Origin of the sequence: Chitinophaga agrisoli (assembly GCF_008386695.1) — a bacterium.
GTDB classification, from domain to species: Bacteria; Bacteroidota; Bacteroidia; order Chitinophagales; family Chitinophagaceae; genus Chitinophaga; species Chitinophaga agrisoli.
Window position 1 is genome coordinate 2,462,358 of sequence record NZ_VUOC01000004.1, and the last position, 230,686, is coordinate 2,693,043.

Here is a 230,686-nt window from a genome sequence, read left to right on the forward strand (position 1 = left end):
TACACTTTTTATTAAGATACTGCAATCAAGATGAAATAAAGTTCCCACTTTTCTCTTAGTCAATAATCCTCCTCCAAAACACCTTATTCAATCTGAGGTACATAGCTCTACACATTCTTCCAGATCTTTCCCAACTTTACAAACCTTTTCACCTTTTATCTCATCTCGAACTGCTTTTGGAAAAAGATACAAACATCTTTCCCAAAAAGCAGTTCGCCCAAATGCCATTATTATAATACATCATAGCAAGAAAATATCCATAGATAACTGCTTGCACATTCCACATAGGTCAATTTACAAAGAAGCGTCTCAAATCATCATGTATTGTAATCGGTACGGTCTTCACCTTTACATACACTCTTTTGTTGAAGCTATAGTAAAATGTTGGATGAAGAAAAACAAGGTCATTCAGATACGCTTTGTTTTCGAAATCTACGAATACCTGACCATCCTTAACTGGCATATTTCTTTTATCACCAGAAAAATAAGCTTTAATCGCTTTCATCCCATTGCCAGTGATAATAGCAAAATGATGATTGTTCATTTCGTCCAATGCAGTATTCAAACTATCAACAGATTTATCACGGCAATAATTACATGATGCATCTATTGGTATTATCATAAATGACAATGAATCGGACAGTCGGTTCTCAGGTATAGAATGTCCAGTCAAGTCAACAAGTTTATTAAACAAATTAGTTTGCAATGTATCTCCCTGAATAATTGAAGTCTGTAAGTTCTCTCTATGCCCGGAAATACATCCCATTCCTGCAAAAAAGAAAAATATGAGGTACTTTGATATTTTGAACATCATATTACAAGATCTTTAAAAATTAATTATTATTTTTTGGTAAGCACTTTATCAGCCAGATCTTCATAATCAAGCTTCACCAGATAAATGGTATCCTCGCTTCTTGTACTATCAGCCCTGGCATACATCCCATTAGGAGTAAATATTAAGCTATATAGATTAATATTCTTATCCACAATAGATTCTCCAATAACCCTAAAACTGCTATCCATAATAAGAATGCTATGCTCTTTTATCAATTGTTTATCCGAATACTCAAGTCCGTTAATTTTCTTCTCCGCAACCCTTAAATAACGTTTCATGTAAGGATCGAAATAAACCGGCCCATATGAATCCCTCTTCAAAAAGGCTTTATAACTACTTTCGCCATCTTTAATGTCTTCTAGAGTAAAAGATGGCATATTCTTAGAGACGCCTTGACTTCTACATGAATAAGAATAATGTGTCTTTACAAGATCGGTTACATAAATATTACTATCCGGGGCAAAACTAAAAACGAACTGCTTACTCAGCGGATTATAGCAGTATGAGGGCGCCAAAAACTGCTTATCATACATACTATCCAAAGACCACTCTGGCAATTTGTATAACAGGGACGCTTTGGAAATATTCCATTCAATCCTGTATACGAGCCGCCACTTTTGCAAATCCCCTTTATTGGTACAATCTAGCGTAGGTGATGCAGGCAAAACCAATTGATTGTCCACAAATACAGGCGGACTCGTATTTTGGAAAGAAGAGGATGCCCGATAGGGATCAAACAATAACCCAATACTATCCTTTACTGTTCCATTTGTATCAATTCGGTAAAGATTCATATTACTATAAACATAAATACTGTCATAGCTTTTGAAATATACTTTGGTTCTCAACAATGGCCTATAATCCTTAGCAATCTCTTTTATATTCAATCGCTTTATACATTCTTTTCGATGGAGATCATATATATTGAGTAAGAATGTATTTTTATCAAAAAAAGCGAAAACCGATTGAGTACCCAGCTGTTTAAAATTAAAACATGAAAATTTGCTTTCTGTCAATGAATCAATAGGCAATTTTATTGTGTCTGTGGTTACTGCCACACCTGCAAGTTGATACCTGGCACTAAGGGGGATGTGGCTGGGTGGCGGCAACTGCGCTTCATTTCCGCTATAGCATCCCATAAGGGTCACCCAAATAAATAGTCCTATTTTATAGGAATGCTGACAAACAAATTTTAACAAACAGGATTTCATACACTATCAAAGATTTATACATAGAAATACAAATAAAGCAGCTTTCCACCTTCTCAGTGGAAAGCTGCCAAAATTCTAGTTATACTATCTATTAATGTATGGCATCACAAGCAGCTTTACTTACGTGGCCTGCCTGGAAGTGAGCATTAGTAGTTCCTCCGTGAGTCAGATCAGTTTTACATGTCGGGTTGGTTGCAGTAACACAGCTCCAAACAGCTCCGCTCTGAATACAACGGCCATCTAATGCTTGAATGGGGGCTTTGGGTGCTTTCATGGAGGGAATAGCGAAAGCAGTAACGCTAGACATTGCTAAAATCAGCATGCCCCAAAAAGTTCTTTTTTGCATAGTAATTACAGTTTTTATTAGTTAACAAATGATTGATCCGAGCGCTCAGGATACAACACTAAATTACTAACATCGGCTGTAAAGGAATTTCAGTTCATAAATTCGCTGGTAGGTCTGAAAATAAAAATTTGTCCAAGCATAATTTAACTCAACTTTATTATCGCATATACCACTCTGTTAGATTTCCATTGCTGTCTGTCATGTAAGGCTTTCCGTTTTCAATTAATAATGCCTGGTGAACACCTTTATGATGGTTAACATCCACCGCAAATACCTTACCGCCATATAGTGGCTTGATCTCATCAACAATTGTGTGTCCAATCACAATATACTTGCAATTGTATAAAGACAATGTCCTTTCAATTTCTGAGAGAGATGTTGGAGCACTTTCTTCGAAATACCCCCTATACCAAAACGGAGAGGTCTCACCATCAAACAATACTCTTAAAGAATCGGGTATATTAGCGCTATTTATGCCATAATAGGGCCTGGCGATACTATTAATCTCTGAAATCCGCCAATTCTTCTTAAGGAGCTCCGGGGAGATGCCTCCGTGTAAAAAAAGATAATCACCGACTTTTTCAATAATGTTCTTCGAACGTAGCCATTTTCCCAATTCAGTACGGTCCGCGTACAACTCACTATAATCTTTTCCCATTATTGCGGCTTGTTCAAAATACTTAGGTTCCACATATCTCCAATCACCAGATAAGTTCATGATATCATGATTGCCTAATAATACGTGAACATATCCTCCGTGCACTTTTGCAGCCCCCTCGAGTTCGTAAAGTAACCACAGATAAGCTGCCACATCCTGCCCTCTATCAAACAAATCTCCACAGATAATTAAATGTCCACTGCCAAAAGTCCAATTGTACAAGCTATCCATTACTTTATTTGAAATCATAAGCTGCCTGAACCCCTCAAACTCTCCTTCAATGTCAGATACAATCAGCATCTTACCGATGTTTGGAAATACTGACGGCTCCTCACCCACTATATCCTTTAGGGAAACAGCAAAACCATGCTTTGGGTTTCCAACTACCGGTACATTTAGCTTAATCCGCGGCTTTTCACTATTAAAATATAAACTCTTTACAGGAACCAGCCGGCCATTACTGTCAACGATCTCCCTGACCTCAATGGAATCTTTCAAATAAAAAACATACGGTCCGTCAGTAGTAACAATATTTGGCCTCTCTGCCAATCCTTTACCTAGCAAAACCACAATAAGTAAACAGAATATTAAGAACCTCTTCATAGAAACGGCTATTATAGTTTAAAGAAAGATATGGCGGGCTAGTGATGATGCTCAGCTGGCTTCAATAGCTTATTTATCTGTTCAATCATCTCCTCTCCATTATTTGATGGCCTGGCGTCGGGCGGAGATATACTTACAATATATCCGCCTTTATCGATTAAAAATACACTAGGAAAACTGTGTACATTGTAGTCATTAACGGTTGAAGTCTTACCTATGTTCAGGCAAATACCAGATCCTGTTGTATACTTCCTTTCTATCAAACTTTTCTTCCATTTACCCAAGTCTTCATCCACCGACACATTCACCAATTTCACATCAGGGTTATTGTTAAAAGCATTTTCAATCTTTGACATTACAGGTACTAATCCCGCACAAGGGCCACACCCTGTAAACCAAAAATCAAGTAATATCACTTTACCCTTTAGATCTTCCAATGATACTAACTCCCCATTATGATCATACAGAGAAAAACCCGGTGCTCTATTTCCCTTCGCTACTTTCACAGCCTTTTCATATATACCATTTATCCAGGATTTATATTCAGGATAATCGCTTTTGGATAGATAATCCTTTACACAATTCTGAAGATCAACAAATCTGTCTCCTATTGCTCTATTACCTAGCCAAAACTTTAATCTCAATGATATTATTTTCTCTCGAAGAAGCCCATTAAATAACATTCCCGCCTCTTTGTATTCATCTCCTATTGCCTCAAAGCTAGTTTCTGAAAAATTGTTATCCCTCCAATTCTTAGTCGGCAAATACATTAATGCGAGTTCGGTTGCATACCAGCCAGCTGAAATATCGTCGTGCCGCGCAATAATATTTCTAAACGCCGATCGCTCTACTGTACTATCATACAAATCTCCCAGTTCCTCTTTAGACACTTTTATTGTTTTAAAAAAGTGTACTGCAGCCATTAGCGACTGCATTTTCCTCAGTCGATAAGATTCAGCCTGAGTAATAAGAGCCGCCTGCATTAACAAAAAAGCATTAGAAGAAATGCTGTCTTTATAAGTTTCCAGGAATGCAAGACGCTTTATCTGTACTGTATCTACCCAATGGCACATTGCCAGGTAATCTCCTATTGAGTCACAACTCGTGAAGTAAGGGTTCGGTGGTAGCCTAACACTGTCATTTATGATCTTAGCATCTTCAATTATCCTGAATTTTAAACTCCCCCTTCCAGAAAAAGCGAGGCTGTTATTTTCGTCAATAAAAATGTTGATGCTATCCCCCGGCTCCATGATATAGCTATACCCTCCACTATTAAACGGAGTTACGACCATTGCTGGATGAGTAAGCGTTTTTTTAAAGAAAAAACGTCCATCCGTTAGTGGCACTTTGATTCTATCCTTATGATAGTCCGCATTCCCTCCATCATCCAGAGTAATAGTAATTGAATCCGTATTTTTTAACTTTTCTGCATAGCCAGTCAACACCGTCAATTTCTGACCATAAATATTCTGACAACAAATAAGGAGTACACATATGAAAAGTAAGAAGTAACTTCTCTTTTTACACACGATCATAGTTATTCTTTTAAGGTGTATTATAATTTCAATCTATTATATTAGTAGCCAACGTTCTGTTCCAGCCCGTTCAATTGAGTTTCGGTTAATGGAAGAGGCGCAATTGCCTTATTACTTGGATATGGCAAAGTCACTGCCAGTGGATTCGTTGCATCCTTTCTATAAATGCTCTTCCCGGCTCTAAGAAGATCATACATTCGGATCCCTTCAAAACACAGCTCTTTCCTTCGTTCCTTCGCAATGCTATCAGTCAGAGCCACTCCAGTTGCATTTACTATAGGGACACCAACCCGTTCTCTAATAAGGTTAAGATAGTATCTGGCGCTGTCTTCTTTATTAAGAGAGCAATAGCACTCCGCAGCCGTCAAACACATTTCAGACGAGCGAAGTAACGTTTGATAATGTGATTTTGAAGGATCAGAAAAGCCAGCGACCACCCCTTTGGGAAACTTAGTTATAATCCAATTGTCGCCCGATTTTTTAACCCATTCGTTTCTCAAATCCTGGGCATACTCTGCCAATAAATCTGCTACATCAGCGGTTGCATAGAATATAGGATTGGTTGAATTAAAATAATATCCCGCATAAGACGTACTCACGCTTGCATTAATTCCAATAGCTAATGGAGTTAACTGAAACAACGCCTCCGATTCATTATCCGTAAATAAATTATGCGGATAATTAGTGGGAAGAGAAGTCGTATTCATCATAAGAGGAACCTCTGCTAGCACCTGCAAAGACAATCCAACAGCGTCTACATAGTCCCTCTTAAACAAGTACAATCTGGACAACAATGCCCTTGCCGCATTTTTATTCATTACCACTTTCTTGTTCTCTCCTGCAAATAATGGAATCGCATCATTTAAATCAGCAATCATATTTTTGTACACGTCTGCTACCGAGCTTCTCTTTATTGCTAAAGAGTAATCAGACGCTATTACATAAGGAATTCCGGGATGAGATGCATCTGGCGTAAAGAAATATGGCTGAGCAAAAACATTAACCAGTTGATAATGTACTAACGCTCTTATTGCAAGTGCCTGAGCTTTTATATTATCCGCCTTCTTTGTATCCTCGCTTCGGTACTTGTCTACATTCTCGAGCACATATGCCAACTGACGTAGTACAGCATATCCTGAAGCCCATGTAGAATTCATTTCCAATCCGGAATTGGATGTACTTACTGACATACTCGTGGTCATAGACCACAGGTAAGGAGCATTCAATTGAGAGGCGCCTGTTTTAGGCTTAGCATTATCAGATATCACCTCTGCATAAACGATATTATTTAAACCGGTATAAAACGGATTACTTAGTTTAAGATAAACCCCATTTAATAATTCATCGCATGCAGCCAGACTGTTTATATATTCTGTTGTAACCGCCTTGTCTCCGGGCGGAGTATTCATAAAGTCCTTTTTACAGGATACCAAAATTATTAGAAGGGGCAATATAAGGCGGTGAGCATACTGTTTCATATCGGTCATTTTTACGTCTTCAATGAGCTATCAAATAGCATGTTTATTAGAAATTAATATCCAGTCCTAAAGAATAAGACCTTGCTTGTGGATATGCGAATCCTTGAGCGCCAGCTATCCCTATATTCTCCGGATCGATTCCCTTAAATTTTGTCAATAACGCCAGATTATATGCCTGTCCATACAACCTTGCTTTACTAATACCTATTCTCCTGATCCAACTGGTTGGAAATGTATAACCAAGCAACACGTTTTTCAACCTGACAAAATCTCCGTCAAATAAAAACCGTGTACTTGTATAATAATTAGCATCAACCGTTGCAGTATTATTTAACACCCTTTTAGGGTTAGCAGCATGATCTCCAGGCTTCTGCCACCTGTCCAATGCCTGCTTTGATTGATTCATGTATGGAAAATTAGCGCCATCATTAATCATACTCGCAGACGTCTCATCATATATCTTATATCCATATTGATAATATAGGAGAAATGACAAATCCCAATTACCATAGCGGAAATTATTGGTGATCCCCCCATAACCGTCCGGCTGTGGTTTTCCTACAATCACCCTATCGTCATATGAGTAAGTACTAGTTACTTTTCCATCTTTGTCAAGCCATTGAGGAGCCCCATTGTCAGGATTCACACCTCCCCACCGAACTAAATAGAAGGAATTAAAATTTTCCCCTTCTTTATTTATGAAATTCCCATCGGTTGTTAATGGTACATCTGCCTTGATTAATTTGTTTTTATTTGTACTCCAATTAAAACTTATGTTCCAACTAAAATTATCTTTGATGATGGCATCCGCCGATATTGTCACCTCCACACCTTTATTCTGCATTTTCCCAATATTTCCGTTTACACCTACAGTTCCGGAGTTCGGAGGGAGAGTAATGAAGTACAGCAAATTTGAAATATCTCGTTTGTATACATCAATTGTACCTGACAACCGTTCGTTGAATACTTTAAAATCAACTCCCATATCCTTATTCAACGCTTTCTCCCAGCCTATATTTGGATTACCTGGGGTTACAATACCAGCAGGCAAATTATTATAATTACCTGCTGCAACCAGATTATAACGATCCACCACATTAATTGTCGCCGAGTTGCCAGACGATCCAATACTAGCTCTGATTTTCAGATAATTTAACAGTTTGCTCTGCTTTAAAAAAGCTTCATTTGTTAGTTCCCATCCGCCGCCTACCGACCAATAGTTCCCAAACCTGTTACGTTCTCCGAATTTGGAGGAGCCATCTCTACGAGCGCTCAATGAAAGGTGATACGTACCATTATAACTATAATTCATTTGTGAAAAAAATGAAAGCAACGTAGTTTTGGAGCTAGTTCCTCTTGTGTCAACTACCGTTGTAGCGGCTGATAAATCGTTCAAATAGGGGATTGACAACCCTTGTTTAATTCCTATAAAGTAATTTCTTCTCTCGATTTGTGCTTCCTGTCCCAGCAAAAAATTAATAGCGTGCTTGCCATTTAACAATCGGCTATATCGCAGAACATTCGTATTAATTATTCTGTTATAAAAATCATTAAAATCTTGTATCTCTCCGACACCTGGTGGTGAATATATATTCGTAGATAGCCGGGGGTCTGTTTTTTGCTTAATTTGAGCAATTAACACATCGGTTCCTACATCAGTTCTAAAAGTAAAATCCTTCAGGAATTTCAATTCTCCATATAAACTGGTTATTACTCGATATGATTGTGTTTTGTTTATATCGTACTCCAAATCTGCGAGTGGATTATTAAAATAACTTCCCGGAGTAACAAATGGTTGCAAATAATAAGTCCCGTCTTTCAAATGAATGGGATCCAATACAGGTATGGTATACGGAAATCCAGATGCGCCGGCAAAATAACCATTGCTGTTACTATTTAAATAACTCTGATTGGTATAGGACAGGCTCGAATTCAAGCCAATTTTAATCCATGGATTTATTTGATTTGAAAAATTATACCGCAAAGACAGTCGATCGAATCCGGTATGCTTTATTGTTCCTTTTTGCGAGGTATACCCCGTATTGAAATAGTACAGCGTTTTATCATTTCCCCCCGAAATTGAAAGCTCATCTGTATTTGTAATCGCGGTATTATTATAAATTGCCTTGAACCAATCCTCCTGATCATAAAAGACCGGCGTACCCTGGGCATTTGAGTACGTTGGGAACAATGAACCTAAATCACTATTGATACGGTCATCTGTCCAATAAGACGAATCCGAATTTTTATACGATTCCTTTAATAACTCAAGGTATTCATGCTGGTTAAGGGACTTATTTCTTTTATAAATGGGACTTGACACATCACTTAAATGATGAAAGCTAAACGATGTTTTGCCGGCCTTGCCCTTTTTTGTAGTAACCAGGATAACGCCATTACTTGCTTTTGATCCATATAAAGCTATAGCAGAAGCGTCCTTCAACACAGAAATTGTCTCAATATCATCCGTATTCAATTGTGCCAGGGCATTGGTGGAAGGCGGAGCATTTGAAGGTCCTAGTGCCTCAATAAAATCCACCGATACTGTCGGAACGCCATCAATAACAATAAGTGGTTGTCTAAATGACAGCTGAGTTTTTTCCCCTCCGGTTCCAATTCCCCTTAATACAAAATTGCTTAGTCCTCCCCCAGGGGCTCCGCTACCTGTCGTAACCAATAACCCTGGCACCTGACCTTGCAGACTTTTATCGAAGGATCTATTTGGCAGATTGGCGATTGTTTCCCCTTTTACAACCATTAACGCTCCTACATTAGAACGCATTGTGCTGGTGCCATAGGCTACTACGACAGTTTCATCCAAAGCATTTACAGCAATTTCCAGCTGAACCAGTAATGTCTTACCCTTAATGGAAATCTCCCTTGACTTAAAACCAACAGACCTTATTGCAATTACATCATTAGCTTTTGTATTTGATAGACTAAACTTTCCTTCAGCATCGCTGGTGGCGCCGTCTTTTGTTCGTTCAATGATTATAGTCGCCCCCGGTATCGGTGTCCCATCCGCCGCTACTACCTTCCCACTAATCGCCTGCGCCGTCACCGCCGTATCACCTACAACCTCATCTCCCACGCTACTCTTCCTCTCCTCCTCCCTCCCTATCCTCACAATATTATCCATATACACCCATGTCAACCCCTTCCCCTGCAACAACCTCCCCAACACAGCATCCAACGTCTTATCCACCATATTCACCGTCACCTTCTCCTCCTGATTCAACACCGCCGTACTATAAAAAAACTCCAACCCCGTCTGCTTTTTGATACTCCGGAATACATCCCTTAACGTATTATTATTTGCAATCACTGTCACTTTTTTGCTGCCCTGGTCGCTTTGACCGCGTGGCATCCCTTTCAGGCATAAGGATGTGTGGATAAGGATGCTCAATGCCAGTATTCTGAACATCCATTGACCCCAAGTTTGTACCATAGATTAGTAGCGTTTAATCGTTAGTTTTAGTTAAGAGCTTGTGAAAATTGTTAATAGTTGGTTAACGTTCTAAGAACGCAAACTTGACATCATATGTATTACCGATTGAAAAGACCTGCGTTCACTGTTGAAGCTGATTTTACCTTGCATACTGAACATAACAATCTATAGTTTCTGAACATTCTCTTCTAAATACAAGAACCTATAAAAAACATACTAAGGCACATTGAAAAAAATTTTACTAATAACAATTAAGTAACATGGGGTTTACATTGAATTAACCGTATAATTGAATTTTTTTCATTAAATCTACATGAGATTTAGAGGTATTGTAATTGTCATTCTTAAACTATATTTTTACGATCCCAACGAATGTTGTAAATTCTCTCTGGATAACTGCTATCGTGCACCGGTCCTTCGTCCGTTGTCTTCTTTAACTTACGCCTCCCGAATCGTAGTCATGCTGAAATAAATGCAAAACACGCATAGCACAGACATATCAATTGTAGCAGCTTTTAAAAAGGGCAGTGAGCAGGCATTCACAGAACTATTCCATAACTATAGTTCCTGGCTGTATGGCGAAGCGCTTTTCTATTGCCAGGATAAGGACGATGCCAAAGACCTGGTACAGGAAGTATTTGCCAATCTCTGGGAAAAGCGGGCCAGTATCGACGCCAGCAAAGACATCCGTAAGTTTCTCTTTATTTCCTTACGGAATGCCTATATCAATAGAGTACATAAGGATAAAGCCGCGCAGAATTACGTTAATTATCAGCTTCGCCAAACGAATGAGCACATCTCCCCTCCTGAGCTTCCCGGTGACAAAAACAATGAGGAACTGGCGAACAAAGTGAGGAAAGCCGTGGAAGCTATCAAAGGCAATGCAGCCCGGAGTGCTATTGAGATGTATTATCTGGATGGCGAAAGTTACGAGAACATCGCGCTAAAAACGGGTCAGCCGGTACAATCACTCAGAAATGCCGTAGCCAGGGGACTATCCATTCTCCGGAAAAAGTCAAAATTCCGGTGATCAACTTAGTATGTTTTAATGCCAATGCTGTATTTAGATAGAATATGAACTTCTTAGATCAAATTGAGAATCTTACGGGACAGGAGATCGCCAATATCATTAGCGATGAGGATCGGAAGTTCCTGCAACAAAGTGTTGCTAACGATCCTGCGGCCTATGCAGTATGGAAAGAACGGCATGATTTCCATGCCAGGGAAGACATACAGGAATGGAAGGCGGCATATAACCCGGAGGAAGTATTGAACCGGATCTTACCGGATGTCCAGAAAAGCCGCAAAAAGGTGTTTAATATACGATTGGCTACCAGCGTGGCCGCTACTATTCTGGCGGTCATTGGCGGCATCTATCTTTCAAAATTCTTCATAAAACAAAAACCGTCCATTGTTTATTCCTCCAGGCATAACATTGAGCTGCAAATGCCCGGCGGCGAAAAAATTGATCTCAGCACCTCCCAGGGGCAGGTACCGGTAGGCGCCATGACATTACATAATTTAAATAAGACCTTGCGCTATTCTACGACCAATACCAATGATGAGCATCTTAACCTGGCTACTTTAACAGTACCTGCCGGCAAAGATTATAAGATAGAGCTTTCTGATGGATCTGAGGTGTGGCTGAATTCTGCGACTACCTTAAAGTTCCCTTTTACCTTTGCCGGCGCCTCCAGGGAAATATCCATCTCGGGAGAAGCTTATATTAAGGTATCCCACAATGAGTCAAAACCATTTCTGGTGCATTTGCCTAACAGCACCATCCAGGTGCTGGGCACAGAGTTTAATATTAACACCTATACCGACGGCGTAGAAAGGGTGGCGCTGGTAAAAGGCGCAGTAAAGGTGCAGGGCAATGGTAAACATAGCGCGTTGAAACCTGGGTTCGAATCAGTTATTGCGGCGGGCGATATCCAGGTACGGCCTTTTTATGCGGATGAAGTATTATCCTGGCGGCAGGGGATCTATTATTTTGATAATACAACCCTGGGGGAAGTATGCAAGGTGATCCCGCGGTGGTTTGGCGTAGAAGTAGTCATAGACGACCCGAAGATCAGCCAGAAACGATTCACCGGACTGATAGACCGCAACAAACCCATGGAAAAATCGCTGGAACTGCTGAAAGCGTTTAATGATATCCAATACTCTTTCGACAAGCAGGGCGTTTTACATATCCGGTAACGGCCGGAACCATTTCGATTCATTACCCCTAAGAAGCATATATAAAGAAGTCCTGCCTGGTGGCGGGACTTTGGGTTTATATTGGCCGGGCAGCGTTATCCTCCAGAACCTCATACAAACAAAAAAGTCCCGCCATCTGGCAGGACTCTCTTCTGTGGGAGTTGACGGGGTCGAACCGCCGACCCTCTGCTTGTAAGGCAGATGCTCTGAACCAACTGAGCTAAACTCCCTTCCTTTCTACCATCATCCTTTCGTTTGATGGGATTGCAAAGGTAAAAACTATTTTCAATTCGCCAAATTTTTTTTCACTCAATTTCACAACAACAACATCTCACTCCACTTCAACTCCTTCCTCGATATAAACGACAACAACGTCAACCCCACTCCCGCCAATCCCTCCAGCAAATCAGACTCCTTCCCCCTGTAATAATCCGTCCGCAACTCATGCTCCAGCATCAGCACCGTCTGCTCTATCCAATACTCATACCCCTTCTCATAAGCCACCAGCCCGCTCTCCTGGTAGATCCTCCGGTAAACCTGCGCCACGCCGGCAGAGCCATGGCAAAAATGCGTATCATCTATCAACGTAGATGGACGGTCCTTGCGCATCAACGTCTGCAGCCCCACCAGGTCGGCCAGCCTTTTAAGCTCATCCCATTTAAGAAAACTGGCAGCCTTATAAAACAGCAGCACTTCGTTCAGGTCGCTATAACACCAGGCCAGCCGGTTCGGGGTAGCGGCTTCCGGCTCCTCCCGGTTAATATGAAAGGGAAAGATATTATAACGGCCTTCTTCCGGGTCAATATCCCGCTTCTGTAACATAATGTACTCCACTCCCTGACGGATCACTTTTTTTACTTCCTCCTGGTTATCCAATACATCAAAAACATTCATCAGGATCATCAGCATGCTGCACTGCCCATGGGCCAGGCCCAGGTTGGCCCCCTGTTCTGCGGCTTTTTTTAAGACCAGGTTCCGGAACCATACCCCGTTCTCTTCCCGTATGATCCTGGACAGCAGCTTGTCCACCAGTTCATTGATATAACGCCGGGGTGTCTCCGCATGTTTACGGGTGGCAAAATAGTGGATGCACCCAAATGCGCCGTGCAGGTAATCTACACAGTCCACTTCAATTTCCTGGAGGGCGCTTTTAAAAAGGTATTCCTCCAGCACTTCAAACTCCGACTCAATATCAATATTCAGCCAGCCTTTACCAGCCACCAGGTTGGTGAGATAGGCCAGGCCGGCTACGCCGTTAGCCAGGGAAGCGCCTAACAGGCAAGGCTCTCCGTTGTTCAGCTTATTAAAAACATCCTCGATGATGCGGATGCATCTATCCAGGTATGCTTCCTCTTCATAATGTTCATACAACTGGGAGTAATAAAGACCTAGTCCCAGGGAGCCCGCCAGCATATAGTCCCTTTTGGGCGGATGTTGCTCAATCAGCTGGTCAGTTTGTTTTAATATTCTTTCTACGATCTGATGCATACGATAATTTACTTTGTACCCAAAGTCAAAATTACCATACACCTATATGCCTGTAAAATAAGATACACCAACTGGGCCTTACCTGTGACCAACCCGCGCTTGCATGCTATCAAATCATTCCATGATCTTTTTCTTCATCAGCTCAAAGAAAACGGGCTTATAGGTGTCTCCAATGGGGATCTCCGTTTTCAGCGCGCCCAGTTTGATGGTGTTACCTTCTATCATGCTGATCTGTTTCACCGCTACTATAAAAGATTTATGCACCCGTATAAAATGTTTCCTGGGCAGGCGTTCCTCAATATCTTTCATACTTAGCAGGGCCATGGTTTTAATGCCGTTGTGATGGATGGCAATATAATTTTTCATCCCTTCTACATAATCAATATCCGTAAGGTTGATCTTCAGCATTTTTCCCTTCACTTCCACTTTCACAAAAATGTAATCGCCTTGCATATTATCCTCTTCCTGCACATGTGTGTACGCCTCCCGGGAAGAGAAGTTATTAAAAGCACGGTGGGCAGCCTTTAGAAAGCGGGGAAAAGGCACCGGTTTAAGCAGGTAATCTAACACATCCAGGTCAAAACCGGCGGTGGCAAATTCTGAGTAGGCAGTAACAAGCACAAACTGCACGGGGCGCTGTATAGCAGTGATCAGCTCTAATCCGGACAGTTTGGGCATCTGTACATCCAGGAACACCAGGTCTATCTTCCCTTCGTTGATCCGCTGTATGGCTTCTATTGGGTTAGTAGTAGCGCCGGCCAGTTGCAGGAACTGGACCTCCTTTATATGATTGGCTATAACGTCTATGGCATGCTGTTCATCATCCACAATAAAACATTGTATCATGCTATTCGTATTTTAGTTCAAGATAGGTATTGTAAAATTCCGGTTCGTCCTGTACCAGGAAAGTGAATTTGTCGCCGTACATCCATTCTAGCCGTTTACGGATGTTCACCAGCCCAATGCCGCTGGAAAGCTCCCTGGGACCGGTATGTTTTTTATTGCTGGTCTCAAAATAAAGCGTCTCACGGTCCGTATCCACTTTGAGGGATATAAGCACGGGATGCATCTCTTCACGCAGCTCTCCATGTTTCAGGGCGTTCTCTGCAAGACTGATCAACACAAAGGGAATAACGCGGATGCTGGTGATATCCCCTGTTATTGCTAGTTGAATATACAGGCTGCTGCTAAAGCGCATCTGGCTGATCTTAATGATATTCTTCAGATGCTCCACCTCTTTTGTCAGCAGCACTTTGCCATCTGAGCTATCGTCTGTTACCTGCGCATACCGCATGATCTCTGCCAGCAACAGGATGCCGTCCGATAGCTGTTTGGATACGCTCATCGACTTGGAATAGAAAAAGTTCAGCGTATTCTGCAGAAAATGCGGGTTGATCTGGCTTCTCAAGAAAGCATATTCGCTTTGCAGGTTCAGTTTCTCCAAGCGCATCCGCTCTTCTTCCGCTAATCGCAATTGCCGTTCTTTCAGGACAGCTTTACGTGCATAATAAAATCCAACGGAATAAAGCAGGAACCGCATATATAAAAAGATAGAGTCCCGGATGATCACCTTTCCTTTATCGGTTGTATAAGGCTTAATATCCAGTAGCGCCAATAGATGAAAAGCATACATATAGCGGAGCAGGAACAGGAACAAGAGCCCCGTCAGCCAGCAGCAGATACCTGACAAAGGCCGCTTCTTAACAAAAACCATTTTCAAACTGAAATAACCCGCATAAAACGACCAGATGGAAAGCAGGTTGGCAAAGACCACATCCAGGAAATTTTCATGCAAATTCACCAGCAGATTGGTCAGATAGGTATATAAGATAAAGATACACCAGGCAAGAATGTGCTGCAACATAACAGACTTTACCTTCATAGGAGTGATACGCATACCGTTTTAATATAGCACATTATTCTAATTAAATACACACCAACCCGCTGCTTACAAGATAGCAGCCGGTTGATGTGTTTGTTACAGGCCTGTAATGAATACTTAAGCCGAGATCGCACCGCCGCCGGTAGTGGTCCCCGAATTGCAGGTCATTTCCGCAGCAGACCAACGGACAATAGTAGGAACGCCTTCATCCATTCCGCCAAAGAGCCTGGCGGCGGTAGCTGCATTCAAGCGGACAATGGTTTGTTTGTTAAGGGCCAACTTTACGGGTTTTTGCTGTTTCTTTTTCATATTATAGGGTTTAAATTCTTAGCAATTTTTTGAACACTCTTTCCTTTGACACTACGATACTACAGGCGCCGGTAGCCCATTCATCCGGACCCACGGTCTGCCCGCGGGTACTTTGCAGCCCGGTGCTGAGTCTCAGCTTTACAGTAACCATCCCGGTAGTATCCTGTACCGGTTTATCCGTTACGGTAGCCAGCAGCTCTCCAAATTCGGCCGCCGGATATTTATCCAGGATAATATATACCCGCTGGCCAGGCACGATCTTACCGGCGCCGTACACCGGCAGGCGGGCTGTTACTGTATAGGCATTGGCCGCATGCCGGATCTCTACCCTGCCCTGCATTACGTCCGGGTAATGGATGATGGCGGTAAAAGACAGGCAGCCCAGCACCATGATCAGTAATATAAGGTTGCCATACCGGATAAACCAAACGGGTTTTTCGCCCAGCACCTCATCGTGCCCTGTGTCTATAGTATTATTTACTGGCATGATCAAACGGTTTGTTGTTATGCATCCAGCTCCAGCTGGTTGCGGACCAGGTTAAAATAAAATCCTCTTTCCTCTACCAGCTGCTGATGCGTGCCCACTTCTGTAATAGCGCCTTTTTCCAGCACTACGATCTTATCTGCGTTCCTTACGGTGCTTAGCCGGTGGGCAATCACTATAACGGTACGTCCTTCAAATACAGTATGCAGGTTATTAACGATCACCCTTTCATTCCGTGCATCCAGGGCGCTGGTGGCTTCATCAAAAAGGATCACCTCCGGGTTTTTATACACCACCCGGGCAATAAGGATGCGTTGTTTCTGGCCGGTACTGAGCGACATACCATTGCCGCCTATAGGCGTACGATATTTCATAGGCAGTTCTTCCACCAGCTCGTGTATATTCGCGATCTGTGCCGCATGTATAATACGCTGCATATCCGGCGCTTCCTCTCCTACGGCTATATTGTTCATCACCGTATCGTTAAAGATGAAACCTTCCTGCATCACCACCCCGCATTGATCCCGCCATACGCTGTTACGTACATGTTCCAGCCGGGTATTACCCACCGTGATCCCGCCGCTGGTGGGCTCATAGAATTTAAGCAATAATTTAAGCAGGGTGGTTTTACCGCTACCGCTGGCGCCTACAATGGCAGTAACTTTCTTCTCCGGTATCACCAGGTTGATGTTTTGCAGTATGTAAGGGGCCCGTGGATCCTGATTATACCGGAAAGAAAGGTTGTTAAGGCGGATATCTCCGCCCGGCGCTTCCTGCAGCTTCTGTTCCACTTGCTCCTCCTCATCAGCTTTAGCATGGATCTCATTAATACGCTCCAGGCTAAGCCGCGCATCCTGGAAGGCCTGTATGAACTCCACCAGCTGCATAATAGGCGCATTCAGCTGCCCGGTAATATAAGATACAGATAACATTACGCCCAGGGTAATATCCCCCTGCAATACCAGCTTAGCGGCAAGAAACGCGATTATAATATTCTTACCCTCATTAATGATCCCCGCACCGCCGGTTTGCCATTGTTTCAGCGTAAGGCTCTTTACATTCACACGGAACAGCTTTACCTGCAGCTGTTGCCACTGCCAGCGTTTCAACCGCTCCGCATTATGCAGTTTTATTTCCTGCATACCGGTAATAAGCTCCAGGTTCTTTTCCTGGTTGGCAGATAGTTGCGTAAAGCGTTTATAATCCAGCGCGGCGCGTTTTCCCATAAACTGCTTCACCCATCCAAAATAGAGCAGGCTGCCCGCCGCAAACACGGTAAAGATCTGCATATTGTACACCGCCAGGATAATACTGAACACTAACAGGTTGATGAGTGAGAAAACGGTGTTCAGTACGCCAGATGTCATAAAGCTTTCTATACGCTGATGATCCCCGATACGTTGCAGGATATCGCCTATCTTCTTTGAATCAAAAAACCCCAGAGGCAGGCGCATTAGCTTGGCAAAGAAGTCCGACAGCAGGTTAATATTAAGCCGCGCCCCCAGGTGCAGGATAATATACCCCCTCAATATTTCTACCGTAGTACGCCCCATAAATACCATCAGCTGTGCAAACAGCACCAGGTAAATAAAATTAAGATCATGATAACGGATCCCTATATCCACAATACTTTGCGTAAGGAAAGGGAATACCAGCTGCATAGCGCTACCCGCCAGTAATCCCAGCAACAGCTGCCATAACTGACCCTTAAACCGGCTAAGATAGGAGAACACCACGCTGATGTTCCTGGTACCGCTTACCGGCCCTTCTGTTTCATGGAACCCGGCAGATGGCTCCAGGGATAATATAATACCGGTATTATCGGTCATTGCCCAGCCCTGCAGAAAATCGCGCCGGCTATACTCCAGCAGGCCATGCGCAGGGTCAGCTACATATATGGTATCTCTCTTTATCTTATACACCACGATAAAATGCCGTTGCTGCCAGAAGGCAACACAGGGAAAAGGGGCCGCTTCTGCCAGATCATCCAGCGAAAGCTTCACGCCGGCCGTTTGAAAACCCAGGGTCTCTGCGGCCTCGCTCAGGGCCAGCAAACTGGCGCCATCCCGGCTCGTGTGGGTAAGTTTGCGCAGATGGTCCAGCGAAACATCCTTCCCGTAATGCCGGGCTATCATCCGCAGGCAGGTAGCCCCGCAGTCCATCTCATCATATTGTTTATAGAAAGGGAATTTCCTTAACATAAGATACCTTTTCTAAGCGGCCTGAATAATTGTTTTCTTCCCGTTATTATTTTGCTGTCTGGCGTTCAAACCCCGGTAATACTGGTGCAGCAGATCATAGATCACCATTTCGTGTACCCGCTGGCGCGATGGGATCACCCGGTTTACCAGCATATGTACATAGCTGGACATAAGATCATCCAATGGTCGCTCCAGCAAAGAAGCAGCTTGCAGTTCCAGCAGCTGGGCCGCAACAGGCCGCATAGCCTCATTCTTACGCTGCAGCAGTTCCAGTATTGGGTACAAAACGCTATCTGCATCGTTGCGGCGGTCCATGATCTCCTCTATCTCTTTGCGGTAATCACGGTACTTGTTATTAAGCTGGGTCTTTAACAGCTTATCCGCATGAAATTCCGCTGCAAAAGCATTCTTCAGCGCTTCTGTGAATTTCAGCTTCTGCGTAAGCGTATACCCAAACACATCCAGCAGCTCATCTATCACCCGCAATATCCATATCCAGCGGATCTGGTCCCGCTCATCGCCCCAGGTATTATCCAGCATTTCAAGCGTGGCCATGCTGTCATGAAAGAACAGGGTTTCCGCTAAACTGATGCTGTTGTGGCCATACCGTTCCAGCTCCCGGTTATAGGTATCTGCCTGCGTTTTCCAGATATAACCCTGCTGCTCAAAAGGCCGTAACCAGCCATGCAGCAGCGCGCTTACCTCGCCCAGGCGTTGCGTATCCGGCAGGTGAAACCGCAGGCGGATATGGAATTCCGGGTCATTATACCGGATAAAAAAGAATTGATCGATATGCTGCGCCGCCAGCAATTCCTTCACCGCCGGGTATACCGCGTCTGACAATATCCTATCTGCTGTTCTGGCCCCGCAGTAACATTTATAGTACAGCCATTCAGATCCCAGGGTGAAGGAGCGCTGGGGCTGCGCTTGCTTCATAACCCGGGGAATAGCTGGATGACCATTATACGAAGGCGTTTGTTTTATTAATACCGCTACCAGCTGGTTGGCATAACTATGGCCATGCTGGTCCTTTACGGCGCCAGACTGTGGCTGCAGGTATTCCTTCAACTCCAGCCCGCTCCGGTTGCGGATGGTCTCTATCCAGAGTTTTACGAGCGTATCATTTTCCAGGTCTACCAGCATTTCGTTATCTCCATCTGCCAGTAATATAAAACGGGGCACACGCCACTGTTTGCGGAACGCCGCCAGCATGTCTTTCCACTGCGGATGCTGCACATCCAGCAACGGCTCAAAATCCGATCTCAGGAACCGCCAGCTGGCGGGAGACAAGATCAGCTGTTTACTGGTAACCCGGGGCAGAAATTTATATTGAGACCTAAGGCTGCCCCAGTGGAAAAACAGCCCCACCCGATGCTGCGCTGCCTGCAGATCACACAGGAAATGATACACCGGCAGGGAATTATTGCTGTAATTATGCGCGGTGCTTAAACGGGGTACCACTTGTTTGTTAAGACGTTTAGAGCGCAATATGATCCGGTTATTTTTTACAGATACCATCAGGTCCCCTGCATCCAGCTGATGTGCTGCATCCAGCGAAGACTTAGCCAGATAAGGGATCTCATAGTCACGGAATACAGGATGCAGTAATATATTACCCACCCGGCTCTCCGGCAAATGAATGATCTCTGCATAAACAACCTCCGGATCATTCTCCTGCTCTCTCCGGGTAATATCGCACACCAGTTGCCGGATCCCTTCATCCGCATGCGCAAAACGCCCCAGCAGATTGGCGGCGCTGGCGCCCCCTGCCTGTTCCAGCACAATAGCTGGCTGCCCGGTATCTACCAAACGGAACATTACAGATAGCGAAGGGCACAGGTCCTGCCAGACGGTGTTGTTCAGGTGTTTCATTTCCTCTTCCGCTATCTCCGTGCTGTAAGCGCCGGTTTCATACGCATCGTTCACTTTATTCACCAGGTATTTTTCAATAAGGCCCCAGCGTACATTTCCTTCACTGTTCACGGTGGATGGCATGCCGATGGCCTCCAGCAACGGCGCATTATCCTCTCCCCCTTTAGCCAGGTAACCAATACCGGTTTCCGTATCCATTACCTCCAGCAATGGCATCTCTTTATCTTCATATCGCTCATAATACCGGCGGATAAAGGATTGCAGGTTCTCCTGCTCCCGGGGCACGGCCATCCGGTTCAGTAGGGCCAGCCCTGCCAGCAGCTGCTGTTGTATGGCAGCATCAAAACCAGCCTCCGTGGTCACGCGGATAATATCTGTCTGGAAAAGCTTATTCTCTTCATAGGGTACTTCCAGCTGATCCAGCAACGCGCTTACCTGGCGGTACTGTGCGGCGCTGTTATGAGGGGCATTATCAATCTCATGCAACAAACGGTTCACTTCCTGCAACACCTGTATCACCGTTGCTACGCCATCATGAGGCGCTGCAGACTGTATACGCTCCAGTACGCGTTGTACCTGGTAAATAAATTCATCGCCGGTAATGGCCGGCTCCAGCTCATTCACCAGCAATTGGGCGCTGATCATTTCGTGTACAAAAGTGGAAGCTTCTTCTCCACTTATATCTCCATCCTGCAACTGCGCGGCCAGCATGGAAATAGTAGCGCCTTCCTTCGCTTCCTGCAAAACCCTGTCCAGGTAAGGCGATGCCAGCACAGAAGTGATCTGGTGACTGCGCCTGCCATTCACATACCGGTACTCCACATAACGGCGCTCATCCCCCATGGCATAATTGCTGTTATTAGGATAATACAGCAAATGCTCCCGGATGCCGGCAAAACCGGCCAGCTGCTGCGCCAGTGCGCAGAGATAATGCATATCCAGCCGGGTATGCCGGCGGGTAGCACTGGCGTCCAGCGTAATATTGGAAACGCCCTCCTGCCACTGTAATACATTACAACCGGAAAACAATCCAAAAGGCGTGCACCGGCTGCTCATGCGGGTAAAATATTTAGTAAGGGAGCGTAACAGTTTCTGACGTTCCTTATCGCCGCCACCCTGGCCGCTCTTCCATTTCATACATTCGTCGTATAGTACCGGAGAAGCCAGGTAGATAGCTTCCAGGAAAATAGGATCATCCAGCCGGGAGATAATGGTCTCTTCATCCAGATGACCGAACAATGGCAGGCGCGGAGTGCGCAACAGCAGCTGGGGATGGAATGAATATGGGATATTCATATGATAGCTTTTTTGGTACTGCGCACAGGAATCGAACCTGTATCTTCTCCGTGAAAGGGAGACGTCTTAAACCCTTTGACCAGCGCAGCGGATGGTTTATTTTATTATCTTTATCGCGGTTTCATGATTGTACATGCCGTACAATTGTGGGGTCCTCCTCTGGGGGACCTTTTTTGTTTTAAGAGGGCGGCTCCCTTTACAGAGCCGCCCGTGCAGATGATAGGTTAAGCGGCCTGGCTATCGCAAAGGCCCACCATTGTGACTAGCGTCAGGCACATTACGGAGGTGACCGTGATAGATGATTCATTTACGCCACCACGTAATTGTTTCATGCGCTGAATATCCAGCTTAGCAACGGTCTGCTTATTCAAAGACAGCCGGCTTTTATGATCGTTCTGTTGTTTCATGTGATTGGATGTTTATAAGATTAAACTGGCTGCTGACAATCCCTGGTGGCAGTAGCAGTGTATTCGCTACCGGTACCGCACATCAAAAGGATCGAAAGGATGATCTTGCTGTCATTCCCACCACGTAATTGCGCCAGCCTTGCTTCGTCCAGCTTAGCGATGGTTTGTTTGCTTAAAGACAAACGGGGCGCGTTATTCTTTCTAGGTTTCATGTGACTGGATTTTAGGGATTAAACTTGCTGCGCCTGACATGCGCCATTCAGCGTGTCGCATAGATAAAAGATCGTGAGGATGGTCTTGCTGTCATTTCCACCAAGGAATAACTCCATCTTTGCTTTATCCAGCTTGGCTATGGTTTGTTTGCTTAAAGACAAACGGATCTCATGATTATTTTTAGGTTTCATGTGTTTGTGTTTTTAATGGATTAATTAACCTGCTCGCAATTGTTCGTATTATAAGTATTGAAGCAGCACTCCGCAGTAAAACAGAAGCTAAGGCTCGCAAAGGACGTAATGGATTGCTCCACTTGTTTACCGCCGTTTACATGGCCCTGTACGTCTGCTTCCAGCTTCATGATAGTCCTTTTGTTAAGGCTGAGTTGATGGCGCTGTTTGTTGGGTTTCATGATCGTACATTTGAAAGTGATACAATTGAGGGCATCTGCTGAAAAAGGGCCGTCTTACGGGACCGCCGCCTTTTATTTAGATAGCTTCTTCTCCACAGTTAGAACAAGAAACGCCAATTGACAGTATGATGATGGTGCAGGGTAAAGAAGTAACTTGATTAGCCTGGCCGCCACGCACCAGGTTCATGTTAGCTTCGTCCAGCTTAGCGATGGTTTGTCTGTTCAGCGACAGTTTGCTTTTCAGATTTTGATCTTTGTTTGGTTTCATGATTGTAGATTTTAAATCTTAGATTAAATGATTGCCTACTCTTTTCTACAGCTTTTCGGCTACCGCTGTTTTTGTATATATTGAGGCCTTATACAACATGTTAGTTACCTCCCATACGGGCCTTTACATCGTCAATGCCTGTTTTCCTGTTCTTACCCGGTTTCACATATTGGTTGCCAAACTTGTAGATAAATACCAGGTTCACAAAACGCGTTTCTGTTTTATTATAGTAATCTGCATTTACCTGCTGATAATTCTCCACCCTGTATTTCATCCGCTGTGTATTAAACAGATCCGTTACGCTTAACTTAAGGCTGCCCCGCTGCTGCAGGATACTTTTACTAACACCCGCATCCAGTTTGAACATGGCAGACATCTTAAAGATGCCGGAGGCCAGCGGCGACACATAAAACCCGGTAAGCTCTGCCACCGCCCAGGGCAGCCGGATAGTGGCATTGGAAGATACATAGGCCGCAAAGGCCTGGTTATCCAGCGCGCTGGCGCCGCTCCCGCCATTATAACTTACATACATAGCGCCCAGCGTATTCATCGCAGTGAACGTTTTACCAATACTTGCACTATGCGTAACAGTGAGGTGCATGATGTCCGCTTTGGACAGGTTATCATAAGAGCTGATGATCAGCTTAGCGGCGGTATCCTGCCGGTACACCGGCGCCAGGGCATTGCGGGATGCAGTACCAGTGAGGGTGATGAACAGCTTACTGTTATAAGCATAAGACCCTTCAATACTATTATCGATCTGCGGCCGCAGGTAAGAATTGCCCTGGCTATAGGTGTATCGGCTCTGGTATATAATAAAGGGGTTCACATAGTCAAAGCCATACCGTACAATGTTTTTCTTGTATCCCAAACCAAATACATGTTTCATGGAAGGCATGTACTGTAAGGCCAGGTTAGGGAAAAGATAAAAATAGTTGTTAGGATGTCTTTCGTTAAGGGTCAGGGAACGGCCCGTTGTATTGGTTTGCTCCGCCCGCAAGCCTGCCTGCAGGCTATACTTACCAATGCCTTTGCTAAGGCTCACATAAGCAGCGCCAATATTTTCCTGGAAAATGAAATGGTTGGTCTTGCCTTCATCTGTGCGCCACTGGCCGGCATCAGCATACTCCCACCGTACATTGTTATCTGTGCTGGTACGGGTGTATTTAAGACCCGTTTCTATCTTCGCCCATTTGGCAGGATGGGTATAATCTACCGAGATGGCATATACATTATTATCAGCCGGCGAGTTATCGCGTAGCGAGTCCGCCTGGCGATAAGGCTTCTCCGCACGATCATAAAAATTTGTGATAAGATCATCCTTCCAGGATTTGCCGTAGTGGAAATAATCCAGGTTCAAACTAAGCTCCCGGCCGGGGCTGAATGTCTTTTTCATCCAGGCGTTGGCAGTGGGGCTAAAATAACTGGCCTTGCCTTTGGTCTGCACGATCGACAAGGAGTCTGTATCCAGCTGCGAGCGGTTATTCACATCCCTGTTCCGGTAATTAAAAGCGCCACGTACCAATACACCCGCCGATAATGTCTTATTAAAATCATGATCCAACCCCAGCTTAAAGCTATTGTTATACCGCAGCCGCTTATCATACTCATGCTCTTCAATAGCAGACCATGCAGACAGATACCTGGTGGATAGATTATCATAATACTGCTGGTTACTATTAAGATCATAACTCCCGTATACATTGGTCTTCGCACTCCGGTAGTTCATACTGATCCCCGTGCTGGACCGTGCAAAGCGGCCGGCGCCCAGACCTGCTGTTACAATACCATTGGCGCCCAGGCTCCTCCCTTTCATCGTTTTAATGTTGACGATCACGCCGCCCTGGGCATCGTAACGGGCAGATGGATGGGTAATGACCTCTATTTTGTCAATACCGGCACTGTTCATACTTTGCAGCATGGTTTTAAGATCGTCGCCGGAGAGGTTGGAGGGGCGGCCATCTATCCATACCGTCACAGACTGGCCGCGTACAGTGATATTGCCATTAGCATCTGCCAGTGCGCCTGGTGTACGCTGCATAATATCATAAGCATTGCTGCCGGCTGCTGAAGGGCTTTCTGCTACGTTTAATATGATACGGTCTGCCGACTGGATGATGAAAGGCCGCACACCATTTACCTCCACTGTTTTAAGGGTTACCCTGTCTTTTGGCAGTACCGTATCCTTTGGGGTTATCTGGGCTTTTACCGGTCCGGCCGCCGTTACTACGGCAACCAGTACACTAAGTGCGAAGCGGGAATATTTTTCGGCGGGTGGCATAGGTGTCAATTTTCATAACAAACTTATCCCATGATAGGCTTGTTATAAAAAACGATACACCAACACCGTTGATCGGTGATACCAACCGCCGCATTGTAATGTTGAAACTAAACGGGAGGGATTATTGCTTACCCTTAAAGATGCGTTTCACCGCCTTACCCAGCTTGTTAAGATTAGCCAGCTGCTCCTGTATAGGCGCCAGCGTAAGGTCTTCCGGCTGCACGCCGGGTTCCATAAAGTCCATTTCTATCTGTTCCGGGTATACGAGAATGAGGTTATTATCCTTAAAATGTCGGCTCAGTTTAGCCGGAATATGCTCCAGGTAGGCGTTGTAAGATAACGTGCCTTTACGCGCAGAAACAACCACCAGCAGATCATCGCGGGTCACCTCACGGGAGAGGATCAGGAAATCCTCCATCTCGCCAAGTGGCTTAAAACTGATCTCCGCGCTTATTTTTATGTATTGTATAAAAGCTTCCACCGCTGCCCGGGTTTTATCCTGACAGTAGATGGTCAGCCGTGCCCCTATCTGCTTCGCCAATATCATCATCTTTTGAAGATAATGCAGGAAGCCTTTTTCATATTCCGTATTACGGGGCAGCACCAGCACCATCTTCTTAGCCGTGTTCATAGGGTGACTAAAATCGCATACATACACGGTCTCCCATACGCTCTGCAGCACGTTATCCAGCGTGGTGCCAAAGATGGAGCCAAATAGGCGGTCTGTCGTACTGGTCTTATCTGTCCAGCCCAGGATCACATCCGTGATCAGCAGCTCGCGGGCCGCACGGGCAATGCCATCTGCCACGTTCAGGTCTATACGGGTAATGGCCTGTACCTGGCTTTCCGTGGCCGCGGCGTGGATAACCGCCGTTTCCATCATTTTATTGGTGATATGGATCTTTTCCTTGGCCTCTTCATCATCCTGCACCACCGCCAGGGGATATACAGGCGTATCCGCATCCGGGTCTTTGATCATCACAGCCAGGTCCAGCAGGGCCTCCATACGGATGGGGTTAGATACCGGCACCAGTATACGCTCCGGGGTATCGTCCTTTTCCGGCTTACGCTCCGCCTCTATGATAGCCAACCGGCGGCCGGCGTTCTCCGTTACAAAGGAGCTCACCAGGCAGGTTACCAGGATAAGCAGCACCGTGCCATTCAACACATTCTCGTTAATAATGCCCATGTTATAGCCTATCAGTATCACGGCAATAGTGGCGGCTGCATGGGAGCCGCTCAGGCCAAAGATCACATTCCGTTGCGTAGGGCTGTATTTAAAGGAAAGCTGTGTAAAAAAAGCTGCCAGCCATTTGCTGAACAGGGCCATAATGGTAAGCGAGCCTGCTATCAGCAGGGCTTCCGGTCCTTTTAGCAGCACCCGCAGGTCCACGATCATCCCCACCCCTATCAGGAAAAACGGGATGAACAGCGCATTGCCCACAAAAGCGATACGGTTCATAAGCGTAGAAGTATGCGGAATAAGCTGGTTAAGGGCCAGCCCGGCCAGGAAAGCGCCAATAATGGCCTCTACGCCTGCCAGCTCCGCCAGGAAACCGGCCAGGAACACCAGCGCCAGCACAAATATGAAATGGGAGGTCTTATCGTCCTTGATCTTCTTAAAAAACCAGCGGCCTACCATCGGGAAGATCCACAGGATAATGGTGGCAAACACCGCCAGGGATACGCCCAGCCTCACCCAGAAATAAGTATTCAGGTTACCGGCCGCCGCCCCGGTGATGATCGCCAGGATCAGCAGCACGGCCGTATCCGTGATAATGGTGCCGCCCACGGCTACCGTTACCGCCTCATTTTTGGTAATGCCCAGGCGGCTGGCCAGCGGATACGCCACCAGCGTATGGGTGGCAAACATGCTGGAGACCAGCAGGGTGGCCATAAAATTGAAATGCAGCCAGTAATGACATACCACAAACCCCAGCAATAGCGGTATAAAAAAGGTAAAAGCACCAAATACCAGGCTTCGGTGGCGGTTCTTGCGGAACTCTGCCATATCCAGCTCCAGGCCGGCCAGGAACATGATGTAGAGCAGCCCGGCATTACTCAGCAGGCTGAGACTGCCCTTTTCAATGATCTTAAAGCCGTGGTCGCCAATGGCCATACCCGCTATGATCAGACCTATTATACTGGGAATCCGGAACTTACGTAGGATAATGGGGGCTAACAGGATGATGAATAAAACAAGGGAAAATATAGGAACAGGGTCCTTCAGCGGCAAACTGACATCCAACAATAATACCGTGCCATTCAATACTTGCATCATAAAACTTTATTTACGCTCCTCACTAATGCTTACATCACTGCAACTTACAAATTAATTATTAACCGTTAAGGGTTAATAGTTAATCTATAACACAATTTAACAGGCGGCCAGCTCATACCTCTTCCATTTTATGAGAATAACTGTAATTTTGCGGAAAGTCATGAAATCAAATTATGAGCCAGCGTACTGAAACAGGCACATTGCATAAAGAATGGGAAGAGGTGCTTATTGCCGAGGATGAGCAATTCCCGTTCAGCCTTATTGTGTGGAATGATGAAGTAAATACCTTCGACTGGGTGATCCAATCACTCATCGAGGTATGCGACCACTCTGCAGAACAGGCGGAACAATGTGCGCTTTTCATCCACTACAACGGCAAGTACGCGGTAAAACATGGCGAATTCACCAAACTGCGCCCTATGTGCGAAGCACTCCTGGACAGGGGCATCAGCGCGACCATCGAAGAGGCGGTAGCCAGCTAAGAGCGCGTTATCACTGCAATGGTATTTTCACTCACACGAGACCTGGTATTTCCCCCAGTGGACCTGGCGGAGCCCGACGGGCTGCTGGCCGTTGGCGGCGACCTTTCCACACAAAGGCTGCTGCTGGCCTACCGTTCCGGCATTTTTCCCTGGTTCAGCGAGCCCCCCATCCTTTGGTGGAGCCCGGACCCGCGTTTTGTACTGCTCCCGGAAGAGCTGAAAGTATCTGCCAGCATGCGCCAGCTGCTGCGCAAACAGGTGTTCCGCATCACCTTTAACCAGGACTTTCCAGGCGTGATCCGTAACTGCCGGATAACCCCGCGCCCCGGGCAGGATGGCACCTGGATCACCAACGCCATGCAAAAAGCGTATATCAAACTGCATGAAGAAGGGTATGCCCACTCCGTGGAATGTTGGCTGGATAATAAGCTGGTAGGCGGATTGTATGGGATAAAAATGGGCCGCTGCTTTTTTGGAGAGTCTATGTTCTCACTGGTAAGCAATGCGTCCAAAGCGGCATTCATCACCTTCGTGCAGGCGGCCGCCCAGGAAGGGCTGGCCCTGGTAGACTGTCAGGTACATACCGAGCACCTTGCGTCATTAGGCGCCCGGTTCATAAAACGTACGGAATTTATCGGACTGCTGGAAGAATACGAGGTATGATCCCCTATTCCTCCTTCTTCTTTTTAGCAAAACCACCCTCGAAGAAACACTTAATACCCCGGTAAGCCCCACAACCGCCTACTTCACGTATGCTCACACGCCCGGAAGAGAACTGGAACGCAATACCGCACGAAGTTTCCTTATCCTTATACTCCCCCTTATTGCTCCCGGTATAATGACCAATACCATTGATCTCTCCTTTACAACCTCCATTGTCCTTGGAAAAAGTGATAAAGAACTGGAAGGATTTGGGATCCTGTCCATCGCGGATGGAGACAATATTCATCTCCCCGGACGTATAATCCCCGGAGTATTTATGCTTACGTGGTAAAGTATCTATAGGGTTGAAGATCTGGCCGGCGCTGGTAGGACCATTAGAATTGGTCATAACCAGGGTAACGCCGCCATCCTCTCCTACGGAGTAGAAATCTTCCCGCAAGGCAGTGGCGGTAGCGCTAAGCTCCTTCTCCGTGCTTACCTTGATGGTATACCGGCTATCCAGGGTAAAGCTCATATCCTCAGGACTGCCGGGTACCTTTTTGGCGGCCGTCATACGGCCCAGGTATCTGCCTTTTTTATCAGTAAAGCAGATATAGGCAGTAGCAGCGCCCTTATCTACAGCTTTTATTACAAAATATTGCAGGTTGGAACCGGCTATATAAGCCAGCGGAAAGTATTTAAGACGGTTATTCTTCAGCGTATCAGGGCCGGCAATGGTATCTGACAGGAACTGTTTCAGCACATCTGGCTTCACAGACACGGAGTCCGGCTGTTTAAGCAACAAAGAGTCCGCATAAAGCCGGTAAGGCGTTTGACTGGCCGGGAATATGGCCTTGAAATCTTCAAAAGTAACCGGGCGGTCACCGGGGGAACGTTTCTTCCCGGACCCACAGCCGGAAAGGATACCAAAAACCAGTAAGAGCGCCAACAACCTGTTCATGCAGCATATATAATTGTTACGGGCGAAAAGTTAAAGATTATTTTGATATATACGGCATAGCTAATCAAAAAAGTCACGATTAAAGGGATAAACGGAGGGCCTGGGCGGGTAAATGGCTATGAAAATCTCGTAGAAATTATTTAGATTTGTCTAACTTTTATTTTAGAGCTTATGAATTTATCAGTTGCAGAGGAGAACTATATCAAGTCCATTTACAAGCTGGAAGAAGGACAGGAATCCGTTACCACCACAGGCCTTGCCTATGAGCTGGACACCAAGCCCGCTTCCGTTACGGATATGGCCAAGAAGCTGCGGGATAAGAAACTGATAGATTACGAGAAATACCAGGGCATCAGCCTCACGGCAGATGGCAAAAAAGCCGCATTGCACATTATCCGCCGGCACCGCTTATGGGAATGTTTTTTGGTGGATAAGCTGTCCTTTAGCTGGGAAGAGGTGCACGAAATAGCAGAGGAGCTGGAGCATATACGGAGCGAGAAACTTATCAACCGCCTAAGCGATTTCCTGGGCAACCCTACCATAGATCCCCACGGGGATCCTATACCGGATGCACAGGGCCGCCTGGGCAAACAGCGTACACAGATCTCGCTGGACCAGGCCCGCACCAAACGGCTGGAAGTAACGGCCGTATCAGACAAATCCAACGCGCTGCTGGAATTCCTCACTGCCAAGGGCATACGCCTGGGCACTCACCTGGAGGTGATAGAACGTTACGAATTCGATAACTCAATAGAAATAAAGATCAGGAACCAGCCGGCTTTTACCATTAGTGAGCAGGTGAGCAAGAACATCATGGTAAGGCCGGTATAGACAATTTGACAACTTATTATGGACCATACCGCAACCACATCGCTGAGTGAAGTACATCAGAGCATAGACACAACAGGCCGTTCACGCTGGAAAAAGATCCTTTCCTTTTTTGGCCCCGCCTACCTCGTTAGCGTAGGCTATATGGACCCGGGCAACTGGGCTACCGACCTCGCAGGCGGCAGCCAGTACGGCTACCAACTATTATGGGTATTGCTGATGAGCAACCTCATGGCCCTGTTACTCCAAAGCCTCAGCGCCCGCCTGGGCATCGTACGCGGCCGCGACCTGGCACAGGCCAACCGCGAAACCTATCCCCCCACCATCAACTTCATATTATACATACTGGCAGAGATAGCCATAGCCGCCTGTGACCTGGCAGAAGTGCTGGGCATGGCCATTGGTATCCAACTGCTCACCGGGCTGCCGCTGGCCTGGGGCGTAAGCATTACCGTGCTGGATACCTTCCTGCTGCTGATCTTACAACGCTACGGCATCCGTAAGATGGAAGCCTTTATCATCAGCCTCGTAGCGATCGTAGGCGTCTCCTTCCTCGCGGAGCTGGTCATGGCAAGACCGCATCTGCCGGAAGTAGTAACGGGATTTGTACCCATCATCCCGGACAATACCGCCCTGTACATCGCCATCGGTATCATAGGCGCCACCGTTATGCCACATAACCTGTACCTCCATTCCGCCCTGGTACAAACACGCAAGATCCAGCGGGATGATACAGGCATCAAGCAGGCGCTTAAGATGAACCTGATAGATAGCACCGTAGCCCTGAACCTGGCCTTTTTTGTAAACGCGGCCATACTCATACTGGCTGCCACCGTGTTCTTCAAAACAGGGCGTACACATATTGCGGAGATCCAGGATGCGCATCAACTGCTGGAACAGCTGCTGGGTAACAAGTTTGCCCCTATCCTGTTTGCGGTAGCCCTGATAGCCGCCGGGCAAAGCTCCACGGTAACGGGCACCCTGGCCGGACAGATCGTAATGGAAGGTTACCTGCGCCTGCGCATCAACCCCTGGCTGCGCCGCCTCATCACCCGCCTGCTGGCCATTGTGCCCGCACTGCTCACCATCCTCATCGCAGGGGATGATAAAGTAGGCGAGCTGCTGGTCTTCAGCCAGGTATTATTGAGCCTCCAGCTGGGTTTTGCCATCATCCCCCTCATTCACTTCGTGAGTGATAAACGCACCATGGGCGACTATGCCGTAAAACCGCTCACCAAGATCGCCGGCTGGCTCATAACCGGTATACTGGTCTACCTGAACCTGCGTATGGTGTTTAGCGGCGCTATAGACTACATTACACAGGATGGCAATGGCTGGGTAGATGCGCTGATCATTATTGGCAGCATCGGCTTCGTGGCCCTGCTGGTGATCACCACGGTGTACCCGCTCATTAACCGGTACCGGCAAACGGTCTCTGTACGTATACATCCTTCTCAGATGGTATCCCTGGGCAATATGGCTAAACCGCAATACCGGCGTATTGCCATGGCGCTGGACTTCAGTAAACAGGATGAAAAGGTGATCACCAACGCCGTTGCCAATGGCAATGAGCATACGGAATATATACTGATACATGTAGTGGAAAGCGCCTCCGCCAAATACCTGGGCATCATGTCTGACGACTTCGAAACCCGCAAGGACCAGGAGCAGCTGGATAGTTATATTGCGCTGCTAAAACAACGGAACCTCAACGCAAGAGGCGTGCTGGGATACCGCCATCCCGCCAAGGAGATAGTTCGGATCATAAAAGAGGAGCATGCAGATTTTGTGGTAATGGGTGGCCACGGGCATACCGGCATTAAAGACTGGATCTATGGAGAAACTGCCCACCAGGTAAGGCACCAGGTAAAGATCCCCGTGTTATTGGTGCAGTAGAGGGGTTAATATTCCAGGAGCGTAACAATTATGCTCCAAATGCGCTGCCGTCAGAAGTATCCATGCAATTTTCAACAAAGCATAGATAACACCGTTCATACTTCAAACAGCCGTTTCAATTTATCCTTTTTCAGGATTTTTTGACCCTGTTCACCCGTAGCTATTACAGTATCGCCTACCTTTGCTTCATATTCGCAAATGATCTCATGCCCTTGCAAACGTATGATCGTTGCGGTAAACTGGACCATCGTCCCTACCTTTGCAGGCGCTACATGCCGTACGGTGATCATGGTGCCAATACCTTCTTCATCGGTATCTTTCATATCCAGCACAAACAGGCGGCAGCACCACTCCGCATCCCTCGCTAACGCAAAAGTGCTGTATACAGGATGTAGCGCCCCGGTGTCAAAAATGGCACAATCCTCCTCCCGCACCACGCGGGTAAAATATTGCCGGTCGCCGGTGGTATAATAATGTTGCAAAACAGGATGGATTTAGTGATAGTTAAATGTAAGGATTAATTCCGTTCCCGGAGTTCTGATGCTCAAATGCTTATCGATATTTAACAATCCCTACACACCCTCACATGAACCCCGGATCAAGTCCACATCATCCCCACATTACCCCTACTAAGTATTTATCTTTCACTTATTTACAACCCGTATGAACTTTATCATTACTCCGGGTGTTATAAAGCAAAACTTGTTATTCGATGGCTATTCTATCAGGCCCTTTACAATTAGAAGGTAAAGTAGGAGGAATGATCTTCTACAAAAGAGGCAATAAAACCTGCTGCCGCGCCATGCCGCAGTATACACCGGAAAGCATGACCGCCGCCAGTAAACAAAGCGCCCGCGAATTCGGGCGCGCCAGCAAAGCAGGCAAACTGCTCCGCGATGCCCTCAACGGCATCTGGCGCCTCCAGCATGACAACACCATGGTAAACCGGCTCAATAAAGCGCTCTATACCGCTTTACGCAAAGACCCCGCCCACAAGCGCGGTGCGCGTATCATCACGCCTGTTGCCCTGCAGGAAACCCTCAAAAACTTCCGCTTTAATAATAAAGCTAATCTGCCCTTCCAGGCGCAAACGATACGCAAGCCCGGTGGCCATATACAAGTAGTATTACCGCCCGATTGGCTCACCGTGTTAAAGAAACCCCGCTATGCCTCGCATGTGCAGCTGCAGGCCGCCGCAATCGCCATTGATCTTGAAACAGGCGCCTGTCGTAAGGTCTCCGCCGCTACAGAATGTATCTCTATAGATCTGCCAGGCGATACGCTTACACTCAATATGCAGCTGCAGGCGCCAAAAGCAATGCCGGTAATAGTAATGATCCAGGCGCGTTTTGTAATGGAAGAAACAGATGGAAGATTGTACCCTTCTGCACAGAAATCCTGCCTGCAATCATGCGTGGTAGCCGTGCTCCTGCCAGAGAAAGTGCAACAACCTGAAAACAAAGGCATGAAAAGCATAAGATCCACCGGCAGCGCCAAATTCCACCCTAAACAGAACAATACACTGCAAAAGAAAAAGGAGGAGAAAACATCTTTGCTCCATAAAACAGAGCACGTAGCTATAGCCCATAGTAACGCGCCCGCAAGAAAAACCGTATCAACCAGAGACGATGAAAAACGACGGCAACACAGTCGTAAAAACACCTGACTTTTAAACGGAAATAATAACCTCCGGTCCCTTTCTGTATGTATAAGCAACGTGTTTTAGCATCTACAAGCACCTGCAATAGGAAACTATTAAAACCTATATAGTTCCTCATGTTGGCTATACATTAAAATTGATGACAACATCCACAAATTAACCTATAACGCTGTTGCAAAACCGAAGACAAACAGTCTATAAATATCCAGTTTCCACAACGCTGATAATGCATCTTTTTGCATAAAATATCCTTCTCTGGCACACATCTACCGCTGTCGTATACCGCTGTGCCTTCTATCCAAAAATCCTCTGCAATAACCTATCCATCAACCATAAACAAATAACATTTATCAATAATTTCAAATAGAGTTTAAACTCATTCACCCGCTCTTTAACAAAATTTTAGTACCGCTCATCTGCAATCCATGGCATTCCGGAACAGTGTTTGAACTATACTCATCGAACCAAAAGTTTTATACCATGTCTAAGAATAGCAAAGAAACAGTTAAACAGAACATTCAGGAATTAGCGATTGGTAACTACACCAGCTATCCTAAAGACTACAGCCCTGCTAAACCGGAAACCAATAATAATATCCAATCATTAGCGAAAGGATATTGGGACTCCCGCGAGATCAAAGAGATCACCCGGGACGAAAAATTAGGTATCCAATATGATGATTATATAACCTGGACACAGGAAGCATATAAAGATTATGTAGCGCATGAAGACAATGCTTATAACTAGCATGTTTGGGTTTTAAAGAGACAAAGGGCTCCATTGAAAGGAGCCCTTTGTCATTTAATGAAGTCATGTATATGCTACAGTTCGTGTAGATAAAACACACTGATCGCCGCTCAATAAAAGCAGCTATCTTTGTCAGGACACCTACTGTAACCTCAATGCAAAAAACGCCAGAATATACCGGTATAGAACAGGTAGCTAAGCTGGCAGCGCTTGTATGTAAAAAAACAGCCGCTGTTGTCTTTGTCCCCGGGCCGCATAACCGCTGGTTCCACGCCGATGGCCGCGAAGCCAACGATTGGGAGCAGCTGCTTTGCAGCCAGGTAGCACAGCACCGCCCGCTACTGGAAATAGTGGATGTGCTCCACGATAACCGCTTCACCGGCCACCCTGAGGATAGACCACCCTACCGCTTTTTCGCCGGTGTGTTACTGGAAGCCGCCAATCCGGAACCGGAACATGTCATTACCCTGACCAACGCGCTGTTAAAAAAGCTGTCAGATCCACAACGGAATGATGCTTTCCCGGAATTACCCGGTACGGCGGCAGATCCAACAACAGACGCACAGCAGCCACCAACGCCCGCAACCGGTCTTCCCGTAGGCATACTGGCAGTAATGGACCCGCATCCCGGCGCACTAAAAAAATCACAACGGGAGGCCCTGCTGGCAGTGGCAAATACCGCACTGGTATTACTCCGGCGGCTCCGCACGCACAATATGCCAGAGATCTACGAACAATTCTTCAGCAATGCAGATGCCCTGATGTGCCTCCATGACCTGGATGGCGCACTGCTGGCCGTAAACCCCGCCAGCGCCGCTGCATTGGGATATACCATAGACGAACTGGAAAATAAGACCCTCTACGATGCCGTTCTTCCACACCTGCAACATGAGGTAGATGGATACCTGGCCCTTATCAAACAGCACAAAAGGGTAAAAGGCCTCATGCATACCATGCACAAAGACGGCAGCCCCCGCATCTGGCTGTTCAACAACGTCCTGGAGAAGAATGCCGCGGGTGAGGAATACGTGCTGGGCAATGCCCTCGACATCACAGACCGCCATGCACTGGAAACCACCCTCAAACGCACCAGGGAAATGCTGGAGGAGATCAACTCCGTAGCCCGTATTGGTTTCTGGGAACTGGATGTACCGGCAAAAAACATGTTCTGGTCGCGGGTAACCCGTGAGATCCATGAAGTGCCAGACGATTTTGTCCCGGACCTGGCTACCGGCCTGTCTTTTTACCCGGAGGGCGAAAACCGCGTAATAATGGAAGCAACGGTAGCCGCCGCCCTGCAACAAGGCACCGCCTTTGACATAGAAATACAGCTCTTAACCGCCAAAGGGCGCGAGATATGGGTAAGGGCTATTGGCACTGCAGAATTTGTAAATGGCGTATGTACCCGCCTGTATGGCACCGTGCAGGATATTGACGAACGTATGAAGACCAGCATCGAAATGCTGCGCTCCCGTACCTTCCTGGCAGCGTTTGTGGAACATGCCCCTGCAGCCGTGGCTATGCTTGATAAAGACCTTAAATACATCGCTTACAGCAACCGCTGGCTGGAGGATTATGGCCTTAACGGACAAAACCTCAAAGGCCGGTCCCACTACGAAGTATTCCCCGGCATCGCCCAGGAATGGCGGGCTATTTATCGCCGCTGCCTCAAAGGTGTAGTGGAAAAGAAAGATGAGGATATCTGGCGCCTCCGCGGCTCACAACGGGAGGTCTACCTGAAATGGGAGGTCCGCCCCTGGTACCTTTTTGAAGATGAAATAGGCGGCATCATCCTCTTCACCCAGGATATCACAGAAGCACGCCGCCACCGCGAAGAGCTCAAAGAAGCCCGCAAACAGGCAGAACAGGCCAGCAAAGCCAAATCAGAGTTCCTGGCAAACATGAGCCACGAGATCCGCACGCCTTTGAACGGCATTATCGGTTTCACAGATCTGCTGATGAAAACCAGCCTCAGTGATAACCAATACCAATACCTGGGCATCGTAAACGAATCCGCCAATGTATTGCTGAACATCATCAACGATATCCTCGATTTTTCCAAGATAGAAGCCAATAAGCTGGAGCTGGACATTGGCCGGTACAACCTCCCGGAGTTAAGTAGCCAGGTAAGCGATATTATCAAATACCAGCTGCAGCAAAAGGATATAGAAATGCTGCTGAACCTCTCCCCGCAGCTGCCTTCTTTTATATGGACAGATTCCATCCGCCTCAAACAGGTGCTTATGAACCTGCTCGTGAACGCCGTCAAGTTCACAGAAAAAGGCGAGATAGAACTAAAGATAACACCCGTTGCCCCCCTGCCAAATGGCCATGCCATCCTGCGTTTCGAGGTACGGGATACTGGCATCGGTATAGCCCCGGCGCATCAGCGTACGATCTTTGAAGCATTCTCACAGGCAGATCTTTCCATCACCAAAAAATACGGCGGCACGGGCCTGGGCCTTAACATATCCAACCGCCTGCTGGCGTTAATGGGCAGCCGCCTGCAGCTGGAAAGCGCGCCTGGTAAAGGCAGCATCTTTAGCTTTGAGCTGCCCGTTAAAATAGAGTATGACGAGCGCCAGCCCTGGCCAAAACCAGAGCAGCTGCATCGCGCGCTGGTCGTAGATGATAATGAGCATAACCGTATCATCATTCATCAAATGCTGTTACTACAGGATATCAGCTCTGACCAGGCAGGCAGCGGCGCCGCTGCCTTGCAATTGCTGGAAGCCGGCAACCGCTACGATGTGATGATCATCGACTACCACATGCCGGAAATGGACGGCCTGGAAACCATCCGCAGGTTACGGGAAGGCGCAGACGCAGCAGCCACCGCCATGCCCGTAATACTGCTGCACAGCTCTGCCGATGATGAAAAAGTGATACGTGCCTGTGAACGCTATCATGTAGCCCAACGCCTCATAAAGCCTATTAAACTACAGGACCTGCGTAATGCCCTGGCCGGCGTGCATCAGCAGCAGGAGTGCACCCGCCCCGTGATAACAGCCAACGAGCGTCTGCAGCATAAACACCTGAAAATATTACTGGCGGAAGATAGCGCCATCAATATGCTCCTGGCCCATACCATCATCAAAAGGGCCATGCCCGCGGCCGTGGTCCTGGAAGCGCAAACAGGCGCCGCCGCCGTGGAGATGGCCGTTGCAGACCGCCCGGACCTGATCTTTATGGATATGCAGATGCCCGGCATTAACGGCTACGAGGCCACTAAACAGATCCGGAAAGCATATGGCCGCGCCCTGCCCATCATCGCCCTTACCGCCGCCAACCTGAAAGGAGAAAAAGAAAAATGCCTGGCCGCCGGCATGGACGATTTCCTGTCCAAACCTTTTGTAGAAGAAGACATGCTGGTCATGTTGGAGAAATGGACCGGTAATGGCCATGCACCCGCGGAAACGCCCCCGGTACAAGCACCGGCAAACGATCATTTTAACATAGATAAAGTGCTCTACTACCTTGGCGAAACCAGCCCGGACGCGCCGGCTGTTAAGGAAGTAGTACGTATGATAACAGCAGAGCTGCAACAGCTGGAAGACGGCTTCCGCAATACAGACCTGGCAGACAGACAAGCCTGGTACCGCCTGGGCCATAAGCTATATGGCTTATCCGCCACCACAGGCCTGTCCGTGCTCACAGAATTGGGACGGCAGCTGGAAATCACAGCTACCACCATGGAGCCGGCAGCCCTGCAAACCCTGGCAGATGAGCTGCTACAGGAATTGTCCCTTTGTCAACAATTATTACAGGATTATCAATAAGCTTTTTTCCACGTATGAAGATAGCCCCCCTGCATCAATGGATCCCGGCCTTTAACCGGTTCCTCCTCTGCTCCTGCCTCTGGCTGGGATTGATCGTATTACTCCGGGCGGCAGACCTGCTGGGCCTGTGGCTGGGCGGTAAACTGCCCTCGCTGCCCATAGCAGTAGCAGGCCATGCACTGGCTACAGACGTGCTTACACTCTTCTGCATCCTCCGCTGGATAGTGATCCCCTATCTCTTACTCTACATGTTCATCAGCCGCAAAATAGCAGACACTATATTCTTCCTGCTGATGGGACTCTACGCCATCACCAGCCTGCTCCTGATCATGTACTTCCGGCAAACAGCCATCCCGCTGGGCGCTGACGTCTTTGGCTATACTTGGGATGATATCCGCCTTACCGTAGGCGCCGCCGCAGGCACCGTGCAGCCAGCACTGGTGATCACCATTGTACTGATATTTGCGCTCATAACAGGATTACTCATCCTGATGGCCAGGCGGCGCATCCGCGGCAATAGAAAAGGCTTCTGGTTTGTGCTGGTATGCCTGTTGTTCCTGATCATACCCATTTCAGAAAGCCTTACAGCTAATCATTTCCGCTCTGAGTTCAGCGGCAACGTAGCGCTCAATAAAACCGGCTATTTCCTGGTAAAGGCAGAGGAACATTTTTTCCCCGGTAAACGACAGCAGGATCTCGCCGCGCTGGACGATGCCAAAGACAATGAAAGTGGTAAATACCATTACATAGGTGGCGAACAATACCCCTTTCTGCGCCAGGCCAATACAGACAATGTGCTGGGCCCATTCCTGCGCACGGATACCCTGCAACGGCCTAATATCGTGATCATCCTCATAGAAGGGCTGGGCCGGGCCTTCTCCGGTCCGGATGCCTACCTGGGCAGCTTTACGCCGTTTATAGATTCCCTGGCTACGCATAGCCTGTACTGGCAAAACCTGCTCAGCGGCGGCGGCCGCACATTTGCTGTGCTACCTACCATCCTGGGCTCCCTCCCTTTTGCCCGTAACGGTTTCTGTGAGCTGGGCGATAAGATGCCGCCTGCCCTTACCCTGCCCGTTATCGCCCAAAGCAATGGCTACCACACCCGCTTCTTATACGCCGGAAATGCCGGCTTTGACAACATGTCCCTGTTCATAAAAAAACAAGGCGCAGATACCGTTATTGATCAAGGCAGCTTTGGCGAAGGCTATGAAATGCTGCCGGCCAGTGGCGGTTTTAGCTGGGGCCATTCAGATAAAGCCCTGTTCCAAAAATACCTGGATGCCACGCCCGCGAACAACTCCCAACCAAGATTGGATGTGCTGCTCACCATATCCACCCACTCCCCCTTCCGCGTGCCGGACCAAGCCTGCTATGATGCCCAGGCCACCGCACGCATCCAATCCCTGGGCTTAAAAGAAACAGAACTACAGGCCCATTTACAATACAAAGACGTCTACGCTTCTATCCTGTACATGGATAACGCCTTACGTTACTTCTTCAACGAATACGCCAAACGGCCGGATTATGCGCATACTATCTTCCTCATCACAGGCGATCACCGCCTGCCGGAAATACCTATGCGCTCCCGTATAGACCGTTACCATACCCTCCTGTTGCTACATTCGCCATTACTGCAACGTAATGCCAGCTTTAATGCCATCAGTTCCCATTTCGACATTACGCCTTCCCTGTTGGCCTACCTGCAGGGCTACCCGCAATTTACCGCGCCGCAACAGGTAACCTGGATAGGCAACGGCCTGGATACGGCCCGGGCTTTCCGGAACATCCATCATTATCCATTAATGCAAACAAAAACTGATCTGGCAGATTATGTAGCCGGCGGCTGGATGCTCAACCATGGCAGCCTGTTTAAGATACTGCCTAATATGGACCTGGAACCGGCCACGGACGAGGAGACAAACAAAACCCTTACCGCCGGTTTTAACCGCTTCCAGCAACGTAATGACCGTTTACTGCAAACCAACCGGCTTATACCGGACTCGTTATATAAAGCATGGAAACGATAAACTTATATAGGGATCGTTATCAAGCATGGAGGCGCCAGCCTAAAACCTCCGCTGCAACATAATACCGATATTCACCTGGTTACCATACGTACCCTTGCGGTACTCCTCATAATACCACGTAACGCCCGCGCCAATGATATTTTGCCGCCATATGGTACGCTGATACCCCAGGAGCCACTTATACGTGATCAGGTTAGTATTAATAGCATAGTTGATATTATTCCGCTGGTCGTCCGGTGACACGCCGGTACCCAGGCCAATAGAAAAATAATCATCCGCTCCGGCAGTGTAATACCGCGCGGTCACCGCAAAAGACCGGGACAGCTCCCCTTCGCCAGGCGTAAGGAAAGTCCGCAGATTAAACCACCAGTTCTTATAATACTTACCTATAGAAGCCGTGTAGATCCAAACAGCATCATCAAAATACAGGTAACGGAATCCAACTTCCCCCTCAAAACTGGCCGGCAGGTTAGCATACAGGGACAAACCGCTGCGGTACTTGGAAAAGATATCGCTGCCGGAATAACCGGCGCTTACATATGCGTAAAACGTCTTTGAAATGCGCGGATAAGCCTCTATTTCCCCCTGCACGCCATCCTCCCCAAACTTATTAGCGTAGTTCATACGCCCTAGTATAGTCCCCATCTTTGTCTGGCGGGCATAGCTTACGCTAAGCAGATGCCAGGCCTGGTCAAAGCGCTTATCAAAATAAGTATAATCATAACTGATATCGATCTTATTCTTCCGCACCTGGTCCCGGATACTACTAAGCAGCGCGCGCCCCGCAGCATCGGAGGGATACAGGACCAGCAAAGCATTAGCAGTTTTGGCGGCTTCCGGCAGCTGTTTAAGCGCCGCCTGCACACGGGCCTTACGTAATAGCAAAGGCGCAGATTGAGGGTGCTGCTGCAGGCCCTGCGTAACATACACCAGCGCCGTATCCGGCCGGTCATTCCAATACTCCAGGTCCGTAATGGCCACATAAGCATCCTCATAGTCCGGATGCGCCTGTATCACATAATGGAACTCCGTACGCGCGCTATCAGGATGATCACCCCAGGTATATACCCTGCCCACGAACACACGGATCTCGCTGTAATCCGGGCTCTGCGCCAGCGCCAGCCGGCTCAGGCGGATGGCCTGCGGATAATCTTTCTCTTCAAATGCGGCATGGCGGGCATCCTGGAACAATTCATCAGAACTGCGGCGTTCCTGCGCATATGCCTGCCAGTAAGCGGTCAGCGCCAGCAGGGATAATAAGATACAGTGCCTGGTAATATTGGGGATACAGGTCATATCAAGTAGGCTACGGTCAATAATAGGGGCCATCTACACCAGCGTGTAAGGGCTTCAGTATTAAAGGTATTGATAATTTTTCAAGCACATTCAAACCTGTGTCCATATACGCACTTTTTAATTTATATTTACTTTCAGTAACCATAATGCTATTTACCCCATTACCATAACCAAATTGTATGAAGATCCTGATTGCCGAAGATGACAACCTGATCCGAAAGACCATAGAGATAAAACTGGAAAGGGAAGGCCACGAGATCATATCCTGCTCCGAAGGCGTAGCCGCACTGGAGAACATCAGGACCAGACTGCCAGATATAGTGATCACCGATATTATGCTGCCTTCCGCCTCCGGGCTCGAGATCGTAAGCGCCGTAAAAGATATGACGGAGAAAGATATCCGCGTAATGGTACTCTCCGCCATGGGCCAGGAGAACATTGTAGAAGAGGCCTTCCGCCTGGGCGCGGATGATTACATGACCAAACCCTTCAGCCTTACCGAACTATCCATACGGGTAAAAAAACTGATGGGCATAAAATAAACTGGCACTTTGATACTCCCCTACTCCATACCAGCTACAACATTGTACGCTGCCACCTTTTTTATCGTAGCCATGTTGCTGCTGATCTTACTGCGCACCCGGCTCCGCTTACGCCAGCGCAGGCAAAAACACGCCTTGCAGGAGCAGGTACAGCAGTTCTTTGATGAATGGCTAAGCCAGGCCCTCATGGGCGATGTATCCGCCAACACAGCATTCACCATACCAGATCTGTTACAACCGGGCCGCCGCAACAGCTTCGCCCGGCAATATGCCATCGGTCAGCTCATCAACACCAAAAAAAACCTCATCGGCCTGGCCGCGCGCAATATCATCTGGCTCTATGAACAAATGGGATTGCAAACAGATTCTATCGCCCAATTCCGCCACCGCAAATGGCATAAAAAAGCCCGCGGCATCTATGAGCTGTACATGATGGAGCAGGCCGGTATGCAGCAAAAGATAAACCGCTATACCAACAGCCGTAATGAACATGTGCGTATGGAAGCGCAGATAGCCGTACTGGCCTTTGCCGGCTTTAACGGCCTCCATTTTCTAGACACGCTTACCCGCCCCATGAGCCACTGGCAGCAGCTCAGGCTCATAGACCAGCTAACCCCGCTGGACCCGGGTAATTTTGATCATCTGGCTAACTGGCTAAAAAGCCCTAACCCGGATGTAGTGGTATTTACCCTGAAACTAACTGATCTCTACCAGCAGCTACAGGTAAGGGAAGAAGTGATCGCCTGCCTCCAATCCCCCAATGCCGGTATCCGTGCACACGCCATCCGCGCACTGATAAGGGTAGGCAACGAAGACACCCCTGCCGTGCTGGTAAAACAATACCGGGCAGAAACAACGGCCAATAAACCTATCGTCCTCCAAAGCCTGGAAAATATGGCCACAGACCGGGAGCTCCCGTTCCTCCTGCAGCTGCTGGATAATCCAGACCCGGCGGTGAAGCTGCAAGGCAGCCGGATCATCCTGAAATGTTGCAGCAACGGCGCCCTCCTCCTGGAGCAAAGGGCACACCACGGCGCCCCCGTACATAAACAGATCTTCCTTCACATCAAAAACGGCGTCACCGTATGAGCATAACAGCAGACATTGTATTGTTCTTTGCAGCGGGCCTCTTCCTGTATGCCGTAGTGCTGATCTCGTTTTATATCATCATCGCCATTAGTTCCATAGGCGCTACCCGGCGTTACCTCCACAAAAACGAGTATACGGATTACCGGCTGCTGGCCTCATCGCCCTACGCGCCCTCCGTAAGTATACTGGCGCCGGCCTATAATGAAGGGCCCAATATCGTAGAGAACGTGCGCTCCCTCCTCTCATTATACTATAACCACCTGGAGCTCGTAGTGATCAACGATGGCAGTAAGGACGACAGCCTGCAGCGCCTCATAGACGCCTACGGCCTGGAGAAAGTAGACTTTTTTGTCAACAGCCGCATCCCCACCAAAGAGGTACGCGGCGTATACAAAACACGGCATCCCGCCTACCGCAAACTGGTAGTGGTGGATAAGGTGAACGGCGGTAAAGCAGACGCGCTGAATGTAGGCATTAACATCGCCAGCCACGATTATATCGTTTGCATAGATGCAGACTGCATACTCGAACAGGATGCGATCCTGAAAATGATGAAACCATTCCTGGAAGAGGATAAAGGCCGAAAAGTGATCGCCTCCGGCGGTGTAATACGTATCGCCAATTCCTGCCTGGTAAAGGATGGGCGCATTACCCGCGTATCCTTACCGGATAACTACTGGGCGCGCATGCAGGCGCTGGAGTATATACGCGCTTTTTTATTGGGGCGGATGGCCTGGGCGCATTTAAATGGCTTGCTGCTGATCTCCGGCGCATTTGGCGCATTTGATAAAGAGATCGCCATCCGTTGCGGCGGGTACAAACACAATACCGTAGGGGAAGATATGGAGCTGGTAGTACGTATGCGGGGGTTTATGCACGAGATGGGTTTACCGTATAAAGTAACATACATTCCTGATCCGCTTTGCTGGACAGAAGCCCCGGAAAACACCCGCGTACTGGGGCGGCAAAGGAACCGGTGGACAAGAGGCACCATTGAGACCATGCAGTTCCACCGTATCCTGTTCCTGAACCCACGGTATGATACACTGGGCGTGCTAAGTTATCCTTATTGGCTGTTCTTTGAAATGCTGGCGCCCGCCATAGAGTTTGCCGGGCTGATTTTCTTTTGTATACTGGCTTCCCTTGGGTTGATCAATTGGCAGATGTTTATCGCATTCCTGCTCTTCATCATTTGCTTTGGCTATCTCAATTCTATCTTTGCCATCTATATAGAAGTAGCTACGTATAACCAGTACCGCCGGCGCAAAGAGGTCACAAAACTGGTGCTGGCCGCCCTTTCAGAGCCCTTCATCTTCCACCCTTTTGTAGTATGGTCCGCCATTCGCGGTTATGTGGACTATTTCCGGAAAAGCCGCTCCTGGGGCGAAATGACCCGCAAAGGCTTCCAAACCGCCAACACTCCCACCGCTACCGGCAACCAGGGCCTATAACCCCAGCGCTGTCTTCAGCTTTGGATACCCGGTCTTACTCACCGGCACCTTAGCCCCGTTACGCAATATCGCCAAATGATTCTCCTTCTCATATGGCTCTATCCGGGTCACCTGGTTCACATTCAGTATATACGACCGGTGTACCCTCGCAAACTGCTGCGGGTCCAGTGATTGCTCAAAGAACGACATCGTCTTGTTCTTAAGGAAAGGCCCTTCCTGCGTAACGATCTTCACATAATCATCCGCCGCCTCCAGGTAATGCACATCCTGTACCGGGATGATCTTGATCTTACCATTGATCTTTACCACAATACGGTTACTCTGCAACGGCGATGCCGCAGCTGTTTCCAGCAGTTGCGTGGTGTCCGGCGTTGTCGTCGTCGTATTTGTTGATGACTGCCGGTCCAGCCATTTCTGCAACGCCTTTTCAAACCGGTCCTTTGAAAAAGGTTTCAGCAGATAATCCACCGCATTTACTTCAAATGCACGGATGGCATGTTCCTCAAAAGCAGTGGTAAAGATCACGGCAGGCATCTCCTCTACCAGCTCCAGCATTTCAAAGCCATTGATCTTAGGCATCTGCACATCCAGGAAAAGGATATCCGGCTGGTGCTGCTGAATAGCTTTCAGCCCCTCAAAACCGTCATTACATTCCTGCAGTACGGTCACCTGCGGAAAGCCCTGCAGGTATTCCCTTACAACTAAACGGGCCAGCGGCTCATCATCAATTATTATTGCTTTTATCATGTGGTTGCGGTACTTTAATAAGTGTGGTAAAGATCAGATCATCGCAGCTGGTCTCCAGCAGGTCCTGGCGGGCAAACAGCAGGTATAGCCTGCGCCTGATGGAGCTAAGGCCAAAACCGGTGCCGCGATGCGGCTGTTGCAGCGCGCTGTCGTACGGGTTCTGCACCTGTACATACAGCATATTATCCTGCACCCAGGCCTTTATAGTGATGGTAATAGCGTCTGTAGTATCGTATAAACCGTATTTGATGGCATTCTCCACCACGGGTTGCAGCAGCATGGGCGGCATTAGCAGGGTATCTGTCCCCGCCTGCGCCACTACTTCTGTAGATAACCGGTGACCAAACCGCACTTTTTCAATATCCAGGTACCATTGCAGGTACTGCAATTCCTCCGGCAGTAATATCCATTGCTGGTCTTCCCGGCGCAACGTGCCACGCAGGAAGTCTGACAACCGCAACACCATTTCCCTGGCCTCCTGCGGCCGGATGGCGATCAGCGCATTAATAGAGTTAAGGCTGTTGAACAGGAAATGCGGTTGCAGCTGCTGGCGCAGCTTATACAGTTCCGCTTCGCGGGATAACCTTTCGGAGGTCTCCTTACGCGCCAGATCTTCGCGCTGCTCTACCATATCGTAGAATGCCAGGCTGCGCAGACCCATACCGGTGATCACCAGCCAGCCTATAATAAAATGCACCGGCAGCGACTGGTTAAGCCATTGTGCATAGACGGTATCCAGGTGAAAGAAATACTTAAGCTGACAGGTAGCTGCCGCCAGCCAGAGCCCCGTTAGCACCGTGCTGTAACTGATCACAAACACGTACCTGCCTTTACCGGGACGGTAATACGAAAGATTATGATGGATAAGCAGCACCGCAAAGGCCAGCAGCAGCAGATGCACCGCGCTGTCTGCCCAGGCAATGGCCGGGCTAAGGCGGTACCACTGTATAAGTACCACCCCGTATATCAAAAGAAATACGTAGGTGGTTACTATAAGTGTCCAGCGGAAGGAGCGGTCTGATAAAGGTCTTTTGATCACAGTGCTTTGTAATTGATGTTTAGTGGCGGAGCGGTTATTGAATGTAAGCCGCCGCACGCCTGGGCGGATAGCAGATCAGGAATGCTTAACTGAGCTCGATCAGCCGCTGTTCCTGCAGCTGGGCAGATTTAGTCTGCAGCCAGGCTACATAAGCGGTAGCGTCTGTGGGCTCTTCGATACGGGAGTACAGCTCCATACCGTCAGACAGCTGATCCAGCGTGTACAGCTCCGGTACATTGATGAACTTCCATTCTACCAGCTCCTGTTTCTGGTTCCTGAAGGCATATTGTTCCTGCAGGCCTATCTCGCGGGCTTTCTGTGTGGCTTCCTGTTTGGTGCCGGCACTGATCAGCCGTAATTGCTCGTCAAACTGGGGCATATGGTTACCACTGCCGCAAATGATCTGGTAAACTATTTTCGCTACAAACCAACGCATACAAATCAAATTTTAAAAAGGGTTAAAAGTTGGCATAAAGCCTATCAGCTAAAGAATACAGGTTAAATGGCTTAATAACTTTTGATATCCAGGCCGCCAAACACGCAGGTACCTCTGATGATCAGCACCTTATTAGGATCGGGTTTGATCAGCTCCACCGCACGTTTGTCCTCTACCCCACCCAGGATGGTGTTGATCTCCATCTTCACATCCCAGTTGGAAGGCACTATCAGCTCTACCCCGCCAAAGATGGTGGTGGTATCCAGTATCACCGTACCTTCAAAATCTGCCTGGGTAAGGTTGATCTCTGACCCGCCAAACACGGAGGTAACATCGCCGCCCCGGAAGTTCTTGGAGAGTACGATCCTGTCTACCCCGCCAAAGATGGCCGTAGCGCTGAGATAATCCTCTGAGAGATAATCCGCCACTTTTTCATGGCGCTTGACGGCTTGATCCTTATAAGCCTCGTCATCCCAGCGGCGCTTCCGGTATTCCCGGTTCCGGTGATAAGAAGGACGTTTGGTTAACATAAACACCCCTATGATCACCAATATTAAAGGCCAGCCATACCGGGCAAAGTCGAAAGTAAGGATCCCCATATCCTTCAGCAGGAAGATCGTACCCACCAGGATCATCACAAACCAGGGCCCGCCCCGGAAATTATGTTTAAGGCCTACCAGTAAACCGATGACGATCACCAGCGTCTGCCAGGAAAATACCCAATGCGGTACGCCCAGGTCCATATTCTGAAGGAACAGGAAGGTGCCCACAGTAATGAGGATAATACCTCCCCATATGCTTTTGCCTCTTCTCGGGTCCACTATATTTTGCTTCTCGTTTTGAATTTCCATTTTTGTAAGATTGTGATACAAAACTAGGACGGGGAGGCGGGTACTTCAAGCCCATTTAGGCTAAAAATACCTGAGTTCCGGTAAACGGGGGTAAAAGACCGGCGAAATTGCATTTCCTTTGCCCGTACTTCCATTTTGGCCGTCCAAACGGCGTAAACCAGGGGGGTGAAACCCACAAATCGTACCGGTGAATAGTAAATCGTATTACCTTTGCGCTCGATTATATCACATAAAGAAACTGTTTTATGCCGGCAGAAAAGATTGTAATGACCAATGGGCAGTTGAAGGTTCCTGAGCATCCCATTATCCCTTTTATAGAGGGCGACGGAATAGGCCCCGATATCTGGGCCGCCAGTGTGCGCGTATTTGACGCCGCCGTGGCCAAAGCCTATGATAACAAGCGCAAGATTGAGTGGAAAGAAGTGCTGGCGGGCGAAAAAGCCTTCCAGGCAACCGGAGAATGGCTGCCAAAGGCCACCCTGGACGCGTTTAAGGAGTACCTGATCTCCATCAAAGGCCCCCTGACCACCCCGGTGGGCGGCGGTATCCGCTCCCTGAACGTGGCTATGCGCCAGGAACTGGACCTGTACGCCTGCGTTAGGCCCGTACGTTGGTTCAACAAAGTGCCTTCCCCCCTGCGTCATCCGGAAAACGTGAACATGGTGATCTTCCGTGAGAACACAGAAGATATATATGCCGGTATTGAATATATGTACGGTACCCCGGAAGCGCAGAAACTGCTCAACTTCCTCCAGAACGACCTGGGCGTAAAGAAGATCCGTTTCCCGGAAACCTCCTCCCTGGGCATCAAACCCGTTTCCAAAGACGGCACAGAAAGGCTGGTACGCTCTGCCATCCTCTACGCTATCGAACATAAACTGCCCTCTGTGACCCTGGTGCACAAAGGCAACATCATGAAATTTACCGAAGGCGGCTTCAAGAACTGGGGCTACGAGCTGGCTAAACGCGAGTTTGGCGAGCAGGTATACACCTGGGAAGACTGGGAAGCCACCAAAAAGGCAGCAGGCGAAGACGCTGCCAACAAAGAGCTGAACATTGCCCTGGCCCACAAAAAGATCCTGATCAAGGACGTGATTGCAGACAACTTCCTGCAACAGATCCTGCTGGCCCCCCAGGACTACTCCGTAGTAGCCACCCTGAACCTGAACGGCGACTATATCTCAGACGCCTCTGCAGCTGCAGTAGGCGGTATAGGCATCGCGCCCGGTGGTAACATCAACTACATTACCGGCCACGCCGTATTTGAAGCTACCCACGGTACAGCGCCCCGCTTTGCCAACACCAATACCATGAACCCCAGCTCCGTGATCCTGAGCGGCGTAATGATGCTGGAATATATGGGCTGGAAAGAAGCGGCGGATATTATCGTACACGGTCTGAGCACCGCCATCATGCGCAAACGTGTGACCATCGATTTCTATAAACTGATGGATGATGCCACCCTGGTATCTACAAGCGAGTTTGCAGACGAGATCATTAAACAGATGTAATTGGCGAAAGCCCTTTGGAATTTGTACCACGTTATAGTATATTTCGGGTTTATCTTATGTGAAAAACAGTTGTAGATAACCTTATTAATTTAAAAACCACCTGAAATGGCAGAAAAGATCAAAGTCGCAAATCCAGTTGTGGAACTGGATGGAGATGAGATGACACGGATCATCTGGAAGTTCATTAAAGACAAACTGATACTCCCTTACCTGGACGTGGATATTAAATACTTTGACCTCGGTGTGGAATACCGCGATCAAACGGACGACCAGGTAACAGTAGATGCGGCTAACGCCATCAGGCAGTACGGCGTAGGTATCAAATGTGCTACCATCACCCCGGATGAAGCCCGTGTAAAGGAATTTAACCTGAAACAGATGTGGAAATCGCCCAACGGCACCATCCGTAATATCCTGGATGGCACCGTATTCCGCGAGCCCATCGTTATGAAGAACGTACCCCGCCTGGTACCCAACTGGACAGCCCCTATCTGCATTGGCCGTCACGCATTTGGCGACCAGTACCGCGCTACCGACTTCGTGACCAAAGGCAAGGGTAAGCTCACCATCACCTTCGAAGGCGAAAATGGCGAGAAGATCCAGCACGAGGTGTACAACTTTAAAGGCGACGGCGTAGCCCTGGCTATGTACAACACAGACGAGTCCATTAAAGGTTTTGCACGCGCCTGCTTTAACCAGGCCCTGCTCAAAAAATGGCCCCTGTACCTGAGCACCAAGAACACCATCCTCAAAAAATACGATGGCCGCTTCAAAGACATCTTTGAAGATATCTATGAGAACGAGTTCAAAGCCGAGTTCGAAAAGAACAACCTGGTATATGAGCACCGTTTGATCGATGACATGGTGGCCAGCGCCCTGAAATGGAACGGTAACTTTGTATGGGCCTGTAAGAACTACGATGGCGACGTACAATCCGATACCGTAGCGCAAGGTTTTGGCTCCCTGGGCTTAATGACCTCTACACTGGTTACGCCAGACGGTAAGACCATGGAAGCAGAAGCTGCCCACGGTACCGTAACCCGTCACTACCGCGACCACCAGGCCGGCAAACCTACTTCCACTAACCCCATCGCTTCCATCTTCGCATGGACCCGTGGTCTGGAATTCCGTGGCCGCCTGGATAACAACCAGGAGCTGATCAACTTCTGTCACGCACTGGAGCAGGTTTGTATCGAAGTCGTTGAAAGCGGCAAGATGACCAAAGACCTGGCCGTATGTATCCATGGCAACAAAGTGGAGCATGGCAAACACTTCCTGTATACGGAAGAGTTCCTGCAGGAGCTGGATAACGCTCTGAAAGTGAAACTGGCTAAGTAAAAAATACAACGCATAAAAAAGGGTCTGACCATCACTTATTGGTCAGACCCTTTTTGTATCTGAATATTTTCCTATAATCCGATCTGTTTCCGCAGGCTCCGGTCCTCCCCATAGATATCCTCGTGGAATACCAGCCGCTGCCCCTCTCCTGTGGCGGAGAAATAACGTATGTAGATGGGTATCCGGCGGGTAAAGTTCACCTGCTTCTTCTCCTGGCTCGCCAGCCAGTACCGCACGCTATCCCGCAGGTTACGCTGGGGATCCCCTTTTATAAGATACATGGCCAGGCTATCCCATTGCTGCACCCTTACGCACCCATGGCTCAGCGCCCGGTAAGCATTGCCAAACAGCCCGCGGGCATTGGTATCATGCAGGTACACGCTGTATTTGTTCATAAAATTGAACTTGATAATACCCAGGGAATTATCCTCCCCATCCATCTGCCGCAGCACGTATGGGAAATGGCCGCGGTGCAGTTTGGTCCAGTCAATGGAGTCAGGATCCACCGCGTTACCGTACCGGTCTATCACTTCCAGGTTCTTTTCCGCCAGGTAATTGACATTCCTGCGGATGGCAGGCAGCATTTCCTTGAACACAATGCTATACGGCACGCTCCAGTAAGGGAACATCACAAAATTGGTCATCCTGGAATTGAGTAACGGCGTGCGGGTATTAGGTTTGCCCACGATCACCCGGGATGCCACGGCTACCTTCCCGCTGTCTATCACCTGCATTTCAAATGCCGGCAAATTCACCATAAGATAACGTACCGGCAAGGTATCCGGCAGCTTGCGCCAGCGGTCCAGGTTAACTGCCACCTGTACTTCCCAGTCATAAAGGGAGCGGTTCAGCATCTGGCGGGTCTTTTTGCCCGCTACCCCGTCCGGGTACAGGTTAAACTCCCGCTGGAACGCCTTGATCCCCGTTTTAAGCAGGGAGGTATCCCCCGCATGCCCGGTAGTATCCAGGAACGCGCCCTGCACTAACCTGTTCAGTAACAACTGTTTAAAGGCCGCGGTATCCGTATAGTTCTCCGGTATCGTATCCCAGTGGAGGCCGGCATATTTCTCCCGGAAACTGCGGAGGCTCTGCTTAAGCGCCTGGTAACCGGCATGGGCCGGCTCCAGCCGTTGCAGCGCGGCGGTAATATTCTTTTGCGCCAGCGCCTGTTGTAACAGGGCGTTCAGCGCGGTATCTGTAAAAGCGGAATCCGGGCGCAGGGTAACGCTATCCCGGGGGGCTACGCCATAATGCAGATGGGTAGCCATTTTCATAAATGCGTCTGTGAGCATCACATCCACCTTGGCCCAGAGCGCGGCGTCCTTACGGGCGGTATCATTTGTTTTTACCTGCTGCAGGGCGGCCGTAAGCTGGCCGGAGTGGTACTGGGCCGGGGAAAGACCGGCGTCCAGGGCATGCTGTACCATGTACAGCATGGAGTCCGCGCCGGCATTGGCGGTACCGTTTTCAGACCATTGGGGCGCATTGTTATGCTGCGCATAGAAATATTGTACGGCGGTGGTCATGGAATGTACGCTGTCCTCCATAACACCGTTATTATCCGCCATATAACCAACGCGGTCTGCAATATTCTCCGGAATGGCCTCCTGCAATTCTTTAATGTCCTGTACAATGGCTTTTTGGGGCGCCTTTTTATGACCGCAGGCTGCCAATATACTGGTTACCGTTAGGGCGCATAAAAAGCGGCCGATATTTGTCCCTTTCATTAGTTGTGTTGACTGTCCTGGGTTTTAAAGTTAAAGATTTGCAAATACTGTGCTGGGATTTTTGGGGGAACGATGGAAAATGCTTGGTGAACGACCGGATTAATGTGTTGATGTACTGCCCTTAGGCGGGGTTGGAATGGGTACATGGATGTAAATGGGTTTTGATTTACGTGCCCCCCTGACACCTTTATTTACAACAATTCTTCTTTACAAAAAGGAATTGGATAAAACGTAATATACTGGTAACTGCCTGTTTCATGATATTTATGTTAAATCGCATCCAACGGACGCCTTTTATGCTCCTTTAACTGCTTAAACCTGCTCGGCGTAAACCCGGTCACCTTCTTAAACTGCCCGGACAAATGCGCCACACTGCTATACCCCATCTGGTATGCAATCTCGCTCAGGGTCTGCTCGTCATAAACCAGCAGCTCCTTCACCCGTTCTATCTTTTGCTGGATAATATACTGCTCGATGGTGGTCTGCTCCATTTCGGAGAACAGGTTGCTAAGATAATGATAATCTTTATGCAGGCGGGCCGCCAGCAGGGCAGAGAAGTTTTCCTTTAGTTCACTCATGGGGGAATGATGGATAGTAGTGACGATAATGTTCTTTATCGCCTCTACCAGCTGGCGTTTGCGGTCATCCACAAGGGGCAATCCCTCTTTTTCCAGGGCGGCGGCCACTGCCTGCAGCTGCTCATTGTCCGGCTGTATAGTTAACACGGCTTTCCCCAGTTGCACATCGTGTACGGGCAATCCCTCGTTTTCAAGGATACCGCGTACCGCTTTTATGCAGCGGGGGCAAACCATATTCTTTATGTGCAGGTCAAATGTTTGCATAAGCAGCAACAAAGGTAGCACATATCCGTGTTACTCCAATGTTGTCTCGTGCATGGTAGTCTCCTGTATGCGGTCTGCTAGATCGAGCAAGAGTGACATATTGGCGCCAAAGCCGCCTTGCACCTCCGGACGCAGATAACCGTCCAGATCAGGCTCATAATATACGTCAAAGCCATTTACGTTCACTTTGAAGCGTTGGGGATGGCCATTCAGGGGGAGTACGTCGTACCGGTTTGAGTTCAGTTTGATGGTAAATGCCTTCATGTGATAAAATTTTGTTTTAACCACTTCAACAAAATCTTAACAAAAGTTAAGCCAGCCGGCTCAATTTGCTGATGTGCCTATCTGCTGCTGTGCTATCGCACATTAACATATTAGAAAATCAGCACATTATTCTGGGGCCGTTTGCCAGTTTTGGGAAGTCAACTGGTTCAATATACGAAGAAAACACCACACTCAGTTCACAAACCACCATCTTAAACCCACCCTAAGCCCAAAATTGTTGAGTGGGTAGAGGGGAGCCACATAATTATTATGTCCCAGGAAAGTATTCAGGTTCTCCCCACGTATATAAGCAGAAAGGGATTTGATGCGAAAATGTATAAAAGCGGTCAGATCAGGTAATTCATACCGCACCCTTTGTGTATGTTGATACACAAACTGACCGGACACCGGCGAATAATCATCCGCATAATACTCCGTATTATAACGGGCCTCTATACCCGCCATCAGGTTCAGGTTATTGAACAGTTTGTTTTCATAGGCCAGCCGGTGACGGGTCCAGATAGATGGCACGTTCAGCGGCCCGTTACCATGCACCTGCTGGAACGCCAGGTCTATATACCAGTTCCAGTGTTTTACCCGGAAATGTTTCGATAGCACCACCTGCAGCAGGTTAAACAGGCCCGTGGCCTGTGTGCTGTGCACATAGTCATCAAAATAGGTATAATTGCTATAGATAAAATAGTTAACGGCCAGGTTATACTTCCACTTCTTATTATCCGCAATAAAACCCAGCTGGGTAATGTTTTCCTTACCCAGGTTGCCATTATACCAGCTATCATGGTTATAGCTGAAGAACTTGTACACATAGGAAGGCTCCCGGTTCACGTTACGGAACAGCAGGCTCACATTACCCAACGTTTCATTAAGGTAACGGTTCAGCATACCGCTTATATTATAATCGCCCAGGTTGCGGCCCAGTGCATAGAACTCGCCTTTGGCAGAGAAATCCCACAGTTCGTTTTTGGTCTTATTACGGTACTCCCCATGCAGGGCCAGGTTATTAAAACCCTGTTTCACATCATCCAGGAAAGTACCGCTGGTATGTTCAAAACGGGCGCCCAGGTTAATAAAATGCGCCAGGTTGCCCCTTACCGGGAACTGGATCAGGGATATATCATTAGAAAGCGTGCTCCATTTCTGACGGGCATGGATAGAATCCCCTTGCTCAAACCCGATATCATAATGCTGGGAATAGAACGCCAATGCAGGATTATTATCAATGTACTCATAGCTGTTACCCTGTATCTTAAGGCTATACTGCACGCGGAACACGGGGTCAAATTTATAATACTGCGTCGTATCATTCACATGCACCGTATCCCCTTTGCCCCAGTCATACTGCTGCTGCATAAGGAAACTCGTCTGCCGGTAAGAAGATTTTACCGCGATGGTGGTACCAAAAAAAGAGTACCCCGGAACATCGTCGTTGCCCAGGTTTACATCGATGGTTTTCCTTTGTTTAAAATTAGGGTCCAGCAGTTGCTCAGGGTTCACTACGCCGCCGTTCTCGCCCCCATTGAGCTTGTTATAAAAAAAGCTTACATAGTTATGGTAGCGTTTATTCTTGCTCTGGTAGTTGGATGTTACCCGGTAGGTATCATGGTTGGTATTCTGCGTACGGAAATATCCCGGGGAGTTCACCTTCCGGTAATCAAACCCAAAATTAAAGTTCTCATTCCGGTTCTGTGTGTGCGTAATCCCTATTACCTGCTCCTGTTGAGGGCCGATGAGGTACTGCAGTTCCGAATATGGGCGGGTGGTATTATAGAAGCGGGCATTTTCATGCGTGTAGGCATAGATATCATACGCATGAAAACCCTCATCAAAACCGGCCTGCATACGGGGGGTAAAGATAATATTGCGGGCTGCGCTGCCGGAGTTGCCAAGATTAACATAATTATAAGGCACCTGCATGAAATTGGCGTTAAAATCGATCACGGACGAATCCAGGCGGCGTTCCACCGGATCGCCCAGCAGGTGATATTTTATGGTGATGGTATCCGGCCCCAGGTTACGCTGGGAGGTATCGCGCTGCATGGGCGTATTGCCGCCAGCGCCATAATTACCAAAATTACCGGTATTAAATTGCGCCGCCACCCGGCTCCCGCCTATCAGTAATAAAGCCAGTATAATAAAAAGATGCCTCATTGTATGGAAAAATAAGCTTTTAGCCGTTAGTAGTTAGCTATTAGCAGCAGCCCATAGCTAAAAGTTAACCGCTAACAGCTAATAGCTAATTGTCTTTACCAGTTCCCTGAAAATACGCGTTAATTTGGGTTCTGCCGCGGCGGCGGCTTCCAGCACTTCCTCGTGGGTGATCACATTCTCCTCTTCCCGTATGCCAATATCGGTTATTACGCTCATCGCAAATACCTTTAAACCGGCATGTGCCGCCACAATTACCTCCGGCACAGTGCTCATGCCCACAGCGTCTCCTCCAATAATATGCATGAACTTATATTCTGACCTCGTCTCGAATGTAGGACCCTGCACGCCAACATATACGCCGGTATGCACCGGGATATTGCTGTCAGCAGCAATTTTCTTAGCGGTATCGATCAGCGTGCGGGCATACGGCTCGCTCATATCCGGGAAACGGGGCCCCAGGGCATCCTCATTACGCCCGCGCAGCGGATGTTCCGGCTGCAGGTTGATATGATCACGGATGATCATCAGGTCCCCTACCTTAAAAGCCGCATTCATCCCCCCGGCCGCATTGGAAATAAGCAGGGTATGGATCCCCAGCGCCTTCATTACACGTACCGGAAAAGTGACCCGCTGCATGGAAAAACCCTCATAATAATGGAACCTGCCGGCCATAGCCACCACAGGTACGCCCTGCATCCGGCCCAGGATAAGCCGGCCATGGTGCCCCTCTACGGTAGATACAGGGAAATCCGGGATGTCAGCATAGGGTATCTCTACGCGGTCGTCAATATCTGCCACTAACCCTCCCAGGCCGCTGCCCAGGATGATCCCGATGGCTGGCGTAATGAGGGCCTTACTGTTGATGTAATCCCTGGCGGCGTTAATGCGCTGTATTAGTTCACTCATTATTGATCGGTATTCTTAATTCGCTGTTAGCATGTCCTTAGCGGTCAGCCATTACCTTCTTACATCACTTCCGCCTTAAAGCGCAGTTAATTATTTGTTTAGGTCTTTAGCGGCCAACTATTGACTTTCTGACGCCTGAAAACGCAGCTAACTGTCAGCTTTAGGCAGTTAGCACTTAGCTGCTGGTGCTTAACCGTTTAGCGCCCGGTTATCTGCCTTCAGCCCGTACTTTGGGCTAAAAGCTAAACGCTGATAGCTAAAAGCTGCTTTATGCCCGTTTTACCGGCCCGCGCAAAGTTATTTTTAAATTCACAAACCCCATGGTTTTATATTTAAATCATAAAGAACTAAATTAGCGGCAAATTTTTTGACTGATGAATTTACATGAATACCAGGCTAAAGAACTGTTGAAAAAATACAATGTACCGGTACAGGAAGGTATTCCGGTAGATACACCAGAAGCAGCCGCCGAGGCTTATAAGCAGCTGAAGGTGCAATTCGGGAACGAATTTGCAGTGGTAAAGGCGCAGATACACGCCGGTGGCCGCGGTAAAGGCAAGATCCGTGGTACAGAGCAGACAGGGGTAAAAGTGGGTAAAAATTCAGAAGATGTAAAGACCATCGCGGGCAACATATTGGGCGGCGTGCTGGTAACTATACAAACAGGACCTGCCGGCAAACTCGTAAACAAGGTGCTGGTAGCGCAGGATGTATACTATCCCGGCCCCAACCCTATCAAGGAATTCTACCTCTCCATCCTGCTGGACCGCGCCAAAGGACAGAATGTGATCATCTACTCCACTGAAGGAGGTATGGATATTGAAGAAGTGGCCCACAATACACCTGATAAGATCTATAAAGAGTGGGTATTCCCCGGCGGACCGCTGCAGCCGTTCCAGGCGCGCAAGATCGCTTTCAACTTCGGTCTGAGCGGCGAAGCCTTCAAGAACATGGTGAGATTTGTGACCAACCTGTATAACGCTTACGTAGGACTGGACGCAGCGCAGCTGGAGATCAACCCGCTGTTCAAGACCAGCGACGAAAAGATCGTGGCAGTGGATTGTAAAATGATCCTGGACGATAACTCACTCATGCGCCACCCCGATCTGGAAGCGCTGCGCGATATCACAGAAGAAGATCCTACAGAAGTAGAAGCAGGCAAATACAACCTGAACTTCGTAAAACTGGACGGTAACGTAGGTTGTATGGTAAACGGCGCCGGCCTGGCCATGGCTACCATGGATATGATCAAATTAAGCGGCGGCGAGCCTGCTAACTTCCTGGACGTAGGCGGTACCGCCAATGCCCAGACCGTAGAAGCTGGTTTCCGTATCATCTTAAAAGATCCTAAGGTAAAAGCCATCCTGATCAACATCTTTGGCGGTATCGTTCGTTGCGACCGTGTAGCCCAGGGTGTTATCGATGCTTACCAATCTATTGGCAACATCACCGTACCTATCATCGTACGTTTACAAGGCACCAATGCCGAAGAAGCCAAAAAGCTCATCGAGCAAAGCGGCCTCAAAGTGCAGTCTGCCATCCTGCTCAGCGAAGCTGCAGCCCTGGTAGGTAAAGCCGTTGGCAACTAAGCAGAAAGAAAATCTAAAAATAAAAAAGGGTGTATCATAAACATGGTACACCCTTTTTCTATGTGATCCCCTCACATCTGCATATCCGCACATCCACACATTTCCTTACCTTTGTCTTCCATCCTTCTATATACCCTGCTTTCCGCAGGGAAGCAGACTTTTATTCAACATCAAAGTCTAGCAATGCAACGTTTACGCGCTTTTTTCCTTTTTTGCTCCGGCGCCCATGTGCCAATGTTACAACGGGCCCCGGTAGAGACCAACAAATACGCCGGTATTGGTGGCACTATCTTTTTCACCGGCCTGCTGGCCGCCATCTCCGGCGGGTACGCCCTCTGGACCGTCTTCAACGAACTATGGGCCGCACTGCTGTTTGGCCTCGTCTGGGGGTTGATGATCTTCAACCTGGACCGCTACATCGTTTCCAGTATGAAAAAACGGGATCAATTCTGGCCGGAGTTCCGTATGGCCCTGCCCCGGCTGGTATTGGCTGTCCTTATCGCCGTAGTCATCTCCAAACCGCTGGAGCTCCAGGTATTTGACAAAGAAATACAGGCAGAGCTGGTCACCATGGAGCAACAGGTCTACAAAACCCAGGAAGATAAGGTAAAAGACCGCTTCCAGCTGCGCATCAACGCCCTCCAGGCAGAGATCAGCCAGCTGCATACCGCCATCCGGCTACAGGCCGCTAAACGTGATACCCTGGCGCTTATAGCCCAACAGGAGGCCGATGGCACAGGCGGTTCGCGCATCCGCAACCTGGGCCCTATCTACAAAGCCAAGAAGGCAGATGCGGACCGTGCAGAAGCAGAGCTACAGGCGCTCACCACCCGCAATCTCCAGCTGATCAGCGAGCGCCAACAACAGCTGCAGGCCGTAGATTCCGCCATGAAGGCAAGTATCCCCACCCGCAGCCGGCTGGACGGGTTGGCTTCACGGCTGGACGCACTGGGCCGCCTCACGGACCGCAGCATCCCCATCCGCTGGGCCAACTGGTTCATCATCCTTTTATTTATTGCGATAGAATGCGCGCCGGTATTTGTAAAGCTCATCTCCCCCCGCGGGCCGTACGATGACCTGCTCCAACAGCATGAGCATGCATTTGAGATCCACCGCAAACAGCAGATGGCTGTACGGGAAGCCGCATTCCGCGAACGTATGGATCAATTGGCGGTCAGAAGCTAAACCCGCCCTTCAACTTCACATATGCCTTAATAAACGCCGGCGGTATAAAATCCCGGAGTATCCTTTTCATATCCGCCTTCGTATCCTCCATCCGGTCTTTCCGTACCCGGAAGATCGTGCTATGAGCGCCCAGCTTAGGATCTATCTCCTCCGCAGGCCGGCCATTGGTATAATAATACAATGCAATAGACTTCCGGGAGCGGCCCTCCGGGCAGGTAAGCGGGTCCGGATGACCATGATAAGAATTAGAAGTAGTAGAGAAAACCGCCATCCGGTTAAAAACAGGCAATATCCTTACCCGTGCTTTTTCCATTTCCTTATCCCAAAGCTCAAAATGGCCGCCATAAGCCTCTTCCCAATCTTTATTAAGATAGATAAGCACATTCAGCCGCCGGTCCAGCTGTGTAACAGGATGTTTATTAAAATCCGCATGGATCTTCAGCAAACCACCGGGCATTATCTGGTGCAGGCCGCCGCCCTCCAGGGAGGGGTCTGGTATAAGCCCCCGGATACCCGTAAGGTTTTCGAGGAAATGGAGGAAAGGCCGGGAATTAAGCGTATGGATAAAATGCCGGGTAGCCCCGCCAAACTCCAGCTCATTGCGGGAAGCCAGCTTCAGCTCTTGTTTATTCTGGTAACGCTGCCACTTGATCTGACTGGCGTCGGGGAATTCATCCAGTACCGTATTCAGTACGGCTTCAGGAAAAATATTATCAATATAGATATGCGGGAAGGGGTCTCCGGTTACATATCTGTCGCGGTGGCGTTTGGCTAGCTGTTCCAGCTCGGCCGTTTCCGGTTTATACAGGTGCATAGCTTATTAATTTAACGGTGAAGACAACTGCAAACATTCATGCAGCCGCGTAGCTTATTCATTTATATGTGAAGGCAACTGCGAACATTCATACAGCAGCATAGCTTATTAACTGATCAGTATAGGCAACCGTAAATAAAGACAGGGGAGATAAGAGGAAAGGTTGGGTAAACTGTTACAGTTATTTTTCAGGCCACCAGCTCCACCTCATATACGGGGCTAAACAGGTAGATCTTACGGGTGCTCACCTCCTCGCAGCGGTAGCGTTTACGGATCTTTTCGCCTTTACGGAAAATACGGCCGTCCTTTGTTTTGAAAAGCTGGTCCAACGGCAGCTGCTCTACAAAATAATGGTTCTCCTTACGCAGATCATATTTTTTGAGCACGCGCATCAGGTTATCATCCGCGCAGGAGCTGGCGCCGGGGTTATGCATGCTCTGGCGCACGGCCTGTTCCACATCTTCCGGCAAAAAGCCTTTGCCAACAAACTGTTTAAGGATCAGGGAAAATTCATGCTTCCATTCTTTGCCGTGGGAGGCCACATTATTGGCAAAATGCATATAGGTGACCAGGTGGGCTATCTCGTGAAGAAGGGTAATGAGGAAAGCGTATTTATTGAGGTTCCCATTTACGCTGATGCGGTGGCCACCCCTGCTATCAGGGTGGCGGTAATCGCCCAGGAGGCTTTTGCGCTCCCGGGTGACGGTAAGATGTACTTTGTACCGGGTAATAAAATCCATTACCTGCTCAAAGGTGCCTTCGGGCAGATAGGCCGCTAATGCATGTAAAGGCGCTTCCTGTTTCACACCGGTTCACGTTTTCTTTTTAAGCAATCGATACAGGCTCAATGTTTCAAACACGGTATAAACCAGGTATAAGAACATTAAAGTGAAAATAGTGGCCCGGCTCACATTAGGCCTGTTTATGAGTACATAAACAAGTATGCCCACCATGCAGCACATTAGTTTGCTGAACGTGGAGCCATATACACTACGTACGAATACATGATTATTAGCGGCCGCTAGTCCCTTACGGCTCATAAAGTAAGACAGCCCCGTTATGCCTGCCAGCAGCAGGTTGCCGATCAGCAGCACATTAAAATGCATACCGGCATCCAGTAAACGGGGCTTTAATAATACAAAGGTTCCATTCAGGATGGAAAAAACTAAAAATAGCTTGAAAAAGAAACGGTCATTCATTCCGCCGGGTGTCTTTGATAATTTGCCACAAAAGTAGGGTTAAAGCCAGTAAAGAAAAAATGATCATTAATACAGGAAATGACCATCCTATCCATCGGTCAAGTTTATAACCAACGAACACTGCCAAACCCAATGTGGCCATCATCTGAAAAGCCAGCCCCGCGTAACGTAACAGAACGTTACTAGATTTCTTCTTCGGTGGTAGCTTCTTCTTTGTGGAAGGTTCTTTCATGCGTTTCTTTAGCGCTGCTTGTATTTGTGCTCACGCTGTTGCTCGCGCCCTCTTCCGGCTCCATATAGCAGCGGCCGTTAAATTTGGCCGTAGGCTCCATTTCAAAATGTGCGGTGTATACATCGCCTTTTACGAAAGCGTTGCCTTTCAGGAACAAAAGCTCTTCTACTTTAATAATACCGGTTACTTTACCCAGTATATCCGCGCTTTCACATACCAGGTCACCGGTGATCTCACCTTCTGGTCCTACCACGATCTTAGCTTTGGTAGATACCAGCCCGTGTACCTGGCCATCAATACGGATATCCCCTTCACAGACAATATCTCCCTGGATAGAGGTGCCACTGCCTATAATGTTCACATTGGAAGACGGCATAATGGTCTTGCTTTCACCTTTTGAATTACGGTTGTTGTTAAACATAGGTTTTCAGAGTTTACGGTTTTTCAATTCAGGACTTGAAGATAATAAAAATATTAATATTTAACTTAATAAGTACTATTGTCTACCTTTGGTACTTTGATAGTTGTGGTGTCCAACTTACCGGTAAATTCCCCATTTATTACCTGTTTGATATTTTTCAGGTATTGATCACGCGCAATGACTGCATTCTCCAAAGAGTCAGTACGCATTTTTAGCTTGATGAATTCCCTGCGTTGCTTAAGATCGCCATAACCTGGAATATAATAACGTAGTGGTGTAAATACGACGGTGGCTACCGTGATGGTAACGAGTAATACGAAAAGCGTGCTCAAAGCTACATACACACTCATTCTCGACAATTTAAACGAGGTAACTTCTTCATAGGTATCATCATTCATTATCACCAGACGGTATTTATGATGGATGCGTCCCAGGTCCCTCCCTTTTTTATTACGCTGTTTAGCCATAATGTTGTTAATCCGGCTAAAATTAAACAATTAAATCATAAGAAGTAAAAGGTTATGTGTTAAAAAGTGAAAGAATGGTCCAATAAAAAATTATCCTATCTTTAAAATAATTTTTCACATAAACAGTTATATAGTAGCCTATACACCCGGCATCCATGAATCGCTATCGACCATTATTATTGCATATCTTTCCCCGCGCTGTAAGTTTTTTGTTACTGACTACGATCTCTATAGCGGTTTCTGCCCAGAACAGACGGCCTGCCGGCAACGCCCAGCGGGATTCTACCAGCAATAACATACGCAGTAATGACCGGCGGGGCCAGAGCGCCCAGCGGGATACTATTATACGTAACGACCGGCGGTCTGCCGCCGCCATGCGCAGGCCCGCCACCCCGGTACCAAAGGTACAGGACAGAAGGCCCCCTTCTGAAAAGCTGGCGGAGAAGAAATTTACCCTCAAGCGCCGGTTAATGCAAAACATGGTCACCCGGTATAACTACTATTACCATTCCAAGGCCAAGCTCGACGGCATCATAAAAAGCATCGCCCGCCAGGGTCTGGATAACTACTACGAACTGCTGCCCTTTTATCCATACAGCCTGCAGGATCAGGGACTTGATAAAAATGACCTGGATTCTGTCATCATCAAATCATCCATCGCCATACAGCTGCACGACCCCCGGGGTAAATGGATAGATGATTGCTACCTGCTCATTGGAAGGGCCTATTTCTATAAAAGCGACTGGGAAAATGCCTCCAAGACCTTCCAGTTCATGAACTTAAAGTTTGCACCCAAGAAAAAATCTGACTATACCACCGTAGTGGGCGCCTCCGTAAACGACCAGCTGTCTATTGCCACGCCGGAAAAGCGGAAAGGTTTCATAGGCCGCTTCAAACATAAAAAGGTCCGCAACGACGCCTTTTTATGGAATGCCCGTACCCTGCTGGAACAAAAAGAATATGACGAAGTACAAAGCCTCCTGAACTTACTGGAAACAGACCCCGCCTTCCCCAAACGCCTGGATGGCGAGCTGGCGGAAGTAAGGGCCTACAGCATGTACAGGCAAGGCCGGTACACAGAGACCATCACGCCCCTGGCAGCCGCCATCAAAGGCACCCACAACCGGGAGTCCAAAGCCAGGATGTCTTATATACTGGGCCAGCTGTACGCACAGCACCAGCAGCCAGACTCCGCCATGGACATGTTCCGCAAAGTGATCAAACAAAAGCCGGACCCCATGATGGACCTGCAGGCCCGCCTGCAGATAGCCCGGCTTAATACCACCAAAGGCAATGCTGGTATTGACCAAAGCCTGGCCGCCCTGCGCACCATGCTCAAAAAAGAACGCTTTATCCCCTACCGGGATGCGATCTATTATACCATGGCTACCCTGGTGACCGAAAGAGACCCCGAGGCCGCCCTGGGCTACCTCCGCAAATCACTGAGCCAGGAAAGCAACAACACCATGCAAAAAACGCTCTCCTTTAAGGCAGTAGCGGATATATATTATGGACAGCGCAAGTACCAGCTGGCCAAAGACTTTTATGACAGCACCGCTACCGTTATGCCGCCGGCCTTTGCCGATTCTGCCGTGGTAAGCGTACGGAAAACCGTGTTGGGCGATGTAGCCACCAAAGTAGCCGCCATCCACCGCGAGGATAGCCTACAGCACATAGCCGCCATGCCGGAAGCCGAGCGTACGAAATTCCTGGACGATATGGCCGCCAGTATCCGGAAAGCAGCCGCAGACAAAGCAAAAGCGGAAGCCGCCGCCCTTGAAGCTGCCGAAAACAATACCAGCAATAACAGCAACAGCATGCTGGCCAATAACAACGCCATGGGTAACCAGGGCCGCAACAACAACGGCAACGACCAGGGCGACTGGTACTTTTATAGCATGGCCAGCAAAGCCACCGGCTTTTCTGAGTTCAAACGCCGCTGGGGCAACCGTAAACTAAGCGATAACTGGCGCAGAAGCCAGAACGCCACCGCCAATTTTGCCAATAACCCGGACCAGCCCAATATCACCGGCGACTCTGCCATGGCTGCCGGTACAGACAAAGCCAAACAGATCCCGGCAGACAGCGTGAGCGCCGCCACCCTGTCCGTAGACCTCCCCCTCACGCCTGATAAGCTCATGGCTTCCAGGTCTACCCAAATGGATGCCTGGTTCGACCTCGGCAAACTCTATCACGATAAGCTCGATGCCACCGAGCTGGCCATCGAGACCTACGATACCCTGCTGGTAAAATTCCCGGACCATGCCAAAAAAGCGGAAGTGCTGTACTCCCTCTACGTATGGCATAACAGCCTCAAAGGCCACACCGCCCAAGCCAACCAGTATAAGGATATGGTACTGAACCAGTACGGCAATACCAACTTTGCCGGCATCATCAAATTCGGTAACCTCAAGGATACAGATGCAGAGAAGAGACAGGTGATCGCCACCGCCTACGATTCCGTGTACACCGCCTACCGGTCCGGCAACTATGCCCTGGCCCTGGAAAGGAAACACCTGGCAGACTCCACCTACGGCTTCAATTACCTGCAGCCCAAATTCGACCTGCTGGAAGCCATGGTCATCATTAAAACAGATACCACAGACGTTGCTACTGACACCGTTCACCTGGCCAAACAGGCGGTGCAGAACGTAATAAATAAATACCCCGGCGATGAAGCCATCCGCACACAGGCCCAGGCCCTGCTGGATGCCCTGAACCGGAAAAAAGAACTGGTAGACTACCTGGCCCAGCTGCAGATCCAGAAACCGGACTCCGGTGGCGCCATGATGGATGAGAATGTATCCATCCGCCTGCCCTGGAATACACCCAAACCGCAGTTTACGGACTCCGTAGGGCTCAAGACCGCCCAACCGGGCGCGCAGCCCGCGGTAAAAGCGGATATCAAAGCGCCGCCGCCACCGCCGCTCAAACCGGTTACGCCGTATAAACTCAGCACCGCCGCCGCCAATCCACACTTTGTGGTCCTCTCTTTCCAACGGGTCAACAAAGCCCTGATAGACGAGGGACTGGAGCAGTTTACACGCTACAATGCCGCCAAACACGCCGCAGATAAGATCGAGGTAGGCAGCTTTGTGCTCACCCAGAACGAGATCATGCTGATCTTCCGCCTGTTCCCGGATGAAAATAAAGCACTGGACTACTTTGACGAGATCCGCGAAGAAGCCCCTGTGCATATTATTCCCCGCATACGCCCCGCGGACTATAAAATGTTCATCATATCCAGGGATAACTTCATATTATTGAACAGCACCAAGGATATACAGGGGTACAGGGAATTTTTTGACAAAAATTACGTTACTCAATAAGGAACACGAAGAAAAAAGACATATAAACAAGGACAATACGGCATTGCGAACGCCAGGCAGGACATCACTATAGCGGTTTAACCCATGCTCGCAATCCCATAATTTATAATCCATAACTGGCTGATCTACCGTCTCAGTCGCTAACACACTGTTAAATAGCCAGTAAATCCTGGCAATTTTTCATAGTTTTGCCCGATTGTTGCACTTAATTTATTTATAATATTATCAGATGAAACGATCCGTGAAAATACTCTGGACCGTGTTACTGGGTCTGTTGGGAATCTTTATCTTATTTATACTACTGATCAACTTCCGGGTGATCGGCAATATGCCCTCCATGGAGGAACTGGAAAACCCCAGGGCTGCCCTCGCCTCCGAAGTGATAGCAGAAGACGGCACCATCCTGGGTAAATACTACCAGGTAGACCGTTCCAGCTCTGACTACAACGAGATCTCCAAAAATGTGATCAACGCGCTGATCGCCACAGAAGACGAGCGGTTCTACGATCACTCCGGTATAGACGCCAGAAGTACGGTAGCCATCCCTTTTTACCTGATGATAGGTAAAAAACGTGGCTCCAGCACCATCACCCAGCAGCTGGCCCTGAACCTCCAGGCTGACAATGCGGGTAAAAAACGTGCAGACAACCCCATTGTGCGCGGTTTCCAGAAGCTGCAGGAATGGCTGATAGCCGTAAAGCTGGAAAGGAACTTCACCAAGAAAGAGATCATTACCCTCTACCTCAACACGGTAGCTTTTGGGGATAACGTATATGGCATTGAAAATGGCGCCCGCACTTTCTTCAGCAAAGACGCCGGCCATCTTTCCATAGAAGAAGCAGCTACCCTGGTGGGTATGCTCAAGGGTAACACGCTGTATAACCCGCGCCGTAACCCCGTAGCCTCCCTGGGCCGCCGTAATACGGTAATAGAGCAAATGGAGAAGAATGGCTACATCACCACCGCAGAAGCAGCCGCCGCCAAAAACAAACCTATTGTACTGCGCTACAATAAGATAGACCATAACAAAGGATTGGCCCCTTACTTCCGCGAAGTGCTACGGGACGAGATGAAAGCCTGGTGCCTGGAACATAAAAAAGCAGACGGCTCCAACTATAACATCTACCGCGATGGCCTTAAGATCTACACCACCATCAACCCACGCATGCAGCTGTATGCAGAGGAAGCAGTAGGTAAACACCTGCAGGACCTGCAAAAAGTGTTCTTTGCGCAGGGCAATATCAAATCCGGTAGCGTGTGGAAGAAATGGCAAAACTACCTGGACCGGTACGTAAAAGAATCTGACCGTTATAAAGACATGAAGGACGCCGAAGCGTCTGAGGAAGATATCCAAAAGGCCTTTAACACCCCCACCAAAATGAAGGTGTTCGCCTGGAGAAGCCCCACAGAGCCGGACCTGAATGAGATAGATACCGTAATGACGCCCCTGGACTCCATCCGTTACATGCGCGCTGTATTACAGGCGGGTTTTATGGCCATGGACCCGGAAAGCGGCGAGGTGAAAGCCTGGGTAGGCGGCCCGGACTTCCGCTATTTCAAGAACGACCACGTGTCCAGAACACGCCGCCAGGTAGGTTCTACCTTTAAACCGTTCCTGTACTGCTTTGCCATCATGAACGGTATGAACCCTAACACCATGCTGCCCAATGAGCCTATCACCATTGGCAACTGGACGCTGACCCGTAACTCGGAAGGCAGTGTAGGTGGCGAGATCACCATGGCCGGCGCATTGGCCCGGTCCCTGAACCTGGTATCCGCCTACCTTATCAAACAGCTGGGCGCCAAAGCATTTGCTGATTTTGCAAAGAATAAGATCGGGTTCACCAGCGATATTCCCCCCTACCCTTCCATCGCGCTGGGTACGCCGGAAATATCCCTGTATGAGATGCTGCAGGCCTACACCATGTTCCCGGCCAGGGGTATCATCACCAAACCCATCTACATCACCCGCGTAGAAGACCGTAACGGCAACATACTGGAAACCTTCGCTCCCGTAAAACGTGAAGTGATCAGTGAAAACGAAGCCTACACCATGGTAAAGATGATGGAAGGCGTGGTAAATCCGGGCGGTACCGGCGCACGTATGCGTTTCCGTTATAAGATAGAAGGTGAGATAGGCGGTAAAACAGGTACCACCAACGACAATACAGATGGCTGGTTCCTGGGTTATACCCCGCAGCTGCTGGCAGGCGCCTGGGTAGGTTGTGAGAACAACTTCCTGCGCTTTAGCACCACCGCTGCCGGTCAGGGCGCCAATACCGGCCTCCCCATCTGGGCTTATTTCTTCCAGAAAGTATATGCGGATAAAAGTCTGAAGATAGACAGCAAAAGCACTTTCTCCATACCGCCCACCCTCCACAACGATATTTACCTGAACTACGAGAACAACCTGCCGCCGGATGCGCAGGGTGAAGATGTAGGTTCCGGTAGCGCCAGCGATTATATTGATGTGTCGCAGTATGGCGAGGAACCAGCCCCCGCGCCGGAGAAGCCTAAGGAGAACGAGAAGGAAAAAGAGAAAGACAAAGACGGCGCGCCAAAAGCTACGTACCCGCCGCAACAACAACCGAAGAGGGATAATTAACCAGATTGATAATAGTGATAAAACGGCCCCGTACATGTGTACGGGGCCGTTTTATTTCATACATTGAACAAAGTACTGGCATCCACAAACAACATTGATACCAATAAAAATCCCTGCGTTATGTTAAGAAAACATGCTTCACTATTATTCTTCTTATCGTTCCTATGTGCAACGATACCGGTGTTTGGGCAACAACTTACCCAGGGAAAGGATGAAACTGGCAAAGACCTGCTCAAAGCTTTGGGCAAAGCCACCCGCATTCCCAGATCATCCATTGAAAACGGTGAATCCTTCGCCTTTGCGTTGAAGTTCATATTTGCTGAGGGTGGTAAGATCGATACGATCTTACCTTCCAAATATGCTCCCAAAGAGATGAAACAAAGTCTTACCCAGCGGGGTCAGTATAAGGATGTCAATTGGGAAGGTATTTTCAAGAGAAAGGTAAAAAATAAGGATGCACTGATAGTTCCGGTGTCCATTTATGATCCGGTAAGTACTAGCCAAACATTCCATGAATATAATGTGGACGACCTGTTTAACTTCAGTTTTCCCGGGGAAGGTGAAAGGTTTGTCAATTGCCTGATCATGCAGACTTTTGTTATCCATTACGGGAAGCCGAAGAGCTGATCTGCTTCATCTTATTTCAGCACACGCCCCCAACAAAAAAGGGAAGCCTTCCGGCCTCCCTCTTTTGTTTTTCATACCTGTCAGGTTTAAATGCCTGACAGGTAATGTATCATTATTGGTTTATTTCTTCTTGCCTTGTGGCTTCTGCATTTCCTGCTGGCGTTTCTGCATATCCTCCAGGCGCTCCGCCCATTTGGATTTGGTCACCGGTTTCTTCTTATTCTCCTGTATACGTGCATGGATCTTCTCGTGATTGATGACAAAAGTCTGCAGTACCCACTGTAAGGAGATACTGATCACGTTAGACAGGAAGTAATAGAAAGTAAGACCGGCAGCCAGGCGGTTAAACACGCCTAACAGCATTACAGGGAAAATGTACGGCATGTACTTCATTACCGGGTTACTCTGATCGGCCATGCCCCTGTTATAGAATGCCAGTACTAAGCTGGTAGCCGTCATCAGCAGGGTAAACAAGCTCACGTGGTTACCATAGAACGGCACATTGAACGGCAGGTTCAGGATAGAGTCATAGGTGGACAAGTCTTTCGCCCACAGGAAACTTTCCTGGCGCAGCTCAATGGAGGATGGGAAGAAGCTATACATCGCCACCAGGATGGGCAGCTGCAGTACGGCTGGTAAACATCCACCCAGCGGATTCACACCGGCGCTCTTGAACAGTTTCATCTGCTCCATACCAAAAGCCTGCTGGTCATCGCCATGTTTGGCGCGCAGCTCATCCAGCTCAGGTTTCAGCACCTTCATTTTAGCCTGGGATACATAACTCTGATAAGTGAACGGCGCTATAAGCAGGCGGATAAAAAGGGTCAGCAATATGATGATAACACCATAGTTGCCAATAAAACCGCTTAAGAAGTTAAACGTGGGGATGATCACCCATTTGTTCACATACTTTACAAATGCAAAGATACCGGAGCCCAGGGGAATGATGTTCTCCAGGCCAATATCAAAGGATTTCAGCGTCTTATAGTGGTTAGGACCATAATAGATCTGCATCGGGAAGCTGAAATCATGCGCGCGGTTAAAAGGTATGTCCAGGGAAGTATAGGCCTGGCCTACGATATTACCGCTTACGGGCACCTTGGTGTTCACGTCAGCGCCGGCAAAAGGCGTTGTTTTCGTGATCAGGGTAGTGTTAAAGAACTGCTGCTTTACGCTTATCCACTGCAGGTTGCCTTCCAGCTTCTCATGGCTGGTACGTTCCAGGGTAAAGTAGTCATGTTTATGGGTGGTGTAACGGTAATGCACCTGGTTGTTCAGACGCTCGTTCTGCATATCATGCTCCTGCAGGTGGTTTTCGTTGTTCCATTGCAGTTGCAGGGTGCTCTGGTTGGCGGGCAGTACTTTTTCCAGGCCTACGGCATGGATGGTATAATCCACCAGGTAGCTGTCCGGGTTCAGGGTGTACACATATTCCAGGTATTCTGAAGGCGATTTGGAAAGGCGGTAGGTGATGGATTGGCCGCCACCGCCAGCCTGTTGTACCTGACCTGGGGTAAAATACAGGTCGGCAGTGTTCAGGTTATGGTTGCTTACCGGAAGCTGGAGGGCCAAACGGCTAAAAGAGCCCTGGGCAAGCATCAGCGGACTGCCGTCGGAGGCTTTGAACTCCTTCAGCTGTATGGATGCCGGCTGACCGCCTTTATTCGTGAAAATGATCTTTACCAGCTTGTTTTCCAGCACGGTATTTTGTTCAGTACCAATGGCAGCAGCGGCATATTCGCCGTATTCGCCGGCCAGCTGGGCGGAATCCGGTTTGCTGGCCGTACCCTGGGCGCTGGTATCTGTAAAGATCTTAGGCTTATTCAGGTTCGCAATGGAATCCTGCCGGGCCTTCTCTCTGCGGGCTGTTACCTCTTGTTTTTGATTAAAAACAATGTATCCTACCAGCAGAACGCCGAGCAGTATAAATCCAATGACCGAGTTTCTGTCCATGAATTGCAATTAAAATTTAGGCAGCAAAGGTACGTGAAAAATGTGCAAATGTGCATATGTGCGAATGTGTAATTGAAAATGAATACCATCAGGCGCCAATACTCAAATTCATTGATATTCTGCCGGTTAACTCAGTAGATAAGACCGCTTAAAAGTAAATATGCAAATGATCCGTAATCTTAACAATTACTTATCATTTGCATACTGCTTATTATTATATTCCTAAATAAATCAATCTGTTAGCAGAAATTCAGCCACCCGTGCCTACTCATCTGCACATCACTTAATGATGAACCGCTTTCTCCTCTGCGGCCTTTATCTTGCCGTTCTTGGTTTCCGCATACTGTTTAGCCGCGCCAATAAAGTGTACAAACAGCGGAGCAGGCCTTTCTACGGTGCTTTTCAGCTCCGGATGGAACTGACAGCCCACAAAGAACGGATGATCCGCCAGTTCGATCATTTCCACCAGGGTGCTTTCCGGGTTATGACCGGAAGTCACCAGACCGGCATTCACAAAATCTGCCTGGTATTGGTTATTAAACTCATAGCGGTGACGGTGCCTTTCGCTGATAAGCGTGCTGCCATAGATCTCTGCTGCCCTGGAGCCGGCTTTCAGCTGGCAGGTATAAGCGCCCAAACGCATAGTGCCACCCTTGGCGGTGATCTTCTTCTGCTCTTCCATGAGACCGATCACCGGGTGAGCGGTCTCCGGGTTCATTTCTGTGGAATGCGCGTCTTTCCAGTTCAGCACGTTACGGGCGTATTCTACTACGGCCATCTGCATACCCAGGCAAATACCAAAGAAAGGCAGGTTATTTTCACGGGCATACTGGATAGCGGTGATCTTGCCTTCAATACCACGATGGCCAAAGCCGGGAGCTACCAGCAAACCATCCAGGTTCTTCAGCTTATCCGCTACATTTTCCGGTGTAATATGCTCAGAGTGAAGGTTTTGCACCACCACTTTGCACTCATTCACCGCGCCGGCATGTATAAATGACTCCAGGATGGATTTATAGGCATCCTGCAGTTCTACATATTTACCTATCAGGCCGATGGTTACTTTGGTCTTGGGATATTTCAGCTTATCCAGGAACTCACGCCACTTGATAAGCTCAGGTTCTTTCTCTACCGGCAGGTTCAGCTTTTTAAGGCAGATCACATCCAGTTTCTCACGCATCATTTCCAAAGGCACCTCGTAAATAGTGCTCACGTCATTTGCCTCAATCACCGCATCTACCTGCACATTACAGAAAAGGGCGATCTTTTTCTTCAGATCGCGGTACATAGGCTCTTCCGTACGGCAAACGATAATATCCGGGTGAACGCCATTTTCGCTCAGCAGCCTTACGGAGTGCTGTGTTGGCTTGGTTTTCAATTCTTTAGCTGCCCGCAGGTACGGGATTAGCGTCAGGTGGATCACCAGGCAATCCTCTTCGCCCAGCTCCCACTGTAACTGACGAACGGCCTCCACATAAGGGAGGGACTCAATATCACCCACGGTACCGCCCAGCTCAGTGATCACAATGTCATATTTACCGTCCTTGCCCAGGAGCAGGATCCGGCGTTTGATCTCATCCGTAATATGGGGGATCACCTGCACGGTCTTACCCAGGTAGGCTCCTTCCCTTTCTTTATTAATAACGGTTTGATAAATACGGCCGGTGGTAACATTATTGGCCTGTGAAGTGGGCGTATTAAGGAAGCGCTCGTAGTGCCCCAGGTCCAGGTCGGTTTCGGCGCCATCTTCGGTTACGTAACATTCCCCATGTTCATACGGGTTTAGTGTACCGGGATCCACATTTATATATGGATCAAATTTCTGAATTGTCACTCTAAAGCCGCGTGCCTGCAATAGTTTAGCCAGCGAGGCGGCTATAATTCCTTTACCCAATGAGGAAGTAACACCTCCCGTAACGAAGATATATTTTGCCATAAAAACTAAGTTCTGAAAGATACCTGACCTAAAGAGGAAGCGCCGGACTTTGTTTGGTGTAACCTATACCTGTCAAGTAAAATTACTTCCGAAGGTCATGCAAAGTTAACACAAAATTTTTACGAACCTTCAAGCCCACACGGATTAGCTGATAATTGTGCAGAATATGTGAATTACCGCCGGGATTTTTTGGTATGTTTGCGGCCGGATTGCCGGTGGACAACGATAGCAGTTCGACTGACAGTCAATGATTTGAGACGATGGGACTGCCGGCCGGCCGGGTTAGGTGAAAAAACGGAAGCTATTTTTGAACAGTGGACCAACTTTATTATTATATATAGATATGACCTTGACGCCCAAACATTCCCAGGATTCAGTGATACGGATGACGGAACTGGTATTGCCCAACGACACCAATACTTTTGGCAATTTAATGGGAGGCCGGCTTATGTACTGGATGGACATAGCCGCGGCCCTTGCCTGTATGAAACATTGCAGTGCGCCGGTAGTAACGGCCTCTGTGGATAATATCTCCTTTGAAACGCCCATCAAACTGGGCAATGTAGTGCATATTGAGGCGCGGGTAAGCCGGGCCTTCAGCACCTCCATGGAAGTGCACATGCGCGTATGGGGCGAGGATCCCGTACAGCAGTACCGCTATAAGTCCAACGAAGCCTTTATGACCTTTGTGGCGCTGGATCCCAACGGAAAATCCCGCCCGGTGCCGGCAATCATCCCGGACACGGAAGAAGAAAAGAAATTGTTTGATGGAGCCCTCCGCAGAAGACAGCTGCGCCTGATACTGGGTGGTAAAATGAAACCGGAGGATGCCGGAGAGCTGCGTGCGCTGTTTTTTGAGCCAACTACTAAATAAGGTATTCCCTTTCTGATTACGTTTTTCTTATAACAGGCCGTGTTTTCATGGCCTGTTATATTATATCTGGTTTAGCCGGTCTGCGATTATAACTACCGGGATCCGGTTATACTATGCCTCTCCCCGTTGGTTACAACGGATTTTGCGACGGTATTACAGTTTACCCCTAGTCAGGCCCTTCCATCCCACTCCGCATAGAACTGCTGCAGGAACTGCTCCATAAAGCGGTGGCGTTCCAATGCCAGGGCTTTCCCGGTTGGCGTGTTCATCCGGTCTTTAAGCAGCAGCAGCTTCTCATAGAAATGATTGATGGTAGGCGCCAGGCTCTGTTTATACTCCTCCTTCGTCATTTGCAGGTTAGGCATAACAGCCGGATCGTAAATAGGACGGTTCTTAAACCCGCCATAATTAAACGTACGGGCAATACCAATAGCGCCAAGCGCATCCAGGCGGTCTGCGTCCTGCACAACAGCCAGTTCCGGGGACTGGAATTCCTGCCGGTGATTTCCGCCTTTAAAGGAGATGTGCCGGATAATGTTTACCACATGCTGGGTAACAGGCGCCGGGGTTTCGATAGACTGCAGAAAACTGCGGGCCTTTTCCGGTCCGATACTTTCATCTCCGTTATGGAACTTGGAGTCTGCAATATCATGCAGCAGTGCGCCCAGCTCAACTACCAGCATATCTACCTTTTCGAGAGAAGCTATATGCCTGGCCAGTTGCCAGACACGCTGGATATGCCACCAGTCATGTCCGCCTTCTGCGTGGGTTAACTCCTTTTTGACATAAGTGATGGTGGGGCCAATGAATTGTGTCTTCAACGTTGTTTCATTCATATACAACACAAAGATAAGGCATACCGGCGAGCTAAACATGAGCTAAAACACCTTTACCGGGGCCCCTTTCGGGCCCGGTAGAAGGTAAACTATAGGGAAGCGGGAATCCGTGATGATGGTTGATAAAAAGGGGTGATCTTGGTTGATAAAACGGGGTTATAATCAGTTGGCGCAGTATAGAGATGAAACATAAACTCATTCCATCCCTTTGCTAATTATCCTTGGCGCGGCATAGGGCAGGGTATTATAACTATAGGGTCATTAAGGTCATGATTTTCTATGGCCTTAGATCGCCTCAACGCCCGGACAGTCTCCCCCGCCTATGACCGCTACATTTTTTCTTTATATCTGTTTTAGATCATAATCAAAGAGCAAAGGAGCAGCACTATTAGTTCTACCGGTATAGGCCACTTGGTAATGCTGCTCCGGTTGGTTTTTATGACTTTAGATTTTGTTGTGTAACCTGGTCAGTAAATTATCTTTCTTCATCGTAATAACGTAAAAATAATAATCCAGATTCATTTTTTATGCATTTATCCAGATAATTTCTTATATAATTTTATTTATAATATATCTGAACAATAGTCGATACTATGGTCAGAAAGCAATATAATAACTTGTTTTACATACACTTAAGTTAAATTAGCCATCATTTGCACGAAAAACGAACAGGCAAGAAATCTGTTCAATTAAACACATTAAAATATAATACATGTAATTTAAACCAACGAGAAGATCAAAAGCGGCGGGATCAAACAGTAAGCGTCAGATGTGAGAATAAAACTCAGGCGCTCTGCCCGAAACAAAGATTGGTATCAACGTTAAAGAAAAGGGAACCAAGATTAACAATACAACCGGGGAATTAACAACAAAACCAAATCAGGCCTTATCAGCATCTTTATCCTGCACCAGCACCTCCGTGATCTTATTCAGCTGTTTTACCTTTTCTGAAAAGTCGCCTTTAAGCTTGTCACGGATAACCTGCAGTTTATTCAGCACCTCATCCAGGCCATCAGGAATAGCTTCCTGCAGCACCTGTTTCAGGCGTTTAGCAACAGTGGGGGATTTACCGTTAGTAGAAATAGCAATTTTGAGGTTACCTTTCTGTACAATGGAGCCAAGATAAAAATCGCAAAGCTCCGGGGTATCTGCTACATTAATAAGCACTTTGCTGCACTTCGCCTTTTCCCATATACTATGGTTCAGCTCACGGTCGCTGGTGGCCGCTATGACCAGGTCTTTGCCCAGCAGGTCGCCACAGGAGAATTCTTTCTGCAGCAAGGTAATGGAATGATATTCATGTGCCAGTGTTTCCATTTCAGGCAAAAACCAGGTGGCTACCACCGTGATAGTGGCTTCCGGGCAATTCTGCACCATGGCGTTCACCTTTTCGTGCCCGATATTCCCGCCGCCTACTACTAAAACGTGCAGGCGGTTGAGTTTAAAGAATACGGGAAACAACCGGTTTTCTTCTATCATTATACTGCTATTTTAAGCTCTTTCGCCAGCCTGGTCTGCATATCCTGGAATGCCTCATGGAAACGCACTACCTCCCCTATCACAATGATGGCCGGATTGCGGAGATCATGCTTTTCCGCTATCTGTACCAGCTCCCCCACGGATCCTACGCCAATCTGCTGATTAGGCAGGGTGCCGTTCTGGATAATGGCGGCCGGTACATTGCCTTTACCCTGCGCCTCATAAACGGCCGCTATCTCTGTCAACTTGCTCATTCCCATCAGGATCACCACCGTGGTGTTTGCCTGAATGGCGAACTCCAGGTCGCGGGACAGGTTGCCTTTCTGCGTAGTACCGGTGATCACCCAGAAGCCTTCGCTCACATTACGGGCGGTAACCGGGATCTTATTTAAGGCGGGTACTGCCACTGCGCTGGAAACGCCAGGCACTACCTCTGTTTCAATACCAAACTGTTGTGCAAAGGTAATCTCTTCCTGGCCACGGCCAAAAACAAACGGATCACCGCCTTTCACGCGTACCACGCTGCCAAAGGAGAGCGCATATTTTACGATCATGCGGTTGATCTCCTCCTGGGAGTACACATGCATACCGGCACGTTTGCCCACAAAACGCTTCAGACAGTTTGCAGGCGCATGTTCCAGTAATTCATTATTGGCAAGGGCGTCATATAAAATGACCCGGGCCTGCTGGATCACCTTCAGGCCTTTTACCGTGATCAGGTCCGGATCGCCGGGACCTGCGCCTACCAATGTTAATTTAGGGACTATCTGCTGCTGCATACTGCTAATTTTAAAAAGTCTGAGAAGAAACGGGTGAAACACCTTTACGGTATTTCACCCGTTCATATTCACCAAATAAGATACTTATGCGTTTGCCGGAGCGGCAGCTACTGCCTGCCTGTATTCCTGCGCCTGGTTGTAAAAATCTGTTACCTGCTGATAGTATTGCTTTGCAAAACTTTCTGTAGGCTCATGTTCGTTGATCTGCAGCACCAGGGCTCTGAAACCGCCGGTTAAAGCGATCTTGCCGGTAGCTACAAAATGTTTGTCAAAATCGTTGATGATACCGTGCTGGGTATTACAGCTTACGCCTTCGCCCAACAGCAGCGCTTTCGCGATCAGTATAAAGCTGGAGTAGGAATGATAGATACCATCTGCATACTGGTTAGCCGCCAGTGCTTCCAGGCCCCAGCCCAGCTTTTCCTCTGCATCAAACAACAGGGTAGCCACCAGGTCTATCACTACGCCGGCACACTCGCCCACGCCAATAGCGGTAGCGTATTTTTCTTCATGGCCCCAATCGATAAAGTCTTCATTCTGTAACGTTGCCAGGTCTGCCAGGGGTTTCAGCAGTTCGTAGAAATAACGTTCACCCTGACGGTCATAGTAATCATTGAACAGCTCATTTTCCTGGCCGTTGGTCTCGTAATCATGCAGCAAGCTGCGCAGTACATCCGGCCCGCGTTTGCTGGGTACTTTGATCACTTTATCCGCTACACGGCCAACGCCATTGCCAACAATACCACCGCCCAGCAACACTTGCAGTGCAGGCAGCGTTTTACCGGCGCTCTTCATGGACGAACCATGGAAACCAATGGCAGCAATACCATGCTGACCGCAGGAGTTCATACAGCCGCTGATCTTTATCTTGATGTCTTTATTATATACCAGGTCCGGGAACTCGTCCCCGATCACTTCTTCCAGTTTGGCCGCAATACCGGTACTGCTGCTGATACCCAGGTTACAGGTATCTGTGCCAGGGCATGCGGTGATATCTGCAATGCTGTCAAAACCCGGCTCTGCAAAACCAACAGATTCCAGTACGCTGAATACATATGGAAGGTGTTCCGGGCGAATGTATTTGAGGAGCAGGCCCTGGTTGGCGGTTACCCTTACATCATTCGCGATAACGGATTTCAGGGCGCTGATAAGCTGACGGGAAGTCGTTGTCATGATATCGCCCAATGGTACCCGGATATAGGCGCCAAAGAAACCTTTCTGTTTCTGCTCAAATACGTTCGTGGTCTTCCATGCCTCGTATTTCTTAGCGTCCTTTATTGCGTATGCCGGCAGGGTCGGATTTTCTTCCGGCAACTCCACTGCTTCTTCCTGCGCATCTACTACAAACTGTTTGTTTTTAAGGGCTTTGTGCTCTTCCTTCACCAGCCTTTCAAACTCCTCAAAGCCGATCTTCTGGATCAGGAATTTCATCCTTGCCTTGTTACGGCTGGCGCGCTCGCCATAACGGTCAAATACGCGCAGCACGTTCTCAATGTAAGGGATCAGCTGATCTTCTTCCAGGAACTCAAATGCAGTATGCGCCAGGTAAGGCTGTGCGCCTAAACCACCGCCTACCATCACTTTAAAGCCCCTTACGGTTTTACCGTCTATCTCGCGTACTTTAGGAATTACGCCCACATCGTGCATGAAAGCCCAGGCAGTATCTTTATCGCTGGAGGAGAAAGCTATTTTGAACTTACGGCCCATCTCCTGACAGATAGGGTTACGCAGGAAATACCGGAAAGCAGCATCCGCATAAGGGATCACGTTAAACGGCTCATCCGGGTCTATGCCTGCTCTGTCAGAAGCGGTGATATTACGTACGGTATTACCACAAGCCTCACGGATGGTGATATCGTCCATATCCAGTTTGGTCCACAGTTCGGGCGTTTTTTCCAGGCTCACGTAGTGGATCTGGATATCCTGACGGGTGGTCAGGTGCAGCCGGCCGGTGGAAAACTCTTCGGATACTGCTATGATACGCGCCCACTGCTGCAGGGTCATTTTACCATAGGGCAGCTTGATACGGATCATCTGCACACCTGGCTGACGCTGGCCATAAATGCCCCTGGCCAAACGCAGGCTGCGGAACTTCTCATCCGGTATCTGGCCCTCACGGAACAGCCGGATCTTTTTTTCCAGGTCGATAATATCTCTTTCTACTACGGGATTTTCCAGTTCTGTTCTGAAGCTTTGCATGCTGTTCTATTTACGTGGTGGTAAATAATTTTTAATACTAAAAGCCTCCCGGTATGCGGAGGCTTTCGTATATCTTATTAATTATCAATAAGTTTCCCTATCGTTATATACCATTGCCTCACTAAATATAGCCTATATTCCTATGGTTTTAGTGGACTAATACAAAGATAGAAAGGCGGCGTAGGATTTCAAAACTTTTTTGGCCGAAAAAGGGGGAACAAAGGATAACTATTAATTATGCGTTATAACTGCTGGTTATGGGGGTGAAGGATACATTAGCACTTCCGGCCATTAAACCGTAACTTTGCGGCGCAAAAGCATACAACCTATGATCAATACGGTGATTTTTGATATGGATGGCTTACTCATCGACTCTGAACCGCTCTGGGGCATTGCCATGCGGGAAGTGTTCGCCACAGTAGGCGTAGAACTGAGCGCAGAACTAACCTCCCTGACTACCGGCCTGCGTACGGTAGAAGTAGTGGACTACTGGCACGACCATTTCAAATGGAACAACAAAAGCAAGGAACAGGTAACTACCGAGATCATCGACGCCGTTACCGCCAAGATAGTAGCCCAGGGCAGCGTAATGGACGGCCTGCATTATATACTGGAATATTTCCGTGGTAAGGATTACAAACTGGGGCTGGCCTCCTCCTCCCCTATGCGCCTGATCCAGGCGGCTATCAACCACTTTGATATACAACCTTATTTCCATGCGGTAAGCTCTGCGGAATTCGAATCCCATGGCAAACCGCACCCTGCCGTGTACCTGGCCTGCGCCAGTGCGCTGAACAGCAACCCGCTCAACTGCCTGGCCTTTGAAGATTCCGTTACCGGGATGATAGCCGGCAAAGCAGCCCGCATGAAAGTAGCCGTAGTACCGGAAGCGCACAACCGCAACGATAAACGTTACGCCCTGGCAGATCTGAAACTGGACTCTTTACGGGACTTTACAGACGCCCACCTGGCACAGTTTTAATAGTCAACTGATTACAATCGCTATCAATAAGCTATATTACTAACAACCGGGGCGCTGCAAACGCCCCGGTTGTCATTTTACCACCCGCTCAACACACCCTCACCACCTCCATCCCCAACAGCGCCCCCAGCTTTTCGAGCTTACTACCAATATGCCCCACGCCAATCGCGCAATGATGGGCCGGGCCTTCCTTACACCAGTTATTTACAAACGTTTTAATATCTAATGGGAATTTATACCGGCTATTCGTATTCCCTATCTGCAAAATAGGCCCTGCCACGGAATCCCCTTCTGCCACCAGCAGCTTCAAACGCCCATTTCCTGTTTCTACCACAGACAATAACGTCACCGGTCCATGTTTCACTTTCATTTCCACCGATAATCCTTTACCCGGTTTGCCGTGATAAACGCCCAATGGCTTCAGCAGCGGCTTACCCTCCGCAATGGCCAGATGACCCGGGCCATCATGCCCCATCAGCACGATATCATCATTAAAGTCCAGGCCATAGAACTCCGTAAAAGAGCCGCCAGCCCCAAAAAGATCCATGATCTTCATAGCCTGCGCATTCTTTACCTCGTACTCGCCCGCTACAGGCACATGCCGCGCGGTAAGCATAGAATTGCCGGTGATCACAGAAGAGATCAGGTCTTCATACCCGCTGTCAGCCGTGCCTTCATAATAATAGCAAAGGGAGCCTAACTGGTAATGTGCTACCAGCTTATCCAGGGCTACCGCTGTAGTAGCAGCGCGGTCTATTTCATGCGCCGGGCATTCATCCAATACCTCAAAAGCTGCAAAGATCTCTTTCCGCTTCTGCTCCACCTCCGCCGGCTCCACTTGTTTATGAAAAGCCGCCAGGTCGCACATTTCCAGGTGTTGTATATGCCCGCCAAAACTGGCTGCCTGTAAGGTCAGATCAGAATAGATATCCAGCATGCCGTTGTAGTAATGCCCCAATACCCCCATACGGTTTAGCTGCATGGCCTGCGCTACGCCCGCCGCCGCTACCCAGTCCCCTATCTCTGCCCAGGCCTCCGCATCATCCAGGGTACCAGTTACCTGGAAGAACTGTATACCGCTACGGTTAAATACATTGGCTATCTCCGGCACCGCACAGGCCTGGCAATTGGCCAGCCATTCCCCGGTCATAAGGCCACGGTCACCCAAATTATTGAACCAGTTATAATCAATGGCTTTTACCGGCTGCAGGTTAAGGATCACTACCGGCACTTTTGCTTTCTGCACTACCGGCAGCACCGTAGCAGACAATGCATAGGTAGATACATACAGGAAAATGACCGCTACATCTTCCTGCTTAAAAGTAGCTGCCGCGTTACGGGCCTTTTCTACCGTATCCACCAGACCGGCATTTACCACCTGCAGGCCAGGCTGCTCCAGCCTTTGCGCGATGGTCTGCTGATAGCCTTCCAACCGCGCCTGTAAGCCATTAAATTGATGCCAGTAAGTCTCCAGCCCAATTCCAAATAAACCAACTTTCATATAGCTCAATGATTCGTTTGTGAATGTTTATTTATCTCCTGCGCTCCGCGTTATACTAAAATCGGTCAACAACCCATAATCATACACATCATATGCATCCCCGGCAGGATATTTCTTTACATTCCGCCAATGCCAGGGAGATACCAAACCTGGCCGGGGTTTATTATGATGCGGGCCCAGTGTATTCTTAAGGCTTCCCGTAACGATCACTTCCACCGTATTATTCCCCACATGCACATAGGACGATATATCCAGCGCATAAGGCGGTATATCAATAATGCCGGCCTCCTTGCCATTTACTTTCACCGCTGCTACCGTTCCTTTCCAATTGCCCAACTGCACCTGGTATCGCCCTTTATCCGCCTGGAATGATTTCCGGTAAGCCACCTCCTGTCCATACAGCTGCATGCCCTGGTCCTTCCAGCTGCCTAAGCGCGGCGCCGGGGCAGGTTGCAGGCTAAAACCATGTGCCTGTGCCTGCAGGCCAAACCCGCCCAGGATATATACCGGCTCTACCTCTGCCAATATGCTCATTGGCGAAGCAGAGATCTCCACCACATTCTCTCCCGGTTTAACAGCCTGGCTAATATCATACACAGCAAAAGATTTATCCAGCCACCATTTACCTGGCACAGGCGTTAATGCATGGCCGTTCAATTTTACCTTCCAGGTCTGCGGGCGCTCTACTACTGCCTGTAACCCTTTGGCAGCAACACCTTTCGCCATTGTGAACCGGTAACGCGCCTTCACCACAGTAGCTGCATTGAAAGTATCCCGGTCTACAATATTGCGTTTATACTGTACAGAAGTATTCCACGGGTTGCCATTCTTAAAGCCAAAGTATTTAAATACCCTGTCTGCCGCATTGTACACATGCTGATCACGGTAAACACTATCCCCCAGCTGTACATCACAGAAGTCGATCGTAAGCACGTTCGGTTGCAAACGTTGTATAGCAGTGGCAGAGGCGCTAACCGGCTGCCCTGCCGTCAACGGCCTGTATTCTTTTTCTGTATGCACATCTTTGTCTGACACAAAGAACAACAGGCTACCCGCAGGCGGCAACTGGTACTGCAGGGTCATATGGTCATCAGCAACCGTAGCCGGATAATCCCAGGTATCACCAGTAGCCAGGTCCATTAACAAAGCATGTTTACCCTTCAGCTGCACCTGTCCGCGCGCTGTTGTTTCCATGCTGGCGTTACTAAGGAATAACAGCTGCCCATCCTCCAGCACACGGCGGTGATGATACAGCTTACCCTGGGTGGTATCCAGCTGTGGAAATGAGATAGCATCATTAGCATAATATTTATCGATCACCTGCTGATCCAGCTGTGGCAATGATACCAGCTGCGGTTGCTGCAACCAGGTAGCTAAGTCGTTAGAGGCGGCGCCATTCAGCATAGCAGGTTTTTCAAAAAGCAACACCTTGCCGCCCGCTGCGGTATATTGTTTTAATAAAGCAAACGTAGCGTCGTCTATATTATCCATCCCGGGCGGTATCACTACCGTACTATAGGCCCGTTGCCCTACTACAAATTTTCCGGCCGCAACCTTTCCCTGATCCTTGATGATATTCTCTGTACCCAGATCATATTCCACCTGCGCTTTTTCCAGCTGTGTAACAAAACGCTGAAACTGCTCGCCTATCTCATTAAAACGCGGATTACTATGCGTAGGGCTGTAATACATCCAGGCGCTGGTAGTAGGCTCCAGCACCAATATATCATTTTGCTGCTCTCCCCGGGAAAGCGCCATGGACAACCGCGCAAAATACCGGTTCAATATGCCGTAATGCGGCCACCAGGGATTGTGATAGGAAAAGGTTTGCGGGTAATCATATTTACGCGCGCCGGCAATGGTCATATCTGCCAAGTGCTGGTTCAGCGTGTTTACGCCCAATACAAAGGCCCAATCGCCTAGCCGTTTCATATCCATAAAACTAAGCTCCCAGCCGCCTCCGCCATATGTTTCGCAAAGGGTGCGCTGTTTGCCCAGCTGGTTGGCTACGCTGGCCAGTTCCTTTACAGAACGGATGTTGCCAAACTGCGCATTGGGACTGTTCTCATCAAACTGGTTAAAGAGCAGGTCTATACCCGGGCGCTGATGCCAGGCATACATCGCCATATTATCACCGCCATTATTAGGGTTTGGCCAGGCATGTTCCCAATAGTGACCGGTCCATTCCAGCCCTTTCTGTTCTGTATAATGGTAAAAAGGTTTAGACCACCGGTCAATGAAAAGCTGCAGCAGGGTCTCATAATAATCATGCCGCACATCCTGCCAGTTGCCCACCTCATCATACAGGCAGGGCAGCTTATCTTCCAATGCATAACCATGCATTTGTTTAAAAACCGGGAACAGGTCCGGCGTCCAGCGGATATTGCCGGCGCCCTGCGCTTCTATGTTTGGCTCATCAGAAAAAATACCTTTCACCGTTTTACCAAACTCCTTGCCCACTGCTTTTTCATAGCCGCGCATGGTCACCTCAATAAATTTCTCCGTTACGCCTTTCACCATCAGGTCTACATAAGAATAACCGCCATACCAGTCAGATCGCTCGTAGTCCTGTTTGCTAAACAGATAGTGGCTATTGTTGAGATCCTTTTGCAGATAGAACTTATTTGCGGTATCAGGCAACTGCTGCACTTTGGTTAAATGCAGCATCTGGCCCTGGTTCCAGGAAGAAGGCATCTCATCCGGCACATGACCGCCCGCAAAACCGCTGGGATAAGAATTCTCATCATAGATCCAGATATCCATGTCCAGCGCTTTGGCTTTTTGCATGGCATACTGCCAGTTCTCAAACCAATCATCGGAGAGATAAGCCGTAATAAGCCCCGGACGAGGATGTACAAATACGCCACCAAAGCCTTTATCCTTAAAATCCTGCAGCATGGCGTCTATGATCCCATGATCCACTTTGGTGTTCCATACCCACAGGGGCGCGCTACCGTATTGATGATCCGGTTGCAGGAACTGCTGCTGCACATAAGAGAAAGAATGTGCTGATGTGCTGATCTGCTGATGTGCTGATGAAGATGCCGCGCCAATGTGTGGCTTTGCAGATTTATGAACGGCTGTATCCGCCGCCATGCTGTTAGGCACGGTATCCGCCGCAGCACCATCCCTGTAACCGGATGCCGCTATCCCACCCATCAGCAGCGCAATAGATATCACATATGTAAAACGTTGTTGTTTTTTCATTACTGCATAGTTATAACTGATCTGTAAAACTATAAGTACCGGAGCCTACCTCTTTGGTCTTATGACTACCGGGCAATATGATCCTGGCCTTTGTATTAGCGGGCACGGTAACATCCAGCGTAAACTGTTTACCCGTTTTATGCCATTGTACCTGTACCTGTCCGGGCAGCGTTTCAAAACCGGCCTTCACCCAATCAATCCCCTGCACGGGTACCGGCGCTATCTCAATATTCGAAAAACCTACGCTGTTGCCGGTTTGACGGATACCTGCCAGCCCATTGTAAAACCATTCCATCAGGTGGCCCAACATCATGTGATTATTAGATACGTACCGCAATGCAGGCCAGGACTCTGTTAAAGCCGTGGCGCCATGTTTCAGCTGAAAAGCATAACCCGGCACATCATCCCGCTTATTCATATCATACAGCAACTGCGAAGCCCCGCCATTACTTAGTACGCTCACCAGGTAATGATAACCTATATCACCGGCGGTTAATGCATAGTTATTCTGGCGTATGGAATCCTGCAGGTTGCGGAATACTTTATCCCGGTACTTCCCTTCTACCAGGCCCGTATACAAAGGCATTGCATAAGCCGTTTGGCTGCCGGTGGCATACACGCCGGTAGCAGGCGTAAAGAACTTATTATTAAACGCCAGCCGTATGCTATCTGCCAAAGTTTTATACCGGCGCACATCCGCGCTTTTACCCAATACCGTGGCGATCTTAACCATAGCGTCCGCATCCTGGTAATAGATAGCCGTGGCCGTAAGCGCCATCGGCGTCAACTGCGCGTAACCCGGATGTTTAGGCCCCATATCATACCAATCACCCAGGCCATAATCCAGGATCTGCCCGTTGGCGCGGCTGCCCAGGTAAACTATGTAACGCTGCATCATATCATACGCGCGCTTCAGCACCTGTTTATCGCCGTACCAGCTGTACAGGAACCAGGGGATCTGTATGCTGGCGCTGCCCCATTCCGGCGAATCGCGGAAACCGCCGTCAAACTCCACGTATTCCGGCGCAATATCCGGCACCAGGCCGTCCGGCGTCTGGGCTTCTATCATATCATCCACCGTTTTGTTATAGAGCTGCAGGATATCATAGTTATAACCGACACAGGCACGCAGCAGGTAGGTTTGCTCCAGCCAGCCCAGCTTTTCGCGGTGCGGACAATCGGTGGATACACTGGCCAGGTTACTGCGGATGGCCCAGTTGATAAGCGTATGGATACGGTTAAACAGCGTATCTGAGCATTGGAAGTATCCAGCTGTAGGCGCGCTGTTGCGGGTGTGCAGGAACGTGATATCCTCCAGCTGTGCAGAATCTCCGCCTTTCGATAAGGACGCTGGCACTGCGCCTTCTACCATTGCATACCGCAGCCCGTAATAAGTAAACCGCGGCGTCCATTCTTCTACGCCATCCCCTTTTAAGGTGTAGGTCAGATAATAAGGAGAGCCACTGGCTTTCTGGTAAGGCAGGTTATTATCATCCAGCAGCTCTGCCGGCGTAACACGTACTACCGCGCCTTTCATGCCTTTTACTTTTATACGGATAATGCCAGAGGCATTCTGTCCAAAGTCCACCACATACTTACCCGCTTGTGCCGTATATGTTTTCTTTACCGTAAACGAGTCCATCACCCGTAGCGGATACTCGCGCTGCGCGCGCATATCGCCGCCCGGCGAGTGTACGGTCAGGGCCGGCTGCCATTGGCTGTCATTAAAACCAGCGCTGCACCAACCTTGTTGTTCCAGCGTAGCGTTATAATCCTCGCCGCCATAAATGCTGGTAAAGGTTACCGGGGAAGGCGCTGTTTTCCAGCTGTTATCCGTCACTATTTCATTGGTGCTGCCATCCGTATAACGGATCAGCAGTTTCAGGCGCAGCATAGGGTATCCCTGTGCGATCACCATCTTACGGTACCGCTCCCGGTTTATGTTAAAAAAGCCATTGCCAACCATAGCGCCTATTACATTCTCCCGCTGTTGCAGCTGCTGCGTAACATCAAACGTATTATACAGGCAAACCTTGTTATAATTGGTCCAGCCGGGCGCCAGGAAATCGTTGCCCACCCGCCGGCCATTCAGGTATAATTCATACTGCCCCAGGCCGCTTACAAATACCAGCGCCTGCTGCACTTTTTTCTCCAGCTGGAATGACTTGCGCAGATACGGTACCACAGCGCGTTTAAGCCCTTTGCTACCCAGCTTATTACCATTACCATGCACGCCAGGATACACCCGGCCACTATCCGGCAGCGCTTCATATCCTATCCACTGCGCCGTTTTCCACTCCTGCGGTTGCATGACGCCGGTAGTGAACACACCGTCTGTTTCGCCTTGCGCTTTACCCGCGTTGGTAACCACAGCTACCCGCCAGTAATAAGTACGCCCGCTTTGCAACGCTTTGCCCTGGTAAGGCACAAAACTGCTTTGCGCAGACGGTACCTCACCGGAATCCCAGTAGTCCGGCGCAGTGGCCAGCAGTTGGGGGGAAGATGCCACGGTAACCCGGTAACGCGTCTGTACCAGGTTATTGGCCTTGCCTTCCAGTTGCCAGCTAAAAGCGGGCTGCGGCACATCTATGCCTACCGGCGCGGTGCGCGCCTGGCACTGTAAATGTGTAACGCTTAGCCGGGATGGAGCCTGTGCAAAGGCCTGCAGCTGCCAGGCCCAGCACAATAAAAAGCATAGGCGGAAATAATGTTTTATCATGATCCTGTTTAGATGTTTAATATCCGTTGTTTTGTATCAATTGTTTGTTCAACTGCATCTCCGAATAAGGGATCGGGTAAACCAGCCGGTTCTGCGTTACCTGGTAAGAACTGGCCGTCAGATAGCTGTATTGCTGTTTCAGTTTAACGCCGTGGGCCGTCATTACGGTGATGGCTTTGCCGGTGCGTACCAGGTCATTCCAGCGGTGGTTCTCAAATGCCAGCTCTACCCTCCTTTCATGGGCGATGATATCCCGTAACGTGGCCTGGTCTGTAGCAGTAGCAGCTGTTAAGCCGGCCCGCGTGCGTACCTGGTTCAGATAGGGCAGCGCTTCTGCGCCCTTCCCTTCTTCGTTCAGGCTTTCCGCCAGCAGCAGCAACACATCTGCATAACGGTACAGCGGCCAGTTATCATCCGTATTGGCTTCGCGGGAATGCGCATGCAGGTATTTACGGATAAACAACCTGTATACCTTGCCCGCGGGCGCCTGATAATTTACGATGCTTTTTAAGGATTCTGCCTTAAACTCTCCATCCGTATCAATCACGCCTTCTGCCACGGCAACGGACGCATCTTTGCGTTTATCCCCGGGCTCATAAGCGTCCAGCATATCCTGCGTGGGCACATTCCAGCCACCGGTAAGCAGGGTATTAGCCGTAACGCCGGTAATGGGCTTGGCATCCTTTGTCTTGGGCATAAACCAGTAAATAAACTGGCTCTGCTGCCCCTGGTCGCCCTGCTGGAATTGCGCTTCCAGTACAGACTCTGTACTGTTCTTGTTCTGTAATGCATATACATCCGCGTAGTTGCTTAAAAGCGCGTAGCCCATTTGGGTCACATCCTTCAGTAAAGGGCTTGCCTCCGCATATTGCTTACGTGTAATATACACTTCTGCCAGCAGTGTTTTAGCTGCGCCCAATGTAGCGCGGCCTGTTTGCGGAAAGGCCGCCGGCGCCGCTAATTTGCTGATGGCATATTTAGCGTCTTCGATAATGGTGTTATAGGTTTCCTCCGCAGTAGCACGGGGAACAAAAGCGTCTTCCTGTTTAATGACCTCTTTCAGGTACAGGGGCACCCCGCCAAAATACCTTACCAGGTTAAAATAATAATAAGCGCGCAAAAAACGGGCTTCTGCTGATAGCTGGTCCTCTACAGCAGCACCCAGCTCTACGCTTTCCAAGCGGCTTATTACCGTATTACAGCGGGCTATACCCGTGTAGGCGTCAAAATAGAACTGGTTAGACCATTGGTTCTGGGCATCATCCAAGAAATTATCAATATTCTCCCGGCGCAGGATATGGATGCCGCGGTCCTTGGCGTAGAAATCATAGTGCGTGTTATCAGACCGCATCTCTCCCATCAGGTAAGCGCTCTGCGAGGCCATGCCGCGCAGCGACTGATACGCGCCGGTAAGCGCCTGCTGGAACTGGGCTTCTGTTTTAAAGAAGTCGTTGGCATTAGGGCTGTCTTCCGGCGTTAGCTCCAGGAAGTCCTGCTTGCAGGAGCATAATGCCGCTGCAAAAACGATGATATAAAGCAAATAGTTTTTCATGTTGTTGGTTGTTGGATGGTTCAGAAATTCACGTTTACGCCCATGGAGAATGTACGCGGTACCGGGTAGGCCGTGTTATCCACGCCCTGCCGCAGACCGTCCAGGCCATTGGCGCTTACTTCCGGGTTCATGCCCCTGTATTTGGTGAGCACCAGCGCCTGCTGTATACTGCCATATACCCGCAGATCCTTTATGTATTTAAGGTTGCGGAAGGGGAGTGTATAACCCAGGGTAATATTCTTCAACGTGGCATAAGTGCCATCAAACACCCAGCTGTCATTGGTAAAGCGGTACAATGCCGTAGTGCCATCCTTGGTACGCGGCACCAGGCCATTACCGGGGTCCTGCTCTGAGCGCCAATGGTTGGCCATGGCCTTACGCACATTAAATACGGCATCCAGGTTCTGTGTCATTTCATAGGAAACATCCATTATCTTACCGCCCACCGCGCCGGAGATCACAAAATTGAGATCAAAACGTTTGTAGCGGAAATCATTGCTGATACCAAAAATGAATTTAGGCGTAGGATCACCGATAAACGTGCGGTCATTAATGTTTACCTCCTTATCGCCATTCGTATCCTTCATACGCACAGTACCTACATCTGAGCTGGCATGTTTAGGCTGGCTCGCGAGCTCCTGCTGCGTCATATACACGCCATCAAACACATAGCCATAGAACTGGCCCATGGGGCGGCCTACTTCTGTACGCCAGTAATCGCCCTGCTCCGCATAACCGCCTATAGGCGTATTATTGGTGCCCAGCTGCATTACCTTATTACGGGCTATCGTCACGTTCAGGTCCGTATTCCATTTCAGCGCGCCGGTCAGGTTGCGGGAGCTGATGCCAAACTCATGTCCCCAGAAATTGAACTTGCCTATATTATACTTTACAGAGGAAAAGCCCGAGGCACGCGGCAGCTCTACGGAATACAGCATACCATCTGTTACCTTACGGTAGTAGTCATAAGTAAAATAGATGCGATCATCAAACAGGCCTATATCCAAACCAGCATCAAACTGTTTGGTAGTTTCCCAGCCCAGATCCGGGTTACCCAGCTCCGTAATGGATTTACCTGCGGATAACGAGTTGCCGAACACATAGTTGGTCACGCCTATACGCGCAATGGAATTATAGTTGCCAATATTATTGTTACCGGTAAGCCCATAACTGGCACGCAGCTTCAGGAAACTCACCACAGGCAGGGCCTCCAGGAAAGGTTCTTCGCTCGCTACCCAGCCGGCAGATACAGAAGGGAACCAACCCCATTTACGGTCTGCGCCAAAACGGGAAGAGCCGTCACGGCGTACCGCGCCAGACAACAGGTATTTATCCTTATAGGCATAATTAAGGCGGCCTATCATAGATACCAGCGACCAAACAGAAGTATAGCTGGAAGCAGCTGTTTTAGTAGCCGCATTGCTAAGCCAGTGTATATCATCATCCGGAAAGTCCGTACCATTTATATAGCTGCTGTCTGCCCTGAACTGCTGGGCGGTATATCCCACCAATGCGTCTATACTATGGGCTTTGCCGATGACCGTATTATAGGAAAGTATATTCTCGTTCAACCATGAATTATAATTAACGGTGCCATAAGTACCGGTAGCCTTTTGCGGCGGCGCTACGAATACCTGGCCTACAGAGGTGGACGGCACAAAATTATTATGCGTTTCGCCGCCCAGGTCCACATCCGCATGGGTTCGGAACTTCAGGCCGCGTAGCAGCTCCAGCTCTGCATACACATTACCCAGCAGGCGGTTGGTCTTGAAATCGTCCAGCTTTTCCTGCAATACCCTGTACCAATTGGGATTAGGGAACATACCGGTAGAAGTGGCCGTAAGCGGCAGCGAGCCATCCGGGTTAATAGCCGGTTTTAGCGGCGTGGTCATGGTGGCCGCCTGGATGATCTGCCAATAACCGTCTGTATTGGCGCGGGTATTATGCTCCCGCATCTGCGTGGGCGCAATATTAAAACCCAGCTTAAGCCGGTCATTGGGCCGGAACTCGTTATTGGCACGGAATGAATAACGCTGATAGCCGGTGTTGTATAATATCCCTTCCTGGTTAAAATAACCAGCCACTATGCTGGAAGAGAACTTCTCCGTTCCGGAGGATACGGATACAGAATAGTTCTGCACGGGCGCGCTACGGATCAGCGTATTGAACCAATCAGTGCCTTCTCCATACTGCTCCGGGTTGCGGAATTCATCCGGCACTTCTGCCAGGCCGGTAGCGGGGTCTGTCCAGTTTTCATAACGGATCTTATCTTCATAATAGGCCTTTTTGAATTCGGCAAATTCACGGCCATTCATTACATCCGGACGGCCGCGCTGTGGCACCTGCTGTACGCCGTAATAAGCGTTCAGCTGCACCCTGGTCTGGCCCAGGCGGGCCTGTTTGGTGGTGATGAGCACCACGCCGTTGGCAGCACGGGAGCCGTACAGGGAGGTAGCAGAAGCGTCCTTGAGCACGGAGAAATTCTCTATCTCATCCGGGTTAATGTTGTTGATATCGCCTACCAATGGCTGGCCATCCACTACAAAGAGAGGCCCATTACCGGCATTAAGGGAGGCAGCGCCGCGTATACGGAAGCTCATCCCCTGGCCGGGGCGCCCGGTGGATTGGTTGATCTGCACGCCCGGTACCTTGCCCTGTAATTTCTGGGCAAACTGGCCTACCGGCATATCTTCCATTTCCTTCGCATTTACCGTGCTGATAGAGCCGGTGATGTTACGCTGCTTTTGGGTGCCATAACTTACCACCACTATCTCATTCAGGCTTTTACTGTTTTTGGACAGCGCAATGGTGATGGCGGCGCCGCCATCTGTTACCGTCTGCTCTTTTAGCTCATACCCGACATAGGTGATGGCCAATGTGCTGCCGGCAGGTGCGGACAGCGTAAAACGGCCATTTACATCCGTAGTGGTGCCCTGGGACGTGCCTTTTACGGCAATGGTAACACCCACCAAAGGCGAATGGTCCTGCGCGTCTACCACCTGGCCGGTGATCTTTACTGTAGCGGGTTGTTGAAAAAATACGGGGATTTCGTGGAAGGATGCAATGGCCGGGGCAGCGGGGAGCGTAGCGGCCAGCAAAAATACGGGAATACCGCACTGCTGCCATAGCTTCCGGCTATTGCGGGTAAACAATAGTCTTACCATAACGTAGTGTTTAAATAATGAGTAATACGTGGAACTGTCGTCTATGAAAATAGGCTAGGCTTTCAGGACGGGCATCCCATGCTATCCCGCCGTGTCCCATGCTGTCCTAGTTTGATGGGCATAAAAAAACCCTCCCGTTTACCGGGAGGGTTTATATCTCACTTGATAGCTTGACTAATTATTCGCCTTCTTTCTTCTCGCCGCCTTCAGATTGCTTCAGCTTCTCGCGCAGTTCTGCCAGTGCACCCAGATCGCCCAGGGTAGCTTTTTCTACCTTGCTCTGGAGGTTCTTAACAGCCTTACGTGTTTTGTCAGCATCCGCTTTCTTCTCTTTGGCAACTGCTTCTTTCTCTTCAGCTTTAGCAGCTTCCCATACGCGGGTATGAGATACCAGGATACGTTTTTCGCTGCGATCGAATTCGATGATCTGGAATTCTTTCACATCTTCAACGTTGATGGGTTTCTCATCTTCCGTGCGCAGGTGACGGGCAGGAGCGTAAGCTTCCAGGCCGTATTGCAGCTGAACGGTAGCGCCTTTCTCATCTTTCTTCACTACAGTACCTTCATGGTGAGAACCGATCGGGAATATAGTTTCGAAAGTGTTCCAGGGATCTTCTTCGATCTGTTTGTGGCCCAGGCTCAGTTTGCGGTTGTCCTTGTCTATGCCTAGTATCACTACTTCGATCTCGTTACCCACCTTCGTGTATTCGCTGGGGTGGTTGAAACGTTTGATCCAGCTCAGGTCAGAGATGTGGATCATACCGCCGATACCTGTTTCCAGCTCTACGAATACGCCATAAGGAGTGATGTTCTTCACGATACCTTTATGACGGCTTTCCAGCGGGAATTTGGTTTCGATAGTAGCCCAGGGATCTTCCGTAAGCTGTTTGATGGACAGGCTCATCTTACGCTCGTCCTTGCTCAGGGTAACTACCACTGCTTCGTACTCTTCGCCTAATTTGAAGAATTCTTTTGCATTGATAGGGGTAGAAGCCCAGGAGATCTCAGATACGTGCACCAGACCTTCTACGCCAGGCAGAATTTCCAGGAATGCGCCGTAATCTTCGATGTTCACTACTTTACCTTTCACTTTAGCACCTTCGGTAATGTGTGCCGGTAAAGTATCCCACGGATGCGGGGTGAGCTGTTTGTAGCCCAGGCTGATACGTTTCTTCTCGTCGTCGAAGTCCAATACCACCACGTTGATCTTCTGATCCATCTGCAGTATTTCGCTCGGGTGAGAGATACGTCCCCAGCTGATATCTGTGATGTACAACAAGCCATCCAGGCCGCCCAGGTCGATAAACGCGCCAAAGTCGGTGATGTTCTTGATAGTACCTTCCAGTACCTGGCCTTTCTCCAGTTTGGAGATGATATCTACGCGCTGTTGTTCGATGTCGCTTTCGATGAGCGCTTTGTGAGAAACTACGGCGTTGCGGATGGCTTCGTTTACCTTCACCACCTTGAACTCCATGGTTTTGCTTACAAACTGGTCGTAGTCGGTAACCGGTTTCACATCGATCTGAGAACCGGGCAGGAATGTTTCCATGCCATAAACGTCTACGATCAAGCCGCCTTTGGTTTTGCTGGTAACAGTACCAGTAACCACTTCGCCGGTCTTGTACACTTCCACGATGCGTTCCCATGCACGTTGCTGGCGCGCTTGTTTGCGGCTCAGGTGCAGGTTACCGCTCCGGTCTTCTTTTTCAACTACCAATACTTCCACTTCATCGCCTACTTTCAGGTTCTGCAGATCGCGGAACTCGTTCAGGGAGATGAGGCCGTCAGATTTGAAGCCGATGTTGATCACTACGTCAGTTTTGGTTAAACCCACAACCATACCGTTGATCAACCCATTTTCTTCGATCACCTTAAAGGTGCTGTCATACGTTTGATCGTACTTCAGTTTTTCTTCTTTGCTGTAAGAAGAAACGTTACGTTTGTCCACGCTCCAATCAAAATCATCGTGAGCAGTGGCCACAACAGGTACATTTGGTGTCGCTGTCTCTACCTCGGCAGTAGCTGCCTGGGGAGCCTGTTGTTCAGCGTTTTGTTCGTTAATAATGTTGTTTTCTTCCATATTAAATTTTAAAGTTTTTTACCGGAAAGGGTTCTACCGGTTAACCCGGGATCCTTTACGGGACGGCAAAGATACGAAAAAATTGGTTTAATACCCATGGTGGGACCGGTATTCACCGGGATTTATGGAAAAGAGGGCAGCCTTCGCCCTCCTGCGTTTTTATAACCGCCCGGAACCTCGTAAATTCATTTAAAATTTCGTTAAACCCCGGACCAATTCTCCGGTAAATAGTAATTTCAGGTATGAACGGCACTTCTTTTCAATCGGACATCCGCTACTGGCTCAGGCAAGGCAACACGGTCAATCATCTTTTATTCTGGAATATTGTGGTTTTTGTGGTGTTGGGGCTCCTGTACCTGATCGCTTATTTTGGCGGGCCCGGCACCATCTTTTCGTTCACATTTGACCAGCTGGTATTGCACTCCGAGCTAGGCACCTTTATCCGCAAGCCCTGGGGACTGGTTACCTACATGTTCACCCATCTCAACATCTTCCATATTTTCTTTAATATGTTGAACCTCTATTGGTTCGGCAACCTGTTCCGTACTTTCCTGGGTAATAAACGGATCCTGCCCCTCTACCTGCTGGGCGGTATAGCGGGCGGCCTGCTGTATATCCTGACCTTTTATATACTGATGCCCGCGGGAGTAGGTCTTCCCCTGCTGGGCGCCTCCGCCTCCGTTATGTGCCTGCTGGTAGCCTGCGCCACCCTAACCCCCAACTACGAAATAGGCTTGTTACTGCTAGGCAGCGTAAGGCTCAAATGGCTGGCGCTGGCCGTGATCGTATTGGACCTCATCTCCATACCACAGGGCAATATGGGCGGCATGATCGCCCACCTTGGCGGCGCAGCCCTGGGTTTCATCTATATAAAGCTGCTTAAGAACGGCGCGGATCTCTGTCAACCGTTGATCTGGGTGTTCGATGCCCTGTCCGGCGGCCGTAATGGCAGCACCGTATCAGCCGCGCCCAAATCCCGGCGCACTTCCTTCAAACCCAAAAAATCCCCGCTCAAAGTGGTGAAAAAAGTGGAAGAGAACAGACAGTCCCGGCTGGACCAGCTGCTGGACAAGATCAACGAAAAAGGCATCAGCAGCCTAAGCCCGGAGGAAAAGGCCTGGCTGGATAAACACAGCCGCGATTAATTCCTACATGCGCACTATTGCATCGCCAATGATTACCTTTGCAGGGTAAGAAAGCATCCTATGCATTGTACGATGCCTTTCTCCATCAATTGCTCGAATTTATGAAGACATTTAACGTTCCCATTATTTACCGTAGCCCGCTGATCACCGCCATTAAGAACCGCCGTAAGCAGCAAGACAGGATGAAAAAGGACTTTAGCCCTACCCTGCTGGATTTTGGCACATTAAAGATCATGCTGGCCCGCCATTTTGGATTCTGCTACGGGGTGGAGAACGCCATTGATATAGCTTTCCGTACGGTGGATGAGAACCCGGGCAAAAGGATCTTCCTGCTGAGCGAAATGATCCACAACCCCCACGTGAACGATGACCTGCTGGAGAAAGGGGTACAGTTCATTATGGATACCAGCGGCAACCAGCTGGTGCCCTGGGAAGCCCTGCAACCGGATGATATTGTGATCATCCCCGCTTTTGGCACCACCCTGGAAATAGAAGCCCGGCTATCAGCACTGGGTATTTCCCCTTTACAATATAATACTACCTGCCCCTTCGTGGAAAAAGTATGGAACAGGGCGGAGCAGATAGGCCAGAAAGCCTATACCGTTGTTGTACACGGTAAACCCGGGCATGAAGAAACCCGGGCCACCTTTTCCCACAGCCGCCACACCACCCCCACCGTGGTGGTAAAAGACATGGCGGAGGCCCAGCTGCTGGGAGAATTCATCAGCGGTAAAAGACCGGCCGCTGAGTTTGCGGAACTATTTAAGGGCCAGTATTCCCCCGGTTTTAACGTAGAAACGGACCTGCAACGGGTGGGCGTAGTGAACCAGACCACCATGCTGGCCACTGAGACCCAGGCCATTGCGGATTATATCCGCGGCGTGATCCTGGAAAAATACCAGCACGAGGCCAATGCGGGCGAACGTTTTGCAGATACCCGCGATACCCTTTGTTATGCCACCAATGATAACCAAAGCGCGGTGACCGGCATGCTGCAGGTACCGGCAGACCTGGCCATTGTGGTAGGGGGGTATAACAGCTCCAATACTTCCCACCTGGTAGAACTGTGCGAAGAAAAGATGCCTACCTTCTTTATCTCCTCTGATGAAAAGCTGCTGTCTGCCAATGAGATCCGCCATTGGGATTTCCATCATAAACAGGAGCTGCATAGCTTTAGCTTCCTGCCTGACCAGGATGTTGTCACCATTATGCTGACCAGCGGCGCCTCCTGTCCGGATGCATTGGTGGAAGGCGTGATCCGTAAGCTACTTTCCTTTTATGGACTGGAGCATAAAGCAGATGAACTGGCGGAGAGCTGGAAATGATGTGTTAATGCTGATGAGGATTGACTACCGCCTTTTTTGCTGATAATAGAAAATGCTACCGATTGCAACATCAGGATAGCCATCAAAAGCAGCTAAAATCAGTGTGATTTGACCAGTTTTCGCCTGGTCTTGTTATATCTCTTTATTGATCATGTCAGCTGGATGATACCGATTGCAACGGGTATAACGTACAAGTCTATTGGTAAAGTTCAGCGCATTAAAAAAGACACCCGAGGGTGCCTTTTTTCTTTGGGGCTACTCAATGCTAGTAATGCAGAGAAAAAAAGATTTTTATAAAGAATTTTATATTGTACTCATTTCAAATTCGTAATACGAAAATACCGGTTCCATTATGCCTCTGCAATGCCCATTTATTATCCGGCAGGTTATTTTAAATAAGTGGCGTAAAAACGGATAAATCTGGAATGATTAAAATTGCATAGCTCTTTTCAGGAACTCCGCCTTTCTGCGTCTTGAAACTTCTACCTGCGTCCCATCGGTCATCAATGCAAAACCACCTTCGCCCTGTATATAGGACTGCATCTGCTGCAGGTTAATAAGGTGCGAGTTATGTACCCGGAAGAAGTCCACATCCGATAACAGCTCCTCAAACTCCTTTAAAGGCCGGGATACCAGCAGGTGTTTCTTATCCGTAAAAAAGATCTTGGTATAGTTGCCGGTAGATTCACAGCGTACTATATTCTGTACAGGCATAAATACCAGGCCGTTAATAGTGGGCAGGGCTATCTTGCGGTGCGTTTGGTGCAGGGTCTTCATATTCTGGAGGAATACATCCAGGGGCGAAGAGGTCTGTTCTTTTGGGCGGCCGGCCGTCTTCCTTTCCCTCGACTTCTGTACGGCCTCCTGCAGTTCCTGTACGCTAAAAGGCTTTAACAGGTAATCCAGGGCATTGAATTTAATGGCTTTCAATGCATATTGTTCAAATGCTGTGGTAAAGATCACATCAAACCACACTTTATCAAACTGCTTTAATAGCTCAAATCCATTTTGATGGGGCATCTCTACATCCAGGAACACCAGGTCAGGCTGCAACTCGTCTATCAGCCCCTTGGCTTCGCTTACGCTATTTACCCCGGCCAGCACCGTCACTTCAGGGCATTTCTTCTCCAGCATCGTTCTGAGGGCGTCTATGCAATGTTGCTCATCATCGACAATGATCGCTTTTAGTTCGCTCATGTTACTGTGTTTGTAGGTTTTCTAAAAAATATGTTCTACGGGAAGTATGATAGCTACCTGTGTCCCTGCAGGCTTGCCGCTTTCATCTTCCAGGTCTGTGATGGTCACATTTGTTTCCCGGCTGTTATTGATCTTCCGGATCAGGTCTATCCGGCCTTCGGTTACCTGCATACCCATAGAACGGTGGGTCTCTCCTTTTTTCTGCTTTATTTCCAGTGCTCTCTTGCGGCCAATGCCATTATCAGTTACAATACAGGTCAGGGTACGGCCATTGGCAGTGATGCTGATATCCAGCACCCCTTTGCCGGATTTATGCACCAGGCCATGCCAGATGGCGTTCTCCACATAGGGTTGTATGATCATGGGCGGGATCATCACTTCCTCATCGTTGATGTTGTCCGCCACATTGATATTATATTCAAATACGCCGTTACAGCGCAGCCGCTCCAGGTCCACATACAGGCGCAGGGATTCCACCTCCTTATTTACAGAGATAAAGGTATGCTGGGTATTATCCAGGATCATACGCATCAGCTTGGAGAACTTGGTCAGGTAATCGGACGCCTCCTCCTGGTTATTGCTCCAGATAAAACGGTGTATGGAGCTCAGGGAGTTAAAGATAAAATGCGGGTTCATCTGCGCGCGCAGGGAGCGCAGCTCCAGCTGCAGCGTATGCTTGTTGGCCTCCAGGTTACGGTGACGGATATAGAAAAACCCGCCAATGGCCAGCATCAGCAGGAAACCAGCCGTAGAAAAGGTGTATACGATATTGCGCTTGGTACGCATCTCGCTAAGCTGCTTGTCATGTTCCAGCAGTTTGATCTGGTTATCCTTCCGGTCCACATCATAAATAGCCCTTGTCTGGGCCAGCACCATGGCGGTGCTTTCATTCAGTATGCTGTCTTTATATACCAGCGAGGTGTCCTGGGCTTCCAAAGACCGCTTAAAGTCGCCGCTGTCTTTATAATCCGCCGCCAGGGCCTTATAGGCTTCCATCAACATAGATTTAAAGCCCCAGTAGAGGCTCAGGTCTACCGAACGCTGCATATATGCGCGGGCCTCTTCATGTTTACCCTGCCGGCTTAGCAGCTTTCCGATATTCAGATAACTTTCCGCCATGTGCACCTTATCATCTACCTTATCATTCACTGCCAGGGCCCTTTGCAGCGCATCCATGGCATGGGCATAGTCCTTTTTTTCCTGGTAGGCTGCCCCCAGGGAATTATAACAGATAGCCATGCCCGTATTATTCTTCAGCCGCTGGTTCACCGCCAGGGAACGTTTGTAGAACTCAATGGCCAGGTCTATCTTACCCAGGCCCTGATAGGCATATCCTATATTACCCAGGTTAATGGCCACGCCCAGGTCGTTCTTACTCTGTTCCTCAAGCGCCAGGGCCTTGGTAAAGTGGCCAATGGCATCCGTAAATTTATTGGTGGAGAGCTCTATATTACCAATGCTGTTGATAGCTACACAGATATTGCGGACGTCGTTCACCTTCTCTGCGGCGTGGAGCGCCCGGAAATGATATTCGAAGGCTTTCTGTAACTGGTCCATACGCCGGTTATCAACGCCGGCGTTATTAAGGGAGAGTCCAATAAGACGATCGTCCCTGGTTTCTTCTGCGCTCTTTATGGCCTTCTCATGATAGTCTGCAGCCAGTATGTATTGCGACTTATTCCTTTTATTAGTACCTATTTCATTATATACATTCGTAAGCCCCCGGGCGTACCGCAAACGCAGGCCCAGTGCAATAGCCTCCTGGAAGAAGGGGTTTTCTTCTTTCCTGGCGTCGAAGTAATAAGACATTGCCTTACCTCTCTCAATGAACCAATTCACTTTGCCGGTATCATTAGGCAATGCCCTTGCGGAATCAAGCGTACGACTCACCAACATCGAATCCTGCCCCCGTGTACTCCCAATCGCCCATAGGGTAAAAATCAGTAAAAAACAGGCGCCTTTGCTGAACATGGATCAGTAGGGTAATAGAACCTACACAAGTTAGTTAAATAATAGTTAAGAATGAACAGTTATGCTGTGGGAACGGCACACGGCATTATTGGCTGTTATAGACCGTTGTCCCCCACTTATATTTATATACTTCACGACAATTTTTAAAAAAGCGAAAGGGCGAAAGAATTCGCCCCTTCTTCCTATTAACCGAATACACCTACTGAAAACATGAAATAAGACTGGATTTCCCAATCCTACTCCACATTAAGTTTATAACGACCGTGCTGGCAACCAGCCGGTTGTTTTTTGGTTTATATCGATACCAATTATCTTACGGTTAATAGCAGAGGTCTTGTTGGATACAGTCAGGCTAAAATCTTCCAGAATCACAATATGTTCAGTAATCAATAACCATACCCTGCAGGCTTATCGTGCCGCCATGCCGCACACATAATACAACTACACTCATTGCGCTGCCAATAAGACCAGTGTGGTTTTTTACATATGGATAAGGTGGAAAAAATGTATCGCAGGAAATTCTAAAGGATGTGGCAAATTATTGGAGAGTTCCGCAGGTTAACGGAATCAAAACAAATGTATAAAACGTTTCTCTAAATCAGAAAAATATTTATGCTTATGGGGTGAATTATTTATGACCGGCGCGGATCAGCAGGCATCAGGAAGACTGTACCATAGTAGCGTCCTCTACCCATTGAAGAGCCAGCTGCAGCTGTTCGTCCATGCTTAACTGACTGTTATCCAATATAATAGCATCGGCTGCTTTGCGTAGGGGGCTTATTTCACGGTTGGAATCTATATAGTCCCGCAGCTCCAGGTTCTCTTTCACCTCTTGCAGCGTGATATTTTTATTCTTTGCATACAGTTCGCGGAACCTGCGCTCCACGCGGATGGCGGTATCAGCGGTCATGAAGATCTTCAGCTCTGCATGGGGAAATACCGTAGTGCCAATATCGCGGCCATCCATTACAATACCTTTCTTCTCTCCCATCTGCTGCTGCTGTGCAACGGCAAACTCGCGTACCTCGCGGATGGCGGCCACTTCGCTCACTTTGTCCGCTACTACCATGTCGCGGATCAGCGGCTCTACATTTTCGCCATTCAGGTACATGGAAGCCTGCTCATGGTGCAGCTCATCATATTCAAACTCCAGCTGGATATTGGTAAGCGCTTCTGCCACAGCGGCGGAATTGGCCCAATCCACCCGGTTTTGGATAAAGTAAAGGGTAATAGCCCGGTACATAGCGCCACTGTCTATATAAACATAGTCCAGTTCCCTGGCCAATTGCTTTGCCAGTGTGCTTTTTCCACAAGAGGAATAACCGTCTATTGTTATAATGATCTTCTTCAAAATACCGGGGAGTTTATGCAAAAGTAAAAAGTAAAAAAGGAAAAAGCAAAAGCGAATGCAGCAGTAAGGCTTACATCCGCTTTTGCTTTTTATCCACGGTTTATTTTTGTCCGATCACCACTACCTTGGTGCGGTAGGCAATGACCTGTGTTGCTTCGTAAGATAACACCAGGTAATAGATGCTGGCCGGCAGTTCCCTCACAGCTATATCTGCATCCCTTTCCACATTATACATGCGGAGTTGTTGTCCCCAGGTATTGATCACCTGTAGTTTCATGGCAGCGCGGATACCGCGGATGCGCACATGGAACTGGCCAAAGTTCGGGTTAGGATATACATCTATCTGGATCAGCGGCGGTACCGGCTTTATGTCTGTATAAGTAACCTGGCCGGTGCGGGAAACCGCTTTGATACGGTAATAGCTCCAGCCGTCATAGTCGTTCGCATCCTGGTAGGGATAGTCCAGCCGTACATTGCTGTAACCGCCGGGGGCCTGCGTAGGCACTCTGGCAACGGTGGTAAAATCTGTTTCGTTCTCGAGACGGCGCTGGATCTCAAACACCGCATTATTAACCTCCCTGCTTGTAGACCATTTCAATTGTACAAAATCTATTGTAGCCCTCCAGGCATTGAACTCTATGAATTGGGCCGGGGGCGCCATTTCCGCAAAGAGTACGGTCTTGGAGAAGTACTCGTTAGGGCTGATGCCCGCCGTAAACCTGCGCAGGTGCATGGTAGCGCTGCTACCCATAGCCTGGGTGGTAAGGGTACCGCTCTGCGGCTGGAACGGCAGTACGGGCAGGCGGTCCCAGGTACCGTTGCCAAAACGGGTAATATAGCTGCTATCACGGTTGTCCGCATACACCGGCATTTCCATGGCAGCGTTCATGTGCTGCAGGATCACATCCGTAGGCGCGCTGCCTGGCAGCACATGGCCAACGTTCCAGGTTTTATTGATAAAGGTATCCTGCATTTCCGCGCCGCTGATGGCCGCCGCATAGATATCATCAAACACGCGCACATGGAATATATCCGGCGCGCCCTTATAATCTACCGCAGCGGGCGAATAGGAGCCGGGGGCCGTACCAACCGGGAATACGATCCTGCCTGTGGTGGCGCTGAGCCCTTCGCGGTAAAGGAAACCGCCGGCTACGCCGCCGCCATTCACTACAAAACGCTGGTCACTGTAACCGGTGATCGTACCGGGATTATTTTGCCCCACCACCAGGTTCCAGCCATTGAGGAATATATGGCCGCTGGCGAAGTTGAGGGTATTACGCACTTTAAGATCGCTCAGGTCGTCCAGCAGCAGGCCTGCCCCGTTGCTTATTTCCAGGTTGGGAAAGCTTACGCCGGCGCCGGAGGCTACGTTGTAGCCGCCATAAACAGTTTGCTGGCCGGTATTGCCATATAGCATATTTGCGGAAGAAAACCGGAACATACCGCCGGTACCGTTTAGACCGTTAGCACTTTCATCTGGCAGGGCAGCGCTATTGCCATTCGTCCACTTCTTACCCATGAAATATAACTGGGCATTAGCACTGGAGCCCAGCGTACCATCCAGCTGCATATTGCCATACATAGCTGCCGGCGCATTACCAAACAACCAGGCCTGGCCGCCTGGCGGGATATAGGTATCCTGCTGGGCGAAAGCTGGTAGGATAACGCTTAGTAATAATATTGAGAGTAAATATTTCAGAGGTTTTATTTTCACAATAAGGAAAATCTATACATGCTTTAATATTCAGCTATTACATACCAGGTGTTACCAACTGCCTGGTAGGTATACGCCTTATCGGCGGCAATTGAGGTCTCTTCCACCGTACCGCCGCCCTGAGATGTTACATTAACAGCCCCTCCGTCACGTTTCAATACATAAATCCTTCCGGGGCAACCAGAAGGACTCGGAAGCCGGAAGGTTACGGTACCATTGTTACCAGTTCTTACTACCGTATAGTCGTCTGCCGTTATATCCGTGGTAGTATTATTGCCACTATGATTGAACGCTCTTGCAGGCAGGGTAAAACTACCATTCACGTGTAATGTGCTGTTGGGGGCATTTGTGCCCACCCCCAATTCTTTGCTGCCATTATCCCAGAACAGGTTAGCTGCGTCCTGTTTTACTTCTGAACTAGCATCGGAGGTCTTACCGGCGAAAATGAGGCCGCCATCCGTGAAGACATTGTCTCCATGCGTAGTCACCACCTTATACCAGGGATTAACCGGCGGGCCTGCATTAGGTTGCAACGGCGCAGCATTGCCCTGCCACTCTCTTAATGCCAGTGTATTTTTATCAAAGTATAGCTGCGTGGTATAAGCGCCGTTCTGGAATGCCAGTACGCTCCAAGCAAATGCAGCGGTACCCAGGGGGCCGCTCTGTACGGTACCCGCGGCCGTGCCTGTTGGGCCGGCCCATATCTTCATCCTGTATTTTGGATCCGGCGCATCTGCTTTGGCTATATTTCTATCCGGAAGGTCGCCATAGGAGGCGCCACCGGTAATATCGTCTGCCGGGATCCATTGTGATGCAGCAGTATTCCACTTCAATACATAACCATCCGTTGGCGCTGTACCGGAGATAGGCCTGCCTAATATCCGGCTGGCATTCCAGATTGGTTTCGTGCTATCCGCATACAATACACCTCCGGTCGTAAGGCCCAGCGAATTATCCAGCGTTATTTCCTGTACGCTGCCTGCGCCTGCCGCAAATCTGCCTAACAGCCGCTGTGTATTGATGTTCTGGAATTTGGCAAAGGTCACCGCCTGGTTATTGATCGTGGCAGGCACGGTACCTGTACCAGTGCCTGTAAGATCGCCGCTCAGGGTAATAGTGCCGGTTCCGCCGGCGCCTGTGGATAGTTTTTGCCATTGACCCAGTGAACGGATACGCAGGGAGTTGTCTGTAGTAAGGTAGATAAGGGTACCATCCAGCGCCGCTTTTATGGGAGAGGTAAGCGTAGAAGTATCGCTAATGCGGGTTAACAGTAAACCCTGGTTGGTACTTTCCAGTTCCAGCAGCGCAGATTTCTTTACTGCCGTTGGGTTAGTGCCCAGCTTTAATTGTTGCGCCTGTATTGCGGTTGCCGTGCATATTGCCATTGCAGCCAGCATACAGATACGGATAGGTAGCGTTATTTTCATCACAGGATCACATACGAAAGGTTAGAAGGAAGTAACATCATTAAAACAGGATAACAGGAGCGCCCTTGCGACGCTCCTGTTAAATATTGTTTTAGCTTATTTCTTGATAATAAACCAGGCAACGCCATCTGACTGCACGGTTACAAAAGTCCAGGCATTGTAGATAGCGTAACTGCTGCCACCTTCGATCTGGCCGCCGCCGGCAACATCGATGGTTACGGAGTTGTCTATATTATCGGGCACAACGCCAGCCAATATTTTCTTAATTGTGTAAATCCTTCCTTTTACAGCAGTAGCAGCAGGCAGCGTAACGGTTACAGGCGCGGAAGGCACTACCAGTATAGTATTATCAGTTGCGCCTACAGTGGTGTTAGCAGTTACCCTTCTGATAGCCATTGACACGGAACCATCTACCTGTAAAGTAGAGTTAGGCACAGCGGCTCCGCCAACCATTACAGAATCATATGATTTAGCGCCTTTAAAAGCCTGTTGCTGGGTGTTTACTACACCACGTGCGCCCACGGCAGCATCCGGTACATTCAGTGTAATTACATTAGTAGTGGTGGTGCTGTCTAAAGCAACATCAGTACCAGCAGTACCAGTTTTGAAGGATACAGCAGGACCTGTTTGGCCGTTTATTTTCTGAATAGCGCCGTCGAAAGCAGCAGGATTCAATGTTTTCTTTAACACCAGGCCGGAAGCAGTGCGGATCAGCACATCATTTTCAGCAGTTGCAGCATTTGCAGGAGCATTGGTGATATTCAGCGCACCACCCAAGGTAGTTGCACCGGTTACATTCAGCTTACCGCTTGCTACCAGGTCATCCTGGAAGGTTTTAGCACCGGCAAAGGTCTGTGCGCCAACGGAAACAGCACCGGGATTAGTAGCGTCTGCAGCATGCAGCACCAGGTTACCAGCAGCATCCAGTGATAAGCCGGTAGGGATAGGCGCTGTAGAGAAGGTGCCTATTACGATCGTTTTTTGGGCATTATTCAGCTTATTCCAGTCAGCCTGCGTTAACAGACCTCTTGTAGCAGAACCATCCTGGGTAGGGATATTAATAGTATGCACATTACCTGCATCTGCAATCCCGAAATCAGTACCAGCGCTACCAGCCGCGATAGTCTGGGCAGCTCCGGTAGAGCCGTTCAGGCTGTTGATAGCAGAAGTGAATGCAGTGGCAGAGATAGTACGTCTCATTACAGTACCACCAGTGCCTAATACCAGTACTTCCAGGTCACCCACTGCGCCGGTCCCAACTTGTTTCAGTTGTACATCGCCCGTGGTAGCTACGCGGATAGCCTCAGTGTTGTTAGCTTTGATCACCAGCTCTTTCGCGTCTGTAGTACCGATAAAGTTTTTGGTGGGGTCAGTGGCAGCGTTACCGGTCAGGGTCCAGTTGCCAGTAGCAGTACCATTGTCAGCCATCTGTTCCCAGTGCCCGCCAGTCCTAACGTATAAACCAACATGCGGCGTTTTGGACAGGAAGATGATCATACCGTCTAATGGGGCCGGGGTAATGGCGTTAATGGCCGCGGTATCCGTAAGGCGGGGCAATAACAGACCCTGCCTGTCTGATTCCAGTTCCAGGATAGCTGATTTCTGGATGACGGTTGGATTGGTACCCACTTTTAACTGGGCTTTCACGGTGATGGAGCCTAAGGCCAGACAGCCCGCTACCAGCAGCTTTGCTGCGATACGTAAAGATCTGTTCATGATATAAGGATAGTTATCTAGTCAATAAATACCAGAGAAGGAATCGCTTCCTATAGTTGTGTTTTAATTTCCATAAGATTGTTTAATCAATACCACCGACATAAAGGCCATACCATTTTAGGGCATGATTCTGTTCAGGCATTGTTCTACTGTTTGTACTCTTACGCCTTGTTGCGAGCTGCTGTGATACAGCTTCGCTATTCAGTGCCTGGCGTTCCTGTGATTTGAGTATACTGTCCACCGTCATAAAAAAAGGCCACTTTTCCCTCTAAAGGCCAATTTGTTCTGTATTGTATATTCCCACCGTTTAAAGAAATATACAATATTAATCATATGGCAAAAATCAAGTATTTAAGCGTATCATAAAATGGTATTATGATGCCATTTTGTGGATAACAATATCTTGATATGTGTTTATAACATTATTTGTTAGTTACCAAATTGTAATTCATATTAACTTTCAAGTTACCAAGTGATCTTATGATATTATATTAACAGACTGGTAATTAACCATTAGTCTTTTAAGCAAAGGGAGTATGATAGGGAGACATATGCCGTTATCGGCCATCACACTTTTGTGTTAGCAGCAAATAGCGCAGCTACTTAAAGTAGTAGCATTTAACAGTGCAGGAATACGCAAATGGTCCGTGTGAACTTATCTTGTACTGAACTTAAGGAGAACTGGCGTCACCTAAAGCGCCTCAGCATGGCTAACGTGGGTCATGAATTTGGCTAAACGCCTGCCTGGGCGCCAAGGCACATAAAAGAAAAAAGGCAGCATCAACATATGATACTGCCTTTCTTTATCTAAGAAAACTATTATCTACTTACGCTTCCGATTTTTCGGATTTGCTTTTAGGCAAATTCTTGATGGTAAAGATCAGTTTCTGGTTTTCCTTATCCAGATCTGCCACCAGGATGTCCCCATTATGGATATTCATATTGAGGATCTCTTCTGCCAAGGGATCTTCCAGGTATTTCTGGATGGCCCTGTGCAGCGGCCTTGCACCAAACTGCTGGTCATACCCTTTCTCTGCCAGGAAGCCTTTGGCCTCATCTGTCAGTTCCAGGCTAAAGCCCAGGTTGTTGAGGCGTTTCAGCACGCTCTTCATAGTGATATCTATGATCACATAGATATGCTCTTTGCTGAGCGAGTTGAAGATCACTACATCATCAATACGGTTCAGGAACTCAGGAGAGAAGGTACGTTTCAGTGATTTTTCGATCACCGCCTTGGTATTCTCTTCTTCATTCATCTGCCTTGTACCGGTGGTGAAGCCTACGCCTGCGCCAAAGTCTTTTAACTGACGCACCCCGATATTGGAGGTCATGATGATAAGGGTATTTTTGAAATCTACCTTACGGCCCAGGCCATCTGTCAGTATACCATCATCCAGTACCTGGAGCAGGATATTGTAGATGTCCGGGTGCGCTTTCTCGATCTCATCCAGCAGGATCACGGAGTAAGGCTTACGGCGTACTTTTTCAGTCAGCTGACCGCCTTCTTCATAACCTACATATCCCGGAGGCGCACCGATTAAGCGGCTTACGGAGAATTTCTCCATATACTCACTCATATCTATGCGGATCAGTGAATCTTCTGAATCGAACATGTAACGGGCCAGGGATTTAGCCAGCTCGGTCTTACCAACCCCGGTAGGTCCCAGGAAGATAAAAGTACCGATCGGCTTCTTAGGATCCTTTAAGCCCACCCTATTACGCTGGATGGCTTTGGTAACCTTGGAGATCGCTTCGTCCTGACCAACCACAGCGCCTTTCAGGTCTTCACCCATCCGGCGCAGCTTGTCGGATTCTGCCTGTACCATGCGTTTTACCGGAATGCCGGTCATCATGCTTACTACTTCAGCGATGGCTTCTTCATCGATGGGATAGCGCTTATGCTTCACTTCTTCTTCCCAAACGGCTTTGGCACGTTCCAGGTCTTCGCCCAGTTTCTTTTCAGTATCGCGGAGGGCAGCAGCTTCTTCAAAGCGTTGGCTCTTCACGACCTTATTCTTTTCCTGCTTGATATCCTCAATCTGTTTTTCGAGGTCGAGAATGTTCTGCGGAACATTGATGTTCTTCAGGTGCACACGGGCGCCTACTTCATCCAGCACGTCAATGGCCTTATCGGGCAACAGGCGGTCTGTCATATAGCGGTCGCTCAGTTTCACGCATGCATCAATGGCGTCTTCTGTGTAGCTTACATTGTGATACTCTTCATACCTGGGTTTGATATTGTTGAGTATCTGTATTGTTTCGTCCACAGTAGGAGGATCTACCATCACTTTCTGGAAGCGGCGGTCTAAAGCGCCGTCCTTCTCGATATACATGCGGTATTCATCCAAAGTGGAAGCGCCAATGCATTGCAGTTCGCCACGTGCTAAAGCGGGTTTAAAGATGTTGGAAGCGTCCAGGGATCCGGAAGCGCCGCCAGCGCCCACGATGGTGTGGATCTCGTCTATGAACAGGATCACATCGCGGTTCTTTTCCAGCTCATTCATGATGGCTTTCATCCTTTCCTCAAACTGGCCGCGGTATTTAGTACCGGCTACCAGCGCAGCGAGATCAAGGCTAACCACACGTTTGTCGAACAATACGCGGGAAACCTTACGCTGCACGATGCGGAGGGCCAGGCCTTCCACGATAGCGGTCTTACCTACCCCCGGTTCTCCGATGAGGATCGGATTATTCTTTTTACGGCGGGAGAGTATCTGGGATACCCTTTCAATCTCCTGCTCGCGACCCACGATGGGGTCTAAGCTGCCACTCTCGGCCAGCTTGGTAATGTCCCTGCCAAAGTTATCCAACACGGGTGTCTTAGACTTGGTATTAGCTTGCTTGCTTTTAGAAGCAAAACTTTTACGTTCGTCTTCGAATTCCTCTTCACCGGGATCGTCGAACTCGGCCTTAGGATCTGTGGACTTAACAAAGCCCAATTCGTTTTTAAAAGTATCGTAGTCCACGTCAAACTGTTGTAAGATTTGTGTACAAACGTTTTCCTTATTCTTGAGAATAGACAGCATCAGGTGCTCCGTTTCCACGGTGGGGCTTTTGAGCGCCTTCGCCTCTAGTACGGTAACCCTGATGACTTTTTCTGCCTGCCTTGTAAGTGGAAGACTATTGATATTGGCAATATTCTTTCCGGTCTTGTCTTTTACGGCCAATTCCACCTCCTTGCGCAATTCATAGAGGTCCACATTCAGTGCCTGCAGAATTTTTACTGCGGTGCCTTCACCCTCGCGAATAATACCAAGCAACAGGTGCTCTGTGCCTATGAAATCATTTCCCAAGCGTAAAGCTTCCTCCCTGCTAAACGAAATGATCTCCTTTACTTGCGGTGAAAAATTCTGGTCCATTGTGAGATTATTAAATTATTAAAACCCTTACGGGGGCTTGTTTATACAATATTAGCAAATAATTTTGATTCTTTTGTTCTAACACGTTAATAGTATAAGATTTACTTTTGTAATGTACGTAGCAGGAATTAACTGTTATAAATACTTACGGAGAAAGCATTTGTTACGTTGCCGCCTCTTACAGAATTTTGGCAGGGTCCCTTTAATCACTTGGATGTGACTTGCTTCAAATACTTACTAAATGTACTAAACAAGATCCAGAGAGATGAGATTCAAAATTGATACCAAAGAAAAAATTGTGATTTTACAACCGGAAATCACCCTGCTGGATGCTAATTTGTCAGCCGATTTTATTACTACTGTTACCCAATTACCTGAGCTGGACGGCAGGAATCTCATACTGGATATGGCATTGGTACAAGCAGCAGACACCGCGGGACTAGAGGCCATTTTAACAGTATATCAACAGCAGTATGACAGCAAACGTTCCTGTGCGATCACTGGTCTTAACAGTACTTTAACAGCCGCCTTACGTGCATACCCTGATATCACAAATATCACTCCTACTCTTTCCGAGGCAATCGATATGGTAATGATGGAATCGCTGGAACGCGAGCTGCTGGACGAAGAATAGCTGCCTATGTTACCAATGGTTAGTTGCTAACTATTTGAATAGTATTTACTGGCCTTATGTCTGCATTGCTTAGGTTGGTGGCTTTACCCGTTTTTCGTTCAAACAGACGTGTTATATAGGGGGAATCAGCGGCCTTTACTGCAAACTGCCAACTAATTACTATTTTCGGCGCATGTTTGCTGTTACGATCTTAGGCAATAATTCCGCCATCCCTACTGTAGACAGGCATCCTACCGCCCAGGTAGTTACCTGTAACGACCAATTGCTGTTAATTGACTGCGGAGAAGGCACGCAGGTACAAATGGTACTGTACAAGATCAGGCGCAGCCGCATCAAACATATTTTCATCAGTCATTTACATGGCGACCATTACTTTGGGCTCATTGGCCTACTGAACAGCCTTAGCCTGCTGGGCCGCACTGAGCCGCTGATCATTCACGCCCCACCGGAGCTGGAGCCTATCCTTCAGCTGCAGCTGGAAGCCTCCTATACCCAGTTAAAGTTCCCGCTGTCATTTGTAGCGCTGCGGGAAGAAGCCGCCGGTGTGATCGTACAGGAGCGGGACCTGGAAGTAAGCTTTTTCCCGGTAAAACATCGGATAGCTTGTTTTGGGTTCATTATTGCCCAGCAACGGCGCAAAAGGAAGATCATCCTGGAACAGGCCCTGGCCTACGAAATACCATCCGCCTTTTACACCCAGCTGCAGGAAGGGGCTGATTATCAACGTAAGGATGGCGTGCTCGTAAAAAATAACTGGGTGACTCTCCCTCCTGCCCCTGGCAAGAAATACGTTTATTGTGCAGATACGATATACGATGAGGAACTGATTCCCCATATGGCCGGGGCAGACCTCGTATACCATGAGACCACTTATCTTAACGCCCTGGCGGAAAGAGCGGCAGAACGGTTCCATAGCACCTCTGTGCAAGCCGCCACACTGGCAGCCAGGGCGGGCGCCAAACGCCTGCTGATCGGGCACTTTTCTTCAAAATATACAGAACTGCAACCTTTCCTGGATGAATGTGTGCCCGTATTTACCAATACGGAGCTATCCATAGAAGGGGCCACCTTCCTGATCTGACCTTTGCATTATTATCCCGGTACCGTTCATCTAATGGAAGGATAGCAATGTCAATGCAGTTTCATAGCAATGTCAATGCAATGTCACAGCAATGACGGGCAATAAAAAACCCTCCAAAGACATTGCTTTGGAGGGTCATACGCCATTTGAGCGGCTTATAATCAATTATTTAAAACCGGCTACGCTGGCTTTGATCTTAGCTTCGAGCTCCTTACTTACCGGTACTACGGGCAGGCGGAAGATATTTTCGCAAATACCGCCCTGATGCAGGTAGGATTTGATGCCGGCGGGGTTATTTTCCGCAAACATCAGATCAAAGGCTTCCTGCAGCTTATAATGCAGATTACGGGCTGCCGGGAAGTTGTTCGCCAACGCTGTCTTTACCATTTCGGCAAAATCGGCTGCAAAATAGTTGGCGGCCACAGAGATCACACCATCCATACCACAGGCCAGCTGGGGCAGGGCCAGGGCGTCATCGCCGCTGATCACCAGGAAACCGGCCGGTTTGTCTTTGATGATCTGCATACACTGCATCATATCGCCGCTGGCTTCCTTCATGGCTACGATGTTCTCTACCTCATGGGCCAGGCGCAGGGTGGTAGCTGCCGTCATGTTACGACCGGTACGGCCGGGCACATTGTACAGGATAACCGGCCTGGGAGATGCCTTGGCAATAGCCTGGTAGTGTTGAAAGATCCCTTCCTGGCTGGGCTTACTGTAGTAGGGCGCCACGCTCAGTACGGCAGCTGCCTGGTCCAGCGGACAGGTTTCCAGCCGCTTCACCACATCGCGGGTGTTATAGTCGCCTATGCCTATTACCACCGGGACCCGCTTATTCACTTTTTCGAAAGTGAACTGCATAATGTCCAGCTTCTCTTCTGCAGAGAGGGTGGGTGTCTCGCCGGTGGTACCTAATGATACTACATAGTTTACCCCGCCATTAATCACATGATCAATCAATTTTTCCAAAGCATTCCAGTCAATGCTTTCATCTGCTTTGAACGGTGTAACCAAGGCTACGCCTGTTCCTCGTAACTGTTCCATGAATTATTTATAAGCCAAAAAGTCTGCAAATATTGGTATTTGGCCTGTTATCTCTAAATATTTTTTACCGTTCTTCGAAAAATCCCATCCGGCTGAACTTGTCTATGCGCTGTTCAATACGGGTATCAGGATCGATCTTCCTGAGCTCAGCCAGGGTTTCCTTGATCCTGACCTTGAGGATAGCAGCAGCTTCGTCCGGGTTTACATGGGCGCCACCCAGGGGCTCCTTGATCACGCCATCCACCAGGCCAAATTTGCTCATATGGTCGGATGTCAGCTTCAGCTCTTCGGCGGCCTTTTCCTTAAAATTCCAGGTACGCCACAGGATGGTGGAGCAGTTTTCCGGGGAGATCACAGTATACCAGCTGTTTTCCAGCATGAATACCCGGTCGCCTATACCGATGCCCAATGCGCCACCTGAAGCGCCTTCTCCGATGATGATACAGATAACCGGCACCCGCAGCTTCACCATTTCGAAAAGGTTACGGGCGATGGCCTCCCCTTGTCCGCGCTCTTCAGCTTCGAGGCCGGGGAAAGCGCCAGGGGTATCTATAAGGGTAACGATCGGCTTATTGAACTTTTCTGCAAGCTTCATGAGGCGGAGGGCCTTACGGTAGCCTTCCGGGTTAGCCATACCAAAGTTGCGGATCTGCCGCATTTTTGTATTGATCCCCTTCTGCTGGCCTATGAACATAACGGTCTCACCATCCAGTTCAGCAAAGCCGCCAACCATCGCTTTATCATCCTTTACATTCCTGTCGCCATGCAGCTCCAGGAAATTGGTGGTCATCCTTTCGATATATGCCAGGGTATAGGGCCTATCAGGATGCCTGCTGAGCTGTACCTTCTGCCAACTGGTCAACTTGCTGTGAACTTCTTGCCGGGTAGCCAGTATCTTCTGCTCATATTCATTCACGGTAGCGGAAACATCCACGCCCGATTTCTGGCCGTTTTCCTTGAGCTTATCCAGTTGTTCATACAGGTCCGCAATAGGTTTTTCAAAATCCAGGAATTGCATAATTAGATTTAAAATTGGTTAAAGAACGGTGTAAAGATAAAGCTGAAAAGTTTTTTTAAAAAAGATTTGCAGAATTGGGATGTTTGTTGCTATCTTTGCAATCCCAAAACGGAACAGGTACGCCTGGGAAGTGAGGAGGATCGGTAGTTCAGTCGGTTAGAATGCCGCCCTGTCACGGCGGAGGTCGCGGGTTCGAGTCCCGTCCGGTCCGCATAGTAAGACTGATACAAAGTAGAGCCGCACAGGAATGTGTGGCTTTTTTGTTTTTGGGGGCTAACGCCAACTTCTTATTTTGCTACCTTTATACAAATGATTTTGCCATTGTGAATGTATATGATCAACATACAGATCAAACACTGGTGGGCTTACTTAAGTCCGGGGACCAGCAGGCATACATTGAAATTTATAACCGGTATATCTTTGTCTTACTGAACCACATCTACAACAAGACCGGTGACCGGGAGGAAGCGAAAGATATCGTACAGGAAGTATTTACCAGGCTTTGGGCCGGCCGGGAACAGCTGGAAATAACGAGCAGCCTTGCGGGGTTCCTCTATACAGCGGCCCGTAACATTGTACTCAACCAGATCACGCGGAAAAAAGTAGAAGGGAAATATTTTGATTCCATCCTGAAATTTCTGGAACAACCCCAAACCATTACGGATCACAGGGCCCGTGAAAATCAACTGATCGCCCTCATCGAAAAGGAGATTGCCGCACTGCCTCCTAAAATGCGGGAAGTTTTTGAGCTTAGCCGCAAACAACACCTCAGCCACCGGGAAATTGCTGAAAAATTAGATATCTCCGAGCAGACTGTCAGTAAACACATCACCAATGCGCTAAAGATCCTACGCATTAAACTGGGCCTTTTCGCCTATCTCCTCTGGATCATCTACCCTAAATAAATTTTTTTTCATTTCACTTACCTGTTCCGCCTCAGTTAATTGTCTTATTAATAGTAAGGCGATCTTATGCAGGAACAAGAACTTAAAGACCTCTTATCAAGAATACATAACGGAACTGCCACTGATGCGGAAAAAGCCCTTCTGGAGAACTGGTATCTTCAGCACCGGGAAGAACATCCGGCGGACTATTCACTGGAAGAGCGGTTAGAAGACGCAGCCGCGGTCTGGGCCAGATTGCAGCCGGCTATCACCCCCCAACAGCCAGGCCGGCATTGGCAACGGATGGCTGCTGCCGCCGCTGTATTAATTGTGTTAGGCGCCGGCGCCTGGTTGCTGTTGAACAGGAAAACCGCCACCCGCCCGGCAGGCCACGATCTTGCTCCTTTCACGGCGGCGGCTATTCTAAAAAGCGGTGGTAAGACCATCCTGCTGGATAGTATAGCTAACGGCCAGATAGCCCGGACCAATGTAACCAAATCCCCCGGAGAGCAGCTGGCTTATGCGCCAGCCAATGCAACATACACCAACGTCTACGATACCATACAGATCCCCGCAGGCGGCAGGCCTTATACCGTAACACTCACGGATGGCACCAAGATCACGCTAAATGCCGCCACGACCTTGCGGTACCCGGTCAGTTTTTCTAAGAACAGGAAAGAAGAAGTAGAGCTGATAAACGGAGAGATCTATGCAGAAGTGGTACATAATGCAGCCGCCCCGCTACAGATCAGAACACCGGGGCAAATCATCACAGACATTGGTACGGCATTTAATATCACGGCGTATCCCGATGATCCGGACTCCCGTACCACACTGATCGAAGGAGCTATTAAAGTGAGCGCCGCCGGCAAAGAGACCCAATTATCACCCGGTAACCAGGCCATACTTAAAGGCAACAGCCTTACCACAGCCAGCGCTAACGTGGCCCAGGCAACGGCGTGGAAAGAGGGCTTGTTCGGTTTTAACGGCGAGTCCATTGGGGCCGTTATGCGCCAGCTTGCGCGGTGGTATAATATAGAAGTTACATACGAAGGGACAATCACCAACGAAGTTTTTTACGGCCGTGTGGCCCGTACGCGCAACATCAGCGAGGTGTTGCGGATATTAGAAAGATCCAATAAGGTATACTTTAAAATAGAGGGGAAGAACGTAACTGTATTAAGTAAATAACAGATCAACCAATTACCAAAAAAAACATCCCGGCGCTAACCAGGATGCAGGAAGGTCAACCAAAACGTGTTAACATTTTAGAACCGCGCTCAGCCTCCGCCATCGTCGAAAATGCAAGGCAAAGCGCATTAAACCAACTTGAGCCAAATGTACAATTTTTTCCCTGGAAATCAGGGGCATGTGCGTTCGCGCCTTAATGCCCGTAAACTTCTGCTGATCATGAAGCTAACCACTTTTATCCTGGTCACAGTCATGCTGCATGTAACTGCATCTTCCTTAGCCCAAAAGATCACACTGGTGGAAAAGAATGCGCCGTTAGTGGATGTATTTAATCACATCAGCGATCAAACCGGTTACGATTTTTTATTTACCGGCAGCGACCTTAAAAAAGCCAGCCCTGTTTCGATCAACATTAAGAACGTTGATCTGCATGAAGCATTGGCAAAGATCTTTGAGGGCCAGCCGCTAAATTATACCATCGAGAATAAGTCTGTTGTGGTGACCGTAAAACAGGCATCCCTGATGGACCAGTTATCAGCGCAGCTCAGAGCACCCGCTAACATCAGTGGAACCGTATCCGATACACTGGGCAATCCTTTGGTTGGCGCATCTGTTGCGATAAAGGGAATGGCTTTCTCCACGCAAACTGACAGTAAAGGTACTTTTAGTCTCGCCAATGTACCACAGGGCAAATTTACCCTGATAGCCAGCTATGTAGGGTATGAAAGATCTGCTGTTGACATTGTCAATACCGGCACCAATCTGCGTATACAATTTATCTTACACCGGGGCACATCCCAACTGGACCAGGTGCAGGTGATCGCTTACGGAACAGGATCCAGGCGTTACAGCATTAGCTCAATGGCAACAGTAACTGCGAAAGATATCGAACGGCAACCTGTATCCAATCCTTTGCTTGCCTTACAGGGGCAGGTGCCCGGGTTAGCCGTTACCGCCACCAGCGGCATACCGGGATCGCAGGTAGTAGTACAGATAAGGGGACAAAATACATTGAAGCTGAATGCTACCGTTAATCCTTCAAAGCCATATGATCAGCCCTTATTTATAATAGATGGCGTTCCGTTTGCCTCACAGAATAATAACGTAAATCAGTTTGCCTCCCTGGTGGCTGCGCAGGACAACCCGGGAAGTATTAGCCAGGCCACAGGTCTCAGCCCTTTTAACAATATTGATCCCGCGGATATAGAAAGCATCAGTATCCTCAAAGACGCCGACGCCACCTCTATTTATGGTACGCAAGGGTCTAACGGCGTGATCCTGATCACCACTAAAAAGGGGAAACCAGGGCCTGCTGCTTTTAATCTGAATGTAAACACCGGTTTTAATTCAGTAGGCCGTCCCGTTAAAATGTTAAATACGGAGCAATACCTGCAACTGAGGAAAGACGCTTTTGCCGCGGATGGTTTAACACCCAGTAACAACCCAACCGATTATCTGGCTTATGCGCCTGATCTGACAATCTTTGATCAGCATAAATACACGAACTGGCAAAAACTGATCTATGGCCGGAATACCAGCAATGTAGCGGTTCATGGCAGCCTTTCCGGCGGTACCTCTTATAATACTTTCCTTATTTCGGCCGGCTACAACAGATCCAACTATAACTATCCCGGCGATTTTTCCGATCAGCGATACACCCTTCATAGCAATGTGCATCATAGCTCAAAAGATTACCGCCTGACGGTTGATCTGACCACCGATTTTGGATATGAACAAAATTATTCTGCCGGTTTTGGCGGGGCAAACGACGTGGTATTACAGCCTAACTTACCGGATCTGCTGAGCCCTTCCGGCTCCCTGATCTGGAATTACCAGGGGGTAGATCTAACCACTTACCAGTTTTACAGTTCCCTAAAGCAGCCCACAGATCTGAAGAACTATAATTTCAACACTGCATTCCATATTTCCTATAAACTGTTCAAGGGCTTGACCATCAGCGCCAATATGGGCTATAACCGGAACAATACCAATGAAACATCTATAGACCCCGGTGTGGCGCAGAACCCGGCCTATATTAACAGGCAGGCCAACTTTTCCGTTAATAATTTCCAAACGGTTAATATAGAGCCGCAAATTAACTACACCAGGAATATTGGCAAGGGTACTTTAAGCGCCATGCTTGGCTCCACTTATAAAAAGAATACCAACAACTCTACCTACACCACCGGGCAGGGATATTCCAATGATAACTTCCTTGGATCCATTAACGGGGCGCCTACGGTGGGTTCTCTGGACGCCTCCGATATTTACAGGTATAGCGCAGGCTTCGCACGGTTAAACTATATCTATGACAATGAGTTTATCCTTGAACTGACAGGCCGGCGGGATGGTTCCAGCAATTTTGGCCCGGGAAACCAGTTTGGTAATTTTGGTGCTGTGGGCGCAGGATGGATCTTTTCCGAGGAGAAGGTCTTTGAAAGATTATCTCCCCTGTTCAGCTATGGTAAAATATCCGGCAGCTATGGCACCTCCGGGTCTGATGGTATAAAGGCCTATCAATACCAGTCCCTATACCTAGGCTTCCCACCTTATTTACCCAATTTCCAGGGGATTAACCCCAGCTATCCGGCTAATCTTTATAATCCTGACTATAGCTGGGCATTGAAAAAATCCCTGAATGTATCCTTAGACCTTGGTCTTTTTGATAACCGTCTTTTATTCAACGCTACTTATTACAGGAACCGCGAAGGCAACCAGCTGGTGGATTATCCTTTGCCAATACAGGTAGGCCTACCATCCGTATTAGGGAATTTAAATGCCACTGTACAAAATAAGGGATTTGAGTTCGCCATCAACGCCACCAACATTAAAACAAAGAATTTCTCCTGGACGACCAATTTTAATATCTCATTTAACCGCAATAAGCTGCTGGCATTCCCGGACCTGGCAAGCTCTTCTTATGCCAATGTGTATGAAATTGGCCGGCCTACTTCCATCATCTATGGATACAGGTATAAAGGCGTAAATCCTAAGACCGGGCTTTTTGAGTTTTACGCAAAGGACGGAACAGTTACCTCCCATCCCGCATACGGTCCCGCCTCCACTGGCGGCGATCAGGTCCCGGTTTCCGACCAGCAGATAAAATACATGGGCGGCTTTGGCAATACTTTTAACTGGAAACAATTCAGCCTGTATATTTTTTGCCAGTTTTCCAGCCAGCATGCGCCCAGTTACCTGGCGGAGATCTATAATGGCAACCAGCTTGGTCTTTCGTATAATCAGCCTGTGGCAGTATTGGGCAATTATTGGAAAGAGGGTGGAGACAATGCCCAGCTCCAACGCCTGGCCAGCAGCTACAGCTCTGCCGCTATGAGCTCTGCAGTGAGTTTTGCACAATCCAGCGGCGTTTATTGCGATGATACCTACCTGCGCGTAAAAACTGTCTCTTTATCCTACCAGCTACCCGCTGCTTTTTTGAGTAAGGCGCACATGAAAGGAGCAAGCATTTTCGCGAACGCACAAAACCTGCTCACGTTCACAAACTATAAAGTAGGCGATCCGGAAACACCCGGCTCATTCAGCACTTTCCCGGTACAGCGTGTCCTGGCCTTTGGTTTAAATCTCAAATTTTAAGAAAATGATCATGCGTTTTGATATAAATAAAATAATGGCCGGTATGCTGATAGCTGCCGCCTCATTGACGTCCTGCAAAAAATTAGTCACCATTCCTTCCAATCCTCCTTCCGCCATTACACAACAACAACAATTTGCAGACAGCGCCACCGCCATTACCGCTGTTGCCGGCGTGTATGCCTATAATATAGGGAATGGTTTTGCATATACCAGCGGACAGTTAACTACGTCCTGCGGCCTTTCTGCAGATGAACTATCGTACAATTATGCAGATGACGCCCTACAGTTTTACAGCTATAACCTCACACCGTTAAACAGCGGCGTCATTACCTTATGGGGGTACCCTTATCAAAGCATTTACCAGGTAAATGCGGTGCTGAGCGGCATTACCGGTAATGCTAATTTATCCCCCTCCTTCCAGCAGCAGATCACCGGCGAAATGAAGGTGGTGCGCGCCCTGTATTATTTTAACATGGTTAATCTGTTTGGCGGCGTGCCATTGGTAACTTCTATATCCTACAAGGAAACACAACGGTTACCCAGATCTTCCGCGGCGGACATATATGACCAGGTGAAAGCTGATCTTACGGATGCCACGGAAAAACTAACAGACAGCTATCCATCAGCCGGGAGGGCACGGCCCAATCTATATACCGCCATTGCCTTGCTGGCCAAGGTTAATCTCTACCAGTCCAACTGGCAAAGCGCTTACAATGAAGCCGATTCCGTGATAAGATCAGGACTGTACAACCTGACGAATACCCCTTTAACCGGCGTATTCCTGAACGGTAGCCAGGAAGCCATCTGGCAGATCCCCGGGAACCAGGGGTATTACGGGGTATCGGATGCGCAGCATTTTATTCCTGTTTCTCCGGGGGCTATTCCCCGCTACATATTAACAGGTTCCCTGTTAGCTGCTTTTGAAACAGGAGATAAACGCATGCAGGATTGGGTAGGCTCAACGGTCGTTAACGGTACAACGGTCTATTACCCGTATAAGTATAAAAATGTATCCGCAAGCAGTACGCCCACGGAAGATCAGATGATATTGAGATTAGCTGAAATGTACCTGATCCGTGCAGAAGCGGCAGCGCATCTGAACCATCTTACTGAGGCGCTGGCAGATGTGAATATCATACGCGCCCGGGCCGGATTATCCGCCAGCACCGCAGATCCGGCATCACAAACCGCCGTATTAAAAGCGGTTATGCACGAACGCCAGGTGGAGCTTTTTTGTGAATGGGCCAACCGCTGGTATGACCTGAAAAGGACCGGAACAGCGGAGGCCGTGCTAGGGGCCGTAAAGCCCGGATTCAGCGCAACGGATGCGTTGTATCCTATCCCCCAGGCACAGATACAACTAAATAATGTACTTACCCAGAATCCGGGGTATTAAAGCATCCTTTTACTGACAACCATTCATTGCCGGGGTATCATACATACCCCGGATGATGATCTTTATTCATAAACAAAACTGCATATGAAAAGAAAGCATTTATTAAGCAGCATGCTGCTTATTCCATTGTCTTCGCTCAGTTTAACAGCGCTGGCTCAGAACACAGTACTCTCCGGCCAGCTAAAGGGTTTATCCGGCGCCAATGTAGAGATCAGCTACAGGCAAGACGGTGCATTTAAAACAGACACCATCGCTTCCGTGAATGACAATTTTACCTGGAAGGCCAATCTAACTGAGCCCCAGTTAATTGGACTAAGTATCAATAATTACGGTAATTTCTTTTATGTAGAGCCAGGTCATATTAAGCTTACCGGCACAAAGGATTCTTCGGATTCCTACGTTATAACGGGTTCGCCCACACAGGATGATGCGCATCTCTTAGGCATATCCCTCGAAAAACTGACGGCCCGGCAAAGCCTGCTGTGGGCAGGGTTTAAGGGTGGTTCCAAAGAAGACACGGCAGCATTACGTGTGCAGTTAGATGGCATTGTAAAACAAAAGGAAGACGTCGTTAATGAATTTGTGGCCAGTCATCCTAAAAGCTTTTACAGCCTTTGCCTGATAGAACAGCGTACTTCATTCGCTGCCGGTTACAATGAGATGAAACCGCTATACGACGGGCTTGACAAATCATTACAACAGACAGAATCAGGTAAAAAACTGGCCCAAAGACTGGAGCTATTGAAAAAAAGCCGGCTGGGAAAACAGTTGCCGGATTTTATGCAACGGGATACCAGCGGGCATCCGGTGCACTTCAGCAGCTTTAAAGGGAAATATGTGCTGGTGGATTTCTGGGCCAGCTGGTGCGGTCCCTGCCGGGCAGAGAACCCGAATGTGCTAAAAGCGTACAATGCATTTAAAGACAAAGGGTTCACGGTTGTAGGCGTTTCACTGGACGATAAAGCCGCCAACTGGAAAAAAGCGATCCGCGACGATAAAATGCCCTGGGCACAATTATCAGACCTGAAAGGATGGAGGAATGAAGTATCCGCCGATTTTGGCATAGAGTCCATTCCCAGTAACCTGCTGATCGATCCGTCCGGAAAAATTATAGCTAAGAATCTCAGGGGCGCCATGCTCACGGATAAACTGAAAGAATTATTGCATTGATCAATTCCAGAACAATTAAAAAATGACCATCCACTTTCGCATAACATCACTATCAATACTAGTGTGCGCATCTCTCGCGGCTTTTGCGCAAACATCTTCAAAACATAGTACAGACCTGCCGCTGGACCCGGCCGTACGAACCAGTACATTGCCGAACGGTTTTACCTACTATATCCGGCATAACGAAGAACCTAAAAACCGGGTGATATTTTACCTGGCCAACAAAGCAGGCGCCATATTAGAAACAGATGAACAACGCGGGCTTGCTCATTTTATGGAGCATATGAGCTTTAACGGCACCACCCATTTTCCAAAAAATGAACTGGTGGATTACCTGCAAAGATCCGGGGTAAGGTTTGGGGCCGATCTGAACGCTTACACCAGCTTTGACGAAACCGTTTACCAGTTACCACTCCCCTCCGATCAACCCGAGCTGCTGCAAGGCGGCTTGCAGATCATGCGGGACTGGGCGCATGAAGCCATATTGGACCCGGTAGAGATCGATAAAGAACGCGGCGTTGTACTTGAAGAAAAACGTCTGCGCAAAGGCGCTGCCCAGCGCATGCGCGACGTGTATTTCCCCCTGATCCTGAACCATGCCCGTTACGCAGACCGGCTGCCTATTGGCGTGGACACTGTATTGAACCATTTCAAACCGGCCACCCTGAAAAGTTTTTACCAGGATTGGTACCGGCCGGATTTACAAGCCCTTATTGTAGTGGGCGATATAAACGTGGATGAGATGGAAAAAAGCATTAAAGCCAAGTTCAGCGACCTGAAAAACCCGGTAAACGAAAAAATACGCACTATTTATACCGTTCCGTTGACTGGCAAGAACCAGTTCATCACCGTGACCGATCCGGAAAATAAGAACATCGCCGCGGAGATCCTGATCAAACATCCGGAGGAACCCTTACGGAGCGCTGCCGACTACCGTAACTTCATTATCCGTTCTCTCTTCAACGAAATGCTTGCCGCCCGCTATGCGGAATTAACAAGACAGGCAGATCCGCCCTATATTAACGGAGGGGCAACCATTATGAACTTCATTAACAGCCTGGATGTTTATTCCGCCAATATCACCGCCCGGCCCGGCGAACTGGAAAAAGGTATGAAAGCGCTCTGGCGGGAAACCATCAGGGCGGCCAGATACGGCTTTACTGAACCTGAACTGGAACGGGCTAAAAAAAACTACCTGAACCTAGTCGAGTTCAGTTTTAAAGAGCGCGATAAAACTGTCTCCAACCATTTCGTAAATGAATACCTCCAATACTTTTTAAAAGGAACTCCCGCACCAGGCATTGCCGAAGAATACCGGTTGACCCAAATGGACCTGCCCACGATCACTATAAAGGACATTAACGCCATTTGTAAAACATATATCCGGCCGGTAGACCGCGATATCCTGATCACCGCTCCGGAAAAGGAGAAAGCGGGCCTGCCCCGCCAGGCCACTGTAGAAAGCTGGCTGGCGCAGGTAGAAGGCGAATCACTAAAGCCTTATAAAGATGAAATGAGCAAACTGCCGCTTCTTTCGCATGAACCCGTAGCGGGCAAAACCGTGAAGGAAGAAAGCGACGAGATACTCCATACCACTACCCTCACACTCAGTAATGGCGTTAAGGTGCTGCTAATGCCAACAGATTTTCAGAATGACCAGATAATGTACAGTGGTTTTGCACCGGGTGGCAGCTCGCTGTACAGCGACGCCGACTACCCATCTGCGGCTTATGCCACGGCCGTCACAGGTGTTGCCGGAGTGGGCAATTATACTGCCAGTGAGCTCCAGAAATATCTTAGTGATAAACAGGCGGGCGCGGGCGCGGAAATTAGCGAACATTACCAGACCGTCAGTGGCGGGTGCATTATGAAAGATATGGAAACTGCGCTACAACTGGCGTATGCCTATTTTACCGAGCCGCGCATAGACAAACCATTATTTGATGGTTTTGTCCGCCGGAACAAAGCCAGCCTTGCCAACATGGCCAACGATCCGAACGTTGTGTTCGCAGATTCCGCCAATGCTATTTGGAATCAGGGCAGTATGCGCCGTTCCGGCCCAACTGTTGCCAAACTGGATCAGATCAATCCGGAGCGGGCGCTTGAGATCTATAAAGAACGTTTCGCAGACGCCTCTAATTTTACATTTGTCTTTGTTGGCAGCTTTAAAATTGATGAAGTGAAGCCCTTACTGGAAAAATACCTGGGCGGGTTGCCTTCCACACACAAAGCTGAAAACTATAAGGACCTGGGCATATACCCGCCGGAGGGCCGGATAGAAAAAACGATCTATAAAGGCGCCGCGTCGAAGGCTACGGTCAGGCTGGCTTTTTCTGGCAAGTTCGACTACAGCCCCGCTGAAAAAATACAACTGGAAGCCCTGCAGGAAGTACTGCAGATCAGGCTCATTGAACGGCTGCGTGAAGATGAAAGCGGCGTATACAGTCCCGGTGTGGGTCAAATGGTGACCAAGGATCCGGATCCCCGTTATATGTTCACTATTTCGTTTGGCTGCGCCCCCCAGAATGTTGACAAGCTGGTGGCATCCGTGCAGGACGAGATCAATAAATTAAAGATCTCCGGACCGCCACAGATCAATGTTGATAAATACAAAGCGGAGGATAAGCGCTCGCGGGAAACAGCCTTGAAAACGAATATCTGGTGGTTCGATTATTTGGTCACCACCCTGCAAAACCAGGATGATCTGCACGAGCTGACGACTTATGACAGCGACCTGTCTAAAGTTAGCCCAGCCAGCTTAAAAGCTATGGCGGATAAATATTTAAGCGGGGAGAACTTTATAGAGATGGTATTGTTACCGGAAAAGTAGTAAAGGACAATAGTCTCTCTCCGGTCTGCAAAAAAAAGCCGCACAGATCATATGGTTTGTGCGGCTTTTTGTATTAATTACGCCCTTAGACTCCGCATCTCCCCAATTTGCGCTCAGATAAGTACAGAATTTTGGTAAAATCTTACAGATACCCCCCTTTTTACAAACCTACTTTTGAGCTGTCATGCTACCTTTTCACCGTCAGAACTTTTGTAAAATGAACAAGATCCTGTATTACATCATTACTACCCTTTGCACTTTCATCGCTTCACCTGTACTGGCACAGCAGCTTGTTGGCGCCTGGAAACTCACTGCCGCAGATAAGATATTGCCCAATGGCCAACGGGTGGCTGACTATGGCGCCAACCCGCATGGCATTGCGATCTTTACCCCTGATGGGCACTATATGGTAGAGATCTATAGTAGCGACCGGAAACCATTTGCCTCCGGAGATCGCAAAAAAGGAACGCCAGAGGAATACCGTGACGCCATGTTAACCATGAGCTGCCATTTCGGTACTTATGAAGTAGATACCGTAAGAAACAGGATCCGGTTCCATATTGACAGATCCAGCTACCCCAATTCCGACGCTACCACACGGGAAAATGATTTTTCTATTAAAGACAGCCAGCTCAGCTGGCAGGTGCCTCCACGGCCCAATGGCGATATTCCCGTCTCTGTGTTCACCCGCATACGATGAATTTGGTAAATTGCGGTCATGAAAGAGACGCTTTACAAGCCTTTCGAGATTGAAGTGAAGACAATGGAGTCCTTTCCTGTTAAAAAGCGGAAGATCAATTTTTTTGAACTGATCTATGTCGTTAGCGGCACAGGTATACAGTATGTAAATGGGAATCAGTTCGCTTACAGGAAAGGCAACCTTTTTCTGCTTACCCCCCAGGATAGCTATTCTTTTGAGATTGCTACGCCAACTTGCTTTTTCTTTATCCGGTTCAATGAATATTATGTACGCGGCAGGTCAGCACATGATAAAGATGCGGTGCAATGCATAGAGCACATATTACAGAATGCCAGCCACCGGCCTGGATGTATATTGAAGAATAAAATAGATAAGCCCCTGATTTCCTTTTTAATGGAAAGCATAATATCCGAACAGGCGCATCAGCAGATCTACTTTACAAGAGTGAGCGAACAGATTGTTAATACTATCATTACCATAGTGGCAAGAAATATTGCCCTGAAGCTGCCTAAAAATATAAAAGAAAGCACCGGAGAACTAGTGCTGGACATGTTGCATTTTATCCAGCAGCATATTTTTGAGCCGCCTATGCTTAGTACGGAACAGTTAAGCACGCATTTCCGTATTGCCCCAAATTATCTTGGGCGGTATTTTAAAAAGCAAACAGGGGAAACCCTGCAGGATTATATTAGCAATTATAAAGTACGGTTGATAGAGACCCGTCTGCTACACAGTGACATGCGGATCAATGAAATTGCTGTTGAGCTGAATTTTACCGATGAGAGTCATCTGAACAGGGCCTTTAAAAAGGTCAAAGGCATGAGCCCCACTGCCTATAGAAAGCAGTATGCGATGGCGAATATATCCTAACCTCATCAATGGCGTTCCGGCAATAGTTTTGTATATTGAAACTATAAAAAACTCAATTAAATGAGAAAGCTGCTCTTATTTGCACATATGTCCCTCGATGGTTTTGCCGGCGACATTAACGGAGGCCTTGACTTCCTGACTTATGATAGCGAGCTGCAGCAATACGCAGCGGAACTGGTCAAAACAGTAGGCGCGCCCGTGTATGGTAGAAACACCTATAATTTAATGGCAGGTTACTGGCCTACCGTGTTAGACAACCCCAAGGCAAGCGAAGGTTCGCTTGAACATGCACGATGGGTACAGGAAATTCCGAAAATAGTTTTCTCCACAACAATGACCAGTGCGGACTGGAATAATACCACCCTGATCAAAGACAACATTGTAGAAGAGGTGAACAAACTAAAACAACAGCCGGGCAAAGACCTGGCGATCTTCGGCAGCCCCGGCCTCTCCAAAAGCCTCATGAGCCTGGGATTGATAGACGAGTACAAACTCACGCTGCATCCCGTGATATTGGGAAAAGGGATCAGTTTGTTCGACAGCAATGCACAGATGAGCAACCTGAAATTGCTGGAGTCAAAAACGCTTGGTTCAGGCGTTGTTACATTGCATTACGCGAAAAAATGAGCTGCCGGCAAACAATGGCAAACTGGTAGCTTGTATCTCCGCCACCAGTTTGCGTTAACTTCATTTTACCACTTCACTCACCAAAATAACAGGCATCACATTCGTATAGTTCGCAAAATCTGCACGGATTGCATCCTTGTTTGGAGCGATAGCTGCCTGATATTCACTTAAACTCTTTACATAAAAGGTGCCTATGGCCATATACGGTAAAGGTTGGTTAGGAATGCCGCTGGAAAGCCCTTTTTCAATAGTATATCTGACCAGGTTGGACCCCAAAAAACCCGCCACCATAGGCATGTGATTTGTTTCATAGTACTCCATATTAAAGGTTTTACCCTCGGTATAAGGGTACATGATGGATATCTTGATCAAGCCCTTTTCAGTAACATCAATGTTTTGCTCATTAGATTTTCCGGATGGCTTTTTCTGGCTAAATGCAAGCACACAGGTGGTTAAAAGCAAAAACGATAAGATCAGTTTGAGTTGCATGTTTGGTTAATTTTAAGGTACAGAATATATAAACTTCCGATTATCATCTTCTACAACCGGTTATTAAATATATGGTATCTAAGTGGATTTAAGGTTATTGGTCAGCGATACACATGGCCTTCACAATACCACCCGTTTGTTTATCTGCTCTCAACGATCTATATTTATACTTGATTAAAATAACTTGTTTTAATCAAAACGATCTGAGTAGCTGAAAATATGGAACTGCAAATAATACCCGCCACCTTATTGGATCAATATATTAACCAGATAGCGCAGGATGCGTTGTCCGATGCATTTTACCGGCTGGAGGATGCAGAAATTTCCACTGACGGATTCAGTTTTTATACTTCGGTAGCCTCCGTATATTCCAGCAAAATTGAAGGAGAATCCATTGAATTGGATTCATATATCAAGCACAAACGTTTTGGTGTCGAATTCCAGCCAGATTACACCCGTAAAATTGATGACCTTTACCAGGCCTACCAGTTTGCCAGTAACACTGCACTTAACCGTAACAGCTTAGCAGACACGCATATTTTGTTAACGAAACATATCCTCCCTGGCAGCTATCAAGGCAAATTCAGGAGTAAAAATATGTATGTTACTACGAAGGATGGCCGCATTGAGTACGTAGCCGCTTCTCCTTTTGAAGTGGCCGCAGCAATGGAACAACTGTATGCTGATATCAGTCAGTTGCTGGAAAACGACCGGTCAATGGCGGAAACATTCTTTTTTGCCAGCATGATCCATCTCGTGTTTGTAAAGATCCATCCATGGAACGACGGAAGCGGACGCAGCGCCCGTTTATTGGAAAAATGGTTCTTAGCAAGCAAATTAGGAGAAAAGGCCTGGTTTGTGCAGTCTGAAAAACATTACTACAAACACCATCAAACTTATTATGATAATATAAGGGCGCTGGGATTAGAATATGATTTACTGGATTATAACAAAGCGATGGCGTTTTTATTAATGTTGCCGGGTGCGCTGACAGACCCCGAAGCCTGATTTTAGATCCGGGGCATTCTCCGGCATCATCATATCCGCCGCATTCACCGTATACATAAGCTCCGGGTAAACAAAACCCACTCCCCTGTTCTCCTCCCCTCTCAGTTTATAGAACTCCTTTTCCTGCTCACTATTAGCCAATTCCAATAACTTCCCATTAGCAAAACGAGGCATATTATCGTCAAACCGGATAAATGTCTTCGAGGTTCGGAATGTAATGCCTAACCATCTGTTGTCCGCCCCCATCTTTTTGGGGTGTGGCGCAGCATCCAGCACAATCTTATGCTGAAACTTTGTATTGGCCGCTAATGAAAACAGCACTACGGAATTATGTGTCAATGAATGCTCAAACTCTTCCTCTCCTCCCTTATCCTTGATCTTTAACTTCCTGATATGTTGCGCGGAAAGCTCCTCCGGCCTTTCGTAACAGGAAAAAAGCCCTATATATGAATCATCTTCCAGATCCAAACTATGGTCTGAATGATAATTCATTTTATAATAACCGGAGTCATACACCTCAACTAACGCATTATTAAACCGCTGTACAGGTATACCCGCCAAATTATCATTAATACGCTCCACCAGCATATGATGGATCGCAGAAAAATTAAGAGCCGGTATATTATATTTTGTAGTAGTTCTCACTATCGGCACACCCTTATCGCCTACATTTACCAAATGGTTACCAACCCTCCCTTTGGCAACCGGTTCAAAATCTACCGAATTAAATAAACCATTGAATAAATCGGGACCCAGATCAAGTGCAATTTTATGAAACTCCGAACTGCTCATACAATTAAAATATTGGCTTTTCATAGTCGCCGGCATTCATACTGAAATGAATGCTCCCATAGTCAACCATTTTTTCTGATTTATTCTCTTCATAGTAAAAATCCCTCAGGTCTTCCTGCTTTTCCGCTGTCATCTGCTCAAGTTTAATAAAGCTGCCATTTTCCCTGATGTAAGCCTGATCATTCATGTACCGGGCTTCCAGGTTTGAACAACGGACCACATAGCCCATCCTTGTCGGAATCTTATCCGCATTCAGGATAGATGGCCTGATCTCATGCGTGTATAATCTATTAGTGGAAAGCGGGATCATAAACACGGAATTGGGATATAAGGTAACGCTGAACTCCTTTTCCAAAGTATCATCATCAACAGTACTTTTTAATTTGAAATGAAGCCTCGTTAAACCGCTAACATCTTTATAGCACCAGTCGTACCTGTCTGTGGCAGATGGTTTCAGGCGCGTCAGTTCCGTAGGGTCATAAAACGTACAAAAGACGATCAGCCCTTCTTTGGGCATATCCTTTGTTTTGTCAGAATGCGCCTTAATCCTGGATTTCATCTCCTTCTCCGTACCGTCAGTCCTGGGTTTGTTTTCATAGATCTGTGCCAATACATGATTTAAGTCTGTCTTATACGCAAAAACATATTTAACAGCCTCATTCAACGAATCGATGATACTGCGGTCCGTTGAGCGGAAATTATCAGTAGGCCCGGTTAAATTGCTGGAACATCTCAAAAGGTGATAATCCAGGATCTCGTTTCCATCCTCATTTTCCCCTTTTGTAATATTGGATAGGTATATACCTGTTCTAAAAGCTTTGGACGGTTTATTTGATTCAGTCAGTTCCTGGAATACATGTTCTGATTTGATGCTGTTAAAATAATCATCATCAGTAAATAATTGTCTAAAATATACGCCAGCATTGCTGATGACAATGGGAACTTCGCCAAGTGTTATGATGCGGGCATTATTATAATCGTCATAATTGCTGGAGAGCTCTTTTATAATATACAGAGGGCCAAACTCACCCTGAATATCCGCTATATTGCCACATACATACATCCTTTTATCCCCCGGGTTGCCTACAATTTCAGTGAGATCCCTTACCACCGTTCCACAAAAATTATCCATTAATTCCTGTGTTGTAGCATCTATCTCTTTATCTTCCTGTAAAACAACAAGCACGTTTTTGTCTGTAGTAATCTTATTTTCCATTGGTAAGGTATTCATAGGATGGCGCTTCGGGCAGCTAAAGTTAGTATTTTAAGGGTAAATTCTGACCAGCGTTCAGGGATTTCCGTTATATCGTGATCGCTCAGCTGGAAATGGATCCCAGGAATTTTTTGACGACGGCGGCAAAACGTTCTGGTTGATCCATATGCAGGCTGTGACCAGCGTCCTTGATTTCCTCAGTTTGCAATCGGGGATGAAGGCCTTTCAACTCTTCCGCAACAACAGCCGTAACCACTCCCCCATCACCAAATACGAGCAAACTTGGGATATCGATTTTACTCACTAACTGCTTATAATCAGGGTTGGGTGGCGTAAGCACATCAAAAGCGGCCATGCTTGTTTGGAGTCGCGCCCGGGAAAATATCTCCAGCATCTCAGGCGGCCGGTTAGGATGCCTGACCCGCGCTGATGCCACTACTTCCTCCAGTGACATGTTAAGCACTTTCCGATGTTGATCTGCCACATCACTATCCCGGACTTCGCGCTGCACTTCGGGGCTCAGGAACGATGGATCAGCTAAGACCAGGCCACGGAGCAGATCAGGCTTACGGCTGGCCACCACAGCCGCGATCATCCCTCCCATTGAATGTCCAAGCAGCACAGGAGATGGAAGCTTTAGCGCAGTTATCAAACCCGCAATATCATTTGCATGATCTTCATATTGGTATCCGTAGGCAGGCACGTCTGACTTACCATGTCCCCGGGCATCCGGCATGATCACATCATAGTCGTCTTCCAGCGCCCGTGCCAGACCGGTCCAGCATAAGCCACTGGTCATCAATCCATGCAGCAGGATTACAGGCGGCTTGTTACCTCCGGTTCTGGTGTAGTGCAGGTTAATGTTGTTTGTTTCGCAGACGGCCGAGATCCAGTTGGTCATTTTAGTTTTCCGGGTGTAAAATTCACAGTAAAGTTAATTACCCATCATCATAAATTACAACCCAGCCCTATCCTCACCGCGCATTTTTCATCCGGGTAGAAATGAAGCAGGCGCCTCTTTCCGGAGGCGCCCGCTTTAATTATATACACTACCAGTCCATCAGCTCCCTGGCACCAGCTGGATCCAGTTAACATTTACATTACCCGTATTAAATACAATACGGATCTTATGGTACGAATTGGTAAAGCTGCCAATGCTTCCCATATCAAAGGTCGTCCAGGTAGACCAGCTGCCGGTATTAGGCAATGTAACGTCTGGCTTTGCTACGCCGTCAATTTCCAGGTGCGCCCGCATATTATTATTAGGATTGGCTACCCTGATCTGCAGATGAGGGGTACCTGTGGCAACCGGTACTTCCTGCCATTCCAGCCATTCATTATTCTGTATCCAGCCTATCTGGAAAGCGCCGTTATTATCACTGGTGGCCGCAATGGCGATATTGCCATTACGATAGAAATTAACTTTACCATTGCCGCCGTTGGCTCCGCCGAAATTATCGCAACCTTCCGCCTCCAGTCTGAAGGTAGACGGGAAGGGACTATGGCTATGCCTGCGTAATATATTAATGCGCTGGTTAGGATAATCATAGCCGGTTTGGCTATAGCTCAAAGCACTGCCATTGTTGTCTATATTCCTGGCGCGCCACATGGCGGCTTCTTCTTCATAGTCCGTAAAGCCTTCACACAGGGTAAGTAATGCGCCAGATTCCACCGTGCCATTAAGGCCGTTTTCAAAAAGCTGTCCATGATTGGGGTTAAGATAGGAGCCCACGCCTGAATGCTGGAATTGGGGAACCGCCACGCCAATCGAAGTGTTGTTCCAGGCAGTCAATGAATAGCTGTTAACCGGCGGCGTAAACCAGCTTTCTTTGCCGTCCGCAATACCTGGATTGTTACAGGTAGGATCATTGGTAAAGAAATCCTGGGACAGGATGATATACGGGTTAAACCCAAAATCCGCCTGGCATTTTTGCCTTACATAGGTCAGCGCCTGGGAGGCATTACCGTTCATATTGGTAAGGAACGTAACGGTATTGCCTGTCCAGATGATAATAACCGGGCGGCCGTTGATCTTAAACCGGTTGGCGTCTGGCACTGTCTGGAAAAACACCTTGTAATTGTAATCGTAAATGTATTTCCAGTTATTCTGGTCCGCCATATCAAACTTCTGCGCATACCCATATCCACGGCCATTTGCCATGTTCCATTGGGCAACCCAGGAGGCGGCATTGTCATCAAAAGCAGCCAGTTTAAGCTGGCTGGTAAGGCCGCGGGCATTAATGGCAGCGATCAGGGGCGCAATTTTAGCAGGGCTTCCATTGGTATTAGGCTGGGAGCCGGTAAGGTTAGGGCACACAAAATCAACCCCGGCCTGGGCCAACTGCGCCACCCACTCATCCCAGGTAGCATTCGGATTATTGGGATCCGGATTGTACAAAGAAATGTTCTGATGAGTAGGATAAGTGACCGGCCCGGATAACTGCGAACTGTATTGAAAGCCACAGGTCACCCCCAGGTACTGGTTCGGCCCTGCCGACTTAGCGCTGAATTGGTTGTCTTTAATGGCGCCATGAGTTAACGGTTCGTTTTCCTGGTTTTTTGAGCAACTTACCAACAGCATGGCAATGGCCACCTGTCCTAATAGGAGGAGTTTTTTCATAAGATAATTGGTTATACGGGTTAAGAATATTGACTATAGCAAAATAACAAGGAGGGATTAATAAAACATTAATAAGAGATTAACAGGGGAATAACTCCATCACTACCATCCAATACCAGGGGTATTTACCTGTTTTTTTAACCTGTAAAGAACTCAAATAACAACAATTTAAAAAGCCGCATACATCCTGCGATCTATGCGGCTCTATCAACACTTTATATAAAAAACTCATCTCAATTCATCAATCCCTTCTTAAACTGGTTCGGGCTGATCCCCGTCTCCTTCTTAAACAACCTCGAAAAATAAGGCAGGTTCTCAAACCCCAGCTCATACGCTATGTCAGACACCCGCTGATCATCCGTCTTGAGCCGGTTCTTAGCTTCGTTTACCAGATAAATATGTATCAGCTCAATGGCGGTTTTCCCCGTCTCCTGTTTAAGCAGATCACTCAGGTACCTGGGTGATAAGTTAAGCTGTGCCGCGAGCGCATTCACTGTTGGTAAACCCTTCGCAGCCAACACCCCGTCTTTAAAATAAGCATCCAGCGCTTCATGGAATTTCGACACCGTTTTGCCGGAAAGCTCCATCCGGTTAATAAACTGGCGCTTATAGAACCGCTGGGAATATTTTAATATGGAATCAATATGCGTAAGCATAATATCCCGGCTATACTCATCTGTATTATTACGGTACTCCGTTTCTATCTTGTAATACAGATCCCATATGGTCTGTTCTTCTGCCGGTGAAAGGTGCAGCGCTTCATTCGTTTCATAATCGAAGAAAGCATATTTACTGATGGCTGAATGCAGAAAATGACCGTTCAGAAAATCCTCATGAATGAATATCAGAAACGCATCTTCATCATACTCCACACTTTTAAACTCGATCACCTGCCGGGGTTTGATGAAGATCAGGCTACCGTTATTATGATCGTATTTAGTGCGGCCGTATAATATAACACCCGCCTTAAGCTTCTTAAACCCGATCATGTAAAAATCAGATGTAAACTCCCTGTCGCCCAGCCCGCAGGTCTGCGTACACCTGTAAACGCTGAAGAGCGGATTCTCCGGCATCGGAATACCGTTAAAACGGTGTATATCTGCTAAATTCTTAAAGTGCTCCATGACTATGGCAATTACGCAAATCTACGCCATACGGCGTAGATCGCATTCATACAATATCATTAACATATGTTACTTACCATGTGCGGCCGCGGAGATTCCACTCCAGCTGTCCCATTCTGCCAAACGGCCTTCATAGGCCTGCTTTACCAGTGGATAGCCAAATTTGCCAAGGAATAGACGCAGTGGCGGATTCTTACTGTCTATCAGCTCCAGTACAGCCGGGGTAGTAGCCTCCGGGACGCCAAAACGATCGTCCGTCATACCGCTCAGAAATGCGGTCTTTACCGGTTCATACTCAGGCATGGCAGTGGTATGCACAGCAGATGCGCCGGCCCAGTCCGTTGAAAAGGAGTTTGGTTCAACCAGCGTAACATTGATACCAAAACCTTTTACTTCGGCAGCCAGGGTCTCACTTAACCCTTCCACTGCAAATTTAGAGGCATTGTACAGGCCCAGCACCGGGAAAGTGATGAGGCCCACTACGCTGGAAACCTGGATGATATGTCCATGTCCCTGTGCGCGCATGATAGGCAGTACCGCCTGTGTCAGCCATAACAGGCCAAAGAAGTTAGTTTCCATCTGTTCACGGGCTTCCTGTTCACTGGTCTCCTCCACGCTGCCAAACAAGCCGTACCCTGCATTATTGATCAGTACATCAATGCTTCCGAAATGTTCTTTTGCTTTGTGGATAGCTGCAAAATCCGCGGCGCGGTCGTTCACATCCAACTGCAGCGCCAGCATATTGTTGCCATATTGGCTAACCAGGTCGTCCAGTGTACGCGGGTCGCGCGCGGTTGCTATTACCTTATCCCCTCTTTCCAGGAATGCTGCCGCCCATAACTTACCGAACCCCCTGGAGGCGCCGGTAATAAAAATTGTCTTTGCCATTGCTATTACTTTTTAATGTTACAGCAAAATTAGCGGGGACAATGCAGGGCGATTTATACAGAAGTAGGGAAGATTGATACATTTTTACATCGTAAAACCGCTTTTTGTCACGCATCCACATCATTAGATGTAAATTTCAACGCTGACCGGATAACAGGGCTTAACTTTACTAAAATAAATGCTATGAAGCCTAAACTTGTTATTACAGCTTCGTTGTTTGTTTTCGCTGTCATAAGTGCCCGTTGTCAACAAATTGGTCCAACGGCCTCCTCTGTACTGGGAACTTTTGCAGCCAGCACGCCCTGCAGCCAGGGAACAAGGCCATTGCCAGGTATGGCTGCAAATACTGATTGCGAATTCATAAAATGGGAGCTTACACTTTACCAGGATGAACATACAAAAGCGCCCACTACTTATCAATTGCATGCTACATATGGATTATCTAAGCCAGGCACAACAGGATTCATTGACGGAGGGAATAAAATTGACATGCAGGGGAATTGGATGATCACCAGGAGCGCCCCGGACAGCAATCAGATCATTTACCAATTACGGGATAGTAAAACAAATAAAACGATCTCCTTTCTAAAGCTGAGCGATGATCTGCTGCATTTACTGGATAGTAATCAACATCTGATGATCGGAAGCGCCGCGTGGAGCTACACATTGAACAGGATCAACGATAAATAACCATAAAAGATCTATCATGAAATATCTACTGATAGCATTTGTCATCCTTTTTTGCTCTCTGACAACACGCCGCTCAAAAGCACAAACAGCAGCCGCTGATAATAAGCTGTCTCAAACTATCACTTTCCGGCCTATTCCAAAAGGGCTTGATGTGGCGGGAGTTTTCCAGGGAAGGCCTCCCTGCGACGGCGTGGCAAAACAGCTAAACATATCCGTACCTGCTGACTGTCCCAAGTTGAAATGGGATCTGATCCTTTACCAGGATCCAACCACACAACAACCAACCACGTATGCCCTTACGCTTGTGGGAGGCGGCGAGCTGTTTAAACAGCCGGATGGCGGCGCTTACCGGCAGCAATCCCTCAAAGGGAAATGGATAATTACTAAAGGCGCCAGGTCAGACGCTAACGCAGTTGTTTACCGCTTAGCGCTCAATACCGGCGCTCATCTCTATCTGCTCAAAGGAGACGATAATGTTCTTTTTGTCCTGGATGAGAACAAAGCCTTCAGGGTGGGCAACATAGATTTCAGCTATACGCTGAATAGAGTAACGCTCGTTCCGGGAAACAAATAATGATGCTATTCCGCCTTCAAACTCTTAACCGGATTAACCACCGCCGCCTTTATCGCCTGGGAGCTCACCGTTATCAAGGCTATCAGCAACGCCATCACCCCCGCTACCAAAAACACCCACCATTGTATTGTTGTTCTGTATGCATAGTCCTGCAACCAGTTATGCATCAGCCACCAGGCTGCGGGAAACGCTATAAAACATGCTGCAACGACTAATTGCAAAAATTCTCTGGCCAGCAACCCTGCCAGTCCAATAACAGAAGCGCCCAGCACTCTGCGTACGCCTATTTCCCTGGTCCTCCGCTCTGCAGTATATGCCGCCAGGCCAAATAAACCAAGGCAGGAGATCGCAATAGCCAATATTCCAAACACGCCGGACAATCTGCCAATGAGCATTTCCGTAGCAAACACCGCGTCAAAATCCGCATCTGCAAACCGGTATTCAAATGGGAAACCGGGGTTAGCAGATAACATCACCGCCCCGGTTTTGGCCAGCGCCTCCGGCAGGTTTACGTTGGGTTTTAACCGCACCGCCATCATCGTGGATGCATAGTTGCCGCAGATCAGGATAAGCGGCGCCCCTTTACCATATACATCATTGTAAACAAAGTCTTTAATGATCCCCACCACCGTCAGGTTAGACTTACCGGCAGTGATAATGCTGCCGGGTTTTCCCGCTGCGCCCATAAGGCCGGCCATAGTTTCGTTGATAATAACACGATTGCTGTCTGCCGTGCCAGGGTAAAAATCGCGGCCCGCTACTATTTTCATGTGCATGGTCGAAATGTATTCCGGGCTCACCACGTTGGAGTAAACAGCGGATTTGTCACCCTGGCGTTTACCCTGCCAGCCAAACCCATCCCCATAGCTGTACACATGCAGGGCATCATGCAGGCTGGTAGCCGCATTTTCTACATAACCGGTGGCGGCAAGACTGTTTTTGATCTGGCTGAGATGTTCCTTCATACTACCCTGCAGCTGTATATAAAGTAAATTATCCTTACTATAGCCAAGGTTCCGCTCCCTGATATGTTGCACCTGCAGGTATACGATCATGGTGGATATAATAAGTATCACAGAGGCACTGAACTGCGCTATCACCAACCCTTTACGGATAAAGTTAACGCCGCCGGGGCTTTTGATCCGTATCCCCTTTAATACCCTTACCGGGTTAAAGGATGATAGATAAAACGCTGGATAGCTGCCTGCAACCAGCCCGGTAATAAGGCCAATAGCCAACAGAAAAAGCAGGTGCAGCGGGCTCAATAAATTCACCGCCAGCTGCTTTTGCACCAATGCATTGTAAAACGGCATCAATATAAATAACATGCCCACCGCCAGTATCACGGCTATAAATGATATCAGCGAAGATTCGCTGATGAACTTTCCGATCAAACCGCTTTTGTCCGCGCCCAGCACCTTCAGCACCCCTATTTCCTTGGCGCGTTGCTCAGACCGCGCCGTGGCAAGGTTCATAAAATTGATACAGGCAATAAGCAGGATGATAAAGGCTATTGTTGAAAAAAGCCTTACATATTTTATATTCCCTCCCTGCTGCACGCCGCTCACAAATTTATTACGCAGATGCCAGTCATTCATACTAAACAGGAAGCACCGGTTGGTGGAGCCGCTCACTTTAGTGCCCATATAATTAGCCAGCTGCTTATTGATGGCTGCCGCATTGGCCTGGGGGGACAACTCCACGATCGTTTCTGTCAGATTATTGTTCCAGGGCTTTAACCAGTCATTCGCATTCTCCCAGGTTTCGTATGGCGAAAGCCACTGAAATTTATAATTACAATTGGAAGGCAGGTCCTTAAAAACGCCAGTAACCGTAAAAGGCCCGTCTACTGTGTAGGCGGATCTGGCATTCATGATTACTGTTTTACCCACCGGGTTGCCATCGCCAAAAACCTTTTTCGACATGGTTTCGCTGATCACGATGGATTGCGGCTCCTTTAACGCGGTGGTTGGAGCGCCATACACAAACTGCAGGGAATACATGGAAAGAATGGACGGATCTGCATACATGCCCTTTTCCTTAATGGATTGATCACCCAGCGCTACCAGTTGATCCATTTCCCAGCTAAGCCGGCCACTGTTAACAATACCTGGTATCTCCGCTTTTAATGCAGCTGCCAGCGGTCCCGGTGTAGAAGGGCTAGTGGTGATGCCGGCTTCATTTTGCTGATTTTGCATAACATGATACAGCTGATCATGTTTCGCAAAATTCCGGTTGAAGGTCATTTCATCCTCCACCCATAGAAAGATCAATGCCGCACAGGTGATCCCGATCGTTAACCCGAAGATGTTCAGAAAACTGTAAGCCTTATTCTTCCAAAGGCTGCGGAACATCGTTTTGAAATTGCTCTTGAACATAAATAATGACTTATGAATTATTTCACAACACACATGCCGCCTTTATAACATATTGATTATAAATATAGTGCCGGCAATAATCCCCCAAAAACTGTCCGATAACGCACAGCTACATGTGCGATTATGGAAAACTATTGCAATTCTCATCCCCTTTTACTAATTTTATCAAGTAGGCGCCCACGTGACGATGTTGACCTGTTGACCAGCAAATAATCCATTAAGATTCCATGAAGCACTAAACCGTCATCTGTCTTTTATTCTACTATTGAACATTGAATATTTCTTTATGAAAACCAAAGCATTCAATCCAGCCATTGAAGCGATCACCGCCGTCTTGCTATTACTTTGGATCTACACTGGCCTCAATAAGCTGATCCATTACGACAAATTCAGTTTTGAAGCCGGCCGCTCCCCTTTTTTGCAACATATAGCGCCGTTGGTAGCCATTATGGTGCCTACAGGCGAATTGGTAATAGCCGCGCTGCTGATCTTTAAACGAACGCGCGTAGCGGGCTTATATGCATCGCTGTTCCTTATGACGCTGTTTACCGGTTATGTATACATCATGCTGCGTTATGCTTATGATCTGCCCTGCAGTTGTGGCGGTATCATCGAATTGTTAACCTGGGAGCAGCACCTGGCGGTTAATTTTATCATCACCCTGCTTACCGCCATTGCCATATTGCTGCAAAGCCGGCTCACGATGCGCAACAAGCAAGTCATTTCATTGCCTTAACTCTTTTATTGATCAATAAAACAGGTCCCTCTTCTCCTGTACTAGCGGAGGCAGCCGCCTTGGCTGTTATTATTTCCTAATCATTAAAGCGAACACATGAAAAAGATGAAGATCAGTTTTGCCGCATTGGTAGCTGTAGCTGCCGTAGGCCTCACCATCTCTACCAACGCAAGCACCCTTATTAAGAAAACAGAAGCATGCTACCGCACCGTTGTTATTCCCGGCCTTCCGGCAGACCGCACCGCCAGCTATGGCGGCAACCTCATTCCGGCGTTTGGCACCAATGTTAAGAGCGTAGCAAACCCTAGTTCAGCCGGCAACTGTAGCGGCAACGCCTATTTCTGCTGCGCCAGCACTTTCCAGTCAGGCGGGAACACATACGTTTGGGAAGTATTCCTGACAGACCTGTGATCATACGTTAGGTAAAAAGAAACACAACGATGCCGGCTGCAATAGCCTGCTTAATTTATCAACAGAGACTACTCCCGGGGTAGTCTCTGTTCCTGATATGCTTTTAATTATGAAACGAACTCTGATATTTATCTGTGGTACCATGCTGGCGGCAGTGGCTTGCCTGGCGATCCTGGTGGCCGTATCTGGCATGCCTAATGCGCAAAAGAACGGTTTTAACAGAAAATGGCTTACCATAACGGTCCATCCGCAGCTTTCACAGCCATTGCCTTTTACTGCGGAGCGGTTGTTTGGCGCCGGCGATGATCTTTATCTATCTGAGCCCTCCCACCGGCGGGTATACCGCCTTGATAATAACCTGCGTATCAGCGATACCGTAAACCTGAACATAGACAAAGCCCTCAAACCACCCGTTAATTTTTTCGCCACCGGAGATCATATTTATGTACACGAGTACAACAGCGGCATGTTATTTTACAAAGGTGTACATGCAGCGGCATTTGATTCAGTAAAACTGTCGGCCGGGCCTTATGTAAAATCCTTACAGCTGTCAGACTCATTGGTAGTAATAAGAGGTTTTTCAAATGGCGGCTTTCAACCGGTGTTTATGCGGATCAATACACGTAGCGGCGAACAGCGGAAATCAGCACTGTTGTCGGGAAAAGCAGATGCCGGTTTCTCCAGCGATGGGATCTTATGCAGCACACCTCAACAGGACCGTTTGCTGTACATTCCTTATTTCGAAAATGGCATTTACTGTATGGATAGTGATATGCAGCTGCGTTACCAACAACATACCATTGATACCGTATTTAACAGTGGCATACAAGTTGCCAGCACAGGCGAAGGCGATATGAAAAAACTATACGCCTCCGCCCCTCGTGTAAAAGTGAACAAACGCGCTTTTGCAAACGGCCAATTTTTATTTATCGAATCTGATCTCCGCGCAGATAATGAAGAAGAGAATGCCTTTAGCGAACATCCTGTGCTGGATGCTTATCGCCTGCAAGATGGCAGCTATACGGGCAGCTTTTACCTGCCGGTAGATAAACGAAAAGTACTATCCTATCATATCAATGATAAAAAACTGTATGTCCTGTTAAAGGACCAGGTGATTGCCTGTGACCTGAACTTATAGGCCAGCCCTATATGGCTAATTGAAAAGAAACCCTATCCACCATGAAAAAAGGCGATAAGATCGAGAATGCCAGAACGGGCCAACGCATGATATTTTTACAAACTGCCGCAGAAACAAACGGCGCCCTATTGCAGATCGAATGTTTTAGCCCGGTTACCACCACAAAAGAACCAGCGCATATTCATCCACTGCAGGAGAACAGGTTCGAGATCCTTTCCGGCGATCTGTGTTTCTCCATGAACTGGTTTTCCGGCTGTTTTTATTATGCCAGGGGAGTTTCATTGTAAACCACTTCACCATCTACACCCCGCTTCTGTAGCAGTGCCAGCATATCATTAAGCCTCCGCTCAGCCCCGCTGTCAACAACCCTGGCTTTAGTTGCCTTCAACTCCGCTATTTGCCCACGGGTTAGTTTCAGGCATTTTTTCATTGCTGATAACTTATCTGCGGCAGCGTAGATATCCGTTTTTATTTGCAGATTCCAGGACTTATTTTCCTCCTCATACACATCGATCATCGCGTCTATACTAAACCCTGATCCAAATACAGAAACCTGTCCGTCTGATTTATTGATAAAAATGGGCGTATTTCCCAAAAGAGCGCACCTGGTATCCCCCGCAAGCGCCCGTTCCGAATCATATGGAAAGATCCAGGCATAGGGTCTTTCAACAATGCCCTTATCATCGATCAGCAGCCTGTCCCCGCTGCCGGTATCCCTGGTTAAAAATTGTTCTGCTATTTTGCGTGCTTCCTGGAAGGTTAACATATGCTTGAATTTTCACAGTGTGTCAAGATACGAATTAAAAAAATTGCCGCAAACACTTGACCCTTACGCTACGTCATACCCTACCTTTGTCTTACAAGCAATTACAGTATGGCACAATATGCGGTCAAAAAACTGGCAAAAATAGCTGGTGTGAGTGTGCGCACACTCCATCACTATGACAACATCGGTTTATTACAACCGGCTATACGCACTGCTGCGGGCTACCGGCTCTATGGCGAAAAAGAATTACTGCGGCTGCAGCAGATCCTCTTTTACAAGGAAATGGACTTTGAGCTCAGTACCATTTCCGATCTCCTGGACGATCCGGAATTTGATATGGTCACCGCCTTACAGCACCATAAACAGCACCTGCTGCAAAAACAGCAGCGCATACAAACCCTGCTGCAAACGCTTGATAAAACAATTGATCACCTCCAAAACAAACAAAAAATGAACTACGAAGATCTATATAAGGGATTACCTAAAGAGCAGGCGGCCGCCTGGCGTAAAGAAGCAATGGAGAAATGGCCGGACCAGGTAAAACATTCCGAACAACAGTTATTACAAATGAGCCCCACAGATTTTGAAACACTTAAAACCAGTTTCAGTACCAATTGGGAAACGCTGGCGGCCATGACAGACCAAGACCCGCATAGCCCGGAAGTACAGGAACAGATAGCCCAACATTATCAATTGATCCTGCAGTTTTGGGGTAAACCAGGCAACCAGGCAGCAGCTTACAAAGGCCTGGGCGATCTGTATGCTGCGGATCCACGATATACAGCGGGCAAAGGGCAGCCCGCTTTTGGATCATTCCTGCGGCGCGCTATCTACTATTTTACAGACCAGCTTAAGTAGATCTCTTTAATTTCTGCGTCACCAGCTCCCTGCGTTTACGCCAGGTGCTTACCATCCTGTCTTCATGCAGCGGTTTACCTTTAGGATCAATAAGTCCCAGGCTATGCGCCAGCGCCTTGCTTAAACGTGCCATTTTCCGGTTGTTCTTCAGCCAGGCCTGTTGCTCCTGCCGCATACTATCCTCATAGGTCTTAATAGCCTTATTGATCACGGTCAGCTCTTTCCGGTATTCCTTCTGTTTACGGAAAATAATCATCAAACGGTTATAGGCATGGGTGTTCAATGGATCCGCCGTTATCACCTTTGTATAATAGCCGGCAGCCTCCGGGAGGCGGTCTTCCGCCTCCAGTTGCTGCGCCTGTTCCAGCAGGTCTTTATTGGATGTGCGCTGTTTCGGCATATTGTCCGGTAAATTTCAGCAGCTGTGCTATCATGGTATCTGCTGTTTTACTATAGGTTTCCTCATACTTTTTCATCAACTCCGCGCGCGTGGTCTTTGCGCCTTTCTTCTGGCCTTCCCATAATACAGAAAGGCTGGCATACGGCGGTAGTATAACGCCTATAGCGTTTAAGAAGTTGCTGATATTACCTATAATATGCTGTGCACCGTCAGAGTCGCCGGTAATAATGATGCCTGCCACCTTATTTGCCAGCCGGGAAGACTTTCCGGCCAGGATCTCGTCATGGATATTATCCAGTCTTTCAATCACCTTCTGCATCTCTGAGGAATGATTGCCCCACCAGATGGGAGTGGCAAATATGACCATCTCAGCGGCCATGATCTTTTCCAGGATGGCCGGCCAGGCATCCCCCTCGCCCATATCGTTATAAGTACCCGGCAGGATGTTATGGTCTACCAGCTTAATGGTTTCACTGGTAATCCCCTTCTCCTGCAGCTTCCCGGCGAAGAACTCAGCCAGCACGGCCGTGTTGGAAAGGCCCCCGGTCTTTAAAGTAGCCAATAAAATAAGCGCGCTCATAGTGAATGATTTAACATTAACAAGGAAAGGCTCACAATTGATGTGCCGAACCATTCACAGACCAGGCCGCCGCTGCCGCTTTCTATTTAACCAATGTCAGTACCGGTTTCCCTTTTTCTACCGTATATGTAGCCAGTTCTTTCGCTTCTGTGCTGCCTACATTTTTTGCGGAATGGGCAACGCCGGCCGGCACAAACAACACCTCTCCAGCCTTAAGGGTCACCGGCGGTTTGCCTGCTACCTCGTATTCTAATACGCCTTCCAGTACATAAATGGTCTCTTCTCCCGGATGGGTATGTTTGCCAAATGCAGTCCCTGGCGCAAAATCAATACGCGCCTGGATCATTTCCCGGCCGCTAACGCTAAGATCATGCTGCTGTAGTAACGTGCGTTTGATACCCGCCCGTTGCGCCCGGACTTCGCCAGGGATGGTAAACATGGCCAGGCCAACAATAGCAACCGCACTGGCAAGAAAGTTTTTGGTCATCTTTTTCATTTGTCGATCATTTCAGTAAAGGTAGCCCCACCCAGGGCCAACTCCAATCAATAAACCCGCAGGCAGCCAGCATAGCGCCCCAACCAGACAAACCGGCGCCTGAATCCTTGCCGGATGACCAAAATCATCCTTTCCCCGATAGCTGTCATAGATAACCCGCCAGGGGGCATTTACCTTTGAAGCAGATACGGGCAGTCTAATACCGGCCTGGCCAACGACCATACGTAATTAATTAAAAAACAAGCAATTAAATGTAACGATGATAACGGTCAGCCTTTTCAGTGACCACCGTCATACTTTTAAGGGAAACTGCCCTTTAAATTGCCGTAGCAAACAGGTTTAATAGAATGAGCAACGGTAAACCAGAAGAACTGATCATGGAAAACGAATCATGGAGAGATAAACTCAAGGCCCTGGAAGACGGTACTATCCGTTTTAAGACCAGGCTGGCCGAGATATTGGCCAGCAATTTCACCAAAGAGCAGCTGGAACAGCTGGAGTATTTCCAGAACCGGTTCCTCAAAATGGATGAACAGATAGGGCTATTAAGACATGAGGTAAGGGAACAACTATACCTGTTACAGCAATCTGGTCAGGCGTCTAACGTACAATGGCGTAGAACAATGGACCTGCAAAAGAAACTGGATGTGAAAATGATCATCATTCACGAGAACTTTGATAAGCTGAGCCTCGAATTTGACGGCTACCTGCAACACCACATCACCGGCCTTTAATATAGTATACCGCCCAGCTTCTTCTCATCCAGTATAACAATGGCGCCTTCTTTTATATCGATCAGTTTTTCGTCCCGGAAATCGCCCAAGGTACGGATAAGGGATTCCGTGGCAGTACCGGCGATAGTGGCCAGGTTATCCCGGCTGATATCAATGGCGAACAGCCCCTCCTTTTGCTGACTGTACTTTCTGTGCAGGCTTACCAGGGCCTCCGCTACCTTCTTACGCAGGGAGTTATAAGCCAGTCCAAGCAGCTGCTGCTCCTTGGCAGTCACATTCCTGGCCAGCAGGCGTACAAACTGTACCGCTACATCGTGGTTGGTATGTAACAGCTCATCAAAATCCTCCCGGGGTATCACGGCTATCTCGCTTTCCTCCATCGCCTCCGCCGTTTCCTTATATACCGTCCCTTCCAGCAAGGCCACATACCCCAGGAAATCGCCTTCGTTATAAAGGTCTATGGTCAGCTCCTTGCCGTCATCGTTCCGTTTAAAGGTCTTTACCTTCCCTTTCTGCACATAGTACAGGCGCAGGGGATGGTTCCCCTCTGAGTAGATAAGCTGTTTCTTTTTGTATCTGTCTGTATTGCGGCCATCCACCAACGATGTAAGGGACTCTTTACCGGTAGCCTCATACACCAGTTTATTCAGGCCTTCCAGGTTGGAGGGGAAGCTTTGCCGCCGCAATGCCGCCTTTTTAAGCCGGCTTTCTATAGCATGCAGCAGATCGGCGCCGCTAAAAGGTTTGGTGACATAATCATCCGCTCCCATCTCCATCCCCTTGCGGAAATCAGACCGCTCCGTTTTTGCTGTCAGGAATATAAAGGGGATATCCTGTATATCCTTATTCCGCTGCATCATATGCAATACGCCAAAACCATCCAGCACCGGCATCATAATATCACATATCACCAGGTCCGGCCGGTGCTGCAGGGCCAGTTCCACCCCTATCTTACCATTTTCTGCGGTAAATACTTTATACCCGGCCAGCTCCAGGATCTCTGACGTATTTTCCCTGATCTCTGCGTTGTCTTCTATTAACAGGATTGTTTTCATACACGTTTAGATTTCGGTGTTTAAAGAGAAGGTGATGGTAAAACTGGCGCCCTTCCCCAATTCGCTCTCGCAGGAAATAGTGCCGTTCATTAATTCGCTGTATTTGCCCACGATATGTAACCCAAGGCCTGTGCCCTGTATATTGCTTACATTGGCGCCGCGGTAAAACCGCTCAAACAGGTGCTGCTGGTCTTCCGCTGACATACCAATGCCCTGGTCCTTCACCAGCAGCCGCATTTGCGCCTCCTCCCTGTCAGTACGTATGATAATGGGGGTATTATGCGGGGAGAACTTAATAGCATTTACCAACAGGTTCATTACAATATGCCGGAACAGGGAAGGATCCAGCACCACATCACGGTTACCGGTATGCTGGTAGTCTATTACCTGCTCTTCCCTGACCACGCCCTGCATTTCCTGTATTACATTGTTAATATGCTCCTCTATGTCAAAACTGATCCGGCGCACCTGTATCTTACCTTCTTCAATCTTGCCCACAGAAAGGAAATCGTTGAGGATATCCGTAAGCAGGTTCACAGAGCTTACGATACGCTGGATATGTTTGTTACGTTTAGGTTGATCTGCTTCCGCGGCATATTGTTTCACCAGGAAAGCGGATGAGAGGATAGTGCTGAGCGGTGTGCGGAACTCGTGGGAGGCCATCGATACAAAACGGGATTTTAACTCGCTCAGCTCTTTTTCCTTGCCAAGAGCTGCTGTCAGCTCATCCTTAGACATTTCCAGTTCCGCCAGGGCAGACCGCAGCTGCAGGGTGCGTTCCTCCACCATCCGCTCCAGCTCATTGTTCATTTTCTCTACCTTCTCCTCCGCCTTCTTCCGTTCTGTGATATTGTTCACATAAGCGATCACAAACCGCCCCTCTTCGTTCTCATAGTGGCTAAGGCTTATCTCTACAGGGAATTCTGTGCCGTCTTTCCGCAGGGCGTACAGGTCCAGCCCAATACCCATTGGCCTGGCCTGCGGGCTGGCGTGGTAACGCTCACGGTGGCCTTCATGCCGGTGGTGCACCCGCTGGGGTAACAGTATCTCCACCTTCTGCCCTACCAGTTCTGCACGCGTGTAGCCAAACTGCTCAAGGGCAAAATCATTGATAAGGATGATCTGCCCCAGCTCATTGCTTACCAGGATACCAATGCTTGCATAATCAAATAAGGCGCTAAAGCGCTGCAGCTCCTGATTGATCTGTTGTTTGTAATGCTGATCCCTGTCAAGGTCATTTACTGGAAGGTCCATACGAATGCTACGGAGATGAATCGTTATTGCAAAAAAGCTGCTGCCAGACTATCACTGTGGAAAGTTAAGTAATAATGGCGTGATAAAACTCATCTTGTTGCTGATAACCGTCATTGGCGGCTTATACAGCCCGGCCTACATTTGTTCCGCATTTGATCATATTCCTAACATTCAATTTATATCCATGAAAAACTTAATTACCATCTCCGCCTTCCTCCTGGCACAGGCCATTATCAACACTTGTGCAGCCCAGGGGAGCAATGTTTCCGGCAACCAGGAACCAGCTATAAAAACCGCTGCCTCAGCTAATTTCCGCTATGCCGCCAGCCAGGCAACGCCAGGCGTGGTGCATATCAAATCCTACCGCCCCTTTGCCTACGAGCAGGCCTCCTTTGACGGTGCGCCTGTACAGGGTATGACCGATGGCAGCGGCTCTGGCGTGCTGCTAAGCAGCAATGGCTATATTATTACTAACTATCATGTGGTGATGAGCACTATCGCGGTTGAAGTAGTGTTGCGCGACCGGCGCTCTTACCCGGCCCTGGTAGTGGGAGTAGATTCCGTGACAGACCTCGCCCTTTTGAAGATAGATGAAGAGCGCCTTCCCTTTGTAGCCATGGGTAATTCAGATTCCTTGATGACGGGGGATTGGGTACTGGCCATCGGTAACCCGCTCCAGCTTACCTCTACTGTCACCGCAGGTATTATCAGCGCTAAGTCCAGGGGCATACAAACCGGCAACCAGAAAGAGCATGTCACTTCCTTCCTGCAAACAGACGCCGCTACCAACGACGGCAGCAGCGGCGGCGCATTGGTAGATATGAACGGTAAACTGGTGGGTATTAATACCGGCATTGTGAGCACTACCGGCTTATACAGCGGGCACTCATTCTCTATCCCGGTAGAGGTGGTAAAGAAAGTGTACAGGGATCTGCTGCTGCATGGCAGTACCACACGCGGCGCTATGGGCGTTTCCCTGGAAGATATCCCCGGCAGACCCGGCGCCTATGTAGAAAGCCTGCGCATGACCGGCGCCGCCATGCAGGCGCATATAAGGATAAAGGACGTGATCGTAAAGATCAACGGCCGCGCCATCGATAATGTAGCTGCGTTTTATGAAACCATGCAGCTGCATGGCCCCGGCGAAAGTTTAACAGTGACCGTACTCCGGCAGGGCAGCCCCATGGACATACCCGTGGTACTCAGCAACCCGGAGCTAACAAAGGCATGGGCCGTTAATTGGCAATAACCTCCAGGCGTTTCCGGTCGGTGACAAAGATCTGTCCTTCGCGGATGCTGATCAGCTTCTCTTCCCGGAAATCGCCCAGGGTGCGGATCAATGACTCCTTGGCCACCCCGGTTAGCGCAGCCAGCCCGTCCCGGCTCATATCAATACTGTAATGTTCATTGTAAGAAGGATTGTATTTCTTATACAGCAACAGTAAGGCCTGCGATACTTTTTTACGGAGGGAGTTATAGGCAATATCCAGCAGCTGTTCCTCTTTCTCCGTTACATGTTTACAAAGCAGCTGTATGAATTTATGGATAACGCCGGGGTTATTAAATAAAAGGGCCTCAAAATCTTCCCGGGGGATAATAGCCAGCTCCGTATCATCCAGCGCCTCCGCGTTTTCGTTGTAAACGCTTTGTTCCAACAGCGCCGTATACCCCAGGAAATCGCCTTCCCGGTATAAACCGATCACCAACTCCTTACCGCCTTCATTACGCTTAAAAGTGCGCACCTTCCCTTTCAGGATATAGAAGAGGCAGGCAGGCGGATGGCCCTCCATATAGATCTCCTGCTTCTTTTTGTATTTATGGATATTGTGGTTGCGGCGGATGATCTCCTGGATATCCTTGTTCATAACGGCGGTCATCAGTATATCCAGCCCGTTAATATCTGCCGGCAGGTCTGCTTTAATAGAGGCAGCCTTCCTTAACCGCGTTTCCACGGCATTTAACAGCTCCGTAGTATCAAAAGGTTTAGTGATGTAATCATCCGCCCCCATTTCCATCCCTTTCCGTATCTCCGCTTTTTCCGCCTTGGCAGTCAGGAAAATAAAGGGTATCTCCTGGAGGGTTTTATTTTTATGCAGCATATTTAATACGCCGTAGCCATCCAGCACCGGCATCATAATATCACAGATAATGAGGTCCGGCGACTGCGCAATAGCCAGCTCCACCCCTTCCATGCCATTGGTAGCGGTTAAAACGGAATACCGGGCGAGCTCCAGCATTTCTACAACATTGTCTCGGATCTCATTGTTGTCTTCGATCAGCAGGATCTTTTTCAAGGGAAAACTATTAGTTATAGGATATTTCTGTTATGGGATCTGGTCTTGTGTAACCGGCACGTGGAACGAACGTTGTTTGTTTTTAGCCCCACCCGCCTCAGCAATTGTTAATCTTTATCATATTACTGTTTTCATACATCTTGAGGGTGATTGGTCATCCCCATAAATATAAGGAATTTATCCATTTCAGCTATAGAAGGTTTACTGGTGACTAGAATCATAATATGGGTGACGGTGGTCATTGCGGGCGGATCTGTAGCGGCCTACCTTTACAAAGACGAATAGAAATCATTTCTGAAAACGGGTTTAACTGATCACGCGTTAGAGACAACTGCCCTGGCACTCCTGCCGGGGCATTTTTTTTGGCGCTGATGACGATCAATTAAATACTGATGACCGTCATTGCTACGAGCGGATTTTATTCGAAATTTTGTGTCATAAAATAATCGCTATGATCCCGTTATTCAATTATCCGGATTTACAGAGAAGATTCTGCGAAGGTTTTACCTTCTACCCGTTTAAGGCGCTGGAACAATACAGTGGTTTTATCTATAAAAATTATACCCGCGAGGACCATATGCCAAATGTGCTGGACCACTACAGCCGGGAGTATGAGTTCAATGACGTACAGGCGCAAAAATTACTCAGGAAATTACAGCAAAAAGATATCCCCGTTACGGGTGAGCTGCTTTTTAAACTGCAGCTCAGCAGCCGGCAGCTGGAGGAGCGGTTCCGCTCCCTGAAAAGGTCTTCTGCCATTCACCGCCAGCTGCTGGAAACCATGGATACCTATCACCGCCTGCTGGCAGTGTATCAGCATAATGTACAGGAACGTATTGCCGTGCAGCTGTCTGTAGTGCCGGATGAAAATGAGGATGATCCCTGCAATATTGTGAGCGTATTACATATACAGCAGGTACAGGATGTAGTGCGGGAGTTCCTGCAGAGCACTGAGGTGATGGCCATTTACCTGAAAGAGTGCGTGGCTGGTAAGCGCCGCTTTGCCAAACTGATCCTAACCGTAGAAGAGACAGATAATTTACAGGAGCTGGTGAGCCTGACTGCACAGGTACGGAGCCTGCAGGACAGGAACTTTTGTATGCTCGAAGAGTGGAAGCAACAAGTGGTACTGTTCGAGAGAAGGCATACCATGAACTAATAAAGAAAAAGCCTTTATCCGCTTATATACGAGGCCTTTCATGCACATTGTCCGCAATGCTGTGTAGTAACGAAGCCGGTCCAGTAACGGACCGGCTTTGCGTTTTATATCGTGTTCTGGCAGCAGGGCTCGAACCTGCGTCCGCCCGGTCCAAGAGCCGGGTGCACTACCACTGGGCCATACCAGAACATAGATGGGTGCAGGGATCGAACCTGCGTCCTCCCGGTAAGAGCCGGGTATTCTACCAACGAAAGTTACCCATCTAATTATTTTCAGGGGAAAGTGGTGTTACCTGCTTTCCGGAAAAATATCCATGTTTTTTTAATACCGTTGCCAGGAACGGGTTAGAAACTGTTACGCCATGCACCAGCTGCGGCGTGGGCCGGAATGCTGCCACGCCATGCAAACGCGGCGCCAGCCAGCCGGATTTTTCGGCGTCCATTCCTGCATCCTGGCAGGCCGTTGCCACCATCTGCCTGTTGCAGGCGGCCCGGCCGTTAAATACCTCCCAGGGCAATGGCAGCTTGTTCCACACGCCGGTATTAGGGTCCAGCTTACCACCGGTGAGATAATGCCAGGCTACCACGTCTGCCGCCATCAACCGCAACACTTTTCCAAAACAGAGCTTGTCCAGCATATCTTCCATACCCAGTGCATAGATAAGATGCATCCAATGATCCCTTGCCTTGTTCCAGGCCCCGGCAGTATTATTCCAGGTAGATGAATCATTGCCGGCCTTTACGACCATGGTATCCCGGTTGATATTACTATAGCTCCACACATCTTCCAGCATGGCCGCAATATCCTGCAGCGCAAGGGTCCACTTACCTAAAAGCATGCCTTTCTGCTCATCAGACAGCTGCGCCAGTACCTCCTGGCTAGCATAACCATGGGCAATAGCCCACCAGCCAGCCTTGCCGGATCTTTTACAGCGGTTTAGCAACATCTCACAGATCTCATCAAAAGCACGCTGTTGCCCCTGTATAGTAAACTCGCTTCTCATATTACACCTGGAGGTATAATATGCAATAAAACAGGCAGTGTCCAGGTCTGCTGCAAACGTGTCCAGATCCAGCTGATGGAAAAGCCCATGTTTGGCCACCCGCTCAAATTCGTGTTTCCGCGTTTCCCGGGCAAAAGTGAGCAGCTTTTCCTCCAGCCGTTTTAACAGCCGCCATTTCTTGTTGTAATTACGCTTGGAGAGGTCCATCCCCCTTTCTTTCCGCTGGGCTTTATTAAGACGATCTGCTTTGAAGTTATTGCCGCCTACCGCTTTTTGAATAAGCGGCGATACCTGGTTGATAAACGCCTCAATATTCGCATAGCTATTGTAAATAGCAGGATCAATGTCCTCCAGCTTAAAGATGGGAATGGCCGCCTTCACCTGTTTCTCCGCCCCTACGGCCGTCATAAACATTTCCGCCATGGAAGTATACCCATGCACGCCACGCTTCAGCGAACCGGCGGCAGCTTTATCCAGCACCTTCAGTTCCTGCGGGGTTAAATGCGGCTGCAACAGTTCCATGACCATATCCGCCACATCCTCCGGACGTTTGCGTTGCTGTAAGGTTTCGTATAGTGATACCAGTATTGTCATGTATAAGGCAACAGTAAATATATTACTTTCTATTTAAATCTGTTATCAGTAACGGATTGGTCCCCTTCATCTCATTGATCAGCGCTTCCACCGCCTCCATTGACGGACTTTCCTGTAGCCGTGCCAGCTCTTGCTCCGTAATGCCTACCATCTGCAGGAAAGATACTTCGCCATGCGGGGTGGCTATTTTACCCAGCTCAGGGTCCAGCGCAAACACCAGGCCGGTGATCGCCGTATCCGTCTCAAGGCGGATAGGGCCCTTTGCCACGAGGAATTGGTTTTCCTCAAACCACCTGCTGCTGCTAAACACATATCTGGCCAGGTTATTCATCATATTCACGACCCACAGCGGATCGCCCTCATCGCCCGCAAAAGGTTTAAGACGGAAAGTGAATTCAAATCCCCATTTGCTGAATTCACCGCCTGCTTTTTCCGCATTATAATACAGATCAGACATACCATAACTGATGATATGGCGGTGGAACTCCTGTTTATTGGAATCATAGATACTGGCGCCATCAATAGGATCAGTGCCGCCTGCTGCAAAGTGCAGGCCGCAAAGGGGGCCATAATGCCGGGGCTCTGTTTGACCGTATACTTTGTCCAGGGCGGCATCGATGGACAGCCAACCTACGGCGTCCTCTTCAGAAAACTGTGCTGTGTACTCTGCTGTTGTCATATCTGTTTAGGTTTTGTCTATTGGGTGTTGCCAGACCAGGGTTCATATAGCCGGCAGGGTCATGGGTTTATGGGGATGTAAAATAATCAAATACGAGATTTCTTTACAGTTAAATACTGTTACCAGGCGGTTAAATAAAAAAGGAAGCGCAGACGCACTTCCCTTCTTTTACTTCACTATTATGCTTGGGGCGCTTATTCTTTATTCCAGAAGCTTAACTCGCTCAGGTTAATATCATTCGAATTATCCACCGTACGCAACACCCGTATACGGATATACCTTACCGGCGGCGGATTATCCATAAAATTGAATTTCATGGGGGCATTGCCATCATCGCCCCTCACCGCCGTGGTCAATAAGGTCCAGCCTTTTGCCTGCATAGCGGATTTGAAATTAGGATCATTGGCATTCAGATCAGGGGCTGCATCCGTATTATCTGCAATGCCCCATACTTCAAACTCCGCCGGGTTATGACAACAGTTCCGGCCTGTTTCTTCAATTACCCCCAGGTTATTATATAATTTACCCAGATCAAAGCTAAAGGTACCCGGGGTACCACTACTATTGTTATGATAGATGTTAGGATAACCTTGCGGCCCTACGCTGCCATCCCATAGTTTACTCACCCGGGTATCCGACTGCAGCAGCCCCATATCATGCGGCAGGTCCGCTTCCTGGAACAGGCCTTTATCACACTCCACCAGTTTGAATATATTGGGGAAAGTATCCGGCTGCACGGTATAGAAAGTATCCAGGGATCCCATTACCGGCAGATATGCGGACTGATACGAGATAACCCCGCCTGGTTTATAACTGGGCAAAGTCACAAACGCCGCATCTGCCTGTAACGATATTACCGAAGCTATGCCGCCAGCATTGGTATAGTGGATATCCGTAGTGGTATTAATGGTATCCGGTGTGGTAAAGTACAGCACCGCAGAACCATCATCATTTACCTTAAAAGGCGTGGCAGCATCCGGCAGGCGGTTGTGCAGGCTATTCTGGTAAATGGATCCATACACATGCGCATTATCTACTTCCTTTACCACTGATTTGTTACCCTCCGCATCATAGGAATAAATAAAGAAAGTATAGGTATACTCATTTAAACCCGTAATAATACTTTTAACCGTATCCGTAGGTTGATGTTTATCCGCACTAATAGTCACGGAATCCGCACTGTTATTCCAGTATACCACATAACGGGTTACACTGGGGTCCGGGCTGGGCTGCCACATCAGCATCAGCCGGCCCTTACCGGGTAATACCGTTACATTGGATACTGCGCCCGGATACTGGATCTCCTTATCGCCCAGCAGGTCCCGGTAGTCCGTAGCCTTTTTGCTGCATGCCAGGAAAAGCAGCACTATTGCCAGCATACACAGCCCTTTTATATGGATATATTTTATTCTCATGGTTCAATTTTTAAATTGTTTAATAACCTGCACGCATCAGCGGGTATCCCCATACAAGCTTATTTCCATTATGTTAAAGAAATCGTTGGTGCCAGATGCATTGGTCACGCATTCAAAGCGCAGGTAACGGACCTTGGGTACCGTTAATGCGAAATTGAAGTTGAAACCGCCGTTCCAGTAGGCCAGGTCATCTCCGGTATACTGTGGGAACGGCAGGCCGGAAGGTTTCGCGGGCAGATGAAATACCCCCATATTGATCCATCCATTGGCGGTGGGTTGTCCTACAGGCGGCAGCCCGGTAGTATCCGGCATGTTTTCATCCACCGGCTGGTCCGCACGGCCCCAAAGCACCCAGGTTTGTGGCGCACCTGCGCCCCAGAGATAAGCGGCGCTACCTTCTACGCCCCTGTACCATATGGTATAACGGCTTAAACGGGCTGCCTGCCCCATGTCAAAACTCATCCATTTGGGCAGGAAGTTCCCATAAGGCGTATGAAAACCGGGCGCGCCTGTTTTATTATCCCACAGATAAGGCAGATACCATTGAAAATCCGTACCTACATCGCTGGGCAGCGTATAGGGCTGAAATTTTGATTTATCCATCTGCACCTCGTATAAAGGTTTAATGGTAGCATATACCGTATCTGAGCGGTTATCCCAGCTATCCGTAATGTATACGCCAAACTGTGTGGGAATGGTGTCGTATCCCCGCAGGCTATAAGAGATGGCTTCCTGGTTGGTATAGTGCTGGTTCACGATCTCCAGTTTCCGCGTGCTTTTATCCGGCGCAATAAGGATCACGCCAATATCTGCATGGGCTTTATTCTGCACGCTGATGTTCACGCCGCCAAAATCGTTGGTCAATACCACGGTAGGTTTGGCCAGCAGGTAAGCCGGCGTATCCGGGTGCACTTTTACGGTCACCGGGTCCGATTTCACATCCGCACGCGTAACCGTATACAGCGTTACTTCATAATCCTGGCTTTTGGCAAAGCCGCTTACCATAATGGTATCGGAATAAAAAGAGGTCTTTGATTGCCGGCTCCGGGTATCATTGATCTTATACTCCGCCTGCACATACAGCAGGTTCTTTGAATCCGGCAGGGAATAACTGATATAAGCGCCCCCGCTGAAGTTGGTCACTTTTATATTCGTAACCGGCGAGGGTTTGGTCTTATCCGTAGAGATCACCTCGTTATACCCGTCTGTTTTCTTACAGGCCAGCTGTATTACCAGCAATAGTATTGCCGGCAGTAACAGCCAGTATCTTTTATATATAGCATTCATATGAGCAAATTAGTGTTGATCAAAAATGGTTGTCAAGCGGGCGTCCATTACCAATAAGGCGTTTGCACCAGGTTGGGATTGGTGAGCATATCATAATCCTGGATAGGGAACAGATAATCCCGGATACTAAACAGCGGCACATACACATTATTAAGTTGATAGTATCCCTGCGGCGTGCTCTGGCGGTAGTTCCATCCCTGGAACGGCGCCGTTAAAACAGCCTGCAGTTCTTTCCATCGTCTCAGGTCCCATCCTGCCTGGCCTTCAAAGGCCAGTTCTATCCTTCTTTCCTGGTGAATGATCTGCCGCAGGCCATCTTTGCCGGAGAATTTGGCAGGGTTACGCGAATACTGCGACCAGGCAGCCACCACGCCAGGCAAACCGGCGCGTTCCCTTACCTTATCTATATAGCTATAGACTTCCTGGGCAGGGCCATTCACTTCGTTCAGGCATTCCGCGTACAATAACCACAGACCGGTTAATCGTATAAAAGGCCAGGAGTAATTATACTGTACCGTAGGGCTGCCAAATGCCGTTTGCCAGGGCACCAGCTTTTTGGCAAAATAGCCGGTGACGTTATATCGTAAAGGCTGATAGGCCGCAAAGCCATTCACCATATTTACGGAAAAAGCCTTATTATCATCTGTTTCGCCGGAGCCGAACCAGACGCCGCCATCAAATGCCACATCTGCGTAATAACGGGGCTCACGGTAAAAGTTACCGGCAACAGTAGTATATCCCTTTTTAATATAGAAGGTATGCGTATCATCGCCCTGTTTTAAGTTATAACGGCCGGCATAATCCCAGGTCTTATCTTCATTAATAGGCACGCCATGGTTGGTATAAAATAACTCTGACTCCGCCAGCGGTACAGAGAAATTAGAATATACAGCAAATACGTTAGCTGCAGATGCAGGCGACACCCTAGGCGCCGCCATATACTGCCAGCCAAACTGCGGGTTCAGCGTCCAGATCTGCTCTGTATTCCAGCTATCTGTAATGGCGCCCTGGATGGCAAGCAACTGCCGGGTGCTATCTGTCATGTGCACGATACCGCTGGTGGACCGTAGTTCATATAAAGCCGCGCCGGTAGCTGTTGCAGCGTCTATAGCAGCCTTACAGGCCAGCATGGCGCGCTGCCATTTGCCGGCATCTGCATTGGCAGCAAACAACGGCTTGCCATCCTTGCCCTTAAAGGACGCATAGTCCGGGTTACCATTAAACAAAGGGCTGGCTTGTGTAGTCAGCACTTCTGCCTTTACGGCCAGCGCAATGGTGCTGGTAATACGGCCGGCTTCCGCGCCCATATTTTGGATCAGCGGCGGGAGGTCTGCCGTGGCTTCATCGATCAGGCGCACTACGTAGTTAAAGCAGGAATCAACGCTTTGTTGTTTAAGCCTGGCCTCATCAGAGGGCGTATTCACCGGCAGGGCCACATCTGCAATAGGGATAGGGCCATACATCCTGATAAGCCAGTAATGATAATATGCTTTCAGGAATTTGGCTTCCGCCACCCATCTCTTCTTCTGAAAATCCGGTACATCCCTGGGCGTATTTACGTTCTCCAAAAAAGTATTACACCGGCGGATGGCCTGCCAGAGGTTAAGCCCCTGGTTATAACCATCCCAGTAATTAAGTAATGGATTAGGGCTGTTCTGCAGGCCGCGCATCACATCAAATCCGGAGGGGCCGCTGGCATCGCCGCCAAGCGTAGTCAGATCGGATAGATCAGTAGGCCAGATCACTTCGCCGGAAGTAGTAAATCCGGCATTCCGTTTCACATCCGCCAGGCCCTGCACCGCGTTATAACAGCCAAACAGATAAGCCTGCGTTTCATTGGCATTGGCAAATGAGCTATTAATAGTGGCCACATTATCCGGCGTTACATCTAAGTATTTTTTACAGGATGCCATGCAGAGCGCCAATATCACCGTCCACCAGGCTTTCGGGAATTTGTTCATTATTCTTGGTTTAATACTTAGAAATTGATATTTACACCCACGTTAAACACCTTCTGTATGGGATAGGAGAAACCATTCTCCGCCTGTTCCGGGTCCCATAATTTAAAATGGCTGAAGGTGAGCAGGTTCAGGCCGCTGCAATAAAAGCGCGCATTAGAAATGTACAGCCGCCTGATCCAGGCTTTGGGTAACGTATAGCCCAGCTCTACAGATTTAAGGCGCATAAAACTGCCATCACGCAGCCACCAGGTGCTTTGCTGTTCATTATTGGCTACATGGGAGGTGCTGTAGCGGGGCCAGAAGGCGTATAGGTTCTGGTTCTCATCAGACCAGTGACTGTCTGCAATACTCTGCATCAGCTGGGAGCTGCCTACCGTATTAGACACAAAAGGCGCAATGGAGTCCGGGCGGATAAAGAACGATTCCCTGGCCAAGCCCTGGAAGAACATGCTCAGGTCAAAATTCTTATACCCCATAGAGATGCCAAAGCCATAAATGATCTGCGGCGTTGTAGGCAAACCAATAGGCACCTGGTCGTCCTGGTTAATGACCCCATCGCCGTTCACATCCCGGTATTTGATATCACCTCCAAAAGCGGGTGCGTTACCAAACAGCTGTGCGGGCGAATTAGCCGCCTCCTTATCATCCACAAACAACCTTTCCGCGATATAACCAAACCGCTGGTTAATGGGCTTGCCGGTAGCAAAACGGTAATCATATTTGTATTCCGGCTCCTCTGTATAACCTACCTTGTTGGATGTTACCGTAAGGTTAGCCATTCCGGAGATCCACAGGTTATTGCTGATGTTCTGTTTATAATCCATATGCAGGTCTAAGCCTTTGGAATAGGCCTCTCCCAGGTTAGCCTGCAGGTTATCCGCAGCGCTGTTATCATCTACCTTCACCGTTTCTATACCTGCCGTCACGGGTATAAATCCGCGTTTTATAAGGATGTTATACCGGTATTCGTGATAGATCTCCGCAGTGATGTTCAGGTTGCCCAGCACGGTCATTTCTACTGCCAGGTTACTCTTACGGGCGGTTTCCCAGGTAACATCCGGATTAGGATAAGCCAGTATGGTAGTACCATACATAGTTACATTATTATTGGTGCCGAATGTAGCCCGCGGTCCATTCTTTTCATCCCGTGGAATAACGTTGCTCAGGTAAAAGAAACGCTGGTTGCCAATATTGTCATTACCCACCAGGCCATAACTGCCCCTGACCTTTAAACGGTCTATGAATTTAGCGACACCGCCTTTCCAGAAATGCTCATTAGATGCCACCCAGCCACCACCGATCGTGGGAAAGAAACCCCAGCGATGCTGCGGTGCAAAACGCTCGGAGCCATTATAACCAAAGTTCCCTTCCAGGTAATACCTGGAAGCAAAGGAATAGGTAAGCCGGCCGGAGAAACCCATATTCCGGTAAGGCAATGATTTCAGCAGGCTGCCCGCATTACCATACAACGTTTGCTGGCGGGTGCTCACCAGCGAGGCGCTTACATTATGATCGCCAAAGCTGCGGTTATAATCCAGCGCCCCCTGCAGATAAATAAAGCTGTAAATATTCTTATCCCCTTCTTTATAGTTCAGGAATTCCTGTGCCTGGCCCGGCTGATCATTCAACCAATTCAGCGTATATTTATTCGTTTGCGGATCATAGGTATCTTTCTCATAAAAGAAGGGCGAATAAGCGCGGGTAAGCTCAAAATAAGAGTAGCGGTTGGTGCTGAAGATACCATGGAACTTTAATCCCGGCGTAATGAAATTAAAGTCCTGGTTCAGCTCAAACTGGGCAGATAACCGGGACTCTGAAAAGTTTTTATAACCGCTCATCAGGTCCGCATAGGGATTATCCTGCAAACTGCCGGTAAGGCGGGTGCTGTTCCCAAACAGGATATGGTTGGCAAGCGCATTGGCGCTATCCGGCGCATAATATGCCGGAAAAGCCACCGGGCTGGTATGCAGCGCCTTATAATAAAGATCTGTAGCTACGCCGGACTGGTTAGTGGTGATAGGCCCGGTGTATTCATTAAAGTTGCCCCACAGGCGTACAATGGCTTCCGTGGTTTTGGTCAGTTTTACATTAACGTTAGAGCGCAACTGATAGTTCTCAAACTTCATCCCGGTATTAAAGCTGTTCACCGGGTTTACCTGCAGAATGCCATTATCGCGGGAGTAGGAACCGGCAATGTAGTACTTGGTCACATCAGATCCGCCCTGTACGCTGAAGTTGGCGCGCCGGGTAGATGTCTGGTCTTTGAAAAGCGTCTTCATCCAATCCACCGCCGGGTATACATTGGGATTATTGCCTGGTTCCTTGTTCCAGGTAGCCTGTGTGCCAATGATCTCGTTAGGCGTATAGAAAGGATTGCCCAGGGCTTCATTATACCCTTTCATATAGGTTACCGGGTCTGCCAGCTTCAGGCTCCGGGTAGGCGTAGAGATGGCATTCTCCAGGCGTACATTCACTTTTGCCTTACCCGGCCGGCCTTCCTTGGTGGTAACAAGTATTACGCCATTAGCGCCCCTGGCGCCGTATAAGGCCGCGGCGCTGGCATCTTTGAGGATAGAGAAGCTGGCGATATCATCCACCTGCAAACGGGCCAGGTCATTAGCGGTCAGCTCCACATTATCCACCAGTATCAGCGGACTGGCGCTATACCCCAGCGTGGTAACACCCCGGATAAAGAACTGGGCATTATCTGCCCCTGGCTGCCCGGCCCTTTGAAAAGCGATCACGCCGGATATCTGGCCGGCCATCGCATTGGTAAGGTTACTGGCCGGGATCTTAAGCGACCCCGGGTCTACGCTGGTAACGGAGCCTACAATCGCCTCCTTGCGTTGTTTACGGCCAAAAGCGGTTACCACCACTTCATCTACCGAGCGGGTCACATCCTTTAGCCGGACGTTATACTCTTTCCGGGAGGCGGATACTGTAAAGCGCTGCTCTACAAAACCAATAAAGGTAACTACCATCTCCGTGCCTACCGGCACTTCCAGGATGAACTTACCATTACGGTCTGTGGCGGTGCCCAGCGTGCCTTTTCCAATAGCCGCCACCGTAGCGCCCTCCAGTATCCTGCCGGTGGTATCCGATACCGTACCGGTGATGGTTACCCTGGCAGGCGTTTGCGCAAAAACGGCGCTTCCTGCCAATAGTAAGAAAATGAAACAAGTAAATTTACCGATCATATTATTCGCAGTTATTAGGGTGTGATTTGGTTGATTTGTATAGGGCATAGCAATCCCCGCAGGCAGCATTACCTGCGCCTGTAATCTCAGATTAGAAAGGGCAAAACAATCCCTGCAGGCAACATCTACGGCGCCTGTAATCTCAGATCAAAAAATTGGAAGGAAAACCTGGTTATTTCATAACGGTATACATATCCTTCATTAACGTTGGAACTTTAAAAATTCATTATTCAACCTACTGCTCAAAAGGCCTTTCTACTGTTCTACCCCTTTACTAGTACAGGTATCAGACAATCTGTCCTACCCTATCCTATTCATAGCAAATATAGATGTTTATTTTTACCAGCAAAAAAGAATAGCCACAGAACACCGCATGCAATCGTTGTCCAATGTGCAGTTGCGAAACTGGTATAAGAAAAGGAGAATTTATTATTAGTTAAGCGGGGTAAAACTTCAAAGCGATTTCCTTCTGATCAATAATGTGGGAATGATCTCACGTATCTTTTGCCGGTTCAGCACAAAGTCTGCGGCTTTTTCCGCCATCAGCTTAAAATCTGTTGAGTAGGTAGTAATGCCGTCAAAGATCAGCTCTTTAACAATATCATCATTATGCGAAAGGATGCCTACATCCTTTCCGGGTTTTATCTTCTTTAGCTTACAGTCTTTGAGCATGGCCCATAGTTCTGTATTATTGATCGTGAAATATACCTTACCCTTCTCTATGGTACCAGGTATATACTCTGATCTTATTTCGCTTTTGATCTTATAGTCTTTTACAAACTTTTTATACGCGCGTAGTATTTCAATAGGGGTATCTGCAGCGGGGCGGTGATAATAGATCATCCCTTTATATTGTTTGATCGTATCACTAAGGGTGGCAAACGCGCTATAAGACGATTTTTCAAATTCCTGCGCTATATAGGAGCATTCATCAGACACCGGCTCGTAACGGTCTACGATCAGCAGCTTATCTATGGGCAGGCAACGCAGTATACTGGCAGTACGGGCATGCGGCATAGGCGCTACTACATACATACCATACTTGCCTCTAACGCTGGTAACGGTGCTGTTAAATACCTCTATATTGCTATGGTGAAAGAAAACATCGATATGTACCTCTTTGCCCAGGCGGGAACGGAAGGTTTTATAGAACGTTTCCTGGAAAGTATCAAAAGCAAACAGGATCAGGGCCACTTTCAGGTTTTGCCTTACATTCACATTGGCCACAAAAAAGCCAACCCGGTTGCGGGACTCGACGATGCCCCGCTCCACCAGCTCTTTATATGCCTTGGAGATGGTCTCACGCGCAAAGCCAAACTCATTGATCAGGCTATTAACAGATGGCAGCATATCCCCCTGCGACAGGGTTTTATTCTGTATGGCATTAAGGATACCATTCACCAACTGCTCATGCTTTGAGAGTCCTTGTATGGCTTCCATCTCATAAATCTGTTCAAAAACGTGGTCCATTCACAATGTTTTATTTGTCCCTTTTAGGTAGATGCTACTTGTATTATACTATTCTATCCCTAAATAACGTAGAAAAACACAGGATTGCAAAAAATGTTGCAGAAAATGGCCATGTTAGCAGTGAAGGGGTAACTGGTAAACATGTCAGAGGTGCAGTAAGCAACTGAATAAATACGTTTGCCCCTGGTCATTATCTGCCGCCAGGTGCAGCAACAGCTCAGGCCATGCGGACGGTTCCATACAGAGGCCTTCTATCTTTTGCCCCTTAAAACGGTCATCGGCCTGCGGCAAATTGATCCAGCCATCCGGTTTAAGGGACGGCATGCTCAGGCGGCCGCTAAAATCGCTTACCCACATAATATAGCTATCACCAATCACGCCATCATCATAGGCATTGGTAGTAGCCTCCATAGTAAGGGTGATCAACAACAGATCTTTTGCTGCTATGTAACACAAACCGGATACGCCCATGAAGCCGTCAGCAATCCCTGCCAGGTCCAGTGATATGATGTGTAACGGCGCATGCTGCTGACGTGCCCAATAATCCTGCGCCGTAATCAACAGGTAGTTCTGCGTGTGGGTATGGTTTCCGCGGTTGGCCAATAACAGCCGGTCTCCTATGGCGGTAGCCCCTTCTATATTTATTTCGGGGATGCCGGCGTGCAGCATACGCGCCGTAAACGCCGCAGTAGAAAAGGCCTTAGGCTCCTGGAAGCCACTGCCGCTTACCGGCAGCGGAATAAGCACGCTTATTTCCCGTTCTTTACGAGAGGCGGAACCAATGATCAGCAGCTGAGATTGACCACCGGCCTCAATGATGGCTGCCGCCTCATAATCCGGCTTCACGGCCTTGGGGATCCTTTTCTCAGGATGATCAAACAATTGTATGGTATCCGTTTGCCGGTAGTTCCCATCCAACACCAGTACACGGTTGGCATCATCACCCACCAGATAGAGTTTACCCTTATGATAGTTGATAGCGGAGCCGGAAGGAAAATCGCTCAGTAACAGGGAGCGCAATACGGTAATTGTTTGCATGGAGGCAAAAATAGGATATTCAATGTTTTTGCAGCAGCGCCAGGAATTGTTTATCCAGCTTATGGCCATACCAGTCCTCATACGCCACATCCGTACGGCGGGAGTCCAGCACGCCAAAATCCCCTATAAAGTTCCAGATGGCAAACCCTATGTTGCCGCCGGACAAGATATCCAGCACATCGCCAAACCAGTCTATAAACACCTTATGCGGTGTTTTATTCCAGCACCCGCATTCCCCGCAGTGCACCCCGCCGCCGTTGGCAGCCAGCGCTATCCAGGGTTTATAATAGGTCTCCAGCATATCCCGGCTCAGGTACTGGTTGCCTACCTGACCAGGCCACAACGGATCCGGCAGATGCTCCGGGTCTTTATTGGCCCAGGGCGCTTTATAATGTGAGATCGCATGCGGGTAATAGCCCCGGCAGCTTTGCGCAATATCCAGGTCCGTGATCTCTGTTATTACGGTATTGCCTACATTATTACCATCTGCGATCACCAGGTGATCCGGGTTCTCTTTACGGATAGCCGCCGCGGCAGCCTGCGCTACCTTCCGGTATACGGGCCCCGGCACCGCTTTCAGTGGCGAATGTTGATCGTTCATATCATCCCGCATACTGGGCTCATTCACCAGGTCAAAACTGATCTTTTTACGGGATACCTGCTTATATCGTTTAGCCCACATATTCCAGTGAAAATAAAAGGCCTCCTGCGCGGCGGCGTCCGTCCAGAGGTTATATGGCTCATGGAAACCGGCATTGATGCAATACCCCGGCGCACGGTGCAGGTTAAGGCTTACATGCATATTGTAGCGGTGCGCCATGGCCACCAGGGCGTCTATTTTATCCACGGCTGCTTCATCTATCTTATATATCTCTTCCGGCGTGATGTTACGGCTACGGTCAAACTGCAGATAACTGGGATAGGCAATAGGGATGCGCACAAAATCAAAGCCCCAGTCACGCATCCAGCGGAAATGCTCTTCTGTGGTCTTGTTGGGATTGGATCCCGCCGGTACCGGCGTAAAAAAGTCGAGCAGGTTAAAACCTTTCCATTTGGGTAGTTTGTTGGCGTTGGGCGCCGGCAGCGCAGCCATAGCCGTACTACTGGCCAGACTCCAGCCTGCGGCCAGCATACCGGTATTTTTAATAAAGGAGCGACGTTCCATAATAACGTGGGAATTAGGTTCTCTTTGAAAATAGGCAATTTCTCCCGTTGCTCAAATACCACCCGTCATAAATGGTTTTTACCATTTGGTAAATACAATGCTATATGGCCGGCGGACATTTGCACTAATAAATGACGAACATATGGAAACATCATCTTTGACAGGAAAACGAGTTGTTATTTTAGGCGGTACTTCCGGCTTTGGACTAGCCACCGCCAAGGCGGCCGCAGCAGCCGGCGCGCAGGTGGTTATTGCCTCCAGCAACCAGCAACGCATACAAGACGCGCTGAAGACCTTACCGGCCAATGCAGAAGGCCATGTGGCAGACCTTAACCAGGAATCTAACATACAACAGCTTTTTACCACCATAGGGGCGTTTGACCACCTGGTATACACTGCCGGGGAAAACATGAGCCTCCTATTTATAGAGGACATGGATATGGAAAAAGCCCGCAACTTCTTTAACCTGCGCTACTGGGGCGCGTTGATGGCTGTTAAACATGCCGCACCTTATATCAGACCCGGCGGGTCCATTAACCTGACCAGCGGCACTGCCAGCCGCCGCCCGCGCAAAGGCTGGGCCATTGCCACCAGTATATGCGGCGCCATGGAAGGGTTGGTACGTGCCCTGGCGGTAGAGCTGGCGCCTATCCGCGTAAACTGTGTGCTGCCAGATGTGGTGAGGACTAATCTTTGGAATGGTATACCGGAAGCGGATCGGGAGCAGATGTATAAATCTGTAGGCGAAGCGTTACTGGTAAAACGTGTAGGTGAACCGGAAGATATTGCGCAGGCTTTTATTTATTTGATGCAGCAGCAGTTTGGCACCGGGCATAGCTTGGTGATAGATGGCGGGGCGCTGTTGGTGTAAGTTATTAATTGCTACAAAGGGTGGTGATGGCGTACATCACTGCCCTTTGTATTCCGGCAATGGCAGCAGCGCTGCCAGGGACAGGTAATCGCTTACGGGCATTAGATGCCCCAGCTCACGGGCGATCATTGTGTAAATATCCGTTCTGCTTTTCCCTTCTTTCCGCAGGAACTGTATGGAAGTAGCGCCAGCGGATTTGGATAATTTCTTATCGTCCGTTTCCTTTAGCAAGGGGTGATGATAGCTGACAGTTTGCCGGAAAGTATTACCCGGCAGCAATCCGGAGAGATAACACTGGGCTATGGTAGAAGGCCAAAGGTCTTCTCCTCTTACTACCAAGTCTATCCCAAAATAAGTATCATCTAATATGGAAGTAAGCTGGTAGGCTGGGAAGCCGTCTTTTTTCCTGACAACAAAGTATTGCATCTCCGGGGGCAGGGAGGCCTGTACTATGCCGGCGTTTACTGTTGTAATTGGGATATCGCCTGTCTGGTCTGTTCTTAAACGCCAGTTTACTTGCTCCCGGTCCAGAGGGATTCCCTTGTCCCTGCAGGCGCCCGGGTATGCCCCTTCCCTGCTGATAGCTGCTATCTGCGCCCTGGAACAGGTGCAGGCGAATACGTTTTCTGTTTCTTTTAGTTGGGTTAATGCTTGCTGGTACATATCCATACGGTGTACCTGGGAATATTCTTTTTCATAGGAGGCATAATCTGTTGGGCCTTCATGCCAGGGGATGTCCATAAAATGAAGGGTGTCAAAAATGTCCTGCACATAACGGGGATCTACCCGTTCTCTATCCAGATCGTCTATACGTAGCAGTATCTTTGCGCCATGCTGATGGGCTATTGCGGCTGTGATGGCGAAAGATAACACGTTGCCCAGGTGAAGGAATCCACTAGGGGTAGGCGCTATTCTGGTTTTGGTAAACATATGCTGCAAAATACATTTTTTGCGGGTAGATGAAATTTTCTGGGATTGGATTTGTTTAATTGCAGGAATTGTACATATATTTGCGTCCCGTAAATGAACGGAAGGATCGGTAGTTCAGTCGGTTAGAATGCCGCCCTGTCACGGCGGAGGTCGCGGGTTCGAGTCCCGTCCGGTCCGCAACTCGAAACTGATACAAAGTTAAAGCCGCATAAATCGTATGATTTGTGCGGCTTTTGTGTTTTTGCGTGTAAAAGGTAAACCACAATAAATCAATCCAAAGGGTAACACAAAAGGTAACACAGCCCGCTCCTATTTTTGTGTCATCTTTTCCCCTGAATAGCTTATCTGCACTGGGTTTAAGGAACTGAAACCATATCAAATTACACCAAACGAAACCAAACATTCAGTAACCTAAACACTTTGGCCATGAAAGTAAGTCAAGAGTTATCAATTTCATTTTGGTTAAGGAAAAACGCCCGGAAGCCAGAGGCAAACCCTAGTATTAATGTGCGCATTACCATTACCGGAGAAAAAGAGGATGGTTTTTCGCTGGGCTACCAGGTTGACCCGAAAAAATTTGACCGTAAGACCGGCACTCTTGCCGGCAAATCCATGGAGGCCACAGAGATTAACAATTATATACTGCAGGTACGAGGGGAGTTACTCAGGCACTACAACCTTTTGAAAGACCAGCACCCAGCTGTTACTCCAACTATGTTAAAAAACGCCTTCTTTGGCATCCAACGGGAGAAAAAAACCTTAATGCAGGTAGTAGAGTTCCATAACACCCAATTTGAGGAAAAAGTCAAAGCGGATCTCAAGGCGCCGGCCACCCTTACCAAATGGAAAACCACAAAAACCAAGCTGGAAGAATTTCTGAAAGCCACATTCAATACTTCCGACTATCCATTACATCAAATAGACTACGCATTTGCGGAAGATCTACATCATTATTTAACAGCTATCCAGCGCCTGGGCAACAATACTGCCATGAAGTATATAAAACACACCAAGCAGCTCATCAAACTCGCTGTCCGCAGAAAATGGATGGATGAAAATCCCCTGGCTGATTTTGAGTGCCCTTATATAGACCCTGACCGCCACATCCTGGACATGTCTGAACTAAGCATACTCTATCACAAAAAAATGGCAGTCCCCCGCCTGCAGGAGGCTAAAGATGCCTATCTCTTTATGACGCTCACCGGCTTTGCCTATAAAGATGCGGAACAGCTGGAGCCCAACCACGTATGCAAGTTCTTTGATGGCGAAGATTGGATTGTTAAGAACCGGCAAAAGACCTGGTGCCGGGAGAACGTTCCACTCCTGCCCTTTGCCAAGGAAATACTGCAGCGGTATAAGGATCATCCATACTGCGTAGCCAACAACTGCCTGCTCCCGATCAAAAGCAATCAAAAATTCAATGCTTACCTCAAAGAGATAGCGGATATATGTGGTATCAATAAAAACCTTACCACCCACACCGCCCGTCATACATTTGCCACAACCGTCACCCTGGCTAATGGTGTTCCCATTGAAACCGTCAGCGCCATGTTAGGCCACAAGTCCATAAAAACAACGCAGATATACGCCAAAATTGTGGCTGCCAAAGTAAGCGCAGATATGAGGGCACTAAAAGAAAACTTTAAGCTCTCACTACCTAACTCTTTATTCCAGTCTGCCGCGTAAAAACGCAGACCTAATCTTCGTATTTACGTATAAACGTTTTAGTTAACGTCAAATTAACTGATAAAAGAGCTGTTTATCAGTTAATTGCAGTCATAACACATAAGGTTATACAATCAACCCAATAACCTGTGCCAACTATTCATTTTACTATTGAAAATCATCCATTGCCACAACCATATATGAATGTCTAACATAATCCACGATTCAACCCATGGAGAAGAACCAACTATCTTTTTTTGAGAAACTGATAAACCAAATATTAGCAAAGAAAGGCCACACCAAGATATCCATATCTCTCACTACCGTTGAGAAAATAAGAGCAGAAGGCCCCCGAATTTTACACTCCATTGCAACCTCCCTGTGTTATATCGATGACTCAAAAGAGATAACACAACAGGTTAATATCGTTATGCAACAGGTAATATTCTTAATGGACAGAGTTACTAACCGCCTAACTATAAATGATCTAACCGAAATTTCGCGCCCCCCCGGGTTTCTTAAAGAAACGAACATCATTCAGATTATCTATAATGCCCTGTCACAGCTCCTTTTGAATATTGAAAAGTCTTACTCCACGTATTTTGATATCCACGTCAAAGTACCGTTCACTTATTTGCTCGCTGTCAAAGGGCGATATGGGGACAGGCTATATGCTATAGCCGAGAGATATACAGGATATGGGGTTGACCCGATGCTAATAGATATCATCTCAGAATCATTTACTGATTTTCATCCTAAAGATATATCCTCCACTGTTACATATCATCGCCTTTTTTATCTCAAGAGGCTGGTGGATAGACTCAGCTTAATCAGATCGCGTTCTTTCCAAAATCCAGACCCCAACCGGACCCTATACGACATCCTCCTGGAATTTAACTTTAACCATCCAGAGTATTATAAGTACGTTACTGCAGAAGCTAAAAAAGAAATGGAAGGCCTACCTTTACGGGAGCAGATCGAATGGCTTATAAAATGGCAAAAGCATATTAATCAGATAGCCATCCAACCAGGGCTTATCTATCAACCTTTAGACATTAGCCTGAAACAACACCTCCACAATTGGATAGCTGCAGAAATGAACTGCTTGAAGGAACTATCCTTGCTCTCAATTGATAATCCAGACACCGAAGAAACCAACCGTTGGAAAAACTTCAAGATCTCCACCCAGCTCTCCGTCCCCCAATTAGGTAACTTCCTAAAACTAACGATGGATGCCGGCTTTATTCTTAATGAGAATAAAACAGAGTTCCTGGAGTTTTGCGCCTGCTACTTTTCCACCGTACAGCAAAAGAACATTGCTGCCGGCAGCCTGCGAAAGAATTTTTACGCCGAAGACGCCGCCGTTTCCGAGAGTGTCCGCGGCATCCTCCAGCAGTTAATTGCCCGATCCAAAGAATAATATTCATTTAAAATGACCCTTATTCTATCATTTTGACAATTTTATTTTCTTAATGTAATCTCATTTACAATCAGTTAAGGGGGTAACGGTACCCCTCCCGCCACTGTTCTAACGTGTTGAATCCCTATTCTTTTGCAGCCATAACCAAACACCGGAACTATGGCAGTAGAGATTATTACACGGGAAGACCTGGCCCTCTTTAAGCGGGAACTCATACAGGAACTCCACGAACTATTTACCTCCACAAAGGCGCCTACCGCCAAAAAATGGGTCAAATCCTACGAAGTCCGGGAAATGTTGAACATCTCCCCCGGCACCCTCCAGAACATGCGCATTAACGGCACCATCGCCTATAGCAAAATAGGCGGGCTCATTTTCTATGACTATGATGACATCATTAAGCTCATGGAAAAGGACAAAAAATCTGCGGGCAAACCACAACGGGGCCATTAAGCATGCCGGCACACACGAACTATATCCGGCATCTGAATGCCTTCTTCGCCCAGGGACGGCAGGATAAAAGGTTACACGCTAACCATATCAGCCTTTACGTGTCCCTTTTTCAGATATGGAACGAGCACCGTTTCCAGAATCCTTTCCCAATCCTGCGCGAAGAAGTCATAGACCTGTGCCATATAGGTTCTGTGAACACCTACACGCAATGCCTGAAGGACCTAAACTCATTTGGGTATATCCTTTACCAGCCAGGACCAAAGCGCGGAACACCTAGCCTGATCAGCATCCGCCACCTGGACAGTGAACCAGAAAAAAAAATTAATACCGCCCAGCTGTCATTATTTCCTGGCATCTTCCTGGAAACGCCCTTTTCCTCATTCAGTCACGCCATTATTAGGCCCCCGATTATCGCCCATCCATCCTTCAAAAAGGCAACTGCTGCAGGTCGCAAAAATGAGACTGCTACCAATCTCAGAATTGAGACTGCCAGTTGCAAAATCGATACTGCCACCTGTCTCAAAATTGCGACTATCAATCGCAAAATTGATACTACCACCAATCTCAAAATTGAGACTGCCAGTCGCAAAATCGATACTGATACCAATCTCAATTTTGAGACTGGGTCAGTCTCAAAATTGAGACTATATAATAATAAACAAACAAACAGTAATAAACGAGAGAGTGTAAACAAGCGCTCCCGCGCAGAAAAAATTAAAGATTCTGAGCATGAAAATCACCGGTACAAACAGACAACGGGGCCCGCCGCGCCGCCGGCTGGCCCACCTCCGGCCCAGGACCAGGTACTCCTGTTTTTCCAGGATACTGGCTACCCGGATGTTGAAGCCCGCAAATTTTTCCACCACTACCAGGCTAATGGCTGGCGCCAGGGGAACGGAAACCCCATCACCGACTGGCAGGCAGCCGGCCACAAATGGATGTTAAACGAAAAATTTCTAAAACAAGACAACCATGACACCAAACGAACAGCAAACAAACCAGGACGACTCCACGCCAATGAGGACAAAAGCTACGAAGACCCCTTATAACTACCACGAGCTCCTCCAGGCACTGGAACAACAGGGGAAAAACATTTACGGCCGTCATTTCGCCGTGCAGGACATAGACCGCCCGGTGATCCTAAAGCTCCTGGCCTACTTCCTGCAGGACGAACAGGTGGCGCTGATCGAAGGAATAGACCTGCATAAAGGCATCCTGCTCACCGGCCGGATAGGTTGCGGCAAAACCTCCCTGATAAACCTTATGCGCCTGATAACCCAGGAGGACTACAAACCGATCATCATCTCCTGCAGGCAAATTTGCTTCGAGTTCGGCAAGGACGGGTTTGACATTATCCGCAGGTACAGCACCAGCTCCTTCTACCCGTATACCAGTATGCCCCGGGTATACTGTTTTGACGACCTGGGCCTGGAAACCAACGTCACCCATTGGGGCAGCACCTGCAACGTCACGGCAGAAATCCTGCTTTCCAGATACGATCTTTTTATTTCACACAAAATGATTACTCATGTTACTACTAACCTCAATAGCAATGAACTGGAAGGGATATATGGCAATCGTCTACGCAGCCGCATGCGTGCTATGTTCAATCTTATTGCTTTTCCTTCCGAAACGACGGACAAAAGGCGATAACGCCCCGGACACCGATCCCTCAACTGATCTTGAAAACGCATTTCTTTACCCATCATTTGTTAAGGAAGCAGCCTTTGACGAACACGGCCGCCGGGTGCTGATGATCTGTAGAAAAGAATATGTGGTCCATCCGTACGATACGCACATTGATGACGCTATTGACCTGGCCAGCCGCTGGAGTCCTCACCAGGTCACCTATGAACGTATAGTGCACCTCCGTAGCTGGATCAGGGAGAACCACCAGCATGGCCACAACCTGCCTTACAAAGACCTTCCCAGTATGAAGTCCTGCCGGCATTTCGTGGAGAGCGTGATCCACAAGGAGTTCGCGCCAGCAAAACATCTGTTTATTGAAGGGTATAGATACTGCCTGAAGGAAAACACCAGGATATTCTCAAATCATAGAAAGCAAGGCTGAGCACTTTAAATAAATTGCTCAATTCCAGGAGACGGAACCAACACGGGCCGCCTCCTGGGAGCGTTTAGGGTACTGTGTAAATAGTTTATATTGCCTTTATGAAAACTATACTATTATCCCTTGCCATTAAACCGTCATTAGGCCAGCCACGTAAAGTCGATATTTCATGCTGTCTTTTTTATGTGGTGACAATGAGTTAAATTGCGGCGCTACTCCAATTGATCTATTACAGTCCCTAACCATCGCAATTGTTACACAGGACAATCTTGCTAAGATGGCTGGATTATTATTCCACCGATAGGCTTCATAGCACTATGGGTAATTGCATATTGTGCAGCCCCTAATGTTATCCCTAATCCGTAAACGTTTTTTATGAGTTTAGCGAAGAACGCACCTTGTCATTGTGGTAGCGGCAAAAAGTACAAAAGATGCCACTATGAGGCTGACCTAAAACGTCCAATCAAGTCTCAACAAGCTTTTTCAGATGACCCATTGTTAGCAAAGCTTTCAAACGGCAATTCCCAGGATTTGTTGGCCACTCTTGGAGCCTTACAACTCAATGCGGCTAACCATGGGAAAAACATCCGGATGGAGCAATTGGCGCTACATGCGCTGCGATCTCACCGGGAAAATGACCAGCGGGCTCCGATCAGCTTTGAGCGCCTGAAGTATGTTGTAGAAAATTATACGGAAGATCGGTATCTCGAAGACCCTCCTGTTTCCCTGTTTACAGAAAATGTGAGCTTTTTACAAGGCAACCATACGGTCCTACCTGGCATCGGATCTGCACATACAGAACTTCTCAATGCACTATTGCGGGCCATAATGGGTGGATGGAATAAATTGCCCCAAGCGTTTATCAAGGCTGTCTGCCCCGCTGTAGATTTGATGTTGTTTATTTCGGATACTATCGCTAAACGCGCGGGGCTACAAAGGTACCAATCGGCGCTGCAAACCGAGGATTATTTCCTCCAGGCACCACCTAAGGACGTACTTGATATTTACAAAGAAGCTGTAAGCATTAGTGATACAGAGCTGGCGGCTAAATGCCAGCAGCTGGGCATCTCTTCGAATGTACTCGACCACTTTACCGTGAACTTCACTGACCCCAGGATTGTTGAAGACAGACCAGAACCTATTTTAGTAGAACAACCGCTAGTTCGTACGAGTACAGGCATAATCTGCTTAACGCCAACTACTATTGTAACCGCGCTGGTCAAATTTATCTTCACAAGCGCCGAAACCATGGGCGCAAAAGAGAACTTGTCAAGTATTTTATCAGAAGATTTTGCCCGCCAGGTGGACTATGCTATGTTCAACATGAGCCATCAACGGTTAAAGCTACCCATTCAGCCCCTAGAAGATACTAGTTTGGTGGTCGAAAGGCTGTATTTCTTCGATACGAACAAATTTTCCTATGTCTGTGTGATCAATGGGGAGGCGGGCACTGGTCAACCAGAAGAAATGACGGACCTCTCTGATACACTGGCGCAACGTGGCCAACAGGTAAAGGACGCATTACAGAAAATTGATACAACCGAGCCGTACCAATTACTAACCCTCTTTGTGACACCTGAGGTAGATAAGGAGATGTATTTTTCGATGCCGAAATCCACTGGCAATGATAGGAGCCTTCATTTAAAGTCAGCAGAGCTTGAAGCGATTGCCTATCACCAGGATTCAGAACGGTTGACGCTCTGGAAATTTGCGGGGTCTTATGGGGACGCACACGAAAAAACCTTCCTTTTTTCAGCCGGTGGGATAATGGATGCTTTTGCAATCTACCTGGAAAACGAGGGTAGCATTTTGCCGACGGATGAAGATCTGAACAATGGCGGCACGATGATGGTCGCGGTGGGCTCGTCCAATGACCTTCAGCAACAAGGTAAAAAGGAACGGGATGAACATTCCATTTCGAGATGGGAGAAAGATATAATAGGCTATGCAGTTGTTCGCCGTTTTCGCCAGGATTACCCTATTTATATCGAACACGAAATTTCTCCTACTTATAGAATAGTGCTAGAGATATTTGATGTACCTGTTTGGGCTGTCAATAACCAAAAGGAACGTGCCACCGGCCATACCTGGGCACATGATGTTTGCGAGGCCGTGCTGTTCTGGCTCTATAAAATGAAAGATGTCTTACGCAGTTGGATCGGAGCTATCCAGTTGCCAACTATTGAAATCGACGTGCAGGTTGATCCTAAGGTAGCTGACTTATGTAGGCTGGATAAGGAGCCTGACTTGTCCGAGCGGGAGATCAAGGTTGCAGTGACTATGAGGGGCATACAAATAATTGTTCCTGCCGGTATCTTCACCTTAATCCAACGAAGTGATAACTCGGCCGATAAATCGTTGATCAGAGCCGTATTGAATGGCCTACGTCAACTGCCGGTGACGGGAAATCAGGATGTCATTCCATCTGAAGAGGTCATAAGTGAACTGGCAGACCAATATTTGCAGCCTGCACATGCTAAAATGCTGCTACTTAGGGATGTTACCCAGCATCCGAAAACAGATCCGCGTGGGTTGCCATCCATGCGTTATCTGCAGGATTATGATATCGCATGGGTCTTAGATCGTATAGTAGGATGGCTACCAGCGGGTACTGTGGTTCCTAAAAACATTGAGACCAGAGAAGAAAAGACTGCATTATTGGCTAAAGTGGTTGATTCGCTACTGAGGCAGACCGCTAAGGAGATCGCTCAATATAATGCGCATGAATTGGTTCCTTACTTGATCGCACATTATGAACGCGCGATACAGCACAGGGAGTCGCGTGACTTTTACTTGCCTGCAAGGATCGCCTGCTTTTCGACCTTTGAAAATGAGAAGGCAAAGTTGAGTGACCAAGAACAGCTCCTGGTGCCCACAGCCTTGTCATATCGGGTACTCATCGAGTTTGTAGCAGCTGTACCGCCTACCGGCAACAAAAAGCCTAATTTCGATGATATAGACCGGCTGTTGGCCATGGTGGACCAGTCCATCACATGGGGGATGGTATCTGATACCATTCACAAAGGTTTCGCGGACCCGCAGATGGGCTTATTGCCTTCAGGCCGGTTAGGTATGGACAAAACGTTTGATAAAGAATTTATTCATCAATACAGAACAATAAAGGTAGAGGCCGAGCTGTTTAAAATACAAAGCAAATTTGAGAAAATGTATCTGTACGAGCGGGGCAAAAAGGGTATTTATACAGCAGAGAACAAAGAGGTGGACGACGCTTTTATAGCAGAATACGGATTATCACTAAACGCCTTCAGCACTGTAATTGGTACTATGGTAGATATCGGCTTTTCCGATGGTGCGGCTTTCTTGGCGCTCCCGGAAAAGGATCTTCTTTCTCATATCGCAGAAAGAGCACCGGAAATCAAGGCAGAAGAAGTAATTGCCGCGTTGGATCTACTCAGCTTACGACAAAGGCCGGGATTGGGCAAACCACCTACGGGCTATCTCAACAAAGAAGTATTTCCCTGGGGATACAACCGCCCGCTTTCCTATCTACGCCGTCCTCTAGTCCGTCTGGATGCTGAGAAAGATAGCATTTATTACTTCGGCCTCCGCCACCTGCTCGATGCCACGGATAACCTTTTAAAGCTGATGTCTGTCGGTAAGCTCGATGGTAAAAGTAACCTCATGAAAACTTTCATGGGCAAGGTCAATACCCAGCGTGGCAAAGATTTTCGCATCGCAGTTCGTGACTGGTTCTTAGGCAATACTACATTTGAGGTGATCTCGTACGAAGTAAAGATCAAACCCGGCGGCCACCTGGAAGCGGATAAAGACTATGGCGATATCGATCTACTGGTTGTTGATCACGACCAAAAGATCATTTACCCTTTGGAGTGTAAGGCTATCTATGGCGCTCGCAATATCCACGAGATGAAGCAGGAAATGGATGAGTATCTTGGCAAGGAAGGCCGAACCGCAGAGTCGCGGATCGATAGGCATATTGCTCGTCACCAATGGTTGCAAAACAACTACCAACAGCTCGCAGATCACCTGAAGATCACTGGTAATTATAAGATTGTTTCTGTGATCATTACGGCTGAAGCAATCCCGTTAGCGTTACTGAAAGAAAAGGAAATCCCTTTGCCTATTATCTCCTTGCTCCAATTACGCCATCGTGGATTAGATGTCCTAAGACAGCATGAATAGCATCCATTTGTATAAAAGGGTCCACAGCAAGAACGAATTCTAGCTAGCGATTGTTAGCTAATTACAATTTTCTGTGCTTTGGCTTGATAAGGCAATCACTTCGTTGAAAACTATCTGCTTATATTCGCAAACAAGAATATTTTTATATAACAGACGAATTACTAGCGGATATTCAATTAATCAATTCTACTTATGAAAGGTGAATATAACGGCGAATGGTTTTTACTGGGCGGCAGTAAACATGATGGACAATTAACTATTGATGATGAGGCTAAGGATATAAAGTTGGAAATAATTGGGGCAGAGTTTATTGAAGGCGGAAAAGTGGACAGTGGAAAATTTCATCCTAAGCATTTACACCAGATTATCCTTGGAAGTAGCAGTAACAAAATTACTCTGTATAATTGCCAATTAGCCGGATACTCTAAATTAGGTAGGAGCCTTTATCTGATAACCTACCAAGTTGAGTATGTTTTTTTAGGTGTTCATTTTAAGGAAGATAGTATACCTGTTCGGTCAGGAACGTTTATTTTCCCTCACCTCTCAGCATGGTATGACGGAGAAAATTCTCTTAATAAACTTGAGGGAAAGCAGGGACTGTTTATTAACGGAAACCATATTATTCAAGATGCCTTAACCAATGATGAAATAAAAGTCAATGAAGAACTCACCTTGATTCTATGGGACAAAGTCATGAAGCATATTGAGCAGATGAATGTTAGTTATAAGGTAACTTACGAAAAGTATGCCCGTTTTCAGTATGACAGGAATGTTGGTTTTGAAAGGCTTCTAAGAGACGGAATTACATTTTTAAAGCTATTATCTTTTTTGTCTAGGAAGGCCTCTCAACTCTACAATCATTTACGTTGACATAGATGTGCAATACGTTGAATTAGATGCTAGCATTGTAACGGCGTCTAGTGGTAACTTAATAGCTCAAAGTATCTATGTCCGTAATTATACGTTAAGAAGAAAGAAAAAAATCGATCGTACCCTCTTAACTGCGAAAAACATGTTGTTGAGTGGATGGACTTCTTCTAGACAAGAGATAAATGAGGTTATTATAAAATGGTTTAAAAATGAGAGATTTTATAATATTTATGAATATTATCTGGATTCCAATAACTGGTTTCAGGGATCAGATGCTAAATTAAGTAACGTGATGTTCAATAATCGGTTTTTGAATCTTATACAAGGATTGGAAGATTATTATAGAGAACGATTTGAAATTATTCTAACAGCTGAGGATCGGAAGAAATTTGATGAAAAGAAGAAAGCTATACTAGACCAAATACCTCCTTCGCCACTTAAACAGTGGCTCAATAATACCTTTAAGTTTACAAAGTATCCAAAATTGGAAGAAAAACTTTTAACAATTGTAAATGAATTGGAATCAGACTTGGACAAACTATTCGCCAATATCTCTTTGGCCAACTTTCCCCAAACAGCCGCTTCCTTTCGTAATAATCTATCACATGGTATGACTAAAGAGTTAAACCAAGGATTATCTTTCTATAAGGATTATTTTACTGCGCAGACCCTTTTGGGAATTTGTATATTAAAAACACTGGGCGTAACAAAATTGAAGGATAAAGCAGCCTATTATTCTAAATTCGAGGACGCTGCGTATGAGATATATAGTATCCAAGAAAAAGAGAGAAAATAATATTTTTCTACACTACTATTATCCTCCCTGCTGATGAGATAGCCGAAATAAGAACAGTAAAACCAAGAACCCGTACTTAGACCACAGTTCGATTGCTAACTACTTCGACACCGAACTTTTTATTTAAAATTACCTGAAATATGCAATGTATTTTTTGCAAGAGAAATTCTGACAACTCAACTAGTGTAGAGCATATTATACCTGAAAGCCTTGGCAATAAAGACCACATATTACCTAAAGGAATAGTTTGTGATCAATGTAATTCATATTTCGCTATTAAGATTGAGAATGAATTATTAAGCCAAGAATATTTTAGATTTATTAGGTCCACTCAGAACGTGTTGTCAAAAAAAAGAAAAACCATACCTTCAACAGGTCTTACAATTCATCCCGAAGGAGGTAAAGTCGACGTTTATAGGGAAGCTTCAGGTATTCTTATTGACATCTCAAATCCGAAGATTGCAGACCTAATTGCGAAAGGAAAAGTTAATACACTGTATATTCCGAATCATATTGAACCGGTCTCTAAAAACATACCATTATCACGCTTGCTAGGGAAAATAGCTATAGAAGCATTAATTCAAAAAACACTCCACGTTGGTGGTTGGGTAGCAGAAATAATTAATAAAGCCGAACTGGAACCTTTAAGAAGCTACGTGCGCTACGGACCAACAAAGATTAAATTTTGGTGTTACAGCCAAAGAATATTGTATCCACCAGGCTCTCTGTTCAATTCGGAAAATGATGATGCATATGAGATACTGCATGAATATACTTTTCATTATTCAGATGCTAATGAATTATTTTTTATCATAGCAATATTTGGTATTGAGTATGCTATAAATTTAGCTAATCCTGAAATTGACACTTATCAAATCCTAATTGAAAACAACAATGGGAAAAGTTTTTTATATAGCTAGATTCTTTAAAAAACTAAGGATAGATGTCAATAATCGAACCTGTTTTATATCGAATAAGAAAGAGTTGTGTGAAAATTAAAACTGCCCCAGATAATAAGAAGGTGTCAAAGGAAAGAGGCCCTTCTTTGTTACGTGATATTGTGAGGAAGGTACTATATTGTGAGGTTAGACTGTCAATGGTCTAAAGAAGTAGACTGTGAGGAGCGACATGCTATTAAAATGGTCCTCTACTTTGTGGCTAGGAAAGGAATCGAATTTGCACTGCATAGTGAAAACAGATTTGGGAACCAACATTTGCATTACTATTAAGCATCGTTGCGTCGCACTCCGTTCATCCGCATTGCTACTATTGAGCAGCCCCTCCTCCGGTTTCTGACACCCCTCCTCAACTAACCGGGAAAAGCGGTCTCACTACGGTCACGGCAGGCAAGCCGACGCGCCAAGTGCCGGCTTAAGCGGCGTTCCGCGCTGTTTCGCTTCGCTCCACATCGCTCCACGTCGCTACGCCTGCGCCTCCTTCGTCGGCGCCACTTGTCACGCGGCTTGCTGCTGCCGCTCCCTCCGTTCGGGCAGCTACCGGCGTCTGGCAAAAGGGCCTGTGTGCGTGTAAAGGAGGTCCTCTAATTTTATCGGCCCTTTTGCCATCCGACCGCTGCCCATATTCGTCCGCCACCCGCCTTGCTGCCCCGGCCTTTCTCTTTTTGATTTGCCGTCCGCTCCGCTCCCGGCTACACTAAGGCCGAAGCCGCGGCCAACAGGGCCCCGCGCTCGCCGCCCACGCTCTAAGCCTACGCTTCGCTCACGCTCTTGGCCCTGTGGCCGGGGCAGCGTTGGCGGGGGGCGGCGGGAATCCTATTAAGCGACAGATTATAGCCACCCAGCATCATCCCCTGATCATCAACTCGACCGATAGCTCAACATTGACTACGAACCGACGTATACTTTCCCGATACCCTGTTAGAACCAGTACTCCGGCCTTATCCGCAAAAAAACAGCCTCGCAAATTTATTGCGGCGTGCTCGCGCACAAAGCCGCCAAAAGGTTCGGCATAAAGCTTCAGTACTAACCCTCAACTGCACATCCTGCACCAACCGCATCAAGCCATCAACCACATCAATCCACGCATTTATTCCGCGTTCCTTTTGGCTTGGGCATACGCCGCTAATGGCTAGTCGCTAAGCTGTTTTTTGCTGCTTAGTATTTTTTACCAATAAAATATTTTACTATGGAGTTATTCTGGTATCACAGGCCCTCAATCAACGTTTATTATGGGGAGTTCATTTGCATTATCTGCGGCATAGGGTTCAACTACTCACCGCGGCTTGATTGCCACTGTAACAAATGTGCATTCGGCACGCTGCAGCTGGACTTTGCAGTAACAAAAGATGAAAGCCAGCGCGAGGAACTAAGGGAAAATATGAGAAGGCTAATACATTGTGGATAAGAGGTCCGGGGCATAACGCCCTGGAACCTCCTGGTTGCCCAGGATAAAGCGTCGAGAACTATCTGGCCTGCATCTCGCTATGATATCTTTGTCTGGCGGCTTTCAGATCCCGCAACAGCAAATCCGGGTTTTCCCAGTACTTAACGCTCAATTTCTCGCGTACCTTCCGCACTTCGGCAACCGCATCATACTTTTTAGCTTTTTTCATCATCAACGGGTTTTAAGATCTCCCGGGGCGTCCTGATCTCAATGATCCGGTAACCCATCCGGGCATTAATGGCATTATACAATTTAATCCTGTCAAGATTAACAATATGTTTAAAGTTCCAGGATGCCAGTACATCTGCATTGTGCAACGTCGCCAGGGCAATGTGCAAGGCATCATTATAGCTGCGATTACTCAAGGCGCCTTCAGAGATATACGTTTTAGCCAATCTTATTGCCTTCACGGTGCTTTTAACCTCTATTTTGTACCGTTTAGGCACATCTGCTAATTTCGTCATCACTTCTTTGCCTGCCTCCTGGAGCTCCAATAGTACCAGGTCGGAAAGCTGCAGCTTTTTCTGCCCGGTCTTAAACTCTCTGAAAAGCGCCTGGCTATGCTCCATAAACTCAGGATCAAAGCAGCCGCCTATAACAGACGTATCTGTATATACTACCATAAAATTACAAAAAGGAAAGGGGGTTAAAAAATGAAGCTGGGGAAACATGACAATCGTTAACCACGGACGGCCAGCCTGTAACTCCGGCCGCCGTGGGTTAACAAAATAAAGGGTTAACAAAGCCCTAATACCGGGCAATTCTGTTGGATATCCTGCAAAACCCGTCTACCACGTTTCTTTTTCTTAAAGTCAATAGGCTGCGCCGGTGCTGGGGGCTTTAACCGCCTTATCATTATATATTCATGCCCCACATCTACGGTTACCTTATCACCAATATTAAAGCCTGCCTTCTGCAGCCATTGGCCGGATAATCGTATAAACGGTGAGTCATTTGAGCTACCGGGCATAGCGGAAACAGTCAACTCACGGGAATTGAAATTGGTTTTCATAAATAGTATGATTATGCTGTAAATATAGCGATTATACCAGTAAAGACAAAGTATAAAAACACTTTTTTAAGCATATTTATACCATATATAAGTCAATTATATAGTATGATATTGCTAAATAATATTGATCAATATGCTAATGCGTCTGTAATTCAATAAATTGTTGGTAGATTAGCAATTGAAATTTTACTTTAATTAACCTGATAACCCAATATCCTGTTATGACCTTCGGTGAACGTGTTGCTATTGTCCGTAAGCTGAAAAAGATGACTCAGGCCGAGTTAGGCACTCTTGTAGGATATACTGGCGATATAGTTAGCAAATACGAAAGAGGAGTACCCACGCCCTCCATTGATATAGCTGCGAAATTTGCCAAGGCGTTAAACACGTCACTGGACTACCTGGTAAACGGCATTACAAGCCCTGGTAATGAGCTAACCGGTGAGCTCCCTGCCCAGCTGCAGCAATTTAATCAGCTGCAGCCCGAAGACCAGGCTCATTTACTCGCTGTGATGGATGCATTTCTTACAAAAGCCAAATTACAATCATTACTGGGTTAAAATAAGAAGGCCCCCGCATACGCGGAGGCCCTAACACCAAACATCCGAAGGTAACCACACCTCGCCGGAAGCTATTGTCATAAACGCTAATCAGCGTCGGTATCAACTGCTGTCTGGCTTATACCACTCATCACCGTGCCCGCAACAGCCAGGTAAGCAGCTACTTTCCCGATGATAGCAGGCAGCGCCGCCAAAACAGGTAATCCTAAGACAGCGGAGCTAACCGCGGTCAGGATCAGCCCAATGTTCCGCACCTTCGCAAAGAAAGGTGGAGTTGGGGCCAGTAACCGGTCTGTTAATTTCATACACACCTTTTTTAAATGTTAAACAATACCACTCTTACGTTAGTAGCTTAACCCACATCAACCACCAGGTTCTTAAGCCGGAGGCGTTCCTTCTGCAACAGCAGCGGTACCTGACACCTTCACTATAGCCAGCGCATTGTAAGCGCCATTTTTCAGGCTATACAGCTCACCGTTCACCACCTGGAAGAACTCAATGCCCACTACCACAAACAGCGGGCTAGTGCTATTTGCAGTTACATTAACCGCCAAACTAAGTTCAGCCGTTGAAGTAGCATTGATTTCCAGCTGTTCACTGGCAGCGGTGCCATTTACAAACTCCTCTGCCTCAAAGCCCACTTCTGCGCCCGCCATTACAATCCGGAAATTGGTAGCGCCGGCAGGCGTCGCCAGCATATTAATGGGTATAAACGGAGGTATAGCCACCGTCAGCGCGCCCGTCGCGCGGTCAATCGCTGATGTAAAAGGAGCATATAGAGTACCACCCAGGCGGCCCGTGGGGTTAAATTCAAACCCGCTTAGAAGCTCCGCCTCTCCATCTATCACATTTCGCTGTCCACGGCTATTGGTCGCATCCGCACGGATCACCTTCACCATTGCAGCCGTCAGCCGACTTGCTACATAACTGTCGCTTGCCGTCAACAGCAATGCCCGGAATGCAGTCCGTAACAGCTTACTGGCCTTTCCTGCCCGGCCAAACTCACTACCGTTTTCACGGGTGCGCTGGAAGGCCGCATCCGTTGCAATACGGCGACCATCCACGCCACCTTTCTGTCTCGCCAGGTACCCCGCTTTGGTTTTATAGAAGGTCACATTGCCAATGGTACCTTCTAAGGGTAAAATCCCTGTTTGTTTTGCCATCTTAATACAATTTAGATTACAATAGGGCAGTTCACGTAGCCATGCCCATTAGGCTTACATCTGCGCAGGATGTTGTAAATTTGCAATTACCACATCAAGCTACGCCGGCATTTTTAACGAGAAAAATTTGCATGCCGTTTATGCCAATAATGAATAAATTGATCCCAAACCGCATAGTGATTTACGCCCGTGACATAGAAAATATCACAGGCAGGAAGGGACGAACTGCTCGTCTGCTCTTGCAACGTATTCGTAAAACTTATGGAAAAAAGCCAGGACAGCTTGTAACCATTACAGAATTTTGTCAGTTCGCCGGGTTAAAAGAAGAAGAAATAACTAGGTTCCTGGTACATTGATACACCAGGTCAACGCCGGGTTTAAAGCGCGTTTGAGGGCGCTGACGCAGTTGCCGCCATTGTACCTCCTGCGACAAGCCGGAAAGCCGTCCACTTCATTCCATCAATAACTTATTGACTATATGAAAAATCTTTTATCTGCGCAGCTCGATTGCGCACATAATACAGACTTTTACAGTAAATTTTTATATGACACTTGAACTAGCAGAATTATTGGGCAAACAGTATCTTATTGCAGCCTACGTCGAGAAAAAAATACAATTAGTTAATTATATTAAAGACGGGTATGACAAAGATCTGCCAATTCTAATAAATAATAGATTCCTACATTTTACCGCACATATCAACTACAGGAGCGTTATAGTGGACTTGTATGCACTATACGGCCCTTTTGGACGGAATAATAAATATAGTTTTTTTAGAATATTAGAGCCTGAATACGAATATTTAATAGCGTCTGAAAGTAGAAATAATTTAAGATTAAATTTATCAAACCTTTCACGGCAAATTTCAACTATCAAAAACTTGCGACATAAACAAATTGCACACTATGACTTTGAACAAACGGAGTCTATAAACTTAAACTTTGATAATCTATTGTTAGTTAATGGATTATTTGAATCAGCAAAAGAAATTTTGAAGCAAATTGGAATGGCTTTCGTTGATGAAAGTCTGACCACAAGCTATGATTTTGGGAGAAGACACCTTGAGCTTGACTCCCTAACTCGATTGACAAATTCAAAGAATAGAGATCAGATATAAAGATAGCCTGGACACTAATTTTAACTTCGAAAATACATAAAATGGCCACAGGTTGTAGTAACACGAAGTTGTCACCCCCAAAAAGCGCACACGATTTAGTTTCATTTATGTCATTTTCCATTGGCATTCAATATATCTGTACTAGCTATGGTTCTTACAAACATGGTCAAAATTGGCTATTCAGAAAGGTGGCGAAAAAGGTTATCTATTCTTTGAAGTTCCTGAAAGCCAGCTATACGTGCGGCATCGGAGATACCTAGCGTAGTCCTAACGGGATGACGCTAAAAAGCCAAATAATGACTCGGCTTTTTGTTTGGAAATATGAAACTCACTCTACATCAGCCTCATGGTTTCATATTCTTTTTAGCATTACAATAGATTTGCCCACATCCTATCTGCAACTGCTTTAGGTAAGCCAAGGCAACCTTACAAGGAAGTATACCAACTTTCTACATACGACGGATAATCAACAACAACAATCATATCCTTGGTATAATTCCGACGACTTCTCAGTGATGCGACAGCCGTTGCTTCATCTGTATGTATTTTGATTACACTTCGATTATTTTTGTCCATTTCTTGATAGGAAGTGCTTCTGATTTTCCGAATAAATCGTATGTGTAGGTCTGTTGGCCTTATCTTGGCTGTAGCATTTATATACGGTAAGTGATTATTCTTTAGGTAATGTGCTGCCTGCGAAATAAGGAAATCAAAACCTAAAGCAATTGACTTTACACAATTTGCGAAGTCTTTTATATCTGTAAGCGGAGTCTGAACGTTTGGATCATGCGCAGCGGCATGCCGCCGATTTGCAGCATTAACGAACTGTGTTTTTGCCGAAATCACTGAACAACCAATTAAATTAGTTACTTGTTCAATACCTTGCCAAGCCCCCTCCACCTGAAATGCGCCCAAAAAACTAGCAATTTCCTCTTCGCTTAAATTCGAGTTTTTATATCCCATCCCATAACTTGACAATAAATACGGCATTGCAGCGGAGCTTGACAACTTATTTGCTTCTGTTTGGATAAACGTCCGCCAGTCCTCGCCGTTTTTGCGCATGCGGTCGGCAATCTTTTGTATACCTGCCAAGGAAGAAAGAAGCGTCGCTTCCTGGATCTTTACTGGCAGCCTTTGGAATTGAACGGGCGAGGTAGCAACATGTTGAAGAACTTCGCCAATCCTTTGTTTGAAAAAATCTTCCAAGATATTGAAGCTGATGATCGCTAGACCATTTCTCAAAAACCTAGCTCGTTCATTATGCACAACGTTGGCAGCAGGTCCATCTATGATAATTGGATCCGTTAAAGTATGCTGGAGGATACCCATTCTATCAAGGTAGAACCTTCGGGCTAGAGATACCATAAGGAGGTTTAAAGGATTTGGTTTAACAATTGCAGCATTGTATTAATCCTATAATGTACTCGTACTGGATTAGATGTAAATTGACGAATGGAGTCTTGAAATACCTCGTCGGTATTATATAGTTCAAGAAACTGCTGCCTTATCTGAATTATCTGGTCTTGCGTTACATCAATATTTCGCTCTAGCATTATAGAAAGTGGTACCATTTGGACGTCAAAGAAACCTTGAATTATCTGACGCCGATGCTCCTCACCATCTGATCGCTGGAAAGCATTATCCTCCCAAACCGTTGCGCACAAGTCTATTGTTCGTTCAAAAATTGCCCGCAATGTTGCGATTTGGTCCGGACTACTATGTCGATGTGTGTGCATAAATCTATTCATAGCGACATTGATATTGCCTTGAAAATTTTCCCAGTACTCCCTAATCGTAAAAAACCGCAATACATATTCGGCATCTGTCATTTCTTTGTATGCTTTTTCATTTTCCGTTATGATCTTCAATTGCCTACGCAGAAATGGATGTCGAGCCAGCTCAAGGATCAAGTCGTTTAGCGGCCCCATAAACGCGACATTTCTGATTTCCTGCGGAAGTAATTTATCCCCTCCAGTGTTTAGTCGTGTAAATACCTGGTATTTCAATTCAGGATCCGACTGATTCAACAAGGTAACAACACGTAAATATGGCCTAATAGTAAGTGCATTTGATAACGTTTGCGGCAGATCTGTATAGGATAATCCTTCAAGCTCCTGGAATTTCTCCAAGCTTTGCAACACTGTCCCCAACCTAATGAACTTGTGAATCGCCGTCACACGTTGTTTACCATCAATCACACTGTACTTTCCGTATGTATCTTCTGCTAGGTAAATAGGAGGGACAGGAATATTTAATAAAAAGGATTCAATCAATGCTGACTCTTTTGCTGGCGTCCATCTTTCCCTGCGCTGGTATCCTGGTGACAAGTCTATAGCGCCGGAATCTACCATTTCTGCTATTGAACCTAGTGAAAGGTCGGAAGATTGCAAGACAAGACTTCTCTGCGCTTCCTGAAATCTATCTACTATTTCGCTCATAACAGCTTTTATTGATTAAAAAATTAAATTAATTAAACATACGTAAAATGTCGATTTATACCAAATTTTAACGTTAGTATTCTTTAGAATAACAATCTGAATGTTAGGATCTGATGCATTAAAAAACAGTTGCATAAACTTTACAAAGACATTAAACATGTTAATATCGCCTCCGTTGATTGTCATTTCACGTAAAAACGCACAGCTTGTTATTCGTCAAACTTTCTCTTAATAAAATTCGATATAATTTGCATTGGTTCGGTCTATATATTCGATATATTTATCGAAAATAAAGAGTCCTTCAAGCTCTGTCAAAATAAGCTATTCCGAGAGGTAACAAAAAAGGTTACACTAATCTTAAAACCTCCTCAAGCTCACGATTTATAAGGCCTTATTGCAGTCCCGTCCGGTCCGCATAGTAAGACTGATACAAAGTAGAAACCTGCGCTGAGCGCGGGTTTTACTTTTTTAGGACTTTTTAGTCGGGCATTTGGCCGGGTTCCTTTTGAACCCAGCTGGATCACTGAAGTTGGCCCCTCCACGCGATATGCGGATTTTATTTTTATGCTATGATTTACGCTGTGCAGGCTTTTCTGGTAGACATAGTTCTATCAGGGGTAAGCTATCTACATAAAAATAAAGTGACGACAAAAACCTGTTTATCCCTTCTTTTATCAAGTAGATCGGCGAACATTCTCTATTCTGGGAGAATAAACTTATAATATATATTTAACAAACCTATCCCACTACTTTGCTTATGAAAGAACAAAGACGACTTTCTTTTCCATTGTTTAACAGGCTATGTGAACGGAATACAGGAAATAAGTATGTGAGCGAATGCATCCACTGCATTAGATCTGAAGACTGTTTGTATTTTCCAGGCCTTATCATGCCTTATGATCATATCTTCTCACTATACTCGACCAGACTAAAAATTGCAAAGGACAAAGTCACTGATGCAGATTTCATCAGTGACTTTGAGCGCACAGTTGATAGTATGAAAGAAATTAAATCGAATGATCTGGGGCTTGTCTCACTGCATACAGAATCCTATACATATGTTGTCTTTTATGAGCCAGATAATGAGATAATTCTAGGAATATTAAGAAGTAAGAACAACGAAGGGCTCAGAGACCTGGAAACTCTACAAACCGAACAGATTGCCCAAGGATTGACATCATCAATGCTCAAATATTCAAAAGGAGTATTTGTGAGAGACTGGAAGCGCCCCTCATAGGGAAGGAACACAGTTACATATACAAAAAAAACTAATTTGAATACGTAAAATATCCTATTTTTGACCCTCAAATAAATCCCTTACCCATGAAATTTTATCGGCGTTACCCGTATTAGCCATTATTGCGTTGACATCTTTGCAGGTCAGTGTTTCATCCTGCAGCAAAGAAAAATACCGATACTCTTATTATCCGCGACACAGTGCATATTACTGATACCCTGCAGCTTAAAGACACGGCAATGACCACCACCATTCTTACCTCTACTGCCTGGAAAACGCAGGAGTCAAGGTGGATAAGAAATAATATTTATGGCTATTATCTGAGAGGCGGATCCGGTAATATGGAGAGCCTGGATATTCAGACACTAACCTTCCGTGCAGATGGTACCGGCACCCATTACAACGCAGACGGCTATACCGTTCAGTTTAACTGGGAATGGCTTAATAACCAGAAAACTTCTTTAAAATATACTGATCATTATCCGGCGCCTACGGGCGATCATGGTGTAGTGTGGGAGCATATCGTTTATAAGAACGGCGCCATCAAATTTGGTGAATATGTTTCGCAATCTACTACACAAAAGGTGGCAGGCTATTCCATCTGGATACCGGTGTCCTTTAATCAGAACGTAAACCTGCGCCTGGATTAATTCCCGGAGGTATATCCAAATAAATGGAGCTGTATTGAAATAGTGTTAGGAATAAGAACTTCACTGGGGCGTCTTCTGATTGAAGACGCCTTTTGGTTTTGTAACAGCTCGTAGCTGCCTGTGGAAGTTCTCAATGGTATTGGTCATAACAGCAGACAAAATATTAGCCCCACTCTGCGAGAAATATATAGAACGATTGTGTAACTTACAATAATATCCACTAATGCTAAATTAACATTGTAAAAAGTTATATATCCATGAAAAACATCATCCTGGCCACCACTACAGCTTTAGTAATTTTCTCCTGCGGTACGGCAGAAAACCCCGCCACTAATCCAAACAATCAAGAGGCGTTAACAGAAGTAAAAAAGGAACCTAAAATAAAAGATGCAGTTATAACTGAAGCTAATGTCCTTTATGCTGCAGTAGATGATGACGGCACCCGGCGTGACGGCTACGCGCAGTATCTCTGCCAGGTACTGGCGGAACATAATTCGACTGTTAACTGGATAAAGGTTGTAAAGTATGGTTCCTCAAATGATCCTAAAGCAGATAATGCCTATGGCGTCCTGCTTGGTGAGGCCCATTGTAACTAAAAATGCTTTACATATTCTAATAAATGTAATCCTACAACAATTGTACAATAAGTGACGCATCAATAATATCCCATATACTACGTAAATAACATTTACGCCCAAAGAACATACTCATACCTGAAGCAATTTTTCGCCACCGCGATAACTTTTCCGGTTTTCGGCTAAACTAAACCCAGATTTGGATAAATTCTCCCGCCCAAAGCAGATGATCTTCGCATCAACAAAAGAGAAGACTATAATGCGCGTATTTGTCACAGGAGCCACAGGCTTTATCGGTACTGCCATTGTGCAGGAATTAATAAATGCCGGTCACCAGGTATTAGGGCTGGCACGTTCAGATGCATCAGCCCAAAAATTGATCGATGCAGGTGCAGCAATTCATCGGGGTGACCTGGAAGATCTCGACAACCTGCGCAGCGGAGCTGCGTCTGCAGACGGCGTGATCCATGCAGGGTTTATCCATGACTTTACTCGGTTCCGGGAAGTTTGCCAGGTAGATAAAATAGCCATTGAAACCATCGGTGAAGTATTGGCCAATTCTGACCGCCCCTTTATTATCACATCCGGCACGGCGTTGACCAGCCCCGGAAAACTGGCAACGGAAGATATCATACCCCCGCTCAACCCCGCCTGGCCAAGGGCTTCCGAACAGGCCGCAGATACTGTCGCCGCGCTAGGGGTCCGCGCAGCAGTCATTCGCCTGTCGCCGTCTGTGCATGGTGATGAGGATAAACACGGATTTATACCAATACTGGTTAAGATCGCACGCGAAAAGGGAGTTTCTGCTTATGTAGGCGAAGGACTCAACCGATGGAACGCTGTACATAGGCTGGATGCAGCTCATTTATACAGATTGGCCTTAGAGAATGCTACACCGGGAGCTCGCTTTCATGGTTCTGCGGAGGAAGCCATCACAACCAGAACGATAGCCGAAGCCATAGGAAAACAACTGAACATCCCCGTAGCATCAGTTGCGCCGGAAGCGGCCGCAGAACATTTTGGCTGGTTCTCGCACATGGCGGCGATCGACTGCCCCGCATCCAGCAAGCAGACACGGGAAAACTTGAACTGGCGTCCAACACACCCCGCTTTGCTTACAGATATTGAAAATGGCGTTTATACCAGATAAGAGCGATGAAATTATAACTGGTTCCTCAGGGAATATTAGGCAGCCGCTGACAAAGCTTTACCGGAACCGGCCGAAAATGGGATCCGCCATATCCGCGGTCTTGCCAGGGAGCTTGCTGCCGTATACCAGAAAAATAGCGAACTTTAACTCACGATGAACAACCACCAAATTTTCCGTTTTCACACCATCACCGAATATCACCGGGCTACAGGCCTGCCTAACCCGGCACATCCGCTGATCAGCGTGGTACATATGGATGATTTGAACACCCCCCTCGCTGAGAGCCCGTTCAGCCTGATCTATGATTTTTATTCGATCTCAATGAAGAGGGTGAGGAACGCGAAATTCAAATACGGGCAGCGTACCAGCGATTTCGATGACGGCGTATTGTTCTTTATGTCCCCCGGACAAGTCTTTGGGGTGGAATTTGAAAAAAGTGCAGTAATGCACCACCCCGAAGGCTGGATGATCCTGATCCATCCAGACTTTTTATGGAACACGCCGCTGGCTAAAAACATAAAAAAATATGAGTTCTTTAATTACGCTGTTAATGAAGCGCTTTATTTATCAGACAAGGAAGAAACGATGCTTACCGCTATCGTTCAAAATATTGAACAAGAGTATCATACCAATATTGACCGGTTTAGTGAGAACGTGATCACCGCTCAACTCGAACTTTTACTAACTTATTCTGAAAGGTTCTACCAACGGCAGTTCATCACCCGCAAGGTTGCCAGTCATGAGATGCTAAGCAAACTGGAAGATCTGCTAGCCAGTTACTTTAACAGCGGCGCACTTGCCCAAAAAGGACTGCCCAGTGTGACCTACATAGCTGAGAACCTAAACATTTCACCAGGCTACCTGAGCACCTTGCTTAAACACCTGACCGGACAGAATACTCAGCAGCATTTGCACAACAAGCTGATCGAACTGGCTAAAGAGAAACTCTCAACAACCAACCTATCAGTTAGCGAGATCGCTTATGAGTTGGGTTTTGAGCACCTGCAATCCTTCAGTAAACTGTTTAAAACCAAAACCAGCCTCTCTCCACTGGAGTTTCGCCGTTCTTTTAATTGAAATGCTTAGCCACATTTTCCTTGCTGGTGAGCATTCTGTAACCTCAATGATTTTTCGTGCTGTGACGATGCGCTACCCGCGCTGAATTCCATGGCTTTTCAACACTTCCCTCGCACTTTCTATAGCCGTTTACCAAACAACCTCTCATTAATCAAGGTCACCACCCGTCCAACAACTCAATCACATCGATTAACAACCTTTCCCTCCTTCATAACAAAAACAACGTGTTCAAGCGTTTCCACCTTTACTAACGGATCTTCATCCACCGCAATAATATCAGCCAGATATCCTGGCTCCAGCAATCCAATCTTTCCAGGTCCAGCCACTAGCTCACCAGAATTCATCGTTGCCGAACGGAGGATCTGCGCATTGCTCATTCCCGATTGGCTATAGGCGTGATAGGTACTCACCGTCACTTCGCCCCGGTTACGCTGTGCATCGTAATAATACATATCTGACCCAAACGCAATCTTGACCCCAGCTTCCAGCGCGCGTTTGATGCGTTGCTGATATCTGTCAACACCAGTCCGGTCAGTTGGCACCAGGTAAATTCCCTTTTCAGCCATTAATTTCAATACCGGAGCAGACAGCGTGTAGCCATGTTCAATTGAATTTACACCGGCATTGATGGCGTTTAGGGCTGGTTGGTCTCCGTTGGTGGCGTGCGCGGCAACTTTCAGATTGGCCGCCTTAGCCTCCTGAACGATAGCAGTCAGTTCCTCCTGGTTCAGGGATAGTTGATTGTTATTGACAATGACCTTGATGCAATCAGCGCCGTTAAAGACGGCTTCTCTTACCGCCTTGCGGGCTTCCTCCGCTCCGCAAATTTCGCTATACTCTTTTGGTACAAGCACCTTTCGGGCGTCCGGTGTCATTTTACTGAATTGTCCTCCAATCGGGGACAAAGCGCGGGTGGCAGCGTAGATACGCGGCCCTGGAAGCCAGTTTTTGTTTATGGCGTCTCGCAACGCAACGTCGGTATTTTCTCCGGAATTGCCCAGGTCCCTTACGGTGGTGTAGCCCGCCAATAGCATATCCCGTGCGTTGCGGGCGCCAATCAATGCCCGCGTGGCATTATCGGTTATCGCCGTTTCGGTTACGATATTAGCTCCAGCTACTTTTTCCAATTCATACTGGTATTCGTGACATAAATGACTGTGTGCGTCGACCAAACCAGGCAACAAGTATTTGCCTCCCAGGTCAATTATGATTGCATCAGACGGGATGTTCGGGCCACTATCTACCTTTTCTATTTTGCCCTGCCGGCAGTAGATCAGGACCGGTGTGATCAGTTGCCCCTTGCGAACGTCAACAAGAGCTTTCGCCTTGATAACGGTTAACTTGTCCTGAGCACTGACATGGAGAAAAGCGGTCAGGCAACATAAGATTGCGTAAATGCGAATTATCATGGCCAAAGTTTAAACATTGAAGGGTCAAATATCTGCTTTGGCTATCAGATGACTATTGGAGTAACGGCCAAAACAAAGTAAAACGCTCATCGTTTCAGTTATTATGTGAATATCTACACGCCAATAACACAATATATAAAATTTTTCATATAATCAACCTGCACTGCTCCTTATGGCTTGCTGGTTTCCAAGCGACCCAAGACCTAACGAAGCTAATTTGGCGCTAGAACGCCTCTGATACTATCTCAATTCTTTCTGTTAAATTTAAACATGCGAGTAGAACAAGAAACACAACTTATCAACCTCACAGACGAAAACATCATGGACCTACACTCCATGATCAACGAATCAAAACACCTTGGCTACAATTTCCTACAAAGAACAATCGATGACTGGAATACCGGCGCTAACAAGTTTAATAAACCTGGTGAAAACTTATGGGGCCTATTCTTAAAAAAAGACCTGATAGGCATCGGCGGCCTTAATATCGACCCCTATGCCCTCCTACCAAAAGTTGGCCGGGTGCGACACCTGTACGTCCGGGAAGCTCTCCGCCGGGCAGGCTACGCAACTTTAATAATGAACAAAATAATAGACGAGGCTAGCCATAGTTTTACTGTATTACGATTATTCACTGACAATCCTACGGCTGCATCATTTTACGAAAAATTGGGCTTTAAACAAACCGGCGAATATAAAGCGAGCCATTTTTTAACGCTGCCAGTCCATAAGCCGGACAGGTATTAATAACTTATCTACTGCTATTTTCAATTACTATCGCCATTTTATGTGTTTTTAACGTAGGCAGGCGGAAAAAGCTATAATACTAAAATAACCATATACATAAACATTAATTATATATATTTATTCCCGGAAATGCCTTGCAGCCATTCTGCCTACCAAAAGCTACTACTACAAACATAACAATCAACGTCTTGAACCACTCACAAAGCGCCAAAACAAACAAAGGGTCGTCTTCAGCCAGCAGTACTCAGGCGGGGAACGGCGGTAAAAGCATGCCTGCTGTCCCGGTTAACCTCTCAACAGATGCGTCAACGCAGCTCAAAGAGGAACAGCCAGACAACGATACGGCTGCTCAAATAAAGCCTTTTCGCCCCAGCATGCTGGTTCAAAGGAAAAATAATACCACCTCGCCAACTGTATTTCAGCTTGTACCAGATGAGAAGCTTGACGCGCTGATCGCGCAAGTGAACAAGGAGTTCGAGGGGCGTGATGAGGAACTGCTGCCCGACAATGCAAAGGACCTATATCTGGCCAAATATCCTTATGCACCAAAGCGGCTGGAACAAACTGAGGAGTTTGTGCTGGGGCAATTGCGTAAAAGAACGATGGTAAACCGCGATCAGCGGAAACAGAAAGGTGCAGAACGGAAACTGGCCCTTGATCAACGGGTTGCATCGGAAGCAGAACATTATACGCCAATGGGGGAAGCGCAGCGGTCTATCGAGCTGCTTACCGGGATGCTGCTCACAATATCAAGACATATGGATATCAGTGGTATGATCGGCAAGCTCGAAACTTCACTCCGGTCAAAATCCTGTAAAGATTGCCGCATTACATTCAAAGGGCATGTGCTGGAAATCTTTATTAGCTACATAAGATTAATACAAGGCGGGCAACTGGCCGAGCCATCAGGTAAGGCAGATGTTCTTTTTAGTGCTGATGACACCCAATACGCTGTACAGGCAAAATGGGGTACTACCGACATGCTTTATGATCTTGCCGCCGGCGCCTTCAATCAGCTAATGGGCTTATCTTCCGGAGGCGAAGACAAACCGAAGACAGCGGAAGTACCTCCTGACGGATCAGTTAGGACCGCGCATCTTTTTGTGGAGGCGTCAGTAGATGAGGCGGGCACATTAGTAAAAGAGGTTGTAAGTGCCTACAAAGCCAGGCACAAAGGATTTGGTAAATTCAGTTTGCTTGGCAAACCAGTACAGGCACTGCTGGATATCTTTGACAAAAGAACCCAAAATCTCTGCCAGATCATCATCGACTTTCCTGATGGTACTCCCGGATCCATGCAGCTTACGCGTGATATAATAGTTCCCCAGGCAGCCCGGACAGCTAAAAACAATCAGCCTTTCCTTGAACCAAATGCGGGCGATCTGGTAACCGCTGTGGATCTTATCTGTTCTCTTTCGCCTGATGACCGCGCGTTGATCATAAACCGCGATCTGGCTAGAACAAAAGAGGTATTGTAAGCCATCATTCCAGCCGCACAATCCCATGCCTAACCGCATACAACACCAATCCCGTCACATTCCTTGACCCCGTTTTCTGTAGCAAATTATTCCGATGGGCGCAGTGAGATCAGCCCCTGTACGGTTACCTGTATGAACGGAGACCTTTACTTACAGGTAGGCAACCTTATTATTACAAGAAAAAATGGCAAATGGACCGCCAGGAACGCCCAAAAGATCTTGAGTGACGACGGCCTGCAGGTCTTTCAGGCACGTTTCTATCCAGACGGCAGCGAGATCTACTCCACCAAACGAGGTTTAATTATGCATTACGAGGATCCTGCCAAGGACTCGAGAAAGTATACAGACAAAGACATTCAAACCCTCTGGTTCTGTAAAGGGGTATCCAGTCAGGCACTGGCGGCCAGGGAATTGATCAACGAGGTAAAGACTGCCGCCACCCAACAATAGGCGAGCTTTTAAGCGCCTAGTGACTTGTGAAGTAAACCGGGTATTATTTTTAGCCGTGTTCACTGTCCGATCCGGAACATAACATGTCCATTTGCGGACAGTCACCAACTCACTATTAAGCATAAACAGGCCGTTTCCAGCTGGAAATGGCCTGTTTAATGAGTTGGCACCCCATTTGTTCGATAAAATAGAAACTAATAACCTGCCCCCATGCGTCGGACATATCTGGGTGAATTTGAAGAAATGATCTTACTGATGGTTGCCATCCTTGACGGAGAAGGCTACGGCGTTACCATCAGCGAAGCGCTGGAAGCGCATACCGGACGTATCGTTACTTTCGGAACAGTACATAACACCCTCATCCGCCTGGAAGAGAAGGGATTTGTGACATCAGCGCTGGGCGGCGCCACCGCCGAACGTGGTGGCCGGCGTAAACGGCTGTTCCGCGTTACGGCGCTGGGAAGCCAGGCGTTGCAGGAAATTCAGCAGCTCCGCCAGCACCTTTGGCAGTTATTACCACCTCACACGCTTCGATTGGGCGGCATATGAGATCCCCTGAACAACCGCCCCGCTGGGCCCAATGGCTACTCGTCCGGCTGCATCCTCACAATACATTAGAGGAGGTAGCAGGCGATTTGCAGGAGCTATATACCTACTGGTATAACCGTTCGGGTAAAACCCAGGCCACACTGCGTTACCTGCTGAACGTAGTGTCTGTGCTACCGCCATTTGTGCGCAGCAGAAAAACGGATAAACAATATTATCAACAACCGGAGCCCCGGGCTACTGCTAACTTAACATCCATCATGATTCGGAATTATCTGAAGATCGCGTTTCGGAACCTGAAACGGCAAAAAGTTTCAACCAGCATTAATATAGCTGGTTTAGCCATTGGATTGGCTACCTGCATACTGATCATGCTTTATGTGCAGGATGAGTTATCCTACGATCGCTATAACGAGAAAGCAGACCGGATCTTCCGGGTCGGGCTCAGCCTGCGGTTGAATGGCGAGGATGTGGGCGGGCCCATATTAGGCCCCAATGCTGCCCGGGACTTACAACAGGAATTTCCGGAAGTGTTAAAAACAACGCGTATCACCAGGGAAACCGAGTTTGTTAGCTATGGAACAAGCTCATTTAAAGAGGATAAACTGCTGCGCGCCGATTCAGGTTTTTTTGATGTGTTCACCATTCCCTTCCTGAAAGGGGATCCCAAGCGGGCGCTCAACGAGCCCAACACATTGGTGCTAACCCGGGAAACTGCCCTAAAATACTTTGGGAACCAGGACCCGGTAGGGAAAGCTTTATTATTTGGCAGTGAAAAAACGCCATACCGGGTTACCGGCGTGGTGGGGGATGTACCGGCAAACTCCCATTTCCAGTTCGATATACTGGCTTCATTACCCGGTTATGATCAGCAACACACCGGATGGATCTATAATATCAACTTTTACACCTATGTGGTGCTGCCTGCAAAATACAATTACAAGCAGTTGGAGACTAAAATTTCCCGGCTCGCTGAAAACCGGATTGGGAGTGAATTAGAGCAATTTCTAAAAATCAACGCGAAACAGTTTCGTGAAAAAGGGGATGATTTCGGGGTGTTTCTCCAGCCACTCACTGATATTCATTTGAGGTCCCCGTTCGGCGGTACTGAGTTAACCCCAGGGGGGAATATACTGTACGTATACGTACTACTAGCCATCGCTGCCTTTATGCTGCTGATAGCCTGTGTGAACTTTATAAACCTGTCAACCGCCACGGCAACCCGGCGCTCACGTGAGGTAGGGGTACGTAAAGTGCTTGGTTCGGTAAAAGGGCAATTGCAGCAACAGTTCCTGATAGAATCAGTGCTGCTGGCGATGGCCGCCCTGATCATCGGATTGCTGATCGTTGGCCTCGCTTTGCCCTTCTTTAATCAGCTGACAGGTAAAAACCTTACGTTCCGTTTATTGACCAACGGGTCTGTAGCCGCTGGGTTAGTGATAGGTACTGTGTTAGTAGGGTTGCTGGCGGGCAGTTACCCGGCATTTTACCTGTCTTCGTTTAAGCCTGTTCTGGTGTTGAAGGGGCGGATGACCACTGCGCGTGGAAGGTTCAACCTGCGAAGCGGTCTGGTAGTGTTTCAATTTTTTATCACCATTTCGATGATCATTGCCACCGTTACCGCAGACCGGCAACTACGCTACATGAAAACACAGAAAGTTGGCTTTGATCGTGAACAGGTGCTGGTTATTCAGAATACAAATATGCTTCGCAATAACGAAGCCGTATTTCGCGATAAGATCATTCAATCTCCGCAAGTCACCATGGGCAGTATTTCCGGTCAGGTACCCGTTGGAAATACTGCTATCGATAACACCACCGTAATGTCCCGGGAACAACCTGATAAAGGCGTAATGAGCCGGTTTTATAAAGTTGATGATGCCTATATCCCTACGTTAGGGATACGCATGGTGCAGGGACGTAATTTCTCAAAAAGCTTCCCTACCGATTCCTCCGCTGTTATTCTGAACGAAACCGCCGTGCGGGCGTTAGGCTGGCAACAGCATCCTATTGGTAAAGAGCTGATCGGCCATATAGATGATAACGGCGTAAAAACATATTACCGGGTCATTGGCGTTGTAAGCGACTTTCATTTCGAATCCCTGCGGCAAAAGATTGGGCCGCTGGTCATGTTTTTGGGTGAAAACTCCGGCAACATCCTGGTCAAAACCAGTACTGCTAAACTGCCGCAGTTACTGGCTTCACTAAAGCAGCAGTGGGAAACATTTTCTCCTGCAGCCCCATTTTCCTATTCGTTTTTAGATGACCGGTTTGAGCAGGTTTATCTCAGTGAGCAAAAAATAGAGCAGGTATTAACCCTCTTCTCCAGCCTGACCATCTTCATTGCCTGTTTAGGATTATTCGGATTGGCTACCTACACTGCCGAACAGCGTACAAAAGAGATCGGCATCCGGAAAGCGCTGGGCGCATCCATCGCCAGTGTGGTGGCCCTGCTGTCTAAAGACTTCTTAAAACTAATCCTGATAGCGCTTGTGCTGGCCTCCCCTATTGCCGGGTGGGGTATGCATCAGTGGCTGAATGGATTTGCCTATAAGGTTACGATCAACTGGTGGACCTTTGCACTGGCAGGATTGCTGGCGGTCGGGATTGCCCTGCTGACAGTGAGTTTTCAGAGTATCAAAGCTGCGCTGACGGATCCTATAAAAAGCTTACGTAGCGAATAGCACAAAATACTGAGCGCGGCATTGTCTGCCGGCATTAGGCTGCTGCAGCTTTAGCTGCGCTCAGATATTTCCTCCGGAAATAAACCATAGCAACAATGGTACTGATAATCCCGGTTATTCCGGTAAACAGCACCAGTTGCGCATAGAATTGCAACCAGTTGGCCTCCACCCGGAATACCGTCTTTACCAGCATCACCCCCACACTGCCCAGGTAACCAAAAGAATCCGCGATATAGATAAGAAAGCCCACGTTTCCCGCAAACCGGAACGCGGCAATAAAACGATCAAACAAAATACTGTTAAACGGAATGTATACCATGTATAAGCCCAACCCTACCAGCAACATCCAGTAATACATGACCATGCGCTCTTCCATAAAAAGCCAGGTGGATAAAAGCGCAATAATAAAACCCATCAGCATAATAAACTGCGCCAGCATAAACGCTTTGAAATTATTCCGCAGCCAGATCATCACCGCAATCAACGCCAGTATGATCAGGGAAATAGTGGTCTCTGTTTTTGCAAAAACGCCCGGCACAAATACAGCGCCGGATTCCCGCCACATATCTGCCATAAAATTATCCCGTATCTCCCTTAAGATCGTTACCAGTATATAAATGACCACCAAAGCGCTGATCCCCGGCAGGAAGCCCCGGAGCAATGCTTTCCGCTCCGCCGGCAACATGGGTTTGCGATCCATCCTTTGTACCCTATCCTGCTCATCCGGTGGTGGTATCTTTTCCAACAGGTATACAAACAGGAACAACGCCGGCATAAAAATACAGCCCACGGTAAAAGGCATCCAGTATTCGGAGATCCCGAAATCCGTCATTACCCATTGCGCGGTGGTTTTGGCCAGCCCGGATGCGAATATGAAACTAACGGCCAGGGCCGCACTGATCAGGTCTGTGGTCCTCCTCCCCTCTACATAGGAAAATACCACACCCCACAGAAGTCCCAGCGGGAAGCCATTCAGGAACAAACACCAGAAATTATAAGGAGCGGACAGCAGCGCAAATAATAACCAGGCCAGCCAGGAAACCCCTACTAATCCGAGGATCAACAGATGCCTCCTGTTCCGTTTCAGCTCAGATATAAACCGGATGCCATAGAACTTACTGGCCATATAACCCAGTACTTGCGTGATCACCAGCACCGTCTTAAAATCCATACCAAACAAAGTATGCCCTTCATAAGACGCTACATTAAATGCTTTTCGGAAGGCAAAAATGGCCGTATACGCACAAAAGCTGGTAACAGCAGCCAGGATCGCGATCCAGATCTGGCGTTTGGTGAATGGAGTAGCTGACATATGTATAGGAAGATACATGCTAAAATCCATAATAAGAAAAAGCCCTGCCAGGTATCTGGGGTTAAAAAAACAACTATTGACGCAATAACAACTTTTTTCTACCTTTAGCCCCGCATCCCCATTCTATGTGAATCCAGTTCAGACCCGTAGTAACCTTTTTATCGTTAACAATTCCATTTGGCAGTAGCTGGTGAGCAGCTCATATGATTGGGATATCATCTATTTATTGGCTATTCAAAAAATAAGACTTTTCCTATGGATAATTTTTACTTGTCCCGGGTACCGGTTGCACTACAACATTTATACTATTACAATATCCATACTGAATAAATACGCCTTCTCGTACCTATATGCGTATGTGAATGTTCTATGCGGGAAACGCCTAACTGGCCCATGCTAAGCCTGGCAGGACGCCCCTTTTACCCTAAGCTATTCCAATATGTCTTTAAAAGCAATTACCCTTTTACTGTTCGCTATGCTATCACTCTGCCAGCGAGCAGATGCACAGAGCGCGCCGGCAGACCGTGTGCTGAGTGTGACCAAAACAGCGGATGCCGCAGAGCCGTCTGCCGGCGGCAATTTCGTGATCAGCCTCCCTGCGGGCATTAACGCAACGGCAAATATCACGGTCAACTATTCTATCACCGGAACCGCTATTAACGGATTAGATTATACGACCCCCAGCGGCATAGCAGTGATCCCCGTGGGCCAGCAGAGCGTATCCCTGCCCGTGACTGCAACGGATGACCAGATCATTGAAGGCACGGAAACCGTGATCCTTACCGTTACCAGCGGCACTAACGGCAGCGCTCCATTTACGCCCAGCGCTACGAATGCCAGCGCCACCCTGGATCTTACAGACAATGACAATACCGCCACTAACCAGGTGGTGCGCGTCACTAAAACCGCTGATGCTTCAGAACCGGCTACCAATGGCGCTTTTAGCGTTAGCCTGCCGGCAGGGTATACATCCTCCAGTAGTATCCAGGTAACTTATACAATAGGCGCAGGTTCGGCTGCCGCGGGCACGGATTACAGGGCCATTACAGGCGCCATCGTTATCCCTGCGGGCCAGAATAGCGTATCAGTACCGGTAACAATAATAGATAATACAATAATAGAGTCCCCTGCCGAAACGGTGATCCTTAATATCAGCGGCGGCAACGATACGCAATCCGCTTACACCGTGGCGCCTGGTGGGGGCTCCGCTACCGTCAATATTGGGGACAATGATTTTAACGGCGCCAGCAACCTGGTGCAGATCACAAAGATATCCGACTGTATAGAAGGCGGCACCAACGGGCAATACCGGATCGCCCTGAAACCCGGCGTTACGTCTTCGCAGGATATCACCATCAGTTTTACCATGAGCGGTACCGCTGCCAGTGGAACGGATTATAACCTGCTGGGAACATCCGGAGGCAATATTATAATACCTGCGGGAGCCAATGAAGTGATTATCGAGGCAGATGCGCCCAATGATGGTATAATAGAAGGCCCGAAATCCGTAGTGATGAATCTTGTGAGTGCCGCCTCTTCAAGCTATCCATTTACGATAAATCCCGCCCTCAATGGAGCCACCGTAAATATCGTGGACGCTAATGCGGTCAGCAGCACACCCGTACAGGTGCTCACCGGCAGCAATGCTGCTGAGCCATCCACCAATGCCAGCTTTACAGTGAAACTGGCAGGTGTGGCCACCTCTGCATGGCCGGTTACGGTGGCATACAGGCTGTCCGGCGACGCCATGCCAGGCCTGGATTATACGCTGCAAGGCTCCGTGGTGATCCCTGCAAACCAGAACAGCGTTAGTGTGCCGCTTAATGTAAACGATGACCAGATCTTCGAGAAGGCAGAGACGATGACCATTGTGCTCCTTTCCGGCAGCGCTACAGACGGAGGCGGGAATGCCTTTATCTTTCCGCCCGATCCGGCTAACCTGCAGATCACAGTTAATATCGCCGATAACGACGCTACAGCCGCCAACCAGGTATTAAAAGTGGTGAAGACAACCGATGCGGCAGAGCAGAATCCAAACGGCATCTTTACCGTGAGCCTGCCGCCCGGCTATACCTCCAGCGGCAATATGACCCTTAGTTACACGATGACCGGTACGGCCATACGCAATAGGGATTACAACATCTTCGCCATTACCCTTCCTGTTTACTCCAATAGTATAGCCATTCCGTTGTCCGTAATAGATGATCAGATCATTGAACAAACAGAGACGGCTGTTCTTAATCTTAACGGCGCAACAGATGGCAATGCCTTTACATATTCAGCAGATCCGGCCGCCAACCAGGCTTCGATGAATATTACGGACAATGATAACACGCCTGAGAACAGGATACTGCTGGTAACCAATTTCGCAGATGCGGCTGAGCCCTCCGTTAATGGCAGCTTCCATATCAATCTGCCGGCGGGCATTACGGCAGCGGAAGATATTACGGTAAACTATACCGTAGGCGGCACAGCCACTACCGGTACAGACTATGCCGCTCTTACCGGCTCCGCGGTGATCCCTGCTGGTCAAAACGGCGTGGCTGTTCCTGTTAACGTACAAGACGACCAGACACTGGAAGGCACAGAAACAGTATCACTAACCGTTACAGGCGGCGCCAGCGCCAACTTTAACTTTACGCCTGCTACCGGCAGAGCCACTGCTACTGTGAACCTGGCAGATGACGAAAATACGCCGGCCAACCTCACACTAGCCATCGCCCAAACAGCAGATGCTACAGAAGGAGGAGCCAATGGGGCCTTTAGCATCAGCCTGCCCCCGAACATACTCGCCGGCGAAGCGATAAACGTACAGTATACGATCACCGGTACCGCCCAGAACGGCGTTGATTACACGGTGTTAAACGGTACTGTTACACTGCCAGCCGGACAAAACAGCGTATCACTACCCGTAACGGCTATTGACGACCAGTTTATAGAAGGCACAGAAGCGGTGATCGCCACCCTGAACGGCGGCACAAATCCCGCTTTGGATTTTACCGGTAATGGTAACGCCACCGTGAATATTGCAGACAATGATGACACGCCGGCCAACCTTACGCTGAATGTTTCCGATACCGCAGACGCCGTGGAAGGAGGCGATATTGGCGGGTTCAGTGTCTCCCTGCCTGCAGGCATCACCGTAACGGAGCCTGTCACCGTTAATTACACCGTTTCCGGTACAGCCACCGCCGGTACAGATTATATCACGCTTACAGGTACGGTAGTGATCCCGGCCGGTCAGAATAGCGCCGCCGTTCCCGTAACAACAGTGGATGACCAGGTCATTGAACCTGGTGAAACGGTGATCCTGACGCTAAACGGCGGCAGCTCCGCTAACCATACCTTTACCGGTACAGGGTCCGCTACTGTATCTATCGCGGACAATGATAATATCGCTGCCAACCGGGTACTCAGCGTAGTAAAAGAAACCGACGTGGCAGAAACGGCTACCAATGGTACTTTCCGTGTTAGCCTGCCCGCTGGCATAACCGCGGCCGAGGACATTAACGTTACATACACCGTAGCCGGTACAGCCATCAGCGGCACAGACTATACCGCCCTCTCCGGCGCCGTACAGATCCCCGCCGGTCTGAACAGCGCGGTAGTAACTGTACCCGTGATCGATGATCAGATAATTGAAACTACGGAAAGCGTAATCATCACGCTTTCCGGCGGCGCCAGCGCCAGCTTTAACTTTACGGCCAGTGCTACCAATGGCGCCACTACGGTGGATGTGCTTGATAACGATAACGATCCTCTCAACCTCGTCGTAAGCGCGATCAGCCTTTCTAACGGCGCTGAACCGGCTACCAATGGCAGCTTTTCACTTACCCTGCCCACAGGTTTCACCACTTCGGAGGATGTGACCGTTAACTACACCGTAAGCGGTACAGCCACAGCCGGAACAGATTATACGGCCCTGAACGGCACAGCTGTAATACCTGCCGGACAAACAAGCATGCAGCTACCGGTAACGGTTATTGACGACCAGCTAATTGAAAAAACAGAAAATGTGGTGCTGACGGTCACAGCTGCTGCTTCTACCAACTTTACGTTCGCACCGCATATTACAAAGTATAAAGACAGCTTAGATATAGTAGATGATGAAAGCCATACGCCGGCTAGCCTGGCATTGAGCGTAAATAATGCAGCCGATGCCGCGGAACCGGGTATCAATAGCAGCTTTAATATCAGCCTGGCTCCCGGAATAACCTCCACCGAAGACGTTACAGTGAACTATGCGATCAGCGGTACGGCAGTTAATGGTACAGACTATAACGTATCCGGTGTAAGCGTGGTAATACCGGCGGGACAAACCTCCGCAACCGTACCAGTCACAGTGATCAATGACCAGATCATTGAAGGCAGCGAAACAGTGGTCCTCACGCTCAATGGCGGAACCAGCCCAAGCTTCATCTTCAACGGTACGGGTAACGCTACCGTAAACATCGCAGATGATGATGATAACGCGGCCAACCGTACCCTTGCAGTAACGAAGACCGCCGATGCCGCAGAACCAGCTGCCAATGGCAATTTCGATATCAGTCTTCCGGCGGGTATCACCGCGTCTGAAGATATCACAGTCAATTATACAGTTAACGGTACCGCTACTGCCGGTACTGACTACACAGCGTTTAGCGGTACTGCAATGATAACTGCCGGTCAGCATAGCGTAAGTATACCCTTGGCAGTAACAGACGACAATATTATAGAACCGCTTGAAACCGTAACGCTAACCCTTACCGGAGGCACAAGCGCCAGCTTTACCTTCACAGGCACAGGCAACGCAACTGCCAATATCGCTGACAATGAAATCAACCTGGCATTAAGTGTTACCAAAGGCACAGATGCAGCAGAACCGGCTACAAACGGCAGCTTCAATATCAGCCTGCCGGCAGGTATCACCTCATCAGAGAACATCACGGTGAACTATACTATTTCCGGTACCGCCACCGCCGGCACGGATTACAGCACGCTTAGCGGATCAGTAGTGATCCCGGCAGGTCAGAACAGTGTAAATCTTCCGCTAACAGTCACAGACGACAACCTAATAGAAGGTAATGAAACGGTGATCCTTGCCATCAGCAGCGTTACTGCGCCCGGCTTAACCTTTACTACAGGGCCAAACAACACCGCCGCGCTCAATATCACAGACGACGACAATATCAACCTGGAACTGGCAGCGGGCGCAAACCAGCCCAATGCGGCTGAGCCATCCACTACCGGGGCATTCAGCATTAGCCTGGCCAGTGCTAAGATCCCACAGGAGGATATCACCGTCACCTATACGGTAGCAGGTACTGCCACTGCCGGCACAGATTACAACACCCTTAGCGGCACAGTTGTGATCCCCGCAGGTCAGAACACTGTAACAGTACCTGTAAACATCATCAACGACAACCTGATAGAACAGGCAGAGGCCGTAGTGCTCACCATTACAGGCGGCACTTCTGCCAGCCTTACCTATCCCCCAGGCGTTAATAATACTGCCACGGTAAATATTGCAGATGATGATGATACCCCGGCTAACCGGGTGCTGAGCATTACGAATACAGCGGATGCGGCAGAGCCATCCACCAATGGATCATTCAAAATCAGCCTGCCTGCAGGCATTACCGCGTCGGAGAACATCACGGTAAATTATACGGTCAGCGGTACAGCAACAGCCGGCACTGACTACACAGCCCTTAGCGGTACCGCCGTGATCACCGCAGGTCAGAACAGCGTAAGCATACCAATGGCAGTGATAGACGACAATGCGTTAGAAGGTATAGAAACAGTAACCCTCGGCCTCACGGGTGGCACAAGCGCCAGCTTTACCTTTACCGGCACAGGCAACGCCACCGCCAATATCATTGATAACGAAACCAACCTGGTATTAAGCGCGGCGAAAGGCGCAGATGGAGCAGAACCGGCTACGAATGGCAGCTTCAATATCAACCTGCCTGCGGGCCTCACCTCATTTACAGACATCACCGTGAACTATGCCATTACCGGTACAGCCGGCGCTGGCACTGACTATACTGCACTAACCGGTTCCGCGGTGATCTCCGTTGGGCAGAACAGCGTAAACATACCGGTGCCTGTTAAAGATGACCAGTTGATAGAAGCCAGTGAAACAGTCATCCTCACGATCACCGGCGCTGCTGCTCCTGGCCTCACCTTTACCACAGGCCCCAATAATGCAGCTACCCTCAACATCGCAGATGATGATAATACCGCCGCTAACCTGGTGTTGAATGTCACGAAAACGGCAGATGCGGCAGAGCCATCCACCAATGGCTCATTCACCATCAGCCTTCTTAACGGCAAACACACGGTAGACGCCATCGCCATCCAATATATGAGCGGCGGCTCCGCCACACCGGATGCCGATTACCAGGCCATTACAAGCGCCATCACCATCCCTGCGGGCGGTAGCAGCGTTACTGTTCCGGTAACCGTAACAGACGATGATGAGGTAGAGACGCCGGAAACAGTGGTGCTCACGCTTACCGGCGGCCGGTCTGCCAGCTATGCCTTCACGCCCGGCACTTCGAATGAGGCAACCGTTACTATCACCAGCGAGGATATACTCCGCGGCAATATCCTGATCACTAAAGAAGTGGTGCAACCGGCTGTAGGGCCTTACCGTTTAGGTCAGGACCTCACCTACCGCATCAGCATAAGGAATAAGGGCGCCACCGTAGTCCCCGGCATAAAAGCGCAAGACCAGCTGCCCGGACAACTGGACCAGCCTTCGCATACCTCCGCAGAAAGAGGCGAGATCACAGTTACGCCCAACAGCAGGCTGATAGAATGGAACGTTGGCGACCTGGCGCCGGGGGCCACCGTAGAAATGACGCTCACCGCACGGCTGATCGGAAGCGGTGAAGTGATCAATACGGCATCTGCTTATGGCAATATCCCGGATGCTGATTCAACGGACAATATCGCTTCTTCCAATATAAATGTACAGGGGGACGACCTTTTCTTCCCGAACGGGATCTCGCCTAACGGAGACGGTAAGAACGAGAAATTCATTATCGGCGGCCTGGAAAAATACCCGGGTTCCGCCCTGTATATCTTCAACCGCTGGGGAGGCCAGGTGTACCAGTCCAAAGACTACCGCAATGACTGGACCGGCGCCGGTCTGAGCGAAGGTACCTACTACTATGTACTGGAAGTAAGGCATCCGGATGGTATTAAAAAATACAAAGGATGGGTTACCCTCGTACGTTAATGGCAACAATATTATTATCTGCTGATCAAAAAGTGTTAAAGATGAAAACAGTACTCAAAGCAGGAATGATGTTCCTGCTGCTAAACATAGGGTTCCGCGCAACCGCGCAACAGAGCATACAGTTCAGCCAGTACGTATTCAATGGTCTAAGCCTCAACCCCGCCTACGCAGGTTATAAGGAAGACCTCTATGTAAATGCGACATACCGCCATCAATGGGCCAATTTCCCGGGCGCGCCCCGCACAGGGGCCATATCGGTAGATGGGGCTACCAATGAGAATAAAGTGGGCCTGGGCCTGCAGCTGATGTTTGACCGCCTTGGCCCGCAGGATGCGCTCTCCCTCTACGGTTCCTATGCATACCGCATACCCCTGGATCCGGAAGGAACCCGCCGCCTCTGTATTGGCATCAGCGGTGGAATTACCCAGTACTCCCTGGATGGCACTGCCCTGCAGCTAACAGATAATGATGATCCTGCGCTGCCGGCTGTCAAAAAAAGCGTGTGGACGCCAGACGCCCGTTTTGGCATCTACTATTACACGCCCAGATTCTATGCAGGCGCTTCCGTTACAGACCTTTTTGCCATGTACTCAGAAGCATCCCGTTACAACTGGAAAGGGAATAATTATGCAGCCATCCGTAAAACGCAGCATCTCTACGTTACTTCGGGCGCCATGTTCCCCCTGTCAGAAAACCTGCAGCTCAAACCTTCCATCCTGGTCAAAGAAGATTTTAAAGGGCCCACCAATGTAGACTTTAACGTGTTCCTACTGATCTGCGAAAAGCTATGGATAGGCGGCTCTTACCGTACAGACGTAAAACTGTGGAATAAGGATAACCTGCCCACAGACCTGCAGCAGCTGGACGCCGCCAGCGCAATGGTAGAGTTCTATGCTACAGAGAAATTACGTATCGGGTATTCTTATGACCTGAACGTAAATAAAATGGCGGGGTACCAGGGAGGATCACATGAGGTATCACTGGGCTTTCTCTTCCCCTCCAAAAGATCCATTGTACAAAGTCCAAGATATTTTTAAATCCATTACCTATCCAGTATGATACGTCGCAGTTTAATAATAACCTTGTCTGTCACGCTTTCCGCCAGCCTCTATGGCCAGGAGCAGAAAAGCGTATTAAAGACAGCGGAAGAAGCATATGCCCGCAAGGAATATGCAGTGGCAGGAGCGCTCTATAGCAGGATCGCCCACAGTAAGGGAGATAAGATGCCTATAGGCAGATGGATAAAGATGGCCCTTAGTTATCAGCAGATAGGGGATTTCGAAAAGGCTTCGGAGATCTACCAGCATATCGTTACAAGACCAGACCGGCCTGCCGGCGCCTTTTTCAATTACGGGGAAGTGTTGCGGCAGCTGGAGCAGTATACTGCTGCCCGGGAGCAATACAACCAGTTCTCCACCGCCAATGCAGATAGCCTGCAGCTTAAAAACATGGCGCTGCAAAGTTGCGACAGCGCGGCGGTATGGGCACAACAGCCTTCGGCGGTACAGTTAAAGCCTGTAAAAGAGCTCAACACCCCCGGCTCTGATATGGTCAGCGGCGTGGTGAAGAACGGGCTGGTGATCATGTCCAACGGCTACCGCTCATTGGCCATGAAGGGAAATCCGGAATCGCACCCGGCAACCGATAAAAGAACAGAACAACCTTATTACAAAGCATACCTCTACCGGCAGTTCACTGCAGACAATTCGAACAGGTTCCTGGAGGAGCTATCCCCCGCACTGTTTGAAAAATATGATTATCATATCGGACCAGTCTGCCTGAACCGTACAGAGGATACCCTGTATGCTACCATCAGTATACAGGGCGGCGCCGTTAGCGGGGTACGCTTGCTGCAGCTTTACCAATCCGTGAAGCAAAACGGGCAATGGTCATCCCTGGTGCTGATGCCCGGTATTAACATAAGCGGATATTCTTCCAGCCAGGCAGTACTCAGCACTGATGGCAATACTTTATATTTGGTATCTGACCGCCCGGGGGGCTATGGCCAAACGGATCTCTGGTATGCGGAGAAGCAGGCAGATGGAAGCTGGGGCCAGCCTGTAAACTGTGGCAATAAGATCAACACCATTGCGGCAGAGATCTTCCCTACTATTAATGAAGAGGGCGCGCTCTATTTCTCCAGTAAAGGGCACCCCGGCATGGGCGGATTTGATATCTTCCGCGCAAAAGGCGCCAAAGCTTCCTGGAATACGCCTGAAAATATGAAAGCCCCCTTCAATTCAGGTGCGGATGATATCGGCCTGATCCTGCAGGATGGCAGGGGCTATCTCAGTTCTAATAAACAGAACGGTCCGGGGAAGGATGATATCTATTCTTTTTAGCAGTATCTGATACAAAAACTAAAGCCGCATGGATCATATGACCTGTGCGGCTTTTTTCATACCCCCCTTGTTAGTTACTAAAATTGGGAAAATCGACAAACCCTTTCTCTCCGTTCCTGGTATAATAGGCAGAGCGGTCGGCTACTACTATTGGCCAGTCGTTCTTAAAACGGGCCACCAGATCAGGATTGCCTATAAAAGGCCTGCCAAAAGCTATCAGATCCACCCAGCCGGTAGCCAATGCAGCCAGTGCTGATTCCTTGTTGAAGCTGCCGCACCAGATGATGGAACCAGTAAAGCATTCCCGTGTTTTTTTGAGAAATTCGTCCGGTAAATGCTGGTGATCGAACACGGCGTCCTGCATGTTTCCTTTTGGCAGCAATTCATAAAGCAGGTGAATATAGGCAATACCCCGGCGGCTTAACTCCTCACACAGATAGAAAAAAGTGTCTTCTCCCAGCGGATCCTCCGGCATGCTATTGTAATTCCCAAATGGGGAAAGCCGCACGCCTACGCTACCAGCCCCTAACTCCGCTATAGCCGCATCTACAACTTCCAACAGGAAACGGGTGCGGTTTTCCAGTGTCTGGCCACCATATTGGTCATTACGGGTATTAAGCGTGCCATTCAGGAATTGCTCAAACAAGTATCCGTTTGCGCTATGAATTTCCACGCCATCAAATCCTACTTTCCGGGCGTTGCCAAAAGCGGTCTTAAAATCGTTAATTAAAGCAGGTATTTCATCTGTGCGCAGCTGTCTTGGTTTACTGGCGGGTATATAAGTTAGCTTACCTTCTGCGTCATGGGCAAACACGTTGGATCCAACTGCCTGCACATCAGTGGCGCTCCATGGCGCCTGTCCTCCGGGCATCATGGAAGTATGCGACATCCGCCCTACATGCCAGATCTGCATAAAGATCTTACCATTATTGCGATGCACTTCATCTGTTACCAGCTTCCATCCTGCCAGCTGGGCGTCTGAGAAAATGCCGGGCGTCCACAGATACCCTTTGCCGTGTGGCGCGATATCCGTAGCTTCACTGATCATCAACCCGGCGCTTGCACGCTGCCCGTAATATTTCGCGATCATAGCATTGGGTACATCACCGGCCGAAGTACGGGTCCTTGTCATCGGCGCCATTACCACCCGATTCGCTAATTGGTGGTCCCCCAGCTTGTTTGATTCAAATAAACTCATCTTTTTTCCGCAAAGTACCGACACATTACATTCATTTACAATAACTTACACGAACGTAAGTCTACTGTAACCAAGGTTTGTATTGTTCATTTTCAATCAGTTGCCACCTCTGAAAAACTGATTTGTGACATAAGAATGACAGTCATTTCCAACGTTTTCTGGTTTATTTTTGTGGTATCAATTAAACTCATAAAACATTGGCATATAACAGAACACAGCTGGCCAACTGGGTGTCTAACCCCGATGCGTGCGCGGTTGAAACGGCCCTTGCTACCATTGGTGGAAAATGGAAGCTCAGGATCTACGACCTCCTGAGAAGAGAGCAATCTGTAAGATATAACCTCATTAACACGGAACTGGGGGATATATCAGAAAAAACATTGACCGCTCAGCTGCGGGAAATGGAACAGGATGGGATCATTACCCGCATTGTTTATGCGGAGGTGCCGCCGCGGGTGGAATACAGTTTAACGCCACTGGGAAAATCGCTGGAAACTGTTTTTGACGCATTGGCTAACTGGGGCAGGGCATTTACAGCAGATAAAACATCCATGCCGGACTAAATATTATCAGTAAAAACAACCAATACGCAGCTGTTGCGTATTGGTTGTTTTCGAATGTATTATTGCACCGTAAACGGCGTTGGACAAGTGGCCGTATAAGGAATTTGCCCCTTAAATAACTTACCCCCATCCCCCGTCTCTCTCAGGTAAAAATCGGATGATACGTGCACGCCATCGGCATCCAGCGTAAGGAAGTATTTTCCCGCGGGGATCATGGACGCGTCTTCCGCACATTTAAAAATAGAGGTAGCTTCGTTCAGCTCATCAAACATGGCAATATATACACTCACCGCCCCTGCTTTTTTCATGACAGCAAACTGCGACCACATGAAATCGCCATGATTACGTTTAAACCCATTTCTTACTCCGCCATTACTATTGGAAAATGCAGTACCCGGATAAGCACAAGGCTGGTAATCCATATTGTGTGCGTTACAATAAGCCAGATCACCGGATACCCATTGCTCGTAGGAAGGATCAACAACCCTGCCCACAGCCCAGGCGGATATCATGTTAAATGCCGGCCATACATCCCCAAAATCGCTGCGTGCATCGCCAAAACCCCTGCGCCATTCACCAGGTACGGAACCAATAACATACAGTCCCTGATCTTTAAGCCAGTTGATGAACTTAAGCGCATCGCCCGGGCTTGCCGGGTGTTGTGCATATCCCAGACCATACACGCACACTACCGGTTTGCCGTTCTGTTTGGCATAAGCAGGAGACGAGGTTAAATGCAGCGTATTTATAATAGTATTGGTCCAGTCGTTCTGAATGGCGGTAAGGTTACCCCAACCGGAAGCGTCGTACATAATGTAGAACTTACGGCCATAGGTCTGCGCGGCATTCATTACGCGGGTAGCCATCCCATCACGCTGTCCCTTGATCGGCGATCCGGGACTGATCTCATTGGCAAAACGCTGCAGCGCGGCGCAATCAATACCGTATTCCTGCATCCAGCGGAAATGGGTATTAACGGTTGACTGGTCATAGGAAGAAAACATGCCGGCAGGTTGCCCGTTACCCAGGTTGCCCGTGTAAGGGGGTTGGGCAACACCGCCCTGGCCAAACGGCACACCGGTATAGATCCTGGTATACTCGCGGGTATCAGGCCACATTTCGAGGTTCGTGTGTCCCCAGTTATTGTTGGGCGAGCCATCGCCCAGCGCAGAGAACCATCCCTGGTAACCCACCGTTACCTTACCCACTACATCGTTTGGAGAAGACGTATCGGCAGCCACCCCGCCACCGGTAGTGGTCTTATCGCCAGGAACATTATCCTGCTGCAGCGGCTTTTTTGAACAGCCAAATAATAACAACGCAATAGCAACAAATGGAAATAATCGGGTTTTTCTCATAGTAAATATGGATTTGGTTAAGCCGTGCTAAGGTAGCAGGCAGGGGTATAACAAAGGATTAACAAAAGGCTTAATTCCTAATAAAACTGTAATACGCTATCTGATCAACTGCAAATGGTCAGACAGGTCTGTCTGGCCCCGCCATCCGCCGAGAAAGAACACACCGGTTAAAATGGCTGGACCTGCATAACCTACTGGGAGGTTTCCAGGCCGCTTCATTTTGGCGACTATGCCAGTATGCCATGTTTGACCTGGTAGCCATCACGGTGCTGATCAGTGGTATTTATCTGTGGTTTGCACGACGAAATCATTGTGAGGAAAGTGTGGTGGTAAAGCCGCGCCCCGCTGCATAATCCTCCTCATTCCCTTCCGATAAATCACGGATTTTCTTTTTGCAATAAACAAGATCCCAACAACTTTACCTAGCTTGCGGCGTCGACCCAATTTTGCATAATTAATTTAACCTAATAAAACCCAAACCTGTGAAACGCTACATTTTGTCAATTGCCGTGCTGTCATTCATTTTTTCGAGCTGTACAAAGGACCACAACGAAAAGGAGGTTGTCATGGATGCAACACATTCTACAGCCCTGGAAAACGGCACCAAAGTAAGTACGATCGGACTCAGACCCCTGGGCTTCCTTACCGGAAGCGCGTCAGTGATCGGTATTCCAGGTCAAAGTGTTGACCTGACCTTCTATCCCAGCACAGAATTAATGGCAGGCGTCTGGACGGTACAGGGCACTGCTTATACCTTCCAAAGCTACTTCTGCACTACTCAGGCACTGGCGCCAACGGAGGCCAATGTGCAAGAGGCCTACCTGATGCTTAACTCAAACCCGACTCCCATAAATGGCGACGGGGTACATGCCAATTCCGGTACCAATAACGCATTTTATGTTCGAAGAGTGGTGGGAGACTGGGATGTTACGCAAATGGATAAGATCAAATGGACCAGCAGACCAGCCACTACCACGGACGACCAAGTACTAATTCCGCATACTACCCTGGCGTCTGATGATTTGGCGGTAAATGTGACCGCCATGGTAAAAACAGCCATACGCCAAGGGGAAACTATGATCGGGTTTTGCCTCGTTCCGGTAGCCACGCAACCGCTTAATATGCGTAATTTCGTTTCTCCCTACCATGAAAGGCTGGATCGCGCGCCCCGGTTGGTGATCATCACTAAATAGCCAATACTTTTCTGGTTTAAAAAAGCCCTGAAAGCCATCACCTTTCAGGGCTTTTCATTGGTATACCCAGCCCCGTATACTACACGAATACATATCGACTCCCTCCCATAAATCAGCTCCATTTAGTATCTTACATATACCATAACAAATAACTCTTTACTATCTATTTTATTAGTACTAACCAGGTAGGCAACATCCTCTGATCAGACTAATTTTGATTACCTGCCTATGATCGGTTTAATATAAACAGCAAACCTCTGAAATATGCCAAAGTATTCAATTCACATTAACGGTAAAGTGCACGATGTAGATGCACTGGAGGATATGCCATTATTATGGGTCCTGAGAGACATATTGGGCATGAAGGGTACTAAATTTGGCTGCGGTAAAGCCCTCTGTGGCGCCTGCACCGTGCACCTGGATGATACCGCCGTACGTTCCTGTAGTGTGCCCGTATCCGCTGTGGGTCAGGGCAAGGTCACTACTATTGAAGGGCTTTCTGAAGAGGGTGATCATCCTTTGCAACAGGCATGGAAAAAATACATCGTGCCGCAATGCGGATACTGCCAGACTGGCCAGATCATGAATGCGGCAGCACTGCTCAAAGGCAATCCCGCCCCCTCAGAAGCGCAGATAGAACAGGCCATGCAAGGCAACCTTTGCCGCTGCGGTACCTATAACCGTATCAAACAAGCTATTCAAAGCGTGACCGCAGGTAAATTAGATAACTCCGCAAAAGAAAATTAACCGATGAAGACATTATCCCCTTTCCATAAAAAAGACAAAGACGTTACCGCAGCAATATTCCGGGCTTCCAGGAGGGATTTCTTAAAGGTTGGAGGTTTGCTGACCGGCGGATTAGTGCTGGGCGTAAGTTTCTTTAGCTGTAACGAAAAAGGGAAGAAGCTGGCTTCCCTGGCTCCCAATGTTTACCTCACCATCAATTCAGACGGAGAGATCGTAATTATTGCCCACCGCTCAGAAATGGGCACCGGTATCCGTACCTCCCTGCCGCTTATCGTGGCAGACGAGTTAGGGGCAGACTGGAGTAAAGTACGGATCGTACAGGCGGAAGCAGACGAAAAGAAATACGGTAACCAGAATACAGATGGTTCCTTCTCCGTGCGCATGTTCTATAAACCTATGCGCGAAGCCGGCGCCACCGCCCGCCTCCTGTTAATGCAGGCCGCCGCGGCGCAATGGAAAGTGCCGGTAGAGGAATGCGATACGGAAAACAGCCAGGTAATACATAAGGCCTCCAGCAAAACCATCGCCTTTGGCGACCTGGTAGAAGCGGCGGCTAAGCTCCCGGTGCCCACACCGGCGCAGCTTAAACTCAAAGACCGGAGCCAGTTTAAAAAGATCGGGCACGACACCCCTATTGTGGACCTGCACGATATCGTTACCGGCAAGGCGGTTTTCGGTATGGACGCCGTGGCGGATAATATGAAGATAGCCGTGATCAAACACTGTCCCGTAGTGGGCGGCAACATAAAATCGTTCGACGGCGCAAAAGCGCTGGCGGTGCCAGGCGTGCTTAAAGTGATCCCCATAAAAGGCGCTGGTATTCCGCCTACGCTCAGTAAACCCATCAGCGGCGTAGCGGTTATAGCAGAAAATACCTGGGCCGCCATCAAAGGCCGCGATCTGCTGCAGGTGGAATGGGATCTTGGGCCCAATGCAACCTACAACTCTGCCAAACAACTGGAAGAGCTGGAACAGGCAATGCACAAAGAAGGAACAGTACGCAGGAACCGGGGCGATTTCAAAAAGGTACACGCAGGCGCTAAAACGGTGATCGACCATGTCTACACCGCGCCCTACCTGGCGCATGCCACCATAGAACCACCCAATGCGCTGGCTGTAGTAAAAGATGGCAGCTGCGAAATATGGGCGCCTACCCAAAATCCCCAGGGCGCCCGCGATAGCGTGGCCAAAGCACTGGGTATAGACGCTGCAAAGGTAAAAGTGAACGTTACTCTGCTGGGCGGCGGGTTTGGCCGCAAATCAAAGCCCGATTTTATCCTGGAAGCGGCCCTGCTGTCAAAAGAAGCCGGCTTCCCCATTAAAGTGCAGTGGACAAGGGAAGACGATATCAAACATGATTATTACAACGCTTTAAGCGTACAGCGGGTAGTGGCCACCATTGACCAGGATAATAAGCTAAGCGGCTGGAACCACCATATTGCCTATCCATCCATAGACGCTACCGAAGATGCCAGCGTTTTGCAGGCCAGCGATGGCGAATTGGGACTTGGCGCTACTGACTTCCCATACGATGTGCCATCTATCCGGATAGAAACGCACGATGCAAAATCTCATATGCGCGTTGGCTGGCTGCGCTCTGTGCTGAATATTCCCCAGGCCTTTGCCATCGGCACTATGATGGACGAGATTGCGGAAGCGCGGAAACTGGACCCCATCGCTAACTCCCTCGAGCTGCTGGGCCCCGACAGGCATATCACCTTTAATGAGGAGATGGTAAAAGGCACCTATCCCAACTACGGCGAAGACATTGCCAACTACCCCTGGGATACAGGCAGAATGAAACGCGTCATAGAACGCGTAGCCAAAGAAGCCGGCTGGGGCAAACAGCTACCCCAGGGCTCCGCTCTTGGCTTTGCCGCTCACAAGAGCTTTCTCACTTATGTAGCCTGTATTGTGGAAGTGCGGGTAGATAATAACAAACAGATCAGCATCCCGAACGTATATTACGCCGTAGACTGCGGCACGGCTGTTAATACAGACCGCATCAGGTCACAGTTCGAAGGCGGAGCGCAATTCGCTACCAGCATTGCATTGAAAAATGAGATCACCGTTAAAAATGGAGAAGTAGAACAGAATAATTTTGATAGCTACCAGATCATCCGGATGCCGGAGGCCCCTAAACATATCCATGTGTTTATAGCCGACAGCGCAGACAAACCTACTGGTGTTGGCGAGCCACCCGTACCGCCATTTACGCCGGCGTTATGTAATGCTGTTTACGCAGCTACGGGTAAACGGATCTATAAGCTGCCGGTGGATCTGAAGGTGTAGATCAGTGGCTGCCAAGTCTTACAGCCAAAATAATCTCATTGACCGGTTCTACCCGGACGGATCTATTGCGTTTTATTTTCGCATGACTAATAATGTTCACTAAAAACGGATGATATCTTGCCACCGCTGCAGGATACGCGTCCGCCTTCATAACTTTTCGCCGTGCCTGTACATCTACAAAATCAATTATCTTCTTCCCCAGGGTTTCAACTGCCAACTTTTTAATATTGATCCCCTTAAAATTACCAGCGCTGTCAATTAGAATAGCCAAAGCAGCTATTCCCCTGCTATCCTTTCCTCCAAGGCTATCTGGCAGGATAATATTGCGGTTATTCACTACTATCGCAAAGGGAGGGGAGGGAGCCAGCAGATCTATTGGCTCTGGCAATAGCGAATCGTTCTGTTGTGCAATACAGCTATAAGAGGCAAACATCAGCATTGCTATCCACAAAATGCATTTCATACTATCGACTGATATTATTTGCGTTCATTCAATTTACCAACAGCCGCCTTTACCCAATCTGCCTCACGATCCAACCGCACCATCGGCGGTATGCCCACGAACTCATACTTCGAATTCTCTTTATATTTCGTCGTCGTCGTATTCAGTTTAAACTTACCACAGGGTATCTCCTTCGCTTTTATATCCCCATAGCCCATAAACCCGCCTGAATTTTCTCCCATAGTAACCACCTTGTCGCTTTGAATTGCATACGTTATTAACCCTTCAGCAGCGCTGGCGGTAACCTTGTTATACAGCACCACTATCTTCTCCGGGAACCGGGTACCAGTATATTCCAGCGTCCTCACCCCATGCTCCTTCTGAGGGATAAAAGAGAACGGCTGCGCATGCTCCATTCTTGACATAAGGTCCTCATTAGTGCCCTGATAACTCTTTATATTATTCGGGCTCACCCAAACCTGCACCTCATCTACCTTCATAGGCTTTGTATAGATGAGGGGTAATAACTTAAAATAGTTCTCCTCCGAACCGCCGCCATTGTCCCTTATATCCAGGATCAAAAATTTCTTCTGCGCAATTTTAGGTATGATCTGTTCATACAAGGAGTCGAATTGCGACCTTAAACCATACTCAAATGACTTTATTGAAAGATAATACGTATCTGCATCCAACTCTTTAAACTCCCATAATGGCTTATTTGCATCAGCGCCATTTTTATAGTATCCCATCATTGGGATGCCTCCTTTTTCAACACGCATATGCTCTATAACGGCTGTATTGAAGTTAAATCCCAGGAGACCAAGATTATATGCGCAGGTAAAGTAATTATCCTTTTCCCTGGTAAGCGTAAATAACACATGCCCTACATCCAGCAATGCATTTTTCTTAACCACCACACCCTCGTAATACCCCTCTTTATGCTGTATTACCGCTACTAACGTGCCACCTTGTGAATAAAAGCCCTCAATATCGTCTAAAGGCTTGTTCTTTAACTGCCGCATCACCTGCATTGTATCTATTTTCCTTAAAGGAAAAGCCTTAAACGAGGGGGATGCTTTAAAGCTGTCAATTACCGCTTGTGAAGAGAGATCAATATTCTTTCTCTGCAGGTTAAAATCAATACTACTATGGTGATCTTTCAATAACCGCAGGTATTGATTAAAATAGATACTACATAAGTCAGTGTTGCTTTCACCAGACGCTTGCTGAAAGATCTGGGCCACCGCGCGCTTATACGCCGTGTATAATTCCTTATCTTCTTTTATCTTTTGAAATGCGGGATTATTCTCTTCATAGTATTGTTTAACAAACAAAAACTGCTCCTTACAATTACAGTCCTGGGCAAAAAGATGGATACTATAAAAAATAAAGACTAGGGTACTGATATATTTCATTTCTCATGAGATCTAGGTTGAAAGTTAATAATTTATTCCAAAAATTAGTTACTTCACCCCTTTCTCCGCATTCCAGTTCCCCGCCTGCTTCCGGATATACAGTATCTGTCCCGTATGATAAGCATTATGCGTATTCATATTCGCAATACTGCCGTACCACGATTGCAGCTTCGCATCATCAGCCGCCTCAATCGCCTTCTCCCAGTCTTCCATCACCTGTTTTAATTGATCAACGGTCGCTTTCCACGAAGCCTCCGTAAAAGCATCAAATGTTTCATTATTATTTCCACTGAATGCCGGCAGCTTTTTCCCGTTAAACTGATCCAGCAGGTGTTTATTCCAGAACGCCAGGTGATATACCAGCTCGCCAACGGAATGACTGGAATCAGCAGGTTTCCACGAAGCCTGTTGCGCGGTAATGCCTTCTATGCCATTGGCTACAGGTACAAACCATTCCTGTTGGTTCCAGGTGGTTTTAAATTGCGCTAGCAGTACTGATTTAAGTGTAGCGGGTGCTTTAGCTTCCTTCACCTGTGCAATGGCCTGCTGAAAGCAGAAGCAGCTGAGTATAACGAGGAATTTAGACATAAGCGGGTATTTTAGGGTTGAAGTTACTGTAAATATAACTTATATAAAGATCACGCGGAATACAAAGAGGCCGCATACTCCCATATGCGGCCTCCCTTATGATGATAGTTATTGTACTACTACTTTCTGCTGGAACCTGTTGCTACCATTTGTAACAACCAGCACATACACACCGGGCGTAAGACCGGCAGTAGATAAGTTTACCACGGCGCCGCCGGTCTGCTGGCTGCGCACTATTCTTTTATTAATATCTACCAGTTCCAGTCCAACCGGGGCATTGGCGTTATAACAATCTATCTTAACCGTTATGGTATTACCAATAACAGCCGGGTTAGGATAAACATGTAATGCCTTTGGTTGATCTTTAGCGGCAACGTTCGCGGCAATGGGCGCTAATTTCGCCATAGCGGCAGCAGTTATAATACTATAATTGAACGTCTCCCAGCCACTGGCAGCGGGACGGTTGCAGGTCATAGCGGCTGCGCCGTTCTCAGAGCTGATAAACCTTCCATTATTACCACGGAGCGTCACTTTTCCATCTGCGGTTAATATCCAGTCAAACTGCTCCCATCCGCCGGCAGTAGGCCGGTTACAGGTAATAGGCGCTGTTCCGTTCTCTGATGATACATAGGCGCCGTTATTGCCCTGCAGCGCTATCTTGGAATTTCCGGCATCCACCACCAGGAATTGCTCCCATCCCTGCGCGGCGGCGGCGTTACACCACATGGGCTCTACGCCGTTCTTTGAGCTTACATAGCTGTTATTAAAACCCCGCAGCCAGATACGCTGTCCTACCGGGGCTACGCTCCTGATCACCAGGGAAGTGGCCTGATCATTCCAGGAACCATCCAACAATTGGGTATCAGACGTAATGTTGATACTGTCTCCGGAAAAGTTATCGTCCTTGTAAAGTGTTACGGTATAACCTGACGTTACTTTCAGCGAGGTGATATCATCATTACGCCCGCCGTATGCACGTAACTGCGTTAAGTTATACCTGCCTGCCGGAAGCGATACCCCATATCCGCCGTAAAAAATATCCTGGAAAAGCGTGGTAGCTGTTGCGCCGGGTACGTTATAAGCAAATGGAAAATCCTGCTGCGCCTTCAAAAACTGGGCTTCAAACTCGCTGGTCCAGCCAAAAGCGATAGTGGCCTGCGCTTTCAGATTTACGCCTGCCGCACCGCTCCAGAAATGTACAAATTCACCCATGTTCATGGGCGGATAATCTGTGCCATTCCTTTTGAAATACAGCGCCAGCTGCACAAAATAACGGTTCAATACATCTGCGCCGCCATATTGGCTGTATATAGGATAGAACCAGTTTTTGAACCAGGCAGTATTGGCTCGCGGAAAATTGTCCGTAGTGCCCATAAACGCGTTATAGCAGCCGGTTGCAAGGCCTTCCTGGCCCAGGCCTTTGTACACGTCATAAATAAATATCTCACACCATTTACTATCACCCCATATACCAAAGGCGGGTGAGTTATGCATATTTTTACTGGCCCCTTCTACAATATGGCCTACTTCATGCGTAAGCAGGTCATAATCCGTTTGATTGCCGTTCCACGGGCCAGCGCCGGCGTCTATCACGTTACGGAAATCATGACTGTCGTCAAAATAGGTAGAGGGATGACCGCCGCCGTATCTCCCGGTGTGTAGAATGGCGAACAGGTGCGGATCAGTGTTAAAATTACCATACACCTTTTTGGTGTAGCGCCATACGGCGGATAAATACTGCTTGGGCCAGGTAACGGCAGGGCTTACACCGTTGTCATAATAAAGCGCCAGGTCATTGTCTTCATACACCTTAGATACGATCTGGTTATGCTCAAACCAGTGTTCCTGCCAGGTAGCAGGCGGCGTTTGCGATTTTGCGGCTAAGGGCCACAGTGCCAGTAATAACAGGCCTTTTAGTAACTGTTTTTTCATATAAAGGATTGGTTGTGAAATAAAATGCTACACACGTATGATATGGTTCTCATAGTAGGTACGGGACTGCTACGTAATACTGGTTATTTTTTGATGCCAGGAAAGGAGTCGTACAAGGGGCTAACAAGTACTATTACAATGATGGGGTTTTATAAAAATTATCTTTCTTCCTTCGCTCACCCAAACAGCCCTGAGCTCAGATAACGGTCTCCCCGGTCGCAGGCAATAAATACGATCACACCTTCCGCTATCCCCGCAGCTACCTGCAGCGCAATATGTAATGCGCCGCCGGTAGTCATACCGGCAAAGATCCCCTCCTGATGCGCGAGCTCCCTTGTTCTGCGGATGGCGTCCTGTTCCTCAATATCAACTATGTGATCTACCCGGGATGGATCAAATATTTTAGGCAAATACTCCTTTGTCCAACGAGGGATTCCTGGTATTGTGGCCCCTTCCGCAGGTTGACATCCAATGATCTTAATAGCAGGATTTTCCCGTTTCAAAAACATGGAGTTCCCCATGATAGTACCGGTAGTACCCATCGCGCTTACAAAATGTGTGATCTGGCCATTGGTAGCCCGCCATATCTCAGGCGCGGTTGTTTTGATATGGGCCTGATAATTATCTGTATTGGAAAACTGGTTTAAAATAAAAAAGCCTTCCTTAGCGGCTTTTGCCTCCGCATAGTCCCTGCACGCTTCCAGGTTTTCAAGTAAAGTAAACCGTGCGCCAAATGCTTCCAATGCTAATGTACGTTCACGTGTAGATGATGCCGGCAACACTATCTCCACATCTAAACCAAACATACTGCCTATCATGGCTAAAGCAATACCGGTATTTCCACTGGTGGCTTCGATCAGTTTATCGCCTTTTTGCAACTCCCCGCGTTCTATGGCGGAACGTATCATATTTAATGCGGCCCTGTCCTTAACAGATCCGGCAGGGTTATTTCCTTCCAGCTTCGCGAAGATCTTTACCCTGGGATTGTTTTGAAAACTTGTTATTTCCACCAGGGGCGTATTGCCAATTGTGTGTATGACGTCTTTCATTGTATTAACTGTTCTTCTTTGCAAATTTTCTCGAACCTGCAACACAGAGGATCACTCCTGCTGTGGCGCCCACCATGCCAAAGCTTATTTGTTCATGTAATAAAGTAGCGGCCAGCCCCAACCCCAGGAATGGCTGTATCAACTGTAATTGCCCCACCGCTGCAATACCGCCCTGGGCCAGTCCACGATACCAGAATACAAAACCGATCAGCATACTGAATATGGTAACATACCCTAAACCTATCCAGGCGTCGGGGCGAACGTTTGCAACAGACGCTGGATGTAACAAGAACATCAAAGGAATCATTACCGGCAGCGACAACACCAATGCCCAGGAAATCACCTGCCAACCACCAAGCGGTTTGGATAGCCTCGCCCCTTCTGCATAACCAAGCCCGCACAACAGCACTGCCAGCAGCATTAACAGATCCCCAACAGGCGATTCGGAAACACCCTGTGCAATAGCAAAACCGCCTACCAGCAAACTGCCTAATATTGAAAAAAGCCAGAATACAGGATGCGGCCGCTCTCCACCACGCAGCACGCCAAAAACGGCTGTTATAAGCGGCAATATTCCAATAAATACCATGGCATGTGCGGAAGTTACATACTGCATGGCCAGTGCAGACAGCAGCGGATACCCTACCACTACCCCCATAGCTACAACCATCAAAGGAAGGAGCTGCGCTTTCTCCGGACGCTTTTCCTTAAAAAGGATCAACATACAAAGGGCAAGCAGCCCCGCAATACCAGCACGGGCCACCGTTACAAAAGCAGGTGATAGATCCAGCACCGCTACTTTCGTGGCAGGCAGGGACCCACTGAATATAAGTACGCCGATAAACCCATTTATAAAACCGCCGGTTGATGGCTGCCCCAACTTCTCAGCAAATGTTTTGCTAGTCATGATATTATTACTGGTCTAATGCTTATAAAAATAAATGCCACACAAAATTAGACGGCGGCACTCAATAAACACAGTCCCAGTTTTTGCTATTTAAATGGACACAGTTATATTTACAGTATGAGCAAAGACTTTCTGTATAATGAAATAGCGCAGGGAATTGCAGGCCAGATCAGGAACGGCGTGCTAAAACCGGGAGACCGCCTCCCTTCTGTAAGAACCTTATGCCAGGAGCACAACATAGGCATGAATACCGCCAAAAGGGTATTCCTCGAACTGGAAGCGCAATCGTTGATCGATTCCAAACCACAATCAGGGTATTTTGTAAGCCCCCAATCCTATAGGAGATTACCGCTTCCGGAAGTTAGCCGGCCCTCGCTGGTGGCCAATGACCGGGAACCGGATGAGCTGATCAGCAAAGTGTACGCAAACATGGGCAGGGAAGATCTTACGCTTTTCTCCATTGCCGCGCCTTCCGGCGATCTGTTGCCGTTGGCCAAACTGAAAAAGGAGATAGTGCACGCCACCCGGGAACTTAATGGCGGCGGTACTGCCTATGAATCTGTACAGGGGAACCTGAACCTCCGGCGGATGGTCGCCGTCCGCTCATTAGGCTGGGGCGGAAAGCTGCATGAAAATGACCTGATCACGACCAGCGGCGGTATGGGCGCCCTCTCCTTCAGCCTGATGGCCCTGGGAAAACCAGGCGACACCATTGCCCTGGAAAGCCCCTGTTACCCTGGCATCCTGCAATTGGCGCTAAGCCTTGGGCTTAAAGTACTGGAGCTACCCACCCATCCTGTCACCGGTGTAGAAATAGCCGATCTGAAGAAGGCCATTCCAAAGATCGATCTCTGCCTGCTGGTCCCCAACTTTAATACTCCCCTGGGTAGCTGTATGCCGGATGAAAATAAAAAGGAGGTGGTGGCCCTGCTGGCCAAACACGGCATCCCACTCATTGAAGACGATATATACGGTGATATTTATTTTGGCTCGCAACGGCCCAAATGTTGCAAATCATTTGACCAGGATGGCAACGTGGTATGGTGCAGCTCCGTTTCAAAAACCCTGGCCCCAGGCTACCGGGTAGGCTGGATAGCCCCTGGCAAATACAAAGAAAAAATACTGAAGCTAAAGCTGGTCCATACCATCTCCTCCTCCGCTATTGCCCAGGAGGCAGTTGCCAATTTCCTGAAAACAGGCAAGTATGAAAACCACCTGCGTCAGTTCCGGCGGACGTTGGAGAACAATTATCAGCATTACGTACGGGCCATCGCCGAATATTTCCCGGAAGGGACCAAAACCACCAGGCCCCAGGGTGGGCTCACGGTTTGGGTGGAACTCAATCAAGATGCCGATACGGCAAAACTGTATGACCTGGCAATTAAAAAAGGGATCAGTATCGCGCCAGGACGGATGTTTACGCTCCAGGACCAATTCCAGAACTGTATGCGGCTGAGTATCGGCCTGCCCTGGACAGAAGAATTAAACCTGAAATTGAAGCAGCTGGGCAAGCTGGCCGGAACAATTTGACCAACTTTGTCCTCCTTTTGAAATGTCAATCGTTATTAGGGAAATAACAACATTTCAAACATGAAAAATGCTTTGCATATTACATCCAGCGCGCGGGGAGATCAATCCCATAGTACCAGGCTCAGTGCAGCAGTCGTTAGGAAGCTAATCGGAAAAAACGAGATCAGCACACTGGTTGAAAGAGATCTGACCAAAAACCCTCCTCCTTTTTTTGACCAGGCAATGATCGGCGTATTCTATAAACATCCGGCAACGATCGATGAGGAAGAGCGCCAGCTCCTTGCATATGCGGATACTATCTTCCAGGAGGTCAGTAATGCGGATATCATTGTTATTGCTACGCCCATACATAACTTTGGCATTTCCGCTCCTTTAAAAGCCTGGATCGACCAGCTTATCCGTTTTGGCGTCACCTACGACTATAACAGCGAAGGGGTGCGGACAGGGCGCTTAAACCATAAGAAAATATACCTGGCTATCGCTTCAGGAGGATCATTAACCGAATGGCCCAATAGCTACGAATTCATAGAATCCTATACCAAAGCCGTATTTAATTCCTATGTTGGAATGACGGATATTTGCACATTTCGGGTAGAAGGGACCGCTGCTAATAACTTTACAGTAGATTACGAACAAATTATACAAGGTTTATAAAAACAGCTCATATGAAAGAATTTGCATTGATCTTCCGGCTGAATGACATAGCGGACTTTAAGCCAACGCCGGAACAGGTACAGGAGCGTATAAACTGGTTAGCAGGCATTGCCGCGCAGAACAAACTCGCAGATAAAGGCAATTCCCTGCTACCTTTTCCCGGAAGCGCCAAAACAGTGAAAAACGGCAACACCGTAACAGACGGTCCCTACACAGAGATCAAGGAGTTTATAGCCGGTTACGTGGTGGTAAAAGCTGAAACAATTGACGAGGCCGTGGAAATGGCCAAAGACAACCCTATCTTTAAACTAAACGGGAACGTGGAAATACGTGAAATCTTAAAACGCGACTAATATTGGCTGAGTGGCAACCAAACAGCGACCTGTTAACTCAATTATTCCGGCAGGAATATTTGAGAATGATCGCTGTTTTGTGCCGTCATTTTGGTTTAGAACACATTGAGACCGCCGAAGATATTGTCAGCGAAACATTTTTAAAAGCGTCTGAACACTGGGCGCACAACGGCGTACCGGAAAACCCGCCGGCCTGGTTATACACCGTTGCAAAGAACAAAGCCAAAGACCACCTCAAACGGCATGCTTTGTTTGAACAGAAAATAGCAAAAGATCTTCAGCCTGTTGACATAGAAGCTGAAAAGCCCTTCGAGTACAGCAGCCAGTTTATTACAGACAGCCAGCTGGCAATGATCTTTGCCGTCTGCGATCCGGGTAACTCCAACGAAAGCCAGATCTGCCTGGCGCTGCAGATCCTTTGCGGCTTCAGCGTGGAAGAAATTGCCAATGCTTTCCTGACAAAAATAGAGACCATAAAAAAACGCCTGCTCCGTGGCAGAACCCACCTCCGTAATTGCAATTTCCAGATCACATCATTAAGTAAAACCGCCATTAAATTACGGCTGGATACCGTTTTACAAACTTTATACCTGCTGTTTAACGAGGGCTATTTCTCCAGGACAAACGACCAGGTTATCAGAAAAGAACTATGTTCAGAAGCGATAAGACTGGCCCTGGTACTAACAGAAAATGTATTGACCAACACATCACAAACAAATGCTTTGCTGGCTTTGATGTGCTTTCAAAGCTCAAGGCTGGAAGCGCGTATAAACGATAAAGGCGAAGCCGTTCTTTTTAATGAGCAGGACAAAAGCCTTTGGGACAATACCCTGATTGAAAAAGGTAACTATTACCTGGTGAACGCCTGCGATGGCAGCGAAGTATCAAAATACCACCTGGAGGCGGGTATTGCCTATTGGCACACAACCGGAACAACAGAAAACAAATGGCAGCAGATCCTGCAACTATATAACCAGCTGATACTTATTGAATATTCGCCCGTAGCAGCATTAAACCGTGCTTTTGCCTTTGCCAATGTTTACGGGCGCCAAAAAGCCATTGAGGAGACAGAAAAACTGCAGCTGACGGATAACAGCTATTATCACAACATACTAGGCTATCTGTATGAAAGCATGGATCTAAACAACGCAATCGGTCATTATAAACAAGCCATTGCCCTCACAAAGTCCAAAGCCGGAAAACAAACAATGCAAAAGGAAATTGACCGCCTCAAAAAAAAGCGCTCCTAGTAAAAGAATTGCTCCAGTATTATCTGCCCGTCTTTCACTTCATACAGCATGATCTCGTTAATCTGTATCCGTCCATGCGGCCGTACCGTAATATCCATCTCTCTCCCTACCGCAAAATGATTGCCCGTAACAACAGGCGCTGTGGTGCTGGCGCTATGTACCGCTTCTATCCGGCTTACAAACTCCTCCCCCTTTTTCCGCACGGCGGCTTTACCTTCCGCATACCCCATATAGGGAGAATCAGTTGGATCTATACTCCTGACATGGTCTGCAAAGAATTCATCATGGATCTCAAACCATTTTTCCTGTTGGGCCAGCTCATTGAACCGGGCTGCCACTTCCTGGACAGTCAGTATTGCTTTTTGTTCTTTCAACGCTGTCATAACTTTAGTTTTATTTACACAAATGTACTTGTCCAAATATTACTAAAGCCGGGGGTAGATGGACAATAGCAAAGGGCTATTTAGCCGTTTTGCGCTGCCGGTAATGCAGCGGCTGCATAACGCATGCTTCTCCTAGATAGAGCAGGCTGTACATAGGTTTTTCCTCTCTGTAAATATATATTTTGCAAACTTTAACATATTACTGTGTAATTTTATGCTTATCTTACCAAAAGATTTGATTGAGCATCTTGCATTAGAATAATTATTTCTTACTTCCGGGTAGCAGACTATTTTTCTCATCTTTTTAGCTTTCTCATAAATCTACCGTTTAACTGTTCCACTTTCACCATTTTGCGAACGCCGATTTGTACACCTGGATATTGGTAGATATTCACTAAATCGTTTTTTTGAACTTTATCTGAAATACTATGGCATTTATTGAGAATGTGCTTGAAGTTCCTTCCTACGGTTGGAAGACCCAGGATGGGCAACTCAGCAAACCTACAGTTACACAACTTTTTTCGGAGTATCTCCGCAGGATCAACATTTTTGCTTCACGTAAAAACTGGCTGCCCTTCTTTTCGTGGTTTTGCACCTTAAGCCTGCTGCCCTTCGCGATCCTTTTCATTTTCATGGAAATACGCGATTTTAACGTATGGTATCTCCTGTTAGGTTTCATCTACGGGATGATATTTATGGGCTCGCATGGCACCATCTGGTATCACCGCTATGGCACCCACCAGGCTTATCGCTTCAGCAATAATTTCTGGCGCTTTTTTACCGCCAACCTGGTAATAAAGCTGGTACCGGAAGAACTGTACATTGTATCACATCATGTGCACCATTCCCTTTCAGATGAACCAGGCGATCCGTATAACGCAGAAGCAGGCTTTTTATATTGCTTCCTGGCGGATGCCAACCATCAACCTATTGCCAAAAACCTGACAGAAGAGGAATATGCCAAAGCAGCAGCTATGCTTAGCCATACCGGCGTAAAAGCAAATAGCTATCAGCAATACCTGAAATGGGGATCCATTGCCAGCCCGGTACGGACTATGGTAGCCACTTTTGCCAACTGGGCATTCTGGCTGACCGTATTCTATGCTATCGGTGGTCTTTACCTCACCGCTGCGCTGCTGGCAGGCGCTTTTGTATGGGGCCTTGGTGTAAGGACCTTTAACTATGAAGGACATGGCAAAGGCGAGAACAAACAGGTAGTAGGACATGACTATAACACAAAAGACAAGTCCATCAACCAGTTATGGCCTGGCATCGTTGCAGGCGAATGGCATAACAACCACCACCTCTACCCTGCAAGCGCCCGTTCCGGATTTTTACCCTGGCAGATTGACTTCGCATGGTATTATATCAGAACGCTGAAATTTATTGGCGGCGTAAGCTCCTGTCGCGATGCAAAACAGCAATTCTTAGAGGATTACCGTAAGCCTTACCTGGAGGAAATGAAACAAATGAAGAATGTACAGCCTAAGCCAGTAGTGGTGCCGGCTAAAGCATAAATTAATGTCACGGATCAACTGACCGTCGCTAATATTAAAACAGAAGTCCTGCTCCGAGAGCGGGACTTCTGTTTTAATACCTTGCCGTCTATACGATCTTCGCTATCCAACATCCCGCTGAATTACCTAATTTTGCCCCACCAAGATTACAAAAACAAATGAAGAAAACGACTAGAGCGGAGAAAGCACAGGAAACACTGGCTATTATCGAACACGGTTTTTACCTGGCTAATGATGAACGGATAGATGTTAAAGCCCCCATTGCTGACTCCATCAACAACAGCAGGTTATACCACCCGGAGGATTTTGAAACACTGCAGCGGGATGTAAACGCCAAAGCAGCCAGGTTAACATATAATACTGACCTCAAAATAGTTAACAGCACCGTATTAGAAGCGGCAGCTGCGCTAACGCAGCAAGACGAACAAGTGGGCTGCCTCAACTTTGCATCCGCCAAAAACCCTGGCGGCGGCTTCCTGGGTGGCGCGGTTGCACAGGAAGAAAGCCTGGCAATGTCATCCGCCCTATATGGCACGCTCACAAAACATTTTGAGATGTATGAGTACAACAGACGCAAACCTACCCTGTTGTATTCTGATCACATGATCTGGAGCCCCCGCACAGTGGTGTTCCGTAACGACGATGGTCATTTGTTGTCGGAGCCCTATACCATATCCTTTATCACCAGTCCGGCAATAAATGTGGGCGCTATCAAACAAAACCGTCCGGAAGAAATGGCTTACGCAGAAGAGACCATGTTACGCAGAATGGACAGGATGCTGGCCCTGTTTGTCCACCACGACGTAAAACACATATTGCTTGGCGCCTGGGGCTGCGGCGTTTTCCGCAACGATCCCAAAGACATTGCCCGGTATTTTGCCAGTTATCTGCTACCTGGCGGTAAGTACGCCCAATGCTTTAAATCGGTGGTGTTTGCAGTGCTGGACAGGAGCAAAGATGGCAACAATATAACCGCGTTTAATAATGCTTTTGCAGGCATGTAGGAAAGAACCTATTATAATTCCAGTGGGCTGATAATAGCGAAACCATCATCTCTCAGGGTTATAAATCTGCCATTGGTAAGCCCCCTCAAATGCCCGCTGAAAGTGCCGCAGCTATACACTGTCATATTAAGCAGATCTCCTCCTCCACTCCTATCTCCTTCAAAAAATACGCGTCGTGGGAGATCACCAGTAAAGTGCCCTCATATTCATTCACTGCAGCCGTCAATATCTCTATATTCTGGATATCCAGGTTATTGGTCGGCTCATCAAATATGATCATGTCCGGAGCCTGGTTACCGATCGTGAGCACGCAAAGCATTAAACGCATTTTCTCGCCCCCGCTAAGAGCGCTGCAGGGTTTATCCCAATATTCCTTTGTGAATAAAAACCGGTTTAAACGCGTCTTGATCTCATGCTCCTGCAGCGCGCCGCTGTTATATTGCTGCGCCTGTTCATATACGCTAAGCTGGTTATTGATGAGCGAGTAGTCCTGGTCAATATAAATAGAGCGCACAGCGGCCCGCTCCAGTGTACCGGCGCCAGGCTGCAGCTCACCCAGGATCATCCTTATAAGCGTTGTTTTGCCGGCGCCATTGCGCCCTTTGATAGCGATGCGGTCCCCACTGGTGATCTGGAAGCTCAGGGGCTGCTGCCAAAGCAATGCATCGTTGTACCCGAAGTTAATCTCCTTTGCAGTCACCAGTATCTTGCCTTTGTGCAGCGAAGAATTGTCAAAACCCATCTTCATCTTATCCATATCAGGTAATTCCTTGCGCAGCTGGTTCAGCTCCTGCCAAATAGTATCCACTTTCTCCGCATGCACGCCTTTCATACGCGCCGTGCTCTTCTCTGCGTTATTCCGGAATGTGTTCATGGAGATGGTAGGCAGGCCAGCTTTTTCCTGTTTCTTCTTACCACGTGCATCCAGTTTCTGTTGCCGCTCGGCGGCTTCGCGCTCCGTTTCCTTTGCCTTACGGAGGGCCTTTTCCTTGCTTTTCAGGTCCTGGTTCAGGGCATCGCTTGCTATCAGCTTCTGCTCTGCATAGAAATCGTAGTTGCCGCCATATACGGTAACACCCCGCTTACTAAGCTCATATACGGTAGTAAGCAGGTTCA

187 protein-coding genes and 6 tRNA genes (2 of these 193 only partly in view) are annotated in these 230,686 nt (G+C 47.9%); 85 read left to right on the plus strand and 108 right to left on the minus strand.

Translation table 11 applies throughout. The features are described 5' to 3' along the window. Window positions 1–59, plus strand: the end of a protein-coding gene (locus tag F0L74_RS28825) for a lanthionine synthetase LanC family protein (RefSeq protein ID WP_149841352.1). 2,068 nt of this gene lie to the left of the window's left edge; 59 of the gene's 2,127 nt are visible here — the last part of the coding sequence; its start codon lies beyond the left edge, outside the window; the stop codon is at window positions 57–59. A gap of 230 nt (window positions 60–289) precedes the next feature. Here the strand turns inward: F0L74_RS28825 and F0L74_RS28830 are convergent, their stop codons facing one another. The 7 genes from F0L74_RS28830 to F0L74_RS28860 form a co-directional block, all read right to left on the minus strand. Further along, the gene (locus F0L74_RS28830; RefSeq protein ID WP_149841353.1) at window positions 290–814 is read right to left on the minus strand and encodes a hypothetical protein; all 525 of its coding nucleotides are present in this window, start codon (window positions 812–814) and stop codon (window positions 290–292) included. Window positions 815–840: 26 nt separating this feature from the next. Further along, a complete protein-coding gene (locus F0L74_RS28835; RefSeq protein ID WP_149841354.1) occupies window positions 841–2,046 on the minus strand; it encodes a DUF4221 family protein in 1,206 nt (401 codons plus the stop codon). 91 nt (window positions 2,047–2,137) lie between these two features. After that, window positions 2,138–2,392, minus strand: coding sequence for a hypothetical protein (locus tag F0L74_RS28840; protein WP_149841355.1), 255 nt, complete (start codon window positions 2,390–2,392; stop codon window positions 2,138–2,140). A 157-nt stretch (window positions 2,393–2,549) separates the two neighbouring features. After that, on the minus strand, window positions 2,550–3,653 hold the full coding sequence (locus F0L74_RS28845) for a metallophosphoesterase (RefSeq protein WP_149841356.1): 1,104 nt from the start codon (window positions 3,651–3,653) through the stop codon (window positions 2,550–2,552). 38 nt (window positions 3,654–3,691) lie between these two features. Then, window positions 3,692–5,188, minus strand: a complete 1,497-nt coding sequence (locus tag F0L74_RS28850) for a TlpA family protein disulfide reductase (protein ID WP_149841357.1) — start codon at window positions 5,186–5,188, stop codon at window positions 3,692–3,694. Window positions 5,189–5,229: 41 nt separating this feature from the next. Beyond that, window positions 5,230–6,666, minus strand: coding sequence for a RagB/SusD family nutrient uptake outer membrane protein (locus F0L74_RS28855; RefSeq protein WP_188316214.1), 1,437 nt, complete (start codon window positions 6,664–6,666; stop codon window positions 5,230–5,232). A 46-nt stretch (window positions 6,667–6,712) separates the two neighbouring features. Then, the gene (locus tag F0L74_RS28860; protein ID WP_149841359.1) at window positions 6,713–10,114 is read right to left on the minus strand and encodes a TonB-dependent receptor; all 3,402 of its coding nucleotides are present in this window, start codon (window positions 10,112–10,114) and stop codon (window positions 6,713–6,715) included. A gap of 472 nt (window positions 10,115–10,586) precedes the next feature. Here F0L74_RS28860 and F0L74_RS28865 point away from each other — a divergent pair, with 472 nt between their 5' ends. Beyond that, a complete protein-coding gene (locus F0L74_RS28865; RefSeq protein ID WP_149841360.1) occupies window positions 10,587–11,144 on the plus strand; it encodes an RNA polymerase sigma factor in 558 nt (185 codons plus the stop codon). Between the two features lie 44 nt (window positions 11,145–11,188). Continuing rightward, window positions 11,189–12,316: a FecR family protein gene (locus F0L74_RS28870; RefSeq protein WP_149841361.1), complete on the plus strand. Its 1,128-nt coding sequence runs from the start codon at window positions 11,189–11,191 to the stop codon at window positions 12,314–12,316. A 155-nt stretch (window positions 12,317–12,471) separates the two neighbouring features. Here the strand turns inward: F0L74_RS28870 and F0L74_RS28875 are convergent. From F0L74_RS28875 to F0L74_RS28945, 16 genes are all read right to left on the minus strand, one after another. Continuing rightward, window positions 12,472–12,546, minus strand: a tRNA-Val gene (locus F0L74_RS28875). Between the two features lie 85 nt (window positions 12,547–12,631). Further along, complete coding sequence (locus tag F0L74_RS28880) at window positions 12,632–13,804, minus strand: lanthionine synthetase C family protein (RefSeq protein ID WP_149841362.1); 1,173 nt, start codon at window positions 13,802–13,804, stop codon at window positions 12,632–12,634. A gap of 114 nt (window positions 13,805–13,918) precedes the next feature. Continuing rightward, window positions 13,919–14,650 (minus strand): LytR/AlgR family response regulator transcription factor, encoded by a 732-nt coding sequence (locus tag F0L74_RS28885; protein WP_149841363.1) that lies wholly within the window; start codon window positions 14,648–14,650, stop codon window positions 13,919–13,921. A gap of 1 nt (window position 14,651) precedes the next feature. After that, complete coding sequence (locus F0L74_RS28890; RefSeq protein ID WP_149841364.1) at window positions 14,652–15,701, minus strand: sensor histidine kinase; 1,050 nt, start codon at window positions 15,699–15,701, stop codon at window positions 14,652–14,654. Window positions 15,702–15,803: 102 nt separating this feature from the next. Next, a complete protein-coding gene (locus F0L74_RS28895; RefSeq protein WP_149841365.1) occupies window positions 15,804–15,995 on the minus strand; it encodes a class I lanthipeptide in 192 nt (63 codons plus the stop codon). A gap of 10 nt (window positions 15,996–16,005) precedes the next feature. Then, window positions 16,006–16,482, minus strand: a complete 477-nt coding sequence (locus tag F0L74_RS28900) for a hypothetical protein (RefSeq protein WP_149841366.1) — start codon at window positions 16,480–16,482, stop codon at window positions 16,006–16,008. 17 nt (window positions 16,483–16,499) lie between these two features. Then, a complete protein-coding gene (locus F0L74_RS28905; RefSeq protein WP_149841367.1) occupies window positions 16,500–18,680 on the minus strand; it encodes a peptidase domain-containing ABC transporter in 2,181 nt (726 codons plus the stop codon). 12 nt (window positions 18,681–18,692) lie between these two features. Continuing rightward, on the minus strand, window positions 18,693–21,848 hold the full coding sequence (locus tag F0L74_RS28910; protein ID WP_149841368.1) for a lantibiotic dehydratase: 3,156 nt from the start codon (window positions 21,846–21,848) through the stop codon (window positions 18,693–18,695). Between the two features lie 13 nt (window positions 21,849–21,861). Then, window positions 21,862–21,937 (minus strand) — tRNA-Glu (locus F0L74_RS28915). 135 nt (window positions 21,938–22,072) lie between these two features. Then, window positions 22,073–22,255, minus strand: a complete 183-nt coding sequence (locus tag F0L74_RS28920; RefSeq protein ID WP_149841369.1) for a class I lanthipeptide — start codon at window positions 22,253–22,255, stop codon at window positions 22,073–22,075. A gap of 20 nt (window positions 22,256–22,275) precedes the next feature. After that, window positions 22,276–22,467 carry a class I lanthipeptide gene (locus F0L74_RS28925; protein ID WP_149841370.1) on the minus strand — a complete coding sequence of 64 codons (192 nt, stop codon included), beginning with the start codon at window positions 22,465–22,467 and terminating at the stop codon, window positions 22,276–22,278. An 18-nt stretch (window positions 22,468–22,485) separates the two neighbouring features. Beyond that, a complete protein-coding gene (locus F0L74_RS33410) occupies window positions 22,486–22,659 on the minus strand; it encodes a class I lanthipeptide (protein ID WP_188316215.1) in 174 nt (57 codons plus the stop codon). A gap of 20 nt (window positions 22,660–22,679) precedes the next feature. Continuing rightward, window positions 22,680–22,880: a class I lanthipeptide gene (locus F0L74_RS28930; protein WP_149841371.1), complete on the minus strand. Its 201-nt coding sequence runs from the start codon at window positions 22,878–22,880 to the stop codon at window positions 22,680–22,682. 76 nt (window positions 22,881–22,956) lie between these two features. Beyond that, window positions 22,957–23,148 carry a class I lanthipeptide gene (locus tag F0L74_RS28935; RefSeq protein WP_149841372.1) on the minus strand — a complete coding sequence of 64 codons (192 nt, stop codon included), beginning with the start codon at window positions 23,146–23,148 and terminating at the stop codon, window positions 22,957–22,959. 100 nt (window positions 23,149–23,248) lie between these two features. Beyond that, window positions 23,249–25,429, minus strand: a complete 2,181-nt coding sequence (locus F0L74_RS28940; RefSeq protein WP_149841373.1) for an outer membrane beta-barrel family protein — start codon at window positions 25,427–25,429, stop codon at window positions 23,249–23,251. Window positions 25,430–25,550: 121 nt separating this feature from the next. Beyond that, window positions 25,551–27,710, minus strand: coding sequence for a cation:proton antiporter (locus F0L74_RS28945; protein ID WP_246197850.1), 2,160 nt, complete (start codon window positions 27,708–27,710; stop codon window positions 25,551–25,553). A gap of 173 nt (window positions 27,711–27,883) precedes the next feature. Here F0L74_RS28945 and F0L74_RS28950 point away from each other — a divergent pair, with 173 nt between their 5' ends. Beyond that, window positions 27,884–28,192: an ATP-dependent Clp protease adaptor ClpS gene (locus F0L74_RS28950; protein WP_149841374.1), complete on the plus strand. Its 309-nt coding sequence runs from the start codon at window positions 27,884–27,886 to the stop codon at window positions 28,190–28,192. 18 nt (window positions 28,193–28,210) lie between these two features. Then, a complete protein-coding gene (gene aat, locus F0L74_RS28955) occupies window positions 28,211–28,855 on the plus strand; it encodes a leucyl/phenylalanyl-tRNA--protein transferase (RefSeq protein ID WP_149841375.1) in 645 nt (214 codons plus the stop codon). Window positions 28,856–28,859: 4 nt separating this feature from the next. Here the strand turns inward: aat and F0L74_RS28960 are convergent, their stop codons facing one another. After that, complete coding sequence (locus F0L74_RS28960) at window positions 28,860–29,795, minus strand: hypothetical protein (RefSeq protein ID WP_149841376.1); 936 nt, start codon at window positions 29,793–29,795, stop codon at window positions 28,860–28,862. Window positions 29,796–29,966: 171 nt separating this feature from the next. Between F0L74_RS28960 and F0L74_RS28965 the strand changes: the two genes are divergently transcribed. Together F0L74_RS28965 and F0L74_RS28970 are read left to right on the plus strand one after the other, a co-directional pair. Beyond that, window positions 29,967–30,626, plus strand: coding sequence for a metal-dependent transcriptional regulator (locus F0L74_RS28965; RefSeq protein ID WP_149841377.1), 660 nt, complete (start codon window positions 29,967–29,969; stop codon window positions 30,624–30,626). Between the two features lie 18 nt (window positions 30,627–30,644). Next, window positions 30,645–32,519 (plus strand): Nramp family divalent metal transporter, encoded by a 1,875-nt coding sequence (locus tag F0L74_RS28970; RefSeq protein ID WP_149841378.1) that lies wholly within the window; start codon window positions 30,645–30,647, stop codon window positions 32,517–32,519. A 95-nt stretch (window positions 32,520–32,614) separates the two neighbouring features. Here F0L74_RS28970 and F0L74_RS28975 read toward each other — a convergent pair whose 3' ends face one another. Continuing rightward, entirely contained in the window at window positions 32,615–33,001 is a 387-nt protein-coding gene (locus F0L74_RS28975; RefSeq protein WP_149841379.1) for a thioesterase family protein, read from the minus strand. 230 nt (window positions 33,002–33,231) lie between these two features. On the opposite strand from F0L74_RS28975, the gene F0L74_RS28980 reads away from it, so the two are divergent. The 4 genes from F0L74_RS28980 (at window position 33,232) to F0L74_RS28995 (ending at window position 40,735) form a co-directional block, all read left to right on the plus strand. Beyond that, the gene (locus F0L74_RS28980; RefSeq protein ID WP_149841380.1) at window positions 33,232–34,185 is read left to right on the plus strand and encodes a hypothetical protein; all 954 of its coding nucleotides are present in this window, start codon (window positions 33,232–33,234) and stop codon (window positions 34,183–34,185) included. Window positions 34,186–34,659: 474 nt separating this feature from the next. Further along, window positions 34,660–34,926, plus strand: coding sequence for a hypothetical protein (locus F0L74_RS28985; protein ID WP_149841381.1), 267 nt, complete (start codon window positions 34,660–34,662; stop codon window positions 34,924–34,926). 155 nt (window positions 34,927–35,081) lie between these two features. Continuing rightward, window positions 35,082–38,705 carry a response regulator gene (locus tag F0L74_RS28990; RefSeq protein WP_149841382.1) on the plus strand — a complete coding sequence of 1,208 codons (3,624 nt, stop codon included), beginning with the start codon at window positions 35,082–35,084 and terminating at the stop codon, window positions 38,703–38,705. Window positions 38,706–38,719: 14 nt separating this feature from the next. Beyond that, the gene (locus F0L74_RS28995; RefSeq protein ID WP_149841383.1) at window positions 38,720–40,735 is read left to right on the plus strand and encodes an LTA synthase family protein; all 2,016 of its coding nucleotides are present in this window, start codon (window positions 38,720–38,722) and stop codon (window positions 40,733–40,735) included. A 39-nt stretch (window positions 40,736–40,774) separates the two neighbouring features. Here F0L74_RS28995 and F0L74_RS29000 read toward each other — a convergent pair whose 3' ends face one another. Beyond that, window positions 40,775–42,064 carry a YaiO family outer membrane beta-barrel protein gene (locus F0L74_RS29000; protein WP_149841384.1) on the minus strand — a complete coding sequence of 430 codons (1,290 nt, stop codon included), beginning with the start codon at window positions 42,062–42,064 and terminating at the stop codon, window positions 40,775–40,777. Between the two features lie 146 nt (window positions 42,065–42,210). On the opposite strand from F0L74_RS29000, the gene F0L74_RS29005 reads away from it, so the two are divergent. Genes F0L74_RS29005 through F0L74_RS29015 form a run of 3 tightly spaced genes read left to right on the plus strand, consistent with a single transcriptional unit; the run spans window position 42,211 to window position 45,113 of the window. Next, a complete protein-coding gene (locus F0L74_RS29005) occupies window positions 42,211–42,573 on the plus strand; it encodes a response regulator transcription factor (protein ID WP_149841385.1) in 363 nt (120 codons plus the stop codon). A gap of 9 nt (window positions 42,574–42,582) precedes the next feature. After that, window positions 42,583–43,662, plus strand: coding sequence for a HEAT repeat domain-containing protein (locus F0L74_RS29010; protein WP_149841386.1), 1,080 nt, complete (start codon window positions 42,583–42,585; stop codon window positions 43,660–43,662). After that, window positions 43,659–45,113 carry a glycosyltransferase family 2 protein gene (locus F0L74_RS29015; protein ID WP_149841387.1) on the plus strand — a complete coding sequence of 485 codons (1,455 nt, stop codon included), beginning with the start codon at window positions 43,659–43,661 and terminating at the stop codon, window positions 45,111–45,113. Before F0L74_RS29010 ends, F0L74_RS29015 begins: the two co-directional genes overlap by 4 nt. Here the strand turns inward: F0L74_RS29015 and F0L74_RS29020 are convergent. The 4 genes from F0L74_RS29020 to F0L74_RS29035 form a co-directional block, all read right to left on the minus strand. Continuing rightward, entirely contained in the window at window positions 45,108–45,860 is a 753-nt protein-coding gene (locus tag F0L74_RS29020; RefSeq protein WP_149841388.1) for a LytR/AlgR family response regulator transcription factor, read from the minus strand. The two genes, F0L74_RS29015 and F0L74_RS29020, sit on opposite strands and share 6 nt — an antisense overlap. Continuing rightward, complete coding sequence (locus F0L74_RS29025; RefSeq protein ID WP_246197851.1) at window positions 45,838–46,899, minus strand: sensor histidine kinase; 1,062 nt, start codon at window positions 46,897–46,899, stop codon at window positions 45,838–45,840. The genes F0L74_RS29020 and F0L74_RS29025 overlap by 23 nt, the downstream gene beginning before the upstream one ends. A gap of 85 nt (window positions 46,900–46,984) precedes the next feature. Further along, window positions 46,985–47,335: a DUF4288 domain-containing protein gene (locus F0L74_RS29030; protein ID WP_149841389.1), complete on the minus strand. Its 351-nt coding sequence runs from the start codon at window positions 47,333–47,335 to the stop codon at window positions 46,985–46,987. Window positions 47,336–47,406: 71 nt separating this feature from the next. Next, window positions 47,407–48,186 (minus strand): LiaF transmembrane domain-containing protein, encoded by a 780-nt coding sequence (locus F0L74_RS29035; RefSeq protein ID WP_149841390.1) that lies wholly within the window; start codon window positions 48,184–48,186, stop codon window positions 47,407–47,409. A 245-nt stretch (window positions 48,187–48,431) separates the two neighbouring features. Here F0L74_RS29035 and icd point away from each other — a divergent pair, with 245 nt between their 5' ends. Together icd and F0L74_RS29045 are read left to right on the plus strand one after the other, a co-directional pair. Beyond that, window positions 48,432–49,697, plus strand: coding sequence for an NADP-dependent isocitrate dehydrogenase (gene icd, locus F0L74_RS29040; RefSeq protein ID WP_149841391.1), 1,266 nt, complete (start codon window positions 48,432–48,434; stop codon window positions 49,695–49,697). A 105-nt stretch (window positions 49,698–49,802) separates the two neighbouring features. Further along, window positions 49,803–51,035, plus strand: coding sequence for an NADP-dependent isocitrate dehydrogenase (locus tag F0L74_RS29045; RefSeq protein ID WP_149841392.1), 1,233 nt, complete (start codon window positions 49,803–49,805; stop codon window positions 51,033–51,035). A gap of 71 nt (window positions 51,036–51,106) precedes the next feature. Here the strand turns inward: F0L74_RS29045 and F0L74_RS29050 are convergent, their stop codons facing one another. The 5 genes from F0L74_RS29050 to F0L74_RS29070 form a co-directional block, all read right to left on the minus strand. Then, a complete protein-coding gene (locus F0L74_RS29050; RefSeq protein ID WP_149841393.1) occupies window positions 51,107–52,762 on the minus strand; it encodes a L,D-transpeptidase family protein in 1,656 nt (551 codons plus the stop codon). Between the two features lie 269 nt (window positions 52,763–53,031). Next, a complete protein-coding gene (locus F0L74_RS29055; protein WP_149841394.1) occupies window positions 53,032–53,604 on the minus strand; it encodes an AraC family transcriptional regulator in 573 nt (190 codons plus the stop codon). A gap of 30 nt (window positions 53,605–53,634) precedes the next feature. Next, window positions 53,635–53,868, minus strand: a complete 234-nt coding sequence (locus F0L74_RS29060) for a hypothetical protein (RefSeq protein WP_149841395.1) — start codon at window positions 53,866–53,868, stop codon at window positions 53,635–53,637. 192 nt (window positions 53,869–54,060) lie between these two features. Next, window positions 54,061–56,037, minus strand: a complete 1,977-nt coding sequence (locus F0L74_RS29065; protein ID WP_149841396.1) for a putative porin — start codon at window positions 56,035–56,037, stop codon at window positions 54,061–54,063. A 78-nt stretch (window positions 56,038–56,115) separates the two neighbouring features. Next, window positions 56,116–56,943: a purine-nucleoside phosphorylase gene (locus F0L74_RS29070; RefSeq protein ID WP_149841397.1), complete on the minus strand. Its 828-nt coding sequence runs from the start codon at window positions 56,941–56,943 to the stop codon at window positions 56,116–56,118. Window positions 56,944–57,317: 374 nt separating this feature from the next. Between F0L74_RS29070 and sucC the strand changes: the two genes are divergently transcribed. Further along, the gene (gene sucC / locus F0L74_RS29075; protein ID WP_149841398.1) at window positions 57,318–58,532 is read left to right on the plus strand and encodes an ADP-forming succinate--CoA ligase subunit beta; all 1,215 of its coding nucleotides are present in this window, start codon (window positions 57,318–57,320) and stop codon (window positions 58,530–58,532) included. Between the two features lie 183 nt (window positions 58,533–58,715). Next, a complete protein-coding gene (locus F0L74_RS29080; RefSeq protein WP_149841399.1) occupies window positions 58,716–59,717 on the plus strand; it encodes a DUF4407 domain-containing protein in 1,002 nt (333 codons plus the stop codon). On the opposite strand, the gene F0L74_RS29085 is transcribed toward F0L74_RS29080, so the two are convergent. The 6 genes from F0L74_RS29085 to F0L74_RS29110 all read right to left on the minus strand — a co-directional run bounded on the left by F0L74_RS29085 (window position 59,707) and on the right by F0L74_RS29110 (window position 62,850). Next, complete coding sequence (locus tag F0L74_RS29085) at window positions 59,707–60,531, minus strand: 2OG-Fe(II) oxygenase (RefSeq protein WP_149841400.1); 825 nt, start codon at window positions 60,529–60,531, stop codon at window positions 59,707–59,709. The two genes, F0L74_RS29080 and F0L74_RS29085, sit on opposite strands and share 11 nt — an antisense overlap. Before the next feature lie 188 nt (window positions 60,532–60,719). Next, window positions 60,720–61,337, minus strand: coding sequence for a SprT-like domain-containing protein (locus F0L74_RS29090; RefSeq protein WP_149841401.1), 618 nt, complete (start codon window positions 61,335–61,337; stop codon window positions 60,720–60,722). Window positions 61,338–61,343: 6 nt separating this feature from the next. Next, window positions 61,344–61,730 carry a hypothetical protein gene (locus F0L74_RS29095; RefSeq protein ID WP_149841402.1) on the minus strand — a complete coding sequence of 129 codons (387 nt, stop codon included), beginning with the start codon at window positions 61,728–61,730 and terminating at the stop codon, window positions 61,344–61,346. Further along, a complete protein-coding gene (locus tag F0L74_RS34185) occupies window positions 61,723–61,962 on the minus strand; it encodes an AtpZ/AtpI family protein (RefSeq protein ID WP_149841403.1) in 240 nt (79 codons plus the stop codon). Before F0L74_RS34185 ends, F0L74_RS29095 begins: the two co-directional genes overlap by 8 nt. Further along, the gene (locus F0L74_RS29105; RefSeq protein WP_149841404.1) at window positions 61,913–62,383 is read right to left on the minus strand and encodes a bactofilin family protein; all 471 of its coding nucleotides are present in this window, start codon (window positions 62,381–62,383) and stop codon (window positions 61,913–61,915) included. The genes F0L74_RS34185 and F0L74_RS29105 overlap by 50 nt, the downstream gene beginning before the upstream one ends. Window positions 62,384–62,448: 65 nt before the next feature. After that, complete coding sequence (locus tag F0L74_RS29110; protein ID WP_149841405.1) at window positions 62,449–62,850, minus strand: hypothetical protein; 402 nt, start codon at window positions 62,848–62,850, stop codon at window positions 62,449–62,451. 155 nt (window positions 62,851–63,005) lie between these two features. Between F0L74_RS29110 and porW the strand changes: the two genes are divergently transcribed. The 3 genes from porW (at window position 63,006) to F0L74_RS29125 (ending at window position 69,411) form a co-directional block, all read left to right on the plus strand. Beyond that, a complete protein-coding gene (porW, locus tag F0L74_RS29115) occupies window positions 63,006–66,179 on the plus strand; it encodes a type IX secretion system periplasmic lipoprotein PorW/SprE (protein WP_149841406.1) in 3,174 nt (1,057 codons plus the stop codon). 229 nt (window positions 66,180–66,408) lie between these two features. Further along, window positions 66,409–68,784 carry a transglycosylase domain-containing protein gene (locus F0L74_RS29120; RefSeq protein ID WP_149841407.1) on the plus strand — a complete coding sequence of 792 codons (2,376 nt, stop codon included), beginning with the start codon at window positions 66,409–66,411 and terminating at the stop codon, window positions 68,782–68,784. A gap of 120 nt (window positions 68,785–68,904) precedes the next feature. After that, a complete protein-coding gene (locus F0L74_RS29125; protein ID WP_149841408.1) occupies window positions 68,905–69,411 on the plus strand; it encodes a hypothetical protein in 507 nt (168 codons plus the stop codon). Between the two features lie 120 nt (window positions 69,412–69,531). On the opposite strand, the gene yidC is transcribed toward F0L74_RS29125, so the two are convergent. Further along, window positions 69,532–71,364, minus strand: a complete 1,833-nt coding sequence (gene yidC, locus F0L74_RS29130; protein ID WP_149841409.1) for a membrane protein insertase YidC — start codon at window positions 71,362–71,364, stop codon at window positions 69,532–69,534. 283 nt (window positions 71,365–71,647) lie between these two features. Further along, window positions 71,648–73,300 (minus strand): CTP synthase, encoded by a 1,653-nt coding sequence (gene pyrG, locus F0L74_RS29135; protein ID WP_149841410.1) that lies wholly within the window; start codon window positions 73,298–73,300, stop codon window positions 71,648–71,650. 343 nt (window positions 73,301–73,643) lie between these two features. On the opposite strand from pyrG, the gene F0L74_RS29140 reads away from it, so the two are divergent. After that, complete coding sequence (locus F0L74_RS29140; protein ID WP_149841411.1) at window positions 73,644–74,174, plus strand: acyl-CoA thioesterase; 531 nt, start codon at window positions 73,644–73,646, stop codon at window positions 74,172–74,174. 170 nt (window positions 74,175–74,344) lie between these two features. Here F0L74_RS29140 and F0L74_RS29145 read toward each other — a convergent pair whose 3' ends face one another. The 4 genes from F0L74_RS29145 to F0L74_RS29160 all read right to left on the minus strand — a co-directional run bounded on the left by F0L74_RS29145 (window position 74,345) and on the right by F0L74_RS29160 (window position 79,467). Next, complete coding sequence (locus F0L74_RS29145; RefSeq protein WP_149841412.1) at window positions 74,345–75,010, minus strand: HD domain-containing protein; 666 nt, start codon at window positions 75,008–75,010, stop codon at window positions 74,345–74,347. An 879-nt stretch (window positions 75,011–75,889) separates the two neighbouring features. Beyond that, a complete protein-coding gene (locus tag F0L74_RS29150) occupies window positions 75,890–76,489 on the minus strand; it encodes a precorrin-2 dehydrogenase/sirohydrochlorin ferrochelatase family protein (protein WP_246197852.1) in 600 nt (199 codons plus the stop codon). Further along, a complete protein-coding gene (gene cobA / locus F0L74_RS29155; RefSeq protein ID WP_149841413.1) occupies window positions 76,489–77,268 on the minus strand; it encodes a uroporphyrinogen-III C-methyltransferase in 780 nt (259 codons plus the stop codon). Before cobA ends, F0L74_RS29150 begins: the two co-directional genes overlap by 1 nt. 84 nt (window positions 77,269–77,352) lie before the next feature. Further along, the gene (locus F0L74_RS29160; RefSeq protein WP_149841414.1) at window positions 77,353–79,467 is read right to left on the minus strand and encodes a nitrite/sulfite reductase; all 2,115 of its coding nucleotides are present in this window, start codon (window positions 79,465–79,467) and stop codon (window positions 77,353–77,355) included. 328 nt (window positions 79,468–79,795) lie between these two features. On the opposite strand from F0L74_RS29160, the gene hxpB reads away from it, so the two are divergent. Next, entirely contained in the window at window positions 79,796–80,449 is a 654-nt protein-coding gene (hxpB, locus tag F0L74_RS29165) for a hexitol phosphatase HxpB (RefSeq protein WP_149841415.1), read from the plus strand. A gap of 88 nt (window positions 80,450–80,537) precedes the next feature. On the opposite strand, the gene F0L74_RS29170 is transcribed toward hxpB, so the two are convergent. The 6 genes from F0L74_RS29170 to rpsA form a co-directional block, all read right to left on the minus strand. Then, window positions 80,538–81,950, minus strand: a complete 1,413-nt coding sequence (locus F0L74_RS29170; protein WP_149841416.1) for an arabinose isomerase — start codon at window positions 81,948–81,950, stop codon at window positions 80,538–80,540. A 27-nt stretch (window positions 81,951–81,977) separates the two neighbouring features. Further along, a complete protein-coding gene (locus tag F0L74_RS29175) occupies window positions 81,978–85,157 on the minus strand; it encodes a glycosyl hydrolase (protein WP_149841417.1) in 3,180 nt (1,059 codons plus the stop codon). Between the two features lie 10 nt (window positions 85,158–85,167). Beyond that, window positions 85,168–87,876 carry a family 78 glycoside hydrolase catalytic domain gene (locus tag F0L74_RS29180; RefSeq protein ID WP_149841418.1) on the minus strand — a complete coding sequence of 903 codons (2,709 nt, stop codon included), beginning with the start codon at window positions 87,874–87,876 and terminating at the stop codon, window positions 85,168–85,170. Window positions 87,877–87,892: 16 nt separating this feature from the next. Continuing rightward, window positions 87,893–89,428: a RagB/SusD family nutrient uptake outer membrane protein gene (locus tag F0L74_RS29185; protein WP_149841419.1), complete on the minus strand. Its 1,536-nt coding sequence runs from the start codon at window positions 89,426–89,428 to the stop codon at window positions 87,893–87,895. A 20-nt stretch (window positions 89,429–89,448) separates the two neighbouring features. Then, a complete protein-coding gene (locus tag F0L74_RS29190; RefSeq protein WP_149841420.1) occupies window positions 89,449–92,592 on the minus strand; it encodes a SusC/RagA family TonB-linked outer membrane protein in 3,144 nt (1,047 codons plus the stop codon). Between the two features lie 178 nt (window positions 92,593–92,770). Continuing rightward, entirely contained in the window at window positions 92,771–94,672 is a 1,902-nt protein-coding gene (gene rpsA, locus F0L74_RS29195) for a 30S ribosomal protein S1 (RefSeq protein ID WP_149841421.1), read from the minus strand. A 242-nt stretch (window positions 94,673–94,914) separates the two neighbouring features. On the opposite strand from rpsA, the gene F0L74_RS29200 reads away from it, so the two are divergent. Beyond that, window positions 94,915–95,817 (plus strand): rhomboid family intramembrane serine protease, encoded by a 903-nt coding sequence (locus tag F0L74_RS29200; protein ID WP_149841422.1) that lies wholly within the window; start codon window positions 94,915–94,917, stop codon window positions 95,815–95,817. 101 nt (window positions 95,818–95,918) lie between these two features. Further along, window positions 95,919–97,142 carry a 4-hydroxy-3-methylbut-2-enyl diphosphate reductase gene (locus tag F0L74_RS29205; protein ID WP_149841423.1) on the plus strand — a complete coding sequence of 408 codons (1,224 nt, stop codon included), beginning with the start codon at window positions 95,919–95,921 and terminating at the stop codon, window positions 97,140–97,142. A 429-nt stretch (window positions 97,143–97,571) separates the two neighbouring features. Here F0L74_RS29205 and F0L74_RS29210 read toward each other — a convergent pair whose 3' ends face one another. The 7 genes from F0L74_RS29210 to F0L74_RS29240 form a co-directional block, all read right to left on the minus strand. Then, on the minus strand, window positions 97,572–98,339 hold the full coding sequence (locus F0L74_RS29210) for a LytR/AlgR family response regulator transcription factor (RefSeq protein ID WP_149841424.1): 768 nt from the start codon (window positions 98,337–98,339) through the stop codon (window positions 97,572–97,574). 21 nt (window positions 98,340–98,360) lie between these two features. Continuing rightward, entirely contained in the window at window positions 98,361–100,229 is a 1,869-nt protein-coding gene (locus F0L74_RS29215) for a tetratricopeptide repeat-containing sensor histidine kinase (protein ID WP_188316216.1), read from the minus strand. Between the two features lie 739 nt (window positions 100,230–100,968). Further along, window positions 100,969–101,661 carry a (d)CMP kinase gene (gene cmk, locus F0L74_RS29220; protein WP_149841426.1) on the minus strand — a complete coding sequence of 231 codons (693 nt, stop codon included), beginning with the start codon at window positions 101,659–101,661 and terminating at the stop codon, window positions 100,969–100,971. A gap of 100 nt (window positions 101,662–101,761) precedes the next feature. Further along, window positions 101,762–103,375 (minus strand): T9SS type A sorting domain-containing protein, encoded by a 1,614-nt coding sequence (locus tag F0L74_RS29225; protein WP_149841427.1) that lies wholly within the window; start codon window positions 103,373–103,375, stop codon window positions 101,762–101,764. Window positions 103,376–103,398: 23 nt separating this feature from the next. Beyond that, a complete protein-coding gene (locus tag F0L74_RS29230; protein ID WP_149841428.1) occupies window positions 103,399–104,802 on the minus strand; it encodes a phage tail-like protein in 1,404 nt (467 codons plus the stop codon). A gap of 96 nt (window positions 104,803–104,898) precedes the next feature. Further along, the gene (locus tag F0L74_RS29235) at window positions 104,899–106,518 is read right to left on the minus strand and encodes a phage tail-like protein (RefSeq protein ID WP_149841429.1); all 1,620 of its coding nucleotides are present in this window, start codon (window positions 106,516–106,518) and stop codon (window positions 104,899–104,901) included. A gap of 827 nt (window positions 106,519–107,345) precedes the next feature. Next, complete coding sequence (locus F0L74_RS29240; RefSeq protein ID WP_149841430.1) at window positions 107,346–109,877, minus strand: ATP-dependent Clp protease ATP-binding subunit; 2,532 nt, start codon at window positions 109,875–109,877, stop codon at window positions 107,346–107,348. Window positions 109,878–110,142: 265 nt separating this feature from the next. Here F0L74_RS29240 and F0L74_RS29245 point away from each other — a divergent pair, with 265 nt between their 5' ends. Further along, complete coding sequence (locus F0L74_RS29245; RefSeq protein WP_149841431.1) at window positions 110,143–110,511, plus strand: STAS domain-containing protein; 369 nt, start codon at window positions 110,143–110,145, stop codon at window positions 110,509–110,511. A 172-nt stretch (window positions 110,512–110,683) separates the two neighbouring features. Then, on the plus strand, window positions 110,684–111,592 hold the full coding sequence (locus F0L74_RS29250) for a ribonuclease Z (RefSeq protein ID WP_149841432.1): 909 nt from the start codon (window positions 110,684–110,686) through the stop codon (window positions 111,590–111,592). Between the two features lie 165 nt (window positions 111,593–111,757). Here F0L74_RS29250 and dapA read toward each other — a convergent pair whose 3' ends face one another. After that, window positions 111,758–112,636, minus strand: coding sequence for a 4-hydroxy-tetrahydrodipicolinate synthase (gene dapA, locus F0L74_RS29255; RefSeq protein WP_149841433.1), 879 nt, complete (start codon window positions 112,634–112,636; stop codon window positions 111,758–111,760). A 64-nt stretch (window positions 112,637–112,700) separates the two neighbouring features. Next, entirely contained in the window at window positions 112,701–113,654 is a 954-nt protein-coding gene (locus F0L74_RS29260; RefSeq protein WP_188316217.1) for an acetyl-CoA carboxylase carboxyltransferase subunit alpha, read from the minus strand. 137 nt (window positions 113,655–113,791) lie between these two features. Between F0L74_RS29260 and F0L74_RS29265 the strand changes: the two genes are divergently transcribed. From F0L74_RS29265 to F0L74_RS29310, 10 genes are all read left to right on the plus strand, one after another. Then, window positions 113,792–113,865, plus strand: a tRNA-Asp gene (locus F0L74_RS29265). Between the two features lie 112 nt (window positions 113,866–113,977). Beyond that, the gene (locus tag F0L74_RS29270; RefSeq protein WP_188316218.1) at window positions 113,978–114,559 is read left to right on the plus strand and encodes an RNA polymerase sigma factor; all 582 of its coding nucleotides are present in this window, start codon (window positions 113,978–113,980) and stop codon (window positions 114,557–114,559) included. Window positions 114,560–114,625: 66 nt separating this feature from the next. Further along, window positions 114,626–115,729 (plus strand): FecR family protein, encoded by a 1,104-nt coding sequence (locus F0L74_RS29275; RefSeq protein WP_149841436.1) that lies wholly within the window; start codon window positions 114,626–114,628, stop codon window positions 115,727–115,729. Window positions 115,730–115,948: 219 nt separating this feature from the next. Beyond that, complete coding sequence (locus F0L74_RS29280; protein WP_213087097.1) at window positions 115,949–119,323, plus strand: SusC/RagA family TonB-linked outer membrane protein; 3,375 nt, start codon at window positions 115,949–115,951, stop codon at window positions 119,321–119,323. Between the two features lie 10 nt (window positions 119,324–119,333). Then, window positions 119,334–120,719 carry a RagB/SusD family nutrient uptake outer membrane protein gene (locus tag F0L74_RS29285; RefSeq protein WP_213087098.1) on the plus strand — a complete coding sequence of 462 codons (1,386 nt, stop codon included), beginning with the start codon at window positions 119,334–119,336 and terminating at the stop codon, window positions 120,717–120,719. An 84-nt stretch (window positions 120,720–120,803) separates the two neighbouring features. Next, the gene (locus F0L74_RS29290) at window positions 120,804–121,889 is read left to right on the plus strand and encodes a TlpA disulfide reductase family protein (RefSeq protein ID WP_149841439.1); all 1,086 of its coding nucleotides are present in this window, start codon (window positions 120,804–120,806) and stop codon (window positions 121,887–121,889) included. Between the two features lie 61 nt (window positions 121,890–121,950). Continuing rightward, window positions 121,951–124,719: a M16 family metallopeptidase gene (locus tag F0L74_RS29295; protein ID WP_213087099.1), complete on the plus strand. Its 2,769-nt coding sequence runs from the start codon at window positions 121,951–121,953 to the stop codon at window positions 124,717–124,719. 217 nt (window positions 124,720–124,936) lie between these two features. Further along, on the plus strand, window positions 124,937–125,419 hold the full coding sequence (locus F0L74_RS29300) for a lipocalin-like domain-containing protein (protein WP_149841441.1): 483 nt from the start codon (window positions 124,937–124,939) through the stop codon (window positions 125,417–125,419). Window positions 125,420–125,437: 18 nt separating this feature from the next. Beyond that, complete coding sequence (locus tag F0L74_RS29305) at window positions 125,438–126,289, plus strand: AraC family transcriptional regulator (protein ID WP_149841442.1); 852 nt, start codon at window positions 125,438–125,440, stop codon at window positions 126,287–126,289. A gap of 60 nt (window positions 126,290–126,349) precedes the next feature. Beyond that, the gene (locus tag F0L74_RS29310; protein ID WP_149841443.1) at window positions 126,350–126,916 is read left to right on the plus strand and encodes a dihydrofolate reductase family protein; all 567 of its coding nucleotides are present in this window, start codon (window positions 126,350–126,352) and stop codon (window positions 126,914–126,916) included. A 60-nt stretch (window positions 126,917–126,976) separates the two neighbouring features. On the opposite strand, the gene F0L74_RS29315 is transcribed toward F0L74_RS29310, so the two are convergent. Further along, complete coding sequence (locus tag F0L74_RS29315) at window positions 126,977–127,405, minus strand: EthD family reductase (RefSeq protein WP_149841444.1); 429 nt, start codon at window positions 127,403–127,405, stop codon at window positions 126,977–126,979. 249 nt (window positions 127,406–127,654) lie between these two features. On the opposite strand from F0L74_RS29315, the gene F0L74_RS29320 reads away from it, so the two are divergent. Then, window positions 127,655–128,413 carry a Fic family protein gene (locus tag F0L74_RS29320; protein ID WP_213087100.1) on the plus strand — a complete coding sequence of 253 codons (759 nt, stop codon included), beginning with the start codon at window positions 127,655–127,657 and terminating at the stop codon, window positions 128,411–128,413. Here the strand turns inward: F0L74_RS29320 and F0L74_RS29325 are convergent. From F0L74_RS29325 to F0L74_RS29350, 6 genes are all read right to left on the minus strand, one after another. Continuing rightward, a complete protein-coding gene (locus tag F0L74_RS29325) occupies window positions 128,375–129,205 on the minus strand; it encodes an alpha-ketoglutarate-dependent dioxygenase AlkB (protein ID WP_149841446.1) in 831 nt (276 codons plus the stop codon). The genes F0L74_RS29320 and F0L74_RS29325 overlap by 39 nt on opposite strands. Window positions 129,206–129,209: 4 nt before the next feature. Next, window positions 129,210–130,421, minus strand: a complete 1,212-nt coding sequence (locus F0L74_RS29330) for a hypothetical protein (protein ID WP_213087101.1) — start codon at window positions 130,419–130,421, stop codon at window positions 129,210–129,212. Between the two features lie 100 nt (window positions 130,422–130,521). Then, the gene (locus tag F0L74_RS29335) at window positions 130,522–131,319 is read right to left on the minus strand and encodes an alpha/beta fold hydrolase (RefSeq protein ID WP_149841448.1); all 798 of its coding nucleotides are present in this window, start codon (window positions 131,317–131,319) and stop codon (window positions 130,522–130,524) included. A 159-nt stretch (window positions 131,320–131,478) separates the two neighbouring features. Continuing rightward, window positions 131,479–133,038, minus strand: a complete 1,560-nt coding sequence (locus F0L74_RS29340) for a DUF5010 domain-containing protein (RefSeq protein ID WP_149841449.1) — start codon at window positions 133,036–133,038, stop codon at window positions 131,479–131,481. Window positions 133,039–133,271: 233 nt separating this feature from the next. Then, the gene (locus tag F0L74_RS29345) at window positions 133,272–134,162 is read right to left on the minus strand and encodes a helix-turn-helix domain-containing protein (protein WP_149841450.1); all 891 of its coding nucleotides are present in this window, start codon (window positions 134,160–134,162) and stop codon (window positions 133,272–133,274) included. A 69-nt stretch (window positions 134,163–134,231) separates the two neighbouring features. Beyond that, window positions 134,232–135,050, minus strand: coding sequence for an SDR family NAD(P)-dependent oxidoreductase (locus F0L74_RS29350; protein ID WP_149841451.1), 819 nt, complete (start codon window positions 135,048–135,050; stop codon window positions 134,232–134,234). 183 nt (window positions 135,051–135,233) lie between these two features. Here F0L74_RS29350 and F0L74_RS29355 point away from each other — a divergent pair, with 183 nt between their 5' ends. Together F0L74_RS29355 and F0L74_RS29360 are read left to right on the plus strand one after the other, a co-directional pair. Further along, on the plus strand, window positions 135,234–135,740 hold the full coding sequence (locus F0L74_RS29355; RefSeq protein WP_149841452.1) for a copper resistance protein NlpE N-terminal domain-containing protein: 507 nt from the start codon (window positions 135,234–135,236) through the stop codon (window positions 135,738–135,740). Between the two features lie 16 nt (window positions 135,741–135,756). Continuing rightward, entirely contained in the window at window positions 135,757–136,314 is a 558-nt protein-coding gene (locus tag F0L74_RS29360; protein ID WP_149841453.1) for a copper resistance protein NlpE, read from the plus strand. A 5-nt stretch (window positions 136,315–136,319) separates the two neighbouring features. On the opposite strand, the gene F0L74_RS29365 is transcribed toward F0L74_RS29360, so the two are convergent. After that, the gene (locus F0L74_RS29365) at window positions 136,320–138,692 is read right to left on the minus strand and encodes an ABC transporter permease (protein WP_149841454.1); all 2,373 of its coding nucleotides are present in this window, start codon (window positions 138,690–138,692) and stop codon (window positions 136,320–136,322) included. 286 nt (window positions 138,693–138,978) lie between these two features. Between F0L74_RS29365 and F0L74_RS29370 the strand changes: the two genes are divergently transcribed. The 4 genes from F0L74_RS29370 to F0L74_RS29385 all read left to right on the plus strand — a co-directional run bounded on the left by F0L74_RS29370 (window position 138,979) and on the right by F0L74_RS29385 (window position 141,264). Continuing rightward, window positions 138,979–139,428, plus strand: coding sequence for a MauE/DoxX family redox-associated membrane protein (locus F0L74_RS29370; RefSeq protein ID WP_149841455.1), 450 nt, complete (start codon window positions 138,979–138,981; stop codon window positions 139,426–139,428). Window positions 139,429–139,524: 96 nt separating this feature from the next. After that, window positions 139,525–139,839, plus strand: a complete 315-nt coding sequence (locus F0L74_RS29375) for a hypothetical protein (protein ID WP_149841456.1) — start codon at window positions 139,525–139,527, stop codon at window positions 139,837–139,839. A 109-nt stretch (window positions 139,840–139,948) separates the two neighbouring features. Next, window positions 139,949–140,977: a hypothetical protein gene (locus F0L74_RS29380; RefSeq protein WP_149841457.1), complete on the plus strand. Its 1,029-nt coding sequence runs from the start codon at window positions 139,949–139,951 to the stop codon at window positions 140,975–140,977. 41 nt (window positions 140,978–141,018) lie between these two features. Beyond that, window positions 141,019–141,264, plus strand: a complete 246-nt coding sequence (locus F0L74_RS29385; protein ID WP_149841458.1) for a hypothetical protein — start codon at window positions 141,019–141,021, stop codon at window positions 141,262–141,264. On the opposite strand, the gene F0L74_RS29390 is transcribed toward F0L74_RS29385, so the two are convergent. Further along, complete coding sequence (locus F0L74_RS29390) at window positions 141,240–141,743, minus strand: YrhB domain-containing protein (RefSeq protein ID WP_149841459.1); 504 nt, start codon at window positions 141,741–141,743, stop codon at window positions 141,240–141,242. The genes F0L74_RS29385 and F0L74_RS29390 overlap by 25 nt on opposite strands. A gap of 108 nt (window positions 141,744–141,851) precedes the next feature. Here F0L74_RS29390 and F0L74_RS29395 point away from each other — a divergent pair, with 108 nt between their 5' ends. Then, on the plus strand, window positions 141,852–142,601 hold the full coding sequence (locus tag F0L74_RS29395; protein ID WP_149841460.1) for a MerR family transcriptional regulator: 750 nt from the start codon (window positions 141,852–141,854) through the stop codon (window positions 142,599–142,601). On the opposite strand, the gene F0L74_RS29400 is transcribed toward F0L74_RS29395, so the two are convergent. From F0L74_RS29400 to F0L74_RS29410, 3 genes are all read right to left on the minus strand, one after another. Then, window positions 142,594–143,001 (minus strand): tetratricopeptide repeat protein, encoded by a 408-nt coding sequence (locus F0L74_RS29400; RefSeq protein WP_149841461.1) that lies wholly within the window; start codon window positions 142,999–143,001, stop codon window positions 142,594–142,596. The genes F0L74_RS29395 and F0L74_RS29400 overlap by 8 nt on opposite strands. After that, window positions 142,976–143,581, minus strand: coding sequence for a flavodoxin family protein (locus F0L74_RS29405; protein WP_149841462.1), 606 nt, complete (start codon window positions 143,579–143,581; stop codon window positions 142,976–142,978). The genes F0L74_RS29400 and F0L74_RS29405 overlap by 26 nt, the downstream gene beginning before the upstream one ends. Before the next feature lie 82 nt (window positions 143,582–143,663). Continuing rightward, entirely contained in the window at window positions 143,664–144,068 is a 405-nt protein-coding gene (locus F0L74_RS29410) for a cupin domain-containing protein (RefSeq protein ID WP_149841463.1), read from the minus strand. Between the two features lie 386 nt (window positions 144,069–144,454). On the opposite strand from F0L74_RS29410, the gene F0L74_RS29415 reads away from it, so the two are divergent. Next, window positions 144,455–144,811 carry a hypothetical protein gene (locus tag F0L74_RS29415; RefSeq protein WP_188316220.1) on the plus strand — a complete coding sequence of 119 codons (357 nt, stop codon included), beginning with the start codon at window positions 144,455–144,457 and terminating at the stop codon, window positions 144,809–144,811. Here F0L74_RS29415 and F0L74_RS29420 read toward each other — a convergent pair. Together F0L74_RS29420 and F0L74_RS29425 are read right to left on the minus strand one after the other, a co-directional pair. Next, window positions 144,808–145,866: a response regulator gene (locus F0L74_RS29420; protein ID WP_149841465.1), complete on the minus strand. Its 1,059-nt coding sequence runs from the start codon at window positions 145,864–145,866 to the stop codon at window positions 144,808–144,810. The genes F0L74_RS29415 and F0L74_RS29420 overlap by 4 nt on opposite strands. A 6-nt stretch (window positions 145,867–145,872) precedes the next feature. Continuing rightward, a complete protein-coding gene (locus tag F0L74_RS29425) occupies window positions 145,873–147,120 on the minus strand; it encodes a PAS domain-containing sensor histidine kinase (protein WP_149841466.1) in 1,248 nt (415 codons plus the stop codon). 184 nt (window positions 147,121–147,304) lie between these two features. Between F0L74_RS29425 and F0L74_RS29430 the strand changes: the two genes are divergently transcribed. Further along, window positions 147,305–148,369 (plus strand): S1C family serine protease, encoded by a 1,065-nt coding sequence (locus F0L74_RS29430; RefSeq protein WP_149841467.1) that lies wholly within the window; start codon window positions 147,305–147,307, stop codon window positions 148,367–148,369. On the opposite strand, the gene F0L74_RS29435 is transcribed toward F0L74_RS29430, so the two are convergent. After that, window positions 148,356–149,414: a response regulator gene (locus tag F0L74_RS29435; RefSeq protein WP_149841468.1), complete on the minus strand. Its 1,059-nt coding sequence runs from the start codon at window positions 149,412–149,414 to the stop codon at window positions 148,356–148,358. The genes F0L74_RS29430 and F0L74_RS29435 overlap by 14 nt on opposite strands. A gap of 451 nt (window positions 149,415–149,865) precedes the next feature. Here F0L74_RS29435 and F0L74_RS29440 point away from each other — a divergent pair, with 451 nt between their 5' ends. After that, complete coding sequence (locus F0L74_RS29440; RefSeq protein ID WP_149841469.1) at window positions 149,866–150,573, plus strand: hypothetical protein; 708 nt, start codon at window positions 149,866–149,868, stop codon at window positions 150,571–150,573. Window positions 150,574–150,687: 114 nt separating this feature from the next. On the opposite strand, the gene F0L74_RS29445 is transcribed toward F0L74_RS29440, so the two are convergent. The 11 genes from F0L74_RS29445 to F0L74_RS29495 form a co-directional block, all read right to left on the minus strand. Then, window positions 150,688–150,760: transfer RNA gene (locus tag F0L74_RS29445), tRNA-Lys, on the minus strand. Between the two features lie 3 nt (window positions 150,761–150,763). Continuing rightward, a tRNA-OTHER gene (locus F0L74_RS29450) sits at window positions 150,764–150,837 on the minus strand. Continuing rightward, window positions 150,836–152,170 carry a hypothetical protein gene (locus F0L74_RS29455; RefSeq protein ID WP_149841470.1) on the minus strand — a complete coding sequence of 445 codons (1,335 nt, stop codon included), beginning with the start codon at window positions 152,168–152,170 and terminating at the stop codon, window positions 150,836–150,838. Before F0L74_RS29455 ends, F0L74_RS29450 begins: the two co-directional genes overlap by 2 nt. A gap of 22 nt (window positions 152,171–152,192) precedes the next feature. Beyond that, window positions 152,193–152,849, minus strand: coding sequence for a suppressor of fused domain protein (locus F0L74_RS29460; RefSeq protein WP_149841471.1), 657 nt, complete (start codon window positions 152,847–152,849; stop codon window positions 152,193–152,195). A gap of 194 nt (window positions 152,850–153,043) precedes the next feature. Beyond that, complete coding sequence (locus F0L74_RS29465; protein ID WP_149841472.1) at window positions 153,044–154,264, minus strand: DUF4998 domain-containing protein; 1,221 nt, start codon at window positions 154,262–154,264, stop codon at window positions 153,044–153,046. A gap of 36 nt (window positions 154,265–154,300) precedes the next feature. Further along, window positions 154,301–155,551 carry a DUF4959 domain-containing protein gene (locus F0L74_RS29470; RefSeq protein WP_149841473.1) on the minus strand — a complete coding sequence of 417 codons (1,251 nt, stop codon included), beginning with the start codon at window positions 155,549–155,551 and terminating at the stop codon, window positions 154,301–154,303. Between the two features lie 47 nt (window positions 155,552–155,598). Next, window positions 155,599–157,512 carry a RagB/SusD family nutrient uptake outer membrane protein gene (locus F0L74_RS29475; RefSeq protein ID WP_149841474.1) on the minus strand — a complete coding sequence of 638 codons (1,914 nt, stop codon included), beginning with the start codon at window positions 157,510–157,512 and terminating at the stop codon, window positions 155,599–155,601. A 17-nt stretch (window positions 157,513–157,529) separates the two neighbouring features. Then, the gene (locus tag F0L74_RS29480) at window positions 157,530–160,709 is read right to left on the minus strand and encodes a SusC/RagA family TonB-linked outer membrane protein (protein WP_149841475.1); all 3,180 of its coding nucleotides are present in this window, start codon (window positions 160,707–160,709) and stop codon (window positions 157,530–157,532) included. Window positions 160,710–161,162: 453 nt separating this feature from the next. After that, on the minus strand, window positions 161,163–162,179 hold the full coding sequence (locus F0L74_RS29485; RefSeq protein WP_149841476.1) for a GntR family transcriptional regulator: 1,017 nt from the start codon (window positions 162,177–162,179) through the stop codon (window positions 161,163–161,165). 144 nt (window positions 162,180–162,323) lie between these two features. Further along, the gene (locus tag F0L74_RS29490) at window positions 162,324–163,217 is read right to left on the minus strand and encodes a DUF6929 family protein (RefSeq protein WP_149841477.1); all 894 of its coding nucleotides are present in this window, start codon (window positions 163,215–163,217) and stop codon (window positions 162,324–162,326) included. Between the two features lie 19 nt (window positions 163,218–163,236). After that, window positions 163,237–164,382 carry a glycoside hydrolase family 5 protein gene (locus tag F0L74_RS29495; RefSeq protein WP_149841478.1) on the minus strand — a complete coding sequence of 382 codons (1,146 nt, stop codon included), beginning with the start codon at window positions 164,380–164,382 and terminating at the stop codon, window positions 163,237–163,239. A 142-nt stretch (window positions 164,383–164,524) separates the two neighbouring features. Here F0L74_RS29495 and F0L74_RS29500 point away from each other — a divergent pair, with 142 nt between their 5' ends. Next, window positions 164,525–165,253: an SDR family oxidoreductase gene (locus F0L74_RS29500; RefSeq protein ID WP_149841479.1), complete on the plus strand. Its 729-nt coding sequence runs from the start codon at window positions 164,525–164,527 to the stop codon at window positions 165,251–165,253. Between the two features lie 36 nt (window positions 165,254–165,289). Here F0L74_RS29500 and F0L74_RS29505 read toward each other — a convergent pair whose 3' ends face one another. Further along, window positions 165,290–166,183 carry a glutamate--tRNA ligase family protein gene (locus tag F0L74_RS29505; protein WP_149841480.1) on the minus strand — a complete coding sequence of 298 codons (894 nt, stop codon included), beginning with the start codon at window positions 166,181–166,183 and terminating at the stop codon, window positions 165,290–165,292. A 103-nt stretch (window positions 166,184–166,286) separates the two neighbouring features. On the opposite strand from F0L74_RS29505, the gene F0L74_RS29510 reads away from it, so the two are divergent. The 11 genes from F0L74_RS29510 (at window position 166,287) to F0L74_RS29560 (ending at window position 178,539) form a co-directional block, all read left to right on the plus strand. After that, window positions 166,287–166,360: transfer RNA gene (locus tag F0L74_RS29510), tRNA-Asp, on the plus strand. 249 nt (window positions 166,361–166,609) lie between these two features. Beyond that, complete coding sequence (locus F0L74_RS29515; protein ID WP_149841481.1) at window positions 166,610–167,869, plus strand: site-specific integrase; 1,260 nt, start codon at window positions 166,610–166,612, stop codon at window positions 167,867–167,869. 211 nt (window positions 167,870–168,080) lie between these two features. Beyond that, entirely contained in the window at window positions 168,081–169,268 is a 1,188-nt protein-coding gene (locus F0L74_RS29520) for a hypothetical protein (RefSeq protein WP_149841482.1), read from the plus strand. Between the two features lie 159 nt (window positions 169,269–169,427). Next, a complete protein-coding gene (locus F0L74_RS29525) occupies window positions 169,428–169,721 on the plus strand; it encodes a helix-turn-helix domain-containing protein (RefSeq protein ID WP_149841483.1) in 294 nt (97 codons plus the stop codon). A 2-nt stretch (window positions 169,722–169,723) separates the two neighbouring features. Then, the gene (locus F0L74_RS29530) at window positions 169,724–170,770 is read left to right on the plus strand and encodes a hypothetical protein (protein WP_149841484.1); all 1,047 of its coding nucleotides are present in this window, start codon (window positions 169,724–169,726) and stop codon (window positions 170,768–170,770) included. Beyond that, on the plus strand, window positions 170,694–171,374 hold the full coding sequence (locus F0L74_RS29535) for an ATP-binding protein (RefSeq protein ID WP_213087103.1): 681 nt from the start codon (window positions 170,694–170,696) through the stop codon (window positions 171,372–171,374). The genes F0L74_RS29530 and F0L74_RS29535 overlap by 77 nt, the downstream gene beginning before the upstream one ends. Before the next feature lie 100 nt (window positions 171,375–171,474). Continuing rightward, a complete protein-coding gene (locus F0L74_RS29540; protein ID WP_149841485.1) occupies window positions 171,475–171,792 on the plus strand; it encodes a hypothetical protein in 318 nt (105 codons plus the stop codon). A 372-nt stretch (window positions 171,793–172,164) separates the two neighbouring features. Then, the gene (locus tag F0L74_RS29545) at window positions 172,165–175,953 is read left to right on the plus strand and encodes an SEC-C domain-containing protein (protein ID WP_149841486.1); all 3,789 of its coding nucleotides are present in this window, start codon (window positions 172,165–172,167) and stop codon (window positions 175,951–175,953) included. Between the two features lie 192 nt (window positions 175,954–176,145). Beyond that, the gene (locus tag F0L74_RS34035) at window positions 176,146–176,823 is read left to right on the plus strand and encodes an ApeA N-terminal domain 1-containing protein (protein WP_149841487.1); all 678 of its coding nucleotides are present in this window, start codon (window positions 176,146–176,148) and stop codon (window positions 176,821–176,823) included. 7 nt (window positions 176,824–176,830) lie between these two features. After that, entirely contained in the window at window positions 176,831–177,619 is a 789-nt protein-coding gene (locus tag F0L74_RS34040) for a HEPN domain-containing protein (protein ID WP_149841488.1), read from the plus strand. A gap of 140 nt (window positions 177,620–177,759) precedes the next feature. Continuing rightward, window positions 177,760–178,539 carry an HNH endonuclease gene (locus tag F0L74_RS29560; protein ID WP_149841489.1) on the plus strand — a complete coding sequence of 260 codons (780 nt, stop codon included), beginning with the start codon at window positions 177,760–177,762 and terminating at the stop codon, window positions 178,537–178,539. A gap of 1,502 nt (window positions 178,540–180,041) precedes the next feature. Here F0L74_RS29560 and F0L74_RS33415 read toward each other — a convergent pair. From F0L74_RS33415 to F0L74_RS29570, 3 genes are all read right to left on the minus strand, one after another. Then, on the minus strand, window positions 180,042–180,194 hold the full coding sequence (locus F0L74_RS33415) for a hypothetical protein (RefSeq protein ID WP_188316222.1): 153 nt from the start codon (window positions 180,192–180,194) through the stop codon (window positions 180,042–180,044). Next, window positions 180,178–180,645: a PIN domain-containing protein gene (locus F0L74_RS29565; protein ID WP_149841490.1), complete on the minus strand. Its 468-nt coding sequence runs from the start codon at window positions 180,643–180,645 to the stop codon at window positions 180,178–180,180. Before F0L74_RS29565 ends, F0L74_RS33415 begins: the two co-directional genes overlap by 17 nt. A 113-nt stretch (window positions 180,646–180,758) precedes the next feature. Then, window positions 180,759–181,034 carry a SymE family type I addiction module toxin gene (locus F0L74_RS29570; RefSeq protein WP_149841491.1) on the minus strand — a complete coding sequence of 92 codons (276 nt, stop codon included), beginning with the start codon at window positions 181,032–181,034 and terminating at the stop codon, window positions 180,759–180,761. 221 nt (window positions 181,035–181,255) lie between these two features. On the opposite strand from F0L74_RS29570, the gene F0L74_RS29575 reads away from it, so the two are divergent. Continuing rightward, the gene (locus tag F0L74_RS29575) at window positions 181,256–181,594 is read left to right on the plus strand and encodes a helix-turn-helix domain-containing protein (RefSeq protein WP_149841492.1); all 339 of its coding nucleotides are present in this window, start codon (window positions 181,256–181,258) and stop codon (window positions 181,592–181,594) included. An 86-nt stretch (window positions 181,595–181,680) separates the two neighbouring features. Here the strand turns inward: F0L74_RS29575 and F0L74_RS29580 are convergent, their stop codons facing one another. Both F0L74_RS29580 and F0L74_RS29585 read right to left on the minus strand, forming a co-directional pair. Then, window positions 181,681–181,899 (minus strand): hypothetical protein, encoded by a 219-nt coding sequence (locus F0L74_RS29580; RefSeq protein WP_149841493.1) that lies wholly within the window; start codon window positions 181,897–181,899, stop codon window positions 181,681–181,683. 72 nt (window positions 181,900–181,971) lie between these two features. Further along, window positions 181,972–182,757 carry a hypothetical protein gene (locus tag F0L74_RS29585; protein WP_149841494.1) on the minus strand — a complete coding sequence of 262 codons (786 nt, stop codon included), beginning with the start codon at window positions 182,755–182,757 and terminating at the stop codon, window positions 181,972–181,974. 545 nt (window positions 182,758–183,302) lie between these two features. Between F0L74_RS29585 and F0L74_RS29595 the strand changes: the two genes are divergently transcribed. After that, entirely contained in the window at window positions 183,303–183,875 is a 573-nt protein-coding gene (locus F0L74_RS29595) for a hypothetical protein (protein WP_149841495.1), read from the plus strand. 426 nt (window positions 183,876–184,301) lie between these two features. Here the strand turns inward: F0L74_RS29595 and F0L74_RS29600 are convergent, their stop codons facing one another. Continuing rightward, on the minus strand, window positions 184,302–185,204 hold the full coding sequence (locus tag F0L74_RS29600) for a hypothetical protein (RefSeq protein ID WP_149841496.1): 903 nt from the start codon (window positions 185,202–185,204) through the stop codon (window positions 184,302–184,304). A gap of 44 nt (window positions 185,205–185,248) precedes the next feature. Continuing rightward, window positions 185,249–186,313, minus strand: a complete 1,065-nt coding sequence (locus tag F0L74_RS29605; RefSeq protein WP_149841497.1) for a DUF262 domain-containing protein — start codon at window positions 186,311–186,313, stop codon at window positions 185,249–185,251. A gap of 757 nt (window positions 186,314–187,070) precedes the next feature. Here F0L74_RS29605 and F0L74_RS29610 point away from each other — a divergent pair. The 5 genes from F0L74_RS29610 to F0L74_RS29630 all read left to right on the plus strand — a co-directional run bounded on the left by F0L74_RS29610 (window position 187,071) and on the right by F0L74_RS29630 (window position 191,002). After that, on the plus strand, window positions 187,071–187,550 hold the full coding sequence (locus F0L74_RS29610) for a hypothetical protein (protein WP_149841498.1): 480 nt from the start codon (window positions 187,071–187,073) through the stop codon (window positions 187,548–187,550). A gap of 239 nt (window positions 187,551–187,789) precedes the next feature. Beyond that, on the plus strand, window positions 187,790–188,200 hold the full coding sequence (locus F0L74_RS29615; RefSeq protein WP_149841499.1) for a hypothetical protein: 411 nt from the start codon (window positions 187,790–187,792) through the stop codon (window positions 188,198–188,200). A 257-nt stretch (window positions 188,201–188,457) separates the two neighbouring features. Further along, window positions 188,458–188,796, plus strand: a complete 339-nt coding sequence (locus F0L74_RS29620; RefSeq protein WP_149841500.1) for a hypothetical protein — start codon at window positions 188,458–188,460, stop codon at window positions 188,794–188,796. A 178-nt stretch (window positions 188,797–188,974) separates the two neighbouring features. Continuing rightward, window positions 188,975–189,925: an SDR family oxidoreductase gene (locus tag F0L74_RS29625; protein WP_246197853.1), complete on the plus strand. Its 951-nt coding sequence runs from the start codon at window positions 188,975–188,977 to the stop codon at window positions 189,923–189,925. A gap of 153 nt (window positions 189,926–190,078) precedes the next feature. Beyond that, a complete protein-coding gene (locus F0L74_RS29630; protein WP_149841501.1) occupies window positions 190,079–191,002 on the plus strand; it encodes a helix-turn-helix domain-containing protein in 924 nt (307 codons plus the stop codon). Window positions 191,003–191,178: 176 nt separating this feature from the next. On the opposite strand, the gene F0L74_RS29635 is transcribed toward F0L74_RS29630, so the two are convergent. Further along, window positions 191,179–192,411 (minus strand): amidohydrolase family protein, encoded by a 1,233-nt coding sequence (locus F0L74_RS29635; protein WP_149841502.1) that lies wholly within the window; start codon window positions 192,409–192,411, stop codon window positions 191,179–191,181. Between the two features lie 270 nt (window positions 192,412–192,681). Between F0L74_RS29635 and F0L74_RS29640 the strand changes: the two genes are divergently transcribed. The 5 genes from F0L74_RS29640 (at window position 192,682) to F0L74_RS29660 (ending at window position 198,316) form a co-directional block, all read left to right on the plus strand. Then, window positions 192,682–193,158: a GNAT family N-acetyltransferase gene (locus F0L74_RS29640; RefSeq protein WP_149841503.1), complete on the plus strand. Its 477-nt coding sequence runs from the start codon at window positions 192,682–192,684 to the stop codon at window positions 193,156–193,158. 188 nt (window positions 193,159–193,346) lie between these two features. After that, window positions 193,347–194,636: a hypothetical protein gene (locus F0L74_RS29645; RefSeq protein WP_149841504.1), complete on the plus strand. Its 1,290-nt coding sequence runs from the start codon at window positions 193,347–193,349 to the stop codon at window positions 194,634–194,636. A 132-nt stretch (window positions 194,637–194,768) separates the two neighbouring features. Next, entirely contained in the window at window positions 194,769–195,086 is a 318-nt protein-coding gene (locus tag F0L74_RS29650; protein WP_149841505.1) for a hypothetical protein, read from the plus strand. Between the two features lie 210 nt (window positions 195,087–195,296). Beyond that, window positions 195,297–195,635 (plus strand): PadR family transcriptional regulator, encoded by a 339-nt coding sequence (locus F0L74_RS29655; RefSeq protein WP_149841506.1) that lies wholly within the window; start codon window positions 195,297–195,299, stop codon window positions 195,633–195,635. Continuing rightward, a complete protein-coding gene (locus F0L74_RS29660; protein WP_213087104.1) occupies window positions 195,632–198,316 on the plus strand; it encodes an ABC transporter permease in 2,685 nt (894 codons plus the stop codon). The genes F0L74_RS29655 and F0L74_RS29660 overlap by 4 nt, the downstream gene beginning before the upstream one ends. A gap of 34 nt (window positions 198,317–198,350) precedes the next feature. Here F0L74_RS29660 and F0L74_RS29665 read toward each other — a convergent pair whose 3' ends face one another. Continuing rightward, window positions 198,351–199,628: a DUF5690 family protein gene (locus tag F0L74_RS29665; RefSeq protein ID WP_188316223.1), complete on the minus strand. Its 1,278-nt coding sequence runs from the start codon at window positions 199,626–199,628 to the stop codon at window positions 198,351–198,353. Window positions 199,629–200,067: 439 nt separating this feature from the next. On the opposite strand from F0L74_RS29665, the gene F0L74_RS29670 reads away from it, so the two are divergent. Genes F0L74_RS29670 through F0L74_RS29680 form a run of 3 tightly spaced genes read left to right on the plus strand, consistent with a single transcriptional unit; the run spans window position 200,068 to window position 209,195 of the window. Next, the gene (locus F0L74_RS29670) at window positions 200,068–206,853 is read left to right on the plus strand and encodes a Calx-beta domain-containing protein (protein ID WP_149841507.1); all 6,786 of its coding nucleotides are present in this window, start codon (window positions 200,068–200,070) and stop codon (window positions 206,851–206,853) included. Between the two features lie 41 nt (window positions 206,854–206,894). Beyond that, the gene (locus F0L74_RS29675) at window positions 206,895–207,890 is read left to right on the plus strand and encodes a PorP/SprF family type IX secretion system membrane protein (protein WP_149841508.1); all 996 of its coding nucleotides are present in this window, start codon (window positions 206,895–206,897) and stop codon (window positions 207,888–207,890) included. Between the two features lie 45 nt (window positions 207,891–207,935). After that, window positions 207,936–209,195: a tetratricopeptide repeat protein gene (locus F0L74_RS29680; protein WP_188316224.1), complete on the plus strand. Its 1,260-nt coding sequence runs from the start codon at window positions 207,936–207,938 to the stop codon at window positions 209,193–209,195. 70 nt (window positions 209,196–209,265) lie between these two features. Here F0L74_RS29680 and F0L74_RS29685 read toward each other — a convergent pair whose 3' ends face one another. Continuing rightward, a complete protein-coding gene (locus tag F0L74_RS29685) occupies window positions 209,266–210,393 on the minus strand; it encodes an alkene reductase (RefSeq protein ID WP_149841510.1) in 1,128 nt (375 codons plus the stop codon). A gap of 197 nt (window positions 210,394–210,590) precedes the next feature. On the opposite strand from F0L74_RS29685, the gene F0L74_RS29690 reads away from it, so the two are divergent. After that, the gene (locus tag F0L74_RS29690) at window positions 210,591–210,956 is read left to right on the plus strand and encodes a winged helix-turn-helix transcriptional regulator (RefSeq protein ID WP_149841511.1); all 366 of its coding nucleotides are present in this window, start codon (window positions 210,591–210,593) and stop codon (window positions 210,954–210,956) included. A 59-nt stretch (window positions 210,957–211,015) separates the two neighbouring features. Here the strand turns inward: F0L74_RS29690 and F0L74_RS29695 are convergent, their stop codons facing one another. Then, window positions 211,016–212,314, minus strand: coding sequence for a glycoside hydrolase family 99 protein (locus F0L74_RS29695; RefSeq protein WP_149841512.1), 1,299 nt, complete (start codon window positions 212,312–212,314; stop codon window positions 211,016–211,018). Window positions 212,315–212,880: 566 nt separating this feature from the next. Here F0L74_RS29695 and F0L74_RS29705 point away from each other — a divergent pair. From F0L74_RS29705 to F0L74_RS29715, 3 genes are all read left to right on the plus strand, one after another. After that, window positions 212,881–213,507 carry a hypothetical protein gene (locus tag F0L74_RS29705; protein ID WP_149841513.1) on the plus strand — a complete coding sequence of 209 codons (627 nt, stop codon included), beginning with the start codon at window positions 212,881–212,883 and terminating at the stop codon, window positions 213,505–213,507. Between the two features lie 264 nt (window positions 213,508–213,771). Continuing rightward, window positions 213,772–214,254, plus strand: coding sequence for a (2Fe-2S)-binding protein (locus F0L74_RS29710; protein WP_149841514.1), 483 nt, complete (start codon window positions 213,772–213,774; stop codon window positions 214,252–214,254). Window positions 214,255–214,257: 3 nt separating this feature from the next. Further along, complete coding sequence (locus F0L74_RS29715; protein WP_149841515.1) at window positions 214,258–216,546, plus strand: xanthine dehydrogenase family protein molybdopterin-binding subunit; 2,289 nt, start codon at window positions 214,258–214,260, stop codon at window positions 216,544–216,546. Window position 216,547: 1 nt separating this feature from the next. Here the strand turns inward: F0L74_RS29715 and F0L74_RS29720 are convergent, their stop codons facing one another. The 6 genes from F0L74_RS29720 to F0L74_RS29745 form a co-directional block, all read right to left on the minus strand. Then, window positions 216,548–217,009, minus strand: coding sequence for a hypothetical protein (locus F0L74_RS29720; protein ID WP_149841516.1), 462 nt, complete (start codon window positions 217,007–217,009; stop codon window positions 216,548–216,550). A 14-nt stretch (window positions 217,010–217,023) separates the two neighbouring features. Next, window positions 217,024–218,322, minus strand: a complete 1,299-nt coding sequence (locus tag F0L74_RS29725; protein WP_188316225.1) for a S41 family peptidase — start codon at window positions 218,320–218,322, stop codon at window positions 217,024–217,026. A 129-nt stretch (window positions 218,323–218,451) separates the two neighbouring features. Next, entirely contained in the window at window positions 218,452–218,991 is a 540-nt protein-coding gene (locus F0L74_RS29730) for a DinB family protein (RefSeq protein WP_149841518.1), read from the minus strand. 108 nt (window positions 218,992–219,099) lie between these two features. After that, window positions 219,100–220,923 carry a T9SS type A sorting domain-containing protein gene (locus tag F0L74_RS29735; RefSeq protein ID WP_149841519.1) on the minus strand — a complete coding sequence of 608 codons (1,824 nt, stop codon included), beginning with the start codon at window positions 220,921–220,923 and terminating at the stop codon, window positions 219,100–219,102. Between the two features lie 176 nt (window positions 220,924–221,099). Beyond that, window positions 221,100–221,972 carry a cysteine synthase CysM gene (cysM, locus tag F0L74_RS29740; protein ID WP_149841520.1) on the minus strand — a complete coding sequence of 291 codons (873 nt, stop codon included), beginning with the start codon at window positions 221,970–221,972 and terminating at the stop codon, window positions 221,100–221,102. Window positions 221,973–221,976: 4 nt separating this feature from the next. Then, window positions 221,977–222,879 (minus strand): DMT family transporter, encoded by a 903-nt coding sequence (locus F0L74_RS29745; protein ID WP_149841521.1) that lies wholly within the window; start codon window positions 222,877–222,879, stop codon window positions 221,977–221,979. 117 nt (window positions 222,880–222,996) lie between these two features. Between F0L74_RS29745 and F0L74_RS29750 the strand changes: the two genes are divergently transcribed. Genes F0L74_RS29750 through F0L74_RS29765 form a run of 4 tightly spaced genes read left to right on the plus strand, consistent with a single transcriptional unit; the run spans window position 222,997 to window position 226,666 of the window. Continuing rightward, window positions 222,997–224,409 carry an aminotransferase-like domain-containing protein gene (locus F0L74_RS29750; RefSeq protein ID WP_149841522.1) on the plus strand — a complete coding sequence of 471 codons (1,413 nt, stop codon included), beginning with the start codon at window positions 222,997–222,999 and terminating at the stop codon, window positions 224,407–224,409. A 60-nt stretch (window positions 224,410–224,469) separates the two neighbouring features. Beyond that, the gene (locus tag F0L74_RS29755; protein WP_149841523.1) at window positions 224,470–225,063 is read left to right on the plus strand and encodes an FMN-dependent NADH-azoreductase; all 594 of its coding nucleotides are present in this window, start codon (window positions 224,470–224,472) and stop codon (window positions 225,061–225,063) included. 11 nt (window positions 225,064–225,074) lie between these two features. Further along, a complete protein-coding gene (locus F0L74_RS29760; protein ID WP_149841524.1) occupies window positions 225,075–225,416 on the plus strand; it encodes a YciI family protein in 342 nt (113 codons plus the stop codon). Between the two features lie 2 nt (window positions 225,417–225,418). Further along, window positions 225,419–226,666 (plus strand): RNA polymerase sigma factor, encoded by a 1,248-nt coding sequence (locus F0L74_RS29765; protein WP_149841525.1) that lies wholly within the window; start codon window positions 225,419–225,421, stop codon window positions 226,664–226,666. On the opposite strand, the gene F0L74_RS29770 is transcribed toward F0L74_RS29765, so the two are convergent. Next, window positions 226,663–227,049, minus strand: a complete 387-nt coding sequence (locus F0L74_RS29770) for a nuclear transport factor 2 family protein (protein ID WP_149841526.1) — start codon at window positions 227,047–227,049, stop codon at window positions 226,663–226,665. The two genes, F0L74_RS29765 and F0L74_RS29770, sit on opposite strands and share 4 nt — an antisense overlap. Window positions 227,050–227,477: 428 nt before the next feature. Between F0L74_RS29770 and F0L74_RS29775 the strand changes: the two genes are divergently transcribed. After that, window positions 227,478–228,566 carry a fatty acid desaturase gene (locus F0L74_RS29775; protein WP_149841527.1) on the plus strand — a complete coding sequence of 363 codons (1,089 nt, stop codon included), beginning with the start codon at window positions 227,478–227,480 and terminating at the stop codon, window positions 228,564–228,566. A 158-nt stretch (window positions 228,567–228,724) separates the two neighbouring features. Then, window positions 228,725–229,570 carry a TIGR02452 family protein gene (locus tag F0L74_RS29780; protein ID WP_149841528.1) on the plus strand — a complete coding sequence of 282 codons (846 nt, stop codon included), beginning with the start codon at window positions 228,725–228,727 and terminating at the stop codon, window positions 229,568–229,570. Between the two features lie 121 nt (window positions 229,571–229,691). Here F0L74_RS29780 and abc-f read toward each other — a convergent pair whose 3' ends face one another. Further along, window positions 229,692–230,686: the 3' portion of a ribosomal protection-like ABC-F family protein gene (abc-f, locus tag F0L74_RS29785; RefSeq protein WP_149841529.1), read on the minus strand. It continues 595 nt past the right edge of the window; 995 of the gene's 1,590 nt are visible here — the last part of the coding sequence; its start codon lies beyond the right edge, outside the window — the gene reads right to left on this strand; it ends in the stop codon at window positions 229,692–229,694.

Excerpts from the sequence above, each read along its gene's own strand:
- F0L74_RS29735 (WP_149841519.1), bottom strand. The coding sequence starts at position 220,923 with ATGAAAAAACAGTTACTAAAAGGCCTGTTATTACTGGCACTGTGGCCC.
- sucC (WP_149841398.1), top strand. The coding sequence starts at position 57,318 with ATGAATTTACATGAATACCAGGCTAAAGAACTGTTGAAAAAATACAAT.
- cysM (WP_149841520.1), bottom strand. The coding sequence starts at position 221,972 with ATGAAAGACGTCATACACACAATTGGCAATACGCCCCTGGTGGAAATA.
- F0L74_RS29415 (WP_188316220.1), top strand. The coding sequence starts at position 144,455 with ATGGAAAACGAATCATGGAGAGATAAACTCAAGGCCCTGGAAGACGGT.
- F0L74_RS29150 (WP_246197852.1), bottom strand. The coding sequence starts at position 76,489 with ATGATAGAAGAAAACCGGTTGTTTCCCGTATTCTTTAAACTCAACCGC.
- F0L74_RS29240 (WP_149841430.1), bottom strand. The coding sequence starts at position 109,877 with ATGGACCAGAATTTTTCACCGCAAGTAAAGGAGATCATTTCGTTTAGC.
- F0L74_RS29660 (WP_213087104.1), top strand. The coding sequence starts at position 195,632 with ATGAGATCCCCTGAACAACCGCCCCGCTGGGCCCAATGGCTACTCGTC.
- F0L74_RS29760 (WP_149841524.1), top strand. The coding sequence starts at position 225,075 with ATGAAAGAATTTGCATTGATCTTCCGGCTGAATGACATAGCGGACTTT.
- F0L74_RS29340 (WP_149841449.1), bottom strand. The coding sequence starts at position 133,038 with ATGAAAAAACTCCTCCTATTAGGACAGGTGGCCATTGCCATGCTGTTG.
- F0L74_RS29520 (WP_149841482.1), top strand. The coding sequence starts at position 168,081 with ATGGAGAAGAACCAACTATCTTTTTTTGAGAAACTGATAAACCAAATA.
- F0L74_RS29400 (WP_149841461.1), bottom strand. The coding sequence starts at position 143,001 with ATGCCGAAACAGCGCACATCCAATAAAGACCTGCTGGAACAGGCGCAG.
- F0L74_RS29665 (WP_188316223.1), bottom strand. The coding sequence starts at position 199,628 with ATGTCAGCTACTCCATTCACCAAACGCCAGATCTGGATCGCGATCCTG.
- F0L74_RS29755 (WP_149841523.1), top strand. The coding sequence starts at position 224,470 with ATGAAAAATGCTTTGCATATTACATCCAGCGCGCGGGGAGATCAATCC.
- F0L74_RS29620 (WP_149841500.1), top strand. The coding sequence starts at position 188,458 with ATGAAAAACATCATCCTGGCCACCACTACAGCTTTAGTAATTTTCTCC.
- F0L74_RS29170 (WP_149841416.1), bottom strand. The coding sequence starts at position 81,950 with ATGAAAGTTGGTTTATTTGGAATTGGGCTGGAGACTTACTGGCATCAA.
- F0L74_RS29305 (WP_149841442.1), top strand. The coding sequence starts at position 125,438 with ATGAAAGAGACGCTTTACAAGCCTTTCGAGATTGAAGTGAAGACAATG.
- F0L74_RS29370 (WP_149841455.1), top strand. The coding sequence starts at position 138,979 with ATGAAAACCAAAGCATTCAATCCAGCCATTGAAGCGATCACCGCCGTC.
- F0L74_RS28985 (WP_149841381.1), top strand. The coding sequence starts at position 34,660 with ATGTCTAAGAATAGCAAAGAAACAGTTAAACAGAACATTCAGGAATTA.
- F0L74_RS29670 (WP_149841507.1), top strand. The coding sequence starts at position 200,068 with ATGTCTTTAAAAGCAATTACCCTTTTACTGTTCGCTATGCTATCACTC.
- F0L74_RS28965 (WP_149841377.1), top strand. The coding sequence starts at position 29,967 with ATGAATTTATCAGTTGCAGAGGAGAACTATATCAAGTCCATTTACAAG.
- F0L74_RS29390 (WP_149841459.1), bottom strand. The coding sequence starts at position 141,743 with ATGTTAACCTTCCAGGAAGCACGCAAAATAGCAGAACAATTTTTAACC.
- F0L74_RS29125 (WP_149841408.1), top strand. The coding sequence starts at position 68,905 with ATGTTAAGAAAACATGCTTCACTATTATTCTTCTTATCGTTCCTATGT.
- F0L74_RS29175 (WP_149841417.1), bottom strand. The coding sequence starts at position 85,157 with ATGAAAAAACAACAACGTTTTACATATGTGATATCTATTGCGCTGCTG.
- F0L74_RS29605 (WP_149841497.1), bottom strand. The coding sequence starts at position 186,313 with ATGAGCGAAATAGTAGATAGATTTCAGGAAGCGCAGAGAAGTCTTGTC.
- F0L74_RS29430 (WP_149841467.1), top strand. The coding sequence starts at position 147,305 with ATGAAAAACTTAATTACCATCTCCGCCTTCCTCCTGGCACAGGCCATT.
- F0L74_RS29485 (WP_149841476.1), bottom strand. The coding sequence starts at position 162,179 with ATGGACCACGTTTTTGAACAGATTTATGAGATGGAAGCCATACAAGGA.
- F0L74_RS29525 (WP_149841483.1), top strand. The coding sequence starts at position 169,428 with ATGGCAGTAGAGATTATTACACGGGAAGACCTGGCCCTCTTTAAGCGG.
- F0L74_RS29350 (WP_149841451.1), bottom strand. The coding sequence starts at position 135,050 with ATGGCAAAGACAATTTTTATTACCGGCGCCTCCAGGGGGTTCGGTAAG.
- F0L74_RS29360 (WP_149841453.1), top strand. The coding sequence starts at position 135,757 with ATGAAATATCTACTGATAGCATTTGTCATCCTTTTTTGCTCTCTGACA.
- F0L74_RS29475 (WP_149841474.1), bottom strand. The coding sequence starts at position 157,512 with ATGAACAAATTCCCGAAAGCCTGGTGGACGGTGATATTGGCGCTCTGC.
- F0L74_RS29750 (WP_149841522.1), top strand. The coding sequence starts at position 222,997 with ATGAGCAAAGACTTTCTGTATAATGAAATAGCGCAGGGAATTGCAGGC.
- F0L74_RS29630 (WP_149841501.1), top strand. The coding sequence starts at position 190,079 with ATGAACAACCACCAAATTTTCCGTTTTCACACCATCACCGAATATCAC.
- F0L74_RS29205 (WP_149841423.1), top strand. The coding sequence starts at position 95,919 with ATGAAGACATTTAACGTTCCCATTATTTACCGTAGCCCGCTGATCACC.
- F0L74_RS29420 (WP_149841465.1), bottom strand. The coding sequence starts at position 145,866 with ATGAAAACAATCCTGTTAATAGAAGACAACGCAGAGATCAGGGAAAAT.
- F0L74_RS29080 (WP_149841399.1), top strand. The coding sequence starts at position 58,716 with ATGCAACGTTTACGCGCTTTTTTCCTTTTTTGCTCCGGCGCCCATGTG.
- F0L74_RS28950 (WP_149841374.1), top strand. The coding sequence starts at position 27,884 with ATGAGCCAGCGTACTGAAACAGGCACATTGCATAAAGAATGGGAAGAG.
- F0L74_RS28945 (WP_246197850.1), bottom strand. The coding sequence starts at position 27,710 with ATGATGCAAGTATTGAATGGCACGGTATTATTGTTGGATGTCAGTTTG.
- F0L74_RS28925 (WP_149841370.1), bottom strand. The coding sequence starts at position 22,467 with ATGAAACCTAGAAAGAATAACGCGCCCCGTTTGTCTTTAAGCAAACAA.
- F0L74_RS29770 (WP_149841526.1), bottom strand. The coding sequence starts at position 227,049 with ATGACAGCGTTGAAAGAACAAAAAGCAATACTGACTGTCCAGGAAGTG.
- F0L74_RS29685 (WP_149841510.1), bottom strand. The coding sequence starts at position 210,393 with ATGAGTTTATTTGAATCAAACAAGCTGGGGGACCACCAATTAGCGAAT.
- F0L74_RS29440 (WP_149841469.1), top strand. The coding sequence starts at position 149,866 with ATGATCCCGTTATTCAATTATCCGGATTTACAGAGAAGATTCTGCGAA.
- F0L74_RS29210 (WP_149841424.1), bottom strand. The coding sequence starts at position 98,339 with ATGAGCGAACTAAAAGCGATCATTGTCGATGATGAGCAACATTGCATA.
- F0L74_RS29190 (WP_149841420.1), bottom strand. The coding sequence starts at position 92,592 with ATGGTAAGACTATTGTTTACCCGCAATAGCCGGAAGCTATGGCAGCAG.
- F0L74_RS28855 (WP_188316214.1), bottom strand. The coding sequence starts at position 6,666 with ATGAAACAGTATGCTCACCGCCTTATATTGCCCCTTCTAATAATTTTG.
- F0L74_RS29715 (WP_149841515.1), top strand. The coding sequence starts at position 214,258 with ATGAAGACATTATCCCCTTTCCATAAAAAAGACAAAGACGTTACCGCA.
- F0L74_RS29425 (WP_149841466.1), bottom strand. The coding sequence starts at position 147,120 with ATGGACCTTCCAGTAAATGACCTTGACAGGGATCAGCATTACAAACAA.
- F0L74_RS29455 (WP_149841470.1), bottom strand. The coding sequence starts at position 152,170 with ATGACAATACTGGTATCACTATACGAAACCTTACAGCAACGCAAACGT.
- F0L74_RS29055 (WP_149841394.1), bottom strand. The coding sequence starts at position 53,604 with ATGCAAACATTTGACCTGCACATAAAGAATATGGTTTGCCCCCGCTGC.
- F0L74_RS29580 (WP_149841493.1), bottom strand. The coding sequence starts at position 181,899 with ATGAAATTAACAGACCGGTTACTGGCCCCAACTCCACCTTTCTTTGCG.
- F0L74_RS29375 (WP_149841456.1), top strand. The coding sequence starts at position 139,525 with ATGAAAAAGATGAAGATCAGTTTTGCCGCATTGGTAGCTGTAGCTGCC.
- F0L74_RS29285 (WP_213087098.1), top strand. The coding sequence starts at position 119,334 with ATGCGTTTTGATATAAATAAAATAATGGCCGGTATGCTGATAGCTGCC.
- F0L74_RS29110 (WP_149841405.1), bottom strand. The coding sequence starts at position 62,850 with ATGGCTAAACAGCGTAATAAAAAAGGGAGGGACCTGGGACGCATCCAT.
- F0L74_RS28905 (WP_149841367.1), bottom strand. The coding sequence starts at position 18,680 with ATGTTAAGGAAATTCCCTTTCTATAAACAATATGATGAGATGGACTGC.
- F0L74_RS29745 (WP_149841521.1), bottom strand. The coding sequence starts at position 222,879 with ATGACTAGCAAAACATTTGCTGAGAAGTTGGGGCAGCCATCAACCGGC.
- F0L74_RS29405 (WP_149841462.1), bottom strand. The coding sequence starts at position 143,581 with ATGAGCGCGCTTATTTTATTGGCTACTTTAAAGACCGGGGGCCTTTCC.
- F0L74_RS29495 (WP_149841478.1), bottom strand. The coding sequence starts at position 164,382 with ATGGAACGTCGCTCCTTTATTAAAAATACCGGTATGCTGGCCGCAGGC.
- F0L74_RS28910 (WP_149841368.1), bottom strand. The coding sequence starts at position 21,848 with ATGAATATCCCATATTCATTCCATCCCCAGCTGCTGTTGCGCACTCCG.
- F0L74_RS29710 (WP_149841514.1), top strand. The coding sequence starts at position 213,772 with ATGCCAAAGTATTCAATTCACATTAACGGTAAAGTGCACGATGTAGAT.
- cobA (WP_149841413.1), bottom strand. The coding sequence starts at position 77,268 with ATGCAGCAGCAGATAGTCCCTAAATTAACATTGGTAGGCGCAGGTCCC.
- F0L74_RS29380 (WP_149841457.1), top strand. The coding sequence starts at position 139,949 with ATGAAACGAACTCTGATATTTATCTGTGGTACCATGCTGGCGGCAGTG.
- F0L74_RS28835 (WP_149841354.1), bottom strand. The coding sequence starts at position 2,046 with ATGAAATCCTGTTTGTTAAAATTTGTTTGTCAGCATTCCTATAAAATA.
- F0L74_RS29515 (WP_149841481.1), top strand. The coding sequence starts at position 166,610 with ATGAAAGTAAGTCAAGAGTTATCAATTTCATTTTGGTTAAGGAAAAAC.
- F0L74_RS29615 (WP_149841499.1), top strand. The coding sequence starts at position 187,790 with ATGACCACCACCATTCTTACCTCTACTGCCTGGAAAACGCAGGAGTCA.
- F0L74_RS28920 (WP_149841369.1), bottom strand. The coding sequence starts at position 22,255 with ATGAAACAACAGAACGATCATAAAAGCCGGCTGTCTTTGAATAAGCAG.
- F0L74_RS28935 (WP_149841372.1), bottom strand. The coding sequence starts at position 23,148 with ATGAAACCAAACAAAGATCAAAATCTGAAAAGCAAACTGTCGCTGAAC.
- F0L74_RS29315 (WP_149841444.1), bottom strand. The coding sequence starts at position 127,405 with ATGCAACTCAAACTGATCTTATCGTTTTTGCTTTTAACCACCTGTGTG.
- F0L74_RS28900 (WP_149841366.1), bottom strand. The coding sequence starts at position 16,482 with ATGCCAGTAAATAATACTATAGACACAGGGCACGATGAGGTGCTGGGC.
- F0L74_RS29460 (WP_149841471.1), bottom strand. The coding sequence starts at position 152,849 with ATGACAACAGCAGAGTACACAGCACAGTTTTCTGAAGAGGACGCCGTA.
- F0L74_RS29540 (WP_149841485.1), top strand. The coding sequence starts at position 171,475 with ATGATCTGTAGAAAAGAATATGTGGTCCATCCGTACGATACGCACATT.
- F0L74_RS29535 (WP_213087103.1), top strand. The coding sequence starts at position 170,694 with ATGACACCAAACGAACAGCAAACAAACCAGGACGACTCCACGCCAATG.
- F0L74_RS28895 (WP_149841365.1), bottom strand. The coding sequence starts at position 15,995 with ATGAAAAAGAAACAGCAAAAACCCGTAAAGTTGGCCCTTAACAAACAA.
- F0L74_RS29655 (WP_149841506.1), top strand. The coding sequence starts at position 195,297 with ATGCGTCGGACATATCTGGGTGAATTTGAAGAAATGATCTTACTGATG.
- F0L74_RS29570 (WP_149841491.1), bottom strand. The coding sequence starts at position 181,034 with ATGAAAACCAATTTCAATTCCCGTGAGTTGACTGTTTCCGCTATGCCC.
- F0L74_RS29045 (WP_149841392.1), top strand. The coding sequence starts at position 49,803 with ATGGCAGAAAAGATCAAAGTCGCAAATCCAGTTGTGGAACTGGATGGA.
- F0L74_RS29140 (WP_149841411.1), top strand. The coding sequence starts at position 73,644 with ATGACCTTGACGCCCAAACATTCCCAGGATTCAGTGATACGGATGACG.
- F0L74_RS29640 (WP_149841503.1), top strand. The coding sequence starts at position 192,682 with ATGCGAGTAGAACAAGAAACACAACTTATCAACCTCACAGACGAAAAC.
- F0L74_RS29070 (WP_149841397.1), bottom strand. The coding sequence starts at position 56,943 with ATGAGTGAACTAATACAGCGCATTAACGCCGCCAGGGATTACATCAAC.
- F0L74_RS29085 (WP_149841400.1), bottom strand. The coding sequence starts at position 60,531 with ATGCACCTGTATAAACCGGAAACGGCCGAGCTGGAACAGCTAGCCAAA.
- F0L74_RS29015 (WP_149841387.1), top strand. The coding sequence starts at position 43,659 with ATGAGCATAACAGCAGACATTGTATTGTTCTTTGCAGCGGGCCTCTTC.
- F0L74_RS28990 (WP_149841382.1), top strand. The coding sequence starts at position 35,082 with ATGCAAAAAACGCCAGAATATACCGGTATAGAACAGGTAGCTAAGCTG.
- F0L74_RS29695 (WP_149841512.1), bottom strand. The coding sequence starts at position 212,314 with ATGAGAAAAACCCGATTATTTCCATTTGTTGCTATTGCGTTGTTATTA.
- F0L74_RS29595 (WP_149841495.1), top strand. The coding sequence starts at position 183,303 with ATGACACTTGAACTAGCAGAATTATTGGGCAAACAGTATCTTATTGCA.
- F0L74_RS29355 (WP_149841452.1), top strand. The coding sequence starts at position 135,234 with ATGAAGCCTAAACTTGTTATTACAGCTTCGTTGTTTGTTTTCGCTGTC.
- F0L74_RS29275 (WP_149841436.1), top strand. The coding sequence starts at position 114,626 with ATGCAGGAACAAGAACTTAAAGACCTCTTATCAAGAATACATAACGGA.
- F0L74_RS29575 (WP_149841492.1), top strand. The coding sequence starts at position 181,256 with ATGACCTTCGGTGAACGTGTTGCTATTGTCCGTAAGCTGAAAAAGATG.
- F0L74_RS29500 (WP_149841479.1), top strand. The coding sequence starts at position 164,525 with ATGGAAACATCATCTTTGACAGGAAAACGAGTTGTTATTTTAGGCGGT.
- F0L74_RS29245 (WP_149841431.1), top strand. The coding sequence starts at position 110,143 with ATGAGATTCAAAATTGATACCAAAGAAAAAATTGTGATTTTACAACCG.
- F0L74_RS28960 (WP_149841376.1), bottom strand. The coding sequence starts at position 29,795 with ATGAACAGGTTGTTGGCGCTCTTACTGGTTTTTGGTATCCTTTCCGGC.
- F0L74_RS28980 (WP_149841380.1), top strand. The coding sequence starts at position 33,232 with ATGGCTATTCTATCAGGCCCTTTACAATTAGAAGGTAAAGTAGGAGGA.
- F0L74_RS29180 (WP_149841418.1), bottom strand. The coding sequence starts at position 87,876 with ATGATAAAACATTATTTCCGCCTATGCTTTTTATTGTGCTGGGCCTGG.
- F0L74_RS29410 (WP_149841463.1), bottom strand. The coding sequence starts at position 144,068 with ATGACCAAAAACTTTCTTGCCAGTGCGGTTGCTATTGTTGGCCTGGCC.
- F0L74_RS29470 (WP_149841473.1), bottom strand. The coding sequence starts at position 155,551 with ATGAATGCTATATATAAAAGATACTGGCTGTTACTGCCGGCAATACTA.
- F0L74_RS29705 (WP_149841513.1), top strand. The coding sequence starts at position 212,881 with ATGGATGCAACACATTCTACAGCCCTGGAAAACGGCACCAAAGTAAGT.
- F0L74_RS28865 (WP_149841360.1), top strand. The coding sequence starts at position 10,587 with ATGCAAAACACGCATAGCACAGACATATCAATTGTAGCAGCTTTTAAA.
- F0L74_RS29185 (WP_149841419.1), bottom strand. The coding sequence starts at position 89,428 with ATGAAAAACTATTTGCTTTATATCATCGTTTTTGCAGCGGCATTATGC.
- F0L74_RS28885 (WP_149841363.1), bottom strand. The coding sequence starts at position 14,650 with ATGATACAATGTTTTATTGTGGATGATGAACAGCATGCCATAGACGTT.
- F0L74_RS29230 (WP_149841428.1), bottom strand. The coding sequence starts at position 104,802 with ATGAAAATAACGCTACCTATCCGTATCTGTATGCTGGCTGCAATGGCA.
- F0L74_RS28840 (WP_149841355.1), bottom strand. The coding sequence starts at position 2,392 with ATGCAAAAAAGAACTTTTTGGGGCATGCTGATTTTAGCAATGTCTAGC.
- F0L74_RS29675 (WP_149841508.1), top strand. The coding sequence starts at position 206,895 with ATGAAAACAGTACTCAAAGCAGGAATGATGTTCCTGCTGCTAAACATA.
- F0L74_RS29050 (WP_149841393.1), bottom strand. The coding sequence starts at position 52,762 with ATGAAAGGGACAAATATCGGCCGCTTTTTATGCGCCCTAACGGTAACC.
- pyrG (WP_149841410.1), bottom strand. The coding sequence starts at position 73,300 with ATGGCAAAATATATCTTCGTTACGGGAGGTGTTACTTCCTCATTGGGT.
- F0L74_RS29780 (WP_149841528.1), top strand. The coding sequence starts at position 228,725 with ATGAAGAAAACGACTAGAGCGGAGAAAGCACAGGAAACACTGGCTATT.
- F0L74_RS29650 (WP_149841505.1), top strand. The coding sequence starts at position 194,769 with ATGAACGGAGACCTTTACTTACAGGTAGGCAACCTTATTATTACAAGA.
- F0L74_RS33415 (WP_188316222.1), bottom strand. The coding sequence starts at position 180,194 with ATGATGAAAAAAGCTAAAAAGTATGATGCGGTTGCCGAAGTGCGGAAG.
- F0L74_RS29560 (WP_149841489.1), top strand. The coding sequence starts at position 177,760 with ATGCAATGTATTTTTTGCAAGAGAAATTCTGACAACTCAACTAGTGTA.
- F0L74_RS28870 (WP_149841361.1), top strand. The coding sequence starts at position 11,189 with ATGAACTTCTTAGATCAAATTGAGAATCTTACGGGACAGGAGATCGCC.
- F0L74_RS29325 (WP_149841446.1), bottom strand. The coding sequence starts at position 129,205 with ATGAGCAGTTCGGAGTTTCATAAAATTGCACTTGATCTGGGTCCCGAT.
- F0L74_RS28880 (WP_149841362.1), bottom strand. The coding sequence starts at position 13,804 with ATGCATCAGATCGTAGAAAGAATATTAAAACAAACTGACCAGCTGATT.
- F0L74_RS29365 (WP_149841454.1), bottom strand. The coding sequence starts at position 138,692 with ATGTTCAAGAGCAATTTCAAAACGATGTTCCGCAGCCTTTGGAAGAAT.
- F0L74_RS29290 (WP_149841439.1), top strand. The coding sequence starts at position 120,804 with ATGAAAAGAAAGCATTTATTAAGCAGCATGCTGCTTATTCCATTGTCT.
- F0L74_RS29600 (WP_149841496.1), bottom strand. The coding sequence starts at position 185,204 with ATGGGTATCCTCCAGCATACTTTAACGGATCCAATTATCATAGATGGA.
- F0L74_RS29565 (WP_149841490.1), bottom strand. The coding sequence starts at position 180,645 with ATGGTAGTATATACAGATACGTCTGTTATAGGCGGCTGCTTTGATCCT.
- F0L74_RS34185 (WP_149841403.1), bottom strand. The coding sequence starts at position 61,962 with ATGAAAGAACCTTCCACAAAGAAGAAGCTACCACCGAAGAAGAAATCT.
- F0L74_RS29310 (WP_149841443.1), top strand. The coding sequence starts at position 126,350 with ATGAGAAAGCTGCTCTTATTTGCACATATGTCCCTCGATGGTTTTGCC.
- F0L74_RS34035 (WP_149841487.1), top strand. The coding sequence starts at position 176,146 with ATGAAAGGTGAATATAACGGCGAATGGTTTTTACTGGGCGGCAGTAAA.
- F0L74_RS29160 (WP_149841414.1), bottom strand. The coding sequence starts at position 79,467 with ATGCAAAGCTTCAGAACAGAACTGGAAAATCCCGTAGTAGAAAGAGAT.
- dapA (WP_149841433.1), bottom strand. The coding sequence starts at position 112,636 with ATGGAACAGTTACGAGGAACAGGCGTAGCCTTGGTTACACCGTTCAAA.
- yidC (WP_149841409.1), bottom strand. The coding sequence starts at position 71,364 with ATGGACAGAAACTCGGTCATTGGATTTATACTGCTCGGCGTTCTGCTG.
- F0L74_RS28940 (WP_149841373.1), bottom strand. The coding sequence starts at position 25,429 with ATGCCACCCGCCGAAAAATATTCCCGCTTCGCACTTAGTGTACTGGTT.
- F0L74_RS29465 (WP_149841472.1), bottom strand. The coding sequence starts at position 154,264 with ATGAGAATAAAATATATCCATATAAAAGGGCTGTGTATGCTGGCAATA.
- porW (WP_149841406.1), top strand. The coding sequence starts at position 63,006 with ATGAATCGCTATCGACCATTATTATTGCATATCTTTCCCCGCGCTGTA.
- F0L74_RS28890 (WP_149841364.1), bottom strand. The coding sequence starts at position 15,701 with ATGCGTATCACTCCTATGAAGGTAAAGTCTGTTATGTTGCAGCACATT.
- F0L74_RS29250 (WP_149841432.1), top strand. The coding sequence starts at position 110,684 with ATGTTTGCTGTTACGATCTTAGGCAATAATTCCGCCATCCCTACTGTA.
- F0L74_RS29395 (WP_149841460.1), top strand. The coding sequence starts at position 141,852 with ATGGCACAATATGCGGTCAAAAAACTGGCAAAAATAGCTGGTGTGAGT.
- icd (WP_149841391.1), top strand. The coding sequence starts at position 48,432 with ATGCCGGCAGAAAAGATTGTAATGACCAATGGGCAGTTGAAGGTTCCT.
- F0L74_RS29000 (WP_149841384.1), bottom strand. The coding sequence starts at position 42,064 with ATGGCCCCTATTATTGACCGTAGCCTACTTGATATGACCTGTATCCCC.
- F0L74_RS29300 (WP_149841441.1), top strand. The coding sequence starts at position 124,937 with ATGAACAAGATCCTGTATTACATCATTACTACCCTTTGCACTTTCATC.
- F0L74_RS29060 (WP_149841395.1), bottom strand. The coding sequence starts at position 53,868 with ATGAAGGCATTTACCATCAAACTGAACTCAAACCGGTACGACGTACTC.
- F0L74_RS28860 (WP_149841359.1), bottom strand. The coding sequence starts at position 10,114 with ATGGTACAAACTTGGGGTCAATGGATGTTCAGAATACTGGCATTGAGC.
- F0L74_RS28995 (WP_149841383.1), top strand. The coding sequence starts at position 38,720 with ATGAAGATAGCCCCCCTGCATCAATGGATCCCGGCCTTTAACCGGTTC.
- F0L74_RS29235 (WP_149841429.1), bottom strand. The coding sequence starts at position 106,518 with ATGAACAGATCTTTACGTATCGCAGCAAAGCTGCTGGTAGCGGGCTGT.
- F0L74_RS29345 (WP_149841450.1), bottom strand. The coding sequence starts at position 134,162 with ATGGAGCACTTTAAGAATTTAGCAGATATACACCGTTTTAACGGTATT.
- F0L74_RS28845 (WP_149841356.1), bottom strand. The coding sequence starts at position 3,653 with ATGAAGAGGTTCTTAATATTCTGTTTACTTATTGTGGTTTTGCTAGGT.
- F0L74_RS29105 (WP_149841404.1), bottom strand. The coding sequence starts at position 62,383 with ATGTTTAACAACAACCGTAATTCAAAAGGTGAAAGCAAGACCATTATG.
- F0L74_RS29480 (WP_149841475.1), bottom strand. The coding sequence starts at position 160,709 with ATGATCGGTAAATTTACTTGTTTCATTTTCTTACTATTGGCAGGAAGC.
- F0L74_RS33410 (WP_188316215.1), bottom strand. The coding sequence starts at position 22,659 with ATGAAACCTAAAAATAATCATGAGATCCGTTTGTCTTTAAGCAAACAA.
- F0L74_RS29035 (WP_149841390.1), bottom strand. The coding sequence starts at position 48,186 with ATGGAAATTCAAAACGAGAAGCAAAATATAGTGGACCCGAGAAGAGGC.
- F0L74_RS28930 (WP_149841371.1), bottom strand. The coding sequence starts at position 22,880 with ATGAAACCCAACAAACAGCGCCATCAACTCAGCCTTAACAAAAGGACT.
- F0L74_RS29610 (WP_149841498.1), top strand. The coding sequence starts at position 187,071 with ATGAAAGAACAAAGACGACTTTCTTTTCCATTGTTTAACAGGCTATGT.
- F0L74_RS29530 (WP_149841484.1), top strand. The coding sequence starts at position 169,724 with ATGCCGGCACACACGAACTATATCCGGCATCTGAATGCCTTCTTCGCC.
- F0L74_RS29260 (WP_188316217.1), bottom strand. The coding sequence starts at position 113,654 with ATGCAATTCCTGGATTTTGAAAAACCTATTGCGGACCTGTATGAACAA.
- F0L74_RS29065 (WP_149841396.1), bottom strand. The coding sequence starts at position 56,037 with ATGAGGCATCTTTTTATTATACTGGCTTTATTACTGATAGGCGGGAGC.
- F0L74_RS29200 (WP_149841422.1), top strand. The coding sequence starts at position 94,915 with ATGAACGGCACTTCTTTTCAATCGGACATCCGCTACTGGCTCAGGCAA.
- aat (WP_149841375.1), top strand. The coding sequence starts at position 28,211 with ATGGTATTTTCACTCACACGAGACCTGGTATTTCCCCCAGTGGACCTG.
- F0L74_RS28850 (WP_149841357.1), bottom strand. The coding sequence starts at position 5,188 with ATGATCGTGTGTAAAAAGAGAAGTTACTTCTTACTTTTCATATGTGTA.
- F0L74_RS29145 (WP_149841412.1), bottom strand. The coding sequence starts at position 75,010 with ATGAATGAAACAACGTTGAAGACACAATTCATTGGCCCCACCATCACT.
- F0L74_RS29505 (WP_149841480.1), bottom strand. The coding sequence starts at position 166,183 with ATGTTTACCAAAACCAGAATAGCGCCTACCCCTAGTGGATTCCTTCAC.
- F0L74_RS29585 (WP_149841494.1), bottom strand. The coding sequence starts at position 182,757 with ATGGCAAAACAAACAGGGATTTTACCCTTAGAAGGTACCATTGGCAAT.
- F0L74_RS29490 (WP_149841477.1), bottom strand. The coding sequence starts at position 163,217 with ATGCAAACAATTACCGTATTGCGCTCCCTGTTACTGAGCGATTTTCCT.
- F0L74_RS29330 (WP_213087101.1), bottom strand. The coding sequence starts at position 130,421 with ATGGAAAATAAGATTACTACAGACAAAAACGTGCTTGTTGTTTTACAG.
- hxpB (WP_149841415.1), top strand. The coding sequence starts at position 79,796 with ATGATCAATACGGTGATTTTTGATATGGATGGCTTACTCATCGACTCT.
- F0L74_RS29005 (WP_149841385.1), top strand. The coding sequence starts at position 42,211 with ATGAAGATCCTGATTGCCGAAGATGACAACCTGATCCGAAAGACCATA.
- F0L74_RS28830 (WP_149841353.1), bottom strand. The coding sequence starts at position 814 with ATGATGTTCAAAATATCAAAGTACCTCATATTTTTCTTTTTTGCAGGA.
- F0L74_RS29720 (WP_149841516.1), bottom strand. The coding sequence starts at position 217,009 with ATGAAATGCATTTTGTGGATAGCAATGCTGATGTTTGCCTCTTATAGC.
- F0L74_RS28970 (WP_149841378.1), top strand. The coding sequence starts at position 30,645 with ATGGACCATACCGCAACCACATCGCTGAGTGAAGTACATCAGAGCATA.
- F0L74_RS29385 (WP_149841458.1), top strand. The coding sequence starts at position 141,019 with ATGAAAAAAGGCGATAAGATCGAGAATGCCAGAACGGGCCAACGCATG.
- F0L74_RS29020 (WP_149841388.1), bottom strand. The coding sequence starts at position 45,860 with ATGATAAAAGCAATAATAATTGATGATGAGCCGCTGGCCCGTTTAGTT.
- F0L74_RS29635 (WP_149841502.1), bottom strand. The coding sequence starts at position 192,411 with ATGATAATTCGCATTTACGCAATCTTATGTTGCCTGACCGCTTTTCTC.
- F0L74_RS29775 (WP_149841527.1), top strand. The coding sequence starts at position 227,478 with ATGGCATTTATTGAGAATGTGCTTGAAGTTCCTTCCTACGGTTGGAAG.
- F0L74_RS29120 (WP_149841407.1), top strand. The coding sequence starts at position 66,409 with ATGAAACGATCCGTGAAAATACTCTGGACCGTGTTACTGGGTCTGTTG.
- F0L74_RS29730 (WP_149841518.1), bottom strand. The coding sequence starts at position 218,991 with ATGTCTAAATTCCTCGTTATACTCAGCTGCTTCTGCTTTCAGCAGGCC.
- F0L74_RS29280 (WP_213087097.1), top strand. The coding sequence starts at position 115,949 with ATGAAGCTAACCACTTTTATCCTGGTCACAGTCATGCTGCATGTAACT.
- F0L74_RS29030 (WP_149841389.1), bottom strand. The coding sequence starts at position 47,335 with ATGCGTTGGTTTGTAGCGAAAATAGTTTACCAGATCATTTGCGGCAGT.
- F0L74_RS29335 (WP_149841448.1), bottom strand. The coding sequence starts at position 131,319 with ATGACCAACTGGATCTCGGCCGTCTGCGAAACAAACAACATTAACCTG.
- rpsA (WP_149841421.1), bottom strand. The coding sequence starts at position 94,672 with ATGGAAGAAAACAACATTATTAACGAACAAAACGCTGAACAACAGGCT.
- F0L74_RS29095 (WP_149841402.1), bottom strand. The coding sequence starts at position 61,730 with ATGAATGACCGTTTCTTTTTCAAGCTATTTTTAGTTTTTTCCATCCTG.
- F0L74_RS29545 (WP_149841486.1), top strand. The coding sequence starts at position 172,165 with ATGAGTTTAGCGAAGAACGCACCTTGTCATTGTGGTAGCGGCAAAAAG.